Genomic DNA, 226131 nt, shown 5'->3' on the forward strand with positions numbered 1-226131 from the left:
GTGCCAGGCGTGCATGTAACCGCGGATGTTGTACTTTTGAAATCTGGTTTCACGGCAATTCTTTGATCTTGTATTATCATTGCGCTTTTGCCGCGTTTGAAAGACTAACTTCAAAATTATTCGCGACACATGTGTGCATTTACGCACACGATTTGTTGATCATCGTATGGTTGCGCGCACAACGAGGAAGACTTCATAGTTGGGCAAATTGATATGGAGCCTTACCAATGAAAACTGTTCTTTTTGCCGCAGCTTTCGCACTTGCAGGAACTAACGCTTATGCTGCGCCAGAAAAATATATGCTCGATGCGAGTCATAGCCAGATTGTGTTTAAATACAACCACATCGGGTTTTCCACGACCTACGGCATGTTTTCTGGCTTTGAGGGCGAGGTCATGTTCGATCAAGAAGATCCTTCCGCGTCCAGAGTTTCGGTTTCCATGCCAGCTAAATCCATGATCACAGGTTGGGAAAAGCGATTGGGTCATTTCATGTCTCCAGATTTCTTTGATGCTTCTGATGATGAGATGATTTCATTTACATCTACAGGTATCGAAGTCACCGGTGATAACACAGCAATTATCACCGGTGATTTGACTCTGAATGATGTTACGAAGTCTGTGGTGCTGTATGCCGTTTTGAACAAAGCCGATCAGCATCCGATGGCTGGCAAAGCTTGGGCTGGCTTTGATGCCACAGCAACTCTGCTGCGTTCAGACTTCGGTCTTGGCGCTTTCGCACCAGCGGTAAGTGATGAAGTTGAAGTTATGATTTCTATCGAAGCTGCAAAAGCTGAGTAACTTTTAAGTAGACAAAAATGAAAATGCCGCTGAACATGCCATCGGCGTGTTTTGTGTCTTCCTGGTTATGCCTTTAGGGTGTTCGCGTTGCAGTAAGCGTAACATCTACGTTCACTTTGAACGCAAGTGAGCCTTCATTTGGCAGATTGTCTCCGATCTTGAAATCCCTCCGATCTAGCTCAAGTCGACCCTTCACTTGCGCTTTTTCGCCCTCGACCTGGAGATCGAACGGCATGCTGACCGGAATTGCAGTGCCGCGAATACTGAGCGTGCCGTCAGCGGTGTAGCCATCGGCCTGAAAAATCAGGTCTGCATTAAATTCGGCAGTTGGGTGCGTACTAGCATCAAAGAAATCGGGTCCCAAGGCTTGTCCTGTGACTGACCCGAGCGTCAGAGATCCAATCGAAATCACAGCGCGCAAAGTGCCGTGAGAGCCTTGGCTTTCAAGTTCTGTGTACGTTATTTCGGCGATCCAATCTTCAAAACTGCCGCTGACCAGTGATCCGAATTGGGTAATTTCGAGGCTGAGCATACCGCTATCAACTTGCCAGTCACTTTGGACCTCTTCCAGTGCGACGCTTTGCGCTATGGCTACATGGCTGTTGTAAATGCCTATGGCCAACCCGACGCCCAAAGCCGCAATCCAAACCACGATCGCCATCACAAAGGGCGCAAGCTTGCTCGATGCATGGGGCGTGCCTGCTTCGGTCGTGCCGGGCAACATGCGACGCAGTGTGTCATCTTTGTCGACAAAGTGATGTTTCAGCGCACCTGCCACATGTAAGAAGATTGAAAGCGCGAGAACGCGTTCAAATACGATATGCAAACCTGCGGTTAGCGCAGCGAGGCTTTCGTTTTTGGGCACCATGGGTAGGTTTTGTCCGAACGGCCACCAGATTGGTGCAAAGCCTGAGGTTGATGCGTGATGGATCCATCCGCTCAGCGGTACTAACAAGAGGGAGCCGTAGAGGAGCCAGTGCACAAGCTCTGCTAGAAAGCTCTCGGCGCGACGTTTGGGGTGAAGCCCTGCAGGTTTCGGTTGGTAAAGCGCCCAGAGAACGCGGGCGAGGGCGACGAAAAATGCGGTGACGCCGACGGTTTTGTGCATCGAGAAGAAAAACGCTTTGAACGCAAGCGCTTCGCTGGTGTCATAGTCTAGTTTGTTGGCGATGATCCCCAGCGGAATAGCCGTTAAAATCAATAAGACCGTGAGCCAGTGGAAGGTTTTGGTGACCGAGCCATAGCTACGGGGTGTGTTGACGGTTGGCATTTAGTTGCTCCAATTAGCAGTATTCTGCGGGATAACGCGTCAGCTGAAGAATTTATTCGCACATTATCGCGCCTACGTGTTTGTTACAGTCATTTTATCAACACAGGGTCTGTGCGCCCCAGCAGGCAGGCTTGCGATGAATGCGGAGCAGGGTTAGAGCAAAAGAAACGCTTTTGAGGAGACGCGACATGAGCAAGGCCATTGTATTCCCCGGTCAAGGGGCGCAATCGATTGGAATGGGTAAAGCTTTGGCGGATACTTATCCTGCGGCGAAAGCGGTCTTTGACGAGGTCGATGAGGCCTTGGACGAAAAGCTGAGCGCACTTATTTGGGAAGGCGAGCAGGACACGTTAACGTTAACGCAAAACGCGCAGCCTGCGTTGATGGCGACTTCCCTCGCTGCGATGCGCGCACTTGAGGCGGAAGGCGTTGCTATTACAGATGCTTCTTTTGTAGCGGGCCATTCTTTGGGTGAGTATTCTGCATTAGCCGCAACAGGTGCCTTGTCAATCGCAGATACCGCGCGTTTGTTGCGCACACGCGGCTCTGCCATGCAAGAAGCTGTTCCTGTCGGTGTCGGCGCGATGGCGGCCTTGTTGGGGCTGGATTTTGAAACTGTGCAAGCCGTGGCCAGTGAAGCCGCACAAGGCGATGTGTGTCAGGCTGCGAACGACAATGATCCAAGCCAAGTGGTTGTATCCGGTCATCTTGGCGCGGTTGAACGTGCTTTGGTGATTGCCAAAAAAAAAGGTGCGAAACGTGCGGTTCTTTTGCCTGTGAGCGCGCCATTTCATTGCGTTTTGATGGAACCAGCGGCGCGCGTTATGGCTGACGCGTTGGGAGCTGTGGAGATTAACACGCCTGTCGTGCCAGTCGTCGCAAATGTGCGCGCTGATGCTGTGAGCGATCCGACAGCTATTCGCACCTTGCTTGTAGAACAGGTGACCGGTTCCGTGCGTTGGCGCGAAAGCGTTGGCTTTATGGCCGCGCAGGGCGTCGATACGATTTGGGAAGTGGGTGCGGGCAAAGCACTGTCCGGCATGATCCGCCGCATCGCGCGCGAAATTGTGTGTAGCCCTGTTGGAACACCTGAAGATATCGCAAAGTTGGAGCACTAAACGCGCTCTAACACTTATTCAACGGCGATTTCTGCGGTATTCCCAGGTCTTACCGGGTGCCCCGGGCGCGTAGCTTTTCTGGGAGTCTTGACCGCTGGAACAGCTTTGACTGGGGACGCATTCAGGCGCGCTGTCGCCTTCAACTAGGCGCAATTTTTGTTTGAATATATTTTGGAGCGTCTGACGTGTTCAAGGTGATCACTTGAACACCTGTTAGGTTTAGCGCTTGCCTTACAATTCCTTTTTCTTGTGTCTATTTTCCCAAAGCAGGATCAACTCCGCTAACATCTCTGCCCAAAAGGCATCTGCCTGAACAATCAAACACGCCGATATAAACATATTTGTTTTGAATAGCGCTTAGTGCATGAGCGCGCTCTGAACCGGCCGCTTCACGTCCAAGCTTTAGCAAAGCGTCCAGAGGCGTGAGCGCCATAATCATGAAACCGACGCCAAATTCATTCACGCTAGCTTGCACCAAAACGCGCATGCGCGCTTCATCAGGCGTCAAGGCTGCGCGTGCTTCAAAGCTGATCGCGCTCACATCTTCTAGCTGTTGAGCGGCTCTGCGAACCACAGGTAGAGGTGCTTGGGGTCTGCTTCCTTGAATTTCGCTTGTGTTAACAGAATAGATTGGTACCTCAGAACTTTCATCTGCCAGGCGCAAAGGCGCGACTTCTCCTGGATTGTGATCATCAGCTTCGCCCAAGTCGGGTTGCGCATACGCATGGCGACACGTTTGATGCGTGCGATTCTGCGTTTTTAACGGTTTCAACGCAAAGAAGACAAAGACACCAAGCCGATAAAATAATATTCTGGGTTTTGTTGCGGCACCAGTTTGTCTTTGAGCACAGGTATAAGTTGCATAATGACTGCAGGATCTGCGTTCTCAGTAGCCAGATTCTGCAAGGAACTCAAAAATTCTCAATTTGTAATTTTATGCTCTATCTCGCTTGGGCTAATCTGGCGTTTGTATGAAAAATGTGTCGAATTGTTAGAACCCACCTTAAGATTGGATTCTGCCGAAAAAACGGCGTGACAGTGAAATTTTTTGAGATCAGTTTTTTGCTTGGGTGTTTGCCGAAAACTGTTTGCATGAGCGAAGGGACGCTTTTGAAAACAAACTGTCCTTCATTTTTACGTTGAGAAATCGGCAATGCACGGTCACGCTGCGCGTGAGGCAGTTTAAAAAAAGCTCATCACAATGTAAAAGAGCACATTTTTATTAGGTTTTGCCGCCTTGAGCCTGTCAGGGTGCAGCCTATTTAGCAATCGCCCCCCAGTTCCCGTGGTGCGTGAAGGCTTCGTTATCAAATAGGCACCGGTGCAACAGGACGACATGACAGCCTTTTTGCCAGAGGGCGATATAATCTATTTATCAGGCTCCATTAACGAAGATACAGCTGCGGGCTTTGCTGCAGTACATGATGCCAATCCGAAAGCGAACCTTTTGGTGCCCCTTAAAGCAAATGGTCCCGCAGGCAGCGCTGCTACGATGGGCTTTGGCCGCGCTGTGTGGGAAGCGAGGTTTAGCACCCAACTATGGAAGGAAAGTGTGATTAGTGGCCGCGCGGTTGACGCCTTTCTGGGCGGCACGCAACGCACGATGGAAGAGGACGTCGTGATTGCTGTGGCGCGTGGTGCGGACATCAAGGCGCACAAAGGATTTGCCATGGAAATGACAGGCGGTGATGGATATGCGCGTTTTGCGGATTAATTTGGTGGCTGCCGTCGTCCTTGGGCGATGACAATCTCTGAGATTGGCGCTATGGGAATTTGTGAGTGCGAATGCGGGCAACGTATTGGCTGCGATTTAACGGGCTTTCCTTTGCTTGAGGGAGAGCAAAGGTAAGGGTTCTTTACATGTTCGATTTGACGGGAAAATGCGCGCTGATCACAGGCGCTTCTGGTGGTATCGGCGCGGATATAGCGCGTGGTTTGCACGCTGCAGGCGCAACTGTTGGCTTATCTGGCACACGTGTCGCGCCGCTTGAGGCGTTGGCCGCGGAGCTTGATGCGCGCGCGCATGTCTTGCCGTGCAATCTTTCTGACATGGAGGCTGTCGTGGCATTACCAAAGCAAGCGATTGAAGTGATGGGCCGCGTTGACATCTTGGTGAACAACGCAGGTATAACGCGTGACAATCTGTTTATGCGGATGTCTGACGAGGAATGGCAGTCTGTGCTAGACGTGAACCTTACAGCGACGATGAAGCTGTGCAAAGGTGTGATGCGCGGCATGATGAAGGCGCGATGGGGGCGTATTGTGAATGTCTCCTCCATAGTTGGGGCCACGGGCAATCCTGGCCAAGCAAACTATGCAGCGTCCAAAGCGGGCATAATTGCGATGGGTAAATCGCTGGCTTATGAGGTCGCATCGCGCGGGATCACCGTAAATGCCATTGCGCCGGGCTTCATTGAGACCGCGATGACCGACAAGCTAGCCGATGATCAAAAGGCCGGAATTCTGGGGCAGGTGCCTGCAGGGCGGATGGGTACACCGAATGAGATTGCCGCGGCTGTGATCTATCTTTCAAGCGTTGAGGCGTCTTATGTGACGGGTGCAACGCTGCATGTGAACGGCGGAATGGCGATGCTTTAAAGCGTGACGTGAAGTCTGGCGATTCCGTTTGCCTTATGCGTCGCGTGTGTTATAGGCGGCGCACCATTGGCCTTGGGATTGATTTTCCAAGGTGTTCCGCAAGGACCAAAAGCTGCCCAATCGGGCAATATCAAGTGCCCCTCTGGGGACAGGCACCAAAGGGCAGTATGCCCAAGATATAAGGATTTCGAGATGAGCGACGTTGCAGATCGTGTTAAAAAGATCGTAGTTGAGCACCTTGGTGTGGAAGAAGACAAAGTTGTTGAGGGTGCATCCTTTATCGACGATTTGGGCGCAGACAGCCTCGACACAGTTGAGCTGGTAATGGCGTTCGAAGAAGAGTTCGGCATCGAGATCCCTGATGACGCAGCTGAGAACATCCAGTCCTTCGGTGACGCGGTAAAGTTCATCTCTGAAGCAGCATAAGTTCGCTTAGATTAAGTTTTGAAACGCCTCTTGCTGATAAGCAGGGGGCGTTTTGCGTTTCATCCCCAGATATCGCCGACTGTGAAGCCTGTCTGGAACGGATCGGAGGGATCAAGCGTATATTGGCTGATACCAGTAATCCACGCGCGTCCTGAGAGCGTTGGAACTATCGCCTCGTATTTCCCAATTTTTGTGGTTTCAACGATTTTGCCAGTGAAAGTCGTGCCAAGTGGTCCTGCATTTACGTAGTTTTCATTTATCGCCAGTAGTCCCTTGGCATAAAGCACCGCCATTTTGGCGCATGTGCCTGTACCACATGGCGAGCGATCTAATGTGCCTGTAACTTTGCCTTGAATGTAGGGCCCCGTTGAGACCGAAATCGCACTGCGGCCTTGAGTGCTAGAATTAGTGGGATCTGCTGTGAGTGCACTGATCGTTGGTCCTTTGATATCTGGGTTTTCTGGATGGGTGACAGGAAACTGTTCGAGGCTGGCATGACGCATTGCTTCGCAAGCTTTGACAATATTAGCGCCGTTTTCAGCGATAGGATCTATATTGAATTGTTTCGCGTCTGCAAGTACGAAGAACATACCACCCCAGGCGATATCAACTTGGATCGTGCCGTAATCGGGAACATCGAGCGGAACGTCTATGTGGGCGGCAAAGCCAGGGACATTTAAAAACTCGACACGCTCAACATTGCCGTCTTTACAGGCTGCGGTGACATCGATGAGACCAGCGGGAGATTCAAGGCTCAGTTTGGTTATGGGTTCTTTCATCTCGATGATGCCTGTTTCGAGTAAAACGGTCGTCACACAGATTATGTTGGAACCAGACATCGGCGGATATTCGGTTTGCTCCATGATGATAAAGCCGGCGTCAGCAGTCGGATTGCAAGGTTCAACAAGTACATTGCAGCAAAGCGCAGGATTGCCACGAGGTTCTTGCAACATAAGCGTGCGAATGGCGTCGTGATGTGTTTGCATGTATTGCATTTTCGCAAAGACGGTATCGCCGATCAGACGTGGCATACCGCCAGTGATGACGCGACCACCTTCGCCTTCCGCATGGACGTCAACTGCGGTGATCATTCGATTTGTGCGCATCAGAAAGTGCCTCTGCTTTCGAAGAATAGTTTAGCAAAGGTTTATGCAGAAAATTAGCATTTGCAATGAAAGCTTGAGTTTGCAGGCAAAGTCATGCGGCTCTTGCCCCCAACCTCCAAGGCGAGGTAAGTGTGCGTTTAACAAACACAACATAAAGAGGGCAGTCTTATGCGCCGAGTAGTTGTTACAGGTCTTGGTTTGGTCACTCCGCTTGCGTGCGGTGTTGAAGAAACATGGAGCCGCATTTTGGACGGTAAGTCTGGTGCCGGGCTTATCACGCGCTTTGACGCAGAGCGGGTCACCACGAAATATGCCTGCGAAGTTCCTCTGGGGAATGGCGCCGAAGGCACGTTTAATGCAGATGACTGGATGGCACCAAAAGAGCGTCGTAAGGTCGATGATTTCATTCTCTATGGCATTGCAGCGGCTGAGCAAGCGGTTCAGGACGCAGGTTGGACGCCTGAGGATGAAGACAGCAAGCTTCGCACCGGTGTGATGATCGGTTCTGGCATTGGTGGTCTAAACTCAATCGCTGAAACAGCGGTTTTGATCCACGAACGCGGTCCTCGTCGCGTGTCGCCCTTCTTTATTCCCGGTGCTTTGATCAACTTGATTTCTGGCCAAGTCGGTATTCGTTATGGCTTTAAGGGTCCTAACCACGCGGTTGTGACGGCTTGTTCAACTGGTGCGCATGCGATTGGCGATGCGGCGCGGTTGATTATGACCTCTGATGCAGATGTCATGATCGCAGGTGGTGCGGAAGCGTCTATTTCCGAGATTGGCATCGCGGGTTTCAATGCGTGTAAGGCGCTTAGCACAAAGCGCGAAGTCGATCCCACCAAAGCGAGCCGTCCTTACGATTCAGACCGTGATGGTTTTGTTATGGGCGAAGGTGCCGGCGTTGTTGTGTTGGAAGAGTATGAGCATGCCAAAGCGCGCGGCGCGAAGATCTACGCGGAAGTAATTGGCTATGGTTTGTCGGGTGATGCGTATCACATAACCGCACCGTCTGAGACTGGTGAAGGTGGTGAGCGTTCAATGCGCGCAGCACTTAATAAAGCTGGTTTGGAGCCAAAAGATATCGATTATATCAACGCACACGGCACATCGACGATGGCTGATACCATCGAATTGGGAGCTGTGGAGCGGATGATGGGAGAGCATGCGAGTTCTGTCACAATGTCTTCGACAAAGTCGATGACGGGTCATTTACTGGGCGCAGCTGGCGCAATTGAAGCGATCTTCTCGATCCTTGCAATTCGCGATCAAGTTGCGCCACCGACGATAAACTTGGATAATCCAGCTGTTGAGACGGCCGTGGACCTGGCACCGAATGCACCTGTGAAGCGCGAAATCAACGTGGCGTTGAGCAATTCGTTTGGATTTGGCGGCACGAACGCGAGTGTGTTGTTCGGAAAGGTCAACTAATATGTGGCGGCACATTGCGTCTAACGCGGTGACATTTCTCATCGTGGCGCTTTTTCTTTTGGGTGGTGCTATTCTTTGGGGGCAGGGTCAGTACAAAAATGCTGGTCCTTTGGAGCAAGCTATTTGCCTGAAAGTAGATCGTGGAACGACCATGAGCAGGGTCAGTGACGATCTTGGCCTGCAAGGAGCGATTTCCAGCCCTGCAGTGTTTCGCATTGGTGCGGATTATGAAGACAAAACCACCAAGTTGAAGGCAGGTAGTTTTCTGGTGCCCGAGAATGCGTCGATGGAAGAGATCGTCAGCATTGTCACGCGAGGTGGGGCGAGCTCGTGCGGTACGGAAGTGGTGTATCGTATTGGTGTAACGCGGGCGACCGTGCAAGTGCGTCAGCTTGATCCAAGCACCAATCGTTTTATAGAGATGACCAGTTTCAATCCCGTTGAGGATGCTATCCCTGAGGAGTATTCCCGTGTGCGCGGTGAGGCTGACACGCGCTATCGGATCGCTTTGGCCGAAGGTGTGACCAGCTGGCAGGTGATTGAAAAGTTGAAATCAGTTGATCTTTTAAGTGGTGAGGTTGCTGAGGTACCAGCGGAAGGCATGCTTGCGCCGGATAGTTATGAGGTGAGCGTGGACGATACGCGCACGGAATTGGTGCAGCGGATGTTGGATGCACAACAGAAACGCATTGCTGATGTGTGGGCCGAGCGGCGCGAAGATGTACCACTGAAAACACCTGAAGAGATGCTGACGCTTGCCTCGATCATCGAGAAAGAGACGGGGATTGCGGAGGAACGTCGGCAGGTAGCCTCTGTGTTTACCAATCGTTTGAATCAAGGGATTAAGTTACAAACAGACCCGACAGTGATTTACGGTGTTACGCGCGGTAGGGGTTTGCTTGGCCGTGGTTTGCGGCGCAGTGAGTTGCGCAAGGATACGCCTTGGAATACCTATGTGATCGATGGTTTGCCACCGACTCCGATTGCCAATCCAGGATTGGCAAGTTTGCGGGCCGCGGTTGATCCTGACGAAACACCCTTCATCTTCTTTGTGGCCGACGGCACGGGTGGGCATGCGTTTGCTGAAACGCTTGCAGAGCATAACGCAAATGTTGCCAAGTGGCGCAAGATAGAAGCGGATCGTGCTGATAACTAAAGCGGCTGGGGAGCAGGAATTGCCCCCGTCCTCGATGAAGACTCCTCCGAGGTATTTTAAGACCAGAGAAGCGGGTAAGATTGAGAGACTGATTTTAAAATTCATCAATAATAATAAATGGTTGGAGTGATTTGATAATCTGGTTTTGCTTGATTTTGAGAATGGAAACTCCTATAAGTTGTGACATGCGAAGAGAAGTGGTGAGCCGGCCTTGAGGTTTTACTCGGGGCCGTTTTTCATTTTATCACGTGCGGAGGAAACTCGCATGAGGAGTAACTATGTATGACACAAAAACCTCAACGCGTGTCAGCTCAGGAGCTAACTGAGTTACAAATGTCAGCTAAAGCGCAACTGGTAGGCGCCATCGCGGCGCTCAACCAGCTATCGTTGAGGGTTGATGCAGGGACATTGGGACCTAAATCTGAAGCGATCAAAGTGTTTGGGAACATTCGGGACTGGTTGAAAATTGCTCATGAGATGGAGTTGCGTCTTGAAAAATATGAACAAGAAAGAGATGGCAGAGAACGTGGTACTGGAAGCGCCCTCGATTTGGCTGAGGCCCGCACTACAATCGGGGGCCGATTGGTTCGCCTGCGCAGATCGGGATGTCCGGGATGTTTTTCTAAATGAGTTGGAAGAGGGGGAGTTGTTGGCTCTCCCTTTTCGTTTTGAATTCTGGGCGATGGAGCATCAATTGCCACCAAGTGGTGATTGGCGTTCTTAGGTTGTCGAACTGACGGGTCACGCCCATCCCTTTTACGGGGGTGGGCCTATCGCCAGTCTCGCCTTACGAATGCACCTACCAGAGATGTCGACGCATCTTACCCATGAGACCTTGATGGCCTTATGCGTTGCGTTTCATGAAAATCACCGGTTTGCTGTATCACACTATCAACGCCTAGCCTTTTGTGATCCATCAATCATTTCTGTTTGAGGGATCACCCATTTGCATTTGTCCTGTACACAGCATTTGTTGTAAGGATAGCGCAAAGCAAGAGGAGCTTTCGCGATGGAGCAAGTCGATTCACCCCTTCGAAGTATCGATCCGGTTTGGGATCGTATCTCGCATGAAGCCGCTGACGCGGTGCAGGCTGAACCGTTGATGGGTGGGCTGCTGCACGCATGTGTTTTGCACCACAATAGCCTAGAGAAGGCCTTGTCGTATCGGTTTTCGGCCAAGCTTCACTCGAACGAGATGAGCCAGATCATCTTGCGTGACATTGCGGATGAGGCCTATGCACGAGATCCCAGTATTGTTGAAGCGGCACGCGCGGATTTAATGGCGATTTTTGAACGCGATCCGGCGTGCCATCGTTTGTTGCAGCCTTTGGTGTTCTTCAAAGGCTTCCAAGCGATCCAAGCCTTTCGTATCGCCAATTGGCTTTGGCGAACAGGTCGCAAAGATCTTTCTTATTTTGTGCAAATGCGCGTATCTGAGATTTTTGGTGTGGACATCCATCCCGCCGCGCATGTCGGTAAGGGCATTATGATTGATCACGCCCATTCAATCGTGATTGGCGAGACGGCGGTTGTGGGTGACAACGTCTCGATGCTGCATTCTGTAACGCTAGGCGGCACAGGCAAAGAAGAGGAAGATCGCCATCCCAAAATTGGCGACGGTGTGTTGATAGGTGCCGGCGCGAAAGTGTTAGGCAATATCAAGGTCGGTCATTGCAGCCGGATTGCGGCTGGATCTGTGGTACTCGCCGAAGTGCCGGCATGTAAAACGGTTGCAGGCGTGCCCGCGAAAATAGTTGGCGAGGCAGGGTGCGATCAGCCATCCGTGTCGATGCACCAGATCATCAACTCTGCGCCCAAGTAACACTTGTTGCAAAAGCCTGATGCCTGTGCGGCAGACAGATTTAGCCTGACCTAAAGAGGTCAGGCGGTGCCTCCGGTGGGAGTTTTTAGGCAAGATGGAGTTTAAGCGAGCATCGCGATTGGATTTTCCAAGTTTGCTTTGATCGCGGCCAGTAGATCAGCACCAAGAGCGCCGTCGATAACCCTGTGATCGACCGAGAGTGTGACGGACATCACAATTGCAATGTCGAGGTCGCCGTCGCTGTTCACAATTGGTTTCTTCGCACCCGCACCCACAGCGAGAATTGCGCCGTGAGGTGGATTGATGACAGCGTCAAAATTTTCGATACCCAACATACCAAGATTGGAGATCGCAAAGCTACCGCCCATGTATTCGTGCGGTGCAAGTTTGCGATCACGGGCACGGGTTGCGAGGTCTTTCATCTGCGCAGAGAGTGCGGAAAGTGATTTGGTATCAGCGTCTTGCAGGACTGGAGTGAAGAGGCCGCCTTCAATCGCGACGGCGACTGCTACGTCTGATGCCTTCATTTGGAGCACCCGATCACCGGCCCAAACCGCGTTGGCTGCGGGGACTTGTTGCAGTGCAAGCGCGCAGGCTTTGATGATGAAATCGTTGACGGAAAGTTTGATGTCGCGCACAGCGAGTTGTTTGTTGAGCTGACTGCGAAATTTCAGTAGCGCATCGAGCTGTATATCGCGGCGCAGGTAGAAATGCGGGATAGTTTGTTTGGCCTCAGTCAGGCGCGCAGCGATGGTTTTGCGCATGCCATCGAGGGGCAGCTCGGTGAACTCGCGACCTTCGTACATTTTGGCGATTTGGCTTGGATTTGTCTCTTGTACCTTGGCTGTTTGAGGCGTTGGAACAGCGGTCGGCTGCGCGGCAGGAGCGCTTTGCGCGTTTTCAATGTCGGCTTTGACGATGCGTCCTTTGGGGCCACTGCCTGTGATCGTTGCGAGATTAATGCCTTTGTCCGCGGCAATGCGGCGTGCGAGTGGGGATGCGAAAACGCGATCTCCAGTTTGCGTCGATTTCGGCGCAGGGGCCGTGGCTGCTGGCGCGCTTTGGACTTCTGAAGCCACCGGGGGGGGAGCGGCCTGGCTCGGGGCAACAGCCTCAGCACTGTCTTCGCCATCCTCGAGCAAAAGCGCAATGGGACTGTTGACGAACACACCTGCGGTGCCTGCCTCGACCAAGATCTTGCCTATGACGCCTTCATCGACGGCTTCGAATTCCATCGTAGCTTTGTCGGTTTCAATTTCTGCCAGCAGATCGCCAGAAGAGACTGTGTCACCCTCTTTCACAAGCCATTTGGCGAGAGTGCCGTCCTCCATCGTGGGGGACAGGGCGGGCATAAGAATTTCGATGGCCATTGGGTCTCTCCCTTAACTATATGTTACTTTTTGCACCGCTTCGATCACCTCATCGGTGGTGGTCAGCGCGAGCTTTTCGAGGTTGGCAGCATAGGGCATGGGCACGTCCTTACCTGTGCAATTGATGACCGGCGCATCAAGATAATCGAACGCTTCTTGCATAAGAACTGCAGAGATATGATTGCCAATTGCGCCGACGGGGAACCCTTCTTCGACGGTGACGCAGCGGTTGGTTTTCTTGACGCTTTCGATGACTGTTTGTGTATCCATAGGTCGAAGAGATCGTAGGTCGATCACCTCTGCACTTACGCCACTTTCAGAAAGCTTTGCAGCGGCTTCCATGGCGTAGCTCATCCCAATCCCAAAACTTACAATCGTCACGTCGCTGCCTTCACGTGCAATGCGAGCCTTGCCGATGGGAACGGTGAAATCATCGAGCACTGGGACGTCGAATGTGCGCCCGTAGAGAATTTCGTTCTCCAGGAAAATTACTGGGTTCGGATCACGGATCGCGGACTTCATCAGACCTTTCGCATCGGCTGCTGTATAGGGGATCACGACCTTAAGGCCAGGAATATGCGCATACCAAGCGGCGTAGTCCTGCGAGTGCTGCGCACCCACGCGCGCGGCAGCACCATTGGGACCACGGAACACCATAGGAGCACCCATTTGGCCACCTGACATGTAGAGTGTTTTGGCGGCAGAATTAATAATATGATCAATGGCTTGCATGGCGAAGTTAAATGTCATGAACTCAACGATGGGCTTTAAGCCACCGAAAGAGGCACCGACTGCAATGCCCGCAAAACCGTGCTCTGTAATTGGCGTATCAATGATACGTTTGCTGCCGAACTCATCAAGCATGCCTTGAGAAATCTTGTAAGCGCCTTGGTACTCGCCGACTTCTTCGCCCATGAGAAACACGGTTTCGTCGCTGCGCATTTCCTCGGACATGGCGTCGCGCAAAGCTTCGCGCACGGTTTGTTGCTTCATCTGAGTGCCCTCAGGCCAATCAGGCTGAGGCGCACGCCATTGCGGTTCGTTCTCCACGTCATTGTGCTGAACAGGCGCGGCGGCAACGGTGGGAGCAGGTGCCGAAACTGGAGCAGGTACCGCCACATCATTCGCGCTTTCTCCGTCTTCCAAAAGCAAAGCAATCGCAGTGTTCACAGAAACGCCTGCGCTGCCTTCGGGTACGAGGATCGAACCAATCACGCCTTCATCGACAGCTTCAAATTCCATCGTGGCTTTGTCAGTTTCGATTTCAGCGATAATATCACCAGAAGAAACGGTGTCGCCTTTCTTGATGAGCCATTTGGCGAGTGTGCCTTCTTCCATTGTGGGCGAAAGGGCGGGCATTAAGATTTCAATAGCCATGATTTACGCCTCCGCCTCTGCATATATATCGGTCCAAAGCTCTGAAACATCGGGCAATGCGCTTTCCTTGGCGAATTCCGCTGACGCATTCACCACTTTTTTGATCTCTTTGTCGATGGCTTTGAGATCATCCTCGCTCGCATGTTTGCCAGTCAGCAAAACGTCGCGCACTTGTTCGATCGGATCACGCTCGTCGCGCATTTTCTGCACTTCTTCGCGGGTGCGATATTTAGCAGGGTCCGACATGGAGTGACCGCGATAGCGATAGGTTTTGATTTCCAAGATGTAAGGGCCTTTGCCAGACCGGCAATGTTTTACTGCGCGCTCACCAGCTTCTTTGACGGCCATCACGTCCATGCCGTCAACGATTTCACCTGGGATGCCAAAGGCTTCGCCACGCGTGTGCAAATCAGGCGTGGAGGTGGAGCGATCCTGCGACGTACCCATAGCGTACTGGTTGTTTTCAATTACAAAAATGCATGGGAGATCCCAAATTGCGGCCATATTGAAGGTCTCATAGACTTGACCTTGGTTCGCAGCACCATCGCCAAAATAGGTGAAAGTTACGCGGCCATTGTCTTGATATTTGTCCGCAAAGGCGAGGCCCGCACCAAGCGGTACTTGCGCTGCAACGATGCCGTGCCCCCCATAGAAATGCTTCTCTTTCGAAAACATATGCATGGAGCCACCTTTGCCTTTCGAATATCCGTCGATGCGGCCTGTTAACTCGGCCATTACGCCATTGGGGTCCATGCCACAGGCCAGCATATGACCGTGATCGCGATAGGATGTGATGCGCTTGTCGCCTTCTTCGGCGGCGGCCTCTAAGCCTACAACAACAGCTTCTTGACCAATGTAGAGATGGCAAAACCCGCCGATCAGACCCATGCCATAAAGCTGGCCAGCTTTTTCTTCAAAGCGGCGGATGAGCAGCATGTCTTTGTAATGCTGCAACAATTCATCAGCAGACACATTGGGTTTGGTGGTCATTTTTCGCGCGGCCATAAGCGGTGCATCCTCCCAGAAACATCAAGTGGTTTAACGTTAAACAATAGTCTAGCGCAGGAAAACCATACTGACCAGAGTGCAATGATGTAGGTAACGGATCGGTTAACGTGACACGCTTTAACGAACAACTATTTCGTCAGCGCGTAGCAGGCCAAGCACATCTCGGGCCTGTTGATCGAGCAGGTCGAGATCAAGGAAGGTGTCCGAGAGGCGCTTGGTGAGATTTTCCATCTCTGCCACTTTGCCATTAAGTTGGCTGAGTTGCACATCTAAATCCCGTGCTGCCAAAGCGATTTCCGCACGGCGAAACACGCCATAGTCGCCTTGAACCGCCGCAAACGTGAAATACATCGCGAGACTGAATGCCGCTGCAAAGTAGATCAACGCGCCAAGCGCGGGTTTCGCGGTTTTTGGTGTCATTCGGATTAGCTGTCTCACTGGCCTCGGATGCGTCTCTTACGGACGATGTCTGAACTATGTGCCACAAAGATTTGCCTTCGGTCAGCCCTTTTTGCCCCCATGTCCAAACTGAGGGGGCAGGTGTGTGCTGGAAGGCACAATTGCTTGGTGCGCACTTGATTTAGAGGGCCGTCAAGACCTCTGCCGCCAGCTCGAAAGAGCGGATGCGCGCACTGTTGTCATGAATCGCCCCCGTTAGCATGATCTCATCAGGTTGATAATGCGCGATAATTTCGCTTAAGCGGGCCTGCACAGTTTCGGGCGCACCCGTCGCAGAGCACGATAAAGCATGCTGTACTTGCTGAAAAACCGCAGGGGGCACCTGGTCTTCCACGCGTTCAATGGGGCGTGGAAGTGGGCCAGGACTGCCCGTGCGCAAGTTCGCGAAGGCTAAGATTTGCGACGATCTCAGCACCTGCGCCTCCTCGTCAGTTGACGCCACACACACACCAGCGGCGAGCATCGCATGCGGTCTCTCAAGATACTTAGAGGGTTGGAAGGTGTCGCGGTAGATGTGCAGCGCTTGCCCTAACATGTCAGGCGCAAAATGGGACGCAAACGCGTAAGGCAGGCCGAGATACGCGGCTAGCTGTGCACCGAACAGGCTAGATCCAAGAATCCAGATGGGCACTTCTGTGCCTTGGCCAGGCACGGCTTGCACGCCATGATCTCCACCACTCTTTGAAAGATAGCCGGTAAGTTCTTGAACATCCTGGGGAAAACTATCCTCTGGTGCCATGTGACGGCGTAGTGCGCGTGCGGTCGCCATGTCACTTCCCGGTGCGCGACCAAGGCCAAGATCGATGCGATCAGGATAAAGCGTGGCGAGCGTGCCGAACTGTTCCGCAATCACCAAAGGGGCGTGATTTGGCAGCATGATCCCACCTGCACCGACTCGCAGTGATGTCGTGGCTGCCGCAACTTGCGCGATGAGGAGGGCGGTTGCAGCACTGGCAATGCCGGGCATGTTGTGATGTTCCGCCAGCCAGTATCGCGTATAGCCCGCGCGCTCTGCTGCTTTGGCGAGCTCAACTGTATTTTCAATAGCATGTCGCGTAGTTTGGCCTTTGGGAATGGGCGAAAGATCAAGCAGCGAGAAAGGGATCATCTTAATAGCCGCGCCAGATCCAGCCGCCGCCAAAGATGCGCGTACTGTCAGTGTCATAGAACACGCAGGCTTGCCCCGGCGACACGCCGTCCTCTGGGGTCAACAGCTCGACCGTTGCTTCTACATCAGAAATCGGGCGAATAATCGCAGGGCGCGGGGGACGGGTGGAGCGCACGCGCACCAAAACATGCCATTCCTCTTGCGAGCTGAGCAGCGCATCCCCAAGCCAATTGATTTCGCGCACTGGAATGGTGCGCGTGCTGAGCAGTTCTTTCGACCCAACTATCACATGTTTTAGATCGACATCCAGCCGCACCACGTAAAGCGGCGTTTCCAAACCACCGATCCCGAGGCCGCGACGTTGGCCAATGGTGTAGTGAATAACGCCTTCGTGTTTGCCTAGGATGTTGCCCTCTGTGTCGACAATATCGCCCGCTTCGGCGGCACCGGGACGCAGTTTTTCGATCACCACTGCGTAATTGCCGTTTGGCACAAAACAAATATCCTGACTGTCAGGCTTGTCCGCCACGCTTAACCCAAACTTTGCGGCGAGTTCACGTGTTGCATCCTTAGAGGGCAGGTGGCCCAATGGGAAACGCAGGAAGTCAAGCTGCTCCTGCTTGGTGGAGAAAAGAAAATAACTCTGATCACGCGCGCCGTCCGCTGCCGCATGAAGTTCGGCCTTTTCAGGTCCCATCTTACGCTGGATATAGTGGCCCGTCGCCATGCAATCCGCATCAAGGTCCTTGGCAGTTTCCAGAAGGTCTTTGAATTTCACCCGCTCATTGCAACGAATGCACGGCACAGGGGTCGCACCCGCCAAATAGCTATCTGCAAACTCGTCAATAACCGCATCTTTAAACACGTTCTCATAGTCCAGAACGTAATGAGGAAAGCCCATTTCCTCGGCCACGCGGCGCGCATCATGGATATCGAGGCCTGCACAGCACGCACCCTTCTTGGCCAAAGCCGCACCATGATCATAAAGCTGCAGCGTTACACCAACCACGTCATAGCCCTCGGACGCCAATTGCGCCGCAACCACAGAACTGTCCACACCGCCAGACATCGCCACGACAACGCGTGTGTCTGATGGGGCTTTGGCAAACCCGAGGCTATTTAATTTAGTCGCAGTGTCCAGCGCCATATCGGCAACTCCTTTGCAGACCTTAAAGAAATATAGGAAAATCCTAACTACTCTCACGGGAAGGCTTCACCTCGCTTTAAGAGATTGCGCGCAGAAAGGCGAGAGCAGACATAAGGCGATGAAATGTATCTCAAGAAAGTAGACGGACCGCGCGCGGTGACACTGCCAGATGGTAAGGTGATGAGCCGCGCAGACCTCCCTGCGAAAACGACTTGTCGGTGGGTCGCATCGCGAAAAGCGGCAGTTGTGTGGGGCGTAACCTATGGTTTGATCTCGAAAGATGAAGCGCTGGAACGATATTCTTTGAGCGAGGAAGAGTTCGCGCATTGGGTGCAAGCTTTTGCAAAGCATTGGGAGAATGCGCTGAAAACAACCAGCACAAAGGCTTATATACAATCATAGGTTGATTTTGTTATCGCTCCTTAACTTAAAGTAAAGTTGGATTAACTATTTTCGAGGAACTTGCATTTGAAGCAAAGTTAAAACGGAGTGTTTCCTATGCGCGTACTCTTGGTTGAGGACGATCCAACAACGTCAAAGAGCATCTATATGATGCTGACCCATGCCAACCTGAACGTCTACACGACATCGTTTGGTGAAGAAGGGATCGATTTGGCAAAACTGTATGATTACGATTTGATCCTTCTGGATCTCAATCTGCCTGACATGAATGGTCACGAGGTGCTGCGCCAACTCAGGCTTGCGCGGATTGAAACACCAATCTTGATCTTGTCGGGCTCTGACTACACGGAAAGCAAGATAAAAGGCTTCGGTTTTGGTGCTGATGACTATTTGACTAAGCCATTCCACCGTGACGAGCTGATTGCACGAATTCACGCGATTATCCGTCGTTCAAAAGGACATTCTCAATCGATCATTCAAATAGGTAAAATTGCCAGGAATCTTGACGCGAAAACAGTCGAAGTTGAGAATTCGACAATTCATTTGACGGGCAAGGAATACCAGATGCTTGAACTGTTATCCTTGCGCAAAGGCACGACATTGACCAAAGAAATGTTCCTAAACCACCTTTATGGCGGCATGCATGAGCCTGAACTCAAGATCATCGACGTGTTTATATGCAAACTGCGCAAGAAATTTGCGAAGCAACAGGTGAAGACAGCTATATCAAAACGGTCTGGGGCCGTGGTTATGTCTTGCGCGACCCGATGGATATGGAAGAACAAGCGCCACAATTGGCTGTTGCCGGTTAAGTCCGACCTTACGAAATTCTATCTTTGGCAATGCCGCGTTGCTATGGACGCGCCGCTTTTGCCCCCCTATCACTACGTCAAGCTTTAGGGAGGCATGCATGGCAAAGACGGACATCACAGAGTTGGGCGAAGACGAAGCTCGTGCTGAACTTGATGCACTTGCCAAGGCGCTGAATACTGCAAATGTTGCGTACCATGGCAAAGATGATCCCGACCTGAGTGATGCCGATTATGACGCACTAAAGCAGCGCAATGCAGCGATCGAAGACCATTTTCCAACCCTAGTTCGCGAAGATAGCGCAAGTAAGCAAGTTGGTGCCCCTGTACAGGACGGTTTCGGCAAGATCACGCATGCGCAACGCATGATGTCGCTTGGAAACGCGTTTACGGACGAAGATGTTGCTGATTTCACCCAAGGCATCCGTAAATATTTAGGCTTGAGTAATGACATGCCACTTGCGTTCACTGCGGAACCCAAAATCGATGGTCTTTCCCTGTCCTTGCGCTATGAAAACGGAACATTGATCCAAGCCGCGACACGCGGAGATGGGACAACTGGCGAAGATGTTTTAGCAAACGCTCTCACAATCGCTGACGTGCCAAAACATCTTGAAAATGCGCCCGAGCTTATCGAAGTGCGTGGCGAAGTGTATATGACCCATGCTGATTTTGACGCCCTGAATGCCCGGCAAGTCGAGCGCGGCGGCAAAACCTTCGCGAACCCGCGCAATGCAGCCGCTGGATCTCTACGCCAGTTAGATAGTGAAATCACTAAATCACGTCCGCTGCGGTTTTTCGCGTACGCTTGGGGCGTCTTGTCCGACCCTTTGGCAAACACCCAACATGGCGCGATTGCACGGCTTAAGATCCTTGGCTTTCAGACCAACCCTTTGAGCCAACGCTTTGAAAACGCCGTTGAGCTTATCAAGCATTATCAACAGATTGAGCAACAGCGCGCAGCGCTTGGCTATGATATTGATGGCGTTGTTTATAAGGTCGATGATCTCGCTTACCAATCCCGTCTTGGCTTTCGCTCTACCACGCCACGTTGGGCTATTGCGCATAAATTCCCTGCCGAACTTGCATGGACGCGACTCGAGGCCATTGATATTCAGGTCGGCAGAACTGGGGCTTTAAGTCCGGTCGCGCGTTTGTCTCCTGTAACTGTCGGTGGCGTCGTTGTCTCTAATGCCACGCTTCACAATGAAGACTATATCGAAGGGCGCGACAATTCTGGTGAGCCGATCCGTGGCGGGCGCGATATTCGCATCGGCGATTGGGTGCATATTTATCGCGCTGGGGACGTTATTCCGAAAATAAAAGATGTAGATCTCAGTAAACGTCCCAGCGAAAGTTCCCCGTTTGAATTTCCAAAAATCTGCCCTGAATGCCAAAGCGCTGCTCTGCGTGATGTAGGCGACGCCGTGCGACGTTGCTCGGGTGGGCTTATCTGCCCGGCACAAGCGGTGGAAAAGCTGAAGCATTTCGTGTCACGCGGAGCTTTCGACATTGAAGGCCTTGGCGCAAAACAGGTGGAGATGTTTTATCATGATCCAACGCTTCCCATTCGCGAACCTGCAGATATCTTCACGCTCAAATCATGTGATGTGCAACAATTAAGCAAGCTCAAAAACCGTGATGGTTGGGGGGCCAAAAGCGCGGACAAACTATTCGCCGCCATTGATGAACGCCGTAATATCAGTTTCGCAAGAGTGCTTTATGCGCTTGGATTGCGCCATGTGGGGACGCAAAGCGCGTCCTTGATCGCGCGGCATTACGGGGCTTGGGCAGTTTTTGTTGACGCAATGGATGCTGCTGCGGGTAAAACGGGAGACGCTTGGGACAGTTTGATGTCTATCGATGGTGTTGGCGAGGTGATGGCAAGTTCGCTCGTTACCGCGTTCAAACAGCAGGGCGAGCGCGCCTCGATCACACGTTTGACAGATGAATTGACCATCATCGACGCTGAAAAGCCCGACACCGATAGCCCTGTCACAGGCAAAGTGGTGGTCTTTTCCGGCACCCTTGAAAAAATGACCCGAGCGGAGGCGAAAGCCCGCGCAGAGGCGCTTGGCGCAAAAGTATCTGGTTCGGTCTCTGCCAAAACCGATATCTTGATCGCAGGTCCAGGCGCTGGGTCAAAAGCGAAAAAAGCGACAGAACTTGGCATCGAAACGCTGGATGAAGACAGCTGGCTGGCGCTGATCGAAGATCTATGAGCGCGCGCCCAGAAGTTCTTTTCCCGCTTTTCGCAGCACTCACAAGCCTTGAAGGCGTCGGCCCAAAGACAGCCCAAAACATGGGCGGACTTGGTGTTGAAAAGCCGCGTGATCTACTGTTTTTGCTTCCTTTTTCTGGAATTGACCGAACCTTAAAGGAAACTGTGCAAGGGGCCGATTTGCCCGCAACGCTCACGGTTGAAGTTGAAGTTGGTCAGCATCGCCCCCCACGCAACAAAGGCGGTGCATATCGGATTGATGTCATCGACCCACAAATTGCGTTTCAATTGGTATTTTTCCACGCGCGCGGTGATTATCTGTCCAAACTGCTACCAACAGGCCAACGTCGCGTTGTGTCGGGCAAGATCGAATTGTTCGACGGCCTTGCCCAAATGGTGCATCCAGACCACGCGGTTCGGGTCGAGGACGCAGTGCAAATTCCAAGTTTTGAACCGGTTTACCCTTTGACCGCGGGCGTGACGCAAAAGCCCTTAAGCAAATCCATGGCGAGCGCTCTAGAACGTGTTCCTCAGCTCGACGAGTGGATCGATTCAACACAGAAAGCCCTGAAAAAATGGCCAGATTGGCAGGCAGCGATCACAACGGTTCATGCGCCGAAATCGGTAGGTGATCTAGCCCAAACATCGCCTGCGCGCGAACGTTTGGCCTATGATGAATTCATGGCACATCAGCTCACACTGGGCCTAGCGCGGGCAAACCGACGCCGTGCACCGGGGGTTGAAAGTCATGGTTCAGGCGCTTTGCGTAATCAGGTGTTAAACGGATTGCCGTATAAACCCACGGGCGCGCAATTGCGCGCAATTGATGAGATCACCGCTGATTTGGCCAGCCCGCAGCGCATGAACCGTTTGCTGCAAGGGGATGTTGGCTCCGGCAAAACGCTCGTCGCGTTCATTGCTTTGCTCGCGGTAGTTGAAGCAGGCGGGCAGGGCGTGATGATGGCCCCAACCGAAATTTTGGCACGCCAGCACTTAGAAGGTCTGCAGCCTTTGGCCGAAAGCGCAAGCGTGGTCTTAGAATTGCTTACGGGGCGCGACAAGGGACGGGAACGTGAGGCCAAACTTACTGCGTTGAAAGAAAAGAAGATACAAATACTTGTTGGCACCCATGCGGTGTTTCAAAAGGACGTTGAATTTTCGGACCTACGCCTAGCGATTGTTGATGAGCAGCACCGTTTTGGTGTGCGCCAAAGGTTGGAACTGGGACGCAAGGGAGAAAATGCAGATGTCTTGGTGATGACCGCGACGCCGATCCCGCGCAGCCTTGCTTTGGCACAATATGGTGACATGGATGTGTCGGTCCTCGATGAGAAACCAGCAGGGCGACAGCCAATCAAAACCGCGCTGATCTCCGGTGAGCGCGTTAACGAAGTGGTAAACCATCTACGTGGTGCAATCAGCGAAGGCCGTCAAGCCTATTGGGTCTGTCCGCTGGTCGGTGAAAGCGAAGTGTCTGATTTGATCGCGGCCGAAGAGCGCTTCAAAACCCTGCGCGCGCTATTGGGCGAAGACGTTGTTCGACTGGTGCACGGGCAAATGCCTGCCTCAGAAAAAGACGCCGCAATGGCGGATTTTGTAGCGCGACGCGCGCAGGTTTTAGTCGCTACAACTGTGATTGAGGTGGGTGTTAATGTGCCCAACGCGACAATCATCGTAATTGAGCGAGCGGAAAGCTTTGGTCTCGCACAATTACATCAATTGCGCGGGCGGGTCGGACGTGGCTCCGCAGCTTCGACCTGTTTGTTGATGTACAAAGCGCCCTTGTCGGAGAATGGGCAAAAACGCTTGACCGTTTTGCGTGAAACTGAAGATGGCTTCCAGATTTCAGAGACTGATCTGCAAATGCGCGGCGCGGGGGATTTGATCGGCACTGCGCAATCTGGGCTCCCGCGGTTTCGTGTCGCTGATTTAGAGAGCCAAACCGCCTTGATGAATGTGGCCCAAAGCGATGCGCGTAAATTGCTGCATGATGACCCTGAACTCACGTCCCCGCGCGGGCAGGCCGCGCGTGTTCTTCTTTGGTTGATGGAGCAGGATCAAGCAATCCGTTTAATATCAGTTGGTTAGAAACGGTGTAGGCAAAATGTTCGCAAGTGTTCCATTTTGTTCTTTACATGCAATTCAGAAAATGAGAACAAAGGTGAAACATAGTCAAGATTGAGCAGGAGCCACACAATGATGGATCAAATCAAAACAGTCATCGCCCGCGCAGACCGCACCTTGGTGCAAGATGCGATAGGGGCCGTGTCTTTGATGACGATTTTCATCGCAGCCCTGCACATTCCCGGTTTTGTTTAACTTTTTTGCCTCGTGATTTCGTGCCGACCGCTGCGCATCCTGTCCCAACTTAGATGCATCTAACACGTCCTGTCCCAACGAGAGTGTTAACATTCGGAGCTTTGCCTGGCTCTTACACGGCGAGTATCGGATCCTACACGAAAACATTTACTTTGCGCCGCCATCCTTCCCCGGATGTGCGGCGTTTTTTTATGATTGGATAAGGTCAATCGCCTCACATGCGGCCTCGATCGACAACAGGATCGACGCGTGCCGGTTTTTATAAGCAGAGGCGGGCAGAAATACTTCAAACCCTTGGAAAGGACTTTCGGGCACGACTCCGTTCCCTTTTAAAAGTGCGCGCAATTGATCACGTGCGCCAAACAATTGTTCAGATGTCGTGCCAATAATTGCACCCCCAACAACGGATGAAGACGCCTGTCCAAGCGCGCAGGCTTTGACGTCTTGCCCGAATGCGCTGACCACGCCATCTTTCAAATCCAAATCAACAGTTACCATCGAGCCGCAGAGGGGCGAGCGCTTCTTGACGCTGGCTTGCGCTGTCTCCAACCGTTCCGCATGGGGAATATCGGCGGCAAGCGCTAGAATTCTGCCCGAATAGAGCTTGATAAGATCAGTTTCGCCTGACATGTGTTTGTGCGCTTTCGCCGTGTTTCGTTAATGATCACTTAGGCGAGGAGCCGCAGTTTTCAAAGGAATAGCATGATGACTTTTAATCCCGCAACACTGGTTTTCAATGAGTCCGGTCTTATTCCAGTGATCGCACAGTCCGAGGCGACTGGCGAAGTCCTAATGATGGCTTGGATGAACGCAGAGGCGGTACAACACACAATCGACACCCGCAAAGTTACTTACTGGTCGCGCTCCCGCCAATCGTTCTGGGTCAAAGGCGAAACATCAGGCAACGTGCAGCAGCTGATTGATCTGCGCATGGATTGCGACAAGGACTGTCTGTTGGCGCTTGTGAAACAGACAGGGCCAGCATGTCACACCAACCGACGAAGCTGTTTTTACACCTCAGTTTCAGAAGGTTCTGAAATTGAGGTGATGTCTCCTGAATAGTGCGTTCACAGCCCAACCAGTCGCCTAACATCCATTGGCGACATCCCATCCTCGCGAAATTTAGCGATAGCGCGCGCATCGTCTCGCTTAGCTAGCCTTTTACCAGCATCGTCGCGGATCAACCCATGATGTTGATACGTGGGCGTCTCAAATCCCAAAACCTTTTGCAACAAAATATGGATGAAAGTGGCGTCTCGAAGGTCCTCGCCTCGAATGATCTGGGTGATCTTTTGGTCGGCATCATCCACGACAATCGAAAGGTGATAGGACGCGGCCATATCCTTGCGAGCCACGACGATATCACCAATTTCGGATGTGATTTGATCTGCTGACTTAGTGTGATGCTGTTTACCATCCAGAAAACTGATTTCGTCAATTCCAAAAATCTTGAGCGATTTATAGATGTTAAGACGTAGAACAGTGTGTTCTGGCAAGCTGCCAAATTGATCTACTCGACACGTTCCCGGATAGACTAAACCGTCTGGCCCGATTAAAGGCGCGCCTTCTTGCGGAGCATTCGCGGCCTCTTTGATATCTTTTCGCGTGCACGTGCAGGAATAGAGCAAACCTAAATCCCACAAACGCTGCAAAGCACTGCGATACTGCTTAGAACGCGCGTTTTGGAACCAAATTGGACCATACCACGTCACCCCTAACCACATCAGATCTTCCACAATCTGATCGACCCAATGCGCACGCGCGCGGTTCTGATCAATGTCATCCATGCGCAGATGGAAATGGCCATTGTTCGCACGCGCTTTATCCTGTGCAAGAAGGGCTGAATACGCATGGCCCAAATGTAGTGGCCCTGTTGGGCTAGGTGCAAAACGTGTTCTAAAAATCAATTTTTCTCAAGCACATAAACGCTAGACTTCATGTTCTGACCTGGCAAATGATCACCGTATTCTTCTGACAAGAGCAGCGCATTCCCTTCGGAAATGGCGTCTTCGATCCGCGTGTAAAACACCGGATCTTCTAGCGTGTGATCATTGTAAGAGAGCACAAATTTTCCACCTGGATCGAGCGCTTCGAGCAACATGTCAAAAACCCCAACAGGCGCCGCACCAGCGCCGATCACACCAATCGCGCAAATCGCTGAGTAAGTGCCTTTTTTCACAGTGAAGGGTTGATCAGGCTCAGACAGATTCAAGTTTCTGTACAAGTTTTTTTCTGCTGCAAGATCAAGCATTTCCTGCGTCATATCCAAGCCATCAATCGTAGTAAAGCCTGCAAGAGACAACGCTAAACCAGACAAGCCCGTGCCACAACCAAAGTCCAAAATCGGTTGGGAAAAATCAGCTGTCACAGCTTTGAGTGCATTCGCACAGCGTGCAGGGGTCACGTAGCCGTTTTGACCAGTTTCTGTCTCGTAACTTTTTGCCCACTTGGCATAAAGATCGCGCGTGGCTGCTGTGCCAGTGACGCCGTAGGCTTTGTCGAGAAATGTTTCAGTCATAAAAACACGCTAGCGGGCGGGTTCGACCCTGTCTAGCTTTGCCCCTCCAACCACTCAGTCCAAGCAGCCTTCGCGCGATCTGTGTAGGCTTTGTAACGATCTGTGCGACCACGTCGTCCGCCTTTGAGGCCTTCTACGGGGCGAAACAGTCCGAAATTCACATTCATCGGCTGGAACGTTTTTGCCTCTGCTCCGCCTGTTATATGATGCACCAAAGCGCCCGTTGCCGTATCTTGCGGCAGCTCAGAGAGCGGTGTTCCCTGGATTTCTGCGGCGGCAAGTCGACCTGCAAGGAGGCCCATCGAAGCACTTTCAACGTAGCCCTCAACACCTGTGATCTGACCCGCAAAGCGGATGTGCGGCTGCGATTTCAGACGCATTTGATTGTCTAGCAAGGTCGGCGAGTTAAGGAATGTATTGCGGTGGATACCACCAAGACGTGCAAAAATCGCATTCTCAAGTCCGGGAATGGATTTAAAGACATCAGCTTGCGCGCCGTATTTCATCTTCGTTTGGAAGCCTACAATATTATAGAGCGTACCAAGCGCATTGTCGCGACGCAATTGCACCACGGCATAGGCTTTCACGTCTGGTTGATGCGGGTTGGTAAGGCCAACAGGCTTCATTGGCCCAAACCGCAACGTTTCGCGACCACGTTCAGCCATGACCTCAATCGGCAGGCAGCCATCGAAGTATTTCGCGGTTTCGCCTTCGTGAAACTCGGCCTTATCCGCTGTTAATAAAGCGTCAATGAACCCTTCGTATTGCTCTTTGTCCATTGGGCAGTTGAGGTAGGCAGTGCGCTCTTCCTCGGTTTCGCCTTTGTCGTAGCGCGATTGCATCCAAGCTTTGCTCATGTCGATGCTGTCGGCATAGATGATCGGGGCGATCGCATCAAAGAAGGCTAATGCGTCTTGGCCGGTCTCCGCGGCGATGGCTTCACCAAGATGGGACGAGGTCAAAGGACCCGTCGCAATGATCCAATGACCATTTGAAGGAAGCTCTGTAATTTCCTCATAATCAACAGTTATTAATTCATGATTATTGATTTTTTCTGTCACACCAGCAGCGAAGGCTTCACGATCCACAGCCAAAGCACCGCCCGCAGGAAGACGATGTTCACCCGCCATTTCCATAATCAAACCGCCCGCCTGTCGCATTTCCCAATGCAGCAAACCGACCGCGTTTTGTTCGTGATCGTCCGAGCGGAATGAATTGGAACAGACCATTTCAGCAAGGTCACTCGACTTATGCGCAAAGGTTTCCACCTTCGGGCGCATCTCGTAAATGACGACGTTGATGCCCAAATTGGCCGCTTGCCATGCTGCTTCGGATCCAGCGAGCCCGCCGCCGATGATATGTAGAGTTTTATCCATGCCGCGCATGTAGGTCAGCACGCGGCAATTAGCAAACTTTTAACTCGGGTCTGAAATAGGATCGAGCGGCAGGTCAGAGGGCACGCGAACTGGAACACCTAAGCGGTCATGACGGCTAATTGGATCTTCAAGCGCACGCAGGAATCTCATGAAGTAATCAATTTCGATATCACACAGCTCGACAGGTTCGATTTCAGCGGCCATCGCGATGCGCAGCACTTCTGCAAGATCATCCATCGGTTCCCAGTCTTTAGCGGATTCACCTAACTCGTGAAGCGCAGCTTGACGGCGGTCATAGATGCCTAGACCTTCAAACCGGTCGAGGTGGTGGCGCACCATCGCCTCTAGGTCTAATATGCGCCATTGTGACCGTATGGTGCACTTAGCGTCACATTGCGCAGGCTTGGGGTACGGAAACGATATTTGTCGTCCTCAACGCCGGAAATCATGCCGCGACCCGCATCCGCATAGGCGTCGTCTTTGCCGGGGCTGAATTGCGGAAGGCCGATTGCGTGGAAACCATGATCGGTTTGGAACTTGCCAGAATGGCATGAGGCGCAGTTACCCTTGCCATAGCATATTGCCATTCCGGACATCTTATCGATGCTCAACGCGTCTTCTTTGCCATTGAGATATTGATCAAACGGGCTGTCAGTGGCGCGAAATTCATAGGTAATGAATTGCGACAGGGCATTGCCTATGTCAGTGATATGCAGCGGTTGGTCTTTGCCAATGATCCAGTCGAAGGCCACCCGGTATTCGTCAATCGCTTCAACTTTGTCTTTGATTTGTTGCCATGCGCCGTTCGGGCCATGAATGATTTCGGCACCTATGGCGTCAGCGATCGGGTTTTCGCCAGGGTGCCCCGCCATTTCATCGTGGCTGAGGATCAGGAGAATGTTTTGCGCAGCAAGAGCGGTTGGCACGGGCCGCTCCAAAGTGCGGCCCTCAGGCATAGCGATGCCGTACATCGCCTCTCGGTTTAACTGAACGCGACCGTCATGGAACATCACGGAAAATTCGCGTGCACCTAAATTGAAAAGAGCAGGGGCATTGCGCGGGATGCGTGCTTTCGGAGCATTGCCATTCACGACTTCGCGAAGACAACCTAAGCCTAGCCCCCCTTCACCAATCGACAAAGACATCGCATCACCGGTTCCCAAAGCAGGATGATGGCACGTTGCACAAGCTATATCGTCATTGCCAGACAGCACCGGATCAAAAACAATTGACGCCAGAGTGTGACGATCTCCGTATTTAGCACAGGGAAGTCGGAAGGCATTAGGGGGTTTGGCAGATCGGATGCCGTTGCCATGCACGTACTACTCAACAAAAGGACGGACGTAAGAAAATAGCGCATTTGAAAAATCCCTGAAACTCGAAGCATCTCGCGCGGTAAATATCACGCGTCTGTGATCAGGGTGTGTATAACTGTTGGCCCAGGCAAATGATGAATTGGAAACACTGCGGTACAGCTTTGGAAACAGCGATGTAAAAGGACACAATAAAATTTACAAATATTAGGGTTAATGCGGTCTCGACACGCGGAAGCCCATTTGCCTACGATAAAGGACGCCAACACAATCGTCTCCACATTGTAGCAAATCGCACTATGGAAGTGACCAATGCCCATCAATTGTTTCGCGCTTAGTCTTGCGTCCAATTTGGCGGTCGTTTGTCCAAAAACGCAGCAATTCCTTCTTCTGTATCGCGGTAGAGCATGTTTTCCACCATTACGTCGCCCGTAAAGTCATATGCCTCAGCCAGTGGCATTTCGATTTGCTCGTAGAACGCTGATTTACCGATTTTCACTGCCGCCCCAAGCTTGGTCGCGATGGTTTCAGCCATATCTTGGGTTTCACTTGCCAGCGTATCAGCCGCAACTACACGGTTAATCAAACCTAAATATTCGGCACGATCCGCATCGATAAATTCGCCGGTTGTCAGCATTTCAAACGCCTGTTTTCGAGGGATATTGCGCGTTAATGCAACCATTGGGGTTGAACAAAACAAACCGATATTCACGCCATTCACGCCAAAGCGCGTGCCCTGCGCCGCAACGGCAAGATCGCAGCTTGCCACCATCTGACACCCCGCGGCAGTCGCGATGCCATGCACTTGTGCGATAACAGGTTGGGGCAGGGCGCGGATGCTTTGCATCATGGCGGCGCATCGATCAAAGAGATCTTTGAAATACGCCTTGCCGCTATCCGCATTTTGACGCCCAGACGTCATTTGCTTCAAATCGTGTCCTGCACAAAAGGCTTTGCCCGCGCCAGATAAGATGATCGCGCGCACAGAGTTGGTTTCGCGCAACTCATGAAACTGCGATTGAAGCGCTGCGATCATTTCATCAGAGAGCGCGTTCAGCCGCTCAGGTGCATTCATATGAAGATGCGCAACCGCACCTGTGCCGCGACGTTCTAGAATTGCCATCTTGCTCTCCATCCTGTTGTTGCTGAAACTGTAGAAGCTAGAAGCGCTGGAGAAAAGCCATGGACCTCAAATTGGATGCATATGGATTAAACGCATTGATGCGTGCAGAGTTTTCGCAAGTGGCGGGTGATTTCGTCGTGGAAGACGTCAAACCGATGGAAGTAAGCGTGCGTATGCCTGTCGCGGAGAAACATTTGCGTCCCGGGGGTACAATCAGTGGTCCAACCATGTTCGCACTGGCAGATGTATCAATGTACCTCGCAGTTTTGGCAATGCTCGGACCTGTAACGCTGGCAGTTACCACCAATTGTTCCATAGATTTCATGCGAAAGCCCGTAGCTGACGTTGATTTGATCGCAAAAGCGCGTCTGCATAAGCTGGGGCGATCACTTGCTGTTGGAGATGTATTGATACAATCTGACGGCAAGGCCGAGCCTGTGGCAAGAGCCTCATTAACCTACGCGATTCCGCCAAGATGAGCACTAAAACCGCTCAGTTGAGCTTCAAAGCGATAGGGCTCTTGTTGCTGACCATTCTTTGCTTTGATGTCATGTCGATCTTGGTCCGCATCCTGAGCACAAGCTACAGCGCTCAAGAACTTTCAGCTTATCGCAACGTGTTTGGCATCATTCCATCACTTGCTTTGTTAATCTGGACGGGAGAGCTGCGCTTTAAGGCAAGTTCATTCAAAATTGAGAACCCAAAACTCGCAATAGGACGCGGTGTTGTGGTGGCCGCGGCGCAACTTTTCTTCTATTCGGCGCTTGCACAGCTAGAACTCGCGACAGTTGCCACATTGGGTCAAACAAACGCATTCTTTGTGGTCATTCTGTCGGTACTCTATTTGAGCGAAAAGGTGGGGATCTGGCGGATCGCGGCCTTGATCATCGGCTTCGCTGGGGTCATTTGGATCTTGCGACCTGGATCTGATGCATTCAGCTTGGTCGCGATCCTGCCGGTGGGGGCAGCAGCCTGCTATGCGTTTGCCATGGTGAGTGTGCGAAAGTTCGGATCTAACACATCTAACGCCCTTTTGTATCTATATTCCTCTATCGGTTCAATCATAGGAGCCATTATTCTTGCTGCTTTCACAGCTGAGTTTTCAGGGGTCCACAGCTGGACGGATGCGGGTCTAATCCTACTTATGTCGACGATAGGCGGGATCGGCGTTTTACTAATGATGATCGCGTTCCGCATTGCCAGCCCGTCTGTCTTGGCTCCGTTCTGGTATTTCGGCATTTTGACTGCGGGCCTGTTTGGCTGGCTCCTGTTTGGAGAAGCGCCGCTAGATACGTTATTCCCCGGCGTCTTGTTGATTGTGGGCGCTGGTGTTTTGATCATCTGGCGCGAACGCAAGCGCGCATAAAAAGCGGCAGCCCATGACATACATTAAAGCCACCGAAGTAAGAGGTTCGTTAAACTTTGGAACAGTCCGAAGCGCGTTTTAGACGCGGCAGAGGAGCGGCCGGACGTTGTGCGCTTAACCTCGCCACAGTTGCCGGATGTTGGGCAAAGGGCTTTGATTCAACGCTTGATGGGGCAGGTGGCAGCCAACCCGAGGTCGGGCGTGATGCATTACCCTAATCGCACAACATTTCAGCCCGCGCGCGAGGCGACGTTGCATTGGCTGCAAGGCACTCCGTTAGGGGCCATTGATGAGCAAGACGTTGTTTTATCGTATGGTGGACAGAATGGGGTGAGCCTTGTGCTGCAATCCATTCTAAGCGGTCCAACACCAGTAGTTTTGGTGGAAGAACTGTTTTATGCAGGATTTCGATGGGCGGCAGCCTTGTTGCGCGCAGAGGTCATCGCAATGCCCATGGATGCACGCGGCGTGATCCCCGAAGCGATTGCCGCCATTGCCAAATCCCACGATGTTCAGGCCATTTGTACGTCGCCGGAGGTCCATAATCCAACGGGTCTGTTTACACCCGTTGAGCGGCGCGAAGAGATAGTCGAGGTCGCCAGAGACAATGATATTCAGATCATCGAAGATGATTGCTACCGCATGGGAGCTTCACGCGCGCCGAGCTATCGTATGCTCGCGCCAGAGCGAGGCTGGTATGTCTACTCAATCTCGAAAACCTTAACGCCCGCCTTGCGCATTGGCTTTGTGGTCGCGCCAAAACCAAGTGTTTCTGCGTTGCGCCGCTCGGCAGAGCATGGATTCTTCGGCCTCGCGATCCCCTTGGCAGATCTAGCAGAACGTCTTTTGGTCGATCCGCAAGCCGCTGAATATGCTTCTAAGGTGAACGAGGTTTTCGGAAAATATGTGCAGACCTGTGTGAATACCTTGGGGTGTTATGACTTAACATGGAATGAGGATGTGCCATTTGTGTGGTTAAAGCTTCCCGAAGGGTGGCGAGCGTCGGCCTTTTGCCAAGCCGCCGAAAGCGAGAAGGTTCAAATTCGCCCCGCAGAAGATTTTGCAGGGCGCGAAGCACGCGCCCCTCAAGCAGTGCGCATCGCAATAAATGCCCAAATCGCGCATGATCATTTTGAAAGAGCGATGCTGCGTTTGAGGGATTTACTAGATTCTCCGCCAGAACGGATCGGTGTTTGATGGGGTATCATTATACCTAATTTTTAAGATGCTGTTTTTGTTTGATTATATCAGATTAAGGACGCTTGACGTGAAAATTCGAGTGCTTATAACGCCTCTATTCGACGCGGTCATTGCTGCGTCACGTGATTAGAAAAGACCTATAAGGTATATGTCGATGAAAACTTACTCTGCAAAGCCAGCAGACATCGAAAAGAAATGGATCATTATCGACGCTGAAGGCGTTGTTTTGGGCCGTCTCGCTTCGATTGTTGCTATGCGCTTGCGTGGCAAGCATAAAGCCACCTTCACGCCGCACATGGATATGGGCGACAATGTCATCATCATCAACGCTGAAAAAGTGCAGATGACCGGCAAGAAGCGCACAGACAAGAAGTATTACTGGCACACGGGCCACCCGGGCGGCATCAAGTTCCGCACGGCAGGTCAATTGCTTGAGGGTGATTACCCAGAGCGCGTGATGACCAAAGCGGTTCAGCGCATGCTGCCAGGCGGTCCTTTGTCCCGCCAGCAAATGACGAACCTGCGTGTGTACGCTGGTGCAGAGCACCCGCATGAAGCACAAAACCCAGAAGTTGTGGATGTGAAGTCCATGAACTCCAAGAACACACGGGTATAATCATGGCTGATCAAGTAAATTCTCTCGAAGAGCTCGGCGCAGTTGCCGAAGGCGTTGAAACAGCGGTTGTAGAAGCTGCTACTTTGCGCGAATCCGTCCGTGATGAGCTAGGCCGTTCCTATGCGACCGGTAAGCGTAAAGACGCGGTTGCCCGCGTTTGGATCAAGCCAGGTTCCGGCAAAGTTGTCGTTAACGGTAAAGAAATGGCTGCATATTTCGCGCGTCCGGTTTTACAAATGATTCTGCGTCAGCCGTTCACAGTTGCGGGCGTTGAAGATCAGTTCGACGTCATGGCGACGGTTAAAGGTGGCGGTCTGTCCGGTCAAGCGGGCGCGGTAAAGCATGGTATCTCTAAAGCTTTGCAGCTTTATGATCCCTCCTTGCGCGGTGCTTTGAAAGCAGCTGGCTTTATCACACGCGACAGTCGCGTTGTGGAACGTAAGAAGCCTGGTAAGCGTAAAGCGCGCCGTAGCTTCCAATTCTCTAAACGCTAAGTTCGAACCTTCGAATTTACCATACAAAACAAAGGGTTGCGTATTTCGCAGCCCTTTTTTTTATTTGTAGCAGAATTGTAGTAGACGCTGTGTATGTTGACGTTATGGTTTAATGAGCGCCTCCGGCGTGCAGTTTCTGACCTGACGTTGGATAAGTTGATCTTGAGGGAGGCCGCATCGGGAAACTTCTGAGCCACTCGAACAGACGTGCCTACATCAATCATGTGCGCGACCAAGAGCGCACTATTAAAGCTTTTCCACCTGTTTCACCTGAGATTGAAAAGGCTGCTGATGGTTTCTCCCTTAAGCACCAAATTAGCCTCGCTTGTAAGGATGTGGATCGGAATAAGGATTACTGCGCAATTACTGCAATCGCGCACGCGCAGCGACCCGGGAGATTGCAGAGAAGACCTCAGGTTGCGACACGTGTTGTGGCATATGCCCTATACCTTTCAGCACCGTAAGATTGGCATGTTCTATTTGATTGACCAACAGCTCGGAATGGATGGATAGACTGACAATCGTGTCCACGTCGCCGTGAAGCAGCTCTGTTGGCACCGATATTTCACCGTATCTCGGGATTAGCGTGTTGATATCGGGCAGCAAACGAACGCGTTGTCGCGCGTTCACAACCATCGTTTTGCGTCGCAATGTGATGCCAGGGCCGAAATGACGCGCGTAGCCTTCTGGTGCACCTTGAGGTTCGAAAACTCCCTCAAGGGCGTAGGCAACATAAGATTTTGGCACCCACGCTGTCAGGATCGGCACTAAAAGATGTGCTCCCCAAAAGGACGATGTTGCACGGTAGAGCGGGTCGATGGGCGTGCTCCAAATATTGGAAGGCGCGGCGAGCAAGATCAGTCCAGAGAGAGTATCGGGGTGATGCACGGCCCATGCGAGCGCGACCGCGCCGCCAAAGGATTGGCCCAACACGATAGGGTGATCTGCGCCGAGTTCTGCAGCTGCTGCCGAAAGCAGCGCTGCTTGTTCCTCAAGGCTCTCGCCGTGTTTGTGAAGTCGCGGCGTGTAACCAAAACCAGGCCGATCCAACACGATCACTCGATAGTCTCTCTCAAGCTGAGCGACCAGCGTATGAGTATAGTCGCGAGTAGAGCCTGACGCACCGTGGATCAGCACTAGATCCGGCCCCTCGCCACGCACAACTGCGTGGACCTTGTAACCGTTTACCTCGATGATTTGGCCCTCAGGCGGGTAGGCCTTTTCCGCAGCAGCCTCACGGACGTTTGCGCGCCAAAGCGTTATCGCCGCAAATGCGATGAGGATAAAACCTGTAATGATCAGAGTCTTACCCACCAATTTCCGTCACATCATAGGGGGTTGATTGATAGATTTCATTCACCCAGTTGCCGTACAGCAGATGCGCGTGGCTGCGCCACTGGTTCTGCGGCGGTTGTGTTGGATCATTATTGGGGTAGTAATTCATCGGCACATGGATCGACACGCCCTCCACAACATCGCGGTCGTATTCTTGCTTAAGCGTGCCTGTATCATACTCGAAATGATTGAAAATATAAAGCGCACGGTGCTTTGGATCTTCTACCAAACACGGGCCTGCGTCATCGCTCGACAACAGTGTGGTGAGGTCGGTGTTCCGATCAATCTCGGCTTGATGCATCTCTGTCCATCGGCTTACGGGGATTACGCAATCATCTGAAAAGCCACGCAAATAAGGTGACGCGGATGCCAAATTCGAATGGCGATAACAGCCAAACAGCTTGTGATCCAAAATATGTTTTTGAACGCCGTGGAAATGATTGATCATCGCCATGCCGCCCCAACAAACGCCAAATGTGGAATGTACATGGGTCTGAGTCCATGCAAAAACCTCGCGTAGTTCTTCCCAATAGGTGACCTCGTCGAATTCCAAATGCTCGATCGGAGCACCAGTGATGATCAAGCCGTCGAACTTCTCATCCTTCACCTCGGAAAATGGTCGATAAAAGCTTGCCATATGTTCCGCCGCTGTATTGCGCGTTTTGTGTTCGCTCATACGGATAAGGGAGAGTTCGATTTGCAAAGGCGTCGCGCCAATGAGGCGGGCAAACTGGTTTTCCGTCTGGATCTTCTTAGGCATCAGGTTCAGCAAAGCAATCCGCAAAGGGCGGATGTCCTGACGCGCTGCTTCGTCCTCGGAGACAAGCATCACGCCTTCTCGCTGAAGCACGTCATAGGCAGGAAGGTCAGCAGGGAGTTTTATCGGCATCGCACCGGACTTTCTTTGATTTTAATGAGGTAGATAGGTCTAGGGCTGATGTGCAGCAAGGGAGTTGGCGATCACATCTACGAATGTGGCCTCGGAGGTGATGGTTTCCCACGCGCACGCATCTACGGTTATTCCAAAGTTTTGCGCCATTTTGGCGTAGCGCGGCTGGCGGTGTGCAAGGGCCTGTGCATAGGTCCAACGCACAAACCCATCTGGATCAACATCGATCTCTTTCATATTGTTATCGTTGAGGTATTCATCCCAAACACGCTTCAAGAATTCGGGCTGATAGGACATCGGTTTCGGCTTTTTATCAAAGCGTGCAACGAGGGCGTCCGTATGCGCATCACCACCTCTGATCCACACCATCAGGCAGTCCTCGGCCAGCTTGCTTAGCAATGGATCATTTGGGTCATTCGGATCAACCCATTCGCAAATAGACCCGCCAGTGTCGCAGATAAAATTGTCATAGCCATAGATTGATTGGCCGCGTTCAATAAAATGCGCTGTGTCTTTCAACGCCGAAATCTCTGCCTTGCGGAATTGATCTTGGCGGTGCTGATACTCTGCGAGCGGCAGGCCACCTTGATCGGGGTTGCCCGGTTTACCCAAATAGGCTGCAACTGGGCGCAGATCGTGATCATGCACGTTAACGCCAAAATGGATCAGATCCTGCATCAACATCTCGCGTAGGAAGGGTGTTTTCATCGCCTCGCGTTTGAGATTGTCGATGATATGTTCGTTCATTTGGCGCGTGCCGATGCGATAATCCACGGAGTAGTGAAACCAGTCGCCTTGTTCGGCGAGCATTTCGGACACATGGGTTTTACCAAGACCCGACATCGCGAAGATCAAAACGCGTTTGTGAGGAGCGTCGCGCCAAGCTTGCGCAGTGGGATAAAGCATGTGGCGGTCCTTTGCGCAACTAACGATACCGCCTTGCTACTTTGCGCGGCGAAAGGCGTCAACGGCGCGTCCATCGAGAATAAGCAAACCGACGGCCAGCAATCCAAACCCAAGATAAGCGCGCGGATGCAAGGATTCGCCCAAAAATACCGCGCCAAGTACGATCGCTATTGGCGGCACGAGCAAGGTTACCAACATCAAGTTACCGCTACCCGCTAATGCAAGGATGCGGTAATACAGTAGATAGGCCATCGCTGTCGCGATCACCACAAAGTAGCAGATGGCAAGCCATGTGATGGGTGCAAGTGCAAGCGTGATCGGCCCCTCAATGATCCAAGCAGCAGGGAGCATGATTATGGTTGCGCCTGTGAGCATTCCTGCAGCCGCAACTTCGGGGGGCAGGCAGCTTAGACGTTTACGTGCCCATATCCCTGCAAAAGCATATGAAATCGTACCAGCTATGATTGCCAATTGCGCTAGGGAGCGCAAATCGAAACTCATAAGATGCCGAAACCCGATGGCTGTGGCTACACCGCAGAACCCGATGATGACACCCAGCAGTTTTCGAAGGCTTAAGGTTTCATCTGCAAAAAACAAAGACGCGAGAACCACGCCAAAAATCGCGGTCCCTGCGTTGAAAATGGAAATGAGGCCGCTCTCGATGGTCAATTGACCCCAAGCCATCAATGAAAAAGGGATTGCATTGTTGAGCAAGCCCATCCCAAGAAACCCGATCCACACCTCGCGCGAACGTGGGATTGGGATGCCACGCAGCCACACATAAAGCCACAACAGACACATGGCCCAACCCGTGCGATGCGCCACAGAGGTCAGAAACCCGATCTCATCAAGCGCAATCCGAATGGACAGGAACGAGCCGCCCCAAATCAAACCCAAAACGCCCATAAGCATCCAAGCGAGGGGGGATATGTCTTTACTTTGTATCATGGGAACCCATTGCAGCTTAGCACACGCTGGCTCAATCCGAAATCCGCGCTTTGCGGGTCTCTGACCAGATATTATAATAGTTGCCCGCAAATATGAGCGCGGCCCCCACGAACACCCAAATATCAAGCGCTTCGCCAAAGACCAACATACCAACCACAGCAATTAACGGTAGACGGGTGAAATCTATCGGCATGACAACGGTCGCAGGTGCAATGCTCAGCGCTTTGGTCAGACAAAAATGCGCGATTAAACCAGCGAGGCCGACCAAACCTAAAAGCGGTGCGCTTTCTGTTGTTGGCAAGCGAATATCGCCATCTAATCCGGCGCAGATCAGTCCAAAAACGGCCTGTGTCACAGTGAGATACGCCAAGATTGAGGTCAGACTTTCCGTCTTCGTCAATCGCTTGGTTAACAGCCCCGTCAGCGCGAAACAAATCGCGGCAATCGCTGCCATCACAATACCTGCATTCAGCGGCGTTGCCCCGGGACGTGTGACGATCAAGATGCCGATGAAACCTAATACTGCCGCCACTATACGCGGACGCGTCATGCGTTCGCCCAAGAAGATAGGCGAGAGAATCAAGATCCAGATGGGGGAAGTAAACTCAAGCGCAAAGACCTGCGCCAATGGGATGACCGTGATTGCGTAGAACCACAAGTTTTGCCCAGCGAAGTGAAACAAATTACGGATCACATGGGTAGGGGCAGATCCCGGGCTCAAATCGTTCAGAGTCCCGAAAAACGCCGCAAACAAAAAGACTATCATGATGCCCGTTAAAGAACGATAGAGCATGATCTCGAAGGTATCATACCCCTCCGCCAGCCAACGCCCCGCAACCGCCATGAAGGAAAACGACAAGATTGAGCCGATCATCCAAAGCGCCGCGCGCAGTTCGGGGGCAAGCGTGTCCTTCATCTTGTCTCTAAACTATCTTTGGGGGTATCATTCCCACTCAATAGTACCGGGTGGTTTGGACGTAATATCATAGGTCACACGGTTGATCCCCGGCACTTCGTTAATGATCCGCGTCGCCGTTTCGCCAAGAAATTCGTGGCTAAACGGGTAGTAATCCGCCGTCATGCCATCAACTGAGTTCACGGCGCGTAAGGCGCAAGCAAAATCATAGGTACGCCCGTCACCCATCACGCCAACAGTGCGCACAGGCAAAATCGCAACGAAAGCCTGCCAGATTTCATCATAGAGGCCATGCTTGCGGATTTGATCGATATAGACCGAATCTGCTTCGCGTAGGATATCAAGCTTTGCGCGGGTGATCTCGCCAGGGCAGCGAATGGCCAGTCCTGGACCCGGGAAAGGATGACGGCCGATGAAAGAGGCTGGTAGGCCAAGCTCGCGGCCAAGCGCGCGCACTTCGTCCTTGAACAACTCACGCAAAGGTTCGACCAGCTTCAAACCCATCTTTTCGGGCAAGCCACCCACATTATGATGTGACTTAATAGTGACGGACGGACCACCAGAAAAGCTCACACTTTCAATCACATCAGGGTAGAGCGTGCCCTGCGCTAGGAACTCTGCACCGTCAATCTGGCCCGCGTATTTCTGAAACACATCAATGAACAAACGGCCAATGATCTTACGCTTAGTTTCTGGATCGTCTTGCCCATCCAACTCGCCCAGGAACAATTCCTGCTCTTCTGCGTGAATGAACTGAATGTTGTAGTTGTCGCGAAACATCGACACGACCTCATCCGCTTCGCCCTTACGCAGCAAGCCGTGATCCACGAATACGCAGGTCAATTGATCGCCAATCGCTTTATGAATAAGCACTGCCGCGACAGAACTATCAACGCCGCCCGAAAGACCGCAAATGACTTTCTTGTCGCCAACTTGTGCGCGGATCGCCTCGATCGCTTGATCGCGATATGCATCCATCGTCCAGTCGCCTGTAAATCCAGCAAGGCGTACAAAGTTCTCGTATAATTTCGCGCCGTTCGGCGTGTGATGCACTTCAGGATGAAACTGCACCGCGTAAAAATTGCGTGCGGCATCCGCGGTGATCGCGTAGGGCGCATTAGGGGAGGTGCCAAAGACCTCAAACCCTGGCGCGAGTGCGCTGACGTGATCGCCGTGGCTCATCCAGACTTGTTCGTTGCCCTCTGCGAACCAACCCTCAAGCAAAGCCAATGTGTTTTGAGGTGTCACAAACGCGCGGCCAAATTCAGCAGTCCCACCACCGCCAGAAATCTTGCCGCCGTCGACCTCGCCACCCAACTGTTGCATCATGACTTGCTGGCCGTAGCAAATGCCTAATACGGGCACGCCGTACTTAAAGAGGCTTTCGGGGGCGCGCGGCGAGCCTTCGCGTGTCACACTATCAGGACCGCCCGAAAGAATAACCGCTTTCGGCGCAAAATTCGCCAAAAACGCATCGGTCACGTTTTGAAAGGGGTGAATTTCACAGTAAACATTTAGCTCGCGCAAACGACGCGCGATAAGCTGTGTGACTTGGCTACCAAAGTCGACGATGAGAAGGCGGTCATGGGATATATCTGTCATATCTGTGCTCTAGGGCAGGGCGCGACAGAGGTCAATTCGGATGCCCTACCAAAATTTGCGATACAGGGGACAAATATCTGAATAAAATCACGTCGAATACATCGACAGGACAACAATTTGAAACCTCGCTACACTATTCTTCAAGTTAAAAATTCGCTAAAAGCATGAACCTTTACGAGGCAGCCTTTGGCCTAACACGCGGCTTTATCCATGAAGGTGGTGATTGTCACGGGCGAAACAAAACTGGCTTTCGCCGCGAAAGAACTGATCGCAAAAACAAGCAAAGACTTTGGCGTTGCTGATCCGTTCAAACCCGTGTTCGAGATTGCGTTTGAAACCAATGATGTTGAGCGAGCGTTAAAAACCGCAGTGGAGGCAGGCGCGGTTTCGCAAAAGAACCGACGCAGATGCCGTGTGGGCAAACCGTTTCATTCGTGAGCGATCCAGACGGTATTTTGTTTGAAATATGTTCACCCGTCGCAGGCTCTGCTTGGTCCAGATCGTGTATCAGCGCTTCTGATTTCGCACCAAAGGTCGCTTTTCCACCGCAAAGGCCGCAAACCCGCGGTGCGAGCGCAGAAAGTTTGCTTATCAAAGCCTCACATTGTCAGCACCCTTCAAACGTAAGGATCAAAGGTATGGCCGAAGCAGCACGCACACGTAGAACCCGTGGAGGTGGCGGCGCAGCACGCCGGGCAGAACGCACATCCGTTAGCTTTGACACCGCCAAATACATCGAGCGCAATATCCCGAACTATGAAGTTCTGAGCGAATCCGCGCTGGATGTAATCGAGGCAAATGCCGAGAAAATCCTTGAAGAAGTAGGTGTAAATTTCGTCTCCAACCCTGCAGCGCTTGAGCTTTGGCGCGCGGCAGGCGCGACCATCGAGGGCGAGCGCGTGCGCATTCCAAAAGGTTTGGCGCGCGAACTCTGCAAGACCGCGCCGTCGAGCTTTACCCAGCACGCGCGCAATCCTGAGCGCAACGTGGTTATCGGTGGCAACACGTTGGTCTGCGCCCCTGTATATGGCCCGCCCTTCGTGCGCGACGCAGAAGGTGGCCGTCGTTACGCAACGATGGATGATTTTCAGAAGTTTGTTAAACTCGGCTATATGTCCAAGTGGTTGCACCACTCTGGTGGCACAGTTTGCGAACCGACAGATGTCGCCGTGAACAAGCGCCATCTTGATATGTTGCTCGCGCACATGACGCTCAGTGATAAACCGTTCATGGGCTCCGTCACCGATCCAAGCCGCGCGCAAGATAGCGTCGAGATGTGTGAAATTCTGTTCGGCAAAGAGTTTGTTCAGGAAAACACAGTGATGACCTCGCTCATCAATATTAACTCACCGATGACGTTCGATGATATCATGATGGGCGCTTTGGAGGTGTATGCGCAGAACAACCAAGCCTGCATCATCTCGCCCTTCATCGTTGGTGGCGCGATGGCACCCGTTTCGGTTGCAGGCACGTTGACACAAGTTTTAGCGGAACTGCTCGCAGGAATCGCCTATAGCCAACTCATTCGCCCAGGCGCGCCAGTCATTGCAGGCGCCTTTGTGACCTCGATTGACATGAACTCTGGCGCTCCGACATTTGGCACACCAGAGGCCAGCCATATTCTTTACGGTGCCGGTCAACTTGCACGGCGTTTGGGTCTGCCGTTCCGTTCTGGCGGGGGGCTTTGCGGGTCGAAATTGCCCGATGCGCAGTCCGCGTATGAAACAGCCAACACCCATAACGCAGCGCTGCTTGGTGGCGTAAACTTTATGCTGCATTCTTGCGGCTGGCTTGAAGGTGGGCTGGTCTCATCCTTTGAGAAATTCGTGGTGGATGCGGATCAGTTAGGAATTTTGCATCATATAGCGCGCGGAGTTGAGATTGACGAGAATGCCCAGGCAATGGATGCCATTCGCGAAGTAGGCCCCGGCGGACATTACCTTGGCTGCGCGCACACGCAAGCCAACTTTAAAAGTGCGTTCTGGCGCACGGATGTCTTTGATTATAAACCATTTGAGACGTGGTATGACGAAGGCGCGCGCGACACTCAAACCCTTGCAAGCGCGCGGGTGGCACAGATGTTGGCCACCTACCAACAACCAGCTCTTGATCCGGAAATCTTAGCCGCGCTAACCGCTTATGTTGAGGACAGGAAAGCCTCTATGCCAGACGCTTTCGTCTAAGCTATCCGGACTGGTTCGCGAAGCGCCGGCTTTCGGCGATGAGGGCAATTAATTTTTCTATATGATGCGCGGCACTGTAAACATAATCGCGCGTTTTTCGTAGACTATTTTGGTGTTTCTCAGGATCGCTTTGCAGCTTTTATTACAATTTTAGGAGACCTAATTGGGTGATGTTTTGATCGGGTAACTCAAAGTCAAAAGTCGACCCCCTGTATCCTCCCATGCAGAGAGTTGATCTAACGGCGCTTCGTGAAAACGAGCACCATTTGGTTGCCTAGGACCTGTGGAGAGCGCATCCCAGCTATGCATTTGCGCCGCTGGCAAACGCAGGAATGTGTGCTAAACCATCGACAACACTCTTTTCGTTTCTATGCTTGAGAGGGCTTTACGATGCGCGATCTTAAAATTCCCGACCAACGTCACCCAGAAAAAGCCCATCGTCCTGACAATGCGCAGCCCAAGAAACCAAGCTGGATTCGCGTGAAAGCGCCCACCGGTGCTGGATATAAAGAAACCCGCAATATTTTGCGCAAGAACAAGCTGGTGACAGTCTGCGAAGAGGCGAGTTGCCCGAATGTAGGTGAATGCTGGAACCAAGGTCACGCGACCATGATGATCATGGGCGACATTTGTACACGCGGTTGTACGTTTTGTAACATAGCGACGGGTAAGCCTGATGCTTTGGACGCGTTTGAACCTGGCAGGGTGGCCCATGCGGTTGAAACGCTTGGTTTGAACCATGTTGTGATCACCTCTGTGGACCGGGATGATCTGGCTGATGGCGGTGCCGAACATATTGCGCAGACCATTCGCGCTGTGCGCCACCGCGCACCCGAAACAACGATTGAGGTTCTGACACCTGATTTCCTAAAGTGCCCTGTGAGCGCGGTTGAAGCGGTCGTTGAAGCCCGTCCCGATGTGTTCAATCATAACCTCGAAACCGTCCCGGGCCTTTACCCGACCGTACGCCCCGGTGCGCGCTATTTTCATTCGTTGCGTTTGTTGCAGCACGTGAAAGAGATGGATCCGACGATTTTCACAAAGTCGGGCATCATGGTTGGTCTGGGCGAAGATAAGCAGTCTGTTCAACAGGTTATGGACGACATGCGTGCCGCTGACGTGGATTTTCTGACCATTGGTCAGTATTTGCAACCCACGCCCAAGCACCATGGCGTTGCACGCTTTGTCGAGCCTGAGGAGTTCGCAGCCTACGAGAAGGCAGCCTGGGGCAAGGGGTTTTTGATGGTCTCAGCCACACCTTTGACACGCTCTTCGTACCATGCGGGCGATGATTTCGCGCGCTTGCGCGATGCCCGCGCTGCAAAACTTGGTTGAACTACCATTTTTTCTAGAAAAATTGACACCCGCACAGCGTAAAGGTCTTGCGCAGTATCTCAAGCTGTCATAAACGCACGCTATTAAATTCCTCAGGTGGGGTTGGGCTTTTGAGGGAGAAATCCTCAAAATGTCCGCCGGTTTGAACATTCGTTCATCACCCCCACCAAGGCGAAACCGGAAAAAGGAAGACTCACATGGCTCTACCAGAGTTCACCATGCGCCAACTGCTTGAAGCAGGCGTACACTTCGGCCACCAAACGCAGCGTTGGAACCCACGTATGGGTCCGTTCATCTACGGCGCGCGTAATGGCATACATATCATGGACCTTACACAGACCGTTCCAATGCTCGACGCAGCGTTGAACGCTATCCGTGACACCGTCGCTAAGGGCGGCCGCATCTTGTTTGTTGGAACAAAGCGTCAGGCAGCAGCACCGGTTGCAGCAGCAGCTGAGCAGTGCGCACAGTATTACATGAACCACCGTTGGTTGGGTGGAACGCTGACAAACTGGAAAACAGTTTCTCAGTCGATCAACCGTCTTAAGTCCATCGACGAGAAGTTCGAGACAGGCTTTGAAGGTCTGACCAAGAAAGAACGCCTCGGCATGGAGCGCGACCAAGGTAAACTTCAGGCATCCCTCGGCGGTATCCGCGAAATGGGCGGCGTTCCTGACCTCATCTTCGTCATCGACGTGAAAAAAGAAGCATTGGCAATCGCAGAAGCCAACAAGCTCGGCATCCCTGTTGTTGCTGTTGTTGACTCCAACTGCTCACCTGATGGCATCGACTACATCATCCCGGGCAACGACGACGCGGCACGCGCAATCGCACTTTATACAGATCTCGCGGCACGTGCTGCGCTTGACGGCATGTCTGCTCAGCTTGGCGCCGCTGGTGTTGATCTTGGCGCGATGGAAGAAGCACCTGTTGAAGAAGTCGTAGCCGAAGCAGCACCTGAAGCACCAGCTGCAAGCTAAGCCTTAAGTATTTATTGAGCGAGGGCAGGGACCACCCCGCCCTCGTTTTCCCCATTTTAGGAGATATGAAAATGGCAATCACAGCAGCCATGGTTAAAGAATTACGCGACGCATCCGGCGCAGGCATGATGGACGCGAAAAAAGCACTCACAGAAGTTGACGGCGACATGGAGGCAGCAATCGATTGGTTGCGCACCAAGGGCCTCGCGAAAGCGGCAAAGAAGTCCGGTCGTACGGCAGCAGAGGGTCTTGTGGCTGTTGCGGTTGACGCCGGCAAAGGCGTTGCAGTCGAAGTGAATTCCGAAACTGACTTCGTTGGTAAAAACGCAGAATTCCAAGAGATGGTTGGCGGTATCACGGCAGTTGCAATGAGCGTGTCCGACGTAAAAGCACTCGCAGGCGCGGATATGGGCGGCAAGCCTGTTTCTGAGGTTCTTACAGACAAGATCGCGACGATTGGCGAGAATATGTCCCTGCGTCGCATGTCCGCAGTCGAAGCGCCTGCTGTCGTGTCCTACGTGCACAACGCAGCGACAGCTGGCATGGGCAAAATCGGCGTTCTCGTTGGTCTGTCCGCCGATAACGAAGCGTTCGGCAAGCAGGTAGCGATGCACATCGCGGCGGCAAATCCAGCGGCTTTGTCCGAGGCAGATCTGGACCCAGCAATCGTTGAGAAAGAGAAGCAAGTTCAGATGGATATCGCACGCGAGTCCGGCAAGCCTGAGCAAGTGATCGAGAAAATGATCGTGGGTCGCATGAAAAAGTGGCTCGCAGAGAGCACGCTTTTGGGCCAAGCGTTTGTGATCAACCCAGACCTGACTGTTGCTGAAGCCGCGAAAGAATCTGGCGTCGACATCACTGCATTCGTGCGTCTTGAAGTTGGCGAAGGCATTGAGAAAAAAGAAGAGGATTTCGCGGCAGAGGTTGCAAAAACAATGAAGGGCTAAACACTTTTCATCTTTTCTTTAGTTAAGAGAGTGCCGCGCAATTTGGTTTGTGCGGCGTTTTTTTGGATTGCGTGAGAGCACTCATTGTTTTTTTGACTTTGTTTGTCGCAATGTCGAACTTTCCCAAGTTATCGAGACCGAGAAGAGAGGCGTAGTCACCACCGTGAGATATGCGAGAGTGGCCATTTAATTAAGTTTTTAAACGACTAGGGCAAGAAAATCGGGAAAGGGGGCACAGCTTTTATTTCTAATAATGGATGACCTCAGCAATCAGTGCCAAAGATAAATGTTAAAAGATAAGTCAGTCTAAACACCGTTCCTCCAAGTAAAAGGACAATACGACTCATCAAAGATCAACAAAAATTTCCTCTTAGTATTGCCAACAATATTGATGAAGGAACGCTAATATTTACGATGGGTGCATTGGTGATCAACCTGATTAAACTCACTCTTAGAACGCAATGTTGTTAATTAATTTCAATAACTTGACTCTAACGTTCGCTAAGACTAACGCATGCGAGCTCATCCCAGAGATGGCCCCAACTGCACGCACCCACATTGTTCAAAGCGCACCGCATCATCTGCGCATAGCGATACAATCCGTTACCGATAAACAGCTTCATGTATTTAGGATCATGGTTCGTCAAAAGGACAAAGTCATCAGGATCCCCTAATAAGGTTTTCGACATGATATGCGGAAATTAGTAGCTGATACGATCAAAGCCATATTCTGTCATCTTCGCGCAGTGCTTGGTCCAAAGATCTTCTGCCGATTGCGCGGCCGTAAGGCCTTCGAGAAATGCGCGCAGTTCGCTCAATTAGGTTTTAGCCAAATGCGCGCGCAAAGCGTCGAGCGCCAACAGATAACTCTGCGCGCCAAATCCCGCGATTTGACCAATCGCAACTGGTGCAATGTGGGAGTGATGTCGAAACGGTTCGCGCGCATGAATATTGCTCAGATGAACCTCGACGCACGGCAGCTCGACGGAGGCGAGGGCATCATGCAGCGCCACCGATGTGTGCGTATACGCACCAGCATTTAGGATGATACCGTCTTGCGTGGATTTAGCAGCGTGGATCGCGTCGATCATTACACCTTCATGATTGGATTGTGCGAAGGCAATCGCAGCCTCCGGCGCATGCGCGTGGCACATCTGTTCAATGTCCTTGAGCGTGGTCGCGCCATAAACCTCGGGTTGTCTTGTGCCCAACAAATTCAGGTTAGGCCCATTCAGGATCAATACGCGCATTTTACTCGGTCTCATTTGTTCAACGATGAGTGTGCCGCAGTCAGGCATCCAGTGTCTAGAGGGGAAAACCTAGTTTTTCTAAGCTTTCCCTAGATAAAAAGTTTACATAATATTGATTATACGCATTATACAGTCAGTATCCAATGTCCATCTAAGCCCGCCTACTAAACTGTTCGCGCATTGTGAATTAGAAGGCTGCGACATTAAATATGCGTCGCAACCTGCTCACTTCATTAAGCTTAAAAGAACGCCTGTAAGCCAGTTTGTGCGCGACCAAGGATCAACGCGTGCACATCATGTGTGCCCTCGTAGGTATTTACCGTCTCGAGGTTCACCATATGACGGATAACGCCGAATTCTGCCGAGATGCCATTGCCGCCGTGCATGTCCCGAGACATGCGTGCAATATCAAGAGCTTTTCCACAGTTGTTACGCTTCACAATCGAGATCATTTCTGGCGCAGCGTTAGCGGCGTCCATCAAGCGACCTACCTGCAGGCTGGCCTGTAGACCCAAGGCGATCTCTGTCTGCATATCGGCGAGCTTTTTCTGGAACAGCTGTGTTTGCGCCAAAGGCTTTCCGAATTGCTTGCGATCAAGCCCATATTGACGCGCTCCGTGCCAGCAGAATTCCGCAGCCCCCATCACGCCCCAGCTGATCCCATAACGCGCACGATTCAAACAGCCAAACGGACCTTTCAGACCCTGCACATTCGGCAACAACGCATCTTCGCCGACTTCGACATTGTCCATGACAATTTCACCAGTGATAGACGCGCGCAGGCTCAGCTTGTTGCCAATCTTTGGCGCGCTCAGACCTGACATGCCTTTTTCAAGCACGAAACCGCGGATCTTGCCACCATGCTCTTCCGATTTCGCCCAGACCACGAACACATCCGCGATTGGACTGTTGGAAATCCACATTTTAGAGCCTGTGATCTTATACCCCGTCGTAGTTTTCACAGCGCGTGTTTTCATACCACTGGGATCAGAGCCTGCGTCAGGTTCGGTCAATCCAAAGCAGCCGATCCATTCGCCACTTGCCAATTTTGGTAAGTATTTCTTGCGCTGCGCTTCAGAGCCATAGGCGTAAATCGGATACATCACCAAGGACGATTGCACTGACATCATAGAGCGGTATCCGCTATCCACACGCTCCACTTCGCGCGCAGCAAGACCGTAGCTGACGTAGCCAGCACCAAGACCGCCGTATTCTTCTGGGATCGTCGTGCCAAGCAGACCCATCTCACCCATTTCGCGGAAAATTTCAGGATCAGTCTTTTCTTCGACATAAGCCTCTAGTACCCGCGGCAATAGTTTTTCCTGCGCATAGGCGCGTGCGCTATCTGCAATCATGCGTTCGTCTTCGCTAAGTTGCTCCGACAGACGGAACGGATCATCCCACTGAAAATTGCTCAAGTCTGGTTGATCTTTCGCGCGCAAAGCTGGTGCATTCGCTGACATTTCGTTCATCTATCCACTCCGGTTTCTGGGCCGACTGGCCATATTCAAGCTCTTGTATAGACGCAATTCTTGAAAGACGCTAACAAGAGTATTGCACAACTTCATGAGTTTTTAGAATATGCCTGCAACATTCTTGCCCCGACGATATCTGCCTTCGCTATCGTCCTTGCGTGCGCTGGAGGCGCTCGATCGCCTCGGCACGGCCACCGCAGCGGCAGAGGAGTTATCGCTGACGCAAAGTGCTGTATCGCGGCAATTGCAGATTCTGGAAGAGCAGCTTGGCGCACCATTAATCACGCGCGAAAAGCGTCGTATGTATATGACAGACGCAGGTGCCCGCTATGCCAGTGAGGTTCGCACGGCCCTCGCGCAGATTACGCGAGCTGCGATGCAGCTTCATGTGCAACCGGGTGCTGGTGGTCTCAGTCTGGCTATTCTGCCTAGCTTTGGCATGCGTTGGTTAGTGCCGCGCTTAGCGCAGTTTGCGGGGCTTCATCCAGAAGTGACCGTGAATCTGTCTACGCGCATGAAAGCGGTGCAATTTCAAGCTGAGCCTTTTGATGCAGCCATTCACTATGGGAATGGTCATTGGGATGAGTGTCAAAGCATCTTGTTGCGCGAAGAAACCCTCATCCCTGTTTGTGCACCCGATTTTTTGGACCGCCTGCCGCTAGATAGCGCAGAGGCGCTCTGCACCCTGCCCTTGCTGCATATCGAGACGCGACCAGAGGCATGGCGCAGATGGCTTGCCTCCCACAATGCGCCACCGCCCAGTCTTGCGGGCGCGCAGTTCGATCAATTTTCAACCATCACTCAAGCCGCGATCCATGGGCTTGGCATTGCGCTACTACCCGATTTTATTGCGGAACAAGAACTGCGTGCGGGCCGCCTTATCACTGCTTTTGGTGGGCCCACACGTTCGATTGGGGCGTATTATTTGGTTTGGCCGAACCGCAATGCGCAAAACCCGACCTTGGCGGTGTTTCGTGACTGGATCTCAACGCAGGCCGAAGGCGAGGACTGGTTGCCGCGCTAGGCTTTAGCCGAACGCATACCCTGCCCCACGAATCGTGCGAATAGGATCAGCTCCGCCTTCGGCTGTCAGGGATTTGCGCAAGCGTCCCACATGCACATCGACGGTGCGTGTGTCCACAAATGCATCGCGGCCCCAAACATGGTCCAGCAATTGCTCTCGCGGCCAAACGCGGCCGGGTTTTTCCATGAATTGGCTAAGCAATCGGTATTCGGTTGGACCGAGTTTTAGCTCAACACCTGCACGGGTCACTTTGTGAGTTTCACCGTTCAAAATGATATCCTCAAACACCAATTGCGCACCAAGGGCGGCAGGTCTCGTGCGCCGTAATTGCGCCTTCACGCGCGCCATCAGTTCTTTCACAGAATAGGGTTTTGCAACGTAATCATCCGCCCCTGTTTCCAAGCCACGCACCTTATCCACGTCCTCAGAGCGCGCGGAGAGTATAATGATCGGGATGGCTTTCGTGGTCGTGTCTGATTTAACCTGCCGACAAACCTCGATCCCCGACATCTCAGGCAGCATCCAATCCAGAATGATCAGGTCGGGCACGTTTTCACGCGCGAGCAACAGGCCTTCATCGCCACTTTCAGCTTGGAGAACGCGGTAACCCTCCGCTTCCAAATTATAGGACAGGACTTCGTGCTGCGCGGCTTCGTCTTCAACCACTAGAATACAAGGTTGAACCGCGTTCATGCGATCAGACCTTGGAAATAGAGCTGTCGGTTGAAGACAAGTCACCCTTTTGGCGTGCTTCTTCCGGCGCGCCGCCTGTCACGAGATAGACCACTTGTTCTGCGATATTTGTCACCAAATCCCCCATGCGTTCCGTATTTTTGGCAATGAAGTGCAGGTGCATACAAGGGGTAATGTTGCGCGGGTCTTCCATCATAAAGGTAAGGAATGTGCGAAACTGCGCATTGTACATCTGATCGACGTCTTCATCCTGCGAGATGACGGCCATGGCGAGATCCGCGTTGCGCTGCACATAGGCGTCAAGCACGTTTTTCAGCATCCCTTGCACCTCACGCGCCATGCGGCGCAGTGATGTATGCGCGCCCGTCACCTCTGGTAGATCGTCCAGAACCGAGGTGCGTTTGGCCATATTTTTCGCGTAATCGCCGATACGTTCAAGGGCAGCGCTGATCTTGATCACCGACAGGATCAGACGCAGGTCAATCGCCGTGGGCGCACGCAGCGCAATGACGCGCGCAGCCTTTTCATTGATTTCCAGCTCCAGCGCATCGATTGCCTTGTCGCCGTTGCGCACCTGTTCGGCCAATTCAATATCGCGTGTTTCAAGCGATCTGGCGGCGTCAATGATGGCGGCTTCGACCATACCTCCCATTGTCATGATCTGCGCTTGGATCGCTTCGAGATCGCGATCAAACGCGGAAGAAATATGAAGGTTGCTCATCGCTTTATCCAATCCGTCCAGTGATATAGCTTTCCGTACGCGGATCGCTGGGTTTGGTGAAGATCTGGTTGGTATCGCCGTATTCGACCAAGTTTCCAAGGTGAAAGAACGCCGTTTTTTGACTGACACGTGCGGCTTGCTGCATGGAATGGGTGACAATCACCACCGCAAAGTTCTGGCGCAGCTCGTCGATCAGCTCTTCGACTTGTGCAGTGGCAATAGGATCGAGCGCCGAACAAGGCTCATCCATCAACAGCACTTCGGGCGCAGTGGCCACAGCACGCGCGATGCACAATCGCTGTTGTTGCCCACCAGAAAGCCCCGTGCCCGGTGCGTCAAGGCGGTCCTTTACCTCATCCCAGATCGCAGCTTTACGGAGCGACATTTCCACGATTTCGTCCAAATCAGATTTTGCACGCGCTAGACCGTGGATACGCGGGCCGTATGCGACGTTGTCATAGATTGATTTCGGGAATGGATTGGGCTTTTGAAAGACCATGCCAACCTTGGCGCGCAATTGCACAGGATCAACGCGACGATCATAAATGTCTTCGCCGTCAATCAAAATATCGCCCTCGACACGGCAGATATCAATCGTGTCATTCATCCGGTTCAAGCAGCGCAGAAATGTGGATTTACCGCAGCCAGACGGCCCAATGAAGGCTGTGACTGTTTTGTCCTCAATCTCGACATTCACGTCTTTGATCGCGTGATTGTCGGCGTAATAGACCTGCACGTCTTTGGCGGAAATCTTGATTGTATCCATTAATCTATCTTTCATGTCTCGGTCCCTACCAGCGGCGCTCAAAGCGGCGGCGCAGGATGACGGCGATGGTGTTCATTGTGATCAGGAAGACAAGCAGGATGATGATTCCACCCCACGCACGTTCATAAAATGCGGGGTCCGCACGTTTCGCCCATTCATAGATTTGCGCAGGCATGGCGGAGTTTGGATCAAGAAATCCGCTAGCCACAGAATCCGGCGCGTTGGAAGCGATAAAGCCAATCATCCCGATCAACAGCAGCGGCGCTGTTTCGCCCAAGGCCTGCGCGAGGCCGATGATTGTGCCGGTGAGAATACCTGGTGCGGCAAGCGGCAACACATGATGGAACACCGATTGCATTTTGGACGCGCCAACCCCCAGTGCCGCATCGCGAATGCTGGGGGGCACGGATTTCAGAGAAGCGCGCGTTGAGATGATGATCGTCGGCAAGGTCATCAACGTTAGTACCAAACCACCGACAAGCGGTGCCGATTGCGGCAAGTGCATCGAATTGATGAAAACCGCGAGGCCCAAGATACCAAAGACAATCGACGGCACAGCCGCGAGGTTAGAGATATTCACCTCTATAATGTCTGTGATCCAGTTCTTCGGCGCGAATTCTTCAAGGTAGATCGAAGCGGCAACACCAATCGGCAAGGCCAACGCGAGCACAACCAACATCATAAAGAAACTGCCCAACATCGACACGCCCATGCCAGCAGCTTCGGGGCGTTGATCAGACGCATCCGCACCCGTGATAAAACTCAGATTAAAACGTTGCTCGATCACCTCAGCCGCAAGAAGCGCATCCACCAGATCAAGCTGTGCCGCATTGATGTTCTTGTCATCCGCAATGCTCTCACGGGTGACGCGGTCCTTCAGATAGCCATCAACGCGCGCATTGGCGAGGAAGGTGAACTCCACCGTCGCACCAATCATATCCGGATTCGCAAGCACATAGTTGCGCAGCTGTGCGGCGGCACTTTTCGACAATAGCGCGGCTTGCTTTTTGCTCTTTAGGTCCGTCTCGATCCCATTCTCTGCGAGCGTGTCTTCCATTGCTTGCTTGAGTAGTGGCGCATAGCCAAAAGTCGACACTTTCTTAATCTTTTCCAGATTGCGCGTGCTATTTTTATCGAGCTTTTCCTCGAGCAACGGGACGTTCAGCGTCACAAACGTTTGTTGAAACGCACCAAGCCCGTTGCCGAAAATCGTCAGCAGTAACAAGATAAGCATCGCCAGACCGGCACCAATCGCGGCGATCCCATAAACACGAAAGCGGGTCTCAGCCGCATTGCGTTTCTTGGTGCGCGCATCGAGGGTCAAAAGAGAATTGTTCAGAGTGTTACTCATTCATATTGCTCCCGGTAGGTGCGCACAATGTAGAGCGCGATGACGTTCAAACCCAAAGTCAGCACGAACAGCGTGAGGCCAAGTGCGAAGGCAACAAGGGTTTCGGGGCTGGCAAAATCACCGTCGCCGGTCAGCTGGCTGACGATGCGGGTGGTGATCGTTGTCATCGCCTCAAGCGGATCAAGCGAAAACTTCGCAAGCGCCCCCGCCCCAAGCACGACGATCATCGTCTCACCAATTGCGCGCGACGCAGCGAGCAGGATCGCACCGATAATACCGGGCAAGGCAGCTGGGATCACGACTTGGCGGATAGTTTCTGATTTGGTCGCGCCAAGCCCGAGAGAGCCATCGCGCATCGCTTGCGGCACCGCGTTGATGATATCATCGCTGAGTGACGACACGAAAGGGATCAACATGATGCCCATAACCAGCCCCGCCGTCAGCACAGCCGTAGCGCCTGTCATCCAGTCCACGCCCAACAAACCTCCGCTGCCAAAGGTTCTGAGCAGCAATGGACCTACTGTGAGCAGCGCGAATAATCCGTAAACGATTGTTGGAATGCCCGCGAGGATTTCGAGCAGCGGTTTTGCGACCCCACGTGTTTTAGGGCCTGCGTATTCACTGAGATAGATCGCCGCGAAAAGGCCAATGGGTACGGACACCAGCAAGGCGATCAAAGAGATATAGATTGTGCCCCAAAGCAGCGGCAGGATCGACAATTCGCTGTCGCCGCGAAAGTTCGGGGCCCATTTGAGGCCAAAGAAAAAGTCTTTCCAAGAATACAGCCCGAAGAAATTCCGTGTCTCGAACAACATCGACAGAACGATTCCTATGGTGGTCAAGATCGCGAGCGAGGCAGCTGCAATGAGCAAGCCAAGAACGACCAGTTCAACCGCGTTGCGAGCGCGAAAATCGGGTGTGATGCGGCTGATTGCGAGGACCATCAAAAGCACCGCGAGTCCCAGGACAAGGAACATGCGGAACTGTGTGCTGACCTGCTCTAACGGTGGCACCACAAGCCACAGAATCAGCATGAGAAGCGATGGGATTAAGACGGTGAAGCCAACGAAACTGCCGTAATACTTTGGCAAAGAATGCAGTTTGCGCACATCCCCAGCCACAACGGAAAAGGCCCGACGATACCCTGCAAAGGTGCCGAGAAGAGCGATTAAAAACACGGCAAGTGTGAGCCAAAACACGGACATAGTGCCTCCGGTCTAGTGAAATTGGCGCGGGCAAATAGTTCGCCCGCACCAGAATGATTTACATCATGTCTGCGATTGTTGTTTCATTCGCAATCGTCTCTTGCGTTATTTCCAGTTCTGGATCCGCCACAAGACCGTATTCTGCCAATGGACCGTCTTCGCCGGCAATCTCGTCAAGCACGAAGAACTCTGCGAAGTCTTTCAAGCCTGGGATTACGCCGATATGCGCTTTCTTAATATAAAAGAACAAAGGACGCGACACAGGATATTCACCCTTTGAGATACTCTCAACCGTAGGCTCGATATCCGCCATTGTCGCGACTTGCAGCTTGTCAGTGTTGTTTTCATAAAACGCCAGACCGAAGACCCCGATGCCATCTTTGGTGCTCTCAATACGAGCAAGGGTCTCTGTGTAGTCGCCGTCGATATCCACTGACACGCCATCTGTGCGCAAAGAAATACACGCCTTCTCAGCCGCCTTCTTGTCGCCGCCATTCGCCTCTTTAAGAACGTCAAATGCGCCCGTAGCCTCGCAGCCTGCTAGGATCACTTTGTCCTCGAACACTTCGCGTGTGCCGTGCTTTGTGCCAGGAATAAACGCCTGCAATAGCTGTGCCGGCATGTCTGCATTCACGTCCGCCCAAGTCTTGTTTGGATTCGCGACCATCTTGCCGTCCACAAGGACTTCATCGCTGAGCGCGAGGAACCAATCGCTTTGCGTGTACGCAAATTTGTTGCCGCCCTTTTCGGATGCAAAGACGATCCCATCATAACCGATCCGCACTTCGATGATGTCTGTGACATCATTCTTCGCGCATACTTTAAGCTCGCTCTCTTTGATCTGACGTGACGCGTTGGCGATATCGATCGTGTTTTCACCCAGACCTTCGCAAAACCGCTTCAAACCTGCGGAAGAGCCACCGGATTCAACAACAGGTGTTGGAAAATCAAAATTTTCGCCGAAAGCTTCAGCTACGATGGAGGCATACGGTAAAACAGTTGATGAACCTGCGATTTGAACCTGATCACGGGCACTTGCGACGCTCGCCACGGTGCTGATTATAAGGGCAGAAAGACTGGTCTTTGCGATATACATCTGTATCTCCAATTTGCAAAGTTTCAGGTCCGTTTTCGACCTGTCCCGCCTTGGTTTTGCACCACCAATGTAACAGTTTCATGACCCCCAGAGAAATATTCAAATCATCTGTGAAAAGGCTTTAATTAATTGGAAGAATAACTTTAAATTCAGAGCCTTGCGAGACAATGCTACTGATACTCAATCGTCCACGATGTCGCGCAACAATGTGCTTTGCGATTGCCAACCCTAGCCCTGTTCCACCTTTGTCGTGGCTGCGATGGTCATCGATTCTATAAAATCGTTCCGTTAAACGCGGCAGATGCAGCGGGGCAATGCCCTCCCCTGTATCGCAAACAGAGACGCCAATAGAGCGGGCACGTAAGCGGCGATCCATTACGATATCCTCTGATTTGACGGTTATCATCCCCCCTGTCGCCCCATACTTTATGGCGTTTTCAATCAAGTTGGCAAAAACCTGATGCAGTTGATCCGCATCTCCAAGCACTAAGTGTTCTTTGGCAAGAAATTCGGTCGTGATAGTAATTTTTGAAGAGGTGTAGCCGTCAACAACCTTCGCGAGTAAATCGCGCAAATCAACACTATCACCCGGCCTTTGTCGTTCTTGCGCATCGATACGGCTGAGCGTTAGCAGGTCCGATACCAAACGATCCATCCGCGCGCTTTGCCCAGCCATCATGCCGAGAAACCGATCAAGCACTTTTTCGTCTTTCTTTGCAGAGCCTTGCAGCGTTTCAATAAAGCCGCTGATTGCAGTTAGAGGCGTGCGCAACTCATGACTGACGTTGGCTACAAAATCGCGATGGAGTTGGGTGTTTTTATCTTCTTCGGTACGGTCCTTTAGTGTGATCAAGACCCCTGTCAGACCCTTATCAATATAGGCACAGCGAAGATCAAAAGCCGTATCGGTGCCGTTCTCGGTATGATGGATGCGCGCGGTTTGAATCTTATGATGCTCCAAACAGGCATGGGTCGCTCGAATCGCCGCTGGCTGCCTTAATGCAGCACTGTAGATAAGACCCACAACGTTTACATTATAAACAGAAATAGCTAAATTATTCGCGGCAATAATTCGCGTATCGTCTGCCACGAAAAGCGCAGGTATTCCAAGCGCATCTATCCAAGCTTTGATCTGGACTTGGTCCATTCTGCTAAATCACCGCTCCGCTGCGAAAGATCTGTTCCGCCAAACATAAATGCATCACCTAAATCGCTCTCAGAGCATCTCGAAAGTGGCGCATGTTATCTTGGTAATGCAGCGCCGACGCTTTGAGACCTTCAATCGCAGCCCCATCGAGCTGGCGCACCACTTTGCCGGGGGCCCCCATCACGAGCGACCCATCAGGGATCACTTTACCTTCGGTGATCAACGCGCCGGCGCCGATCAGGCAATTGTCACCAATAACCGCGCCGTTCAACACGGTTGCCCCCATACCGATCAAGGAATTCTGACCAATCGTGCACCCATGCAACATGACTTTGTGCCCAACCGTGCAGCCGGCGCCAATCGTTAAAGGATAACCGCGATCAATGTGCATGATCGTGTTCTCTTGCACATTTGTGCCCGCGCCAATGTGAATAATTTCGTGATCCGCACGAATGGTTGCCCCAAACCAAACAGAGCTACCTTGCTCCATCACCACCTGCCCGATGACATTGGCATCGTCCGCAATCCATGTGTCTGCGTGTATGGATGGTGCGTCCTCACCAAGTGCGTAAAGGGTCATGATATATCCTCAAATTGGCTTTGCAGCGCACGCACATGTTCTGTGAGATCGGGCTGCTGGGAGCGGCGCAAGCGTGTGGCGGTGATGATGATTTTCAACTGTTCTTCGGTCTGATCGAGATCATCGTTGATCAACACAAAATCATAGCCGTCCCAATGTGAAATTTCGTCCCAGCTTTTCGACATGCGGCGCTCAATCACGTCGTCACTGTCTTTCGCGCGGCTGACCAGGCGGCGGTGCAATTCAGTGATTGATGGCGGCAGCAGGAAGATCGACAGTGTGTTTTGCCCAAGCGCAGAGTTACGAATTTGCTGGGCGCCTTGCCAGTCAATATCAAAGAGCACGTCTTGGCCAGCATTGATTGCCGCCTCGACAGGGCCTTTGGGAGAACCGTAGAAATTGCCGAACACATGCGCGTGTTCCAGCATCTCGCCGTCTATGACTGCTGCTTTAAACGCGGATTCATCGGTGAAATTATAATCTAGCCCATCAACTTCGCCCTCGCGCGGCGCGCGGGTTGTGGCGGAGACAGAAAAACGCACGTGGTCATCCCATCTGCGCAATCGCCCGGCGAGCGTTGATTTGCCCGCACCAGAAGGCGAAGACAGAATGATCAAAAGGCCTCGACGTTCTATACCCATCTTCACTTACTCCACATTCTGAACTTGTTCGCGCATTTGATCGATCAGCACTTTCAACGCCAGTCCAATTTCCGTGAGCTTAGCATTTTGCGCCTTTGAGCAAAGTGTATTGGATTCGCGGTTAAACTCTTGACAGAGAAAGTCCAATTTGCGTCCCGACGGAACTCCGCTGGACACAAGATCGCGTGCCGCAGCAATATGAGCGTGCAGGCGGTCAATCTCTTCGGTGACGTCTGATTTCACTGCAAGCACTGCTATCTCTTGTGCCAAACGCGCTTCATCCATCTCTGCGCGACTGCCCATAACACGCGCAATAGCCGCCTCGAAATTGCTGCGCATGTCGTCGGTGCGATCTGCCAGTAGCGCTCGCGCGTCGTTGGTGAGGGTTTCGACCTCATCCAATTGGCGGCTTAGGACGCCATGCAAGGATGCACCTTCAGCGGTGCGCATCTCATTGAAGCTGCTTAACAATGGCGCAATGTCAGACCGTAAGGAATCTAGCAGCTCTACGCTCGCATCACGGTTCTGAGGAACATCCATAACGCCACGAAAATTCATCACATCGCTGGCGCTTGCAGGCGTTAGATTCACGCCCGTAGCCCCTGCCCGTTCTTCTATTTGCCCAATCGCATCCAGCACACGGTTCAGCGCGTCGGGATTAATTTCGACAGAATTTTCCCCAGCCTCGCGCGCGATGCGCAGGTTCAACGACACAGAGCCCCGGGTGACGATCGCGCCTACTTGCTTGCGCAGATCCGCCTCAAGCACCGCCAGCCAATCTGGCATGCGAAAGCGCAGATCAAAGCCCTTGCCATTGACGGATCGCAACTCCCAGCTCCACGTGAAGCCATCAGCACTTCCTGTGCGCGCGGCGAAGCCTGTCATCGAGGTCAGCATAGGACAGTCCCTTATCATTGCATCAATCAAGTCATGGTCCCATATGCCAATTGCACCCCGAACACGCAAGTTTTGCGGTGCTTTTATCAACCCTCCAGCGCTGCGTGCGTTAACCACAACTATAGAATTCGTTAAATTTTGAGCCAGAGTTGATCTATTAACAGAATTGTAAGCTCCATTGAGGTATCTTTAACCAAGGGCGACGCTGCCTCGCGATAAGCTGTGGCGACGATCCTTTGACCCAAAAAAGGCAGACTGCGTAATGATTGATAGGCCCACGCTTCCCCTACGATCCACTCCGGACAATGTCGTGCATCTGGATCACGGAAGTTGGGCGCAAGGAAGCGAGGACTTCACTGCCTGCGCTGAGTTGCTGCAATATTGACAAGAGCTGCGCGGCGCGCGTCAGATGCCTGCGCGCAGCGAGTTTGATCCGCGCGCCATTGAAAATTCGTTGGCATCCATATTTGTGGCCGAGAAGGTCGCGGCAAGCGTTGCGCGTATTCGCGTTGCAGGGGCTATTTTGAATGATACGCTTGGTATGGACGTACGCGGCATGCCTTTAACGGCCTTGTTCGAGCCGACAGCCCGCGACAGCGTTGCAGAGGCCACGCGCGATTTGTTCGCTAGCCCTGCGATGGTAGTTCTTGAATTGAACGGCGCTGCGGATTTTCACGCAGAAGAGTGCGTGCGCGACTACTGCTTTTGCCGATGAGTGATACGGATGGGAACATCGCTCGCATCGTCGGATGCTTGGATATCAAAGGTGGCGTCGGAAAATCGCCGAGACGATTCAAGGTCTCATCGATCCGCCCCACAGATGTCATAGGCGATGCGCCGCAACCAACGCAGGTTGAGCCGCTCTATTCGACGGCGATGCAACGTGAACAGTTGACAGAGACCTATTCGTTCTCGGAAAATACGCCAATTTTCAAATCAAAACGTCAGAGTGAAAAGCCACCTGAGGTGTCGCATGGAGGTTTGCGGCTGATCGTCTCGAACGAATGAGCGATCGCGATATGGTAAACACAAACGCCCCGCAGATACGGGGCATTTTTTCGTTAATAACTCGCTTTTAAACAGCTTTCGCTTGAACCGCGCTGCGACGCGCAGAGAGCTCTTCTGCAACAAGGAAGGCCAGTTCCAACGACTGGCTCGCGTTGAGGCGCGGATCGCAGGCTGTGTGATAACGATCAGATAGATCCTCATCACTGACCGCACGAACGCCGCCTGTGCATTCTGTCACGTCTTGGCCTGTCATCTCGAAGTGAACACCGCCGGGTACTGTTCCCTCAGCCGCGTGCACACCGAAGAAATCACGCACTTCGCGCAGCACACTCTCAAACGGGCGCGTTTTATAGCCGGAGGCGGATTTGATAGTGTTGCCATGCATCGGATCACAGGTCCAAAGCACTTCGGCGCCTTCTTCGCGCACGGCTTTCACCAAACGGGGAAGATGCTCACCAACATTGCCCGCGCCAAAGCGCGCGATCAGCGTCAAGCGGCCCTGCTCGTTCTCAGGGTTGAGTTTGTTCATCAGAACTTTGAGATCATCCGCCGTGGTTGTTGGACCACACTTCAAACCAATCGGGTTTTGCACGCCACGCGCAAATTCAACATGCGCACCGTCAGGCTGACGGGTGCGATCGCCGATCCAGATCATATGACCCGAGCCTGCAAGCCATTTGCCGGATGTGCTATCAAGACGGCATAACGCCTCTTCATACTCTAGCAGCAATGATTCATGGGATGTGTAGAAATCCACAGTCTGCAAATTCGGCTCTTGCGTGCTATCAAGCCCAGCTGCGCGCATGAAATCAAGAGTGTCACCAATGCGGTTAGCCATTTCACGGTACTCGGCGGCTTGCTCACCATGAGTGAAGCCAAGCGTCCATGCATGCACTTGATGAACATCGGCATAGCCACCTGTTGAAAACGCACGCAACAGGTTCAGCGTTGCGGCGGCCTGTGTGTAAGCTTGCAGCATTTTCTTAGGGTCAGGAATGCGTGCTTCGGGGGTGAAGGCTAGCTCGTTGATAATGTCGCCACGGTAGCTTGGCAGCTCTACACCATCAATCGTCTCTGTGTTGGCGGAACGTGGCTTGGCGAATTGACCCGCCATGCGACCAACTTTGACCACGGGAACTTTCGCACCGTATGTAAGGACCATGGCCATTTGCAGCATGACTTTGAACGTGTCGCGAATACCGTCTGCGCTGAATTGCTCAAAGCTCTCTGCGCAATCACCGCCTTGCAGTAAGAACGCTTCACCGCGCGCGGCGGCGCCAAGCTGGGATTTGAGTTTGCGCACTTCGCCAGCAAAGACCAGTGGTGGATAAGCAGCGAGGGAACCTTCAACAGAGGCCATTGCCACCGCATCAGTATACTCCGGCATTTGGACCCGTGGCTTATTACGCCAGTCCGTTTTTTGCCATTCGCTCATCTGTCTTCTCCTGAGAAATAATATGTCCAACAACGATATATAGGACGCTGTTAGCGCTAAGGCTAGTGGCTTTTCGCAAAGGTGTTCTTGACGTTGTTGATATGATGAGCTCAAGGTGAATTTGGCCTCCAATCTATGAACCAGGTTCATTGGGGTATGCCTTCGACATACAAGCGCTAAGACGCGATCCAGGATCAACCGAAATGACTTCAGACAACGTCAAGATAAACGTGGAGACAGAAACCAACAAACCCCGTCGCTTTGTCTTTGTTCTATTAAACGATTTTACGTTGCTGTGCTTTTCGGCGGCACTAGAAAGCTTGCGCATTGCGAACCGTCTCGCGGGTAAAGAACTCTATTCGTGGACGCTTGTGGGCGAAGGCGGCGAGACCGTCTCTTGTTCAGCTGGGACAGAATTCAAACTCGACACAGACCTGAGCGAAATGCAGCGTGATGACACAGTGCTTTTATGCGGGGGTATGAACATTCAGTTTGCTACCACCAAGAAGCTGCTGAATTGGCTACGTCGCGAAGCGCGTCGAGGCTTGGTGTTTGGCGGGCTTTGCACAGCATCTTATAGCTTGGCAAAAGCTGGAATGCTTGACGGCAAACGCGCCACGATCCATTGGGAAAATCAGGACAGTTTTCTGGAAGAGTTTGATGAAGTCGAGTTGACGAAATCGGTTTTCGTGGTCGACGGCAACCGTTTGACCACTGCGGGTGGCACCTCTTCTATTGATTTGATGTTGAAATTGATCGCAGACGAGCATGGTGAAGAATTGGCTAATGCAGTCGCAGATCAGCTGATTTACTCCTCTATTCGGACGGATCAGGACACACAGCGCTTGTCTGTGCCGACGCGCATTGGAGTACGCCATCCAAAGCTCAGCGCCGTGATCCAGATGATGGAAAGCAACATCGAAGAGCCGATAAGCCCGTCGATCTTAGCCAAAGACGTGGGCATGTCGACGCGTCAGCTGGAACGTTTGTTCCGCCGGTATCTAAACCGCTCTCCCAAGCGTTATTATATGGAGTTGCGTCTGCAAAAAGCGCGCAACCTGCTGATGCAGACGGATATGAGCGTGATCAATGTGGCGTTGGCCTGCGGGTTTGCGTCACCTTCGCATTTCTCAAAGTGCTACCGTGCGCATTATAATACGACCCCTTACCGCGAGCGTGGATCACAAGCCGCTAGGCTGTCGATTTAAGCACAGACGCGAATTTTCAAGAAAATTCATTTTCGCCTGCGGCGAAAGTATAATGGCACAATGATTGTGCTAGCTTGGTACTAGTCTGTTGAGCGTCGCATTCCCCACAGGGAGGAACCAGATACTGCCATCAGGTGTTCCGCGGATATCACGCACGCGCGAAGTTGCGACTGATTGGATGTGCTCCACCTCGCGCAGATTAGAACCTTTCAATCGCGCGATGTAGTCGAATTTTAAGCTGCCAACAAAGTGATGCCCCCATCATTGGCGGTTTTGCTTTCCGGAATAAATTAAATAACCTGAGGACGCGATATAGGGGTCCCAGAAGTATTGCGGTTGCTCCGTGCCGTGGTTCTCCGTTCCCATGCCAATCTTGCGACCACGGTAGTGACGACCATATGCGATTTTTGGCCAGCCGTAGTTGGCTCCTTTGGTGATCTTGTTTACCTCATCGCCACCACGCGCACCGTCCTCGTTAACCCAAAGATTGCCCTTTAGATCTAGCGTCATGTCTTATGGGTTGCAGTGACCGTAGGACCAAATTTAAGGCAATTGATCCGGCTTGCCGATGAAAGGATTGTCATTTTGGACGGCACCGAGCTTGGTGATGCGAATAACAGTTCCATTGTGACTCTTCGTGTTTTGCGCCTGCTCGCGGTCGCTGTGATCCCTGATGCTAAAGAACAGCGTGCCATCACGCGCACCAACCAGCCGCGATCCAAAATGACGCCCGCCACTGAAGCTTTTGCTCATCTCAAAGCTAGTAGTGACATCGCTGAACACGGCTTCGTTCGGCTCAAAACGCGCACGCATTACAGCCGTGCCGGACTAGCGCCCTTGCGCATTGGCGTATGTCATGAAGATATTACCCGAGCGCTCAAAATCGCGCAGGATCTGCAGATCGAGTAAACTGCCCTGCCCGTCGACTTCGATCTTGGGCAGACCAGAATCATGTTGCTGTTTGTCATCTGCGATCCACAGCAAGTTCCCGTCGCGCTCTGTTATCAAGATGCCACCTGTGGTGAAGGTAAAAGTCTAAGGCGCATCCAAGCCATCTAGCACCGTATCTATCTAATAGTCGCGCGCAGAGAGTCTGCAAGACTTGGCGTTCCGAGGGCCGCAAGCAAGAAAATTCTGCGAGTAAGGGTCATTTGTGTCTCCACCTCAAATCTCTACGCCCAACATATCTCGAAGGTATGTAGACAACAGTGCCCCACAAGCAATTTACTTTGCCTCGCTTCGCGTCAGGGCTTTTCAATTGTGAACACCCCGCCTAGTCTTCAATACTAATTTGACGCCACATGCTGCACACCAAACATGGCGCGATCATGACAAGCGCGTTAAGACGCTTTGGCACGACGGGGGAACGAATGTGATCAGGGTTGAAAACCTGCATAAGCACTTTGGCGGCTTTCATGCTGTTGATGGCGCCACGCTTGAGATTGCCGAGGGATCAATCACCGGGCTTGTCGGACCGAATGGAGCTGGCAAAACCACGCTGTTTAATGTCATTGCGGGCGTTTTGCCGCCGACGTCAGGTCGCGTTTTCATGGCCGATGAAGACATCACCGATCTACCCCCGCATGAGTTGTTTCTCAAAGGCCTGTTGCGCACATTCCAAGTAGCGCATGAGTTTTCGTCCATGACATGTCGCGAGAACCTGATGATGGTGCCCGGTGCGCAAACAGGTGAAACTCTGTGGAACACTTGGTTCTCGCGTAAACGGATCGCGAATGAGGAACGCGCGTTAGCCGCGAAAGCGGATGAGGTTCTAGATTTTTTGACCATTGCGCATCTAAGCGATGAAAAGGCTGGAAACCTGTCTGGCGGTCAAAAGAAGCTGTTGGAGCTGGGTCGCACAATGATGGTCGACGCGCGGATCGTGTTTCTGGACGAAGTTGGTGCGGGCGTGAACCGCACCCTATTAAACACCATTGGCGATGCGATTTTACGACTGAACCAAGAGCGCGGCTATACGTTTTGCATGATCGAACATGATATGGATTTCATCGGTCGCCTTTGTGATCCTGTGATCGTAATGGCCGAAGGCAAAGAGCTGGCTGAGGGCACGATTGAGCAGATCAAAGTCAATGAACAGGTGATCGAGGCCTATCTGGGCACGGGCTTGAAAAACAAGGAAACCGCGTGACGCTGGCTTTGCTTGTTTGGGGCGCTGCCCCCGCGCCTATGGCGCTCCCCAAAGGTATTAATGGACCAAAGAAGGACTGGAGCCGTGACTGAGCCGTTTCTGATTGGCGAGAACATGACCGGTGGGTATGGCACTGGCGCAGATATCCTGCACAGCTGTACCTTGGCTGTTGAAAAGGGCGAGATTGCCGTAATTGTAGGCCCAAACGGGGCCGGTAAATCAACTGCAATGAAGGCCGTGTTTGGAATGTTGAATTTGCGCGAAGGAGCCGTGCTGTTGAACGGCGAAGACATCACGCAATTGACGCCGCAAGCGCGTGTGGGCAAAGGCATGGGCTTTGTACCTCAGAACTCGAACATTTTCACCTCCCTCACTGTGGAAGAAAACCTTGAGATGGGGGCATTTATCCGGCGCGATGATTTCGCTGAGACTATGGCGCAGGTCTATGATCTGTTTCCCATTCTTAAGGAGAAACGCCTGCAAGCGGCTGGTGAATTATCAGGTGGGCAGCGTCAGCAAGTGGCCGTCGGGCGCGCATTGATGACCCAACCGCAGGTTTTGATGTTGGATGAGCCAACTGCAGGCGTGTCACCGATTGTGATGGACGAGCTGTTTGATCGCATTATCGAAGTCGCGCGTACAGGAATTTCCATTCTGATGGTCGAGCAAAATGCCCGTCAAGCGCTTGAAATTGCAGACAAAGGGTATGTTCTGGTGCAAGGTTCCAATGGGTTTACCGATACGGGGCAAGCGCTTTTGGCTAACCCCGAAGTACGCAGAAGTTTCTTGGGGGGATGAGTATGCGAAGATTTCACCCTTATTTTAGCGCCATTGCGCTTGCAGTCTGTTCGCCCGCTTTTGCGAATGACGAAGACGGGTCCTACACTTTGCAAAACGCGCCTGTTCAGTCAGAGATTTCGACGCTTTGCGCGTTTGAAAACGAATGCCTTGACGCGGAAGCGTGCAATAACACAACGTTTTCTTTCGAACTCAAAGGCCGTGCAGGCGGCTTGAATGATGTGGATATGGTCGTCCAAGCCGAGCTGATCAGCGAGATCGGTGATACAATTCTACTTGGCGCGCGCTCTGGCGAGGCGATGTCGCTGTCTGGCGGTACATTTGACGCGCGGCATTTACTAACCATCGCGAACAATGGCAACGCGCGTTACACGTTGCATTATTCTGACGGACCCCTGGCAATCAGTTATCTTGGAGCGTGCTCATGATCGATTTTCTGAATGCAATTGTGGCCTTGTCAAATTTCGTGATCGTACCCGCGATTGCCTATGGCAGCCAATTGGCGCTTGGCGCTTTGGGCGTCACTCTGATCTATGGCATCTTGCGGTTCTCCAACTTTGCGCATGGCGATACTATGGCCTCGGGCGCGATGTTCACCATTTTCGTCACATGGTGGATGCAATCTGCGGGCATCAATCTTGGACCTTTGCCGACAGCCTTACTTGCCCTGCCGTTTGGCATCCTTGGATGTATGGCTTTAGTCTTGTTCACAGATCGCTTTGTCTATCGTTTTTACCGCGCCCAAAAAGCCAAACCAGTGATCTTAGTGATTGTTTCAATGGGTGTGATGTTCATCATGAACGGGCTCGTACGATTTTCAATTGGACCGGGCGAGCAGCGCTTTTCTGACGGCGAGCGTTTCATCATTAATGCGCGTGAATTCAAAGAGTTTACAGGTCTGCGCGAAGGATTGGCTATCAAAACCTCGCAGGGAATCACAGTCATCACTGCAGTGATTGTCGTGGCGCTTTTGTTCTGGTTTCTCAATCGCACGCGCACAGGAAAGTCGATGCGCGCCTACTCTGACAATGAGGATCTTGCGCTGCTTTCGGGCATCAATCCAGAGCGCGTGGTAATGTACACTTGGCTCTTGGTGGCGGCGTTGGCGACAACTGCAGGCGTGCTATACGGACTCGACAAAAGCTTCAAACCCTTCACCTATTTCCAGCTTTTGCTGCCGATCTTTGCTTCCGCCATTGTGGGTGGGCTCGGCAGTCCCATCGGAGCCATTGCTGGCGGGTTTGTGATCGCTTTCTCGGAAATCACGATCACCTATGCCTGGAAAAAGGTGCTGGTCTATATGATGCCGGAGCAGCTTGAGCCTTCAGGCCTAGTTCAACTTTTGAGCACCGATTATAAATTCGCGGTTTCCTTTGTGATCCTGCTGATCGTACTTTTGTTCAAGCCCACGGGCCTGTTTTCGGGGAAAGCGGTATGACATTTCCTATAAAAAACGTGGCTTTATTCGCGATTATGGCCGGATTGCTGTTCTACACAGGCATAACAGAAAGCTGGAACACGGCGCTTGGCCTGTTCAACATGTGTCTTATCTCGGCGATCATGGCGCTGGGAGTTAACTTGCAATGGGGCTATGCAGGTCTGTTCAATGTGGGCGTCATGGGCTTTGTCGCGCTTGGCGGATTAGCAGCTGTGCTGGTCTCACATGCGCCCGTGACAGAAGCTTGGAGTGAAGGTGGGCTTGGCGTGATTGTGGCGCTTCTTACAGGCGCAGCAACGATTTTACTGGCGACGCTAATCATGAGGCGCAAACCCCATAGCCGCACGCGCACTTTGGCGCTTTTGGCGGTACTGGTGGGTGGTTTCTTCCTATTTCGCGCGCTGTTTGACCCGTCTGTTCTTGCGATTGAGAAGGTAAACCCAGCTGCCACAGGCTTCTTAGGCGGGCTTGGCCTGCCGATCTTGATGTCCTGGCCAGTGGGCGGCCTGCTCGCAGCAGCCGCTGCTTGGTTGATTGGTAAAACTGCACTGGGCTTGCGCTCTGACTACCTCGCAATTGCGACGCTTGGGATTGCGGAGATCGTGATTGCGGTCCTAAAAAACGAAGATTGGCTGACACGTGGCGTTAAGAATATAGCAGGGCTTGAGAGACCCGTACCTTATGAGGTGGATCTGCAAAACAGCCCAGCTTTTGTTGAGCGCGCGAATAACTTCGGACTGGACGCGATCGAAGCGTCCACACTCTTCGTCAAGGCCAACTATTCGCTCTTGTTCGCGGCTGTGCTGATTATCTTGCTCGTCATGTTCCAATTGGCGCTCAACAGTCCGTGGGGCCGCATGCTACGTGCGATCCGAGACAACGAAGTCGCAGCGGAAGCGATGGGAAAGGACGTCACGGCGCGCCACTTGCAGGTTTTCATCCTAGGCAGCGCAATCTGCGGTCTCGCAGGAGCGATGATGACCACTTTGGATGGCCAGCTGATCCCTGGCACATATCAACCGCTGCGCTTTACATTCCTTGTCTGGGTGATGGTTATCGTAGGTGGATCCGGCAACAATATCGGTGCGATCTTAGGTGGCTTCCTGATTTGGTATCTGTGGATTCAGGTGGAGCCGCTAGGTCATTGGCTGATGGGGGTTGTCACGTCCGGCATGGCTGAGGGCAGCGCGCTCAAAGAGCATCTTCTGGAAAGCGCCGCGCATATGCGCTTGCTAACGATGGGCCTTGTTTTGTTACTTGTTCTGCGTTTCAGCCCACGTGGCCTGATCCCGGAAAAATAAAGTCCAACTTCATTTTGCCTTTAAACCCAAAAACGCCGGCCCAAATGAGACGGCGTTTGCAATTCTAGGTGAATCGATTTTTCTAGAAAAATTGCGTGTCGATCAGAGGGCAGTCCAGCCACCATCAACAGAAATCGTCGTCCCTGTGATCTGCGCTGCAGCATCAGAAGCAAGGAATACTGCTGTGCCACCCATTTGCTCAACCGTGGCGAACTCTTTGGATGGCTGACGCTTCAGCATCACGTTCTTAATCACATCTTCACGTGACATATCATATTCGCGCATTGTGTCCGGGATCTGCTCCTCCACCAAAGGTGTCAGAACATAACCCGGACAAATGGCGTTCGCAGTGATCGGTTCCTGCGCAGTTTCAAGCGCAACCGACTTGGTCATGCCGACCACACCATGTTTCGCAGCGATATAAGCGGATTTAAACGGTGAGGCGGTCAAGCCATGTGCCGAGGCGATATTGATTACCCTGCCCCAGCCAGCCTTTCGCATTAACGGTAATGCGGCCGCTGTCGTGTGAAAGGCTGAGGACATATTGATCGCAATGATCGCATCCCATTTTTCCACCGGAAAATCATCAATCGGCGCAACATGCTGAATGCCCGCGTTGTTGATCAGAATATCGCAGACACCTGCTTTCTCAATGAGGGCGCGACATTGATCGCCTTTTGACATATCCGCTTGAATGTAGCGCGCTTCAACCCCGTGAGTTTTTGCGATCTCTACCGCAATCGCATGATCATCGTCGCGATCCGTAAATGAATTCAGCACAACGTTCGCGCCAGCCTTGGCCATCTCTTGGGCGATTCCCAAACCGATTCCCGAGTTGGACCCAGTGATCACAGCGGTTTTTCCTCTCAGTGTCATTACAGATCTTTCCTTAACAATTTCATACCTCGCGCTTGGAGGACCCCATACCATGCTGCGCCCGCAAAATAAGGGGTGAAACCACACTTTTTACGCGCACATGCAACAAAGTGAACGGATCAAACAGGGATCGATATGGCCAAAAAAAACCCCAGCACGAAGCTGGGGTTAAGTTATTGAGGCAGGTTTCATACAGGCAAGAAACCTATCGAGCAGTGGTGCGTTTATAGGCCTTAAGTTGCAGCACTCCAAGCAAAAAGTTTGATACATACCCAAAGCCCCGTTATGGTTTTTACCCACAGGCTAAGCATTTAAAGGGTTGTTTACCAAATGAGATCAATGTTTTTCGCGCAGCAGTTGCGTTCAGTCGCTTATATCTTAACGCTTTGCACCTTGCCTGCCCAACTTGCGGCAGAGCCTGCGCATGGCATAGCTATGTATGGTGATCCAGCCCTGCCACAGGATTTTGTGTCGCTCCCTTATGCGAACCCTGATGCGCCCAAAGGCGGCAAGATCAGTTTTGGCGAAGTTGGCGGTTTCGATTCGCTTAATCCACACATCCGAAAAGGCTCTGTTCCGTGGCAGCTCAGATCATTGGCTTATGAAAGTTTAATGGGCAGATCGTACGGCGAACCTTTCTCGCTTTACGGACTTTTGGCTGAATCGATTGAAACAGGCCCGAATCGCGAATGGGTGGAATTCACCCTGCGCCAGGGAGCCAAGTTCTCTGACGGAACCCCAGTCACGACCGAAGATGTGATTTGGTCCTATGAAACCCTCGGCACGGTTGGTCATCCACGTTATCGCGGGCTTTGGTCGAAAATCGAAACGATTGAAGCCACCGGCCCACGCGCTGTGCGGATCACCTTTAATGAGGACAACCGCGAGCTCGCCCTGATCGCAGGTCTGCGCCCTATCCTGAAGAAAGCACAATGGGATGGTAAAGACTTTGCCTCGTCCACCTTGGACGACATCCCGATTTCGTCCTCACCATATGTGATCGCGGAGGTGGATGCGGGCCGCTCCGTTACTTTGCGCCGCAACCCTGACTATTGGGGCAAAAATGTGCCGTTCAGACGCGGCACGATGAACCTTGATGAAATTAAGATGGAATATTACGGCGACAGCGCGGTTCTCTTTGAGGCCTTCAAAGCCGGTGAGCTGAGCATGCGGCGCGAAAACAATGCCGAAAAATGGGAAACTCAGTATAACTTTCCTGCGGTGCAAAATGGCGATGTGATCAAATCCTCGATACCGCACAAGCGCCCCACAGGTATGACCGGATTTGTGATGAACACCCGCAAAACCCCTTTTCATGATTGGCGTGTACGCGACGCGATGATCCATGCGTTCAACTTTGAATTCATCAACGACACCCTCACGGGTGGGCGTCAACCACGCATTACATCCTATTTCTCCAACTCCGTCTTGGGGCTGCGCGCAGGGTTAGTCAAAGGCAAAGTCGCCAAGCTTCTTGAACCTTACAAAGACCAATTACGCCCCGAAGCCCTTGAGGGCTACAAGCTGCCCATCTCCGATGGTTCCGCCCGTAATCGCAAGAATATTCGCACAGCAATGAAGCTACTCACGGACGCGGGTTATAGTGTTCAGGACGGCAAGATGATTGGCGCGGATGGCAATCAACTTAGCTTTGAGGTACTGTTGCGCCAAGGCGGGCAAGAGAACCAAGCAATCATGGACATCTATATCAACGCGCTTGAGCGTTTGGGCGTCGACGCCAAAATCTCCACCACCGATGATGCGCAATACACAGAACGCACCGCTAATTACGATTTCGACATGACCTATTATCGCATTGGTCTGTCCCTTAGCCCCGGCAATGAACAGTATCTCTATTGGGGTAACGAAGGCGTGGAGAACCCTGGTCGGCGCAACTGGATGGGTATGAATGTCCCTGCCGCAGAAGCTATGATCGAGCAGATCCTCGGTGCACGTTCACAAGAGGATTTCATCTCTGCCACACGCGCATTGGACCGAATTTTGATGTCGGAGCGATACTTTATCCCGCTCTATCAATGGCCCTTTAGCAATGTCGCTCATGCGAAAGAGTTGAAGTATTCTGAGACCTTGCCAATATATGGCGACTGGCTTGGATTTTTGCCAGAAGTCTGGTGGTGGGAAGAGGGGTAATACCGCTCTGCGCTCATAGTTATTTTTACAAAGTAACGAATAAAAAGGGTTTCTTGCGCAGACTGCTCGTGACGTAACTTAGGAGTGAACGTTGTGGCATGGACGAAACTTACCGAGAACTGGTCTGAAAACTTGCAAGCACTTGCGCGCCGCTTTCCACATGTAAGCGCGCAGATGCTTGATCCTCTCAAGGATGAACCGACGAAGATTAGTCGCGTCATTGCGCAGACACTTGATTTGACCGAACCAGAAGCGCGAGAAGAGTTGGAGAATTTGATCGACCTTCAATCGCTTGCACGCGAAGCGTGCAGATTTTCGATCCCATGGCGCGGCAGCTAATGCGGCGACATCTCCGCATAAGGATGTCCATTACCCGCGCTCTTGATAGCCGCCAATCGCTGGGATACCGATGGGGGCTATGTCTGATGCGATCCATCCGCCCTGCCCGACACCTTTTAATCTAGCGCAATATGTGTTGGACGCAGGACTCGCGACGCCTGACAAATCTGCGCTGGAAGTGCTTGGAAGTGATCCGCAGACGTGGAGCTACGCGCAGCTAACTAACGCAGTACGCGGCGTTGCAACGGGTTTGCTAAACGCGGGCTTGAAACCGCAAGACATGGTGATGCTGCGTCTGGGCAATACGCCAGACTTTCCAATCGCTTACCTTGGAATCATCGCCGCGGGCATGGTCGCAGTACCGACGTCTGCCGCCTTAACCGATCACGAGATAACCAAGATGGCGGCACAGATTGCACCCGCTGCCATCCTGCAAGACCTCAAAGTTTCAGCGCCCACGTCAAAGGCACGCTCCATAACACTCGAAGACCTTCAAGCGATGTACACGCTGCCACCAGCCCCTTGGCATATGGGCGATCCTGAACATCCTGGCTATGTGGTGTTCACCTCCGGCACATCCGCAGCACCACATGCAGTTCAACATGCCCACCGCGCAATCTGGGCGCGTAAAATGATGCAATGCGATTGGTACGATTTAAACGCTGAGGATCGATTGTTGCACGCAGGCGCGTTCAATTGGACGTTTACGCTTGGCACGGGATTGATGGATCCGTGGAGTGTTGGTGCAACCGCTTTGATCCCACAGGATGGCACAACGCCAGAGGCACTGCCTGCTTTGCTCGCCCAGCAAAACGCCACGCTTTTTGCTGCTGCACCCGGTATTTTTCGCAAACTTGTGCGCACGGATATGCCTGCGATGCCGAAACTGCGACATGCGCTGAGTGCGGGTGAGAAAATGGCAGAAACGCTGCACGCGGAGTGGCAGCGCGCCACTGGAACACAAGTTTATGAGGCGTTTGGCATGTCCGAATGCTCCACCTTTATTTCCTCTAGCCCGACGCGGCCTGCCCCCACATCCACCCTCGGTCATGCCCAAACCGGACGGCGGGTTGCGGTGATCCAAGACGATGGTAAAGAGGCGGCGACGGACGACTTGGGCACCATCGCCGTACACCACTCTGATCCAGGTCTCATGCTTGGTTACCTTAATGCCCCCGATGCGACCAATGAACGCTTTCAAGGCGATTGGTTTTTGACGGGTGATCTAGGACGGTGTGACGCAAACGGTGCTATTTCCTATGAAGGACGCAGCGACGATATGTTGAACGCGAGCGGCTTTCGCGTCTCACCCATTGAGATTGAGACTGCATTTGCAAAGATCGACGGCCTCATTGAGTGCGCTGCGATTGAGACAACGGTCCAATCCGGCGCACAGGTGATTGCACTGTGCTATACGGCCCAAAACACTGTGCACAAAAGCACGTTCGAGGCTCTGGCCTCCACGCGATTGGCGCGTTACAAACAGCCCAGAATTTACCACCAATGCGACACCCTTCCTAGCAGCGCCAATGGCAAGCTGTTGCGCCGTGTGCTGCGCGCTCAGATTGAGGCTCTTTATGGTTAAGCTTGATATTATTTCCGATCCAATTTGCCCGTGGTGCTATATTGGCAAAACGTTGCTGGACCGCGCACTGGAAGCAGAGCCGGAGCATCCCTTTGAGATCGAATGGCATCCGTTTCAATTGAACCCGGACATGCCGCTCGAGGGCATGGATCGCCGTGCCTACCTTGAGGGCAAGTTTGGTGGCAAAGAGCAAGCCGTGAAGGTTTATGGCCAGATCGATCAGCACGCACGCGATGTCGGTTTGGAGCTTGATCTCGGGGCGATCAAACGCACGCCAAACACATTGAACGCGCATCGCCTGATCCATTGGGCGGGCATTGAGCAGCGTCAATCCATGGTAATGTCCGCGTTGTTTCGCGCCTATTTCAAAGAAGGTCGCGACATTGGCGAGGTGGAAGTTCTGGCCGATCTCGCAGACACATGCGGGATGGACGCAGCCCTCGTGCAACGTTTGCTGGCTACGGATGAAGACCTTGAGGGCATTCGTGAAAAGGACGCCGGCTTTCGCAAAATGGGTGTGAATTCGGTGCCCACCTTCATTATCGCAGGTCAGCACGCGGTGCCTGGCGCGCAATCAGTTGAAGTCTGGCGCAGCGTGATCACCGATATCAAGTCTCAGATCGAAGCCGAGGAATGAACGCACCCGTCGCGATGCGCATGGGAACGATGGAGTTCATTGCCTTCGCCGCGATGCTCTCTGCCACGGTCGCGTTTTCTATTGATTCCATGCTGCCCGGATTGCCCGAAATCGCGGCAGAGCTAAGCCCGAGTGATCCCAACAAAGTGCAACTGGTTCTCACCAGTTTCGTGCTGGGCATGGGGGTTGGGACGTTTTTCGTAGGTCCACTGTCGGATCGTTATGGGCGACGCGCAATGATGCTGTTTGGCGCCGTGTTTTATTGCATTGGTGCGTTCATCGCATGGCGCGCGGCGTCGCTGGAAATTCTGTTGGCCTCGCGCATGTTGCAAGGCTTAGGGGCAGCGGGCCCGCGCATCGTATCTATCGCGGTGATCCGTGATCTCTATTCGGGTCGTGAAATGGCGCGGATCATGTCGTTTGTAATGATGGTTTTCACATTGGTCCCCGCCATCGGCCCCCTGATCGGCGCAGGTCTGATCTATATCTCCGATTGGCGCGGAATTTTCGTGGCCTTCATGTGTTTTTCGGTGTTGACAATGCTTTGGATGGGCATTCGCCTGCCAGAAACACTAGCCCCTGAAAACCGCCGTGAGATCAACGTCAAAGCGCTTTTGGCTTCGGTAAAAGAACTGATGTCTTACCGCAGAGCACGTGTGTCGATCATTTGTCAGTCGATGATGCTTGCGCTTTTGTTCGGTATGTTGTCGACGGTCCATCCAACATATGACGTCACATTCGGACGCGCGGATAGTTTTCCTTATTGGTTCGGGGTAATCTCTCTTCTTGCGGGAATGGCTTCGCTATTAAACGCAAACATCGTTTTGCGCTTAGGGATGCGAAACGTCATCACCACCAGTTTCGCTGTACAGATCATCCTTTCTGGGATCATGCTCTTGCTCAGTACGTGGCCACCCAGCGATCAAACGTATTTTGTGCTGTTTATGATTTGGCAAACCTCGGTCTTTTTTCTGGCGGGCCTCACATTGGGCAATCTCAACGCGCTCGCAATGGAACCGTTGGGACATATCGCAGGCATGGCCGCGTCTTTTATCAGCGGGACTGCCACGCTATTTGGAACGCTCGTGTGTATTCCAGTGGGTTTGATGTTTGCGGGTACGCCCGTGCCTTTGGCTGCATCTAGCGTTGTTTTTTGCGCCATTGCAACGCTCATGATGCTTTGGTTGCGCAACTATGAGCGACGCACAGGGCGCGAAGTTTGAAATGTCATTTCACCGTTAACCTAACTCGGACATGCAACGCCAAACGATCAGCGTATTCCGCACAAGAAGGCAAAGCACATGAGCAAGATAAAAGTCGCAAATCCGATTATTAAAATGGACGGCGATTAAATGACCTGTACCATTTGGGATTTCATCAAAAAGAAACTGATTGAACCCTATCTCGACATTGATCTGCTGTACTACAACCTGAGCGTTCAAGACCGCGGCGTGTTGGCACCGGATCAAACTACTCGGCGAGGCAGGTATCATCACACGCAAGATCGCGCTCCTTGATGCGGAGGCGATTGGACTCGGGTTGAATGCCTTTATCCAGGTGCGTTCCTATCAACATGACTCCAATTGGTCCACCAAGTTTGCGCGCGCCACGAAAGTGATGCCTAAAATTAAAGGGGTGTAACGCATGTCTGGTGATCTGGATTATCTGATCCGCGAGCGCGTGGCTGATATTAAAGACTACGATCGTCTCTATCAAAATCTGACCGATTCTGTTCCATTGGCAGACGTGTCCGCCAGCTTTGTGATGGAAGAGATCAAGGACACCACCGCCCTGCCCGTTTGGAAGGAAACTCAATGCCGATCCATTACCTAGTTTTGCTCCTCGCAGTTTTAAGCGAAACCATTGGCACGGCCGCGCTGCAAGCCAGCCAGCAATTCACAAAGTTATTGCCCTCGGTGATCGTGGTGATTGCCTATGCGATCAGCTTTTACTTTCTGTCCGTCGCCCTGCGCGCTATCCCGCTGGGGATCGCATACGCCTTCTGGTCCGGCCTTGGAATCGTATTCATCGCGGGCATCGGCTACTTGGTCTATGGCCAAAAACTCGACCTGCCCGCAATTCTAGGCCTTGGTATGATCTTAAGCGGAATTCTCGTGATCCATTTGTTCTCAAACACATCAACGCACTGACGGCTTCTCTGACCCTAAAATCCTCAGCGTGCTCATCTATATAGACAGAACAGCGCCCCATCCGCCCTAACCCATCGCGCGCAAGCGCTTAATCAAACTCGACGTATCCCAACGCCCGCCACCAAGTTTTTGCACGTCTTTGTAAAACTGATCGATCAAAGCCGTAACAGGTAGGCTCGCGCCGACCTCATCACTGGCATCCAAACAGATTCCCAAATCCTTGCGCATCCAATCCACTGCAAAACCGTGTTCGAACTCATCATCAAGCATCGTTTCATAACGGTTCGCCATCTGCCAAGATCCAGCAGCGCCTTGCGAAATCACTTCCACAACAGCACGCCCATCAAGACCAGCTTTCTCGGCAAAGTGCAGCGCTTCGGACAGACCCTGCACCAAACCTGCAATCGCGATCTGGTTGCACATTTTGGTCATTTGCCCCGCACCGCTCTCACCAATGCGGCGACACATCTTGGAATAGGGCGCCATCACTGGCTCTGCGCGCGCATATGCGCCTTCATCACCACCACACATAATCGACAGCGCACCGTTCTCGGCCCCTGCTTGCCCCCCCGAAATCGGCGCATCAACAAAACTAATCTGCGCTGTGTCTGCAGCTTTATAGAGCTCCGCCGTCACTTTCGCGGAAACTGTCGTGTGATCCACAAAGACCGTACCACTATCCATGCCAGCAAATGCGCCCGTCTCACCCAAGCACACAGAGCGCAGATCATCATCATTGCCAACGCAGGCAAAAACGAACTCTGCACCCTGTGCCGCATCGTGCGGCGTGTTCGCGCTTTGGCCGCCATTCTTCTCTGCCCAAGCCTGTGCTTTCTCATGCGTGCGGTTATAAACCGTGACCTCGTGGCCAGCTTTCACCAAATGTGCAGCCATGGGAAATCCCATCACACCAAGACCCAAAAATGTACATTTTGCCATCGGCTTTTCCCTTCGCATCAATTACCCTAAACGGTGTGTCGGACACTGCGCGCAAAGACAAGCGCTTTGCACTTTAAATGCCGCAGACATTAAAGGAGACGCGAGAAAATGGTGATGATTTTTCGTTGGACGCTGCGCCTTACGGGCGGCGTTATCATCGCGGTACTCTTGATGACTGTTCTCGCTTATCTTCTCGCGGCACGCTCGCTTCCTGACTATAATAAAACGTTGAAAGTTGACGGGATCACCGGCTCTGTCGAGATTGTGCGCAACAATGCGAATGTGCCCCATATCTTTGGTGAAACAGACGCAGATGTCTTTTTTGGACTTGGTTATGCCCATGCTCAGGACCGGCTGTGGCAAATGACAATGCTGCGTAGAACCGTACAAGGACGCTTGTCCGAGGTGTTTGGAAAACGCACCTTAAGCATCGACACATTGTTGCGCCGCCTTGATATTTACCGCCTCGCAAGCGTGTCGGTCGCAAGTCAGGATGCGCGCACCAGAGATGCGTTGTCTGCCTATGCCGCAGGTGTGAACATACGCATTGCAGAGATCAACAATAGGTCTTTGGGCCGTGGTGCCCCTGAGATGTTCCTCTTCGGCGCACCGATTTCACCTTGGCGCCCCGCGGATTCCCTTGCGGTGACCAAGCTGATGGCGCTGCAGCTCTCAGGCCATTTGCAAGACGAGGTTCTGCGCGCGCGCACGTCTTTGGTGCTTCCCGATGAAGCACGCTTGTCAGACATCTTGCCCGACATGCCCGGCACTGGGGTTGCCGCTTTGCCCAAATACGCCGCACTTTTTAATCAATCTTTACCGCAATACGCTGAGGCTACCACGCAAAGAGATCCGCTGCATCCAGTCCCACCGCGCGGTCTCGGTGGCGCGTCCAACGCATGGGCCGCTGCGCCCTCTCGCTCCGCCTCCGGTGGAACGATCTTGGCTAATGATCCCCACCTTGGCTTTACCGCGCCTGCGATTTGGTACCTCGCGCGTCTTGAATTGGCCGCAGGTGGCGTAATTGGCGGCACAATCCCCGGTATGCCCGTGGTTCTCGCAGGGCGCAGTGCGACTATTGGTTGGGGCATCACCTCCAGTTATCTCGATGATCAGGATTTGTTCATCGAACAACTCAATCCCAACAATCCAGAAGAATACCGCACGCTCGACGGGTTCAAACCATTTGAAACCCGTAGGTCGATCATCAATATCAAAGATGCGGAGCCCGTCACGCTCACTCTGCGCTGGAGCGACAATGGCCCTGTTTTGTCGGGGTCGGACTTCTCGCTCTCTACAATTACGCCGAAAGGGCACGTTGCTGCCCTCGCCTGGACAGCGCTTAGCCCACGCGACACTTCGCTCAGTGCGACAATGGGAATTATGCAATCTGTAGATGTACAAAGTGCTTTGATCAGCACAGAATCCTACATCGCACCTTCTCTGAATCTGACACTCGTAGATAAAGACAAGATTGCGCTCAAACTCATCGGTGCGATGCCTCAACGCAACGCCAATCACCAAAGCAAAGGCCGTATGCCTAGCCCCGGCTGGATCGCAGACAACAGATGGCAGAGCTTGTTTCCTGCGCCAACCAACCCACGATTCCTTGATCCCGAGGGCGGCATTCTTGGCAATACTAACAACAAGCTAGTGCAGCGCCCGTTCCCCATGCACGTGTCCTATGAGTGGGGCGACAGCCAACGCATTCAAAGATGGCAACGCTTAATGCAGAAACGTCAGGTGCATACGCGCGATAGCTTTATCGAAGCGCAGCTCGACACGGTCAGCTTTACCGCGCGCACGTTGCTGCCCTTGATCGGAGCAGATCTGTGGTTCACCGGCGAGCCTGCACCAAATGGAACTCCAGAGCGTAAACGCCAGATCGCATTAGAGCTCTTGGCCAATTGGACGGGTGAAATGAACGAACACCTGCCCGAACCCCTAATCTACTCAGCCTGGCTGCGCGCGTTGCAAGGTCGCTTGATAAAAGATGAACTTGGCCCACTCTCGAAAGAATTTAAACACGTCGAACCCCTGTTTATAGAACGCGTATTTCGCAACATTAACGGCGCGACAGAGTGGTGCGATATCTTGCAGTCCTCCCCAAAAGAAACCTGCACCGATGTTGCGCGCATCTCGCTCGATGAGGCGATCTTGTGGTTAGAAGAAAACTACACGATTGATCTCGCCTCTTTGCGCTGGGGCGATGCGCATCAGGCGACCCATGACCATGCGGTCTTGGGCGCAGTTCCCGTTCTGCGCTATTTCGTCAACATTCGCCAATCGACTTCCGGTGGGGATAACACCCTGATGCGCGGGCGCACGAAAGGTGGTGAAGGCACGGAGGCGTTCTTGAACGTGCACGGCGCTGGGTATCGTGGCGTTTATGATTTCACCGATCCCGACAGCTCGCTCTTTGTGATTTCTACAGGTCAGTCAGGGCACCTGTTTTCACACCACTATGATGATCTCGGCAAGCTTTGGCGGCGCGGTAAATATATTCAGATGTCACTAGATGAAGGCCTTGCACGCGCGGCCGCCGTCGGCATCACAACGCTGATTCCAGAAGAACACTAAATGCTTCATATCTCAAAAACATTCTCGCTAAAGGCCCTTACCTTTTAGATCGTCTGAAACTGCGCACGATCTTTGGCTTTCCAACGCAGGTCCAATTCGAAGCCATTTTCACCCTGACGTTCCGCTTCGACCAAAGACCGCTCAAACAGCCACGCGCGTTTTCGACCCTCAGAATAGGACAAGACCAACGTTTCGGTGATAATTTCGCCTTCGAGCGCGTCCTCTACAGCGACAACAAAGTCCTGCATCCCATAGCCCGAGATTGACGATACCGCGATCACATCGTCGTGTCGTGCCGCGCGGGCCAGAACTGCGTCTTTGTCATGAGGCTCCAGCAGATCAATTTTATTCCAGACCTCGATCTGCTTGGCACCTTCACCGACCCCTAGAGAGGTGAGAATTGTGCGCACATCAGCCGCCTGCTCTTCCGTGCCCTCGTGAGAGATATCCCGCACATGTACGATGAGATCGGCAGCCACAACCTCTTCCAGAGTCGCGCGAAACGAGGCGACAAGCTCCGTTGGGAGATCAGAAATAAAACCAACCGTATCTGATAAAATGACCTGCGGCCCATCAGGCAATTCAACCGCACGCATAGTTGGATCAAGGGTGGCGAATAACATGTCTTTGGCAAAGACATCTGCGCCTGTGAGACGATTAAACAAGGTTGACTTGCCCGCGTTCGTATACCCTACAAGCGCCACGATCGGGAACGGAACTTTGGCGCGTGATTCGCGGTGCAAGGCGCGGGTTTTCACCACTTTGGAGAGCTTACGGCGCAAGCGCACAAGTTGATCATCGATCGCACGGCGATCAGATTCGATCTGCGTTTCACCAGGACCACCAACGAAGCCAAGACCGCCACGCTGACGTTCTAAGTGGGTCCAAGCGCGTACAAGTCGCGTGCGTTGATAGCTCAAAGCAGCCATTTCGACCTGCAACACACCCTCACTGGTGCGCGCACGATCCGAGAATATCTCAAGGATCAGGCCCGTGCGATCCAGCAGCTTTACGCCCCAAGCCTTCTCAAGATTGCGTTGCTGAACTGGCGTCACTGGCCCGTCAATCAGAACCAGATCCACCTCTTCAGAATCAAACAGCTGATGCAGCTCTTCGATCTTACCCTTACCAAACAGCATACCAGAGTGCGCTTTGGGCAAACGCACAATTGTGTCGCCAAAAACCTCAAGCCCAGGCAACGCTTTAGCTAAAGCCACGGCCTCTGCCAAAGCAGGTTCAGGCAGTCGACGGTCATTGTTACTTTTTATGTCAGGATGCAGCACCCATGTACGGGTAATCGCAGGATCATGCCCCATCAGTTTGCGTCTTCGCCCTCATAAAGGGAAATCGGCTGGCTTGGCATAATCGTCGAAATCGCATGCTTATAGACCAGCTGAGACTGACCATCACGACGCAAAAGAACGCAGAAATTATCAAACCAAGTGATGACGCCTTGTAGCTTCACACCATTGATCAAAAAGACCGTGACCGGAACTTTGGTTTTGCGAACATGGTTGAGAAATGCGTCTTGCAGATTTTGTCTATCGTTGGCCATTGGGGCATGCCTTTATTCTTGCGTTATTATTTTTGGGCGCAGCGTCGCGCGCTCCAGTGCGCGCGGTCCATAATACATAAAGTATGAAGACTGACAGAGCGAGTTTCCAGCCCTTTTTTCAACTCGAGGCCATAAGTTGAAAAGCCGCGTTATCGGCGCCAAAGCTCTGGCGTCATTAATGCGATGATTGCAAGGGTTTCCAAACGCCCCAAAATCGTCGCAGCGGCAAAACAAAGCTTGGCCCCGTTTGACAGATCCGTCAGTAAAATTGGATCAGCCCCCGCCACATCCAAGAGTGGTCCTGTGGTTGAAAGCGCCGCCACCGACATCACCAAAGCATCCGAAAAACTGGTGCCAAAACCCGTAAGTGTAAGTGTGACCAGTGCCAGCGACATGGCAAACAACATGAAAAAGATCCACGCAGTATACGCCCCTTGCCGCCTGATCCGGCGATTGCCCGCGCCTTTGCCACTGACCGATGAAGGATGAATGAGTTTCTGCATTTCCCGCAAGCCATTCAGGTAGAGTGTGAGGACCCGCAACAATTTGACACCACCCGCTGTTGTCGCCACGCCGCCTCCCATCAAGGCCAACCCCATCAAGATTACACCCGGTGTTGCCAAGCCAGACCAGCCTTGCGCCGCTTCCCATTCAGAACTGACAAAACCCGTTGTCGTCAAAAACGACAGGACTGTGAACATACCACCCCACAAGGCTTTCAACCCAAGAAGAAGGTTTTCCTCTTCACTCACTTCAAAGGCCCCGAACCAATGCCGCGCGAACACAATTAAGGGAACACCGATGACAAGGATCAAACCGATGCGAAATTCAGCATCTTTATGCAAACCATGCGTGTTTCCAGTGATCGTGTCTGTGGAAAACGTGAGCCGCGACAAGGCAAACAAAAGAAACACAAATATTAAGAACTCAGCTGCGACCCCGACTGTGCTTTCCTCAATTCCACCAATCGCAGAAATCCCGCTGGTCGATAAGGTCGCCATCGCATGCATCAACCCGCCAAGTGGCGTTTCCCCTGTCAGGAGCAGGCAAAACCACAGCGTCAACGTGAGGCTCGTATAAATCGGGAAGAACTGCTTTGCCGCGCGGATCAAACGTTGCCCAGGAGAGGCCGCACGCATATCAAAGCGGCGAATGCCGCCCTGTCCTGGCTCTGCACTTGTGGTCACTTCAAAGCCACCCAAATTCAGCGGCGCAAGGATCGCAGCCGCAGAAATCCACATCAACAAACCACCCGACCACCCAACAATGCCGCGCCAAAGATGCAAGCTTGGCTCGAGCCTGCTGGGATCTGGAAACATCGTCGCACCCGTGGTTGTGATCGAGGACACCATTTCGAAGTAAGAATTCAAAAAGCTAGTGGTACGCAGAGATTCGTAGAATGGAACTGCTAGGAAAATCGGCAAAACCGCAAAAACAGCGAAGAGTGCCAAAAGGTGTTCCAACGCAGAGCTATGCGTGGGCCTCCCCGACAAAGCAATCCCGATAAGTGCGCAGAGAATTAACCCCAAAGTTGCCGAGTAAAAGAAGCTGCGCGCGACGTGAAAGGACTCTTGGGTCAACCCGTGGATCGCCGGAATATACATCGCCACACAAGCGAGGATCAAGAAGATCAAGAAGACCGGTAAATCCAGAATACGCGAAATCATCAGACGCGTCTCAGAAAAAATCGATGGAGACTTGAAGCAAACGCTCCACCTCAGGCACGTCCGCCGTCATCGTAAACAACGCGATCACATCCCCTTCGTCAATGCGCAGTTTACCCAAAGGTTTATGCAGCTTGCCGTCCTTCAACACCCCGCCAACAAGAACCCCTTCAGGAAAATCAATTTCGCGGATAAGCTTACCGGCTAAGGGCGACGTGGACAGAACCTCCGCCTCTATCATCTCCGCTTCGGCGTCGCCAATGGAGTAGACCGCGCGCACACGTCCATGTCGGATATGGCGCAAAATCGAACTAACGGTGGTGGCACGCGGGTTAATATAAGCGTCGATCCCGAGCGGCCCCATCAGCGGTACAAGCGTCGGGTCATTGATCAAAGCGACAGCCATCGGACAACCCGCAGCTTTCGCGCGCACAGCCGCCAGCATGTTGGTTTTATCGTCATCAGTCACGGCCAAAACAGCATCCGCACGGCTGATGTTGGCTTCGCCGAGCAATGCGCCATCCAGCCCATCGCCATGCAGCACGATCGTGCGTTCTAGCTCATCAGCGGCAATTTCAGCAATCTCACGGTTCTTTTCGATAATCTTCGCCCGCACGCGGGTGGTGCGTTTCTCAAGCGCTTGTGCGACAGCCAAGCCAACATTGCCGCCCCCAATCAACACAACACGCTCTTGGGTGCGGTGCGATTTGCCAAAAATCTCCATGGAGCGCACGACATCCTCCACATGGCAAAAGATGTAGCATTGATCCCCCACAAAAAGCTGATCGCCCGCTTCCGGCGCAAACAACGTGCCCTCACGACGCACACCAACCACGATAGAACGCAAAGTTGAAAACAGATCCGTGAGCTGACGAAGTGGCGTGTTTACAACAGGACAGGTCTCATCAATGGTAATGCCCAAAAGCTGGGCCTTGCCATCAAGAAATGTCTCCGTGTCAAACGCAGATGGCGCGGATAGACGTTGCAAGGCAGCATCTGCCACCTCCTTTTCAGGGCTGATCACAACATCAATTGGCATGTGATCACGCCGATAAAGATCCGAATAGATCGCGTCGAGATAGGATTGCCCACGCAAGCGCGCAATCTTACGCGGGATCGCAAAGACAGAATGCGCAACCTGGCAGGTAACCATGTTTACCTCGTCAGAATAAGTGGCAGCGATGATCATATCCGCATCACGCGCACCTGCCCGATCCAAAATATCGGGATAGCTGGCAAAGCCCGAAATGCCCTGCACGTCCAATGAATCGGTCGCACGCCGCACGAGTTCGGCGTTGTTGTCGACAACCGTCACATCGTTACGCTCACCTGAAAGATGTCGTGCAATTTGCCAGCCAACTTGGCCAGCTCCGCAAATAATGACCTTCATGTTCGGCCTTCTGCTGAAGTCACGTCATAATTGAATGACAGGTTGCGCCAATCGGGTCAATGGCAGCGCAACTGTGTCGCGCTTCATCTTGATAAATAAATTCATCCTAGTAGCACATTTGGGCTGCTCAAAAAAGCGCGCCTTTAGGCGCTTAATAGGATCACTCCACCTTGCTTTCATCCTCTTCAACCCGCGCGATACGCGCGCCCGCTTTGTTGGTTGTAACGACCCCCAAAGACTTTAACTTGCGATGCAGGGCCGAGCGTTCCATGCCAACAAAATTAGCCGTGCGCGAGATATTACCACCAAAACGGTTGATCTGAGTCAACAAATATTCACGCTCAAACGCTTCGCGCGCTTCTCTCAAAGGCAAGGTTGCAAGCGAGCCAGACAAGACCACCCGCCCTTCTTCATCATTGCCCGTTTGCTCATTTGGCAATTCTTGCGCCTCAATCGGGCCAGTGCCTTCGCCAAGGATCAACACACGTTCCACCAAGTTCTTAAGCTGGCGCACATTGCCCGGCCAAACCATTGTCTGCATCAAAGCTGCCGCTTCATCTGAGAAATCACGCGCAGTCAAACCCTGAATTTTGTTGCATTCCTCGATAAAATGCGTGCCCAAAAGCGGAATATCTTCACGACGCTCTTCCAACGACGGCACAGGGATTGGCACGACGTTCAAGCGATGGAACAATTCTTGACGGAAGCGTTCCGCTTCGATCTCTGCCTCCAGATCACGGCTGGTCGACGAAATGACCCTCAAGTCTACGAGCACTTTTTCCGACCCACCCACGCGGGTGAATTTCTGATCCACCAATACGCGCAATATTTTTCCTTGCGTGCCAAACGGCATATCCGCGACTTCGTCAAAGTAGATCACGCCGCCATTGGCTTGCTCCAGGAGACCAGGTTGCACGCCCTGATCTTTTTCTTCGCGCCCGAAAAGCACCTCTTCCATTTGCTCGGGTTCAACGCCTGCGCAATTTACCGTCACAAACGGTGCATCCGCACGGTTGGAATTGGCGTGAATATAGCGGGCTGCCACCTCTTTGCCCGATCCCGCAGGACCGCGCAGCAACACGCGACCGTTAGATTTTGTCACCTTATCAAGTTGCAAAATCAACGTGCGGAACGCAGCGCTATCACCGATCATTTCCGTACTTGGCGCATCGCGACGTTTGAGTGATTGGTTCTCATGACGCAAACGCGAGGTTTCCATCGCCCGGCGGATCACCACCAAAAGCTGATCAATGTTGAAAGGTTTCTCGATGAAATCATACGCTCCTTGCTTAATCGCGGCGACCGCGATCTCGACGTTGCCATGTCCTGAAATGATCACCACAGGCACATCAGGATAATCTTTCTTGATGACCTTCAGGATATCAATTCCATCCATCGAGCTGTCTTTCAGCCATATATCAAGGATCATCAGCGCGGGCTGTTCTTTTCTGACCTGCACCATGCACTCATCCGAGGTGCCTGCTAGTCGTGTCGTAAACCCTTCGTCTTCCAGAATATCCGACACCAGTTCTCTGATATCGCGTTCGTCGTCTACAATTAGAATGTCGCCCATCATTCTCTCCACCAATTACTGCTTTGTTTCATTGAGGTCACTACGCTGCGCATCCAACAGCGGTAATCGCACCACCGCCATCGCACCGGGACGCCCTTGCCCGTTCATCAGAGGCGCATCCGTCAAAATCAGGGAGCCTCCATGTTCTTCGATAATCTTCTTCACAATCGGCAAACCGAGGCCCGTGCCTTTGTCGCGCGTTGTCACATAAGGCTCAAACAGCCGCCCACGATCTTCAGGCAGACCTATGCCGCTATCGGCAATCTGGATCAGCGCCGTTTTGTTGTCTTGCGTTAGCAAAATCGCCACTTCGCGCACCACATCGGCGTCTTCGAACTTTTCGATATAGCTCTCAATCGCTTCGCCCGCATTCTTGATCAGGTTGGTCAGCGCTTGCGAAATCATGGTAGCATCAAATTGGGCCAAAAGTTCAACATCTGGCAAGCTGATATCAAAGCTAACATCAGGCTGCCCCGCCTCTTGCAAAATCACCGCATCGCGCACGATTTGGGTCAGATTGCCAGAGCGGCGATCTGGTTCTGGCATGCGCGCAAATTTGCTGAATTCATCCACAATGCGGCGTAAATCACCCGTTTGACGGATGATAACACCCGTCATCTGCTCAAGCCGTTCTGCATTGTCGCCGACCTGCGGCATAAACTTGCGCTGGATCCGTTCGGCGGACAATTGGATCGGGGTCAACGGATTCTTAATTTCATGCGCAATGCGGCGCGCCACATCACCCCACGCGGCCATACGCTGCGCCGTCACAAGATCGGTGACATCGTCGAAGGCCACAACAAACCCCTCAAGCGTGCCATCGTCGCGCAATCGACGCGACATGCGCACCAAAAGGTTCTCCAGCTGGCCATCGCGACTGACTTTGATCTCGCCCTGCGCGGTGCCCATCTGGCCATTGCGCAACTTGTCGAGCAAAGGACCAAACTCAGGAACCGCAACGGACAAATCGATGTCCTGCTTGTCTTGATGCCAACCCAATAGCCGTTCCGCTGATCGGTTCACAAAAGAGATACGGCCAATTTCATCAAGGCCAACAACGCCAGAGCTGACGGAAGACAAAACGGAATCAAACATGCGCCGACGGCGTTCAATCTGGCGGTTGTTTTCAACAAGCGTATCGCGCTGTCCCTTCAATTGACGGGTCATCTGGTTGAAATACCGCCCAAGCATGGCGATTTCATCATCGCCTTCTTCCTCCAAAACCTGCACATCAAGATTGCCCGCGCCTACGCGCTGCGCCGCACCCGCAAGACGTCCCACGGGTCGTGAAAGGCGTTCGGCAAACCAAAGGCCAAGCCAGACAGCCGCGAGAATAAGAATGACGGCGAAGCCAATATATACCAAACCAAATTCGAACAGTCGACGGCCGCGTTCGCTTTCTTGTTGCTGATAAAACAGTGCGGTTTCTTGTGTTTCATCCAAGAGTTTCAGGATTGATCCATCGACTTCGCGGCTGACATAAAGGTATTCGTTGAGGTACCCCACAAGATTAACAACGGCGCGGAACTCATTGTTTTCCCAATCTTCCATGATCAAAATTCCGTCCGTGCGCGCAGTCTCAATCTCAATCGGGGCAAGTGGGTCGAAGTCAAACATGTAAGAGCGATCCCCACGTGCTTTTATTTCACCGATGCCATCGACCACAAAGGCTTCGCGTAAACCCCGTTGAATTTGCAACTGACCGTCGCGCAACACCTCGCCCAAGCTTGTGGTTCTCGCAAAGCGCACCTCACCACTGCGCGCGTTGAGGTAGTTCGCTAACGCTTGCGCATCTTCTTGCAAATCGCGGCGTTGTTCATTTTCATAAGCTTGTGCCGCAGCTAAAGAATTGCCCACAACACGTTGAACACGTTTGGAAAACCACGCTTCCAAACCCATATTTATGGTGATACCCGCGAAAATCGCAACAGTCACCGTCGGGATCAACGCCATTAATGCAAACACGCCTGTGAGACGCAAATGGAGTCGAGATCCAGCTGAACGCGCGCGCCTCGCTGCGATCATTTGCACGACGCGCTGTAGCACCAAGGTGGCGACGACCAATACGTATACCAGATCGAGCATGAGAACAAAGCGCAGCCCAGGACCACCCACATCCTGGTCCAAAGGACCCAGCACCAAGAAAGTCGCAAAGGCTAACATCGGCCCCAGCAAAACCACACCTAGCGTGATCGCGTTTTGCACACGCCGTTGCCTGCGCAAATGCGACAGACGCATCCACAACGATACCTTTTTGCGCCGCGCCAATTTGGCGAGTGCAGGTGGTGTTACAGGCTGGCTCACGCACTGCCCTCGATCTATGGGAGCGTTCGCTCCACCGCCAAAATTGTGGCTCTCGTTTGTGGAATCGCAAAAGCGATGCCATTAGGCCACGTTTATGTTGCGGTTTTACATCAATTTACGGCGCCGTGTCACGCGAATATCGAGGTCTGTAATCTTCTTACGCAAGGTATTGCGGTTAATACCTAGTAAATCGGCACATTTAGCCTGATTTCCACCGGTCGCCTCTAATGATATTTCTATCAGTGGCTGCTCAAATTCACGCAAAATGCGCGTGTAGACACCAGAGGGTGGCAGCGATCCACCGTGTAAATCGAAATATCGTCTCAGATGACGCTCAACGGAGGCCGACAATTTCTCGGTCGATGTGCCCCCTGTAAGGATCGGATCAAGGTCGGGCTGATTGCCCAAAACCATCTCCACTTCTGAACGCACAATTTCATCACTGCGCGCACTTAGCCCCAACCTACGCATCGCATTTTCCAACTGACGCACGTTGCCTGGCCAGCTGTAGTTGTGAATTAGCTTAGAAGCATCCGTGCTAAGTTTCCGCGTGATAACTCCGCTGCCTTCTGATTTTGAAAGGAAATGGGTGGCAAGCAGGTCGATATCGTCCACGCGTTCGCGCAGCGCGGGCACATTCAAGGTTGCGCCATCAAGTCGGTAATAAAGCTCCTGACGGAGCGCACCGTTTTCCAAACGGCTGGCCAAGTCCACCAACGAAGTTGCTATAAAACGCGGCACGTGTTCACCGGGTGCATCCATCATGCGCACCAGTCGCGCTTGCGCTTGCAGGTCGAAATCTGCAATTTCTTCGATCAAAAGAGTGCCGCCCTTAACACGCGCTAAAACACGCGTAGGCCCTTCGATATCTCGCAGATCGAGAGCTGTGACTGTGACAAACGGCAAAGTCCGGCGATCCGAAAAATCATGAATCGTGCGGGAAATTGCGGTTTTTCCAGTGCCGGATTCACCCGTGAGCAAGACCGGTATATCCGTGTTCATAACCCGCGCCATTAACGTGTAGAGCGCCTGCATTACAGGGGTTTTGCCAACCAATGGCAGCTCATCCTGCGCGGCCTCTGTCTTTTCTGAGCGCGGGGCTTTTGTTCCGCTCGCATCCAATGCGCGCGCGGTACGTTTCATCAAATCGGGCAGATCAAAGGGCTTGGGCAGGTAATCATAGGCCCCTGCCTCATTGGCTTTAATCGCAGTCATGATCGTGTTTTGCGCAGAGATAACGATCACCGGCATGCCCGGACGTTCCTCTTGTATCTTTGGCAGCATTTCCAAGCCGTTTCCGTCTGGCATCATCACATCTGAAATGACTACATCACCGCGCCCTTCTGCGATCCAGCGCATCAAAGTCGTCAACGAAGACGTCGCGTGCACCCGGCAGCCCGCACGCGTCAAAGCTTGTGTTAAAACCGTGCGAATTGTGCGATCGTCATCCGCGACCAGAACCGTTCCATCCATCAACCAATATCCTTTTTCTCAAGCGCATCAGCCGTCGCCACAGGCAGTGAAATTCGAAAAGCCGTGTGACCGGGCACTGAATTGACAGCGACCCACCCGCCATGATCGGCAATAATCTTTGACACAAGCGCGAGACCCAGCCCGGTGCCGTTCTCATACCCTGACACGAAAGGATCAAACACACTGTCTTCCAGCTCTGGGGGCAGTCCCGGACCATCATCGACGATCTCTATTTGCAGCGGCAGCGGCCGACCCGCATTGCCAGCGCGGCGCAAACTGAACGAATGTTCATAAAACGTGCGCAACCGGATTGTGCCACCGCGCTTGCCAGCCGCTTCGGAGGCATTCTTGAGCAGGTTCAAGATCACTTGCAACATTTGATCTGCGTCCGCATGTGCGTCCGGCAAGGAGGGATCATACTGCTCCACAACACTCATATGTGCGCCAACACCCAACAAGGTCGAGCGCCGCGCGCGATCCAGCACATCGTGCAAGTTCACACTCCCCAACTCGGGCGGTCTGAGATTACCAAATTGCTCAACCTGTTCGAGCAATTTCACAATCCTGCGCGATTCCTCGACGATGAGATCAGTCAGTTCCAGATCTTCCGCCTTGAGGTTCATCGACAACAATTGCGCCGCGCCTGTTATCCCCGCCAAAGGGTTTTTAATTTCATGGGCCAGCATTTCCGCCATGCCAATCGCGGATTTCGCCGCTGATTTCACGCTTTGGCTTTGACTCAAACGTCCGGCAAGCTCACGCGGGGAGATCATCAGGATCATCATCCCATCAACTCCAGCCATTGGCGCAAGCTTCAAGCTGCACAAGAGCGGCGCGCGCTCGCCCGTGCTCACGTCCACATCGTTCACAAAAAGCGGGGAGGCATTTTCGCGTGCGCGCTTCAACGCTTGCTCAATCGGGGCATCCACAGCCAGCCGATCCCAAACCGGCGTTCCGCTCAGCGCTTTTGCCGAGTTGTTGAAAAACGTTTCCGCGGCAGGATTGATATCTGCAATTTTGTCATCCTGATCAATCAAGACAGTGGCAAGCGGCAAGGATTGCCAAAGATTTGCGTTTGAATTCATGCGACGGCCTCGCTTGCATCATGGCTTACCAAAGCGCGCGGCAGGAGCGCCATGACATTTTTGGAAGTACGTGTGGTTAGAACAGTTTTGCGGATGTCCACTGGTGTGTGAGCATCATCCATATACCAGCCCAAATGCTTGCGCGCGACGCGGCTGCCCAGTGCTTCGCCGTAAAACGCAAGCATGTTTCCATAGTGACCTTGCACCATATCAATTAGCGCTGCACCTTTAGGAAGCTTGGGTGCAGGCAGGCCGTGTAGCTCCGCCGCGATCTGCGCCAAGATCCAAGGACGTCCCTGCGCGCCACGCCCAACCATAATGCCATCCGCGCCACTTTGTGACAGCGCCTTGCGTGCCGTCGCCACATCAACGATATCACCATTCGCAATCACGGGGATACGCACCGCAGCTTTGATCGCTTTGATCGCACTCCAATTGGCCTGCCCCTTATAAAATTGACAGCGCGTGCGTCCGTGGATCGTAATCATTTGAATTCCCGCAGATTCAGCCCGTACAGCCAGTTCTGCGGCGTTCAGTAGATGATCATCCCAGCCCAACCGCGTCTTCAAAGTAACGGGCACATCAACAGCCCCGACCACTGCTTCGATCAAAGTCAGAGCGTGATCGAGGTCTTTCATCAAAGCAGAGCCGGAATAGCCGCTCGTCACTTTCTTAGCGGGACATCCCATATTGATGTCGATAATTTGCGCCCCATTGCCTGCGGCAAGACGAGCAGCTTCGGCCATCCAATAGGCCTCCCGCCCTGCAATTTGCACCGATGTACGCGCCGCGCCAAAGCCCAGCTCCGCTTTTTCACGCACGCCGGGTTTGGCTTGCACCATTTCTTGGCTCGCCACCATTTCGCTGACCACTAAACCTGCGCCGAAACTGCTGACTAGATTGCGAAACGGCAGATCGGTAATGCCGGCCAAAGGCGCGAGCAATACTGGCGGTGTCAGTTGGGTGTGTCCGATGTGAAGTGTCCCTGTCATATGGGATTTATAGGAATGCATGGGAGAAGGCTCAATGCAGTTGCGTGTAAATAATAGGCGAATTCATGTTTGTGCGTAATTTTTGTGCAAATAGCACCTTCGTTGCACGCCACATGTCAGCGCGATAAGACAAGATCATGAAGATAACTCGTTCAAATATGCGCATAGGCGTTGTCATCGTTGCAGCAGGTCGCGGCGCGCGGGCTGGCGGGCCTTTACCCAAGCAATGGCAAGAGATCGCGGGCAAGCGCATCGCGAATTGGAGCTGTGATCAGTTTAGCAATCGCGGAGACATTGCCGATATTGTTCTCGTGGTTCACCCTGATGACGTTGATTTTGCGAAAGACATCCAAGGCATCACACCCATCCATGGAGGTCCCACGCGCGATGTGTCTGTGCGTAATGGTTTAGAGGCCCTAAGCCCCGAGATCACCCACGTTTTGATCCACGATGTCGCGCGCTGCACCACTCCGTCCTCTGTAATCGAAGGTGTCATCAGCGCTTTAGAGCATGCAGCGGGCGCCGCCCCCGCCATTGCCGTCAGTGACGCGCTTTGGATCGGCGCTGGTGGCAAAGTCAGTGGCACGCAGGATCGCAGCGCTTTGTTTCGCGCACAAACACCGCAAGGCTTTGCCCTGCCCGCCATTCTAGCCGCACACCGTGCCCATAAAGGCGGTGCTGCCGATGATGTCGAAGTCGCGCGAGCCGCTGGTCTTGACGTTACGATCACTGAGGGCGATGAGAGAAACTTGAAGATCACAACGCCCGTAGACTTCGCCCGCGCGGCCGCCATATTGGAGCAAAACATGGATATACGCCTTGGCAACGGCTTCGACGTGCACGCGTTTGAAGACGGAGATCACGTTATTCTATGCGGCGTCCAAATTCCGCACACCAAAGCCCTTAAAGGGCATTCGGATGCAGATGTGGGTATGCACGCGGTCACTGACGCGATCTATGGCGCTTTGGCAGATGGCGATATTGGCCAGCATTTTCCACCCTCTGATCCGCAATGGAAAGGCGCTGCAAGTGAGATTTTTCTGCGTCACGCCGTCGATTTGGCACGTGTTCGTGGCTTTCAGATCTCTAACATTGACTGCACGCTGATCTGCGAATATCCCAAGGTGGGGCCGCATGCGACCAAGATGAAGCTGACAATGGCGCAACTGATGGACCTTGATGCAAATCGCGTGTCGATCAAAGCCACAACAAGCGAACAACTTGGATTTACAGGACGCGAGGAAGGCATCGCCGCCCTTGCTACAGCAACATTGGTAAAAGCATGACAGCCACTCTCGGACGTTTGATCGGCACAGTTTTCTATGTGGGGCATTTGAAACCTGCGCCCGGTACATGGGGGTCGCTGGTAGCCCTGCCTATGGGATTTCTGGTCTATCAAATTGGTGGCTTTTGGCTGTTTTGCATCGCCATCGTCGTCGGTTTTTTCAAAGGCTGGTGGGCGACAGAACAAATGACCAAAGGCAGCGACAATCATGACCCCTCAGAAATCGTGATCGACGAAGTGATCGGCCAATGGATCGCCATTGCCCCTGTGTTTTATGGGGCTTGGTTATTGGAGATCAGCACGCTTACGCTTTGGCCTGGTTGGGTTGCGGCCTTCATGTTGTTTCGTGCTTTTGATATTCTAAAGCCATGGCTTGTGGGTTGGGCGGATCGGCGTGACGATGCGTTGGGCGTCATGCTCGACGATGTGTTTGCGGGTGTCTTCGCGGCAGTCAGTGTAATCCTGTTCGCGGCCTTCTTCCATTTTGTTTTATTGTGATGAACGCTGCTCACATCCTTGAGCTTGCCAAATCGCAAGGCCTGATGATCACCACAGCGGAAAGCTGCACGGGGGGATTGATCGCCGCCACGCTCACAGAGATTGCGGGAAGTTCCGCCGTTTTTGAGCGCGGATTTGTCACCTATACCAACGCGGCCAAATACGAGATGCTTGGCGTTCAAGATCAAACATTAACAAAGCACGGTGCTGTCAGTGAAGAAGTGGCTGCTGAAATGGCGCGTGGTGCTTTGGCGCACTCAAACGCGCAGCTTGCTGTGTCCGTGACTGGCATCGCGGGGCCCGGCGGATCAGACTTCAAACCAGAGGGGCGCGTCTGCTTTGGCTTGGCGACCCCAACAAAAGCCGCCACGCAAACAGTAGAATTCGGCGCATTGGGGCGTGCAAATGTCCGCCATGCAGCCCGCGATCATGCGCTTGAGTTGATTCTAAGCGCCCTTTCACAAAGCGCCTGATTTTTAAGCAAACCCGCAAAAACAGCGCCCAAACTTAAGGCGGTTATTGATTTGCAGCAGAAAGTGGCAGTAATCCTGTGCCTCGCCTCTTTTTAAGGCAGCCGATGGACGTCACTTACCCCTCAGACAGTTTTTATGGAAAAGGAGCCCCGCGATGATCGGTGCTGATACTGCTTGGATTATGACCGCGACGGCGTTGGTCCTTTTTATGACACTTCCGGGACTTGCTTTGTTTTACGGTGGCCTTGTTCGTGCGCGCAACGTTCTAAGCGTATTTATGCATTGCTACGCGATTGCCTGTTTGATGAGCGTTCTATGGCTTGCGGTTGGCTATTCTATCGCATTTGGCGATGGCAACGGGATCTGGGGCGGTTTGGGTAAATCCTTTCTCAATGGCGTGACGACTGACAGTCTGTCCGGCACGATCCCCGAAATCCTGTTCTTCGCATTCCAAATGACCTTCGCTATTATCACTCCTGCCTTGATCGTAGGTGCCTATGTGGAACGTGTTAGCTTTGGCTTTGTGATGCTCTTCTCTGGCGCTTGGATGCTACTTTGCTACGCGCCTGTCGTGCACTGGATCTGGGGCGGCGGTTTTCTAGCTGATGGCGGAATATTCGGCGAGACGGGCGTGCGTGATTTCGCGGGCGGCATCGTGGTACACGAAACCGCTGGCCTTGCGGCTTTGCTCATCGCCTTTTTCCTTGGGCCACGCAAAAACCAGCACACACCTCCTCACAACCCCGGTTTTGTGATGATCGGTGCGGGTATGCTTTGGGTCGGTTGGTTCGGCTTTAATGGCGGATCGCAATTGGCTGCTAATGGGGGCGCTGCGATGGCCATCACGGTGACGCATATTTCTGCGGCAACTGCTTCGCTGACTTGGGCGCTGTGGGAGCGGTATAAGTTTGGCAAGGCCTCCCTCGTGGGCATCGTGACGGGTACGATTGCAGGCCTTGCATCCATCACGCCTGCGTCCGGTTTTGTTGGCCCTGTTGAGGCCCTGATCATCGGTGCTGTTGCTGGTATCTTGTGCCAAGAAGCGGTGCTTCTGATCCGCAACCGTCTTAAGATTGATGACACGCTTGATGTCTTTGCGGTGCACGGTGTTGGCGGCATTTTCGGAACTGTGATGATCGCGATCTTTGGTGCAGGCACATGGGCTGCGCAACTTGGTGGCTTGGTAATTGTTGGTGTCTACACTTCTGTTGTCACAGTTGTTTTGATCTTTGTTGTTAAGGCAATCACGCCAATGCGTGTGGATCTTGAAACCGAGACGAGCGGTCTGGATCTCGCGGTACATGGCGAGCGCGCTTACGATATGTCCTCGTAATAACAAAACATTTACGGCCTTTACAGGCGGGCCATTTGGTCCGCTCGTTTGGTTTCAGGCCCTGTTTTCCCATGTCTCAACACGTAGGTCCATAACCCGTCGCCAGAGCGGCGGCATCAGCGCGATCACCGCCATCATTGGCAAGCTGTAGGGGAGCATTGGCATCTCCGCCTCAAGCAGATGTAGCGATGGATAGTTGCGACTGGGATGCGTGTGGTGATCAGAGTGACGCGGCGCATTGAGCGTCATCGCCCCAGAGAAGCGATGCGGCGTGTTCCAGCTCTGGCGCGCACCAACCGCTTCAAGCTTACCATTTTCCAACATTTTACGTCTCAGACCATAGTGTTGCACATAGTCGCTGAGAAAAATTTGCAGCTGCGCATATGCCCCCAGTAGAGCCCAAATCAAACGCCGATGACGCCCCCGATCGCAAATGCGCCAAGCAAACTGACAAGCGCACCAAGGAGGTACATCGTGTAGGGGTGCAAGCCCTTCCCTCTGTGGCGTTTGCTTTCGGCCGTATAGCCCGCGCGGTACGACCCGATCCACGCACGACCGAAGAAACGCCAGAACCCACGCCCTTTCGGCGCGGACACAGGATCATTCGAAGTGCCCACATGCACATGATGCACCAGCGGATGCGCAGAGGCGTGATGCCCCATCAGGATCGACATATAGACCGCCTTACCCAACCGTCACAGTATTCGGTTCGGTCGGTGGATCAGCTCATGTGCATTGGGATGCACGATCTGACCTGCAAACAATGCAGTCGCAAAGAACAGTGCGATTTTTTGTAGCATTGGCAATGTTGCGTCATGAACCAGCGCATAGACGACAGCGCCAAGAACAATGAAATGTGCGAACGCCAAAGCAACGCTAAGCACGTCAGACGTAGGAAATTCCGCACCCATATTAGCATTTTGAAAAAACAGCGGCGTGAGGCGATCAAATGCATAGGCGAACACGGTGATGTAAGTCAGCCTGGCCCAGATCCAAACGCCGCCAAAAAGCGCGCCTGTCAAAAGCGGCGCAACAAGTGCGAGTGTAGTAATCGTAAATCTCAATATGGTTTTGGCCTTTGATCCAAGGCCCTAACGCCCGTCCTACGCGCTATATAGCGCGTCCGCCCGTTTCTCAAACGCGCGCACGACACGTTGCATGGCCTCGTTAAAGACAATACCGATAATACCCTGCAGGATCGCGTTCTTGAACTCAAAATCCACGAAGAATTTCACGTGACAACCGCCGTCCGGCGCATTCTCGAACGACCAGTTGGATTTCATATACTTAAACGGCCCGTCCAAATATTCCGTATCCACCTTTTTATCGCTCGGATGCAGCACCACGCGACTGCCAAACTTTTCTCGGAACACTTTAAAACTGACGACCAAATCCGCCAGCATGACTTTGCTCTCACCCTTAGGCTTCACGGATCTAATCCGCGCAGCCGCGCACCACGGCAGAAATTCAGGATAAGACGCAACATCCGACACAAGTTCGTACATTTGCTGCGCCGTGTAAGGCATGTGGCGATCTTCAGAATGCGTTGGCATACCGATGCATTTCCCGTTATCTCAGTTGTGCTGCATGTCTTATGCATCGAGCCAAAAATCAAGAGGAAGCCATGTCACAGCGTCCATATGTCATCGATCAAATGATTTCGGCCAAGTCGATTGCGGCCCGTATTGAGGAGTTGAGCCACGATATCGAAGCCGAATTCAAAGGTACAGACAAGCTTGTGGTGGTTGGTCTTTTGCGCGGATCATTTGTGTTTATCGCTGATATAGTGCGTGAATTGGACCTGCCCGTCGAGGTCGATTTCTTGGAGGCATCTTCCTATGGCGACGGCATGGAAAGCAGCAGAGAAGTACGCATTCTCAAAGACTTGCGCGGCGCAATTGAAGGGCGAGATGTGCTGGTTGTCGAAGATATCGTCGATACGGGTCACACGTTGAACCATGTCACGCATTTGCTGCAATCGCGCAATCCTGCACGGTTGAAATCCATTGCATTGCTCGACAAACCGACGCGGCGCGAGGTGGATTTCCGCTCTGACTGGATCGGTTTTGAAATTCCAGATGAATTTGTTGTGGGTTATGGCATCGATTTCGCACAGCGCAACCGCAACCTGCCATTTATAGGCAAGGTTCGCTTCATCGAAGACGACGACGCATAGAGCGATGATCAATCCGCGTCATTTTCTGCGCATGACCCGCTGGGCGCGCAATCCACCGTCGGAAAAGCGCGTAAAGCCGGTAATTGCAATTGTTTTGATTTGCGCGCTGGTTTTTTTGATCGAGCCTACATCGGATGGCCAGACGCACTGACCACCAACTCGTTCAAACTAGGGGGTTAAACGGCCTTTGCAGCCGTTTCGCGAATGCGCGTGATCATCGCTGCCAATCCGTTAGAGCGTTGCGCAGACAAGTGATCGTTGAGGCCTAAGCGGCCCAGCTCACCTTTAGCATCCACACTGAGCACCTGTGTGACAGGTAAGTCGTTGTAAAGAATCCGCAAAACACCAATCAATCCGTTGACTATCATCGCATCACTTTCACCGTCAAACCGGAAAACCCCACCCTCTATCTTAGGATGCAACCAAACCTGACTTGCACAGCCATTAACCTTTGTTGCGTCCACTTTCAACGCAGCATCCAAAGGTTCCATGGCTTTGCCCTGCTCAATCACATGGCGATACCGCTCCTCCCAATCTTCCAGAAATTCAAAATCTTCAACGATTTCTTCAAACGCAGCGCTTGCCATGATGCTTCCCCTCTCGTGTTGCACTTGAGGTAATCAGCAAATGTGCAAACGTCCAGTCTTGTGTTGCCGCTTTTCAAGTCCGCACGGATGCGATATCTCAGACAAAAGTAAAGACGAGGCACCACATGACACTACCATCTGCACGTTCGACAGCGCGCCCACTGCTTTTGTGGAGCGCCTTGATTTTGACTGGTTGCGGTGGCGGCGGTGGTCTTTCTGACAGCTGGGTCAATCCCGGCAATTGGTTTGGTCAATCACGCAGCGAAGCGATAAGTGCCGATGGCATCGTTAACCCGTTGATCCCGAAACAGAAAGCCCTTACGCGTAAGAAAGTTGATTATCAAGGAACGCCCGTCGCTCAGATCAAGAGCTTGCGTATTGAACGCAAACCGGGTGGTGCGATTGTCCACGTCGTGGGTGTGTCTGACGGTATCGGCTATTATGACGTGCGTTTGCAGCAAGACAATGACGGCATGCCCGTCGATGGTGTACTCAGCTACACTTTGAAGGCAGTACGTTCTAAGAGTGCTATCCGTGGTGGCAGCGAAGCGGCCCGTCAGATCAACGCAGCGCGCTACATCAGCAATCAAGAGCTGAAAAGCGCACGCAAGATTATCGTGATAGGCGCACAAAATCAGCGCAGTACGCGACGTCGTTAATGTAAAACCTGTCGCTTAGACTGGCACCAAGATCACGTCATTCCCTTTGGCAGCCAGCGCAATTTTACCATTGCACAGCTTTAGCGCATCTTCGCCAAAAATCTCAAACCGCCAGCCAGTCAGTGCCGTCACATCCCGCTCACCCGCTGCGATAGCATCGAGTTCTGACGTCGGCGCGACCAATTTGGACGCAACACCAGCCGAGGCTGTTTTGGCCTTCAGCAACACGCGCAAAAGATCTGCCAAGGCAGGGTTCACTTGCAAACGCTCGTTTTTGTAATCCACTTTTGGAAGATCACTTTCAGGGCAAGCCAAACCGGTTTTCACAGCTTTCAAGATGCCTTCAGCTATATCACCACGACGCGCCTCGCGCAGCAAAAGGCGAGAACGCCCTAAGTCACCGTGATCTTTGGGTTTTGTAGAGGCCAGTTCAACCAACGCATCATCTTTATACACGCGGCTGCGCGGCACATTCTTGGTCTGCGCATAGTCTTCGCGAAACCGCGCCAATTCACGCACGATCGCAAGGAACCTTGACCCGTTGTTGCGGATCTTAACACGCTTCCACGCGTTTTCAGGCAGTGTAATGTACGTGTCCGGATTGTTGAGAATCTCCATTTCCTCATCTACCCAATGAGACCGCCCTTGATTCTTTAGTTTTTTAGCCAAGAAATCATAGACTTGGCGCAAATGCGTGACATCCGCCAATGCGTAATTCGCCTGCGCATCGCTTAGAGGACGGCGCGACCAATCTGTGAAGCGCGAGGATTTATCAATCTCTTGCTTGGCAATCTTGCGCACGAGGGTTTCGTAACCCACTTGTTCGCCAAACCCACACACCATCGACGCCACTTGCGTGTCAAACAAGGGCGTTGGAATCACTCCTGCATCAACTTGGAAAATCTCAATATCCTGACGCGCTGCGTGAAATACTTTCACCACGGATGTGTCGCGGAACAAATCATAAAGCGGCTCGAGCGAGATGCCCTCCACCAAGGGGTCTACCAAACAACAATTACTGTCATCGGTTCCTGGCATCGCCAATTGCACAAGACAGAGTTTGGAATAATAAGTCCGTTCGCGCAAAAACTCTGTATCAACCGTCACATAGGGGTGTTTTTTGGCCGCTTCGCAGAATTCGGCAAGGGCTTCGGTTGTAGTGATTGTCAGCATGCGTTTTCGATCGTCCAAGTTAAGTTGAGGCAGGCCTACGCGAAATGCATAACAAAATAAAGGCTTTCGTCAGGGCGGCTCTAGTATGGTTTACAAAGCTTCAGAAAATCGTCGTAAAGCCAATGGATAAATGCGGTGTTCTTCGATCAAGACACGCGCCGCAAGCCTATCTGGCGTGTCATTGCTCAAAATAGGCACGCGTGCTTGCTCTATGATAGGGCCATCGTCCAGTTTGGCTGTGACCTCATGCACAGTGCAGCCAGCTTCTGTATCCCCCGCTTCCAATGCGCGGGCATGAGTGTGCAAACCTTTATATTTAGGCAATAAAGACGGGTGAATGTTCAACATACGTCCGTCATAGCGATCAATGAAGTGCGAGGTCAGCACGCGCATGAATCCTGCGAGACAAATGAGATCGGCCTGTGCTGCATCAAGCTTGGCAATCAATGCATATTCGAACGCTGCACGATTTTCGCCGTATAGCCTGTGATCGACGAAATCGCTTTGCGTGCCGAGCGCTTGCGCTTTTGCTAGACCACCTGCGCTATCGGAATTGGCCAGCACCAGAACTGGTTCTGCCGGATGGTTACTATCCATGCTTTCCAGAAGCTTCACCATGTTGGATCCACCACCAGATATTAGCACCGCAACGCGTGGTTTCAAAGCAGGGATCCTGTGTAGCGTACTTCGCCCGTGTCAGTAACATAACCAAGGCGCGCGACGTTTTCACCCTCGGCCTGCAACAGCTCTGTCAGCGCGTCAGCGCGATCAGCGGCGACGCTAAGGACCATGCCCAGCCCGCAGTTAAATGTCTTGAGCATTTCGGCTTCTGCGATATCGCCTGTCTGCGCCATCCAACTGAAAACAGGTGGTAATTCCCATGCGTTGAGGTCAATCTCGACACCATAACAATCTGGCAGTACTCGCGGGATGTTTTCTGTCAAACCACCGCCGGTGATATGCGCCAAAGCATGCACACCACCCGCACGGACCGCCGCAAGCGCCTGCTTTACGTAAAGCCTTGTAGGCGTCAACAGCACCTCGCCAAGCGTACCATCTGCGAAGGGACAGTCGTCACCCCACGCGAGGCCAGATATCTCAACGAGTTTGCGCACAAGCGAATAGCCGTTGGAGTGCACGCCGGCAGAGGCAAGGCCAAGCAAGACATCTCCAACCTGCACATCAGCTGGCATTTCACTACCACGCTCCATCGCGCCAACAGAGAAACCTGCAAGATCGAAATCGCCATCAGGATACATTCCTGGCATTTCAGCAGTTTCCCCACCAATCAGCGCACAATTGGAGCGCACGCAGCCCTCTGCGATGCCTTCAATGATGCGGGCGGCTGTGTCTGTTTTCAGATGTCCTGTTGCGAAATAATCAAGGAAAAACAAAGGCTCCGCGCCTTGGCAGACAAGATCATTGACGCACATGGCGACAAGATCAATGCCAACACCGTCAACATTTCCTGTATCAATCGCAATGCGCAGTTTAGTGCCAACACCGTCGGTGGCACCCACAAGGATCGGGTCATTAAACCCTGCCCCTTTAAGATCAAAGAGTGCACCAAAGCCACCAAGCCCTGACATAACACCACTGCGATTGGTGCGCTTAGCGGCGGGTTTGATCCGCTCGACCAATGCGTTGCCAGCGTCGATATCCACGCCTGCATCTGCATATGTAATGCCGGTTTTGGGGTTTTGCTCGCTCATGGAAATCTCCGAGATGTTAGCTTTGCGCATCGCCTACATTATCATACGCGGCGTTGCAATCAGCACGCTTGACGCGCCTGCGCCGTGTGCTAAGCAAAGGTCAAGGTAGGGCCTGTAGCTCAATTGGTTAGAGCAGCGTGCTCATAACGCGTTGGTTGCAGGTTCAAGTCCTGCCGGGCCTACCAGATTCGCCCTATTCGCAGATATTTTCTTTGATGAAGAAATTGGATCCGATGCAGCCATTCCAGCCCGCGTCCTTGGCAGCCTGGGATTTTTCAGCGAACGTGCCGTCGATTAACTCAACTGATTTGATCTTCTCGAATTTAAAAAAATAGCTTGGCTTCAAATTCACGCCCTTTGGTGCAGCAGCGAAATTGCCAGCCGTGCATGTAAAGACTGCCATTGTTGCCAAAAGCGACCTGATGCATGTCGATCAAGCGCGGCGCGCAGCCTTTTGAAGCATCTTTGTCGTAGACCACTTCAATCGTGCGATTAGTTTCAGCAGCTTCGCACAATTCCGTTCCGAATTTTTCTTGGGCCATTGCTTATACAGGGATCAGCGCCAAGCCTGTTAAGGCGTTAAACATCTTCATTACCACGTCCCTTAAAACCAGTCGCGACAACAAATTTCTCAGAGCTATCCGAGCGCGAGCTTGGCGGTTTCATATGCGCAACCTTAGTGAAGTTCTGCTTTAGCAATTTTTGCAAATCGCCCTCCGCGCCGCCCGCAAGAACTTTCGCAACGAACGTGCCACCCTCCGCGAGGACATCAAACGCAAAGTAAGCAGCGGTTTCGCACAAATGCATGATTCGAAGGTGATCGGTTTGTTTGTGCCCAGAGGACGACGCGGCCATGTCGGACATGACAACATCTGCCTTACCGCCAAGCCACTCTTTCACTTTGTCGTCGGCGCCTTCATCAAGGAAATCCAAGACATGAAACTCAGCGCCAGCCATGGTTTCCACCTCTTGAATGTCAATGCCAAGCAATGTGCCCACCGATTTGCCACGGCGATCACCAAGCGCGTTAATGCGCGGTACAGCTACCTGACACCAGCCGCCTGGCGCGCAGCCAAGGTCAACCACGCGCGCGCCGGGCACTAGAAAGCGGTATTTGTCATCAAGTTCCATGATTTTGAATGCGGCGCGGCCACGATAACCTTCCGCCTGCGCGCGTTTGACGTAAGGGTCATTGAGTTGGCGCTGCAACCAAAGCGTTGAGGACATGCGTCTCCCGCGCGCGGATTTAACTTTCACGGTTAAATCACGTTGGCCGCGGCCTGAATTGTTTTTGCCCGTAGGAGTCTTTGCCATGCCACTTATCTTTCTGAACACTTGCAAAAGGCGCTGGTTCTATTTTTCGAGAACAATCCCACCCTTTAATACATGCCGTCTTCCAAAACACCATCTGCGCTCATTTGAGCGTAGAGTAAACCTTCGCGCAGCCCTCTATCAGCCACAGAGAGTTGATCCGTCGGCCAGCACCGCAAAAGCGCCTGCAAGATCGCGGCACCCGACATGATCAAAGCTTGGCGATCATGTCCAATGCGTGGATCCCTGCGACGCCCTGCAGGGCCAAGGTTCAGATACATCCGGATCACTTTGTCGATTTGATCGGACGTCATACGCAGCCCATCAACCTTATTCCGATCATAGCGCTTAAGCCCTAGATGTGAGGCCGCAACTGTAGTTACAGTGCCAGATGTTCCAACGATTTGAAAACCTTCGCGGGTTTGCTCGTCTTTGTAAGGCGCAAACTCCGAGAGATTCTCTTCAAAATACCAGCTCATCAACGCAAAGCGCGCGGCATCATCTTCCACATCATCGAAATGGTCACGCAAGGTCGCGACCCCTAATGGCACGGAAATCCAATCCACCACTTTGGCCGCCGCAAAAGGGCTATCTTGCGTGTGAAATCCGGCGTGCAGGCGCATGATCGCTTTGGGGCGTTCGGGCTTTGGCACCGCGCTTAGATCGATCCAAACCAACTCGGTCGAACCACCGCCTATATCCACAACAAGCAGTTGTTCTGTCTTGGTCGACACCAAAGGCGCACAGGAAATCACCGCTAAACGCGCCTCTTCCTCAGGCTTAATTATATCCAGAGTAAGACCCGTTTCACGGGTGATTTGGCGCATAAAGCCTGCACCATTTCTCGCGCGGCGACAGGCTTCTGTCGCCACAAGACGCATGTGTTTCACTTTGTGGTGTTTCAGTTTTTGCTGACAAATTCTCAAAGCCTGGATCGTGCGCGACATAGACGCACTGCTCAGCTTGCCGGTACTCTCCAACCCTGCCCCTAATTGGACGGACTTGGAAAAGCTATCAACCACATGAAATTGACTGCCCTTCGGTTGGGCGATCAACATGCGACAACTGTTCGTACCCAAATCCAGCGCTGCATAAAGCGCACGTGAATCGGGCGGTTTCGGCGCGGGGCTCTCGACCGTTTTCAGGAATGCGCCCGCACCTTTGGGACGCTTGGGCGTCATACTTACGCCCTCCGATGTTTCGTGTTGCCCCTAGCCTACGCCCGCTTTTTGATCCTCGCAAGAGGCTTGTGCACGCGCGCTGTTTCATAAAGTCCATGAGAATTTTGAGCCGCGCGCAACCTGAATCATACTAGCAAGTGATGCTGCGCTGCGGCTAAACTCAACTTATTGACAAGCGTCGCTGCGGTGCGACGTTTTGTCGATATCAAACCCTGACGCACCCGCGCTGTGCAGTACGAGGGATTAAGAACTTAAAGACGTAAGGAATCAGCAATGCCAGATGTAGTAGTTGTGTTTTGGCGCGACATTCCCGCTCAAGTGATTGTTGGCAAAGGCCGTCGTGGATCCAAGCGCCAACTTGAGGAGCGGTTCGAGCAAGCGATTGATCGTGCTGCGATGAAAGTGAATGCCAAAGATGCAGACGCTTATCTGGCGGAGTGGCGCAAAGCCGCGCCCTATCCCATGGAAGGTGAGCCGGACGCAATCGTAGAAGCGGAAGCACTGCGCCTTGAGGCAGAGTATGACAACGATTGCTTAAAAGCGCTGATCGCTAAGGATGGCTGGGCGTAAGCGCCAGCGACTAATTTGATGGGTTTGGGAGAGACAATCATGGCCTTGTTGAATTTTATGAAAAAGGTGGCCCGCGTAGATCTGGGCAATAGCGCCGAAGTTGAAGCGTTCCTGCAAGGCTACTCCATAGAGGTGATGCCGCGCACGGCTGAAAAGGTCGATGATTTCCGCGCCTATCTGCCCAAGGGCACACGCGTCTACATCGCCCATATCGAAGGCACGCCGATTGAAGATATGGTCGCAACCGCCGCACGCATTAAGTCTGAGGGTTACGATGTCATGCCGCACTTTCCCGCGCGCATAATCAAAGACGAAGCGACCCTCGCGGATTGGATCGCCCGCTATCAAGCTGAAGCCGATGTGCATCAAGCGCTCTTGCTTGCAGGTGGCATCGGCACGCCTCATGGCGACTTTCACAGCTCAATGCAGCTTTTGGAGACGGGCCAATTCGATAAGGCAGGTTTCAAACGCTTGCACATCGCGGGTCACCCTGAGGGCAACAAAGATATCGACCCTAGCGGCTCAGATGCAAATGTGATGGAAGCCCTGCACTGGAAGCAATCTTTCGACGAGCGCACGGATGCGCAAATGGCTTTAGCCACGCAGTTCGCTTTTGAAACAGGTCCACTCATTGATTGGGCCGATGCGATAAAAGCAGCAGGCATTGATATCCCGATTCACATAGGCATTGCGGGTCCAGCGAAATTGCAAACCTTGATCAAATTCGCGATTGCTTGCGGTGTAGGACCCTCTTTGAAGGTTTTGCAAAAACGAGCAATGGATGTGACGAAGCTGCTTTTGCCCTATGAACCAACTGAAGTTTTGGCCCAACTGGCCGCGCACAAAGCCGCGAACCCCGATTCCAACATCGAAAAAGTACACTTCTTTCCCCTTGGCGGCATCAAGACCAACGCCAATTGGGCAATTGAGCACGGCGGCGCTTCTGGCCGTCCCGCAAACGCTTTCTAAGGATCGAGCAATATGACGCTTACAGTAATTGAATCCAAAACCAAAACAGCCATCATGGGCTTTGACCAGCCCTTTTGCGTGATCGGCGAGCGGATTAACCCAACAGGTCGCAAGATCCTAAATGTAGAGTTGGAGCGCGATGATTTCTCGCGCGTGGAAGCTGACGCGATTGCGCAAGTTGCGGCGGGCGCGAACATTCTCGACATCAATTCCGGCGCGGTATTCTCGGGCAAAATGGCGGAAGACCCACGATATGCGGACAACAACTTTGTGGAACCCAAATTGATGCGTCAGCTGATCGAAGTCGTGCAAGCGGTCACAGACTGCCCTTTGTGCATCGACAGTTCGGTTCCCGGTGCATTGGAGCAGGGTTTGGCCGCAGCAGAGGGTCGCCCCTTGCTCAACTCCGTGACGGGCGAAGAAGAGCGTCTTGAGATGGTTTTGCCATTAGTGAAGAAATACAATGTGCCAGTTGTTGCAATCTCCAACGATGACACAGGCATTTCAGAAGACCCCGATGTGCGCTTCGCGGTTGCTAAAAAAATTGTCGAACGCGCAGCTGATTTCGGCATTCCTGCGCATGACATCGTAGTCGATCCACTGGTGATGCCGATTGGTGCGATGGGCACAGCTGGTTTGCAGGTGTTCACACTGGTGCGGCGCTTGCGCGAAGAGTTGGGTGTGAACACGACCTGTGGCGCATCCAACATTTCTTTCGGCTTACCCAACCGTCACGGCATTAACAATGCGTTCCTACCGATGGCGATGGGCGCTGGCATGACTTCGGCAATTATGAACCCTGTGGCCATCCCAGTTGGTCCTAAAAAGATGGCTGAGAAGCGTGCTGAGATCGAATCCTCCGGTGTGATTCTGCCTGCGTACATGGACGATGAGACGATCTGTAAGCTATTTGGATTTGGATCGACCAAACCACGTGCAGGCAAGGAGATGGAAGCCATTCGCGCGGCAAACTTCCTTACAAACAATGATGAGGGTGGTGGGGAATGGATCAAATCCAACAAGGTGGCACCAAAAGCTGGTCAAGAAGGTCGCGGGCGCGCAGGTCGCACAGGTGGACGTCGCCGCAAGGCTTAATCAGCTGTTAAGCTTGAGTGATTGGGTGTTGGTATGAAAACCAGCACCCTTTATTTTTCGCCACGCAGTTGGCTCAATATGATTTTTGAAGTGAAAGCTGCGCGAACAATATGAGTGGGCTTTGGGCTATGAAAAACGTCTTGGTGCAGAACAGGTGGATTTTGACACGCTCGTACGCACGCCCAAAGCCTCTTATTAAGCGTTGCAACACGCCTTGCGTTGTTAGCGCAAACGCGTATTGAGCATCCTATGAGCACAAATACCCTTTTAACCCTTGCCGCAGACATAGGTGGAACGAACACACGCGTGGCGTTGCTGGATGGCACGGTGCTGCGCGCGGAGACCGTGACACGCTATGAAAATGCGAAATCCAAGAATTTAGAGTATATTTTACGGCACTACGTGACAGCGCAAGGCGCGAAGCCTGATGCCGTCAGTCTTGCTCTGGCGGGTCCTGTTGAAAACGGCGCTGGTCGTTTGACAAACCTTGATTGGGCGATTGATACCGCCTCTGCGTGCAAGGCCACGGGCGGCGCGGATGCTTTTTTGCTAAACGATTTGCAAGCGCAAGGCCATGCTCTGCCCTTCCTGTCACCCGATGCGCTAACCCGCGTGCAGACAGGTGAAACTGGTGCCACTTACGCGCCGTGCCTGATGATCGGTATTGGCACAGGCCTGAACGTCGCTCCTGTGCACCGTATTGCAAGCCACACATATGTTCCTGCCGCAGAAGCGGGTCACATCAGCTTTTCAGCGCGCGACGAAGCTCTAAGCGCCTTTGAGCGTGATCTTGAAGCACGTCTTGGCCATGTGGCCGCAGAAGATATCATGTCAGGTCGCGGCTTAGAGCGGGCCTATCGTCATTTAACGGATCAAGAACTTGCGGCTTCCAAGATCATGGCGCTTTGCGGCACCGGCGATCAAGACGCCGATGTCGCCACAGGTCTTTTGATCCGCGCACTGGGCCATTTTTCTGGCGACATGGCGCTGACGCATTTGCCGACGGGTGGCATATTCTTGGTCGGTGGCGTAGCTCGTGCTTTGCTTCCTTATATGGCGCAACACGGCTTTCAGACTTGCTTTGCAGACAAGGGACGCTTTTCGGACTTTATGTCGCAATTTGCGATCCATGTGGTGCAGGATGACTATGCAGCGCTCATCGGGGCGGCCTCTTACGCACAAGAGTGTATCGGCCCGTGCTAACAGCCCTTTTGGTTTGCGTATAATTTGCCTATGCTTCTCGCTAGGTAAAGCTGGGAGCTCTCATGACAGATTCGATTGATTATGGAAATCTCATGCACACGGCGATGCGTGGACTGATCAAAACGGTTCTGCTCGATGTGAAAAACCACGGACTGCCCGGCGAACATCACTTCTTTATCACGTTTGATACCACCCATCCTGACGTGCAAATCGCCGATTGGTTGCGCGAACGCTACCCGACGGAAATGACCGTCGTGGTACAGCATTGGTTCGACAATCTCGATATTCGCGACGACGGCTTTTCGATCACATTAAATTTTGGTGATGCGCCAGAGCTGCTGAATATCCCTTTTGACGCATTTCGCACTTTTGTTGATCCCTCCGTCGAATTCGGCCTGCGTTTTGAGACGAACGAGGACGATGAAGACGAACCAGCGCTGCATTCTGTTGACCAAGAGGCTCCCGAAACCGAAAATGCTGAGATCACGCTTGTCGATGAAGAAGATGCCCCTCAGAAGGACGCAGAGATTGTGTCTTTGGATGCGTTTCGCAAATAAGCCGCTCGTTTTTACCTTTCTTTATTTGCACGTGCATAGCTTTTTGGCTTAAACGGCATGCAATTGTATACCAGACCCCACACCTCAGGAGCGTCCCATGTCCACGACCCGCACAGAAACCGACAGCTTTGGCCCTTTAGAAGTTCCAACGGATAAGTATTGGGGCGCACAAACACAGCGCTCTTTGATGAATTTCCCAATTGGTTGGGAACAGCAGCCTGTTGCGATAGTGCGCGCGCTGGGCGTGGTTAAAAAAGCCTGTGCGATGGCAAACAAGGCCTCGGGCGATCTGGACCCAAAACTAGCAGACACGATTATCGAAGCGGCTGGCGAAGTGATCGACGGTAAGTTCGACGACAACTTCCCATTGGTCGTATGGCAGACTGGGTCCGGCACGCAATCCAACATGAATTCCAACGAAGTCATTGCCAATCGCGCGATTGAAATCTTGGGTGGTGTGATCGGATCAAAAGACCCCGTACACCCGAATGACCACTGCAACATGGGCCAATCCTCCAACGATACGTTCCCGACAGCGATGCATATCGCCGCTGCCATGATGGTACGTGACACGCTGATGCCGGGCTTGCAGCAATTGCTAGCTGGCTTGGAAGCAAAAGCGGAAGAATTCAAAGGTATCATCAAAATCGGCCGCACACACACGCAAGATGCGACGCCTTTGACGCTCGGTCAGGAATTTTCTGGTTATGCTCATCAGATCCGCCAAGGTATTTCGCGTGTAGAGCTGACAATGGCTGGCATTTACGAGCTTGCCCAAGGTGGCACTGCCGTCGGCACAGGTTTGAATACCAAACAGGGCTGGAGCGAAACAGTCGCCGCCAATATGGCCGAGATCACAGGCCTGCCCTTCGTGACCGCGCCAAATAAATTCGAAGCTCTCGCCGCACATGACGCAATGGTCTTCACTTCTGGTGCTTTGGCGACGGTTGCGGGATCTTGCTACAAAATTGCGTCCGATATGCGCCTTCTTGGCTCTGGTCCGCGCTCTGGCCTTGGCGAATTGATCCTGCCTGAAAACGAACCGGGTTCAAGCATTATGCCGGGCAAAGTGAACCCGACACAGGCCGAAGCCCTGACACAAGTGGCCGCACATGTGATGGGCAATGATGCTGCGATTAAATTTGCAGGTTCTCAAGGTCACTTTGAACTGAACGTCTACAACCCGATGATGAGCTATAACCTATTGCAATCCATGCAACTTCTGGGTGACGCAACCGCAAGCTTCACTGAACGTATGCTCAACGGTACGCAAGCCAATGAGCCGCGCATCGAAAAGCTGATGAAAGAGAGCCTGATGTTGGTCACCGCCCTCGCGCCGAAGATTGGCTATGACAACGCCACGAAGGTCGCTAAGACCGCGCATAAGAACGGCACAACACTGAAAGAAGAAGCGATTGCGCTTGGTTTCGTAGACGAGGAAACTTTTGACGCGGTTGTGCGCCCCGAAAACATGATCGGTCCTAAATAGATGAACACGCCGGTCAATCTTAACCGGTTTCGCAAACAAAAAGCGCGGGCTGAAGATAAAGCCCGCGCAGACCAAAATGCTGCGCTGCACGGATTGAGCAAAGCGCAGCAGGAGCTGGAAAAAGCGAAAAATACGCTCTCTAAACGTTCGTTGAATGGGCTCGAACGCGACAAATTATAGTAAAATCAGATTATCGCCGCATTTCTTTGGCATAACCGTTTCGAATCTAGCGATGACGAGAGTTAAAGATGCGCCAAACAGAAAAAAACAAAGACATTCCAAAATCTCAGGTTATCGCTATTCGTATAGCACGGCGCTATTTGAAGCGTTACACTGAAACACTGGCGCGCGCTCTAAATGCGCACCAAAGTGCTGCGCAAACAGGCACTCAAATCGGATTTTTACCGGAGCAATGATGCAACGTCCCCAAAAACGCAGTCTCACTTTGAAAGGACATCGCACGTCGGTGTCTTTAGAAGATTCATTTTGGGATGCTTTTCGTGACATCGCACAGGATAAAAACCGCGCCATAAATGACTTAGCCGCTGAAATTGATGCAATTCGCGGCACCGATTGTGGACTGGCTTCTGCAATTCGTTTGTTCGTACTGGAACAATCTCGCCGCCGCTAGTTCATATTTAGAGCGAGTCCAGGCGTAGAAAAACCCCATTTTTAGAGCGCACTGTCAGATGCGCGACAGGCTCTGGCGCGTTCCTATTCGTCAAACTTACACGGTATTTCTGCAAGATCATCGACAGGATCAACACTACCTCGATCATCGCAAACACCGCCCCTGTACACACGCGCGGTCCCACAGAAAACGGCAAATAGGAATCGCGCGTACAGGTTTTGCCATTTTCGGTGCCCCAGCGTGCGGAATCAACGCCATCAGGATTCTCCTACATGCTTACGTGACGATGCAAGTGCCACGGGCTAAGCACAATCTGACTACCCGCTTTCACTTCACGTTTACGAAACTTTCAGGACAAGTGTTTTGGCGTACCATCATTGGCACTGGCGAGTAAAAGCGCAGCGCTTCGCGAAACACATGCGACTGATATGTAGCTTGGCCACCACATTGAAATCATTGACGAGGCCTGCTTTCGCCTCTGCCGCAACTTTGTCCTACTAATCAAGGAAATGCGCCATTATATATAACGACCACGCCAAAGCGGAAGCGCTGGTTTCATGCCCCGGTAGAAAGAAAATTGCGACCTGATCGACCATTTTTTCGGTCATGAAGGTTTCGCCAGTCACAGGATCAGCGGTTGTCATGATCTTGCTTGGTCAAATCGTCAGGCGCTGCGCCAGCGTCGATCCCTACCATGCGCTCACTGGTCAATTTGGTGATCAAGCAGCAAATTTTGGCAGCAGCTTTACGCGTATCGCTGCGAAAAGATCTAGGGAACCATCGAGGCATCGGAATGAACCCCACAATGTTTAGGATCGGCTGTGTGCGCCTATATGTGCGGAACTCGTGAAAGACCTCACTGGCGGTTTCATGCTCAATGGGGATCGAAAACAAAGTGCGAAAGAACACATCGGCCGCCGCCTTGTTTGTGTGTTCCTCTATCTCGACCGCACCGCCTTGAACCTCTGCCAAACGCGCGACTGCCGCATCGGAGGCGTCCCAAATTGCGGAGAATGTCTCACGTAGACGGCCACCTTCAAAGGAGGAATTAATAATCCGGCGCTGGCGCTTCTATGTCTCGCCATTGGTCAGAAAGCTGCCTAAAATACAAGCGCTTGCAGCTTTTCAGGTAGTGTGATCCCACTCACGCTGACCGGATTACAGAGCACGAACGCGCAGCCATCACCGGGCGCCGTGACATCAACCCAGAACGGAGTTTACTGCTGGGACAGATAAGTCAGATCTGCACGCAACCGCCATGCGTCACGCAAGAAGGGCACCATGGGCACCACTTGGCCAAGCGTCAGAAAGCTTAGAGTTGGACCATCCGCAGGCAAACGCCCTGCCCGCAAAAGTTCCGCAATCACAGAAACACCGATATGCACACCCGAGGAATGGCCGACGACCAAGACCTCATCCACATCAGAGCGTAGCGCCTCATTAATGCGGTGCACAAACTCGTCCATGCGCGTCTCAAGCTCCGGCGCGCACGCACCTTTCGTACGTGCGGAATAGGCGTAGTCATGCATGAGATAATAAGCGAAAAACTTGTTATTCTTGCGGCAAAAGAAATCAAGAATACAGTAGGCAAGTATCGATCCCATTCCCCACCCAAGTACAGTGCCAAGCATATTCGGCACAAACATCAGCACCAATTCTGCGAGACCAAAAGCAGTGATTCACGCCAACACAGCCTGCAAAACCAAGAACCCAACGGGATATAGAGCAGCAATCACTGGCCCCTTTCGCAGACGCATCAGCCGCCACAAAACCCAAGATCCGATGTAGGTCCACGCTGTGCGCAGCATGACACCATACGTCGGCAAAATCCCCATATTCATGCTGGCTTTGACCATATTGACCCAGTAGAGCACATGGATCTCGCTCTCGACCTCTGTGTCATCAATCGCTCTGCTCAAGTGCCAGCCATAGGGACCTTTGCCCTCTTTTAGATTCAACGCGATCTCATATCCTGAAATAACGACTCGGGCAGCGCTTTCTTTGCGGTAGAGTTCGCGGTAGCGGCGCGGATGAAACGGATCATAGCCCAGAATGTAGAAAACCCGCCGCTTGCATACCGTTTTGCGCTCACCTGAATTTTACTCACTCATACTGCTCAACCCTCTTGGCACAGCTTTTGTCTAGCGCACGGATTTGGCAAGTGTATGACCTAGCCAATAAGACCAAGTACGGGAAATGTTTCCAATAACCAGAAGGCGAAGAGAGAGAATGCCCCTGTGATCATTGCGAACCCGACGAGGATCAAAAGCACGCCAGAGACCTTTTCGATCAGGCCCATGTGGCGTTTGAACAGGCTCATCACGCCCATCGCACGATCAATGAAGAACGCGGCCAGCAGAAACGGGATACCAAGGCCGAGTGCGTATATGCCAAGGAGGGTGGTGCCGCGCACGACGTTCGCTTCTGACGCGGCAAGTGACAGGATTGCCCCAAGTTGTGGGCCAATGCAGGGTGTCCAGCCAAATGCGAAGGCGAGACCCAGAACATATGCGCCAAACGAACTGCCACCGCGATCTCCTGCATCAAGGCGCGCTTCACGGTTCAATAATCCTATTCGGAAAATGCCCAAAAAATGCAGCCCAAAAATGATGATGACAACGCCCGCGATTTGACCGAAGAGCAATTGGTTTTGCAAGAAAAACGCACCTAATATCGAGGCTGTGAAGCCAAGCAATAAAAAGATCGTCGACAGCCCCATCACAAAGAATATCGCAGCGATCCCTGTTTGGCGGTGCGCGGCTTTTGTGCCTTGCATTTCGGGCAAGCTGATACCGCTCATGTAGGCCAGATACGGCGGCACAATGGGCAACACGCAGGGGCTGAGGAAAGACACGATGCCTGCCAAAAGGGCAACGATCATTGCAGGCGCGAGGCCGAGTGATATGAGGTCAATTTCTGCCATTTATTCACTTAGCCTGAGAGTGCGCGGAAAGAAAAGTCACAAGGACGTGGACAGGTTGAAAAATCACGCTTAGATGATCGTAATGAAACACAAACTTGATGCGATTGGGCTTTTGTGTCCGCTGCCTGTTTTGAAAGCGCGCAAGCGTTTGCAGCCCTTAGCCACGGGTGATACGCTGGAGATACTCGCTGATGATCCAGCAGCGATCGTTGACGTGCCGCATTTTTGCGTAGAGGCCGGACATGAACTGGTCGAGCTGCGTGACGATGGCGCAGCGCAGATCTATGTGATCCGCAAAGGCCGTTAACAAACAAAAAACGCCGCGTTCAATGACGCGGCGTTTGTCTACTTTTCTTTGATCAGAGTTACTTACCCAGTGACCACCAACCACGCCGCTTTGGCTTGGCAGGCTCCACAGAGGCGAGCACTTCTGGTTCGCTCTTCGGCTCTGGTACAGGTGTGGGTTCTGGCGCAGGCTCAGGTGCCGCTTTAACCACAGGTTCCGGTGCAGGCGCTGGTGCGTCTTCTACAACAACTGGTGCCGCGTCGACCGCAACTTCTTCAGATTTAGCGACCTTCGGTTTGCGTACACGTGGTTTGCGCTTTGGCTTTTCCGGTACTGCTTCTGCTTCAACTGCCACTGCTGGTGCGTCACTTACGACATCTGCTTCACTCGTTTCAGCGACCGCATCCACCTCTTCGACCTTTGGCTTTGCACGACTGCGCGAACGTCTGACACGCTTTGGCGTCTCGCTTACTTCAGCATCTGCATTTGGCGCGTCTTCCGCTTTAGCAGGTGCTGCGTCACCGTTCGGATTACCCTCTGCAGGAGTTTCTGAGATTTCAGCCGCAACCGCGCCCTCTTCGCCCTGTTCATCCTGCTGCGCGTCAGCACCGCCAGAATTGTTTTTCTTACCACCCCGACGACGACGGCGACGACGCTTCTTGGGCTTGTCTTCACCATCATGCTCTTGGGTTTCAACTGCAGCAGGCGCTTCGTCTTCCTCTGCTTCGCTCACATCTTCATCGACTTGATCCATGATGGATGTATCAACAGAGACGACATGCGCGGACGGCTCTGGTACAGAGCGCGTCGCAGTCTTAAACTTCTCAAGCGCAAAATCGGGGCTAACCATAAGCGGGTCACCCTCGATGCGTACGGACAAACCATACCGCAGTTCGATCTGCGCGATATGCTCGCGTTTTTGGTTCATCAAGTAGTTACAGATCGCAACCGGACAGCGCACAAGCACTTCGCGCGAACGACGGCGCACGCCCTCTTCCTCGATCTGGCGCAGGATGTTCAACGCCATGTTGCCATCAGAGCGGATCAAGCCTGTACCATGGCACGATGGGCAAGGCGCGGTCGTCGCTTCGATCATACCGGGGCGCAAACGCTGGCGCGACATTTCCATAAGGCCAAAGCCGGAAATGCGACCGACCTGAATACGCGCGCGATCAGACTTCAACTTGTCCTTCATGCGCTTTTCAACGGCTGCGTTGTTCTTACGCTCGTCCATGTCGATGAAGTCGATAACGATCAAGCCCGCAAGATCACGCAGACGCAATTGCCGCGCCACTTCTTCGGCCGCTTCAAGGTTGGTCTTGGTCGCTGTGTCCTCGATGGAGCCTTCTTTGGTCGCACGCCCAGAGTTCACGTCAACCGCAACCAGAGCTTCGGTGGTGTCGATCACGATATAACCGCCAGATTTCAACTGTACGGTAGGATTAAACATGCCCGACAGATAGCTTTCCACCTGATAACGCGCGAGCAACGGCATTGGCTCTGTATATAGCTTCACGTTTTTCGCGTGCGAAGGCATAATCATCTTCATGAAGTCTTTCGCCGTGCGATATCCGCGCTCGCCCTCAACAAACACTTCATCGATGTCGCGATTGTAAAGATCGCGGATCGAACGTTTGATCAGATCGCCTTCCTCATAAATCTTCGCGGGGGCGATGGATTTGAGAGTCAGTTCGCGAATTTGCTCCCAGAGGCGTTGTAGGTATTCATAGTCGCGTTTGATCTCGGTCTTGGTGCGTTTGGCACCAGCGGTGCGTACGATCAACCCAGCGCCCTGAGGTACTTCAATTTCGTTCGCGATCTCTCTGATTTTCTTACGATCTACGGCATTGGTGATCTTACGAGAGATGCCGCCACCACGTGCTGTGTTTGGCATAAGAACGCAGTAACGACCTGCCAAAGACAGGTAGGTCGTTAGCGCCGCGCCTTTGTTGCCGCGCTCTTCTTTAACAACTTGCACCAAAAGAATTTGGCGAACTTTTACGACTTCTTGAATCTTGTAACGACGTGGACGCGCCTTGCGCGTGGGACGAATGTCCTCAACGTCATCATCATCCGCAACAGATTCAATGTTTTCATCACGCTGAGCCGCCTTCTTGGCTTTACGCGCGTGATCGTCCTCGACCTCATCATCATCTGTTTCAGCAGCGGCCACTTCTTCCGCTGGCAATTCCGCGTCAGCGTCTATCTCTTGTGTAATTTCCTCGACTGCTTCATCCGCAACAGATGTTTCGACGGGCGTCTCTGCAACCGTATCTATTGGGGATGATCCCTTTGGCACGGCCTCTACCGCTTCCGCAGCCTCGTCGCCCAGATCAATTGTTTCCATGCCAGCGATATCACCAGACGTAGTGTCTTCCAACGTTTCTACCGCTTTGCTGACAACCGCATCATCACTTGATGCCTCAGCGGCTTTCGCGGAGGAGCGGCGACGACGGCGCGGCTTGGGGTTGTCCTGCTCTTCGTCACGCTGACGCTGGCTTTCAGTATAGGCGCGCTCTTCCTCCATCAGGGCCTCACGGTCCGCAACGGGGATCTGATAGTAATCAGGATGGATCTCAGAAAACGCAAGGAAACCGTGACGATTCCCACCATAATCTACGAAAGCCGCCTGAAGCGACGGCTCAACCCGTGTTACTTTTGCAAGATAGATGTTGCCAGCAAGCTGGCGTTTGTTTTCGGATTCAAAGTCAAATTCCTCAACCTTGTTTCCGTCGACCACAACAACGCGGGTTTCTTCCGCGTGGGTGGCATCGATAAGCATTTTCTTAGCCATGATATCCGATTGCGCCCAACACAGCTGACATTGGCCCTATCAAATGCATGATCTGGCGGTCCATTTGTACACTGTGTGGGACGTCTATTTGTGGCGATAGTGCGCGCACGGCGGCAGAGCCCTTGCGGGGCTCCTGCTCTCGAACTCGTAACCTGCGCACGCTTCATCGCGTTTCTTCTCCGACACGTCACATCGTTGCCAATGGCGTGCCTGCTAAAATGCCGCTCTTCAAATCAAAGAAACGGCGCGTCGTAAGGTCGTTTGATATCTATTTGAACCAGATCATCAAAAGACCGTATCGGTCTGCGTCCAGTCGACTTTGCTTCATGCAAAGTGGGACGCAGCGGAACTCCCCGGGCCATGTTTGCGAGGCAACCACGGACCGTAAACTCTACATAGGGTCTAAGCAGGTCACTCTGCAATGGGTAAAAGCGTGCAAATTGCGCTATCCACTAAGGAAGCTATGATCGTGAGATACCTCACAAACGTCCCAATTCCGGAAAACCACAGCCCACAACCCCTGCCAAGCCTAATTCTATAAACTTGCAATCGACATGAAAGGATACCCAATGGCCTTCTTAGCCACCTCCCCGAACCGCCAACAAAAACCATCCAAACCGCACCTCCAGCCAAACCTAGAGAAAAACCGGAAAAACCTGTTCTATTTACGGATTTTGCAAGTATCTGACCTACCGTCCATGTGATGAACAAGAGACATGACAGATCCCATATCCAGCATTCCCAATCTCGGGCCAGCAAGTGACATCAGCTTTGCAAAAGCAGGTTTAACAAGCGCAAAACAGATCCGCGACTTAGGCGCTGAATCCTGCTATGCCAGACACATTCGCGCAGAAACCAAACCTCGTTTGATCAGTTTTTACGCGCTCGCAATGGGCCTGCAAGGGCGTCCATGAAATGATTGCCAAGGCGCTGAAAAAGCCGCGTTGCGCGTGACCTTCGACCTACTTAAAGACGCAGTCAAAGTACAAAAGAAAAAGGCTGTTCCGATCTTGAAATAGCCCTAGATGCGATTGGCGTCATTAAAAAAGCACGCTAACGCCCATCGTCCGATTTCCACAAACATCCCGAGGGTGTGGGGGTCTGGCCCCCACGTTGTCCCCGACAATTATTAGCCTACCAATTCAAGGCCAGAGAAGAAGAACGCTATTTCTTCTGCCGCTGTCTCAGGCGCGTCGGAACCGTGTACAGAGTTTTCACCAACTGACTCCGCGAACTCAGCGCGGATTGTTCCCGCTGCAGCGTCCACAGGGTTTGTTGCACCCATAACTTCGCGGTTCTTCGCGATTGCGCCTTCGCCTTCCAGAACTTGCACAACGACAGGCTCGGAGATCATGAAATCGCAAAGTTCTCCAAAAAACGGACGCTCAGAGTGTACGCCGTAAAACGATTGCGCTTGTGCAAGCGTCATTTGGATGCGCTTGGATGCGACAACGCGCAGACCTGCGTCTTCGAATTTAGCAACGATTTTGCCTGTGAGGTTCCGGCGTGTTGCATCAGGCTTGATGATCGAAAATGTGCGTTCCAGAGCCATGAGAGACTTCCTTTATTTAAACGGTGCATCGCCCCATGCGATAAGCACCTCGTAATTTCTGTCGCGCGCTTAGCATGGGGGTCTCAAGTTGAAAAGCCGCGATATGAAACATGCGCAATATCACCGCTAGCGCTGCGCCATTGCCTCTGTTAGAGGCTCGCCATGCTTAAGATATCTGACATCACATATTCCGTCGCGGGCCGCACTTTGGTCGAAAACGCATCCGTCACTATTCCAACAGGCCATAAGGTTGGCCTCGTGGGGCGCAATGGCTCAGGCAAAACGACTTTGTTCAAGATCATTCGCAAAGAAATGGTGCTTGATACGGGCAACGTCAGCATGCCGCAGGGTTGGAAAATTGGTGGTGTCAGCCAAGAAGTGCCAGGCAACGAAGTGTCCCTTATCGACACCGTCCTGCGCGCAGATACAGAGCGCGAAGAGCTTTTAACAGAAGTGGAAACCGCCACTGATCCAAGCCGCATTTCTGAAATCCAAACCCGCCTGACGGATATCGATGCATGGTCCGCAGAAGCACGCGCCGCGACAATCCTAAGGGGTCTCGGCTTTACACATGATGAGCAGCTGCAACCCTGTTCTGCTTTTTCTGGTGGCTGGAGGATGCGCGTGGCGTTAGCGGCGGTTCTATTCTCCCAACCTGACCTGCTGCTGCTAGACGAGCCAACCAACTACCTCGACCTTGAAGGTGCGCTTTGGCTTGAGGCGTACCTTGTTAAGTACCCACATACTGTCTTGATCGTCAGCCACGACCGTGAGCTGTTAAATCGGTCTGTTGGTGGCATTCTGCATCTCGAAGACAAGGGCCTGATCTACTACACAGGCACCTACGACATGTTCGCCAAACAGCGCGCACAAAGGCGTGCGTTGCTGGCATCTTCTGCGAAGAAGCAAAAGGCAAAACGCGAACATTTACAAGCATTTGTGGACCGATTTAAAGCCAAAGCTTCAAAAGCAAAGCAAGCGCAATCGCGTGTCAAAGCGCTGGAGAAAATGGAAACCATTCGTGCGCCCGAAGATGTCGCGCGCACTGTATTTACCTTCCCCAAACCCGAAGAGCTGTCGCCGCCGATTATCGCGACTGAAAAGGCCTCTGTCGGCTACGGCAAAACAATCATTCTGCGCGACCTCAATCTGCGGATTGATCAAGACGACCGCATCGCGCTGCTTGGTCGAAATGGTGAGGGCAAATCGACCCTTTCCAAAATGCTCTCAGATCGCCTCAAGATCGCAAGTGGCTCTATGGTGACCTCTAATAAGCTGCGCATCGGCTTCTTTGCACAGCATCAAGTAGATGAACTATACGTCGACGAAACCCCGCTAGAGCACCTCTTGCGCGAGCGTCCTACGGAAGGCCAAGCAAAATTACGCGCGCGGCTTGCAGGCTTTGGCCTTGGCGCAGATCAGGCCGACACGGCTGTTGGTCGCCTGTCGGGTGGTCAAAAGGCGCGTTTGTCGCTGCTGCTCGCCACGCTCCCTGCTCCTCATTTGCTGATTTTGGACGAGCCGACCAACCACCTTGATATCGAGTCCCGCGAAGCGCTTGTTGACGCTTTGACCGCATATAACGGCGCTGTCATTCTAGTCAGCCATGATATGCATCTGCTGTCGATGGTCGCCGATCGGTTGTGGCTCGTGAAGGACGGGCACGTATCGGTCTATGAAGAAGACCTGCAAGCCTACCGCAAGATGCTTTTGAGCAATGACAAGCCCGCTAAACAGGCCAAAGGCGCGAAGCAATACGAAAAACCAAAGGCGAAGCGTCCCTCCCAAGATCAGATGAAAGCGCTGCGCACCGATGTACGTAAATGCGAAGAACGCATGACCAAGATCGACGATATGCGTGATAAACTAGCGAAAAAACTTGCTGATCCAGTCCTTTACGAAGATGCACGCAAGGGTGAGTTGGAGACATGGAACAAGAAATACGCGGAAGTCATGGAAGCTCATGGCCGCGCAGAAGCCATGTGGATGGCCGCGCTTGAGAAACTGGATGCTGAGGAAAATTAATGATCGATACCGCGTTTTTCATAACCTCTTTTGTGACGCTATTTGTCATTATCGATCCTATAGGCCTGACGCCTTTATTTGTCGCTCTGACCCAAGGAATGAGCGTCAAACAAAGGCGCGCCATTGCGATCCGCGCAACACTGATCTCAGCGGGAATATTAGCGCTTTTCGCCATTTTTGGCGAGGCTTTGTTGGGCTCTATCGGGATTTCTATGGCGGCGTTCAAGATTGCAGGCGGCATTTTGTTGCTGCTTACAGCGCTTGATATGTTGTTCCAACGGCGTGCGAAACGGCGTGAAGATACAGCAGAGGAAGACGAAGACCTTGATGATCCGTCGGTCTTCCCGCTGGCCATTCCCTTAATTGCAGGCCCCGGATCAATAGCAACGGTGATCCTACTAGCAGGCGCACACCCCGGTTTAAGCGGCCTTGGCCTGTCACTGGCTGTCATGGTTTTGGTCTTGCTCCTCACCTTAATTTTCTTTGAAGCCGCGACACCGCTGGAGCGGCAGCTTGGCAAAACAGGAATCAACGTCGTTTCGCGCTTGTTGGGCATGCTTTTGGCGGCTTTGGCTGTGCAATTCATGCTAAATGGCTTGCAAGATTTTGGCCTGCTCGGGATAGAGCCTACATAGAATAAAAGGAGATCCGTGATGCAGCAATTTTCTGGCGATGACTTCGGCAATTTAATCTATCTGGTGATTTTGGGGGGTGTGATTGCCTTTTGGTTATTCACCAGCGGGCGCAATTCGATGAACAAAGTGCTACAACAGATGGCTGTTTGGGTGCTGATTTTCTTTGGTATGATCGCCGCATATGGCATGTGGAGCGATATTCGCCAGATCGTGGTACCACAGCAAGCTGCATTTGAGAATGGCGCGAGGATCGAGCTGCCCCGCGCGCGCGACGGACACTACTATGCAACAGCCTTGGTAAACGGTATGCCAATCCGGTTTGTGGTCGATACGGGCGCAACTGGCGTGGTTTTGCGCAAAGCCGATGCGACTGCAGCAGGTATTAATATCGAAGAACTCGCGTTTTTAAATGAAGCTATGACGGCAAATGGCCCTGTGCGGATTGCCTCTGTACGGGCTGACAGTTTTGGGCTGGAGGGTGCCGAAATACCGCGTTTTCGAGTGGATGTGAATGAAGGGCAAATGTCCCAATCCTTGTTGGGAATGAGCTATTTGCAAACCTTTGAGCGGATAGAAATTTCCGGTGGGACTTTGCTTTTGGTCCGTTAAACGCAGGTGGATAGGTTTGATGCCACTGGCGGAGATATTTTAAGAGAAAAAAAGAGACGCGCGATTAGTCTATCTTGGCTTTTATTGTCCAAGTGCCGCTGTCTTCTGACCAATATTGCGAGGCACAGCCTGCATCGGTGAGGGTTTTCCATTGGATGCGCGCCGCTTGCACCTCTTGCTCATTATTGCCGTCAAAAAGAATGCAGGTGCGTGCGTAGGTTTTTACCTGATACGGTGACACTTCAGCGCCATCAACGCACATGACGCAAGCCGCTTCGTTGATGTCTGTGTGCGTGTCAGCCAGTAAGATCGGTTGGGCGGCGTCTTGCGCGCCGTCTGCGCGCCCGTGGGCCAAAAAATCTGTGTCCGCGCCCTGCCAAAGCTGCGTATCAAGCGCATCCAACCTTTGCGGGTTGCGCCCTACCACCAAACAGCGCCACCCCTCCGAGCGCGCTTTGCTAAGAAGCAAAGGCAACGTCGCTTCAAGGGGTTTGCGCGTCAGGTGGTAGAAATAGACCGCACCCATATCAAGCCTCGAACATGTCCTGCACGAGCCGGTTCAGCGCCATCACACCCCAACCCGTCGCACCCACGGGCGCGAGTATGGTTTCGGATTTGACTGACGCCACGCCCGCGATATCGAGATGAATCCAAGGTGTGGCGTCTTTCACAAACCGTTGCAAGAATTGTGCTGCTGTCACAGATCCAGCGGCACGGCCACCGATGTTTTTCATATCCGCGATGCGCGATTTGAGCATGTCGTCATAGGCCTGTCCCAATGGCATGCGCCATGCGCCTTCGCCCTCTGCTTCAGCAGCTTTCAGGAACGCATTGCAGAGCGCATCGTCATTAGAAAACACACCTGCATTTTCGTGGCCAAGACCGACAATGATCGCGCCGGTCAGAGTCGCAAGGTCGATCATACCGACTGGCTCAAACCGCTCTTGCGCATACCACATGACATCACAAAGCACGAGGCGACCTTCAGCGTCGGTGTTGATGACCTCGACTGTGTCGCCCTTCATCGAGGTGATCACATCGCCCGGACGCACCGCATTGCCTGATGGCATGTTTTCGACCAGCCCCACTAGACCAACAACGTTCGCTTTTGCTCCGCGCATCGCCAAGGTGCGCATCACGCCCGAAACAACACCCGCGCCACCCATATCCATGGTCATATCTTCCATTCCAGCACCGGGTTTGAGCGAGATACCGCCTGTGTCAAACACCACCCCTTTGCCGACAAGAGCCAGCGGTTTGTCCTCAGGCGCGCCACCTTTCCACTGCATCACCACGACCTTGGACGGGCTATCAGAGCCTTGACCGACACACAAAAGCGTGCCCATGCCAAGAGTTTTCAGCTCTGCCTCTTCAAGAACTTCCACTTCGAGTCCGAGACTTTCCATTTCCTTCAGACGATCCGCAAACTCGGTCGTGGTCAAAACATTGGCAGGTTCGTTAATCAAATCGCGGGTCATATGCGTACCCTCGACAATTGCGCGGAGTGTCGCGGCCTCCGTTTCCAGTTCTTCAGCCTTGGCGCACATGACGCTCAAGTTTCGCGCTTTATCATCCACGGAGGTCTTGTGCGGATTAAAATCATAGGCACGCATCACAGCACCCAGTGCAATTTGCACTGTTTTTGCGTTGCTTCCTGCGACAAGCAAGGCCCCACCTTGACCAATAAGCTTGCCAAACGAGGCTCCTGCTTTGCGCGCATCCAATGCATTCGGGCGGCAATCAAGGCACAGGATATCAACCGCTATCGCTGCTAGGCCCGCAGGAAAATTCAACGTGACCACTTTGCCCGCTTTGGCGTCTTTCAATTTACCCGCTTCGATCACCCGCGCAACCGCCCCTTTGGTCAATCTATTCACACGACGCGCACCTGCATCCAGCTTGCCATCACTTGCCACCACCAGCGCGATACGGCCTTCAAATCCAGCAAGAGCATCAAGATCGACGGCAGTGAAAGAGGTCGTCATAAGGTTGGACATCGCAGGGCTTCCCTTTTACAAATTTCCTACAGGGATAGCGGGGATAATGCGGCTTTGCCAGATAGCAGTTTTCCAGAACGGCCAAATAAGGTACAATAAGAAAAAACGGTAGTAAATGGGGGCAGATTTGGCAAGATTCGACAGATATGTACTGTCGCAACTTTTTGTGCTGTTCGGCTTTTTCTCGTTGGTGCTGGTTTCGGTCTACTGGATCAACCGGGCAGTAATCCTGTTTGATCGCCTGATTGCTGATGGTCATCCCGCCTCTTTGTTTCTGGAATTCACCGCTCTTAGCTTGCCAAATGTAATTCGCATGGTGTTGCCGATGTCCGCTTTCGCAGCCTCGGTCTACGTAACCAACCGTCTTGCCTCTGAAGGCGAGTTGGTGGTGATGCAAGCTACGGGCTATTCGCCATGGCGTTTGGCGCGCCCCGTTGTAATATTCGGATTGATCGTTGGGACGTTCATGATGGTGCTGACCCAGTACCTTGTGCCGACGTCTTTAGAGCAAATTCGCTTTCGCGAGAACGAGATTAGCGGCTCGCTGTCTTCGCGATTGTTGCGCGAAGGCGAGTTCATGAACCCCACTAAAGGCGTTACATTTTACATTCGCGAAATTACCCCAGAGGGCGTTCTAAAAGATGTATTTCTAAGTGATCGCAGAAATGAGGGGCGCACAACGACTTATTCGTCCGTCGAAGGGTTTTTGGTGAACAAACCCACAGGTCCGAAACTGGTGATGGTGAACGGTGCCACGCATACGTTGAATGAAGACACACGAAAACTGACTAAGACCAATTTCACAGATTTTTCCTGTAACATTTCAAGCCTGATCGATGGTCCGGGGTCATTTTATAAGAGGCTTGATCAACACCCAACGATTGAACTGTTGTTTGCGACCAAGCTTGTCAGCAAACGCACGTCCCAAACCGAAGGGCGCATTCTTGAAGAAGCGCACAGCCGCTTTAATCAACCATTACTCTGTATGGTTGCAGCCCTCATCGGGTTTTCTACATTGTTGGTTGGAGGCTTCTCTCGGTTTGGAGTAGGTCGGCAAATTATTGGAGCTATTTTGCTTTTGGTAATGGTAAAACTGGTCGAGAGCATTGTGACGGACCCAATCCGCGCAGATGCCCAGCTTTGGCCCTTGGTCTATGCACAAAGCGTGTTTGGGTTCGGCGCTGTTTTCATCATGCTCTATTTTGCAGCGCGACCACGTCGACTAAATAGAAGCCAAAACTTGGTGGAGGAGCCTGAATGATCCTTCATTTCTATTTTGCACGCAGGTTTTTTAGGGTATTCCTGACAACGCTTCTGATTTTTCTTGCGTTCCTTACATTGATTAACCTCATCGAACAGATGCGACGATTTGATAGCAACGATGTGAGTTTCTCCGACATCGTTTTTCTCACCTTGCTCAATGCGCCCGGCGCAATTTATCAGATCTTACCGCTAGTAATGATCCTATCTGCGGTGTCGCTGTTCCTTACCTTGGCACGCACGTCTGAATTGGTGGTGACGCGCTCTGCCGGTCGTTCGGCGCTTGTCACATTGGCCTCCCCTATTTGTGTTGCCGCTGTGATCGGGATAACAACCGTCACGTTGTTTAACCCGATTGTAGCCTCAACCACGCGGCAATACATCACGCTTGAGCAGGAATATAAAAGCCAGAAGAAAAATGCGGTTTCCATTAGTCGCGACGGTCTGTGGCTCCGTCAGGGTGATGAATATGGGCAAACCGTCATTCATGCTTTGTCCACCTCTGACGATATGCGAACGCTATTTGATGCACGATTCTTGCAATATAATACCGACGGCCAACTCAAGGCCCGGATCATTGCCGACGAAGCCCGTCTAACGAACACCGGCTGGCAATTGATCCGCGCAAAACAATGGTCATTGGACAAACCCGGAAACCCCGAAGAAACCGCCGAAGAAATTGGTGCGCTTACACTGCCAACGACCCTCACAATTGACAATATCAGAGAAAGTTTTTCCGAACCTACAGCGATCTCGATCTGGGAAATGAATGCCTACATCGAAGGCCTCGAAGAAGCAGGGTTTTCCGCGCGTCGTCACAAAGTTTGGCAACAGATGGAGTTCGCAAAACCGCTTTTTTTGATGGCTATGGTCTTGGTTGGCGCAAGCTTTACCATGCGCCACACGCGATTTGGTAAAACCGGTGTTGCGGTACTGGCGGCCATTATGATGGGCTTTGGCCTGTATTACGTACGCAATTTCGCACAGATTTTGGGTGAAAACGGGCAACTTCCGACGATGATTGCTGCATGGACACCGCCTATTGCTTCGATTTTGCTTGCACTCGGTTTGCTGCTGCATATGGAAGACGGATGAATTGCCCCGTCCAAATACTGCGCTTTTTGGCAACATCGCTGCTATGTGTTGCGATGCTCAGCCTGCCTGCGCGCGCACAAGATTTGGATGCAGCTCTCTTGGTGGCGGATAGAGTTCTGATTACCGAAGATGAACGTCTTGTGGCAACAAGCAATGTCGAAGCGTTCTATGATGGCATTCGCCTTTTCACAGATGAGATTATTTATGATCAAAAGCGCGATGAATTGATCATTAACAGCCCTGTGCGCTTATCTCAGAAGAACGGCGACGTGATGATTGCGGACAGTGCAGATCTCGATAGCAAACTTGAAAACGGAATTTTGCGCGGCGCGCGCTACGTTCTGGATCAGGAGTTGCAAATTCTCTCCGCTCAAACAGATCGTGTGGAGGGGCGGTATACCGTTCTACGAAAAGTCATCGCCACCTCTTGTCAAATTTGCGGCACAGGTATTCCAATCTGGCAAATTCGTGCGGATCGGACGGTCCATGACCGCGAAGAAAAGCAGATCTATTTCCGCCGTGCACAGTTTCGCTTGCTTGGCGTGCCAGTACTTTATCTTCCGACGATGCGGATACCAGATCCTTCGCTTAAGCGCACAACAGGCTTTATCATTCCAAAGTTCGTATCCAATACAGTCTTGGGCTTTGGCGTTAAGGTCCCATATTTCATCACGCTTGGCGATCACGCAGACGTCACGATTACCCCCTATGTTTCTCCGGTTACAAGCACGGTTGAGCTGCGCTTTCGCAAAATGTTTAGGCACGGGTATTTAGAGTTAAACGGCGCGGTGTCTCAGGACACGGTCCTCCCCGATGTGCAACGGCACTATTTGACAGGTTTCGCGCGCTTTGACCTGGGGCAAGGGGTTAAGTTGGATTTCGATTTGGAAACTGCTTCAGACGGTGGCTATCGCTCGCTTTATGGCTATTCGGGGAAAGATCGCCTTGGGTCCGGGATCACGCTATCGCGCGTGAAACGAAATGTGTTTTTTCAAGCTGAATTGCTGAACTACGAAACTCTGCGTGACAATGAAAGCAACAAAACCCAACCAACGCTCATTGGGAATGTAACCTACGAGCGCCGCTATCAACCCTCCCGCCTAGATGGCGAAACACGCGCATTACTTGTGCTTCATGGTCACAAACGGGTCTCTCATACGGACGTTATCGGGCGTGATATGGCTAAGATCAATTTCGATCTGTCTTGGCGAGATGAATGGACAGTCGGTGACGGTATACGCTTGGGTCTTTTGACATCCCTCGGGGTCGAAAGTCAAACGGTTGTGCAAGATTCCACCGCGCGAGGTCGAACAGTGCAAACCACACCAGCCATCGGGGCGACGCTTAGATATCCTTTGCACAGTACCAGCTCTGACGGGTCTCGCTATTTGATCGAACCCCTTGCGCAGATCGGTTGGGTCGATGGCAGCCCCTCTATCCTGCCCAATGATGAAAACATCAGTACTGATTTTGACGAGGGCAATCTTTTGTCCCTGCCTCACTTTCCCACCAAAGAGTGGCGCGAAACGGGTGTCATTGGCGCGCTCGGTGCACGTTGGGAACGGTTTAACCCTGAGACCTGGTCAGCTGGTGTAACAGTCGGACAAATTTTCCGCGATACGATGGATCCGGCCTTTTTAGCGAACTCGGGGTTGAAAAACCAAACCTACAACAGGATTCTTGCGATGCACTTTACCGCAGCTTGGGGTGGTTTTTTGCAAGCGAGGGGACTGTTCGACAGAAGTTTTGAAACCGTCAAAGCTGAGGCGCGTGTCGGATACGCGCACAAAAAGCTAAGCGTCTCAGGCACATATGTGCAGCTTGACGCAGATGCAGATGAAAACCTCGCCGCCTCCGTTGCGGAATGGTCGCTCAGCGGGACATACAAGATCAATAAACACTGGACCGCAAATGGGAATGTCCAATATGATTTGATCACAGATCGCGCGGCAAAGACCGGCGGCGGTCTTAACTATAAAAACGAATGCGTCACAGTTGGCTTTGGCGCGACACGAAGCTTCGCAAGATCAACAACGCTAGTGCCGGCAACAACCTATGAGCTATCAGTCTCGCTTTTAGGGTTCAGCACAGGAGGCAGCGGAAAATCAGCACGCCGCACATGCAGGAAATGAACGAAATGGATCACATGAAATTCTCTTTTAAGTCTTTCACGCGCAAATGCACATATGCCCTCGCATGTGGCGCGTTGTTCACTTTTGGAAGCGCGCAGCATTCCAGAGCGCAAGGGCTTTTCGCGACAACTATTAAGGTTAATGATCGCTCGATCACGAATTTTGAAATCGACGAGCGCGTCAAATTTCTAGGCTTCCTGCGCGCCCCCGGCGATCACAAAAAACTTGCACGCGAGCAACTTATTGAGGGCCGCTTGAAACTTGGAGCGGCGCAATCCGTTGGTATTTCGCCAACCCGTGAAGAGGTTGACGCAGGCATGGTGGAATTTGCTGGGCGCGTGAACCTTGAAACCGCAGAGTTCATCAAAGCGATTAATGCAGATGGCGTCTCTGAGGACGCATTTCGCGCCTTCGTTCTGTCCGGTCTCGCCTGGCGCCAGTTGGTTCAAGCAAAGTTTGGCAGTCGCATCACAGTCAGCGAAGACGATGTAGATCGCTCGCTCGCAGCGTCTGGATCTGGCGGTGGCATTCGCGTATTGCTTTCTGAAATCATCATGCCTGCCAATCCAAGTCAGGCTGTCGCGGTGCAAGAACGGGCCGAACGCATCTCGCAAATTACCAGCTTAGCCGCATTTGCGTCAGAAGCGCGTCGCTACTCTGCTTCGCCTTCAAAAGCGCGCAATGGCCGTCTTGATTGGTTGCCGATCACGCAATTACCAGCGCCGCTACGTCCGCTGCTCTTGGGGCTTGCACCTGGCGAAGTTACGGACCCGATCCCCCTGCAAAACGCGATTGCCTTGTTTCAATTGCGCGACATTGAAGAATCCGACGTACCTGAACCGAAATACGCAGCAATTGAATACATGGCCTACTACATTGCAGGGGGACGCACGGACGCGACGCTCGCGGCCGCTCGCAAAGTGCAAAGTCGCGTAGATCGCTGTGATGATCTTTACGGCGTTGCAAAAAGCCAAGACCCCAGTGTTCTGGATCGTAGCTCCAGAAAGCCAAACGAAATCCCAACAGATATCGCTCTGGAACTTGCCAAAATGGACCCCGGTGAGACCTCTACAGCGCTGACACGCGCAGCCGGGCAAACTTTGGTGGTTTTGATGTTGTGCGGACGCACCCCCGAACTTGAGCAAGAGGTAGATCGCGCCGAGATTTCCATGGGTCTGAAAAACCAGCGGCTCGCTTCGTTTTCCAAAGGTTATCTCGAAGAACTGCGCGCTGATGCCCGCATCGTTGAGAAGTAATCATGCCCTTGCCAATCGCGCTCAGCTGCGGTGAACCAGCGGGCATCGGTCCCGAAATTGCTGTGAAAGCGTGGAACGCATTGCGCGCTGAATTGCCGTTCTTCTGGATCGGCGACCCAAGGCACCTACCAAATGGAACGCCGTTTCAAGAGATAGAGATGCCCGCACAAACCCAAGCGGTCTGCGCGCAGGCCCTGCCTATCTTGAGGCAACCCTTCGCACAGAAAAACACCTTGGGACAGGCAAACAGCGCCAACGCCCAAGGCGTGATCGATGCGATTGAAACTGGCGTGCGCCTCGTTCAAACTGGGCATGCGGTCGCGCTCTGCACCGCTCCTATCCACAAACAAGCCCTGCAAGATGGTGCAAACTTTGCTTATCCCGGCCACACAGAATTTCTGGCCGCATTGGATGGTAAAAGCGATGTGGTTATGATGCTGGCCTCGGAGCAATTACGCGTTGTTCCCGCAACGATCCACATTCCTTTGAAAGATGTGCCACACGCTTTGACACCCGCTGGACTAGAAAGCGTCATCACGATAACTAATGATGCTTTACGCGCACAATTTGGAATCAAAGATCCGGTCATTGCCGTCTCTGGATTGAACCCGCACGCAGGTGAAGGCGGCAAAATGGGCTTTGAGGACGCAGACATCATTGCCCCCGTAATGCAACGTCTTCGCGGGCAAGGATATAAGCTCTCCGGTCCATTACCCGCCGATACAATGTTCCACGCAGCCGCGCGCTCGCAATATGATGCGGCGATCTGCATGTATCACGACCAAGCGCTGATCCCGATCAAAACCCTGGATTTCGACAAGGGTGTCAATGTCACACTTGGTCTAAGTTTCATCAGAACCTCGCCAGATCACGGAACCGCCTTTGACATTGCAGGCAAAGACATCGCCAACCCGACCAGCCTGATCGAAGCGCTGCGCATGGCCGCAAGGATGAGCACCACATGAGCACGATTGATCGACTTCCCCCGCTGCGTGACGTGATTGAACGCCATGAGCTGAGCGCGCGCAAATCGCTTGGGCAGAACTTCCTACTAGATTTGAACCTAACAGCAAAAATTGCCCGCCAAGCGGGCGATCTGAGCCAATGTGATGTTTTAGAGATCGGCCCAGGGCCGGGTGGTCTGACGCGCGGGTTACTCTCAGAAGGCGCACGCAAAGTGCTCGCCATTGAAAAGGATGCGCGCTGTTTGCCAGCCTTGGATGAAATTGCGCAGGCCTATCCAAATCGATTGCAAGTAATTGAGGGCGATGCGCTTGGGATTGATCCGCTGGTCCATCTCACGCCGCCCATCAGGGTCACATCAAACCTGCCATATAACGTTGGCACAGAACTATTGATCCGCTGGCTTACCCCCAAACAATGGCCGCCTTACTGGCAAAGCTTGACGTTGATGTTTCAACGCGAAGTGGCGCAGCGTATTGTGGCGGAACCAGGCAGCAAAGCCTATGGACGCCTTGCCCTGTTGGCGCAGTGGCGGTGTGACGCACGCGTTGTGATTAACCTGCCACCAGAAGCGTTCAGTCCGCCCCCAAAAGTATCCAGCGCTGTTGTGCATTTGACCGCCTTATCAGAACCGCGCTTTCCAGCTAATTTCAAAACCCTCGAAAGATTGGTCGCTACAGCATTCAATCAACGCCGAAAAATGCTACGCTCTTCGCTCAAGTCCATCTCGCCGGATATTGAAGATCGCTTGCGCGCAGCCGGTCTCAAACCAACAGAGCGCGCTGAACAAATTCCCCTCGAAGGCTTCTGCGCCCTCGCCCGCGAAGTCGCAAAACCTTAAGATCTCCTTTGGTCTTTAAATACCTTGGGGGTTTGGGGGCAAAGTCCCCATGTAATCGTGGGGTTTGGGAGCAGAACAGCCAAGCAGCTCGATCGCGAAGCGATTGGAAATCCGAAAATTTACTCGGCTGCGTCAGGCGATGCGACGACAGGCATATTAATAGTCGCGTCACCGTCAACGGGCTTGCGCGGTCCGCGCGGTTTGCGCGGCGTGCGCTGGCGGCGTGGCTTACTCTCTGGCGTTTCCACCAGACCACTATTCGCAGCTGGTGCGCTCTCAATCACATCAGGTTGCGCGCCTTCTCCAGACACCGCCTCTGCGACCACCGGCTGCTCTTTCGCTTGAGCCGCTTCGCGCTCTGCACGTTCTGCGTCACGTTCGGCGCGTTCACGATCCCGCTCAGCTTGACGCTCACGGTTCTCGCGCTCTTGCTGATCACGGCGCTCGTCGATCTCTCTTTGCGCTGCACTTAGCATGCGCAAATAATGCTCTGCGTGCTGGGAAAAGTTCTCCGTTGCGACGCGATCACCAGAAAGCTGAGAATCCCGCGCGAGCTGCTGATATTTATCAATAATTTGCTGCGGCGTGCCGCGTACTTTGCCTTCGGGTCCTGAACTGTCGAACACACGATTAGGGATATTGCCGCCATTTTGCTGCGGACGATTGCGGTTATTCTTCCGCGAACGTGGTTTTGATGATCTCATCTAGCTTAAATCCAGCTTCTCAATGTCACTGTGATCTAGGAGAAGCGCAAGGTTGAGGCGCAAACATCAAGATCACTATTTGTGGCTTGGTGCCAAGGGGAACAAGCAAACGTGTTCTCCCATGTAGCAACCTTCATAAAGCACTTCGCGCGCGTTGCTGCAACCGATTCCGTACCACTTGAACAAAACCGCGGTAAATATACACTCAGAGTGGCTGTTAAACAGCCCAAACGCCGCTAACCACCCGGTCTCTCCCTGCCATATCGGGCAAACACGTAATTTGTGTAAATCCTGCCGCATCAAACAAGTCTTGCACAGCACGCCTTTGGTTGTGTCCAATCTCCACCATCAGATGCCCACCCATTTCCAGATAATCACCTGCTTGTGCCACGATCACGCGATAACAACTCAACCCGTCGGCTTCATCAGTAAGCGCCACGCGTGGATCAAAGCCGCGGACCTCGAAATCCAACGCATCCCATTCCTCAAGCGCGATATAGGGCGGATTAGATATGATCAGATCAAAGCGACCTTCGACTGCTCCAAACCAATCCGAACGCAGCAAGCGCACACCATCTGCAACGCCAAAATTTTTCATGTTGAGCCTTGCCACGTCCAGAGCTTTATCTGAAATATCCGTGCACATAACATCCCCACGCGGCCATTCCGCGGCCAGCGTAAGGCCAATCGCACCACTACCTGTGCCAAGATCAAGAATTTTATCCTGCGGTCCTAATTTCAAACACGCAGCGATCAACGTTTCTGTGTCTCCACGCGGATCAAGCACATTTAGATCTACATCAAACTCACGCCCCCAAAAGAGGCGCTTTTGAATGATCTTGGAAATCGGCATGTTCGACATGCGCTCGTCGATCAAAAGGTTGAAGTGTTCGCGCTGTTTTTCCGTCACTTCGTCGTGCATATGCAAAGTCATGCGTGATGCATCCACCTGCAAAACATGGGCCGCCAAAATACGCAGATCACGCATCACATCTTCTGTTTTCACCCGAGAGAGCCGATGACGCACAACCAAAACCAGCTCTTGCCAGATCACCCGTTCATTTCCGCCAATTTCGTCGCCTGATCATCCGCGGTGAGCGCGTCGATAATCTCGTCCAGATCGCCCTCCATCACCTGATCCAGCTTATAAAGCGTCAGGTTAATGCGATGATCACTCATCCGCCCTTGCGGGAAATTATAGGTGCGAATGCGTTCAGAACGATCCCCAGAGCCAACTTGTGATTTACGGTCCGCAGAGCGTTCATCATCAATCCTTTGCCGCTCCGCATCATACAGCCGCGTGCGCAGCACCTGCATCGCGATCTCCCGGTTGCGGTGCTGTGATTTTTCCGCGCTGACCACGATAATACCTGTTGGAATATGTGTGATACGGACGGCTGAATCTGTAGTGTTAACGTGCTGCCCGCCTGCCCCGGATGCGCGCATCGTATCAATGCGAATATCACTCGCAGCAATCAACAGATCAACTTCTTGAGCTTCGGGCAAAACGGCAACTGTCGCGGCAGAGGTATGAATTCGCCCACCGCTTTCGGTCGTTGGCACACGCTGTACACGGTGAACACCGCTTTCATACTTGAGCCGCGCAAAGACGTTTTCACCTTTGATGTGGCCAGTAACCTCTTTAATGCCACCAAGCTCTGTTAGTTGTTCCTCAATAATCTCGAATTTCCAACCCCTTGCTTCCGAATACCGCTGATACATGCGCAGTAAGTCCGCCGCGAAAAGCGCAGCTTCATCGCCCCCGGTACCCGGTCGGATTTCAATCATCGCAGGGCGCGCATCGGCCTCATCCTTGGGCAACAGCGCGAGCTGCAAGTCCGCCTCTGCTTCAGGCAATGCCGCTTTCAACGTGGGCAATTCCTCTTCGGCCAATTCCTTGATGTAAGGATCATCCAGCATCGCCTCTGCATCTGCGATATCGGACAAAAGCTGACGATAGGCCGCAACCTGCTCGACCACAGGCTTCATATCTGAATACTCGCGCGCAAGATCAGCAATTTCGCCCGGATCGGCCCCGCCCGCCATTCTCGCCTCAAGAAACTCGAAACGTTGGATAATTTGCATGAGGCGGTCCATAGGAACCATATTGAAAACTCCTGAAAACGCGCGAAACTTGGCGCATAAGCCTGCTTATGATATACTTAGGGTCATGAGAAAAGTCCTGACGTTCCTGTTGTGAGCGGCACCCATTTTTGCCAGCGCGGATGTCACCAGCCCCAGCGCTAAAACGGTGGACGGCTATTGCACAGACAAAAGCGGCTCTCGAATGGAACTCGGGTAAATGACCTGCTTGCAAGTTGACGGACGCATGTTCATGGCGCAATGCCAGGTGAGCCTCAATGTCCCAATGTGGCGCGAAGTTGCGCCCGGGTGCCTGTCCTCAGAGTTGCAACAACCACCCCTCAACACGCCGCTTGTTGACGCCCAGATCTGATTGACCAAAGCGCGAGCGGCTGTAAATACGCAGTTTTTCATTAAATTTTTGTACCGTTATGTAGTCGGGAAATCCCATGATCCGCGACCGACTTATATAAGTTATGTGTCCACTATCGACACTGCCCGAGAGCACTTTGGCCCCGATCTTGCGGATCACAGCGTCTATGGCGATCAGATCCACATCGACAATGCGCACAGCGCCGCCCGTGAAATCTTTATCCACATCTGCGTTCACATCCGTGTGCCAGCGTTTCGGATCGCTTGGCGCAAGCTGAATATAGCCAACCCCGAAGATCACGAGCGCTATGATGACCCAAATCCACATGCCTTCCCCCTTCATCTTGCCCTTAAACTCATTGCGCGCATTAGCCTAGCGACACGCCACATTTAGCGGCACATATCCCTCTTCATTTGGCCTTACGCACCCCAACCTGTGTTAGTTCACAGTCCCGTCAAGCGGCTGGTTAATCATGTACCTTTGCCCAAGTGGTTCCAACCCCACAGCGACATCAATTCAACTGCAACATGCGCTCCCGCAATAGCTGTCGCTCCCGTGGTGTCAAAGGGCGGCGAAACTTCGACAATATCGCCACCTACCATGTTGATCCCTGCGAGGTCACGTAATATCGCGGCGGCTTGCCATGACGCCAAGCCCCCCCAAACAGGCGTCCCAGTGCCCGGTGCAAAGGCCGGATCAAGGCAATCAATATCAAAGGTCAAATATGTTTCATGCGTTCCGACAATCTCTTTCACACGCTTGGCGACCGCAGCTGCACCATGTTCATGCACCCAGCGCGCATCAATGATATTCATCCCCAACGTATTAGGATTATCCGTGCGAATTCCGATAGATACCGAGCGTTTTGGATCGATTAACCCCAACTTAATCGCCTTGTAAAACATGGTGCCATGATCAATGCGCTCCATGTTGTCGTCTTCCCACGTATCCGTGTGGGCATCGAATTGGATCAGGCTGAGAGGGCCATATTTCTCGGCGTAGGCCGTGAGAATTGGAAAGCTGATATAATGATCGCCACCAAGACAAATGCTGGCAACTTCGGCCTCAAGAATTCCTTTTATATGGGCGGTCAAGGCATCAGGAAAGGCACTGACCATCGCGTAATCAAAAGAGAGATCGCCATAGTCTACCACATTAAGCTCAGACAGCGGATCGTAGTTCCAACCATAGGGCGCATCGGGGGATTGCAAGCTCGAGGCTTCGCGGATCGCGCGCGGGCCAAGGCGGGTGCCTGTGCGATTGGTCGTAGCCTGGTCAAAGGGAACGCCCGTTATAGCGAGATCAACGCCGCCAAGATCTTTAGTGTAGCGACGTCGTAAAAAAGAGGTCGCACCGCCGAATGTGTTCTCGTTACTTAATCCACGCAAAATATCGCGCGTAAATGCATGATCTACCTGCGTTTTTGCATCTTCCAAACCCAATTCTCAAACCTCCGAAAGAGGTTGTGAGCGTTCAACAAGACGCGCAAAGAACGATGCACCAACCGGAGCAACCTCATCATTGAAATTGTATTCAGGGTGATGAAGTCCCGCGCTTTCCCCCTGACCTAGGAATAGATAAGCACCGGGCCGTTCCTGCAACATGTAGGCGAAGTCCTCTGCACCCATTTCACGGCCTGCATCTGCAATGACATTGTTTTCTCCCGCAATTTCGCGCGCAACTTCAGTGGCGTGCGCCGCTTCTGTCTTGTGGTTGATGGTTGCTGGATATCCTCGCTCAAACTGTAGCTCTGCCGTCACACCGTAAGAGGCCGCTTGTCCCGCCACAATCTCATGCAGGCGACGTTCCACCATGTCCTGCACTTTGGGATCGAATGTTCGCACAGTGCCGTTCATATAGGCCGTGTCTGGGATCACATTGTCGACCGTGCCCGTGTGGATTTGCGTGACACTCACCACCAGATCATCAAGCGCATAATGATTGCGGCTGACAATTGTCTGGATCGCTTGCGCTATTCCGCAGGCTGCGATCACCGGATCGCAAGTTTCATGAGGCATTGCGCCATGACCACCTACCCCTTTGATATCAATGTGAAACGTATCAACCGCAGCCATGATCGCATTAGGTGTAGTGTAAAACCCGCCCGCGACAAAACCGGGCGCATTGTGAATGCCATAAACCGAACCGATGTCGAACTTGTCCATAATCCCTTCCTGCACCATGACTTCTGCGCCGCCACCATTCTCCTCAGCGGGCTGAAAAATCAACGCGACGCGCCCTTTAAAATTACGCGTTTCTGCGAGGTATCGCGCAGCGCCAAGCAGCATCACCGTGTGCCCGTCATGCCCACAAGCATGCATTTTGCCCTTATGGGTTGAGGCGTAGTCCAAGTCCGTCGCCTCAATAATAGGAAGGCCATCAAAATCGGCGCGCAGGCCAATCGTCGGCCCACCGCCCTGACCGTTTATAATCGCCACGATCCCTGTCTGTGCAATACCTTCATGGATTTCATCGACGCCGATCTCACGCAGGCGTTCTGCAATAAACGCTGCCGTTTTCGGGCAATCAAATGCCAATTCTGGGATCGTGTGCAAATGACGTCGCCATTTTGTCATGTCAGCAGAAAATTCGGCGATGCGGTTTACGACCGGCATAGGTGGACTCCCTCAAGGCTATCGTTAGAGATGCTTCTGACAGAAAAGGACGGCGCAGCGCAATGACAGATACGAATTTGATCAATAATCCCAAAGGTGGCATGCCTCGTCTGCTTGAGATCATGCGCGCTTTGCGAGATCCCGAAACAGGCTGCCCTTGGGATGTCGCGCAGGATTTTGCAAGCATTGCACCCTACACGATTGAGGAATCATATGAGGTAGCGGACGCAATCGAGCGCGCAGAGTGGGATGAGTTACGCGGCGAATTGGGTGATTTGCTGTTCCAGTCAGTGTTTCACGCGCAAATGGCGTCTGAACGTGGCTTGTTTGATTTCGATGATGTGGCCAACACGATGTCTGACAAAATGGTCGCGCGCCATCCACACGTGTTCGGCGATCAAAGCAACGCGAAATCCGCAGAGCAGCAAACGAAGGACTGGGAAACCATCAAAGCCGCGGAACGTTTAGGCAGAGCCCAAAAAGGTACGCTAGATGGAGTGGCAGTTGGATTACCTGCATTGTTGCGAGCGAAAAAGCTCCAAAAACGCGCCGCGCGGGTCGGGTTTGATTGGCCTTCTACAGATGAGGTGCTTGATAAGATCGTCGAAGAGGCGGGCGAGCTACTTGAGGCGCGCGAAGAGTTAAGCCAGGCAGAAGTCGAGGAAGAGTTCGGCGATCTTCTGTTTGTGATGGTGAACTTGGGTCGTCATCTTGGGATCGAGTCCGAGACTGCCTTGCGCGCAGCCAACGCCAAATTCACGCGACGGTTTGAGAGTATCGAGCGCGCTTTAGCAGCCATCGGGAAAACGCCAGAACAGTCAAATCTAGCTGAGATGGATGCACTATGGGATGCGGCGAAAGCAGAAGAAAAGCGTAAATCTTAGCGGCAAGAACATGCCACCTTAGCCTCGCCTGCTCTGGACAAGAGACGTACGGCAAATCAGTGTGCGCGCAAACATCGGGAGCAGATAATGCCGCCAAAAGATATCATCATCGACACCGATCCGGGTCAGGACGACGCAGCCGCAATCCTGCTTGCGCTTGGCAGCCCTGACGAGATCAACTTGCTAGGTATAACAGCTGTCGCTGGCAATGTACCCCTTGCCCTTACGCAAAAAAATGCTCGCATTGTTTGCGAGTTAGCGGGCAAAACGAATGTACCAGTCTTTGCAGGCTGCGACGCGCCACTTGTACGCAAATTGGTCACCGCAGAGCATGTTCATGGCAAGACTGGCCTTGATGGGCCTGCTTTACCGGATCCTGATATGTCTTTACAAGATCAGCACGGCGTTGATTTCATTATCGAAACCCTACGCGCGCGCCCTGTGGAAACTGTCACGCTGTGCCCGCTTGGGCCGCTGACCAATATCGCGACAGCGTTACAGCGTGCCCCCGACATTGCCGAACGCATTCAGGAAATTGTGCTCATGGGTGGTGCTTATTTTGAGGTTGGTAACATCACCCCTGCCGCTGAATTCAACATTTACGTCGATCCAGAAGCTGCTGATATTGTGTTTAAATCCGGAGTAAAGATTACTGTTTTGCCACTGGATGTCACCCACAAGGTTCTCGTCACACCCGAGCGCATAAACGCCCTTCGCGCGCAGGCAACGCCTGTATGTGATGCGATGGCCGACATGGTCGATTTTTTTGAGCGGTTTGACACAGGCAAATACGGTTCTGACGGCGCGCCTTTGCATGATCCATGCGTCACCGCCTATCTAATCAAGCCAGAGCTGTTTTCGGGCCGTTTCATAAATGTCGAAATCGAAACTCTGTCCGAATTGACTCTTGGCATGACTGTCGCGGATTGGTGGGGTGTCACAGATCGCGCACCGAACGCAAAGTTTATGGGTGACGTGGACGTGCAAGGCTTCTTTAATCTTCTGACAGAACGTTTGGCACGATTATGAGCCCCGCGCTTTACCGCGCAAAGCCCGACGATCTTGAGCGGCTCATGCCCCTCGGCGCAGCGTTCCACGCGGAAGAAATTCTACAATCAACAGAGGACACACGCCGCGCCACTCTTGCACCTCTGCTCGATGGCTCACCGCATGGAGCCGTGTACCTGATCGGCCCTCAACGTGCGCCAATTGGTTATATTGTCGTGACCTTTGGCTGGTCCGTTGCGCCTGGCGGCTTGGATGGGTTCATTGACGAGATCTTCATCAGCTCTGGTGCGCGCGGGCCTGGCGTTGGCTCCGAAGAGATCACCTCTCTCGTGGCCATGCTGAAATCCGTTGGAATGAAAGCGCTGTATCTTGAAGTCGATCCCAAAAATGCTCGCGCATTGCGGCTTTATGGGCGTTGCCATTTCAAGCCACGCAGCGGATATCAGATAATGTCGCGCGTGCTGTGAAGGACTGAACAGATGAAAACGACCTTTCCTTTCGACAATAGTTTCGCACAGCTTGGCACAGGATTTTTCAGCTATCAAATGCCTGAACCCTCTCCCACGCCTGAGCTGATTGCCTATAACGAATCGCTCGGCTCAGAGTTGGGTATTGATGCAGGCGATGACCGCGCCGCGATCTTTGGCGGGGCTTTGATCCCTGATGGCGCTGAACCGCTCGCGCAGCTCTATGCAGGCCATCAATTTGGCAATTACAACCCGCAACTTGGCGATGGTCGCGCTGTGCTTTTGGGCGAAGTGGTTGATATCAATGGCAATCGCCGCGACATCCAACTTAAGGGCTCAGGCCGTACGCCTTATTCACGTAGTGGTGATGGCAAAGCATGGCTCGGCCCTGTCTTGCGCGAATATGTGGTGTCGGAGGCGATGCATGCCCTGGCAATACCGACGACCCGCGCGTTGGCCGCGGTCCGCACGGGCGAAGATATCTACCGCGAGGCGATTTTGCCAGGCGCGATCGTTACGCGCGTTGCTGCGTCCCACATCCGGGTCGGCACGTTTCAGGTCTTCGCCGCGCGCCAGCAAATCGATAAGCTCCAAGAGCTGTGCGATTACACACTCGCGCGTCATTATCAGCATGCGAATGGCCCTGAAGGCTTGCTGCAAGCGGCGATGGACGCGCAGGCCAAATTAATCCCTGCATGGATGGGTGTCGGCTTTATTCATGGCGTGATGAACACCGATAATTGTCAGATCGCAGGTGAAACGATTGACTACGGCCCATGTGCTTTCATGGATGCATTTGCGTCAGATCGCGTGTTCAGCTCAATCGATCGCATGGCACGCTACAGCTACGCCAACCAGCCAGATATAGCGATTTGGAATATGGCGCAGCTGGCGACGTCTTTGGTGCCTCTTATGCCTGATGCAGAGGCGGCGGTTGAGCGGTTCACTACTATGTTACACAAAATGAAAGATCACTTGCGTGCAGAGTGGCTGGCGGTCTTTGCTGAAAAACTGGGCATTTCGCAGCCCTATATTGAGGACGGCACGTTGATCGCTGATCTGCTTGATCTAATGGAGAGATGTGGCTCTGATTTCACAAACACATTTGCGGCGCTCAACCATGGGTCTGCGATTGATGAGGTGACTGACCGCGTGGCCTATAATGCTTGGCATCATAGGTGGTCAAACCGGATCAAAGATGAAAACGACCCCAAAGCACTCATGGCTCGGCGCAACCCTGTGATCATCCCGCGCAATCATCGGATCGAACAGATGATTACCGCCGCAGTAGAGGGAGATTTCGCGCCGTTTCATCGCTTGAACGCAGCACTTCAAACCCCGTTTGAAGACTGCGAAGGTTTTGACGATCTGAAACGACCGCCAAGCACTGAAGAGATCGTCCCAGCGACCTTCTGCGGTACTTAACTGGTGCGCTTTGCCCTGCGTGAAATCAACACGAGACCGATACACACAAGGATCAATGCTACAACCGTTTGCGCGTGGATCTCTTCGCCCAAGATCCACCAACCAAAGAACACGCTTAACACGGGTGACAGAAACGAGAACGACGCAATGTCGGAGGCTGGGTAGATCTTCATCAGCGCGAACCATAGCAAAAACCCGAAGAGCACCATCACGATTGACTGAAACAACAGGCCGATCCCGTGCATCATTTCGAATTCGCGGATCAGCGGCCCGAAGAGCGGGCTGAGCAAAAGCAAAACCACGCCCGAAATCGCCAACTGACACACGAGTTGCAGCTCTGCGGGCGCTTCGCTCACAGGCGTGAGGCGCACACAAAGTGCGATCCCTGCCCAGCCAAATGCTGCGATCAGGGCAAGCACATCGCCGAGCAAGCTCGCCTCGCCGCCGCCACGGTTCAAGAACGCCCATGCCACGCCGCAAATTGCTACCAGAAAACCGATCAAACGGATGCCTGTAAGTCGCTCACCGGGTAAAAAGAAATGCGCGATGATGCCAAGCCAGATCGGCATGGTGTAGAAAATCACGCTAGCACGGCTGACCGTTGTGATGTCGAGCGCGATGAAGAGGCAGAGAAATTCGAAAGTGAACAAGAGCCCAATCAAAATTCCGCCCCAAAGTTGGCCACGGGTCATGCGAATGGGAATGCCACGCCATTTGATCCAAAACCAAAGCGCCACCAACCCAATCAAAGAGCGTGCTGCTGCCGAAAATATCGGCTGCAGCCCATCGATGGTGATCTTGATAACAATCTGGTTGAACGCAAACAGGCTCGCAAACACAAGCATCGCTATGACCCCAATGAGGTCTAATCTGTCTTTTCTATCCATCCTTTTGGCAAACCCGATGCAGCCCTGCGGGTCAAGTACGCAATTCACTTGGTGCTTTCCAATTGCCCAGCCTGCCCCTAGTTTGCAGCAACTCTTGGCTTTTTAAAGTGTACTACCTTATGAATTTCTTACAAATTACATCGCTTTTGATTGTTCTCGCGGGCGCGTTTGGTGCGTTGAACTATCTCTTTTTGAAACTGCCAAGCGCAATTGGCATTTTGGTGGTCTCGCTTCTGGCCTCTTTAGTTATCCTCTGCGTTGATCTCGTCGCCCCCGCCCTTGGGATTGCCGATGTGGTTCGTGACACCGTGACCGGCATCAATTTCTCTGAGGCACTGCTGGAAGGTATGCTTGGCCTTTTACTATTCGCGGGTGCTTTGCATGTGAAGCTGAGTGATCTCAAAAAAGAATGGCGACTCGTGTGTCTTATGGCGACGATTGGCATCGCGCTCTCCACAGCAGTGGTTGGATTTGGTTTTTCTTGGCTTACGGGCATGCCCTTGATCGTTGCACTTGTCTTTGGTGCGTTAATTTCGCCGACGGATCCAGTCGCAGTCTTAGGGGTTTTACGCGGAGCAGACTTGCCGAAATCGCTGGAAACCAAGATTGCAGGTGAATCGCTTTTTAATGATGGCGTCAGCTATGTCGTTTTCCTCGTGCTTGTTGGCATAGCCTTTCCCCATGGCGATGATCATCATAGCAGCGGCGCCGCTGATGCCGTTAAACTGTTCTTCCAAGAAGCGGTTGGCGGAGCGGTTCTTGGGATTGTACTTGGCTGGCTCACATTCCGTTTGATGCGCCGCATTGATGATTATTCTCTCGAAGTGCTTCTGACCCTTGGCCTAGCGTTTGGTGGCTATGAATTGGCGGTCTTTCTGCATGTTTCTGCCCCAATCATGGCGGTCTGCGCCGGTCTGTTGATTGGCGATATCGGCACCAAGGAAGGCATGACGCAGCAAACCCGCGAGTATGTGGATGCGTTTTGGAAATTGATTGACGAGATCCTGAATGCAGTCCTGTTCTTGTTGATCGGCTTTGAAGCTTTCGCGATTGCTTTCGATACAAGCTTCCTTGTGACGGGCATCATTACGATAGTCCTGGCATTGGTCGCACGCCTTGCCGCAGTGGCGATCCCTGTGCTGCTGCGGAAACCTTTCCGCCAATTCAGTCCAGGCGTCATTCCGATAATGACTTGGGGTGGCCTCAAAGGTGGTATCTCCGTCGCTTTGGCCCTGTCTCTGCCTGAGGGGGAATGGAAGCCACTAATTCTCACCGCGACCTATGTTGTGGTGATCTTCTCGATTATTGTACAAGGTCTTACAGTTGCACGCCTCGCAAACCGCTTTGGTCGCGCACCAGATTTGGTCTAAAGACACATCTTTCAGGGTACCTCGCCCGCATTCAGGAGAATACATATGAGCCTCATGGGAACACTGGCAAAAGTTGCAATCGGATATGCAACTGCGCGCGGCGTGGACAAAATGGCCAGCGGTGGTGGCCTTGGCGCACTTTTGGGTGGTCAGCAGGCAGAGGCTGGTGCCGAGGCGGCAAACCTAATGGCAGATATGATGGGCAAAATGATGGGCGGCGGCGCTGAGGGCGGCTCTAACCCTATGGCCGATATGATAAGCAAGCTCACAGGTGGCGGCGCTGAAGGCGGCTCCAATCCTATGGCGGATATGATGGCGCAAATGACCAGCGGCGGAGCTGCCGGCGGTGGCATGGATTTGCAAGGCATGCTTGGCGGTCTTATGGGCGGCGCCGCAGATGCAGGCGCTGACAAAGGCGGTTTGCTTTCCTCCCTCACCGGAGGCGGCGGCGCTGCTGGCGCAGGTGCAGGCGTTGGCATGGCAGGCATTTTCGCAGCTCTTGGCGGCGCAGCAGCTGTTGGTGGGAAAGGTATGGGCGACATGCTTGATGGCTTTAGCAAAGTGGCACCTGCGGCCCCAGAAGCCGAAAAAAACGCAGGCTTGATGCTGCGCGCAATGATCCAAGCCGCTAAATGCAATGGCGATATTGATGAGGGCGAACGCCAAAAGATCCTAGAGACCTTAGGCGATGATGCAGAAGCTGAGGACATGGCGTTCATTCAAGCGCAGCTTGCAGCACCTGTTGATGTCGAAGGCCTCGCGGCTGATACGCCTGATGCGCAGAAGTTCCAGCTCTACGCGATGTCGATGATGTCGATCCGCGTTGATACCCCTGCAGAGAAAGCCTACATGTCAGCGTTGGCTGACGCCCTTGGCATTGATGCGCAGACTGCGCAAATCCTGAACATGCAGATGGGTGTTACGGGGTAATCAAACCTACCCATTGTAAAAACAGACCGTCGCACATCGATGATGTGCGGCGGTCTTTTTTTGGAAACGTCAGTGAAAAGAAGGCTTGTGTTTATACTCAAGAATAGCTCCGAGCCAGTATCAGTGCTGTTCAGTTAACGCGGCTGTGAATTGACCGGATCAAGTGTTCAGTTATGTGACGGCAAACACAACAAAGGAGACCCACGCGCAACTCACCCGTCGTCAAACTCTGCTCTCTGGAGCCGCCCTTCCACTTGCCGCTGCTGCCGCGCCGACTGCTACGTTGGTTGCTGGTCACTCAGCGACAACGATGCCAACGCACCGCGATTTCACGCTCGGTGATTTTCGCGTGACGACCCTGCTTGTCGGGTCTCGCAGTGTTGAAAGTCCGCAGAATATCTTCGGAATGAACGTCAGTGCTGACGAATTCAATGAGGTCAGCGCTGCGAATTTCATTTCCACCGAAGCCGCGCAATTCTTCTTTACGCCAACAGTGGTTAACACAGGCTCAGAGGTTATCTTGTTCGACACAGGTTTGAACGCTGCAGGCACGAGCAAAGCGTTGAACGCCGCTGGTTACGAGACGAGCGATGTCACACATGTGGTTCCGACGCACATGCACGGCGATCACATTGGCGGTCTCACGGATGAAAGCGGTAATGAGACTTTTGCGGGCGCTGCATATGTGACAGGACAGGAAGAATTCGACAGCTGGGCGAAGGCCGAAAACGAAGGATTTAACGCCAAGTTGCGCCCATTGGCAGAGAAGATGGCATTCTTTCAAGGCGGTGCGGATGTGCGCTCTGGCATTACGGCAGTTGAAGCCTTTGGCCACACGCCCGGTCGCATGGGCTAAATGCTGGAAAGCGGCGGCAAGCAGTTGTTGCTGATGGCGGATACAGCGAACCACTATGCCTGGTCTGTGGCCTATCCCGATTGGGAAGTGCGCTTTGACATGGACAAAGCGGCAGCTGCGGCAACGCGTAAGAAACTGATGGATGTGGCATCTGCGGATCGATTCCCGCTGATTGGCTACCACATGCCGTTCCCGGGGATGGGCTTTATCGAGACGCGTGGCGAAGGCGGCTATCGCTACGTGCCGCACAGCTATCAGCTGATCTAAATCCATCGCAAACGAGTTGTATTGAACCGGTCAGCGCGTCTGGTCGGTTTTCTTTTTTGTTCATACTAAAATTAACGAAAGACGTAAGTGTTACGCCTCCGTTATTCTCTAAGATGCGCTTGGCTTTGCACCACCGCCGCCACTACGACGTCGACGACCACCACCGGGCTTTCCGCCACCGCCACCTGGACGACCGCCACCACCACCAGGTCGACCACCGCCTCCGCCGCCGCCACGACGACCACCGCCACCGCCTTTACCGCGACCACCCATGCCAGAGCGGCTTTTCGCCGACACACCATCGAAATCAACCCAAGGCGTGCCAGAGGCAACGGGGATCGAGGTTTTCATGGTCTTTTCGATGTCTTTCAGCAGATCCATTTCGTCTGGTGCACAGAACGCAATCGCAGCACCATCTTTGCCCGCACGCGCGGTACGACCAATGCGGTGCACATATGCGTCAGGCACATTAGGCAGCTCATAGTTATAGACGTGACGCACATCAGGAATATCAAGTCCGCGCGCCGCAACGTCCGTTGCGACCAGCACTTTCATCTCACCGGCTTTAAAGGCCGCCAATGCGCGTTCACGCTGGCCTTGGCTCTTATTACCATGGATCGATGTCGCTGCGAAACCACGCGCAACCAACTGCTTCATCAGTTTTTCGCAACCGTGCTTTGTGCGACCAAACACCAATGCGCGCTCGTCTTTGTGTTCGCCAAGCAGCTCGATCAGCAAAGACTGCTTTTCCGTTTTCGCAATAAAATGAACTACTTGCGTGACTTTATCCGCAGCTTTTCCCGGGGGCGACACTTGGATACGACGCGGGCTCTTCAGATATGTGTTGGCGATCTCGTTCATCAGCTTCGGCATAGTCGCTGAGAACAACATCGTTTGGCGCTGCTCCGGCAAGACTGCCGCGATTTGACGTAGCGCGTGGATAAAGCCCATGTCGAGCATTTGATCCGCTTCGTCGAGCACGAGGAAATGCGACTCTTTCAAGGTCAGCGCACGGCGATCCATCAAATCAATCAAACGACCCGGTGTTGCCACCAGAATGTCGATTCCCCTTTCCAAACGCTTGGATTGCACATTGATCGACTGACCACCCACAACCAGCGCGACTTTTATCGGCGTGCCTTTGGTGTAGTCTTTGAGGTTCTCAACGATCTGACCCGCAAGCTCTCGTGTAGGCGCAAGAATAAGCGCGCGCACGGTTTTCGGCGAAGGACGCCCCGGGTTTTCGCTGAGCAATGTAATCAAAGGCAAACCAAAAGCGGCAGTCTTTCCAGTGCCGGTTTGCGCCAGACCCAGAACATCGTGACCGTTTAAGGCCTCTGGGATTGCGCGGGCTTGGATTGGTGTCGGTGTGGTGAGGCCAAGCTCTTTCAAACGAGCGACAAGACGCTCGGACAGGCCCATAGTTTCAAATTCACTCAACGGATACATGTCCTTTAGGGGTATATGTTGCAGCGCAGCCCGTGTTTGGGCGCGTTTTGCAGTATTTTATGCGCTCATGGCCCCTTTGGGCCTGCAAGTCAACCGCAGCGCCCGCGCCTGCCCCCTTTTCCGCGGCTTCCGCATGCGCTAAGGACCCCCTAATAGATGAAGCCGGAGCCCCGTCATGGCCGATACAACCATCATTGAACGCTGCGAGGAAAAAGGTCTGCGCATGACCGGCCAACGCCGCACCATCGCGCGCGTACTTGAGGCCAGCGCGGATCATCCTGACGTGGAAGAACTATATGCACGCGCCTCTGCAGAGGATGACGGCATTTCTATCGCGACGGTGTACCGCACAGTGAAATTGTTCGAAGAAGCGGACATTCTGGACAAGTTAGAGTTCGGCGACGGACGTGCGCGCTATGAAGATGCAGAACGTGATCACCACGATCACTTGATCGACATGAATTCAGGCGAAGTCATTGAATTCGTGGACCCAGAGATTGAAGAGCTGCAAGAACGAATAGCCGCCCGTCTCGGTTACACGCTGAAAGGCCACAAGCTCGAACTTTATGGCGTACCCGTAAAACCGAAAGCTCAATAACGAGTGGAAAACACCCGCGCAGTTCTTTTGATGGTGCTCTCCATGGCGACATTTGCCATGGGCGATGCCTTCGTCAAACTCTCCTCGGTTGCGATGTCCGTGTCGTTGGTGCTGATCTTTATGGCTCTGCCCGGCTTGATCATTTTAGCAACCCTTGCGCACAGATCCGCGCAATCGCCTTTCGCGCCTGAATTCTTCGCAAAGCCTGTTGTTTGGCGCAATATCGTGGAAGCCATCACAGCGATCTGCATGGTCAGCGCGCTCGCGCTCGCGCCTTTGTCCTTGGTGATTTCGATCATTCAAGCGGTGCCTTTGTTTGTGACCCTCGGGGCTGCTTTGGTGCTGAAAGAAAAAGTGGGACCGCGTCGTTGGTTCGCGGTTACCGCAGGCTTTTTCGGAGTCTTGCTAATGCTGCGCCCAGACACGAGCGGAATTTCGTTCGGCGCTTTGCTCGCACTCGTCGCAGCCATCGGACTGTCCACCCGCGATTTGCTGACGCGCGCAATGCCTAAGACAGTCGGCACCTTGCAAATGGCCACATGGGGCACGGCAGCACTCATCCCAGCAGGCCTCTTCTTACTACCGATCACCGGCCCGCACACCCTCCCAGCGTTCGGCGGGATTGGCTTGGTGCTTTGCGCATCATTGGTGAATGCAATCGGCTACTATTCGATCACGGCCGCAATGCGCATGGGCGATGTCTCCTTCGTCACCCCTTTTCGTTACACTCGACTAGTCTTTGCTTTGATCATAGCAGCCCTGTTTTTCCAAGAGACGCCAGATGCTTTGACGCTACTGGGCGCTTTCATCGTTATAGGCTCTGGCCTGTTCGTCATGTGGCGCGAGCGAAAAATTTCTGTTAGCGGTAACAATTAGGGCGCAAACAGGGTTCCACAGCCGCCAAGCACAGTGTAGAGAAGCGTCAAATCCATATTTTAAAGGACCCATCCGTTATGAGCGCTATCATCGACATCCACGCCCGCGAAATTCTTGACAGCCGGGGCAATCCCACGGTTGAGGTAGATGTGATACTGGAAGACGGCACAATGGGCCGCGCGGCAGTTCCTTCCGGTGCCTCCACGGGCGCGCATGAAGCGGTTGAAAAGCGCGATGGCGACAAAGCGCGTTACATGGGTAAGGGCGTGTTGGAAGCTGTGGCCGCTGTGAACGGTGAGATCGCTGAAGAGCTGTTGGGCATGGACGCAACAGAGCAGGAATTGATCGACGCGATGATGATCGAACTGGACGGCACCCCCAACAAGGCCCGCCTTGGCGCGAATGCGATCCTTGGCGTATCCCTCGCAGTTGCCAAAGCGGCAGCAGATTTCAGCACGATGCCGCTGTTTCGCTATGTTGGCGGCACCTCCGCGCGCACGCTTCCCGTACCGATGATGAACATCATCAATGGCGGCGAACATGCTAATAACCCTATCGATATTCAAGAATTCATGATCATGCCCGTGAGCGCGAATAATATTCGCGAGGCAGTGCGCATGGGCTCTGAAATCTTCCACACATTGAAGAAAGAGCTGACCGCAGCTGGCCTCTCTACAGGGATTGGTGACGAAGGTGGGTTTGCACCCAACATTGGCACGACCCGAGAAGCACTAGATTTCATCATGAATTCTATTGCAAAGGCTGGATATAAAGCGGGCGAAGATATCTACTTGGCGCTTGATTGTGCAGCGACAGAATACTTTAAGGACGGCAAGTATGTCTATGCAGGTGAAGGAAAGTCCCTGACATCCGCTGAAAACGCAGCCTACCTCGAAGCGCTTGTGAACGACTATCCGATTATTTCGATCGAAGATGGCATGGACGAGGACGATTGGGACGGTTGGAAAGCCCTGACAGACTTGATCGGGGATCGTATCCAGCTTGTAGGCGATGATCTGTTCGTCACAAACCCTGATCGTTTGGCTTTAGGAATCGAGCGCGGTAGCGCCAATTCTATGCTGGTAAAAGTAAATCAAATCGGTACCTTATCAGAAACTCTTAAAGCGGTTGATATGGCACATCGCGCGCGCTTCACCAACGTGATGAGCCACCGCTCCGGCGAAACCGAAGACGCGACCATCGCAGACCTCGCAGTTGCGACGAACTGTGGTCAGATCAAAACCGGCTCACTCGCGCGTTCAGACAGATTGGCGAAGTACAACCAGTTGATCCGCATCGAAGAAATGCTGGGCGAAACAGCGCGCTATGCAGGGCGCTCCATCCTCAAGTGATGGACGCCGATGCGATCATAAAGCATCTCGATCTCCAACCGCATCCAGAGGGCGGCTGGTATCGCCAAACGCACATCGACGACGCAAGACCGCGCGCGCACGGGACTTGCATCTACTTTCTGCTCAAGGCCGGCGAAAGTAGTCATTGGCACAAAGTCGACGCAACCGAAATTTGGCACTATTATGCAGGTGCCCCCTTGATCTTGAGCCTGTCAGAAACTGACGCAGGACCTGCATCTGAACACCTGCTCACGCCTGATCTGACCAAAGGCGTGCCACAGCTGATCGTGCCTATCCATCATTGGCAAAAGGCGAAAACAACTGGGGCGTTTACATTGGTTGGCTGCACCGTGTCCCCGGGTTTTTCCTTTGACGGCTTTACCCTCGCTGCGCCGGGCTTCGAGATACCGAACGCATGATATTCCATTTTTAACCACGCTTATTCCAAAGCAACAACAGGCGGGCTTGCCAAAAGTTTGGCAGCTCGCCATGGCGGATCGCGTGCGGTTCAACGAGATTGACATGCTCGGACATGTGAACAATGCCGCCTATCTCACATGATTCGAAAAGCTCAGAACGATCTACATTCAGGAATGTGGCCTTACGACATATGATCAAAAGAACGATCCACGGATCGTTATCCGGTCAGGTGAAATTCACTGGAAAAAGGAAATGCTGCGCAATGAGGCCTATATTGTCACCGCGCGTGCAACAGCCTATCGCACCACCAGCTTTACAATCGCGTCAGAAATCTGGGCTGGTGATCTGCGCACGACTTTCACCTGCGTGTGTGTCACGCTTGAGCCGGACGGCTCTGCACGCCGTCCCCTAGCCCAAACTTTCATAGACCACATCCGCACAATCGACGGTGCCCAAACCGCTTCCTCTTTCTAAAAGATATCCCCGCCGGAGGCCTCGACCTTTTTCAAACAGAGCGGGTCTGGAGATATTTCACCAAAGCTCGGGTCGATCCATCTTTGTCATCCGCAGCTTCGCTCCCCTCGACAATCGGTTGCAGCGCCGTGGCGAGTTCTTTGCCCAACTCAACACCCCATTGATCATAAGAGTTGATCCCCAAAATCACGCCCTCTACGAAAACACGGTGCTCATAAAGCGCGATAATTTGGCCGAGAACCTCAGGAGTGAGCTTTGGATAAAGCAACGTCGTTGACGGACGATTTCCAGGGAAGACACGGTGACGCGCTTGGCGTTCCAGCTCATCACCGACCAAGCCTTTAGCAGCCATCAAGTCCCGTGCCACGTTAATCGAACGGCCTGTCATCAGCGCTTCGGATTGCGCGAGACAGTTCGCACTAAGCAGTTGGTGTTGATGCACCAAATCTGTCTCATGCCCTTCTGCGGCCAGCAAAAATTCGCAAGGCACCACACGCGATCCTTGATGGATCAGTTGATAGAAGGCGTGCTGCCCGTTTGTGCCCGGCTCGCCCCAGACAACAGGACCTGTGTGCACGGCAACATCAGAGCCATCCATTTGCACGGACTTACCATTACTTTCCATCTCAAGCTGCTGCAAATAGGCAGGCAAACGCGTCAGGCGTTGCTCGTATGGTAGGACCGCACGGGTGGTGTGTCCGCAAATCTGGTTGTGCCAGATCCCAACCAGCGCGAGCATGACAGGCAGGTTGTCCATAAAGTCAGCATATTGGAAATGGCGATCCATTGCCTCTGCACCACCCAAGAAGGCACCGAATGCATCGTTCCCAACAGCAATCATAATGCCGAGCCCGATCGGACCCCAAAGCGAATATCGCCCACCAACCCAATCCTCGAAACCGAACACACGGCTAGCAGGAATGCCCATCGCTGCGGTTTTTTCTTCAGACGTGCTGAGCGCTGCAAACTGTGCGCTGGGATCTTTGACTGTCTCAGACATCCACGCCATCGCTGTGCGCGCATTGGTCATCGTTTCAATCGTCGTGAAAGTTTTGGAGGCGACAACAACCAGCGTTGTCGTAGCATCCAGCCCACGCAAAGTGTCGGCAATATGCGCGCCATCCACGTTGGAGACATAGTGCACGTTCGGCCCGTCGTGATACGGCGCAAGCGCAAGTGTCGCCATCGCAGGTCCCAGATCAGAGCCGCCGATACCAATGTTCACGACATCGGTGATCGCGCCACCCTGCCCTTTGAAGACGCCCTTGCGGATGTCTTCCGAAAATTGCGCCATGCGATCCAACGTCTTATGGACCTCTGGCATCACATCCACCCCGTCCACAACGACTGGATCGCCGCTGAGGTTGCGCAAAGCCGTATGAAGAACCGCGCGGCCTTCGGTTTCGTTGATTTTCTCACCCGCAAACATCGCATCGCGCTTGGCGGTCACGCCTGCTGCGTTCGCTAAGTCAATTAGCGCTGTACGAGCTTCTTCAGAGATGCTGGTTTTTGAGTAATCAAAAAGCATATCCAGCGCGTTGACGGAAAAGTCGCCTGCGCGGTTTGCATTGCTTTCGAAGAGATCAACAATCTTGGTACCGCAGTCCAGCGCCTTCACATTTTTCCACATCGCTATAATCCTTTAAGGTGCCCAGTGCACATCTGCGCCCGTCAGCACCGATTTGATTGGGGCATCATGCGCACTAAGATGTTGTGCTTTTTCAAACGCTTCACGCTTTTCTTCGCCGATGATCACAACGTGTTTTCGCAAAGCGCCATCCAAAACACGCGCGCTTAGCGTAACACGTGGTTCGGGCGCGTTCGGTGCGCGCATTGGCACCAAGATTGGCGCGCGCGGATCAAGGGCTTCGTCGAGCTTATCAGCGCCCGGAAACAGCGATGCAGTGTGCATATCTGCCCCCATGCCCAGCAAAAGGACGGCAATCGGCAATTCCGGTGCAATAATCGCTTCTAATTCTGGCAATTTTTCCTCCGGCGTGTCCGCGCTCGCATAAAGCGGTAGATGACGCGCAGCGGCTGCACGATTGACCAACAATCGTTCGCGAATGAGTTTAGTGTTTGAGCGGTCACTGTCGGTTGGAACCCAACGTTCATCCGTCAACATCACATCAACGCAGTCCCACGGCAAATCTGCGGCGCACAAATCATCAAACAAAGGGCCCGGTGTTGTGCCTCCAGGGACAGCCAAACAAGCGCGGTCCTCATGACGAAGCGCTGCGTTCAGATCCCCTGCAATTTTGTTGGCAAGATCAATCATCAAAATATCTGAGTCGGGGTATTCGATAAAATTCATCGTTTGATTTCTCTCCAAATGCGGCCATCACGTGCGATCATAGCCATAGCATCGGTCGGACCTTCGCTGCCGCTATCGTAAGTTTTAGGCACTTCGCCGCGCGCTTGCCAGCCCTCTATGATAGGATCAGTCCAGGCCCATGCCGCTTCGACCTCATCGCCGCGCATAAACAGCGTCTGATTGCCACGGATCACATCCATGATCAGTCGCTCATAAGCATCAGGTGCATCAATTGCGTTGTCGCCAAGCGCGTCGGCAAAAGACATATCAAGCGGGACATCAACAAGACGCATGCCCCCTGGCCCTGGTTCTTTAATCGTAACATCAAGCGTCATGCCTTCATTCGGCTGTAAGCGAATCCGAAGCTCGTTGTTGTGACGGCCCGCGTCGGCACCAAAAATCGAATGGGGCGCATCTTTAAAGACAACGGTGATTTCAGAGGTACGCGCCTTTAAACGCTTGCCAGTACGCAGATAAAACGGTGTACCCGCCCATCGCCAATTACTGATCGCCATTTTCATCGCAATGAAACTTTCGGTTTTGCTACTGGAATCCTCTACATGCGTTCTGAAATCATCGTCGTCCTCGGAGGGGCCGTATTGTCCGCGTACAATATGGTGCGGAAGCACAGGTTCTAGCGCACGAATGACTTTCAGCTTCTCGTCTCGCACAGCATCAGGATCAAATTTTGCAGGTGGTTCCATCGCTATGAGGCAAAGCAGTTGCATCAAGTGGTTTTGCACCATATCGCGTATTGCGCCGGAGCGGTCGTAGTATTCACCGCGCCCGGCAACACCCACAGTTTCGGCGACAGTTATTTGGATATGATCGATGTATTGGCTGTTCCAAAGCGGTTCGAACAACATATTACCGAACCGCACAGCCATCAGGTTTTGCACAGTTTCTTTGCCAAGATAGTGATCGATCCGGTAAATCTGCTTTTCATCAAAATGCTTGGCCAAGGACGCATTAAGGGATTTCGCTGTTGCAAGATCGCGGCCAAATGGCTTTTCTACGACGATACGGCTGTCGTTATCTGCCATCGCAAAGCGCTTTAAGCGTTCTGCAAGATCACCAAATAGGCTTGGCGCGACTGAGAAATAAAACGCATTCACCAAGTCTTTGCGAATTTTTCCGGCTAGCTCTGTCCAACCAGTGTCACCACGCGCGTCCACAGCGACGTAATCGAGCCGTATAAGAAACTCAGCAAGGACACTCTCGTCAATCGCGTCGCTCGATACGAATTCGTGAATAGCGGCAGCCACGATCTCGCGGAATTCTTCGGCTGAATGCACACCACGCGCTGCGCCAATGATTTTACTCTCAGACGACATTTGACCAGAACAAAACCGACGAAAAAGTCCCGGCAAAATCTTCCGACGGGCGAGATCGCCCGTTCCGCCGAAGATGACAAGATCAAAAGGATCTACAGGAATGACGCGAGAAACCATGCGAGGCGCTCCTAATATTGATACAACGCAACAACCCAAGCTGTTAGCGCTAACGTTAAGCTTTATGCCTCATTAACGCGCAGCAAAATGAATGTCTAACACTGCTTTGTGTCATCACAATGGTGTCAGTGTTTCTTTGAGCGCTTATATGTCTTAAGCGCGCGGAGTAAACGCAAGCAAAACGCTCTACTGAGGACAATCCATGAAAGATATCGAAAATCCGCTTCTTTCGGCTAAAAAATTCAATGACCCCTTCATTACGGCCAAGGGTGAGCAACGTGCAAGCGTTGCATTGAGCGATCCGCAAACGCTTTGGTTTAACACAGGCACCCTGTGCAATATTGAATGCGAAAATTGCTATATTTTGAGTTCCCCAAAAAATGACGCGTTGGTCTATATTACCGCCGGCGAAGTGCGCATCTATCTGGATCAGTTGGAGACCCGCAAGTGGGGCGTGCGCGAGATTGCCTTCACGGGTGGTGAGCCGTTTATGAACCCCGAGATGATTGAGATCACCCGCGCCTCTCTCGAGCGCGGCTATGATGTGTTGATCCTGACCAATGCGATGCGCCCGATGATGCGTAAATCTATGCGCGCAGGGCTGTTAGAGTTGAATGCAGCCTACCCCGGTAAATTAACGATGCGTATTTCTGTGGATCACTGGGATAGCGTCAACCATAACAAAGAACGCGGCGCTGGAACGTTTGAAAAAACAATTGAAGGCATGGCTTGGCTACAAAGGAACGGCTTTGCCATGGCTGTTGCGGGTCGCACGGTCTGGGGCGAAAGCGACGCCGCATCGCGCCAAGGCTACGCCGCGCTGTTTGCAGAGCATGGCTTTGAAATAGACGCCCGCAACCCCGCTCAGACAGTTTTATTCCCTGAGATGGATGAGACCGCCGATGTTCCCGAGATTACAAGCGCTTGTTGGGTCATTCTAAACAAATCGCCTGACGCAATGATGTGCGCGTCCTCGCGTATGGTCGTTAAACGCAAAGGTGCGGATAAGCCTACGGTTCTAGCTTGCACCTTGTTGCCGTATGCGCCCGAATTTGAACTTGGCAGCAGCTTGGAAGACGCCGAAGGGTCTGTACAGTTAAACCATCCCCATTGCGCGAAATTCTGTGTCTTGGGTGGGGCGAGCTGTTCGGCGTAAGTGCTTTTTGGACCTGCTGGTATCAGAGGCCAGTCCCTCACAAACCCTAGGGTATTTACAGAGATATGATGCGTGCGGAGTTAGTCTTTGCCTAAAGGTTTGCTAAGGATGCCACCGCCGACATGTCCGCTAACACCAGTGGTGCTTGGGCCACTGGTTGGAAGGCCCCGCGCGACTCTGACTGCTAGATAAGCAAACGCTTGTGCTTCAAGCATATCACCATCCAAGCCAACGTCTTCTACGGGATCTACTGGGCAATCTAGCGCTTCGCGCAGCATATGCATCATCACCGGGTTGTGGCGACCACCGCCGCATACAAACACACGTGTCGGAAGGCTTGGGCAATGCTCCATCGCCTGCATCACGGCTGCGGCGCTCATCGCGGTCATAGTTGCTGCCGCATCTGCGTCGGAGAGTTTGCGCACCAGTTCCAGCATGATAGAGAAATCGTTCCGATCCAGTGATTTCGGTGGAATGCGAGCAAAATAAGTCTCGGTCAGGAAGAGTTCCAGCGCGCCTGTCTCCACCTGCCCTTTCTGGGCCAATTTGCCGTCTTTGTCGTAACTCAACCCGCGCCGCGCTTGCATCAAATCATTGATCGGCGCGTTCGCAGGCCCTGTATCAAAGGCGAGCAACGAGTTCGCGTCCTCAGCTTTGGATTTGCTCGGATCGATCCATGTGATATTACCCACGCCGCCCAAGTTTAGAAACGCAATCGGTGCATCCGCTTTGATCCATTTGGCACATGCGAAGTGAAAGAACGGCGCAAGCGGCGCGCCTTCGCCGCCCAATTGCACATCATTCGTGCGAAAGTCCCAGACCACAGGCGCGCCAACCTGTTGCGCCAAAGCGGCACCATCGCCAAGTTGATGCGTTCCCCGCCCGCGCGGTTCATGCGCGAGGGTTTGGCCATGAAATCCAATCAAGTCTGGATCGAACCCGCTCAGTACCCCTATGTGTGCGTCTTGCACGACGGCCAAAGCTTGTTCCAATCCGTTGCCAGGCCAACGGCCCAACACACCACGCAGCACTGCGCGTTCTTCGTTTGAATAACTGCGATATGCGCTTGACCCGAAGGCATCGATGATCTCGCCGTCGGTCACCACTTCCGCCGCATCCACCCCGTCCAGCGACGTGCCCGACATCAATCCAATCGCTTTCACCAATCCCGTGCCCTTCATAGGCTTTTCCTTTACGCATCTGCCCTGTATGAGCTTTGACCAGAGCTATACGTGGACGCAAGTTATGACCTACCATCCTAAATCCGATTTCATTGCAGTGATGATGGAGCGTGGCTTTTTGGCCGATTGCACCGATTATCAAGGTCTCGACGAGGCGGCGCTAAAAGGCGGCATGCCCGCCTACATTGGCTTTGATGCGACGGCTGAGTCTTTGCATGTAGGCTCGCTGATCCAGATTATGATGTTGCGCTGGTTGCAAAAGACAGGCGGCAAGCCAATCACTTTGATGGGTGGCGGCACGACCAAAGTAGGTGATCCGTCTTTTCGCGCCGATGAACGCCCTCTGCTCACGCCTGAGAAAATCGATGATAACATTGCTGGCATTAAGAAAGTCTTCAGCGCGTATTTGACATATGGTGATGGCCCGTCTGATGCCTTGATGATCAACAATGCGGAATGGCTTGATGGGCTGAACTACCTCGATTTCCTGCGCGACATTGGCAAGCATTTCTCGGTTAATCGGATGCTCGCTTTTGAAAGCGTAAAGTCGCGCCTTGATCGCGAGCAGAGCCTGAGCTTTCTTGAGTTCAACTACATGATCTTGCAGGCCTATGACTTTCTTGAGTTGAACCGCCGCTATGGCTGCGTGCTGCAGATGGGGGGCTCGGATCAGTGGGGCAATATCGTCAATGGTATTGACCTGACGCGCCGCGTTTTGGACAATCAGATCTTCGGATTGACCTCGCCATTACTGACCACATCGGACGGCAAAAAGATGGGTAAGAGCGCAGATGGCGCTGTTTGGCTAAACCCTGACATACGTAGCCCCTACGAGTTTTGGCAATTCTGGCGTAACACGACCGATGCCGACGTAGGCCGTTTTCTCAAACTCTACACGGAAATGCCTGTAGAAGAATGCGAACGCCTTGGCGCGTTAGCAGGCTCCGAGATTAATGAGGCGAAGGTCATCCTCGCCAATGAGATCACCAAGCTTTGCCACGGCGCGGAGGCCGCCGGCACCGCCGAAGCGACATCGCGCGAAGTGTTCGAAAAGGGCGGCGTTGGCGATGATTTACCCACGCTCGAGCTAACACGTGAAGAGTTGGGCGATGGCCTTTCCATCGTACAAGCCATCGTGCGCGCGGGGCTTGCGAAGTCCGGCAAAAACGCGAAACGTCTGATCTCCGAGAATGGTGCAAAGATCGATGATGCGCCCCTGAACGATGCAGGCCTCATGCTCGACGCGGCCGCTTTGACGTCACCTATCAAGCTAAGCGCAGGCAAGAAACGCCACGCGCTTATCGTGCTGAAAGGGTAAACAATGCTGCGCCTCACAACCGCCCTTTTGCTCATCACTAGCCCGCTCACTGCGCAAGAATTTTACGGCAGCGCACAATTGTCTTTCGAGCAAAGTCAAACGGCAGGTGCCCCCGTCGCAATCCAAGGCGCAACAGGAACTTTGCTGACGGGGCGCACCAATCTGAGCTTTGGCCGCCTTACGCAAAGTGGTCTCTATATCCAAGCGGATCTTGGACTTGCGGCGACGAACAACGCCAATGCGGCCCCCAATACGGCAAACACCTCAAACAGCCTGATACTGCGCACGGGCCGCTCTGCTGATCGCTTTAGCTACGGTGTCTCTGTGGGCGCGCTGCAATCGGACCACGACAATGACGGAAGCGATGATGCGATGCGTCTGCTCGCGCAGTATTGAAGGCTCGTACTCACTATGTAATAGTTGGTCATTCAATGGACATCTGGGATACATTACAGGCACCAGTAGAACAGACAGCGTCGCAACAGCCACCGACGGTATTGCGACTGGCGTTGGCATCACCTTTGCAGCTACTGATCGCCTGAGCTTTGGCACCTCCATCGGCTACCTCAACGCGAAAATGGACGCCCCGAGCACTGTGGTTGAGCTGTGGACGCTGGAAGCGCGCGTCGATTATGACATCCAAGCGGTGCCCGGCTTGTCGCTCTTCGCCGCTACGCAATATGGTGAGAGCCACCGGAAAGAGATCGTCGGCACCGATGATATCACTGACACCACCTCAATCATGGCGGGAATCACCTATCGCTTCGGTGGAAAACGCCTCAGAACCGCCAACCTCACCTATCTGGAGCCATTCCTCGCCAACACAGGCGGCATTATCGAATAGGCTTCATCTTTGCAAATAAACTTCGGGGGAGTCTCAGCTTGCGGAGACGGGGGCTGGCCCCCTACTCACCCAACATCCAAGTGCCATCTGGCCAAAAAGCGTGAAACGCGAAGGCAAACATCACATCATGCGGTAAGTCGCGCCCCTGCGCATCCTTGACGCGTACACCGCCCACATCACGGCTTTTCGCAATATTGCGGCCATCTAAAGCCGAGGCTTGACCTGCTTTCCAGGTCAAGCTCACACCGTTTTCCGTCACAGCGCCAAGCTTGGACAAACGCGTCAAAGGCCAGGCGCGATCTCCGACACGCACAACGCGTTCCAGCGCAGGAATGCCATGGGGCGGATTTTCACCACTATACAAGAACGGCTTGGTTGAACTGTCATAACTCACATAGGGGTTGCGGCCATATTGGCGTGCAAAATCAGGTTCGTCCATCACTAACCCTTCTGGATTGCGCGCAACGTACTCGTCCCAGCTTTCCATCCAAGTGGGAAATTGAACCAGTTCACTTTCCAGCAAATCACCAACGATTGCCTCGCCAATCGCTTGCTGCCACCAGGTTTCAGTTTCGCGATCATACATTACCATATCCGAATTGCGCAGCTTGCCAGACACACCAAACGTCAGCGTGCCTTGCTTTACGCGCCGATCAAAGGTGATACCGGAATTACACAACGGACAGAAAGTTACAGCAACAGGCACGCCACCGACCACATCATTGGCGATCTCATGCCATGTCAGATATCGTACAGGATAGGCACGCACATCACCGTTGATCTCAACGGTGATCACAGGTTCTGTCCCGCCAATGCGCGTCTCCGTGCTGGCTTTGCGAAACTTGGGATTGTTCAGCGCAGGGATGCCATCTTTGGGCGGACCGCCAGACATGATCTCAACCCAGTTTTCAACTGTGGTTTTCTCAAAATCAGTTTTCGGCCATTCATGTTGCCAAAATTCAGGGCTGGCCGACGCCGTCCCCATCACCAGCGATAGACCCAAGGCCAAAGCGATCCGTTTCAACATAAAAGCACCCTCCAGAGAATTCCTCCAAAGGGTGCTTCAAAAAGCTTAGTTCGTATAGCTCCACACACGCAATTGTGCATCCGGCTTTACTCGGTGACGGTCACAGTCTTCATCATATCAGGCGTGCCCACAACGGCGCCATTGCCGCCTGTGCCCAGCTTGATTTGATCTACCACATCCATGCCAGCTGTCACGCGACCAACAACCGTGTACTGACCGTTCAGAAAATCGCCATCATCGAACATAATGAAAAACTGGCTGTTCGCTGAATTCGGGTTCTGGCTTCGCGCCATGCCGACGATACCGCGTTTGAACGGCTCGGACGAAAACTCTGCCTGAATGTCAGGCATATCAGAGCCGCCCATGCCAGCACGGGACGTATTGCCGCTGGATTGACCAAACTGAACATCGCCCGTTTGCGCCATGAAGCCATCAATCACACGATGGAAAACAACGCCATTATACGCGCCGCTTTCTGCAATCGCAGTGATCTGCGCGACATGTTCCGGGGCCAAATCCTCAAGTAAGTCGATGGCGATTGTACCATTGGCACCTTCACCAGCGACTTCAACCTGAAGGCCCGTCGCAAGCGCGGGGCTTGCGAACAGGCACAGGGCAAACGCGAGCTTACGCATCTGCGGCAACTTTCATGGACACCATGCGATCCGGCTCCACAGGTGGCTCGCCGCGTGTGATTGCATCAACCAAATCCATGCCTGACGTCACGCGGCCATAAACCGTATACTGACCATTGAGAAAGTTGTTGTCAGAAAAGTTAATGAAGAACTGGCTGTTTGCAGAATCAGGGCTCTGGCTGCGCGCCGCACCGATTGTACCACGATCATGTGGCAGCTTGGAGAACTCAGCTGGCAAATCAGGCATGTCAGAGCCGCCCGTGCCAGCCATACGGATGTTGAAATCCTTTTCCATGTTGCCATTCGCGACGTCACCAGTTTGCGCCATAAAACCGTCAATCACACGGTGGAATGCCACGTTGTCGTATGCGCCTGAGCGCGCAAGCTCTTTCATACGTTCACAGTGCTTCGGTGCTACATCGGGAAGCAATTCAATTGTGACTGTGCCGTCTTTGAGTTCCAGCAGGATTGTGTTTTCGAGATCTTTTGTATCGGCCATTCGGGCGCTCCTTTGATATCTGTTGGCGCAGTATCTAAGGCCCATTGCCGCAATGGACAAGGCAAGCATTGACGATAAGCGCTTTGAGCGGCAAAGACAGGCTAAACCTGACAGGAGAAATATTATGAGCTGGACAACTTTGGATCAAATGGACCTTGCAGGAAAGCGTGTGCTGACGCGCGTGGATATCAACGTTCCGATGGAAAACGGCGTGGTCACAGATGCCACACGGATCGAACGGATTGTTCCGACTGTGCGCGATATCCTAGCTGCTGGCGGCCTGCCGATCCTGCTTGCACATTTCGGGCGCCCCAAAGGTCAGCGCATACCAGAGATGAGCTTGCAGCCCTTGGTACCGACCTTGGAAACCGCATTCGAGTGTGATGTCATGTTCTCTGCCAATTGTACTGGCGCGGGCGCAAGTGCGGCCGCCGGCGCATTGCAAGCAGGTCAGGTTCTTTTGCTGGAAAACACACGCTATCACGCTGCAGAGCCTGCGAACGATCCCACCTTCGCGGCTGAAATCGCCAAACTTGGCGATATCTATTGCAACGACGCCTTCTCTGCTGCGCACCGCGCACACGCAAGCACCGAAGGTCTCGCACATCTACTGCCGTCCTGCGCGGGTCGCTTGATGCAAACGGAATTGAGTGCCTTAGCGGGTGCATTAAGCGCGCCGAAGCGCCCTGTCGTTGCGGTGGTTGGCGGTGCGAAAGTGTCGAGCAAATTGGAGCTGCTCGGCAATCTCGTGGAAAAGGTCGATCATCTCGTGATTGGCGGCGGCATGGCGAACACCTTCTTAGCCGCACAAGGGATTGATGTAGGTAAGTCGCTGGCAGAGCATGATATGACCAACACTGCGCTTGAGATTCTCGGCAAAGCCAAAAGCGCAGGAAGCGAAATTGTGCTGCCCTCTGACATCGTTGTCGCGCGAGAATTCAAAGCAGGCGCAGATAACCAGACCCTACCCGCAAACGCCTGCCCCTCAGATGCGATGATCCTTGATGCTGGCCCCAAAACCGTCGCGCGGATTTCGACGATCCTGGATGGTGCCAAAACGCTCATCTGGAACGGCCCGCTTGGCGCGTTTGAGATAGATCCTTTCGATATGGCCACCAACGCTGCTGCTGCTTACGCAGCGGATCTCTCCGAGCAAGGCAAGCTGATCTCCGTCGCAGGCGGCGGCGACACCGTCGCGGCCCTGAACCAAGCGGGTGCGGCAGAGAAATTTACCTATATCTCTACTGCAGGCGGTGCATTCTTAGAATGGATGGAGGGTAAAACATTGCCTGGGGTCGCCGCCCTCAGCAGCTAAGCACGGGGACGGTCAGGTATCCTTGCCCTTGCCGAAATACGAATTTCGAGTACCCTGAGGGTGATTTTATCAGCCTCGGGATTATACGATGTCCGTTACACGCACTATTTTACACACTACTGCGCTTACTTGTGCCCTTGCACTGCCGCTTCATGCTCAAGAGCAAGCCGCTGAAAACCCTGTCACTCTTTGGGATAACTTCTCGCTCGACAATATTTTGGCGATGGTCGTGCAAAGCTTTATTCCAACCCTGCGCGTATTGGCAGATGTGCGCTATGAACAGATCGATGTCGAAGTTGTACGCAACCGTGTCGCGCTTGTTGGCGTCGATGTGCGCCCGTTTTTGCCCTATGTCGAGGGGGACGCTTGCGCAATTACAGCTGACGGGCTGATACTGAGCGGGCAGCCTCTTGATCGCCAGCAAGGCTATATCATCAATATTGCACTTGAAGGCGCGGTACTTGATTTTGATTGCCTGCCAAGCGACGCGCGCCCTGTAGTTGGCATGATGGGCGTCGATGATATCCGCCTTGATCGCATGACTATTAACGTGAACTACGATTTCGCCTCCGGCGGGGCGATGATCAATTTCGGCGCAGATCTAGACAAGCTTGCAGCACTCAGCGGCTCCGTCGATCTTGACTACATCAGTTACCGCATGGATCTCGACACCGAAGAGGTCAGCCCAGCCGTCTATGTGAACCACGCACAGCTTTCTTTGGAAAATCGCGGGCTTTATGAAGCGGGATCGCGCATGGCCCCTCCCGGCATGCTTGATCCGGCCGCTTTGGAGCAACTGATCCCCGGAGCGTTGAGCGAGATGTTTGGTGAGATGAATGGTTTTGATGCGCGCGAGCTTAGTACAGAGCAAGAAGCGTTCATTAATCAAGCCATCGTTACCGCCAAAGCCTTTGTCGCAAACCCCGGTCAGATAACCGTTGAAACCGCCGCGCCAAATACGCCTGTGCGTTTGGGAGAAGGCGATCTGGAGGACCCCAAAGCGATGTTCTCTAAACTCGCGCCGACAATCGGCACAGTTCCCATGGCGATCTCTCGCGGCATTCCCGCGGCTGAACTAAAGCAAGCAATCGACGGGCTTTTGCCGACAGCGCGCAATCTTGACGTTGGTCGTGCTCTGCTGAGCGGAGTGGGCGCACCGCGCAACACCACTTTGGGTCTGCGTCTGCTTGATCCGCTCGCAAAAGAGGGCAACGCTGAAGCAACATCCCTGATGGCAGAAGCAATGCAGCACAGCAACGCCGCGACAGCCTATCGATTGGCCCTGCATGCAAGCGCAAATGGCCAAACCGGCAGTCTGAGTTTGCTCAATGATCTTGAGGATGCGCTAAGTCTGAACGAACTGCTTGAGGTGCAAGATATCATGCTTGGTGGCGGCGGACCTGTTTCTGCTGATTTCGCCTCTATCGGTGACATTAGGCGCGCGGCGCGCGGCCATCTTTTGGGAACCACGCGCATTCGATCCTACCGCGCGGCCTACTACTGGGCCTCTGTGGGGGCCGCAACGGGCGATGTTGCCTCTGCCACGATCCGCAACGAGATTGATACGATCATGCGATTGCGCGGTGCCACAAATGCTTGGGCAGAGGTACAAACCAGCCTCGAAAACGGTGTACTGCGCGATTGGGTAGGGCGTGATTTGCCTGCTGAGCTGCAAAAATAGGCTATCCGCAAAAAAGCTGCCCCCATGTTAGCGCAACCCTGATTGCCTAAGAGCGGGGGCTCACCTACACCGCGTTTAACGCAAGCAAAACAAGGTGTTCAGATGACCAATCCACAAATGGCTGAGAAAATTCGCACAGGTAACGGCTTTATCGCGGCCTTGGATCAGTCGGGTGGATCGACACCGAAATCTTTGCGTATTTATGGCGTTGAGGACAGCGACTACAACACCGACGCGGAAATGTTTGATTTGATCCACAGCATGCGCGCGCGCATCGTGTCGTCCCCTGCGTTTACGGGGGAGCGTGTGATCGGCGCGATCTTGTTCGAGATGACGATGGAGCGCGAGATCGGTGGCAAACCTTCGGCCAAGGCGCTCTGGGAGGACAATGGCATTGTGCCGTTCTTGAAGATCGACAAAGGTCTCGAAGATGTCGCCAACGGAGCGCAGATCTTGAAACCGATGCCCGTGCTCGACGAATTACTTAAACGTGCCGTTGCCAATGGCGTGTTCGGTACGAAAGCGCGCTCTGTCATCAGCGCTGCAAACGTTGATGGCATCCGCGCCGTTGTCCAGCAGCAATTTAAAGTGGGCAATCAGGTTTTGGCCGCAGGGCTTGTCCCGATCATCGAACCGGAAGTCACCATCGATATCGCAGACAAGGCCGATGTAGAGCAGATTCTGCTCAACGAAATCACGAGTGCCCTTGATACGGTGCCGGAGGGCCAGCAGATCATGCTCAAGCTCACATTGCCTGAAGTCGCCAACACATATGCGGCCCTCAATGATCATCCCAAAGTGATGAAAGTCGTGGCGCTTTCGGGCGGCTATGATCGCGCTGAAGCAACTAAGCGCCTATCCCAGAACACAGGTATGATCGCTAGCTTCAGCCGCGCGTTAACCGAAGGGCTTTCGCACAAACAAAGCGATGCTGACTTCAACACCACACTGGATGGCACCATAGCACAAATCCACGAGGCCTCGATCGCAGGATAAATTAGTCCGCCTCGAGCTTTGCAATGCGGACTTTTAGGGCGGCGTTCTCCGTCTGTAACTGCCCCATTTGACCACCGACGACTTGGCGGATCACATCCTCTGAATCAAGCTTCGAGACGTATTTCGGACAGTTCCAGTCCAGCGCGATCACGTCGATACACAAAAGGCGCTCTGGCGAGGTCTGATCTTGTGGCAATGCAGCGATCAAACCATCTTGTGCGTCGGAAAGTCTGAGCAATGTCGCGCGACCTTGGATTTTTAAGCGAGCTTGGTTCAGATAATCAATTAAGAACAACGATACATGTGCGTCTTTTTGCAAATTGCCCATGATGATAAACTGACGATTTCCATGGTAATCCGCACAGACCAGTTAACGTGTTGTATGGACGCGCAAAAATCCGAAGGGACCACCGCAATGTTGCACATAAAGCCAGTAATCTGGGTTTGTTGAGGCGATGTAAAGTTCTCGCACGCTTGGATGAAGGCGATGTCATCGGGGCTTAAGCTGTCTTGCGTGCGGCGCGGGTACATCTTTTGGAATTGCTTGAAAGACCCATCTGCTTTTTGTAGCTCTTGAACTGCTTGGTGAAAAATCAGCTCGCCATAGTTTTCCATGGCGTATCCTTTTTAGTTCAGCGTTTGGTGATCAGACAGCCCGTCAAGCACAGCCTGCGCCGCACGAAGACCGGGCGCATCGCCGCCCTGCCCGAGCCGCTGCATCGTGACACGCATCGTCTCGTTTTGGTTCGCACCATCATTCATCACTTGCAGCAGGCCTTCGGCAATGCGTTCAGGCACGCACTCCGCACCTATAAATTCGGGAACAGCGCGGGTGTCTGAGACGAGATTGACCAGCGTTACAGTATCTACTTTTAACATGCGTCCAATGATCTGGCGCGACAGCCAGTTCATATCATAGGCGATAACCATAGGTGTACCAGCCGCTGCAAGTTCAAGCGAGACAGTGCCAGACGCCGCGAGCGCAACATCAGCTGCTTTGAACGCTGCACGCTTTTGCGCCTTGTCTTCAGAGCGGATCACAAGCGGATCACAGGGCCAGTCTTTGACGGCTTCACACACGAGATGCTCAACAGGTGCGGCGGTGGGGATAACGACACGCAGATCTGGTGTCGTTTGCAAGACTGGTTCAAGAACTTGCCCAAAGATCGGCGCGAGGCGCCCTACCTCGCCGCGTCTTGATCCGGGTAAAACCAGCGCAAGCGGTGCATCGCCAATACCATGCTCAACGCGAAACTCTTGCGCTTCAGTTTCACTGGCTTGCATATCCGTTACCACAGGATGCCCCACGAAATCGCAGCGCATCCCTGCGGCTTTCATATAGGGCGGCTCAAACGGGAACAACGCGAGCACTTGATCGATATGGCGCGCCATCTTCACGGCACGCCCTGCACGCCACGCCCAAACTGTTGGGGCCACGTAGTGCACACAACGAATTTGGCTTTTTTCCTTCACGAGCTTGGCAACACGTAGTGAAAACTCCGGCAGATCAATTGTGATCAACACATCCGGCTTATCCGCAATGATCGCATCAGCTGTTTCAGAAATGCGACGTTTGAGATGGCTATATTGCGACAGAATTTCCAAAATCCCCATGATGGAAATTTCCTCCATCGGGAAACGGCTTTGCAAGCCTACCTCGCCCATCCGTGCGCCACCTATCCCGTCAAATTTAACCTCAGGCACCAGCGTTTGAAGCCCCTCCATCAAGGCCGCGCCAAGCTTGTCGCCAGAGGGTTCACCCGCGATAATAAAGGCCCGCATCACTCAGATGTCCTGTGCGAAAATTGTAATATTGGCGGCTTTCGCAAAACGCATGGTTTCATCACGTTCAAGCAAAAGAACCGCGCCAGAAGCGATAACCAGCGTAGATAATTTTGCCGCTTTCATAGCGGTGAGCGTATCGGGTCCAATCGTTGGCATATCAACGCGCAAGTCCTGACCACGTTTGGGTGCTTTGACGAAAACACCACCCATTTTGCGCAAGTGTAACGGAGTTGCTGCGACAAAATTCAAAAGCGCATCAGTACCTTGCAGAGTCTCAATCCCGAGGCAGAGACCAGTCTCAACAACAACGCCCTGCCCTACGTCCACAGGGCTTAGGGTTTCAAGGATCGCAATTCCTTTGGCTACATCGTTGCCGGTGATCTCGCTCAAAGCAGCGCCGCAAAGAAGACCGGCATCAACAGTCAAAGTTGAATCGACCTCGTGAGCCCCACGCACGCAAAACCCTTGTTCTTCAAAGATTGCAATTACCAGACGCAAAAGCGCATCATCCCCGCGCTGCATTGCCGGAATCAATCGCGGTGCGAGGCCTGTCATCACTGCGTCAAACGCGCTTGGATCAAGGGGGGGGCGCGACATGGCACCTGCCATCACGATTTCGCTCACGTTTTGTGCTTTTAGAGATGCGAACAAAGCACCCATTTTTTCAAACGCATGTTCTTGTGTGGTGCCTGTAAGATCATGTCCAACGCCGGAAAAGCTGACCAAAATCGCATCAGGTTGAGCATACGCCAAACGCTGGGGAAGCGCGCCACTGCCCGACAAGATCGCAAGACGGCCCATGCCTTAGCCACCCGGCGTCAGGAAGGAGCGATCCGAATCACCCGTGACAAAATCCACAATATGGTGCACGTAATCGCTATTGGAATCTTCGCCCATACGCTTAACACGGTCTTGGAACGTTCCTTCGCCTTGCGCCATCATCTGGAACCCAGCACGCAGGGCCATAATGTCACCGCGCTCTACACCGCGACGTTTGAGACCAACAAGATTCAAGCCGTCAAGCTGACCACGCGGAGCCTGTACAAGGCCGTAAGGAATCACATCATTTGTCACCATTGTCACGGCACCAACGATCGCACCTTTGCCGATACGCACGAACTGATGAATGCCGGCTAGACCGCCGATGATAACGTCATCCTCGATGATACAATGGCCCGCAACGGCCGCACTATTCACCACAATCACGTTGTTGGCGATGATCACATCATGCGCCACATGGCATCCCGCCATCAACAAGCAATCATCCCCAATCTTCGTCAGACCGCCGCCACCGCTCGTGCCTGTGTTCACGGTCACATGCTCGCGAATACGATTGCGCGATCCGATCTCAAGGCGGGTAATTTCGCCATCAAACTTCTTATCCTGCGGAATTTCACCAATTACGGCAAAGGAAAATATCGTGTTGTCCTCGCCTAAAGTGGTTTGGCCTTTCACGACCGCGTGGCTCATCAAAACACAGCGCGCACCCATGTGCACATCAGCGCCGATGTAGGCGAATGGACCAATGATACAGCCCTCGCCAATCTGCGCACCGTCCTCGACAACAGCACTCGCGTGGACGTCTGCGCTAGGGTGAACACTCATGCAGGCAAATCCATCATCGCAGTGAATTCAGCTTCTGCAGCCATCTCGCCCTCGACCGTGGCAATACCGGAAAACTTCCAGACCTTGCCACCCGGTTTTCCGCGCACGGTTGTGAGGTTCATCTTCAACACGTCACCGGGGCCAACTTTGCGACGGAATTTGCATTTGTCGATGGCCATGAAATAGACCTTCATTTCTTTGTCCGCCATATCGAGCGCAGTGCCTACCATCACAGCCGCCGTTTGCGCCATGGCTTCAACGATCGTGACGCCAGGCATGATCGGCAGCCCTGGAAAGTGGCCTTGGAAATGTGGTTCGTTCATTGTGACGTTTTTGATCCCGACCGCTGTTTGTGTACCATCTATATCCTCGACTTTGTCGACCAATAGAAATGGATAACGATGTGGCAAGATACGTTGAATCAGTTGAATGTCTGCGCTCAAAAATTCGGTCATGAATGTCTCTCTTGGATCAGTTGGTCCACGTCTACATTTGTCCTAGCAAGTGCGCCAAAGAGGGGCAAGCCGCCGTGATCATTGATCTTGCGTTGCATTCTCTTGGCGCGCAGGAGTAGGCGCCAGCAATTCGTCAAGCGGCATGCCCTTCCCGAGTGCCGAATCTATCCGGCCTATCGCTTCTTGCGTAATGTCTGACGCATCAGCGCTGACGAAAACGGCCCGACGATCCAAGATCACACTGGCGCCTTTTTCGCGCATCAAGACTTCAATGGCCGGTGCAATCGTGAACAAAAAGCTTCGCTCCACTTGATCGGTCAACTGCGAAAGGCCGCGTGCTTTGGTGTCTTGCTCAGACCGTGCTTTCGTAACTTTGATATCAAATTCATCAGCGAGCACTCGAAACTCTTCGGGATCAAGCGTTTTGCGCAGCTTTGTAAGCTCGCTTTCCTCATCCGCCAGTTCTTGCTCGATCTGCCTGTTTTCCGCCGAGAGGCGCCGTCCCCGCGCCGCGATTGCTGCAGATAAGTTTTGCCCAAATTGCGTTTCCGTGAACAGGCGCTCCCGCTCTATCGTGAGAACAGGAATGTCAGGTAGTGAAAACGAGCTGGCTTGCGCAAGTGATTTCGATGGCAGCGCTATCAGGCTGAGGGCCGCGAGACACAGCGAAAGGATCGGCGCACCAAAGACGGAACGCCAATATTTGTGTTTAAAACTTTGTCGAAATGGAGAGGTCAAAGGTTTGCTCCCGATCGCCAGCTACATTGGACAGGGCTTTAGTAAAGTTAAAGCGCAACGGTCCAACCGGCGTTTTCCAGAAAATCGAAGCACCAACCACGCTGCGGGCAGCAAAGTCTTCGTTGATGACATTCGCATTGCTTTGATCCAGTGACCACAGCGAGCCGATATCATAAAACACACCGCCCGAGATACCATACTCTTCTGGCAGGCCAAGCGGGAATTCCGACTCAAAACGCGCCACCACAAACATATTACCACCGAGCGCGTCATTGGCATTTTCGTTGACTTCGCGTGGGCCGATGCCGCTGGGTTCAAACCCGCGCATCAAGGCAGGGCCCATAAAGAAGCGATCCGTCGCGCGGCTAGAACCAGTCACATAGTTCAGCGCCCCTCCCTCCAGCGTCGCCCGAAGCGTGACTTCCTCGCTGAGCACTTTGGTCTGCGCGATCGCTTTTGCAGTGGTGCGAACGTATTGATTGTTGGAACCGATGCCACCGAAATCCTGACCAAACTCTAGCAAAATACCCGCATTCGGGTTCAACCCCGTGCGGCGCGTATCAAAGCTGTAGGTGTATCCAACAGAATTCGAGAACTCGTCGCCACGTGCGATTTCGGACGAAATCAACGCACCAGCCGTTGCACCAACATCTGCCATTTCGGACATATCAAGGGTGTAGCGCAACTGCAGGCGGCTATTATCTGACACAGGGAATTCAAACGAGGGACGAAACCGACCCAAGTTGGTGTCATAGACAGCGTTTTGATTGTCTGTTTCCACATAGGACGCTACGAAGCTGAAGTTCAAATTACGACCCAAAAACGCCGGCTCATCAAAACTAAGCGAGTATTCGCGATTATCGACACCAGTCGTCAAGCCAAACCCCAAACGCTGGCCACGGCCAAGGAAATTGCTTTCGTTGTATTTGATAATCGCGCCTGGGCCGGTCGTGGTAGAAAACGTACCACCAAAGGTCAGCGAACCTGTCGTCGTTTCTTCAACATTAACGTCAACAATCACTTGGTCAGGGCTGGATCCTTCACGCGCTTGCACATCAGCACCACTAAAGTAGCCAAGCGCACGAACACGCTCCGCGCTTTCACGGATTTCACGTGGGTTAAATGGATCACCTTCGACAACTTTGAATTGCTGACGCACAACGCGATCAAGCGTAGTTGCATTGCCCTCAATATCAATGCGTTCCACGAACACGCGCGGACCACGCACAAGCGCGTATTCAACGTCAAGCGTCAGATCACGATCATTGCGTGTGATGCGAGGCTCAACGCGCACGAAATCGAGGCCCAGTTTAATCGCCAATCTCTCAAGGCGTGCGATCGAATTTTCCACTAAGGATGGTGAGTACACCACGCCAGGGCGTATTTTGAGCGCAGCTTGGAATTCCGCTTCATCGGCATCCGCGATCTCGGAGGTCGTTGTGATCGCCCCAAATTTGAATTGTTGGCCCTCTTGAATGTTGAACGTCACGAAATAGCCGTCGCGTTCACGTGCGAGTTCGGCATTCACAGATGTCGTGCGGAAATCAACATAGCCACGGCTCGCATAGAAGTCGCTTAGGATCTGTTTGTCGAACTCAATCCGGTCTTCGGCGAATGTATCGCGTTTCACGAAAGCCCGCAGAAGGCCCGCTTGCTTGGTTTCCAGCACACGGCGTAGACGGCTGTCTGAGTAAACTTGGTTGCCCACGAACCCGAGGCGTTCAATCTCGGTCAGACCGCCTTCAAAAATTTCGAACACCAAATCAACGCGATTGTCAGAACGGCGAATGATGCGAGGACTGACCGTCGCGGTCAAACGCCCTTGCTGGGAATAGGCTTTGGCAATTTCAGAAGCATCACGCTCTGCCGTGGACGGATTGAATACACGGCGCGATTGGCTTTGCACGATTGTGGAAAGGTTCTCGTCCTTGAGACGGCGGTTTCCTTCGAAATTAATCTGGTTTATCGTTGGGTATTCTGTGACCTTGATCACCAAGCGATCGCCGCGGGGCTCAAGATCGACACTTTCGAACAAACCGCTACCTCGAAGGCGCTGAAATGCACCGTTCAGATCGGACCCAGAGACCGCAGTACCGCGACCGATTCCTGCATATTCAAGGATCGTAGACGGCTCAATGCGTTGATTGCCCTCGATCGCCACACTGCTAAAGCGGTATTGCTGCGCTTCAGCCATACTTGGCAAGGCAACACAAGCCACTGAAAACACTAAGGCAATCGATGCAACGCTTGACTTAAGTAGAGTTATTCTTAACGTTTGTTCTGCGCGACGTTTTCCGCCGCTCATTATTTTATTGGTCATTACACCGATCCAACAGACACCCCAGATAAGATCTGAGTAGCCTCATTGGGGGGTGATGTCAAAAGCGGATAGGCTGTTTTTCGCGGTGGCGGCCCTAGACTTCCCTGCAAGATGAAGGGGTTGGCAAAGCTCACCGACGCGACATAGCCTGAAAGTGCCAAACACAGGCCAAGTATCACAAAGTAGACGATACGGTCCCAATGTAGCGTGATCAGGAAGCCTAAGCTAAGTTTACCGATTGAATCATTTGCATGTCTTTCACTCATCTCTATGCGCGACTTACACGAGGGATTTCATCCATCAACATGATATTACCAAGAGAACGAGGCCAAAAGTGGGCAGAGCATATATCTGTTTGAAAGCTTTACGGGCAGAATAAATCGTTCCCGAGCGCAAAAACCATCAACGACAAGATCATGAATAGACCGACAGACATGAACACTCCCAAAACCCGCTCACTTGGCTTTTTGCCTGCAACGGCTTCATAGGCGAAAAACACCAAGTGACCGCCGTCCAGAACCGGAATCGGGAAGAGGTTCAATAGACCCACTGCCGTCGACAAAACCGCGATAAACCAGATAAAATTGGTCGCACCTTGACTTGCCATCGCACCAGAGGTTTGTGCGATTCCAATCGGACCTGACAAGTTGCACGAACTGATCGCGCCCGTCACCATATGATACATGCCCGAAAGCGAGCCTTCGATGATACGCTTCGTCTGCATCACACCGTTGCTCAGTGCAGATGTCACGCTGGTTGCTTGGGTCGCAATTTCAAAGAAAAAACCGCCCGCGACGCCGATACGCCATTGTGTGGCGAAAGTGTTGTCCGGCTGTGGCTCATCCACGCGCTTTGGCGACAGGATCACCTGACGGGTCTCGCCGCTATTCCAAAGGTCCAACAGCAAAGGTGCGCCATTGCCGCTTTCGACAGCATCCTTAAGCTGCGAGAAGGCAAATACAGGGGCACCATCAATCGCCGTGATGAAATCGCCAACCTTAAGACCTGCTTTAAGCGCTGCAGACTGCGGCATTACATTTGTAACTAAAGCTGGATACGGATAAGGACCCATGACATCCAGCTCAGAGCCATCGCGCCCAACGGTGTAGCTCACCTGCGCTGCTTTGCTGATTTGCTGCTCTAGCGCGTTAAACCCTGCCCCATTTTCAAAACTTGGCACAGGAATACCGTCAATCGCCAGCAATTGATCTCCAACTTGAAGTTCTTGCACACCTGGTATTTCGCGCAATGCGCCAACTGCCAAGGGATCCGCCTCTTCGCCCTGAGCGAAGATAACGGCCGCAAACACAATGATTGAGAGCGCGAAATTGAAGATGGGTCCAGCCGCAACCGTGGCGGTACGCGCCCACAACGGTGCACCGGGCATTGTACGCCGACGCTCTTCAGCGCTCATCTCTCGCACAGTTTCGCCGTCGGGTGCGCTGACCGCGTTAGCATCGCCTAGAAACTTGACGTAACCGCCAAATGGCAGAGCGGCGAACTGCCAAACCGTTCCACGCTTATCAACGCGGCTGAACAAGACGGGACCAAAGCCCAACGAAAAGACCTCCGCATGAATCCCCGACCAACGTCCGACAATGTAGTGGCCATATTCATGGATCGCGACAATCACCGAAAGTGCGAGCACAAAGGCCAAGAGCGTCCAGATCACACTGCCAAATTGCGGCAAAAGCCCCGGAATATCCATGATGCGTGCGTCCTTGTGCTGCTCTTGCACCTCCTTAGTGGCGGCGCGTTGTTACGGGTTTGCGATGATTTCATCGGCCGTGTTACGTGCCAGATGGTCCATCTCAAGCACGCTATCAAGGGTCATTTTGGCATTTGTGAGGCCGGATTGCGCAGAAAGACGGTGCAGCACCTCCTCCACGACCTCGGCCATCTGCAAAAAGCCTATTTTTTCGCTGATGAAATGATCCAAAACGCGTTCTTTCGCAGCATTAAACACGGCACCCGCATGTCCACCCGTCGCCATCACCTCGCGCGCGAGACGCAAAGCAGGCCAGCGCTTCTCGTCGGGCGCGCGGAAAGTCAGCTGCGACAAGGCCGCAAGATCTAGGCGTTCAACCGGCAAATGACGCCGCTCAGGCCAATGCAGCGCGAAGCCAATCGCGTGGCGCATATCGGGCGGACCCACATGCGCCATCAACGCGCCATCGTTGAAACCAACAAACGCATGCACCATGGATTGCGGATGTACCAAAACTTCAATGATTTCGGGAGAAACTTCGAAAAATTCCCGTGTTTCTATGATTTCCAAAGCCTTATTGAACATCGACGCGCTATCGATGGTGATCCGCTGCCCCATGTCCCAATTTGGATGGGTTTGCGCCTGCGCAACGGTGGCACCGGCGAGCTTATCCATTGGCCAATCACGAAATGCACCACCAGACGCGGTGATAATGATCCGCTCTACCGCAGACATATCTTCGCCAATCAACCCCTGAAACACCGCGGAATGTTCGCTGTCCACGGGGAGGATGCGTGCGTTGTGCTCTTTCGCAGTCGTCTTCACCAGAGCGCCTGCACAAACCATGGATTCTTTGTTCGCGAGCGCGAGTGCGGCCCCCTGTTTGAGCACTTCAAGCCCCGGCGCCAAACCCGCCGCGCCAACAATCGCAGACATAACCCAATCTGCGGGACGGGCGGCGGCTTCAATGACTGCACTGGCGCCTGCCGCTGCCTCAACACCGCTACCAACCAAAGCTCTGCGCAACTCTTCAAGGCGCGCGGGGTCTGCTGTGACCGCCACCTTTGCGCGTAATTCAATCGCGTCTTTCGCAAGTTGCGCGATGTTTTGTGCGCCAGTGAGTGCGACAACCTCGTAGTCACCTGGCGCGTGTTTGATCAAATCAATCGTGTTTTGACCGATGGAACCCGTCGCCCCCAAAATGGAAATCTTGCGCATCGTCCTACTCTACCCAGCCGCGTTCGGCGGGAAATTAAAAGCCAGCTCTACGAGGAGGAGCAAAAGCGCAGCCCCAAGCATGCCGTCAAAGCGGTCCAACAGTCCGCCATGGCCTGGGATCAGGTTGGAGCTGTCTTTCACACCCACATGCCGCTTGATAGCGCTTTCAATGATATCACCAAGCTGCGACGCGAACGCAGCACCAAAAGAGACGAGCACGACCAGTGTACCACCACCGTAAAGCTTCGCAAAGATCAGTCCGACAATCGCCGCCCCGATCCAGCCTGCAATTGTGCCAGACCATGTTTTTTTGGGGCTGACAGCAGGCCAAAATTTTGGCCCCCCAAGCATGCGACCCGCAAAATAGCCCGCCACATCCGTCACAATCACCACGATCAGAAGCCAAGCCATCCAAGTGATGCCGAAATCATCGCGCAATGCGATAAGGCTAAAGCCTGCGATCAAGATCAAGGCCGTGTAGCTCATGCAAATTGGGAGTCTGGTGAATGAACGCGACCCTGAGGAGAGCATCGAAAAGCCAACAAGGCTAGGGGCGAGCAGCATCGGTAAAATGACCCTCGGATACGGCGCGTAGCTTGCGACGAACAGAGCGGCACCACTAATCAACGCCAGCCACAACGATTTTTGGCTGTCCGCGCCTTGCAGCATGCGAACGAGTTCCCAGACCATCAAACCGCATGCAGTTGACACAAGTAGATGGATCCATAATCCACCTGCCCAAACCGCAATGATGCCAATAACCAGCATCGCAATCGCGCTGAGCACGCGCGGCGCAAGATCGCCCCATTGTGTGCCGGCCGCGCTCATACTTTTACGCCGCCAAATCTGCGGTCTCGATTGGCATATTTTGAGGTAAGCGCGCCGAATTCTTCTGCTGTAAAATCTGGCCAAAGCGTGTCGACAAATTCATATTCCGCGTAAGCCGATTGCCATAAAAGAAAGTTGGAGATGCGCGCTTCACCGCTCGTGCGAATAACCAGGTCAGGATCAGGTAAAACGTAAGTATCTAAGTACTTTGGCAGAGTTTCTTCATCAACATCATCAGGGTCCAAATTGCCACTTTTCACGTCCTGTGCCAAACGCTTGGTGGCGCGCGCAACTTCGTCGCGACCGCCATAATTTAGAGCGATCGTGAGGTGTAGTTTGTTGTTCTTTTCGGTCGTGCTTTCCAAGCTGTCCATCAACTCGACAAGCTTGTCATTGAGCCGCACGCGATCCCCGATAAAGCGCACCCGTACCCCCGCTTCCGCCAGCGTGCGCGCTTCTTTGGTGATATAGCGCTGAAACAACTTCATAAGGCCGGACACTTCGACCTGAGTGCGCTTCCAGTTTTCCGTCGAGAAAGCAAAGATGGTGAGGTACTTCACCCCATTGGGCGGACAGGATTCTACAATTTGACGCACACGACGCGCGCCTGCGTGATGCCCAAATAAGCGCGGACGATTGCGCATTTGTGCCCAACGTCCGTTGCCATCCATGATGATCGCGACGTGACGCGGCCCAGACATCGGGTTGGCCTCTGCCGGGATGAAAATCTCGTTTTGCTGAGGGTTCAGCGCCGGTTTCATCACTTAAACCTGCATGATTTCTTCTTGCTTCACCTCAAGCGCTGTGTCCACTGCTTTTATCGCAACATCTGTCAGCTCTTGCACTTCGGCTTCCCAAAATTTTTGGTCGTCTTCGGACAAGCCGTCGTTCTTGGCCTTTTTGATCTGATCCATACCGTCGCGGCGCACATTTCGCACAGAAACGCGGGCACTCTCAGTATACTGCGCGGCAACTTTCGTCAGATCACGGCGACGTTCCTCGTTCAGTTCAGGGATTGGCAGCATAATGATCGTACCGTTAAGCTGCGGGTTGATACCTAAGCCGCTTTCACGAATGGCTTTTTCCACCTTTTGCACGAGACCCTTGTCCCACACATTGATCGTCACCATTCGCGGTTCTGGCACGTTGACAGTTCCGACCTGATTGATCGGCGTCATGCTGCCATAGGCATCAACCATCACCGGCTCTAACATCGAGCCGGACGCACGACCTGTGCGCAAACTGGCAAATTCAGTCTTTAAATTCGCCATTGCGCCATCCATACGGCGCTGCAAATCGTCGGTATCCAGCATAAAGTCGTCTGACATAGTGCTCTCTAAGCCTCGTAAATAACGTTCTATTCTTATTAAGTCAGCAAATACGCGTTGTATAGCGCCCTTTACTGAAGCCTCGTCAGCCTTGAACACGCGTATAGGTACCTTCGCCCGCGAGAATGCCTTTAAACCCGCCCGGCTCATCAAGCGAGAACACGATGATCGGCAGGTTATTATCGCGCGCAAGGGCAATCGCGGAAGCATCCATCACTCCAAGATGCTTTTGCAAGACTTCATCAAAGCTGACCGTGTCATAGCGCTTCGCATCTGGGTGTTTCACAGGGTCCTTGTCATAGACGCCGTCCACTTTGGTGCCCTTAAAGATCGCTTCGCAAGCCATTTCGTTCGCACGCAGGGTCGCGGCGGTATCTGTCGTGAAATAAGGGTTGCCTGTCCCAGCCGCGAAGATGCACACACGTTTCTTTTCAAGGTGACGCACAGCGCGGCGGCGAATGTATGGTTCTGCCACTTCGTTCATCGTGATCGCGGAAATCACGCGCGTGTGGATGTTCTGCCCTTCCAGCGCGGACTGCATCGCGAGCGCGTTCATTACCGTCGCAAGCATGCCCATGTAATCCGCTGTCGTGCGTTCCATCCCTTGGGCAGAGCCTTGCAGGCCTCTGAAAATATTGCCGCCGCCGATCACCATACAGATCTCGACGCCCATATCGTGTACGGTCTTTACCTCACGCGCGATACGCTCCACCGTGGGCGGATGCAATCCGAACCCTTGGCCCCCCATCAACGCCTCCCCGGAAATCTTAAGCATGACGCGGTTAAACGTCGTTCCGTCGGCGGTGGTGAGTTCAGTCATATTGTGCTCCGAAATATGATTGGTATGAGTGTGGTGCAAAGTGCCCAAAAGTCGGGCAATGTTCAATCGCTCAAACGGCATAACGTGATATTTAGCAGTTGTTTGAAAATCAATAGAGTAATCCTGTGGCAAACATAGACATTTCCAATCTTAACCCGATGAAACCTGTATTAATCGCAGGACCGACGGCGTCGGGAAAATCAGCGATGGCGCTGGAAATTGCTGAAGCGCAGGGTGGTGTCATCGTCAATGCAGATGCCAGTCAGGTGTTCGAAGGCTGGCGGGTCTTGACCGCGCGCCCAGACGCAGCGGATGAGAAACGCGCGCCGCATCACCTCTTTGGACATGTTCCTTTTACGCAGGCTTATTCTGCGGGCAAATGGCTTCGCGATCTAACGCCCTTTCTGGATCAACCCAATGCCCGCCCGATTATCGTTGGCGGTACAGGCCTCTACTTTCTCGCGCTAACCGAAGGTCTCGCCGAAATTCCTGAAACACGCGATGAAATTCGCGAAGAGGCGGATGAAATTCGCATGGCAGGCAATCTAAAAGCGATGATTGCGGATCTTGATCGCGACACGTGCGCCAAAATAGATTTGCACAACCCCATGCGCGTTCAACGTGCTTGGGAAGTGCAGCGCGGTACAGGGCGCAGCTTGGCGCAATGGCATGCAGAAACGCCTGCACCGCTACTTTCATTGGATCAAACTCATGCGCTCGCCTTAGATGCAGACACTGATTGGCTGAATAAACGCATCGCACAACGCTTTGATATGATGATTGAGCAAGGTGCTTTAGACGAAGCGCGCATGAACCTTGATCGCTACGATCCAAACCTATTGTCGTGCAAAGCCATTGGCGCGCCGGAGCTTGTGTCGCACCTGCGAGGTGAGCGTACTTTGGGCGAAGCAAAGGAGGCTGCAACGATAGCCACACGGCAATTCGCCAAACGGCAAAGAACATGGTTTCGCGCCCACACAAAGCAATGGACCCGCGTGTCTTTGCCCTCAGGTCGAAACTAGGGCTATCCTGAAAGACACATTCGAGGTGATATTCTGAACAAATTATTTAGATATATGTCCACTTACTAACATTTATGCATTTAGTGACGGTATGAATGAACACACAGCCCCTCACCCTAATCAAAGCACGGTTTTGACAATCTCGCAGCGCGTCAAAGGCGCGCCTTGGCGGCTTGGGCTGGCCCACGCACGCGCGCAGCACATGCTAAACAGCACATGCTAATTTGGGTCACGCGCGGGGCCACGAGCTGTACTGTAAATGCTCAAAGTTCTGCGATGAACAGTCACAATGCTTTGTTTATCACTGCAGGCACGTTGTTTTCATTCAACTACGAGTCTTCATTTTTGGGGCAGACCGTCGTCCTGCCTCCAAGTGACCGTCTGGACTGGCCAGATGAGCATATGTTGCTAAGGGTGCGTGAACCTAAAGCGCAGCTTACGCTGACACATTATGTGGAAACCATTCAAAGCGAAGCCCACGACGCCGAGCCGCTCGCGCGCACGCCGCGCAAACCCATGCTCAATTGATGATGGTTTGGGCGCATCGCTACCTAATGTACCAACATGCCGCTTCCGACAAAGCCGCGCAGCGTTTGATGCGGGCGTTTTGCTCTTTGATTGTGCAATCTAAGGCACAAGACACCGAAAGGGGTACAATGGCAGATTTTGCAGCTTAACTGGGTGTGACACCGGCCCACATCGCACGAGTTTGTAAAGCAGCCTGTGGCATCAGCGCTGCCGATCTTTTGAAACAAAACAGCCTGCAACGCGCACGGTGCCTGTTGAGGGACGAGGGACTGAAAGCCGTCGACATTGCCAAGCGCCTTGGCTTCTCAACCCCCGCCTATTTCACCCGCCTCGTTAAAAGCCACACGGGAGAAACACCTTCGACCTTGCGTAAAAAAGGCCAAGTTGCAGCGTCAACAAAACTCGGTGTAAATCTTCCATTTGGTCGAATTATCAAGATGGTGCGTCTTAATTCGAAGGTTTCCGTAGGGGAAAGTGTCTTTCTCAGTTGCATTCACAGACGATGTCGTTTTCTTTTATGCTCAATGTCGCATTTAAACTTCACTTTACCGAAAGCATGAATTGACGTCAGGCACTTTCTAGTGCCGAATGGAACGACTTGGGATAGCGACGAACGGCGAGGGAAACACCCGCTGCACAACGCGCCTTCAAAATAAGAATAGAAAACGTGTCACAGGGAGAACAAGATGACGCTCACCACAAAAATCCACCCGGCAGCGAAGATGTACGCTGAAGAATTCAAAGCAGGTCTTCTAGATCGTCGCGAATTCCTCACACGCGTATCCGCTTTGGGCGTTGCAACAGCAACTGCCTACACCATGGGTGGCCTTACGCAGCCTGCAGCAGCCGCAGGACACGCCAAGCAAGGCGGCACAGTTCGCATGCAGATGGAAGTGCGCGCGATGAAAGATCCGCGTACATTTGACTGGACGCAGATTGCATTCGTTGCAAACGGCTGGCTTGAGTATCTGATTGAGTATAACTCAGATGGTACATTTAACGGCTGGCTCGCAGAGAGCTGGGAAGTCAACGAAGACGCGACTGTTTACACATTCAACATCCGCAAGGGTGTTAAATGGAACAATGGCGACGACTTCACCGCCCAGCACGTCGCATACAACTTTGCACGTTGGGCCGAGGCAGACGCCGAAGGCAACTCCATGGCGGCACGCGTTGACGCAATAGTTGACCCCGACACGAAAATGGCCGCTGAAGGCGCAATCGAAGTTTTGGACAGCCACACAGTTCGCTTGAACCTGCGTCAGCCAGACATCACATTGATCCCAGGCATTGCTGACTACCCTGCGTGCCTTGTTCACCCAGATGACAATGTTGAAGACTTGCTTGAAAAGCAGATCGGCACGGGTCCATACAAGAATGACAGCCACGAGGTCGGTGTGAAGTCTGTTCTTGTGCGCAATGAAGGTCACGACTGGTGGGGTTATGCTGCCGGCAAAGGCGCATTTCTTGATCGTATCGAGTTCATTGACTACGGCACAGATCCAGCAGCATGGGTTGCTGCGGCTGAATCCGAAGAAGTCGACGCACTTTATGAAAACGTTGCAGACTTTGTTGACGTATTTGATGCACTTGGCTGGGAGAAATCTGAGCTCGCAACAGGTGCAACACTTGTCATTCGTCCAAACCAAGCTGCGACAGATGCAGATGGTAAGGTGATTTTTGAAGACAAGCGCGTGCGTCAAGCGATCGCAATGTGTGTCGACAACGCGGTTCTCCTCGAGCTTGGCGTGTCTGGCCGCGGTATCCCTGCGGACAACTGCCACGTTGGCCCTATTCACCCAGAGCACGATGCATCTGTAACCCGTCTTCAACATGACCCTGCAAAAGCAATGGAACTTCTGACAGAAGCAGGCATGGCGGACTATGAGTTTGAGCTTCACTCCATTGACGATGATTGGCGCAAGAACACAACAGATGCCGTTGCTGCGCAAATGCGTGATGCAGGCATGAACGTGAAGCGTACAATCCTTCCAGGCTCTACATTCTGGAACGATTGGACGAAATACGCGTTCTCATCCACGAACTGGAACCACCGCCCATTGGGTACCCAGGTTCTTGGCCTTGCGTATAAGTCTGGCGTTGCTTGGAACGAGTTTGCGTGGTCCAACGAAGAGTTTGATGGGCTTTTGGCTCAGGCGAACTCTATCGCTGACGCAGATGCACGCCGTGAAGTGATGGCAAAGCTCCAATCGATTGTGATCGAAGAAGGAGTAACGATCCAGCCATACTGGCGTTCTGTCTTCCGTCACATCCGTCCTGGCTTTGTCGGCATGGACATGCACGTTGCATATGCTTCCCAGCTTTATAAGTGGGGCGTTGCTGCATAAGCGAGCTTAACAAAAAGAAACCGCGCGCACCTATGGGCGCGGTTTTTTTTGCGAAAGAGCAGGCCACAAAGGTTTGCCAACCCCGTGGATCGCATCTCGATCCGCTTAGCCTTATCAACAGGGGCACGAATGGGACTGTTTATTCTTCGCCGCTTGGGGGTCATGATCCTCACGGCAATCTGTCTGACGTTCATCGTCTTTTTCTTAACCAATTTACAACCTAACCTAGAAAAGCTCGCCAAAACTCAAGGCGAGATGCGCATGAGCGACGAACAAGTCGAACGCTGGCTCGCAAATCGCGGTTATGATCAACCTTTGCCGATCAAATACGGCGAATGGCTTGGAGTTTGGCCATCTAAGATTATTGAGACAGATGACGGCCGCACCTATGGGCGATGCCTCGAAACTGATGTATCCATTGAAGATGCACCGCGGTTTTGCGGCGTAATCCAAGGGGATTGGGGCTTTTCCACAGTCTTCAGAGATAAAGTATCCAGTATCATCGCCACGCGTTTGTCGCTGACTGGCAAATTGATGTTTTGGGTGATGGTTCTGATGATCCCATCAGCGTTACTGATTGGTGTTTTGGCGGGCATGCGTGAAGGTTCACGCACAGACCGCTCCCTTTCAACACTTTCAATCGCAACCACGGCAACGCCTGAATACGTCTCTGGTGTTATTTTCATTGCCATTTTCGCGGCCTCTGCGTCGCCACTTAATCAATGGCTCGCGTCAATGGACTGGATTGAAGGGCGTACCTTGTTCAAAGGCACTGCTACTTCTGCCATGGAAAGCGCAAACTTTAATAACTTCTTCCTGCCCGTCTTGACCATTTCGCTTTATGGCATGGGCTATATCGCCCGCATGACACGCGCATCCATGGCGGAAGTCATGACAGCGCAATACATTCGCACCGCTCGTCTGAAAGGTGTGAGCTTTCCAAATATAGTGGTGAAACACGCATTGCGGAACGCGCTGATCGCGCCTTTCACAGTTATCATGCTGCAAATCCCATGGCTTTTGAATGGCGTGGTAATTGTGGAGACCTTGTTCAACTACAAAGGCTTCGGCTGGGTTCTTGTGCAAGCCGCGGGCAACAATGATATCGAACTCTTGCTCGGCGTGTCCGTCGTGTCGGTGATCGTCGTTTTGATCACGCAGCTGATATCGGACATCGGCTATGTTTATCTCAACCCACGCATTAGCGTCAGCTAAGGAATATTGGATATGGAACCGCTTTCTTGGGGCGCAATTTTCGCCGGCATGTTCACCCAATTGACCCCTGTTTGGGTCGCGCTGATTGCTACATTCACATTGTCTATCATCTACAAGCGTCGTCTTGGGCTTTATGGCAAACTCTTTGACTCTACGATCGGGATGATCGGGTTTGCTTTGGTTATGTTCTGGGTTTTCGTTGCCATCTTTGGTGCGATGGACATGATCTTGACACATGATCCCCTGTCCCAAGTTTCCGGGATGAAGAACAAAGTCCCCGGCACAGCACTCCGAGGCGCTGAAGATGGCGACTACGCGTATTATCTTCTAGGTGGTGATAACCTCGCGCGCGATATCTTTAGCCGCGTGATGGGCGGTGCGACCATCGTGATCTTGATCGCTCCATTGGCAACCCTATTCGCCTATATGGTTGGCATCACTCTGGGCCTGCCTGCGGGTTACTACGGCGGTCATTTCGACACAGCGCTATCGTTCGTCGCGAACCTTGTTTTGGCTTTCCCTGTAATCTTGTTGTTCTATCTTTTGGTGACCCCTGAAATCGTCAACACAGGCCTGCCTCAATATATGGCAATTGTCCTGTTCTTCTTCCCACTGGTCTTTTTCGCAGTGTTGATCAACACGCGTCTAAAGGAGCAACCCCAAAAGAATATGGTCTGGCTTTGCGCAGCGTTAATCCCGATGGCGATCTTGTATGTGGTTACAATCAATGCGCCCGGGACAAAGATTGATCTGCTGGGACCATTGGACTTCTTCAATCCTGCGTCGGGTATCTTGGTGGTCTTCGTGTCAGTCGTTTTCGTGAACTCACCCACAGTTTTCAGAATTGTGCGCGGTTTGACATTGGACATCAAACAACGCGACTACGTCGCTGCAGCGCAAACACGTGGTGAAGGCGCTTGGTACATCATGCTCTGGGAAATCTTGCCCAACGCACGAGGTCCACTGATTGTCGATTTCTGCCTGCGCATCGGCTATACTACCATTTTGCTTGGAACCCTTGGTTTCTTTGGCCTTGGCCTGCCGCCAGAAAGCCCTGACTGGGGCAGCACGATAAACGAAGGCCGTAAGCTTTTGTCGATCTATTTGCACCCTGCTTTGCCACCTGCCTTAGCATTGTTGTCATTGGTCTTGGGGCTAAACTTGCTGGCGGATGGTCTGCGCGAAGAAAGCTTGCGCGATTGATTGAGAGGGTGGACGGAGGGCCAGCCCCCTCGACCCCCAAGATATTTAGAAAGAGAGGAAACATGGGTTTTCTATCTTTGCTCCAAAGGGAGACTTGAGAATGGCTAAAATGGATTATGATGGACCGATCCTAGAGATTGATAAGTTCTCGATTTCCTTTTTTACACGGTTGCGCGAAATTCCAGCTGTGATGGATTTTTCTGTGACAGTGCAACCCGGTGAAGCGGTTGGGCTGGTCGGTGAATCAGGTTGCGGCAAGTCCACTGTCGCACTTGGTGTAATGCAGGATTTGGGCAAGAACGGCCGCGTCGTTGGCGGCTCCATCAAGTTCAAGGGCCGCGATCTGGCGGAAATGAGCGCAGAAGAATTGCGCGACGTGCGCGGCAATGAGATTGCGATGATCTATCAAGAGCCGATGGCGTCATTGAACCCTGCGATGAAGATCGGCAAGCAGCTTGCTGAGGTGCCGATGATCCACGAGGGCATCGATGAGGCAGAAGCTATAGAGCGCGCGTTGCAGGTGGTGACGGACGTCAAACTCGCCGACCCTGCGCGTATCTTGGACAGCTATCCGCATCAGCTCTCGGGCGGTCAACAGCAACGTATCGTGATTGCGATGGCCTTGATGTCCAAGCCAGCCTTGTTGATCCTGGACGAACCGACGACAGCCTTGGACGTGACTGTTGAAGCCGCAATCGTGGAACTCGTGCGCGATTTGGGCAAGAAGTACGGCACATCGATGCTGTTCATCTCACACAATCTTGGTTTGGTTCTAGAAACCTGTGACCGCATCTGTGTGATGTATTCCGGCGAAGCGGTTGAGCGCGGTTCCATCGAGGATGTATTCGACGAAATGCAGCATCCTTACACGCAGGCGCTATTCCGCTCGATCCCGCTGCCGGGAGCCGACAAAAACGCGCGCCCTTTGGTGGCGATCCCTGGCAACTTCCCTCTTCCACATGAGCGCCCGACCGGCTGTAACTTTGGCCCGCGTTGCGACTACTTTGAAGCAGGTCGTTGCGATCGAAGTGATATTTCTATGGTGAACGTGTCTGGCAACGACCGCCACGCAACACGGTGCTTGAAGCATGAAGAAATCAACTGGAACGCCTCCATCACCGTCGGTGAGCAAAAGGAAAAGGGCGAGATTGGCGATGTTGTTCTGAAGATGGACAACCTCAAGAAATACTATGAGGTGTCTGCCAACGCGCTTTTCAGCAGCGGCAGTAAGAAAGTCGTTAAAGCCAACGAAACTCTAAGTTTTGAAGCACGCGAAAGCGAAACTTTGGCGATTGTGGGCGAATCCGGTTGCGGCAAATCCACCTTTGCCAAGGTTTTGATGGGGCTGGAGACAGCAACAGACGGTGAAATCTTGCTCGACAATCAGAGCATCGGGAACACGCCCATCGCGGAGCGTGACACGAAAACCGTCGCCGATGTTCAGATGGTGTTCCAGAACCCTTTTGATACCTTAAACCCTTCGATGACGGTTGGTCGTCAGATCATTCGCGCGCTTGAGATATTCAAAATCGGCAAGAACGAAGCGGAACGTAAGACCCGCATGTTAGAATTGCTAGATCTGGTGAAGCTACCGCGCGAATTTGCAGATCGCATGCCGCGTCAGCTTTCTGGTGGGCAGAAACAGCGTGTCGGAATTGCGCGCGCGTTCTCTGGTGGTGCGCGCATTGTTGTGGCGGATGAACCTGTCTCGGCGCTTGACGTGTCGGTCCAAGCGGCCGTCACGGACTTGTTGATGGAAATCCAGCGCAACGAGAAAACTACGTTGCTGTTCATCTCGCATGATCTCTCGATTGTGCGTTATCTGAGCGATCGTGTGATGGTGATGTATCTTGGCCATGTGGTCGAACTCGGTACGACGGATCAGGTCTTCTCGCCGCCTTATCACCCTTATACAGAGGCGCTTTTGTCAGCGGTTCCCATTGCTGATACGAGCATTGAGAAGAAACACATCGTGCTTGACGGCGACATCCCGTCTGCGATGAATCCGCCCTCTGGCTGCCCATTTCAAACGCGCTGTCGTTGGAAATCCGAAGTTCCAGGCAACCTGTGTGACACAGAGGTACCACACGTGCGGACCCTTGATGGCAACCATCAAGTAAAGTGCCATCTCAGTGATGAAAAACTCTCAGAAATGGAACCGGTCATCAAAATCGCAGCAGAATAGGTTTCATCTTTCAAAATAAACTTCGGGGGACCCTGCGCACGCAGAGTGGGGCTGGCCCCCTTACCCCGGAAATTTGCGCGGTATTTTACCAGTGATGCGCAAAAACTCGCGGTTGAAATTCGACTTGGTATTGAACCCTGCGCTCAGCATCACTTCTGTCACACTGTCCCCTTGCTCCAATGCTGCGCAAGCAGCTTTGATCCGGGCGCATTGATGTAGCATGACACGTATTCACCACTCACACGGTTAATCACAATCGAAAGCGTTTTGACAGGCAATCCTAAGCGCCTAGCCAAGCGGGTCAACGTTAGATCAGGATCAAGATAGAGCCGCCCCTGCTCCATCAACGCATCCAAGCGGTCGATGATCTGCGTGTCTTCTTCACTGGCCACTTGCACCATATCGCTTGTATCGCCCACCCTCCGGCACATCGATGACGCTGCGCGATAGGCTCAGTGCACCCATTAACAACAGCATGTTCGAAGACGCAAAGCCAATGATCAATGGCTACCACTCGGGCTTGCCTGTAACAATCGTTGCAATAATGGCAATATCGGTGAATGCAGACGCAATCAGCGCAAAGCTAATCCACCGCCAAATGCGATCAGAGGCGTCGCCACTTTCAATCCGCAAGCGCGGCAACATGTCAGCCCCACGTGAGACGTTGTAAAAAACGCTGCGCCATAGGCGCAAAACAAAAGTGGAATCATCACGTCAAGCGCATAGGGTTGAACAACAATCGCAAAAAGCGCCAAGACGGGAGGCATCACATGCGGCCACACTCTATGCCCACGCTCAAGCCCGAAATGCAGTAGTGCGATCGACGCGAGCGGTGGAATAGAGGCGGCCAAAACAGGCAAGGCCCATCGCAACGCATCCATTTCAAAGTGCATCACCAATGCAATCAACGCGGATTGAACAGTGCAGGCCGCTACAAGGATCGCCAACGGAGTGATCAGCCGATGCGTTTTGATGAGTGACACGCATAAGAATGCGAGCACAAGCGCGCCGAACAACGGAATAGTTAGGGTTGGCAGCATCACATTACTCTAAAATGGACTAAAACCGGTTTTGCGACGTCCCAAAACCCGTTTCAGGACGCATATATTAAAAGATGCGCGCATCTAAGACTCATCGCAACCACGAAACGAATGGACGAACAGATGCCCTACACACAGATATTCACCTACACCGCAGCAGCTTTGGCCAGCGGCGTAGCACTTTTCTTTGGCGCGGCTTGGATGCTCTCGACAGCGACCCGCGAGAACCCCAAAACACAGGTTGGTTTCACCGCCATGCCACTCACTGTTTCGCATCGCGACAAGACGCTCGATATGCACATTTAGTATTCCACGGAAATCACTGGCGAGGCTGATCTGAACGCACAAAACGCGCTAATTTATGGGTTTCACGGCCATGAAGGTGCCACCCCGCGTGACAGTACTTTTCCGTTGATCGTTCTTAGCCATGGCTCTGGCGAACGCATGATGCAAATGGCGTGGCTCGCCACTGAATTGGCCGAGCAAGGCTACATCGTTGCCGGCATAAACCATCACGGCACCACTTCCGCGGACAGTGATCGCACCGCACGATTCAAATCTGGGAGCGCTCTGCCGATCTGAGCGCGATCGTTGATACCTTTGAAGCCGGATCACCCAATGGCTTTCAAGCCGACCTAAGCGATGTGACAAGTGCCAGTTTTTTACTGGGTGGTCATTCGGCCTTGGCCCTTGCAGGCGCTCGCCTGTCTAAGAATGCGTATATCAAATATTGCGATGCGCATATTGGCATGCTCGATTGTGGCTGGATGACGCGGGGCGGCGTTGATTTCAATGACATTGATTCAATGCGCTGTAAGGCCTCGTTCAAAGATTCGCGCATAATTGCGAGCATAGCGATTGATCCAGCCTTGCCACAAGTGATGACCCAAGAAAGCCTGAGCACCATCGCGCATCCGACCCTATTGCTTAATCTTGGGGATTATCCGTATATGCCCGCAGGTACTGACGCAACTGGTTTGGCTGAGACCATTCCAAATGCGCGGTATGCGGCATTTTCATGTTCATGGCACATGAGCGGGATTGGCGAATGAAGTATGCTCGGACATTTGATTATCAGCCCATCGGGTTATTTCACAGGAGAAGTGAACATTTGCGGTGAAGCTGCGCGGTATAGCAAGATCATCCAAGATGAAATGTTTTGCGAGATCTTGACGTTCATGAAAGCAAACCGGGCGCGTGTTCTAGGTACAGCAACCTCTTAGCTGCCCCAGATCACCTTCACGTAGTTGCGTGTCTCGTTGTAGGGAGGCACGCCACCATGCTTTTTGACGGCGCCCGGACCGGCGTTATAAGCCGCAAGGGCAAGACGCCAAGATCCAAATTCACGGTATTGCTCTTTAAGATAGCGTGCGCCGCCGTCAAGGTTTTGCTTGGGGTCACTTGCATCAACGCGCAAATACTTTGCAGTTCTCGGCATCAACTGTGCCAAACCTTGAGCGCCAGCATGCGACACCGCATTGGGGTTCCAATTGCTTTCCTGCTGCACGAGGCGCAAAAACAGATCTTCGGGAATGCCATGTTTGCGCGCCGCAGCGCGCGCCATTAGGGAATACTTGCCTTTATAGCGCCCACGATATTTCAGCGATTTGCCCGGCGTGCCCCACTTCGTTGGCGTGACAACCGACGGCGGCTTCAAACGTACAGAGGCCTTGTATTGCTCAGACGCTCGATTATCCAAAATTTTGGATTGCGACTTGAACAGTTTTTGGCGTGATTTTGTAGATAGACGATCCGCCGCGACAGGCGTTGCCAGTGCAAGAATTAAAAGTGCCGCAATACTCGTGCGAGCTCGCGTATTAAAAACGCTCATTTAAAAGTACCTGTTTGCCTATCGTTGAGCGCAATATAGCGGTTTTTCGCCCTAGGACTAGTACCAGCGTCGTTATTCCATTTTTAACCATGATCCGGTGGTGTAGGTTCGACAAAACTTCGCTGACTGAGTCGGTGAATTACTCGTTTTACAATCCCAAAGGGGGCAAACATGGCCGGTTCAGTTAACAAAGTCATACTCATTGGCAATCTCGGGGCCGACCCAGAAGTGCGCACGTTTCAAAATGGTGGCAAAGTCTGCAATCTGCGCATCGCCACGTCTGAGAATTGGAAAGACAAGAACACAGGCGAACGCAGAGAGAAGACCGAATGGCACACGATTGCCATTTTTCAAGAAGGTCTCGTGCGTATCGCGGAGCAATATTTGCGCAAAGGCTCCAAGATTTACATCGAAGGCAAATTGCAGACACGCAAGTGGCAGGACCAATCTGGTCAGGATCGGTATTCCACAGAAGTGGTTTTGAATGGCTATGATGGCGTCATGACGATGCTCGATGGTCGCAACGACGACCAAGGTGGCGGCTATAGCGGCGGCAACCAAGTTGGCGGGTATGATAGTGGCCAGGGCGGTGGCGGTGGTTATGGCGGTGGTCAAGGCGGCGGTGGTGCACCTTCGCGTGACCTAGATGACGAAATTCCTTTCTAAAGTAGAGATGCTGGACCGGGGGCCTGCCCCGGATCCTAGAATATTTACAGGAATAGGAATCGTTAGCAACGTGCGAGCGCGTCTTGCAGCAGAGTAAGGACCGCATCTTTCGGGACGTCCGCTGTGACGAATGCCGATCCGATCCCGCTCGCGAGAATAAAGCGCGGCTGGCCGTCGAATACTTTCTTGTCTTGCCCCATGAGATCAAGTAGAGCGTCCGCATCGGGCAAATCACCTTTAATATCAGACAGATCGACCTTCATGCCCATCTTACTGAGGTGGGCGCGCACACGGCTTGGATCTTCTTGACTACACAGGCCAAGTCGCGACGACAGTTCGAACGCCAGTGCGCAGCCTATCGCAACCCCTTCGCCGTGCAAAAGTCGATCCGAATATCCTGTTGCAGCCTCTAATGCGTGGCAAAACGTATGCCCAAGATTGAGCAATGCGCGGTCGCCCTGTTCGGTTTCGTCGCGCAGAACAATGTCGGCTTTCATCTGTACAGAGCGACGCACCGCTTCAACCCGCGCGCTTTGATCGCCTGCAAGTAACTTTGGGCCGAACTTTTCCAACCATTCAAAGAAATTCACGTCCCCGAGCATGCCGTATTTAGAAACTTCGCCGTAGCCAGAGAGGAAATCGCGCGGGGTCAGCGTATTGAGCGTGTCAGTATCCGCCAAAACCAATGCGGGTTGATGAAAGGCCCCAATGAGGTTTTTGCCCTGCGGTGCGTTGATCCCAGTTTTACCACCAACCGAACTATCAACCTGCGCCAGCAGTGATGTGGGCACCTGAACGAAGCGAATGCCGCGGCGCAGCACTGCTGCCGCAAATCCAACCAAATCTCCAATGACGCCGCCACCAAGCGCTATCACTACATCGCGGCGTTCAATTTTCTGTTCAAGCAGCCATTCTACACAGCGGGTGAACTCAGGCCATGCTTTTGTGCTTTCCCCAGCAGGCAAAACAAGTGACACCATCTCGATACCTTGCGCTCCGAGCCCTAAGCGCAACGTCTCCAAATGCAAAGGTGCGACGTTCTGCTCAGTCACCACAGCGACACGTGGGCGATGCAAAAACGGCGCGATCTCTGCGCCTGCGCGGCGGAGCAGACCGGGTCCGATGCGCACTTCATATTCACGCTCCGGCAAAGGAACGCTGACGATTTCAAGCATTCTAGGTCTCCAATACATCCGCATGCAGGGCTAAGGCTTGCGCGACCTGTCCTGCGATGTCCTCGATCGAATAGTCGTTGCTGGCATCGACTGAAACATCTGCCAGTTCGTAGATCGGCGCACGCGCTTCGAACAGGGCGCTGAGAGTCGAATATGGATCGGCTGTTTGCAGCAAAGGACGCGTGTCTTTGTTGCGCACACGAGACCACAACAAGGGCAATTCGGCGTTCAAACAGACGGACACGCCGCGCTCTGAAATAAGGGTGCGATTACGTTCCGCCAAGAATGCGCCGCCCCCTGTGGAGAGCACACAAGGCGCACCATCCAGAAGCCGTGCAATCACTTCACTTTCGCGCGCACGAAAAAACGCTTCCCCGTCACGCTCAAAAATTTCAGCAATGCTTATGTTAGCGGCTGTCACAATTTCCAAATCCGAATCAAGAAAAGGAACGTCGAGCTTTGTAGCCAATGCTTTGCCCACAGCCGTTTTGCCCGCACCCATCATGCCGACAAGGACCACCGTTTTGTGCAATTTCCAGACCATTTGCGCTAAATCCACCTGCGCGCATCGGCTAATGCCCGCCAAATTTCAATTTGTCACCTTCAATGACGTGAACTTACCAAAAAGGCCATATATAAACGTGACAAAAGACGGCAAGCAGGCAAGGATCAGGCTTATGTGGCGTATCATCAAATGGTTGATCTATCTCGCGATTTTGGCAGCGCTTGCCTTGATCGCATATGCGTATCTTGGGCCTTTTTTTGGGGCTGATTTCTCTGCACCTTTACAAGAAATTCGCGTTCCGGTGGATTTGAATGGCGGGAATTAAGAACCGCTTCAGGCTTGGTCTTGCGCTTACCTGTGCAATACAAATGCCTGCATTTGCGAATGATCCCCTCTCTGCGATTGAGTGGTTGGAAAAGCAACCCAAGCAAATTGTGGTGCCGCTTGAGGCCCCACAAATCACAATTGATGAACCCGCCGTCGCAGGGTCGGTCACCACACCCAAGGTTACAGTCACGCCACTTGGCGCGCCTGTTCGCGCGGCAGCAGGACTGTTGCCAAGTAACGTAACGGGCCTGCCGAGAGATCTGTGGCAAGGCAGCGACGCTGAGGCCGTTAGCACGCTAATCAAAGATTTGAACGCTGAAAAATTACCTGCACTACAGGAGTTATTGTTCACGTTGATCTTGGCCGAAGCGAATCCGCCAAGGGATGCGCAAAATTCTGAATTTCTGCGCGCGCGACTTCGGAAACTTTTATCTCTGGGAGCGCTAGATCCAGCAGCCGCCCTATTGACGCGTGCGGACCCCGCACATCCCGATCTGTTTGACCTTTATTTTGATGTGTCTTTGCTCTCAGGCGATCCCGATGCGCCGTGCAAAGCTTTGAAAGCACAACCCAGCCTTAGCCGAGATTTTGCCTCACGCATTTTTTGCGATGTACAATTGAAGGACTGGGACAATGCAGCTTTAACACTCTCAACTGCAGATGCGATTGGCGCGCTGGAACCGACAGATGTGGCCTTGTTGGAACGTTTCCTTGATCCGGAGTTGTTTGAACAAATCCCTCCGGCACCGCAGTCATTGAGTGTGTTGCGATTCCGCTTGTTCGAAGCCGCGGGTGAAAGCCTCCCAACAACCTCCCTACCACGCGCGTTTGCGGCGACAGATCTTTCCGGCGACGCTGGCTGGAAGCCGCAGCTTGACGCAGCAGAACGTTTGGCGCGGGTTGGCGCTATTTCTGAGAACCGTTTGTTGGGCATTTACACGAGTCGCAGACCCTCAGCATCCGGTGGAATTTGGGATCGAATAGACGCAGTACAACGTCTTGATATCGCGCTGAAATCCGATGATCCGGTTGCGATATTAAAACAGCTCCGTCGCGCTTGGGAAAAAATGCAAGAGGTGCAGCTCGAAGTTCCTTTTGCGGCGCTCTTTGCGCGAGATCTTTTGCGTCTGCCAAACAAAGGTGCCGACGCTGATTTAATCACAAAAATTGCGCTTCTCTCACCAATTTATGAGCAAGCGGCAGAGCGCAGAACTGAAAATGTGACTTTGATAATGGCTCAATCTATCGCAATCGGCGAACCTAAGGCGCAAAGCACGCTTCCCCTAAGTCAGACCCTCACCGACAGCTTTTCAGGCGCGGGTGCTCCACAAACGTTGACAGATATAGCGGGAAAAGCGCGTTTGGGAGAAGCCATTTTACGCGCCGTTGCGTTGGCCATATCAGGGGCCGAGGGCGATCCAGCTACGCTGCAAAACGGGCTTGCCTTCTTACGCAGCGTTGGGCTTGAAGACACGGTGCGACGCGCGGCACTTCAATTGATCCTGCTTGAGCAAGGCTTCTAGATGTGACCTTAGCAGTTGATCATAGCAGTTGGATTTCAACGTTTCTAGACGCACAAGCCGCTGAATTGGGTGCGGCCACCAACACTCAACTGGCCTACGCACGAGATTTGAAAGATTTTGCAGAATATCTTTCAGGGCGCAATCTTTCTTTTGAAAATGCAACGCGCGATCATATCGAGGCCTATTTGATTTTCTGCGACGCGCAAGGTCTTGCGAAATCCACACGAGCGCGACGGCTCTCTGCGATCAAACAACTGTATCGTTTCTGCTTTGAGGAAGGATGGCGCGGCGATAATCCTGCCATTAAGATTGCCGGGCCGGGGAAAGACAAGCGGCTACCCAAAACGCTGAGTATGGGGGAAGTAGACGGTTTGCTCGCCGCTGCGCGCGTGGTTGGACGCAGCCCGACCGATCGAATGCGCAACACCTGTTTGATGGAACTCTTATATGCCACTGGTATGCGCGTGAGCGAATTAGTATCGCTCCCCATTTCGACAGTGCGCGGCAATCCCAGCATGCTTTTGATCCGTGGTAAGGGCGACAAAGAGCGCATGGTTCCGCTGTCACCGCCTGCCCGCGATGCATTAACTGAGTGGCTTGAAACCTTGGACAACTTGCAAGAGACGGAACGGTTGAAAGGCAAAACAGTCTCGCGGTTTTTGTTTCCGTCTCGCAGTAAGGAAGGGCATCTAACCCGCCACAGGTTTTATATTCTTATTAAGGAGTTATCTGTGTACGCAGGTGTTTCACCTGCCAAGGTGACACCGCACACTTTACGCCATGCTTTCGCAACGCATCTATTGGAAAACGGGGCTGATATACGATCTATTCAAACCCTTTTGGGCCACGCAGATGTGGCCACGACCGAGATTTACACCCACGTTTTAGAAGCACGATTGCAAGAACTGGTATTAAAGCATCATCCGCTTGCCAATGACGACGACTAACGACGCAAAGATTGTGGCGAAACGTCCTCAGACGGCCAAATGCCTGTCTTCAAAGCGACATCATAACCCTGCGTCAAGCCTGCGGATTTCATATCTTGCTCTGCACTCTCAACGTCATACGTCAAAGTTTCAAAGGTAAGCGCACGATCCGCTGCAATGCGCAGAAATTCTGTGAGTGGGGTGCCGTCATGCGGTGGCATCCCAATCGCTCCTGCATTCACCCATTGCACGCCTGCGATCTCTCTCTCAAACGCGATACCCGAATGTCCGCAAATGACCGTATCAAAATCGCCGCACAGCATGTTGAGCGCATCAAGTTCTTCTAGAAAGTTTGCCTCGTCTGAGACGCTCCACAAAAAGCGGGCCACGTCGGTAGCGCCCCCATGGATCACGACGTATTTTCGAGCTTGATGGCTAAACATTATGATATCCGGCAATTCTGACATCCAAACCCGATCACTGGGGCTAATTTGCGCATTCGCAAACGCATACCAAGCGGCAGAGAGGCTATCACAGACCGTGCCATTCTCAAATCCGCACCCGCAATCGCGCGCGTTCGCCCCAAGCTGCTTTTCGCAATTTCCAACAACAATTTAAACATTTTCACGCCGTATGCGAGCAACAACTGCCTCTGGTGCACCGCAATAGGCAACCAAGTCGCCTGTGCAAATCGATGCGCCACGCGCGGTGGCGAGCACAGCTTCAAGCGCCTGAATATTTGAATAAGGTCCACCAAAAACCGTGATTTCACCGTTAAAGTCGCCCAATTCTTTGATGCGCATGCCCGGCTCCCTTGAAGTGTCGACCACCCGCCCCCATAACATGAAGACCCCAGAGAAAGACAAGACCCATGGACCCCAGCACACCACTTCTTGATAACACCTTTTGGATCACGACAGGGTCGATCTTGCTGTTGCTCGTGCTGTCAGGATTCTTTTCGGGATCCGAGACCGCATTGACCGCAGCCTCGCGAGGAAAATTGCGCACGCAGGCGGATAAAGGATCGCGCGGCGCAAAGCGTGCTTTGGACATTACAGAAGACAATGAACGCCTAATCGGCTCCGTTTTGTTGGGCAATAACTTGGTGAATATTCTCGCCACGTCGCTTGCGACGGCTTTGTTCACCCGCGCGTTCGGTGAAAGCGGCGTCGCCCTTGCCACCTTGGTGATGACTTTGCTGGTCCTCATTTTTGCAGAAGTTTTGCCGAAAACCTATGCGATCACCAACGCGGAACGCGCAGCCGCCTTGGTCTCGCCCGTGATCCAATTGGTGATCACCGTTTTTTCACCAGTCGTCAGCGCCGTTCGCTTTTTCGTGCGCGGGGTGTTGCGAGTGTTCGGTATCATGACCGACCCCGATGGTCATATTCTGGCTGTAAAGGAAGAAATCGAAGGTGCTCTAAACTTGGGTCACTCCGAAGGGATAGTTGAAAAGGAAGATCGTGATCGCATTCTTGGTGCGCTGGATCTTGGCGATCGTGTCGTCGAGGAAATCATGTTGCATCGTTCAGGGATTGAAATGATTGATGCTGCCTGTGACCCGTCCGCGATCTTGCGTCAATGTTTGGAAAGCCGTCACACACGCCTGCCCGTCTATGATGGTGAACCTGAAAACATTGTTGGCACGGTTCACGCAAAGGATCTTTTGCGTGCGATGCACCGCTTGATTGATCCCGAAACCAGTTCGGTCTCTGGGCTTACAAAATTCGACATTCGCGAAGTTGCGATGCCGCCCTATTTCGTGCCTGAAACCACCACGCTAGATGATCAAATGCGCAATTTCCTGCGCCGCCGCACGCATTTCGCGTTGGTTGTGGACGAGTATGGCACACTCCAAGGATTGATCACGCTGGAGGATATTCTGGAAGAAATCGTTGGTGAAATTACCGACGAATTCGATCTCGAAGAAGATGCAAGCATGATCCCCGATGAGGACGGCCATTATGTAATAGACGGCGCAATGACGATTCGCGATCTAAACCGCGCAGTCGATTGGGCCCTGCCCGATGAGGAAGCCAACACCGTTGCGGGATTAGTAATCCACGAAGCGCAGATGATCCCAACCACGGGACAGGTCTTCAGTTTCCACGGGTTCCGTTTTGAAGTTGCAGGTCGTAGCGGTAATCGGATCACGCAATTAAAGATCCGGCCGCTTTAACCCTACTTCTCCACAACGCGTTTTGCGGCTGCTTCCAACATCCCTTTGAGGTAATGGCCTGTATAGCTACCTTCGACTTCGGCAACAGTCTCAGGCGTACCAACTGCGACAATCTCGCCACCGCCATCACCACCTTCTGGCCCAATATCGATGATCCAATCTGCGGTTTTTATGACGTCAAGATTGTGCTCGATCACGATGACCGAATTCCCCGCGTCGACTAATTCATGCAGCACTTCCAACAACTTGCGAACATCTTCGAAATGCAAACCCGTTGTTGGTTCGTCCAGAATATAAAGCGTACGCCCTGTTGAGCGTTTGCTGAGTTCTTTCGAGAGCTTCACGCGCTGCGCTTCCCCCCCCGAGAGGGTTGTCGCCTGTTGCCCAACCTTAATATAGCCCAAGCCGACGCGCATCAACGCATCCATTTTATCGCGAATGTTTGGCACCGCTTTGAAGAAATCTTGCGCGTCTTCGACCGTCATATTCAAAACATCCGCGATGCTCTTGCCCTTAAAACGGATCTCGAGGGTCTCGCGATTGTACCGCGCACCTTTGCAAGTTTCGCATTCTACATAGACATCAGGGAGGAAGTGCATTTCGATCTTGATCACACCATCTCCCTGGCACGCCTCACAACGCCCACCTTTAACATTAAAACTGAAACGACCAGGCTTGTAGCCGCGTGCTTTGGCTTCTGGCAAGCCAGCAAACCAATCACGGATCGGCGTGAACGCGCCAGTGTACGTCGCTGGGTTTGATCGCGGTGTGCGCCCAATCGCGCGTTGATCAATATCGATCACCTTATCAAGATATTCGAGGCCTTTGATCGTCTCACAAGGAGCTGGTGTCTGGCGCGCACCATTCAAGCGCATCGACGCTGTTTTGAACAACGTTTCGATTGTCAGTGTAGATTTACCACCACCAGATACGCCAGTCACACAGACAAATTTACCAAGCGGGAATTCCACGCTTATACTCCGCAAATTATTGCCCGTTGCTTTGACGACTTTGATCTTCTTCTTATTGCCCGCGCGACGGTCTGCCGGAACAGCAATCTCCCGCTTGCCACTGAGGTATTGGCCAGTCATCGATGCCTTGTCGGCAATAATTTCCGCAGGCGTGCCCTTTGACACTACTTGGCCACCGTGCACACCGGCACCGGGCCCTATATCAAAAACATAATCCGCCTCACGAATAGCCTCTTCATCGTGCTCAACAACGATCACCGTATTGCCTTGATTTCGTAAGTTTTTAAGCGTGCGGAGCAAGCGATCATTATCACGCTGGTGCAGGCCAATGGACGGCTCGTCCAAAACGTACAAAACACCCTGTAAACCCGATCCAATCTGGCTCGCCAATCTAATTCTCTGACTTTCTCCCCCGCTCAACGTTCCGCTGGCACGAGATAATGTCAAATACTCTAGGCCCACATTGTTAAGGAAACCCAAACGTTCCTGAATTTCTTTCAAAATCGCCTTTGCAATCTCGTTGCGTTGCGCAGTCAAAGAGGCGGGCACGGTTGTGCACCACTCATAGGCCTCACGGATCGACATTTGTACCACGTGACCCACGTGCAAATCGGCGATTTTAACAGCCAAAGCTTCTTGGCGCAGACGGAAACCTTCGCATGTGCCGCAAGGTCTATTATTTTGATAACGCTCAAATTCTTCGCGAATCCAGTTGCTATCCGTTTCGCGATAGCGTCGCTCCATATTCGGAATGACACCCTCAAAGACCCGCGTGACCTGATAGACGCGCCCGCCCTCATCATAGCGGAAGGGAATTTCCTCTTCGCTGGACCCATGTAGGAAAACCTGCTGCACATAGGCGGGCAGATCTTTCCACTTGGTATTTTGATTAAACTCGTAATGTTTCGCGATAGCTTCAATGGTTTGCAAGAAATACGGAGACTTTCCTTTGCGCCAAGGGGCAAGTGCGCCGTCAGAAATTTTCAAAGTTGCGTCAGGAACCACCAATCGTTCATCAAAAAATAACTCTTTTCCAAGACCATCGCATTCAGGGCAGGCTCCAAATGGCGCGTTGAAACTAAACAGGCGAGGTTCGATTTCAGGAATGGTGAAACCACTTACAGGACAAGCGAATTTTTCGGAAAAAGTATGGCGTTCCGGCTCGCCTTCGCTTGGGGCGGTCTCAAAAATTGCGATGCCATCTGCGAGATCAAGCGCTGTGCGCAAACTGTCAGCAAGACGGGTTTCCAAACCTTCACGCACGACAATCCGATCCACAACCACATCAATGTCATGTCGAAATTTCTTGTCCAATGTGGGAGGTTCATCCAACTCATAAAACGCGCCATCTACTTTGACACGTTGAAAGCCTTGCTTGCGCAATTCCATGAATTCTTTGCGATATTCACCTTTTCGATCTCGAATAATCGGCGCAAGAAGATAACCGCGAATACCTTCTTCCAGCCCCATGATCCTATCGACCATGTCTTGCACTTGTTGCGCCTCAATCGGCAGACCGGTCGTCGGGGAATAGGGAGTGCCAACTCGCGCAAACAGCAGGCGCATGTAGTCATAGATTTCTGTCACAGTGCCCACAGTCGAGCGTGGGTTTTTCGACGTCGTCTTCTGTTCGATTGAAATTGCTGGGCTAAGGCCACTGATGTGATCCACGTCAGGTTTCTGCATCATATCAAGGAACTGGCGTGCATAAGCGCTGAGGGACTCAACGTAGCGGCGTTGGCCTTCAGCATAAATCGTATCAAAAGCGAGCGATGATTTACCCGAGCCTGACAGTCCAGTGATAACCACCAGCCGATCGCGCGGAATATCCACATCAATTGACTTGAGATTGTGCTCACGCGCGCCACGCACTTCGATGTTTTTCAGCTCGGCCATTTTGCGCCCCTTTGGTTCACCGCTAACACATAGGCATAGCTTTGGATTCGGCCAGCCCTGATGATGCACAACAAATAGAACAAATGGGGAATATACGAAAGATTAATCTGTTTCGTTCATAGATTTCCTGCGACGGCCCGCAAAAAAAAGATGGATTGAGATACCACAAGCAGAAAACAGCATCACGAAGGCAACTGTTCCAGAAAGTCCGAATTGCGCGATGATCGCGGCCAAAATGGGGGGGCCAGTTGTAGTTCCTAGGTTGCCCAATTGAGCGATTGCGCCCGTCGCATAGGCGCGATCAGTCTCGTCGGTGTTCAATGACGCCAAGGCCGCAAAAGATGCCCCTGGCACAATCCCCGTAGTCCCTAGTAGTATGAGGCAAGCAACAATAAATGCCGCGTCCTGTCCAAGTGTAAAGATCAGTGGCAGCGCTGAAACAGCGATCAAAACATATCCAATTATGACCGCACGAACAGGATCAATGAAACGGAGCATAACAACGCCCAAGGTCAGAGAAGTGGCGATAGACGCAAACGGCAACGACGCCGATAGTCCAGTGCGTCGGATCGCATCGACGAAATCCGGCAGGTATGTCAAAAGCGCGATGTAGAGACCTGTATAGAACACAAATCCTAACGCAGCTGCGCTAAGCCATGGTGACGTATAGATTGTCAAATGCAGGCGAAGAATTTTTGCAAGGTCGAGCCGCTTATTCGTTCTTTGCGCGCTGTCTGGGACAACCGGCGGCGGCAAAACCCTCCATAACGCAAACCCGAGAACACACATGTACCCCGCATGTGCAAGAAACAACGTGCTAATCCCACCAAGCGTAAGCAAAACAGGTGCGATCAGCGCGACAAGCATGTAGGACAGCCCGAAAAAGCTGCTCCATAGTGTCATAACAGCCGCACGCGCCGCGATTGAACTATGCCGCGCCATCAAAATCGGACCCGCGACTACAATCAGAAGATGGCTCGCCCCCTCCAGTATCCGCAAAATGATTAAAGCAAAATATGGAAGGTGGACGGCTTGAAGCGCCGAAAGCACTGCTGCTCCAAACATTCCCCACACAAAGGCACGGCGAATGCCAATTTGAGGGATAAGGATCCCTCCGACAACACCGAAAACCAGCCCAACCAACCCAACACAAGAAATCAAAAAGCCGAGGCCAATCTCGCCCACGCTATAAATCGTGCGAAATTCATCCAGCGAAATAGCAATTTTTCCAAACTGCGCCGCCGCACCCAAACCTGCCGCCCAAACGAGGGAGATAATCAACCAATTTGTTGTGGGATCAGATTTTTCGTGCAATCGCTCAGGCCGTAATCGGGAAATCGGGATCATTGCTTAGATCCTCATTTTTGATATCAAGTTCGGGTGGTCTTTCGGCTTCAAGATTTCTAAGCGCCGCCGCGCGATTTCCCCATTGGCTGATCCCGATTTCACTTTCATCAAAAACGCATTCTAAAAGCAAGGTCTTCAAACCGCGCGCTGGCCAACGCGAATTATCCTGAGGGGCTGCGTGGAACCGAATAAAAAACGGGGATGAAATATAGAAATAAAACCCTCTTTTTATCATTTTACGTACATTTTTTTGTAGCAATATAAGGTCGATCCAAATGCTCCAAACTTGATCGGCAATGATCAAATCAAACTTGCAGCTGCGACCATCTTCGCCCTCAAATAGACCTTTGCAGATATCATATTGGGGATAGCTAAACTGCTCGTAAGAGCCAAAGTTGAAGTATTTGCCCCACTGACCAGAAATTTCAGCGACTGACATCCCTTGTAAAGGCATCTCTATCCGATTGAGCGACGGCATCACGAGATCCTAAAAATGAATGGCTCGGTCATAGGCGTCCAATACGCTTTCGTGCATCATTTCTGACAAAGTAGGATGCGGGAAAACCGTGTGCATCAGATCTTCTTCCGTAGTTTCCAATTGGCGGCCAATCACATAGCCTTGAATCATTTCGGTGACTTCTGCCCCAACCATATGCGCGCCAAGCAATTCACCTGTTTTTTCATCAAAAACTGTTTTCACAAATCCTCCCGCCTCGCCCAAGGCGATGGCTTTGCCGTTGCCCATAAATGGAAAACGACCGACTTTGATCGCGTGCCCTGCGTCGCGCGCTTGCGCTTCGGTCATGCCGACGCTGGCGACTTGCGGGTGGCAATAGGTACAGCCGGCGATAGAGCCGGGTTTGATCGGGTACACTGCTTTGCCTGCAATCATTTCGGCAACCATCACACCTTCATGCGAGGCTTTATGCGCAAGCCACGGTGCGCCCGCGATGTCACCAATCGCGTAGACACCTGAAATATCCGTGCGGCAATATTTATCTGTGACAACGTGGGTGCGATCCACCAAAATACCTGCCTCTTCAAGGCAAAGCCCTTCGACATTACCAACGATACCCACCGCGGAAATCACTGTATCGAACTCTTCCTTGGTGACTTTTCCATCTTGCTCAATATGCGCCGTCACTTTGCCTTTCGCGCGATCTAACTGTTTTACCATCGCTTTCTCGCAGATCTTCATACCTTGTGCGACAAAACTTTTCTTGGCGAATGCGCTGACTTCTTCGTCCTCAGCGGGCAACACACGATCCATGACTTCGACAACCGTCGTATCCGCGCCGAGGGTGTTGTAGAAACTTGCGAACTCGATCCCAATCGCGCCAGAGCCAATAACCAGAAGTTTTTTCGGCATACGCTTTGGTGTGAGCGCGTCTTTGTAAGTCCAAACAAGGTCGCCGTCGCCTTCCAGCCCGGGCAATTCACGTGCGCGCGCGCCTGTAGCAAGGACGATATGGGCAGATGTCAAAATTTCATAACCTTTGTCGGTCTTAACCGAGACTTCGCCAGTGCCCGACAATCGCGCCTGCCCCATCAAAACGGTGATCTTGTTCTTTTTCATCAAATGCGAAATGCCAGAAGAAAGTTGACCCGCCACCTTACGAGAGCGTTTCACAACAGCGTCCAGATCGTAGTCCACGCCCGTTGCGCTTAGTCCGAATTCCTTCGCGCGGTGCATCAAATGAAACACTTCCGCAGAGCGCAGCATCGCTTTCGTCGGGATACAGCCCCAATTTAAGCAAATTCCACCCATATGTTCACGCTCGACCACGGCAACGTTTAGGCCAAGCTGCGCACCGCGAATCGCAGCGACATAGCCTCCTGGTCCCGCACCAATGACGATCATATCGTAGGCTGTACTGCTCATCGCATGCTCCAATATTTGTTGTTTGGAAACAGGCTACTCAGCGGATCGTAAAAAGAAAAGGGCAGCCAAACGGCCGCCCAAAAAGAATGAGTCACATTTTCAAAGTTAGGCGCTGACGTTTTGCAGCTCACGTACTGTTGTTCCGTAACCGCCACTTTGCACATAGTCTTTTTCGACTTGGGTGTAGCGGCGTGCCAATGCGTCGTTGCGATAGGGAAAGCGCCCAAATTTGCGGATCACGTCGCGATGGGCTTTTGCGTGAAGCAAATTGCTATCACCAGACTTTGGCATCCGCTCTTTCAACATGCGTATACAGCGCTCCTGATCACACAGGCTTTCAGAATGCATCAATGGCATGTAGAAAAACTGTCGCGCGGGTTCGTCAATGCGCATGTCCCATTGCCGATCAATCGCTACCTTCGCCGCGGCTAATGCTGCTTTGTCAGATGCGAAGGCTTTACCGGAACCGCGAAACATGTTGCGCGAGAACTGATCTGTTAGAATGATATAGGCCAATGCGCCGCTAGGAAAGGTCAACCACAGGCCAAACTTGCCCTCCATCGCCGCCTGCCACGTCTCGCCAAATCTATCGCGGATTTCTTGATCAAGCGCGTCATCAGCCTTGTACCAATCAGTAGGCGTCTTTTTATCGAGCCAAAAGCTCAGGACATCATCTGCGGCCACAATCATCGCATTTCTCCTAATTGGGCGTATTTGTCTTCGTATTGCTACAACCAACTTAGTCACTGAGACTAGTAACAAAAAGCGTCAAAAACGACATATTTAGGGGAGATATTCATCCATTTGTTCCTCAATTGCGTTTTCAATCGCGATTTCCTGCGCGACCTCAACAAAGACTGGCGAAGCCGAGGGCATAATAGCCTGAAAACCAGCAGTATCATCGACAGAGGGCGCAGACCGTTGCGTCATGCGGAAGGCCGCATAGGCCGCAATGGCCAACATCAGCGCTGCGATAAACCCAAAAAAGGCTCCTGGGCCGAATGTTGTCATCAGCCAACCCGTCACAATAGGGCCGGAAATTGCACCAAGGCCATTGATAAACACCATACCACCAGAGGCGGCCGCCATATCCTCATGCTCAAGAAAGTCATTGGTATAGGCAAGAAACAAGGAATAAAGCGGGTTCGATGTACCGCCAATCATAAAGGCCGCGGCCAACAAGACATAAAAATCTTTTGCCCACAAAACAACGAAGAGCGATGCTATGCCACCCAGAGCTGCTGTCGCTAGGATAAGGAAACGTCGATCTATCCGGTCCGAAATGAAGCCTAAGGGGTACTGCATAATCATTGCGCCTATATAGAAGGCCGACACAAACATCGAAATTTGCGCCACACTCAAGCCAGCTTTACCACCATAAACCGCGGCCATGCCGAATTGGGCAGAGAATACACCGCCCAAAAAGAACATGCCGATCACCCCTAGAGGGGAAGCATCAAAGAGCTGCTTCAGTGACATAGGTTTGGTCGTATCAAATGCTGGGGTTGGTGTAATCGACAGCAAAATAGGCGCAAACGCGATGGAAACAAGGACCGAAGGCACAATGAACAAGATATAACCAGAGGGATCGCCCAGTACCAAAATGCCTTGCGCTGCGACGATGCCGATCATTTGAACTATCATATAAACAGAGAGGGTTTGGCCACGGTTTTCGTTGGTAGCAGAGTTGTTCAACCAGCTTTCCGCCGTCACATAGACGCCCGAGAAGCAAAAGCCGATGATTATACGACCGATCATCCAGGCTTCGGCGTTCGCCAAGGCTGGATAGAGGATCAAGACCGCCGAAATCAACGAGCCAAGGGCTGCGAAGACGCGCACGTGCCCGACACGCCTGATCATTTCAGGGGCCAAGCGTGATCCCCCTAGAAAGCCGATGAAATAGGCCGACATCACCAGCGACATCTCAAAAGTAGAAAACCCTTCGATTTCGCCGCGCACGCCCAAAAGCGTGCCCTGCAAACCGTTGCCGAGCATCAACAACATCATGCCCAACAACAGGGCCCAAGAGTTTGTCAGTACAGAAAACATAGCGAACCTCGCGGTGCCGAGTGGCGATATTCTTCGCGTGTATGCCTCGGTTCTCTCAACATCTAGTTTATGCACGACACACAAAGTGACGCGAGCGGCGTTATTTCTCGGGCACCAACAACGAGCTATCGCCATAAGAGAAAAAGCGGTACTTATTGGCGATGGCATGGGCGTAGATCTGATCAACACGCTCTTTGCCCATGAGCGCTGACACGAGCATCATCAATGTGCTTTTGGGCAAGTGGAAATTAGTCATCAACGCATCAGCCACATTGAAATTAAAACCGGGGTAGATGAAGATGTCCGTCTCCCCTTCCCATGGAGCGATCTCGCCCGTTTGCGCCGCAGCGCTTTCGATCAAACGCAGAGCGGTTGTACCAACTGGGATGACCCGCCGGCCTTCACGCATAGCAGCAGCAATATGATTGGCGGCAGTTTCGTCGACCTGCCCCCATTCTGCGTGCATTTTGTGGGTTGTCACATCCTCGACCTTCACAGGCAAAAACGTGCCCGCGCCCACGTGCAAAGTCACCTCGGCAAACTCCACGCCCCGCTCTGTAAGCTCGGCCAACAGAGCCGCATCGAAATGCAGCGACGCAGTCGGCGCAGCCACAGCCCCCGAGTGCTGCGCAAACACACTTTGATAGTCGTCCTTATCCTGGGTATCCGCAGGTCTGCGTGCGGCTATATAGGGGGGCAACGGCATCGCGCCGGCCTCAGCAAGTGCTGTATCAAAGTCATCACCAAGCAGGTTAAAGTGCAGCGTGCCCTGGGCGTCGTCTTTGCCTGTTAACATTGCGCTTAACGTCTCAGAAAACACGATGACTTCCCCCTCTTTCACTTTGCGCAAAGGCTTGATCAAAGCCTGCCATGTGCCTTGCGCGGCGGCGGGTTCAAGCAAAGTGACTTCAATCTTAGCCTCGCCAGAACCATGTACGCTTTCGCGTTTGCGCACTCCAAAAAGCCGCGCGGGGATTACTTTGGTGTTGTTAAGAACAAGCAAATCACCTGGTTGGAAGATTTTAACAAGATCAGAAACATGCGCATCTTTGATCGCACTGTCTTGAGCCAACAAAAGCCGCGCGGAACTGCGGGGTTTCGCAGGGCGCGTCGCAATCAGGTCTTCTGGCAAATCAAAGTCGAAATCGCTGAGTTTCATGTAGTTACTGGCTCAACTTAGGTGGCGGGCGACGGAAAATTTCGCGAAACATGCCGGGGGTGAAAATACTGAGCGGATTCACATCTATCTGCGGCGACGCCGCCGGACCATCCGCATTGAAATTAAAGCCAATAAGCCCCTCACCGCGACGCGTAAAGATCGAACCAATGCCGTTGATAGCGAAAAATGGCGACACGACGCCCTGCATATCGAGCTGTTTGCTCGCAATATCATAATAGCCATCGACAGAAAGCCCCAAAGACGGACCAATCGCGCTACCCTCAGACACGACAATCGTCTTGGGGGTAATGCGAAAACGACTGTTCACATCGGTGAAAACCAGCCCACGCCCATCAAGTTGCTCGAGCAAGCCGATCCCACTTGCCGCACTCAAGAGCGCCAGTGCAGGCGGCGCATCTCGCAAACGCAAATTGGTGATTTCCAAACTGCCATCAAACTCACCCGCCCCCGCTCGCGGCGTCAAGCTTAGGGTCATCGCACCCTCGTTCGCGTTCTTCAAAAGACCCGCATCATTGATCGTAGCACCAGCATTTCTGCTCTTGATTTGTACCGCGGTACGCCCGTTTCGCGGAATTGTTTGCCCGGACAGCGCACCTTTGCCGTTTAAGCGGCCCGTAAAATTGCCTGTCAGGCCATTATCGGATTGAAACGCGCCTTTGAAATTGCGTAAAACGATGCTTTCAGTCACTTGCAGGCGATCAAGCATCACATCGAGCGGCGTCGCACCCGTGTTCCTTTGCGCGTTCTGTGCGGGAATTTTGCGCAGATCTAACGCCCCCCCGCCAAGTGTGACCGCCGGGGGCGCATTGCGACCACGTCCCGTCAGCGTTACGGGCGCGTCGAGCCAATCCCCAGCTTGCACGCGATCAAATCTAGCGCGTTCTAATGTGCCAGCCGCGCTAATCGTCACTGATCCATTCGCCTTCAACCCAGACGTATCAAAGACCAAACGCTCAACAACGGGTGGACCTGTGTTCTTGCCACCAAGCTTGCCAACAACCGACAATGATCCACGCCTGTTGGGCTCCTTGTGATATCCAAGCGGGGCAATCTTGACGTCCACGCCTTGCAAATTCGAGGTCAGCGCAAAACTCGGGGCTTGTTTCGCGCGTAAGTTAATCGTGATCTCGCCCTGCCCCTTTCCAGTCACGGAGCCGGGCGGTATACCGATGTTGAACGTATTCACAAACCGCTCGGACAGTTCGACCTGTCCTTTAAGCTGACTGCCCGCACCAGGCGTACCAAGCGGCATACGCCACACTCCATCGATAGGCACAGCATCTATGCGGCCTTCCCCTTGCAAAACAATTTCATTGGGTTTTGCGACCAAAGCAATACGATCGGCGGCGATTGTGCGCCCTTCAAACAAGGTATCGCTGCGCACACCTGTAACATCGCCTGAGATATCAAACAGGATCTCTGAGGTTTCGATCTTTTTCTTTAACGGAAACCCGACCGCACCGGACACAGTTGCACGCCCACCTGCAAGCGTGACCGATTGGCCTGCTTTACTGAGGAACAAAAACGGTTTTTGATCAAGCAAGGAAAGCGCCGCGGTGATGCTACTTTCGGTTTCCAGACGCAGTTTAGCGGGCGCGCCTTTTATCCGCATATCGGGAATTTCAAAGACGGTTCCGGCGACATCTATGGGGCCACCTTGTGGAGGTGTAACTTGCCCAGCCTCAGCAGCGGCAATCAGGCGCTCACCTTCAATGCGCACATAGCCGCGCGCATTTTCGATCAAAGGCATCGTTTTCATAAACCTCAACGAGGCATCAGCATAGGCAAAGTTCACATGCAAATCCGGCGGTTCATCTGGCACCGCGCGAAATGCCATACGCACATTCTTAACGTCTCCTTTGACGATATTTTGCAAAATCCAATTTCGTGTTTTGGTTTTGACGGTCTGCGGCCACACCTCTAATACACGTTTGATATCAAGTTCTTCGGAGCGCGCATCAAGCGCTACTTGCCAGCCATCCAAACCGATGTCCACACGCCCGTTTGCGATCACTACCTGCCCCGCTTCGCGCAAAACCAGCTGACCAATATCCAGACGGAAAGGATCAAAGACCAAGCGTAAATCGAGATCCGCCTGCTCCAGCGTGACGGGTGTCTCGTAAAGCTGGTTGGGATTAGCACTGACGCTCCTCACCGTGAACTGCCCAAGCAAGGCTTCTGGCCAACCGCCCGAAGCATTTTGAAGCCGCGCGTGCCCTTCCGCGCTTGCTTCAAACCATGCAGATTTGATGTTCAATTCTGAAAATTTCAAAATGTTATCAATAGGTTCATAGCTGAAGTAAGCCTGCGCACCCTCAAACGGGACAGGTTTTGCCTCATCTTCGGGCTGCACCACGCCCTTGCCAATCTGAAGGGTCACATTCAAGGGTCCAAAGTCACCATTATCGAAAACTTCAGAACGCAATGACCCCGAAATTGGTGCGCGCAAGGCCTCCATCCACGAAAGGGCCTGACTTTGACTTGCAATATCTTGCGAGGGTGCATCCGCCAGTGAAATACCAACGCGCGCGGCTGGTGAGCCGATTTCGCTCTCATAGCTCAGCTCCATCGTTGTTGCGTAATCCTGTCCGCCTAGGAGTGCAAAATCGGCCCCGATTGTCAGCGCATCGCCATCCGTGTTGACCCGCATGCGGCCACCGTCCACCGTCCAAGCCCGCCCCGCTCGCGCGTCTTCATAAAGCACGGTGAGACTGGTTGCATTGACTTCGCGAAGGTAACGCAGCTCATCTTGAACAAGCAGGCTATCAAGGCTTTCGATGAGCGCGATCAAACTTGCGCCTTCGCCGCTGGCTTGCAATGCAGAGCCGATGGTCAAATCGAACCCGCCATCCGAGCCACGGCGCAGCTTCATTAAAGCGCCTGACAATGAGATTTTCTTTGGTAAGAATTGGCCTCTGATTGCGGCAGGAAACGCGGCGCGCACGCTGAGCTCTCCAAGTGAGGCAAACGGCAGGCCAGTTTCATCCTTGACTGAGACGTTCTGGAAAAACACACGCGGGCTTAGATCGAAGGGTTCAATGCGCAGCGACATCGTGCCAATGGCGATGTCCACATTCGGCAAAGCTTCTGCGATCTTTGCGTCGATCTGCGCTTGCAACCAATCAGGCGCTTTTATGTCGCGACCCACCAACAAGATAAAGCCAATCGCAAAAGCAACCGCAAAGCCACCCAAGCCCGCCAGAACTGCTTGCGTAAAATGACGCTTGCGCAAAACAGGTTTAGGCTTTGAAGGCTCCGTTGCGTCAACGTCAGTATGCGGCGTCTCGCTCATATTTGGTCTATTGCCTTTAAATCACAAAGTAAGCGTTCACTTGATTGCCCTCTTCTAATATGAAACTTAAGTCTAGTAAAAGTAAGAGGATGCCAAATGATTGATATCGGTGACAAAGCGCCTGACTTTACCCTACCTGCCAGCGGCGATCGCACGATTACCCTTTCGGATGCGTCGAGTCCTGTTGTTTTGTTCTTTTATCCCCGCGACGACACCCCCGGCTGTACAAAAGAGGCGATCGCCTTCACCGGAATGGAAGATGATTTCGTAGCATTGGGCGTCACGATATGGGGCATTTCAGCCGATAGCGTCGCAAGCCACGAGAAATTTGCAACAAAACACGCGCTCAAGATGCCGCTTTTGTCAGACGAAGATAACGCCACCTGTGAGGCCTATGGGGTGTGGAAAGAAAAGAATATGTACGGCAAAAAATTTATCGGTATTGAGCGCGCAACATTTTTGATTGCAGCCGATGGCACACTTGCGCAGGTCTGGCGCAAGGTGAAAGTGCCTGGTCACGCAGAAACCGTGCTAGAGGCCGCGAAGGCGCTACATTCTTGAAACCTCTCGCGGTAATGGCGCTTGATGTGCTGCAAACGGCCGACGGGCGCGCGAAAACTGCTCTCTCTCATAAGTATGCAGCAGAGTGGCGTGTCGCACGTGCAGATGGCTATTTCCCCGAGATTGGCAGCGTTTCACCCCCCATGCACCCTGCCCGACCCGAGGCACCTGAATTGTTGTCGCCGCGTGAGGTACCACACCGCAAGCCAGGTTCTGAAACCGGCCGCATCGCCCTTCTTCACGCCGTCGCTCATATCGAACTGAATGCGGTGGACCTACACTGGGACATCATCGCGCGCTTTAGCCATATACCTTTGCCCGCAGGGTTTTATGACGACTGGGTCAGCGCGGCGGATGACGAATCCAAACATTTCAATCTGATGTGCGATTGTCTTGAGGAGTTGGGCAGCTTCTATGGGGCATTGACTGCGCATGCGGGTATGTGGCGCGCGGCTGAGGACACGGCAGAAGACTTCATGGGACGCCTCGCGGTGGTTCCGATGGTTTTGGAAGCGCGCGGGCTAGATGTCACACCTGGTATGATCAAAGTATTTCAAAACGCCAAAGCCGAGAGCGCCGTTGCCGCGTTAGAAACAATCTATGCCGAAGAAGTAAGCCACGTCGCCTATGGCTCTAAATGGTTCAACTTTATGTGCGGGCGCGAGAACAAGGATCCAAAAGAGGTCTTTCACAAGCTCGTGCGCACCTATTTCCACGGCACATTGAAACCACCTTTCAACGAAGAAAAACGCGCCGATGCGGGCATTCCACCTGATTTTTACTGGCCTCTGACAGAAGATTTGCCTGACCCGCAAGGCGAGTGACGAAAGTCTCACACGCCAATTTTCAGCGATTTTTAGCCACAATTTTTATTTAATTTCCATGCTTTACCTAAACGTAGGTGCCAAATGACTTGCGTGAACGCGGCCTGCTAGCTATTTAAGCACTCAAGGGGCCACAGGACTTTCACTCGAGTGCTGAAACGAGCGCAATCTGTCGGGCTGGGACGAAAAGGGACGCTGGTTTGAAAAAACGGCTTTCGATGAAAATTAATTCGTTTTTGGAACGCCATTTTCCTGAACGCAGGGTCTTTCTGCGCTCCGATTCGGACACGCGCTTTATTCGCTTGCGTCCGTCCACTCAAATCATTGCATATGTTGGCGCTGCGTCAATCGTAACTTGGTCGATTGTTGCAACGTCCATTTTGTTGATGGACAGCATTGGCTCCGGAAATTTCCGCGACCAAGCCAAACGTGACCAGAGTGCCTATGAGCGCCGTTTGAACGAGCTCTCTAGCGAGCGCGACGCGCGCGCCGCCGAAGCTCTTGCAGCGCAAGAACGGTTTAACGCGGCTTTGAGCCAAATTTCTGTTATGCAGTCCGAATTGTTGTCGTCCGAAACGCGCCGCCGCGAATTGGAAACTGGGATCGATGTGATCCAAACCACTCTGCGTAAAACTATGAAAGACCGAGAAGCCGCGCGTGACCAAGTGGCCCAGCTTTCAGATGGCGGCGCAGGTGTTGCTGCGAACAGTGCTAGCGATGACGCGGCTTTGAATTTCTTGACCGCTGCTCTGGAATCCACCGCGCAAGAGCGCGACAAAGTGGTTGAGGATGCGCAAGATGCCCTCTTGCAAGCAGAAGAAATGAAGTCTGAGATCCAAATGATGGCAGACAAAAACGATCAAATCTTCCGCCAACTTGAAGAAGCAATGACTGTTTCAGTCAAACCACTCGATAAGATGTTTCGTGCCGCTGGTATGAACACGGACCGCATTTTGAATGAAGTACGCAAAGGTTATTCCGGCCAAGGTGGCCCCTTGATGCCGCTAAGTTTTTCGACCCGTGGTTCTGCTGAAACACCTGAGACGAATCGCGCGAATAATATCCTGAGGGACATGGATCGTCTCAACCTTTACCGCATCGCTGCTCAGAAAGCGCCATTTGCGAAGCCTATTAAAAGCGCGTCCCGCTTAACATCTGGTTTCGGATATCGTTGGGGTCGCATGCACAAAGGTACGGACTTTGCAGCACCACATGGCACACCGATTTACTCCACTGCGGATGGCGTTGTGATCCACGCAGATTGGCTGTCTGGCTACGGCAAACTCGTGAAAATTCAACACCAGTTCGGTATCGAGACGCGCTACGCTCACCTTTCTAAATTCCGCGTGAAGGTCGGACAAAGGGTCTCGCGTGGTCAGCGCATTGGTGATATGGGAAACACTGGACGATCCACTGGGACCCATCTACACTACGAAGTTCGCGTCGGCGGGAAAGCCGTCAATCCGATGATTTATATTAAGGCTGCAAACGATGTTTTCTAAAAGCAAAATCAACGAACCCGGCCCCAAGGCGGGCGGCACCACTCCAGTAGCAGCGGAGACTTCTTCTGGGGCGCCTGCATTGCCTGCGCGCTCGAGCGAGTTCAAGGCCTCTGCCCCAAAGGCAAAGCCACCGGCCTCAACCTTGTCTGCAGACCTGCACGTCACGGGTAACTTGAAAACCACTGGCGACGTTCAAGTCGAAGGCACAGTTGAGGGCGACATTCGCGCGCACTTGCTGACCATCGGTGAAAGCGCGACAATCAAAGGCGAAGTAATCGCAGACGATGTGGTCGTGAATGGCCGTATCGTTGGGCGTGTACGTGGTTTGAAAGTACGCTTGACGTCGACCGCACGTGTTGAGGGTGACATTATCCACAAGACGATAGCAATCGAGAGCGGTGCGCACTTTGAAGGTTCCGTGCAGCGTCAGGATGATCCGCTGAATTCTAAGGGCGCTGGTAAAGTCCCAACCGGCGCTCCGTCGAAGTCCGAGTGATCATCGACAGCGCAACGAATTTGATTGAGGGTCGCGCTTTGCGGCCCTTTTTCATGTGCGCTTGCATGTTCTGGGATGCGTCATGAGCCGCAACTACGATGTATTCCTGCCTAACGCAGCCACACGCCCAGCCTTTGAAAGTCCGTTAGAACGCCTTGGCTGGTCAGGTTTTTTTGCGCGACAAACCCCAGCGGATGCGATGGAGCAAACACCGCCTGTGCGCGTCACATCCGTGCATCGAAGTGGTTTGCAAGTGATCGGCGCTGACATCTCCGCCGTGCTGCCACCGCGCAAGAATGCTACAGTCGGTGATTGGTTTCTCTATAACGCGGAAACGCTCGCGGAGAGTGTTCTGCTCGAACGCAAAAGCCTGATCAAGCGACGTTCGCCTGGAAAAGACCGTTTCGAACAGCTGATCGCCGCCAATATCGACACCGCCTTCATCGTGACATCCTGCAACGCGGACTTCAACATTGCGCGGCTTGAACGCTATGTGGCCCTTGCCTTTGACGCAGATGTGACGCCCGTTATATTGTTAACCAAAATCGACCTCTGTGACGATGTCGATCCCTATGTTGAGCAAGCGCAAAGTATCTCTGACCTTGTCGCCGTGATGCCGTTGAATGCGAAATCGGATGATACGGTTTCACAGCTCGCAACGTGGTGTATTAAAGGTCAAACCGTCGCTTTCCTTGGTTCTTCTGGTGTTGGAAAATCCACCCTAACCAATGCTTTAGCAGGCAGCGATGCCATTGAAACCGGCGAAATCCGTGAGATTGACAGCAAAGGCCGTCACACGACAACGCGGCGTGAATTGCATTTTGTCGCAAGCGGTTGCGCTGTCCTAGACACGCCTGGTATGCGCGAATTGCAGCTGACGGATGCGGCGGCGGGCGTTGGCGATCTGTTCGCAGATCTCGAGACGCTTCAAACCCTATGCAAATTTCGCGATTGCGCCCATGACAGCGAACCCAGCTGCGCGGTTAAGGCAGCATTAAATAACGGTGACATTGATCAAGCACGGGTGACGCGCTGGCGCAGATTGGTTGCGGAAGATGCGTTCAACACCGCCTCTCTGAGCGAACGGAAGCACAAAGAAAAGAACCTTAGCAAAATCATCAAATCTCTGGATATGAAAAACAGAAACGAACGGCCGAAGTAAGACACGTTTCATTACGCTTCCAAATCAGCACCCCAATAAAGAAAATCAAGCCATGTCTGATTCAATTCACTTTGCACACGTGCCAGTTTGCGACCAACCTTATCAAGCTCACGCGGCGACGGCGCACGCGGTTTGCGCAGCAGTTTCATCCCTGCCTCGCGCGGCGTTCTATTGCTCTTGCGAAGGTTGCAGGATTGGCATGCCGCCACAATATTTTCAAAAGTGGCTGGCCCCTTGCGAGAACGCGGCAGCACGTGATCAAATGTCAGATCCTTGGCTGGTTTCTTCGCACCGCAATATTGGCAGCGAAACCCATCTCGCAAGAACAGATTGAAGCGCGTGAACGCCGCATTCTGGCGTTTGTGATACTGTCGTAGGCACACAACGGCGGGCACTTCAAAGGCTTGCGTCGCGGAGCGTATCTCGAGATCTTCATATGTTTTCAGTTGGATAACACGGTCTTGCAACACGGCGGTCATCGCTTCTTGCCACGACCACGTCGACAAAGGCATCCAGCTCAGCGGTTGCATATCCGCGTTCAACACCAGTGTGCGATGGGTGTTGAGCTTCTTCATATGTGAAGGGGTGGACAACACCTCAACGCTCATCATGAAAGCACCCCATTACATAGGGTCTTCGTGCAGTTTCTACGGTCGGTTCTGATGATTTTCTTGAACCCGCATCCCCCATCGATTGCAGCAAAAACGCAGGGTTAGTCCCGTGCTGCTTCACGGACACTATATATGGGGTTCACACTCTGGCAAGCGTCTTCATGCAGGGCTTGCCAAAGCGTTGTTTTACAAAGGTTAAAGGTTCAATTTATCGCGCATAAACGCCAAAGCCACGGACAGGCCATCGGGTGCAATGCCATGTGCCGTGCCTTTCATGATATGCGCGAACACATCCTCAAATCCTGCTTTTTGGAGCGCATCCGCCGCCTCAGGCAGTGATTGAACTGGCACAACATCATCCGCGTCGCCGTGAACTAAGAGGATCGGAGGGCGCACAACCACGTCATCGACCAAATCCTCAGGCGCAAGCAAACGACCTGAGAACCCGACAACACCTGCTACTTCGTCTTCGCGGCGTGGGGCCACATGTAACGCCATCATCGTGCCTTGGGAAAAGCCGAACAGCACGACCTGCTCGGGCAACACATCTTCGTCCACCATCAAAGCATCAAGAAAGGCGTTCAAGTCTGCGACAGCTGCGGTCATGCCGCGCTCAGCCTCCTCCTCAGATGAGCCATCGATCCACGGGATAGGAAACCATTGGAACCCCATGGGCGCGCCTGCGCAATCTTCGGGAGCATCGGGGGCCACGAACAACGTGTCAGGCAAATGTTCGCCCAAAGGATCTGCCAGCCCCAAAAGATCCGCTCCATTTGCACCATATCCGTGTAAGAACACCACAACAGAGCGCGTTTCGCCGGAAACAGCCTCTTTACGCTGAGAATTTAAAACTCGTGTCATCGCATTCCTTCCCGTGATTTCACAACGCGGTAGTAGGCCCAAAGCACGCGCGCTGCAACCGAGCGCCACGGCGACCAGTCACCTGCAATCTCGCGCATTTGTTTTTCTTTGGGCCGCTCTGGCAGATCCAGCAGAACTTTTGCAGCCTCTTGCAACGCAAGATCGCCATGCGCGAACACATCAGCGCGTCCCAAACTGAACATCGCGTAGATTTCAGCAGTCCATTGCCCTATCCCAGTTACCTGCGTGAGCGTTTTGATAACTTCATCCGAAGGCATGTCGCGCAGAGCTGAGTAGTCGATCCGCGCTTCCGCCAGAGCGCGTGAGTAGCGCATTTTCTGACCACTTAAGCCGCCAGCGCGCAGGTCTTCGTCGCTTGCCTGCGCAATCCTATCTTCCGAGGTCAGATTGAGCCCTTCCATACGCGCCCAAATCGCATTGGCGGAGGCCACCGACACTTGCTGGCCGATAATCGCATTCAACAACTGCGCAAAACCTTCATCCTTCAAACGCAGAGGCAACGGGCCAACTTCCTCAATCGCGCTTTTGAAGCGAGAGTCATATTCAGCCAACCATTGCGCGCCCTCTAGGACACAAGTGCCGCCTTTGATAATGCATTCATCCATGTCTCAAACCCCACTCAATTGCGTGCTTAACGGTCGTGACAGTTCTCGCATCCGGCATATCAGGTCGTTCGATCATGCCAACGTGCAATCCGAGTTCACGGGCGGCTTCAAGTTTCGAAAAACTCGCCGTTCCACCAGCATTTTTCACAATGAGCCAATCCACTACGAGCTTGCGAAACAACGCGATTTCATCCGCGACTGAGAACGGTGGTCGCCCGATCAAGAACTCACCCTTTGGAAATGGGAATGGGCCATCGGGTGGGTCAATTTGACGACAAATCAAACGGCAATTCGATAGATTTTCAAATTTATTCAGTGTCTTGCGACCCGTTGCTAAGAAAACGGTTGAGGAAGGTTTTATATGCGCCGCAGCCTCTGTTTCATCGACGAGCGATGTCCAGAGATCCTGTTCTGTAGCTACCCAAGCAGGCCGCGCAAAGAGACAATACGGGATATTCAACGCAACGCAGACCCTATGAGAGCGCTGAGAAATATCGTGCGCAAACGGGTGCGTCGCATCAAGGACAGCGGTGATCTCATGCTCTTTCAAGTATGTCTCAAACCCAGATGCGCCACCAAACCCACCAATACGCGTCGGCACCGCTTGATTGCGGGGATTGCGTGTCGCGCCCGCGAGCGAGGCGATCAAGCTCACACCATTTTGATGTAGTGTAGCAGCAATCTCACGCCCTTCGCCGGTACCTGAGAGGATTAGAATCGTCATGCGCGCGCCAAGACCTCACCTTTGCGATCAATTACCACGACATCTGCGGACACAGTATCGGGAAGCATGTCAGAAATCGTTGAAAGCGCATTCTGCGCGACCCAATTTGCCATAGGTTTTCCAATGGTTTCATAGGCCTGCAGCGCTGTGTTCATATCTGCAATTTCTGACCGACCGAGCACTTGCCCCAGCGCCACAAGATCCACTTGAGAGCGGCCCGAATGCAAATCCCGCGCGCCCTGGGCAAGTTTGGTCATCTTACCAATCCCGCCGCCAATCGTGATACGCGGCACAGGGTGTTTGGCAAGATACTTGAGCAAACCACCCACAAAATCTCCCATATCCAACATCGCGTGATCTGGCAGTTCATAAAGGCCCTGCACCACGCGCTCGCTGGTCGCCCCAGTGCAGCCCGCCACATGCGGCAGATTTTCAGCGCAGGCCACATCAATGCCACGGTGGATAGACGCAATCCAAGCCGCGCAACTGAAGGGCCGAACGATGCCTGTGGTACCAAGGATCGAGAGACCGCCAATGATGCCAAGACGCGGGTTCCATGTTTTCAGCGCCAGCGCTGCGCCGTTTGGCACGCTCAATGTGATCTCGATATCAGGCGCTTCGCCAAGGCGCGCGGCGGTATCATTTACCACTGCACGCATCATCTCGCGCGGTACAGGATTAATTGCAGGCTCGCCCACCGTGATTGGCAAACCGGGGCGTGTGACATGACCAATGCCAACGCCACCTTTGAACACGATTCCGCCATCTGATATTTTCAAGGAGGCCTCGATCAAGGCTTGGTGTGTCACATCAGGATCATCGCCCGCATCCTTTATGATCGACGCCTTGGCCCAACCATCGCCCACTTCGCTGTGTTCAATCTGAAACACAGGCGTTTCCCCACGCGGCAAGGTGATCTGCACCTTGTTTGGTACACGACCTTCCCACAAACCGCAAAGCGCGGCCTGAACCGCGCCGGTCGCGCAGGCTCCCGTGGTCCAGCCACGGCGCAATTCTATGTCTGGTTTCCGCGTCATTGCCCGCACCTTAGCGACGCAATCACATGCCGCCAATTCCTCATTCGATGTCGCATGCCACCTTTCGTTTAATTTTTGCAAAGGCCATAAGAGGGCATGAGCGATTCACATTCTCCATTGCCCGCATTGCCCGGCACTGTTTGGCCCACATTCCAGCCTGGCTGGGTGTGGCTTGCAGGCGCGGGACCCGGCGATCCCGGCCTTTTGACCTTGCATGCGCTCAATGCGCTGCGACAAGCGGATGTGATCGTCTATGACGCGCTCGTTCAAAACGCGATTTTGGAGTGGGCCCCGCAGGCCGAGCATATTTATGCAGGCAAACGCGGTGGTAAACCGTCGGCAAAGCAACGCGATATTTCATTGCATCTTGTGGAACTCGCACGCGCGGGCAAACGGGTGTTGCGCTTGAAGGGCGGCGATCCGTTCGTGTTCGGTCGTGGCGGTGAAGAAGGCCAAACCCTTGTGCAACACAGCGTGCCCATCCGCATTATCCCCGGCATCAGCGCGGGGATTGGCGGGCTGGCCTATGCGGGCATTCCAGTGACACACCGCGACGTGAACCAGTCTGTGACCTTTGTGACCGGACATGACCAGACGGGCGGCGCGCCCTCATCGTTGAATTGGAAAGCCATTGCAGACGGCGCGCAGGTGTTGGTGATTTATATGGGTATGAAGCATGTGGATCGCATCGCCAACGCGCTCTTGGACGCGGGACGTGATCCGATGGAGCCTGCGGCTGTTGTGACCTCCGCTACCACCGAAGATCAGAATGTGCTGGAGACCACGCTTGGCACGATGGCGGCTGATATTGCTGCGGCGAACCTGAAACCACCGTCGATCTTATGCATCGGCCGCTCCGTTCTCATGCGTCAAGCTCTGGATTGGCAAAGCATCGCGCAAGGGTTCGAGCCACGCAATGATGACCCCTTGGGACGAGGCCGACCCGCAGAAGCATCATGAAACGCGGCACTGGTTTCATCATTGCAGCGCCCTCATCCGGCTCGGGCAAGACCACAACCACTCTTGGAATCCTGCGCGCATTCAAACGACTTGGTGTCGACATTCGTGGCGCGAAATCAGGACCTGATTATATAGATCCACGTTTTCACGAAGCCGCCTCTGGCATGCCGTGTTTCAATTTGGACGCTTGGGCCATGTCGCCCGAACGCATAACGTCCCTTGCCGCGGGAGAAACCCCGTTGGTGATCGAGGGCGCTATGGGTCTGTTTGATGGTGCGCCCCCAGATGGGCGCGGCTCCGTCGCGGATCTTGCGCGACAATTGCGGTTGCCAGTTGTTTTGGTCGTTGATGCGTCGCGCATAGCGCAGTCCATTGCGCCCACGGTGATCGGATTTGCACATTTTGATCCAGACGTGCGCGTCGCCGGCGTGATCCTGAACAAAGTCGGCAGCGGCCGCCATGAAACGATATTGCGACGCGCTTTGATGCCAGGTGGTTTACCTGTTTTTGGTGCGATCCCGCGCAGTGAAGGAGTTGTGCAGCCCTCACGACACCTCGGGTTGGTGCAAGCGCAGGAACGCGAAGATTTAAACGCGTTCATCGAAAGCGCGGCTGATCTGGTTGCAAACAACATCGATTTGGATCTTCTGTCTGGGTTATGTCAACCGCTGCACACCACAGAAACTGCCAGAAAAATCGTACCACCCGCACAGCGTATTGCGATTGCACGCGACAATGCATTTGCCTTCACGTACCCACATGTTTTGCAGGACTGGCAGAGCCAAGGGGCTGAGATCAGCGTCTTCTCACCACTCAATGATGATCCAGTGCCAGAGTGCGACTTCATCTTTCTCCCTGGTGGATATCCAGAACTTCACGCTGGACATTTGGCCCAAACTAGAAGTTTCATGCCGTCCTTGCGTGAAGCAGCGGCGCATACGCAAATCTACGGTGAGTGTGGTGGCTACATGTTGCTTGGCGATGGCTTGGTGGACGCAGGCGGTACCAAGCACCAAATGGCGGGGCTATTACGGCTAGTGACGTCTTTCGAGCAGCGAAAACTTCACCTTGGGTATCGCCAATTGCAAGCAAACACAGGACCGTTCACAGGCAAGTGGAACGCACATGAATTCCACTATGCAAGTACAATTAGCGCCGTGGGCAATCCGCTCTTTCAAGCAAAAGACGCAGAAGACACCACCCTGCCCGCGATGGGTTTAACCTTAGGTAATGTTGCTGGATCTTTCGCACATATAATCGATGCTGCATGAGCGAGCTTGCGGGACGCGCGCCGCGGGTCTAAGGGAGAAACATGACACGAACCGTTTCCTCCCCCCGCCGCACAGTTTTCGTTCTGATTTTGGCGCAAGCCGTGCTTGGCTCTCAGATGCCGATGCTCTTCACTATCGCTGGGCTGGCGGGGCAATCGCTTGCCTCTAATATATGTTTTGCAACAATGCCGATCTCGATGATTGTGATCGGATCAATGTGCGCAGCCACGCCGATTTCGAGCGTAATGCAGCGCTATGGACGCCGCGCAGGCTTTTGGATTGGCACCGCAGGTGGCGCCCTTGGCGGCTTGATCGGTGCGATTGCGCTTTATTATTCTAGCTTCCCGCTCTTTTTGTTCGGCAGTTTCTGCACCGGTCTCTACATGAGTGCGCAAGGTTTTTATCGCTTCGCCGCCGCCGATACCGCAGATGAAGCGTTTCGGCCCAAAGCAATTTCATATGTAATGGCGGGTGGTCTCGCAGCTGCCATTATCGGTCCCCAAATGGTCAAAGCCACCAATGGCATGGTCCCATCCGGCGATGCAACTGTGTCCGCCTTCATGGGGGCTTATATCTTTGTGTTTTTGCTTAACGCAGTCGGCTCACTGATCTTTTTGTTTATCAACATCCCTGCCCCTGCGACCCCTGCGGCGGATGCGCCTGAAGCACGCTCACGATTGGAATTGCTGAAAACGCCGCGCATCGCTGTCGCAATGATCTGCGGAATGGTGTCCTATGCGCTGATGAACCTTGTGATGACGTCCACGCCCCTTGCCGTTGTGGGTTGTGGCTATACAACAAACTACGCCGCTGACGTTGTCACGGGACACGTGCTGGCCATGTTCATTCCGTCGTTCTTTACGGGACATCTGATTGCGCACTTTGGCGTTGAGAAGATCGTCGGTGCAGGACTTGTGATCCTTGCAGCCGCAGGTGTTGTCGCACTGAATGATGTGGAGTTGAAGAATTTCTTCATCGCACTCGTTTTACTCGGCATTGGCTGGAACTTCGGCTTTATCGGGGCGACGGCGATGCTGACTTCAGCGCATGGCCCGCAAGATCGTGGCCGCGTACAGGGTATGAACGATTTGTTCGTATTTGGTGGCGTGACCATGGCATCGCTGGCATCTGGCGGCTTGATGAACTGCTCTGGTGGTGATCCAGTACAAGGCTGGACGGCTGTGAACCTTGCGATGATCCCTTTTCTAGCGCTCGCTGGCACGGCATTGACCTGGTTAATGATGCGCCCGAAAGATCCGCTACCAGCGACCTAAAAGCGCCGCTTTGGACAGCTGGATTGAGGACTTGAACGCGCCAACTTCAAGCCGGTCTTCGCCAACAGCGCGCGGATCAGAGGCGGCTTGTTTCAACACTGCCTCTGTTTGCCAAAGCGCAATGCAGCCGTGTTTTGCGAGACTGCCACGAAGTTTGCGCGCTTGCTTGAGCCTGCTTAGCCCCCCCTTGGCCAAGTCAACAATCGCCTCTGACCGCCCATCAAGCAAAGGTACGCGCTTAGCGTCTTCGAGCGCGGGTATTGCTTGGAAAAAACTCGCGAGGCCAGAAGCATAGCCCGCATCCTTCGCGACCTTCGCGTTAACCTTCGCTAGTGCGTCGCACGCGGCGAACAAAACACCCCCTGCGGTGTCCTCAAGATAAGCGGTGAACGCTGTCGCGTCCTCAAACGGGTCCTTATAGATGTCCCAACAGCGCGCAGCGATTAGGCGATCCAGCGCTTCGGCCCCCGCCTTACTCAGAACTCGCGCAAGCGGCGTTGCGACCTCGTGGCGACGCACTTCGCGTCCTTCGATGATCTCTTCCATCACATCCCGCCACCATTGCAGCCGCATTTCTGCAATCATCGGCTCTGCCGTTACCCAAGGCGCGCGTGTGATTTCAACGTTTGCAGCATAGATTGGGAACAAGATTGCACGCGCCTGCGCCGGAGCCGCCATGGCCGCGCGAAATCGTGCACCATCTCCGCGTTCAACAATCGCAGCACAAGCGTGCCAATCAGGGTCGTTGCTCACTTCAATAGTCCTCGGATCAACGTTTCGGTTGAAGCTGCGTCTACTATGCTCAGGTGGCTCTCGCCATCCGAAATATGAAAGCTGCCTTTGTCGGAGGCCGCGCTCATCACCTCCACATACTTATTCGCATAAAACGCTTCATCCTGCGCACCAGCGATCAGCGTGAAATTGGGCAAAGCGGCGATATCCTTCAGGTAGTCCATCCGCGGCACGTAGCCTGTGTTCAAACGATAGGTGTAGGAAAGCGTGGCAAGATGGCCGTATTTTCCCTCGCGCGCGGCTCTTAGGCATGTTGAATTGGATGATTTCTAGATAGTTCAAAGCGGTGATCGTGAAGGTGTTAAGCATCGACAGCCCGATGATACGGCGCGTCATCGCATGTGCCCAACCACCAGAATTCTCACGCGTTGTCGGGGCGTTGTATTTGAGAAATGGCGCGAACAAGATCGCTTCATCCATCAATGCGCCGTGCTCACCGCCTGCAAAGCGCACAACAAGACCACCGCCAGAGGAATGCCCAGCAACAATGACCTTTTGATCCTCGCGCGCTTCGGCCTTGATAAGAGCCACAAGATCATCCTCCATTTGGTTGATGAAATCCACGTCACCCCGACGTTCAGGGCTCGCCCCATGACCATGTAGATCAGGGACAACAACATAAGCATCATCTTCTAATGCATTGGCAAGACAGTTAAATTGTAAGCCACCCAGCCGGATCTATGGATCAAGATCAGCAATGGTTTGCCAGCGCCCTGCACCCCATAACTGCGGATTGGCATGTCCCAACCTTTGCCCATTGTGACGCCTTTTAGTGGGGGCACATCGCTGATGCCAAGGGCTACCGTGCTCTCGAAGTTAAGGCCTGCAGCTTCGTCAACGTCGCTTAAGGTTTTCGGACGATCATACAGGACCAGGCCAAAAGCAACCAGTGCGGTTATCACAAGGCTAACTGCTGTAAATTTCAATACTGTGATGAGCATATCAGTCGTCTTTCACGTAAAATATCATGAACAGAGCACTCAAGCGCATCTGCAATTTGCAGCGCCAGCAGTGTCGAGGGGGTGAACACACGGTTTTCAATCGTGTTGATCGATTTGCGCGAGACACCGACGGCTTCCGCCAGTAAGGCTTGGGTAAACCCCTTCTCGGTGCGATGCGCTTTGAGGGTGTTGTGCAACTCTGCCATGGCTCAAGACCGCAACGTAATGAAGCAATAGAGCAGCAGCGGCGCACCACCCGACAGGGTGCCCATCGCAGCAAAAGCCGTCTGCGAATTGAGCATCCCTGTCGCCAAGGGCACAGTGAAAAAAGGATACATAGCGATTACGATCCAATAGGATCAACTCACCGCGCGCTGCCATTCCAGGTCAAACAGCTCGTCAAAGCTGACGCTTGCCACTTCTTCATCATAACGCACCGCAGACAAGTAGATGAGTGCACCCGCACCAACACCCGCGACGGTGGGAATCCAAGGCCAGATCAGATCGGGTCGGACAAGGATCAAGGCGAGCACGCCGTAGCCGCAAATGATTAGACCCGCGCTCAAAAAGACCACAAAGCGCAGACGGGAAAGTTGTTCAATAGTCATGGCTTAGCCCTCCGCCAGTTTGAGGTCGACAATGATCAGCGCCGCACTGGCTAGGCGCAGTGGGCTTGCCGCTTCACCAACGATCGCGCTATATAGCGGTTTTATAAACCCGTCAGAGGCTATGAGCGCTGAGGCCCAAACCACTTCGAGTCCGCCAGAAATTGTAAGTAGTAACCAAGCCATCACAGCCTCCATGTAACCTATTGGTAACATGAGAAGCTAAGGTGACATGTAACTTCAAGGTTACTTATCCGTTTTCGTTGGTATCGCGGATAAGTTTCCATTGGATCGCATCGAGCAGAGCCTCAAAACTCGCATCCACAATATTGGGCGAGGCCCCCACCGTGCTCCAACGATTCCCTTTAGAATCAGCGCTGTCGATGATCACGCGGGTAACCGCTTCGGTCCCGCCTTGGGTGATCCGCACCTTGAAATCCACAAGCCGCATATCGTCGATCATCGCCTGATACTGCCCGAGATCTTTCGCCAAAGCTTTGGACAAGGCATTCACAGGACCCCGATCAGAGCCTGTTTCATCCATCGACTCACTCACGGAGAGCTTCTTTTCGCCATCCACTTTCAGCACAACCACCGCTTCGGAGAGCGAAATCATTTGGTCATATTTGTTCTTGCGTCGCTCCACGGTGACTTTGTAGCGCTTCACTTCGAAGAACTCAGGACATTGACCAAGGGCGCGACGCGCGAGCAGCTCGAAGCTCGCCTGCGCCGTATCATAGGAATAACCGCTGGATTCGCGCGCCTTGATCTCATCGAGCAGAAATCCAAGCGCGGGATCGCCTTTGGCAACGCTTAGCCCCGCGTCCGAGAGACGTTTGCGCAGGTTCGATTGGCCCGCTTGGTTTGACATTGGAATGATGCGAACGTTGCCAACGATTGCTGGCTCGATATGCTCATAGGTGCTTGGGTTTTTCAGGATCGCGCTGGCGTGCAGGCCCGCTTTGTGCGCGAAAGCGGATGCACCAACAAAAGGCGCTTGGCGCAAAGGAACGCGGTTCAGGATATCATCCAAGGTACGCGAAATCTGCGTGAGGGTTTGCAGGCTCTCATTCGAAACACCCGTTTCCAAAGCGCTCGCATATGGCTCTTTCAACAGTAGGATCGGAATAAGCGTGGTCAGATTGGCATTTCCACAGCGCTCGCCCAGCCCATTAAGCGTGCCTTGCACCTGCCGCACGCCTGCATCAATCGCAGCAAGAGAACAAGCCACTGCATTGGCCGTGTCGTCGTGAGTGTGAATGCCGAGTCGGTCGCCACTGATACCTGACGCAATTACCGCTTTGGTGATGTCAGCCACTTCTTGTGGCAAGGTGCCGCCATTCGTATCGCATAAAACGATCCAGCGCGCACCCGCTTCATGAGCCGCATGCAAGCATTCAAGCGCATAGGTGGGATCGGATTTGTATCCATCAAAGAAATGCTCTGCATCGAACAGCGCTTCGCGACCTTGCCCGACAATATGGGAGAAAGAGGCGGCGATATTGGCAGTGTTCTCGGCCTTGGTGATGCCAAGCGCGTCTGAGACGTGGAAGGCGGAAGCCTTGCCCACCAGACAAACCGCGCCCGTGTTTGCTTGCATGACTTGCGCAAGCACCTCATCGTTCTCAGCGGACCTACCAGCCCTTTTCGTCATCCCAAAGGCGGTCATCTGCGCACGGGTTTTCGGAGCCTTTTCGAAGAATTCACTGTCGGTCGGGTTCGCGCCCGGCCATCCGCCCTCGATGTAATCAAGCCCTAACCTATCAAGCATTTCTGCGATCTGCATTTTTTCCGTCGTGGAGAATTGCACGCCTTGGGTTTGCTGGCCGTCACGCAGGGTTGTGTCGTAGAGATAAAGGCGTTCGCGGCTCATTTATGCGCCCTTTCGTGAAATGGCGTGTAGTTTTTTAACGTCAAAGCCCTGCGTGGGTTTTAGTTCCACTGTGTCTTTGCCCATCTGCACATCCAGCCCCGCACTACGCGCAGCGCTCCTCAAGCGATCCACATCCGTGTAGTCACCGCTGAGCTTTGCCGCATTGCGCGCGGCACGCAGCCAACTTTCGACCTCCATAATCTTGGAATGGTCTTGCCCGCCACCCCAGCTTGTCGCGACCCAATCGGCAAGCGCATCCGTCAGCAACCCAAGCAGATCTGCGGAGGCCTTAAGTCCCGCAAAATCACGAGCGCGCGACAAAGCGTGCAGGCGTTGTATGGCTTGGTGCGTGTTCAAATCATCAGCAAGTGCCACGACGACCTCTGGGTCCGGAACATCCGCCGCCTCAACGCCGTCAATCTGCGAATGCCAATGACGCAACGTGCGCTCTGCCTCGGCGCGTTTCTGTTCAGTCCAATCCATTGGCTTGCGGTAATGCGTTCCAAGCATAACGAGCCTGATCACTTCACCCGGAACATCCTGATCCAGCAAATCGCGTACGGTGAAGAAGTTGCCCAATGACTTGGACATCTTCTTGCCCTCAACCTGCAACATTTCGTTGTGCATCCAAATGTTTGCGAACCCATGACCGACGCATTTGCTTTGTGCGATTTCATTCTCATGATGCGGGAAGGTCAGATCGTTGCCACCGCCGTGGATGTCGAAACTTTCGCCCAATAGCTCGTTCGCCATGGCAGAGCATTCGATGTGCCAGCCTGGACGTCCCTTGCCCCATGGGCTGTCCCAACCGGGTGTGTTCTCGTCCGAGGGCTTCCAAAGCACGAAGTCCATCGGATTGCGCTTATAGGGCGCGACTTCAACGCGCGATCCTGCAATCATGTCGTCAATGCTGCGACCTGAAAACTTGCCGTAGTCCACATAGCTCTCAACCGCGAAGAGCACATGACCTTCAGCCTCATATGCAAAGCCTTTTTCGATTAGATCCGCCGACATTGCGACCATCTGCTCGATATACTCAGTTGCGCGCGGCATGTGATTAGGATGCATCGCACCAACCGCGTCCATATCATCTAAGTATAGCTTGATCGTGCCATCAGTAATCTCGCGAATGCTTTGTCCCGTTTCAGCCGCACGCGCGTTGATCTTGTCATCCACATCCGTAAAGTTCCGCACGTAGGTGACATGATCTTCGCCATACACATGGCGCAGTAGACGAAAGAGCGTGTCAAAGATGATCACAGGGCGCGCATTACCAAGGTGCGCGCGATCATAAACCGTTGGACCACAAACATACATCGACACGTCACCGGATTTAATCGGTTCCAAAACCTCTTTCTGACGGGTTTGGGTGTTGTGCAAAGTGATCAGTGTCATGTCGGACGTCCTTAAGTGCGCGCGCAAATGCTTTGGCGGACTTAGCAACTCAGATCAGTGAAAGAAATGTGAAACCGGCCCGCCTAACGAAGTTAGTGGGAAATACAGCAGATAACTATGGTGGTCTGTACGTGGTTCATGAGACTTTCTTAGCGGGAGAAATCAGTTCCGTCCAGCGTATTGACGAATCCTGCGCGCCTTGGCCAATTTGCGCATCGCATCCCAGGAGGTCGCCATGCCCAATTTATCCCCCACATTGACCGAAATCACCGGCGGTGGTTCTGACGGTTGGGAAGTCTTCATGCGCGCACGCAAAATGATCGCGGCGGG

Annotated in this window: 235 protein-coding genes, 1 tRNA gene and 6 pseudogenes (1 of these 242 cut by a window edge); 116 read left to right on the forward strand and 126 right to left on the reverse strand. The window is 52.9% G+C overall.

Features of this window, described 5'->3' with window-relative positions:
- Positions 1 to 227: 227 nt before the first annotated feature.
- Positions 228 to 800, forward strand: a complete 573-nt coding sequence (locus QZ280_RS11505) for a YceI family protein (RefSeq protein WP_293444357.1) — start codon at positions 228 to 230, stop codon at positions 798 to 800.
- A 73-nt stretch (positions 801 to 873) separates the two neighbouring features.
- Here the strand turns inward: QZ280_RS11505 and QZ280_RS11510 are convergent, their stop codons facing one another.
- Entirely contained in the window at positions 874 to 2070 is a 1197-nt protein-coding gene (locus tag QZ280_RS11510; protein WP_293444360.1) for a cytochrome b/b6 domain-containing protein, read from the reverse strand.
- Positions 2071 to 2258: 188 nt separating this feature from the next.
- Here QZ280_RS11510 and fabD point away from each other — a divergent pair, with 188 nt between their 5' ends.
- Positions 2259 to 3188 (forward strand): ACP S-malonyltransferase, encoded by a 930-nt coding sequence (fabD, locus tag QZ280_RS11515; protein ID WP_293444363.1) that lies wholly within the window; start codon positions 2259 to 2261, stop codon positions 3186 to 3188.
- Between the two features lie 253 nt (positions 3189 to 3441).
- Here the strand turns inward: fabD and QZ280_RS11520 are convergent, their stop codons facing one another.
- Positions 3442 to 3729 (reverse strand): hypothetical protein, encoded by a 288-nt coding sequence (locus tag QZ280_RS11520; protein ID WP_293444366.1) that lies wholly within the window; start codon positions 3727 to 3729, stop codon positions 3442 to 3444.
- Between the two features lie 795 nt (positions 3730 to 4524).
- Here QZ280_RS11520 and QZ280_RS11525 point away from each other — a divergent pair.
- From QZ280_RS11525 to QZ280_RS11535, 3 genes are all read left to right on the forward strand, one after another.
- Positions 4525 to 4902 (forward strand): hypothetical protein, encoded by a 378-nt coding sequence (locus QZ280_RS11525; protein ID WP_293444369.1) that lies wholly within the window; start codon positions 4525 to 4527, stop codon positions 4900 to 4902.
- Positions 4903 to 5048: 146 nt separating this feature from the next.
- Positions 5049 to 5786 (forward strand): 3-oxoacyl-[acyl-carrier-protein] reductase, encoded by a 738-nt coding sequence (gene fabG / locus QZ280_RS11530; RefSeq protein WP_293444372.1) that lies wholly within the window; start codon positions 5049 to 5051, stop codon positions 5784 to 5786.
- A gap of 192 nt (positions 5787 to 5978) precedes the next feature.
- Positions 5979 to 6212, forward strand: coding sequence for an acyl carrier protein (locus QZ280_RS11535; RefSeq protein ID WP_009828142.1), 234 nt, complete (start codon positions 5979 to 5981; stop codon positions 6210 to 6212).
- A 59-nt stretch (positions 6213 to 6271) separates the two neighbouring features.
- On the opposite strand, the gene QZ280_RS11540 is transcribed toward QZ280_RS11535, so the two are convergent.
- Positions 6272 to 7318: a proline racemase family protein gene (locus tag QZ280_RS11540; RefSeq protein ID WP_293444380.1), complete on the reverse strand. Its 1047-nt coding sequence runs from the start codon at positions 7316 to 7318 to the stop codon at positions 6272 to 6274.
- Positions 7319 to 7486: 168 nt separating this feature from the next.
- Here QZ280_RS11540 and fabF point away from each other — a divergent pair, with 168 nt between their 5' ends.
- The 4 genes from fabF to cysE all read left to right on the forward strand — a co-directional run bounded on the left by fabF (position 7487) and on the right by cysE (position 11724).
- Positions 7487 to 8746, forward strand: coding sequence for a beta-ketoacyl-ACP synthase II (gene fabF, locus QZ280_RS11545; protein ID WP_293444383.1), 1260 nt, complete (start codon positions 7487 to 7489; stop codon positions 8744 to 8746).
- Between the two features lies 1 nt (position 8747).
- Positions 8748 to 9902 (forward strand): endolytic transglycosylase MltG, encoded by a 1155-nt coding sequence (gene mltG, locus QZ280_RS11550; protein ID WP_293444386.1) that lies wholly within the window; start codon positions 8748 to 8750, stop codon positions 9900 to 9902.
- Positions 9903 to 10184: 282 nt separating this feature from the next.
- Positions 10185 to 10532 carry a hypothetical protein gene (locus tag QZ280_RS11555; RefSeq protein ID WP_293444389.1) on the forward strand — a complete coding sequence of 116 codons (348 nt, stop codon included), beginning with the start codon at positions 10185 to 10187 and terminating at the stop codon, positions 10530 to 10532.
- Between the two features lie 379 nt (positions 10533 to 10911).
- Positions 10912 to 11724 (forward strand): serine O-acetyltransferase, encoded by an 813-nt coding sequence (gene cysE / locus QZ280_RS11560; protein ID WP_293444392.1) that lies wholly within the window; start codon positions 10912 to 10914, stop codon positions 11722 to 11724.
- 101 nt (positions 11725 to 11825) lie between these two features.
- On the opposite strand, the gene QZ280_RS11565 is transcribed toward cysE, so the two are convergent.
- The 6 genes from QZ280_RS11565 to mnmA all read right to left on the reverse strand — a co-directional run bounded on the left by QZ280_RS11565 (position 11826) and on the right by mnmA (position 18193).
- Positions 11826 to 13094, reverse strand: coding sequence for a pyruvate dehydrogenase complex dihydrolipoamide acetyltransferase (locus QZ280_RS11565; protein ID WP_293444395.1), 1269 nt, complete (start codon positions 13092 to 13094; stop codon positions 11826 to 11828).
- A gap of 12 nt (positions 13095 to 13106) precedes the next feature.
- Positions 13107 to 14471 (reverse strand): pyruvate dehydrogenase complex E1 component subunit beta, encoded by a 1365-nt coding sequence (locus tag QZ280_RS11570; protein ID WP_293444398.1) that lies wholly within the window; start codon positions 14469 to 14471, stop codon positions 13107 to 13109.
- Positions 14472 to 14474: 3 nt separating this feature from the next.
- Positions 14475 to 15476, reverse strand: a complete 1002-nt coding sequence (gene pdhA / locus QZ280_RS11575) for a pyruvate dehydrogenase (acetyl-transferring) E1 component subunit alpha (RefSeq protein ID WP_293444401.1) — start codon at positions 15474 to 15476, stop codon at positions 14475 to 14477.
- Positions 15477 to 15596: 120 nt separating this feature from the next.
- A complete protein-coding gene (locus QZ280_RS11580) occupies positions 15597 to 15899 on the reverse strand; it encodes a septum formation initiator family protein (protein WP_293444404.1) in 303 nt (100 codons plus the stop codon).
- Positions 15900 to 16059: 160 nt separating this feature from the next.
- Positions 16060 to 17046, reverse strand: a complete 987-nt coding sequence (locus QZ280_RS11585; RefSeq protein ID WP_293445164.1) for an LLM class flavin-dependent oxidoreductase — start codon at positions 17044 to 17046, stop codon at positions 16060 to 16062.
- Position 17047: 1 nt separating this feature from the next.
- Positions 17048 to 18193 carry a tRNA 2-thiouridine(34) synthase MnmA gene (gene mnmA / locus QZ280_RS11590; protein WP_293444407.1) on the reverse strand — a complete coding sequence of 382 codons (1146 nt, stop codon included), beginning with the start codon at positions 18191 to 18193 and terminating at the stop codon, positions 17048 to 17050.
- A gap of 123 nt (positions 18194 to 18316) precedes the next feature.
- Between mnmA and QZ280_RS11595 the strand changes: the two genes are divergently transcribed.
- The 5 genes and pseudogenes from QZ280_RS11595 to QZ280_RS11615 all read left to right on the forward strand — a co-directional run bounded on the left by QZ280_RS11595 (position 18317) and on the right by QZ280_RS11615 (position 23944).
- Positions 18317 to 18595: a DUF1153 domain-containing protein gene (locus tag QZ280_RS11595; protein ID WP_293444409.1), complete on the forward strand. Its 279-nt coding sequence runs from the start codon at positions 18317 to 18319 to the stop codon at positions 18593 to 18595.
- 96 nt (positions 18596 to 18691) lie between these two features.
- Positions 18692 to 19407 (forward strand): annotated as a pseudogene (ctrA, locus tag QZ280_RS11600) (response regulator transcription factor CtrA).
- Between the two features lie 98 nt (positions 19408 to 19505).
- Positions 19506 to 21626, forward strand: coding sequence for an NAD-dependent DNA ligase LigA (ligA, locus tag QZ280_RS11605; protein WP_293444412.1), 2121 nt, complete (start codon positions 19506 to 19508; stop codon positions 21624 to 21626).
- Positions 21623 to 23713, forward strand: coding sequence for an ATP-dependent DNA helicase RecG (recG, locus tag QZ280_RS11610; protein ID WP_293444415.1), 2091 nt, complete (start codon positions 21623 to 21625; stop codon positions 23711 to 23713). The genes ligA and recG overlap by 4 nt, the downstream gene beginning before the upstream one ends.
- A 108-nt stretch (positions 23714 to 23821) precedes the next feature.
- On the forward strand, positions 23822 to 23944 hold the full coding sequence (locus QZ280_RS11615; protein WP_293444417.1) for a hypothetical protein: 123 nt from the start codon (positions 23822 to 23824) through the stop codon (positions 23942 to 23944).
- A 189-nt stretch (positions 23945 to 24133) separates the two neighbouring features.
- On the opposite strand, the gene QZ280_RS11620 is transcribed toward QZ280_RS11615, so the two are convergent.
- Positions 24134 to 24574: an iron-sulfur cluster assembly scaffold protein gene (locus tag QZ280_RS11620; protein ID WP_293444419.1), complete on the reverse strand. Its 441-nt coding sequence runs from the start codon at positions 24572 to 24574 to the stop codon at positions 24134 to 24136.
- A 75-nt stretch (positions 24575 to 24649) separates the two neighbouring features.
- On the opposite strand from QZ280_RS11620, the gene hisI reads away from it, so the two are divergent.
- Positions 24650 to 25006 carry a phosphoribosyl-AMP cyclohydrolase gene (gene hisI / locus QZ280_RS11625; protein ID WP_293444421.1) on the forward strand — a complete coding sequence of 119 codons (357 nt, stop codon included), beginning with the start codon at positions 24650 to 24652 and terminating at the stop codon, positions 25004 to 25006.
- A 5-nt stretch (positions 25007 to 25011) separates the two neighbouring features.
- Here the strand turns inward: hisI and gluQRS are convergent, their stop codons facing one another.
- From gluQRS to QZ280_RS11655, 6 genes are all read right to left on the reverse strand, one after another.
- Positions 25012 to 25851, reverse strand: a complete 840-nt coding sequence (gene gluQRS / locus QZ280_RS11630; RefSeq protein WP_293444423.1) for a tRNA glutamyl-Q(34) synthetase GluQRS — start codon at positions 25849 to 25851, stop codon at positions 25012 to 25014.
- Entirely contained in the window at positions 25848 to 26462 is a 615-nt protein-coding gene (locus QZ280_RS11635) for a class I SAM-dependent methyltransferase (protein WP_293444425.1), read from the reverse strand. Before QZ280_RS11635 ends, gluQRS begins: the two co-directional genes overlap by 4 nt.
- Before the next feature lie 32 nt (positions 26463 to 26494).
- Positions 26495 to 27838 carry a methylenetetrahydrofolate--tRNA-(uracil(54)-C(5))-methyltransferase (FADH(2)-oxidizing) TrmFO gene (gene trmFO / locus QZ280_RS11640; protein ID WP_293444427.1) on the reverse strand — a complete coding sequence of 448 codons (1344 nt, stop codon included), beginning with the start codon at positions 27836 to 27838 and terminating at the stop codon, positions 26495 to 26497.
- A gap of 39 nt (positions 27839 to 27877) precedes the next feature.
- Positions 27878 to 28177, reverse strand: a complete 300-nt coding sequence (locus QZ280_RS11645) for a hypothetical protein (RefSeq protein WP_293444429.1) — start codon at positions 28175 to 28177, stop codon at positions 27878 to 27880.
- Positions 28178 to 28188: 11 nt separating this feature from the next.
- Positions 28189 to 29157, reverse strand: a complete 969-nt coding sequence (locus tag QZ280_RS11650; RefSeq protein WP_365734617.1) for a cytochrome c peroxidase — start codon at positions 29155 to 29157, stop codon at positions 28189 to 28191.
- 328 nt (positions 29158 to 29485) lie between these two features.
- On the reverse strand, positions 29486 to 30286 hold the full coding sequence (locus QZ280_RS11655; RefSeq protein ID WP_293444431.1) for an enoyl-CoA hydratase: 801 nt from the start codon (positions 30284 to 30286) through the stop codon (positions 29486 to 29488).
- 47 nt (positions 30287 to 30333) lie between these two features.
- On the opposite strand from QZ280_RS11655, the gene QZ280_RS11660 reads away from it, so the two are divergent.
- From QZ280_RS11660 to QZ280_RS11685, 6 genes and pseudogenes are all read left to right on the forward strand, one after another.
- Entirely contained in the window at positions 30334 to 30753 is a 420-nt protein-coding gene (locus QZ280_RS11660; protein WP_293444433.1) for a PaaI family thioesterase, read from the forward strand.
- Positions 30750 to 31640, forward strand: a complete 891-nt coding sequence (locus QZ280_RS11665) for a DMT family transporter (protein ID WP_293444435.1) — start codon at positions 30750 to 30752, stop codon at positions 31638 to 31640. The genes QZ280_RS11660 and QZ280_RS11665 overlap by 4 nt, the downstream gene beginning before the upstream one ends.
- Positions 31641 to 31748: 108 nt before the next feature.
- Positions 31749 to 32837, forward strand: coding sequence for a PLP-dependent aminotransferase family protein (locus QZ280_RS11670; RefSeq protein WP_293444437.1), 1089 nt, complete (start codon positions 31749 to 31751; stop codon positions 32835 to 32837).
- Between the two features lie 157 nt (positions 32838 to 32994).
- Positions 32995 to 33456 carry a 50S ribosomal protein L13 gene (gene rplM, locus QZ280_RS11675; RefSeq protein ID WP_040779219.1) on the forward strand — a complete coding sequence of 154 codons (462 nt, stop codon included), beginning with the start codon at positions 32995 to 32997 and terminating at the stop codon, positions 33454 to 33456.
- A gap of 2 nt (positions 33457 to 33458) precedes the next feature.
- On the forward strand, positions 33459 to 33950 hold the full coding sequence (rpsI, locus tag QZ280_RS11680) for a 30S ribosomal protein S9 (protein WP_293444442.1): 492 nt from the start codon (positions 33459 to 33461) through the stop codon (positions 33948 to 33950).
- A gap of 111 nt (positions 33951 to 34061) precedes the next feature.
- A pseudogene (locus QZ280_RS11685) lies at positions 34062 to 34180 on the forward strand (IS3 family transposase); the annotation flags it as partial.
- A gap of 133 nt (positions 34181 to 34313) precedes the next feature.
- Here the strand turns inward: QZ280_RS11685 and QZ280_RS11690 are convergent.
- Genes QZ280_RS11690 through guaA form a run of 6 tightly spaced genes read right to left on the reverse strand, consistent with a single transcriptional unit; the run spans position 34314 to position 40546 of the window.
- Complete coding sequence (locus tag QZ280_RS11690) at positions 34314 to 35264, reverse strand: alpha/beta hydrolase (protein ID WP_293444444.1); 951 nt, start codon at positions 35262 to 35264, stop codon at positions 34314 to 34316.
- Entirely contained in the window at positions 35257 to 36174 is a 918-nt protein-coding gene (gene metA / locus QZ280_RS11695; RefSeq protein ID WP_293444446.1) for a homoserine O-succinyltransferase, read from the reverse strand. The genes QZ280_RS11690 and metA overlap by 8 nt, the downstream gene beginning before the upstream one ends.
- A gap of 39 nt (positions 36175 to 36213) precedes the next feature.
- Positions 36214 to 37080 carry an ATPase gene (locus QZ280_RS11700; RefSeq protein ID WP_293444448.1) on the reverse strand — a complete coding sequence of 289 codons (867 nt, stop codon included), beginning with the start codon at positions 37078 to 37080 and terminating at the stop codon, positions 36214 to 36216.
- Between the two features lie 36 nt (positions 37081 to 37116).
- Positions 37117 to 38028, reverse strand: a complete 912-nt coding sequence (locus tag QZ280_RS11705; protein ID WP_293444450.1) for a DMT family transporter — start codon at positions 38026 to 38028, stop codon at positions 37117 to 37119.
- A 31-nt stretch (positions 38029 to 38059) separates the two neighbouring features.
- Entirely contained in the window at positions 38060 to 38944 is an 885-nt protein-coding gene (locus tag QZ280_RS11710) for a DMT family transporter (RefSeq protein WP_293444452.1), read from the reverse strand.
- Between the two features lie 27 nt (positions 38945 to 38971).
- Positions 38972 to 40546, reverse strand: coding sequence for a glutamine-hydrolyzing GMP synthase (guaA, locus tag QZ280_RS11715; protein ID WP_293444454.1), 1575 nt, complete (start codon positions 40544 to 40546; stop codon positions 38972 to 38974).
- A gap of 210 nt (positions 40547 to 40756) precedes the next feature.
- On the opposite strand from guaA, the gene QZ280_RS11720 reads away from it, so the two are divergent.
- Together QZ280_RS11720 and QZ280_RS11725 are read left to right on the forward strand one after the other, a co-directional pair.
- Complete coding sequence (locus QZ280_RS11720; protein ID WP_293444456.1) at positions 40757 to 40984, forward strand: hypothetical protein; 228 nt, start codon at positions 40757 to 40759, stop codon at positions 40982 to 40984.
- 200 nt (positions 40985 to 41184) lie between these two features.
- Positions 41185 to 42729, forward strand: a complete 1545-nt coding sequence (locus tag QZ280_RS11725) for a trimethylamine methyltransferase family protein (protein ID WP_293444458.1) — start codon at positions 41185 to 41187, stop codon at positions 42727 to 42729.
- 1 nt (position 42730) lies between these two features.
- Here QZ280_RS11725 and QZ280_RS16395 read toward each other — a convergent pair whose 3' ends face one another.
- Positions 42731 to 42865, reverse strand: coding sequence for a DUF6477 family protein (locus QZ280_RS16395; protein WP_365734739.1), 135 nt, complete (start codon positions 42863 to 42865; stop codon positions 42731 to 42733).
- A 254-nt stretch (positions 42866 to 43119) separates the two neighbouring features.
- On the opposite strand from QZ280_RS16395, the gene lipA reads away from it, so the two are divergent.
- From lipA to tsf, 3 genes are all read left to right on the forward strand, one after another.
- Positions 43120 to 44064 (forward strand): lipoyl synthase, encoded by a 945-nt coding sequence (gene lipA, locus QZ280_RS11730; protein WP_293444460.1) that lies wholly within the window; start codon positions 43120 to 43122, stop codon positions 44062 to 44064.
- A 197-nt stretch (positions 44065 to 44261) separates the two neighbouring features.
- Positions 44262 to 45044, forward strand: a complete 783-nt coding sequence (rpsB, locus tag QZ280_RS11735; RefSeq protein ID WP_293444462.1) for a 30S ribosomal protein S2 — start codon at positions 44262 to 44264, stop codon at positions 45042 to 45044.
- A gap of 71 nt (positions 45045 to 45115) precedes the next feature.
- Positions 45116 to 45991 carry a translation elongation factor Ts gene (gene tsf / locus QZ280_RS11740; protein ID WP_293444464.1) on the forward strand — a complete coding sequence of 292 codons (876 nt, stop codon included), beginning with the start codon at positions 45116 to 45118 and terminating at the stop codon, positions 45989 to 45991.
- 818 nt (positions 45992 to 46809) lie between these two features.
- Here the strand turns inward: tsf and aroQ are convergent.
- The gene (aroQ, locus tag QZ280_RS11745; protein ID WP_293444466.1) at positions 46810 to 47241 is read right to left on the reverse strand and encodes a type II 3-dehydroquinate dehydratase; all 432 of its coding nucleotides are present in this window, start codon (positions 47239 to 47241) and stop codon (positions 46810 to 46812) included.
- Positions 47242 to 47480: 239 nt separating this feature from the next.
- Positions 47481 to 48704: an acyl-CoA dehydrogenase gene (locus QZ280_RS11750; RefSeq protein ID WP_293445168.1), complete on the reverse strand. Its 1224-nt coding sequence runs from the start codon at positions 48702 to 48704 to the stop codon at positions 47481 to 47483.
- A gap of 118 nt (positions 48705 to 48822) precedes the next feature.
- Here QZ280_RS11750 and QZ280_RS11755 point away from each other — a divergent pair, with 118 nt between their 5' ends.
- Complete coding sequence (locus QZ280_RS11755) at positions 48823 to 49740, forward strand: LysR substrate-binding domain-containing protein (RefSeq protein ID WP_293444468.1); 918 nt, start codon at positions 48823 to 48825, stop codon at positions 49738 to 49740.
- A 3-nt stretch (positions 49741 to 49743) separates the two neighbouring features.
- Here the strand turns inward: QZ280_RS11755 and phoB are convergent, their stop codons facing one another.
- From phoB to QZ280_RS11805, 10 genes are all read right to left on the reverse strand, one after another.
- On the reverse strand, positions 49744 to 50433 hold the full coding sequence (gene phoB, locus QZ280_RS11760; protein ID WP_293444470.1) for a phosphate regulon transcriptional regulator PhoB: 690 nt from the start codon (positions 50431 to 50433) through the stop codon (positions 49744 to 49746).
- A gap of 4 nt (positions 50434 to 50437) precedes the next feature.
- The gene (phoU, locus tag QZ280_RS11765) at positions 50438 to 51154 is read right to left on the reverse strand and encodes a phosphate signaling complex protein PhoU (protein ID WP_293444472.1); all 717 of its coding nucleotides are present in this window, start codon (positions 51152 to 51154) and stop codon (positions 50438 to 50440) included.
- A 4-nt stretch (positions 51155 to 51158) separates the two neighbouring features.
- Positions 51159 to 51920, reverse strand: a complete 762-nt coding sequence (pstB, locus tag QZ280_RS11770; protein ID WP_293445170.1) for a phosphate ABC transporter ATP-binding protein PstB — start codon at positions 51918 to 51920, stop codon at positions 51159 to 51161.
- Positions 51921 to 51945: 25 nt separating this feature from the next.
- Complete coding sequence (gene pstA, locus QZ280_RS11775; protein ID WP_293444474.1) at positions 51946 to 53271, reverse strand: phosphate ABC transporter permease PstA; 1326 nt, start codon at positions 53269 to 53271, stop codon at positions 51946 to 51948.
- Complete coding sequence (gene pstC / locus QZ280_RS11780) at positions 53268 to 54476, reverse strand: phosphate ABC transporter permease subunit PstC (RefSeq protein WP_293444476.1); 1209 nt, start codon at positions 54474 to 54476, stop codon at positions 53268 to 53270. Before pstC ends, pstA begins: the two co-directional genes overlap by 4 nt.
- Positions 54477 to 54534: 58 nt before the next feature.
- Positions 54535 to 55572, reverse strand: a complete 1038-nt coding sequence (locus tag QZ280_RS11785) for a substrate-binding domain-containing protein (RefSeq protein ID WP_293444478.1) — start codon at positions 55570 to 55572, stop codon at positions 54535 to 54537.
- Between the two features lie 121 nt (positions 55573 to 55693).
- Positions 55694 to 56662, reverse strand: coding sequence for an ATP-binding protein (locus QZ280_RS11790; protein ID WP_293444480.1), 969 nt, complete (start codon positions 56660 to 56662; stop codon positions 55694 to 55696).
- A 115-nt stretch (positions 56663 to 56777) separates the two neighbouring features.
- Complete coding sequence (locus tag QZ280_RS11795; RefSeq protein WP_293444482.1) at positions 56778 to 57299, reverse strand: gamma carbonic anhydrase family protein; 522 nt, start codon at positions 57297 to 57299, stop codon at positions 56778 to 56780.
- The gene (gene gmk / locus QZ280_RS11800) at positions 57296 to 57940 is read right to left on the reverse strand and encodes a guanylate kinase (RefSeq protein ID WP_293444484.1); all 645 of its coding nucleotides are present in this window, start codon (positions 57938 to 57940) and stop codon (positions 57296 to 57298) included. The genes QZ280_RS11795 and gmk overlap by 4 nt, the downstream gene beginning before the upstream one ends.
- A gap of 6 nt (positions 57941 to 57946) precedes the next feature.
- Complete coding sequence (locus QZ280_RS11805) at positions 57947 to 58837, reverse strand: YicC/YloC family endoribonuclease (RefSeq protein WP_293444486.1); 891 nt, start codon at positions 58835 to 58837, stop codon at positions 57947 to 57949.
- Between the two features lie 391 nt (positions 58838 to 59228).
- Between QZ280_RS11805 and QZ280_RS11810 the strand changes: the two genes are divergently transcribed.
- The gene (locus QZ280_RS11810) at positions 59229 to 59552 is read left to right on the forward strand and encodes a PAS domain-containing protein (protein WP_293445172.1); all 324 of its coding nucleotides are present in this window, start codon (positions 59229 to 59231) and stop codon (positions 59550 to 59552) included.
- On the forward strand, positions 59549 to 59845 hold the full coding sequence (locus tag QZ280_RS11815) for a hypothetical protein (protein WP_293444488.1): 297 nt from the start codon (positions 59549 to 59551) through the stop codon (positions 59843 to 59845). Before QZ280_RS11810 ends, QZ280_RS11815 begins: the two co-directional genes overlap by 4 nt.
- A gap of 67 nt (positions 59846 to 59912) precedes the next feature.
- Here the strand turns inward: QZ280_RS11815 and QZ280_RS11820 are convergent, their stop codons facing one another.
- On the reverse strand, positions 59913 to 61280 hold the full coding sequence (locus QZ280_RS11820) for a class II 3-deoxy-7-phosphoheptulonate synthase (RefSeq protein ID WP_293444490.1): 1368 nt from the start codon (positions 61278 to 61280) through the stop codon (positions 59913 to 59915).
- 203 nt (positions 61281 to 61483) lie between these two features.
- On the opposite strand from QZ280_RS11820, the gene QZ280_RS11825 reads away from it, so the two are divergent.
- On the forward strand, positions 61484 to 62488 hold the full coding sequence (locus QZ280_RS11825; RefSeq protein ID WP_293444492.1) for a GlxA family transcriptional regulator: 1005 nt from the start codon (positions 61484 to 61486) through the stop codon (positions 62486 to 62488).
- Positions 62489 to 62557: 69 nt separating this feature from the next.
- Here QZ280_RS11825 and QZ280_RS11830 read toward each other — a convergent pair.
- Positions 62558 to 63496, reverse strand: a pseudogene (locus QZ280_RS11830) (PQQ-dependent sugar dehydrogenase).
- 364 nt (positions 63497 to 63860) lie between these two features.
- Here QZ280_RS11830 and QZ280_RS11835 point away from each other — a divergent pair.
- The 5 genes from QZ280_RS11835 to QZ280_RS11855 all read left to right on the forward strand — a co-directional run bounded on the left by QZ280_RS11835 (position 63861) and on the right by QZ280_RS11855 (position 68174).
- Positions 63861 to 64637 carry an ABC transporter ATP-binding protein gene (locus QZ280_RS11835; RefSeq protein ID WP_293444494.1) on the forward strand — a complete coding sequence of 259 codons (777 nt, stop codon included), beginning with the start codon at positions 63861 to 63863 and terminating at the stop codon, positions 64635 to 64637.
- Positions 64638 to 64721: 84 nt separating this feature from the next.
- Positions 64722 to 65435 (forward strand): ABC transporter ATP-binding protein, encoded by a 714-nt coding sequence (locus tag QZ280_RS11840; RefSeq protein ID WP_293444496.1) that lies wholly within the window; start codon positions 64722 to 64724, stop codon positions 65433 to 65435.
- Positions 65436 to 65437: 2 nt separating this feature from the next.
- Complete coding sequence (locus QZ280_RS11845) at positions 65438 to 65863, forward strand: hypothetical protein (protein WP_293444498.1); 426 nt, start codon at positions 65438 to 65440, stop codon at positions 65861 to 65863.
- Positions 65863 to 66873 carry a branched-chain amino acid ABC transporter permease gene (locus QZ280_RS11850; protein ID WP_293445174.1) on the forward strand — a complete coding sequence of 337 codons (1011 nt, stop codon included), beginning with the start codon at positions 65863 to 65865 and terminating at the stop codon, positions 66871 to 66873. Before QZ280_RS11845 ends, QZ280_RS11850 begins: the two co-directional genes overlap by 1 nt.
- Positions 66870 to 68174 carry a branched-chain amino acid ABC transporter permease gene (locus QZ280_RS11855; protein WP_293444500.1) on the forward strand — a complete coding sequence of 435 codons (1305 nt, stop codon included), beginning with the start codon at positions 66870 to 66872 and terminating at the stop codon, positions 68172 to 68174. Before QZ280_RS11850 ends, QZ280_RS11855 begins: the two co-directional genes overlap by 4 nt.
- Positions 68175 to 68276: 102 nt before the next feature.
- On the opposite strand, the gene QZ280_RS11860 is transcribed toward QZ280_RS11855, so the two are convergent.
- On the reverse strand, positions 68277 to 69050 hold the full coding sequence (locus tag QZ280_RS11860) for a 3-hydroxybutyrate dehydrogenase (RefSeq protein WP_293444502.1): 774 nt from the start codon (positions 69048 to 69050) through the stop codon (positions 68277 to 68279).
- 330 nt (positions 69051 to 69380) lie between these two features.
- Between QZ280_RS11860 and QZ280_RS11865 the strand changes: the two genes are divergently transcribed.
- The 8 genes and pseudogenes from QZ280_RS11865 (at position 69381) to QZ280_RS11900 (ending at position 75912) form a co-directional block, all read left to right on the forward strand.
- A complete protein-coding gene (locus tag QZ280_RS11865; protein WP_293444504.1) occupies positions 69381 to 71201 on the forward strand; it encodes an extracellular solute-binding protein in 1821 nt (606 codons plus the stop codon).
- A 93-nt stretch (positions 71202 to 71294) separates the two neighbouring features.
- A complete protein-coding gene (locus QZ280_RS11870; protein WP_293444506.1) occupies positions 71295 to 71540 on the forward strand; it encodes a hypothetical protein in 246 nt (81 codons plus the stop codon).
- A 79-nt stretch (positions 71541 to 71619) separates the two neighbouring features.
- Positions 71620 to 73125, forward strand: a complete 1506-nt coding sequence (locus tag QZ280_RS11875) for a class I adenylate-forming enzyme family protein (protein ID WP_293444508.1) — start codon at positions 71620 to 71622, stop codon at positions 73123 to 73125.
- Positions 73118 to 73762, forward strand: coding sequence for a DsbA family oxidoreductase (locus tag QZ280_RS11880; RefSeq protein ID WP_293444510.1), 645 nt, complete (start codon positions 73118 to 73120; stop codon positions 73760 to 73762). The genes QZ280_RS11875 and QZ280_RS11880 overlap by 8 nt, the downstream gene beginning before the upstream one ends.
- A complete protein-coding gene (locus QZ280_RS11885; RefSeq protein WP_293444512.1) occupies positions 73759 to 74985 on the forward strand; it encodes a multidrug effflux MFS transporter in 1227 nt (408 codons plus the stop codon). Before QZ280_RS11880 ends, QZ280_RS11885 begins: the two co-directional genes overlap by 4 nt.
- A 78-nt stretch (positions 74986 to 75063) precedes the next feature.
- A pseudogene (locus QZ280_RS11890) lies at positions 75064 to 75210 on the forward strand (NADP-dependent isocitrate dehydrogenase); the annotation flags it as partial.
- 196 nt (positions 75211 to 75406) lie between these two features.
- On the forward strand, positions 75407 to 75595 hold the full coding sequence (locus tag QZ280_RS11895) for an Lrp/AsnC family transcriptional regulator (RefSeq protein ID WP_293444514.1): 189 nt from the start codon (positions 75407 to 75409) through the stop codon (positions 75593 to 75595).
- Complete coding sequence (locus QZ280_RS11900) at positions 75577 to 75912, forward strand: SMR family transporter (RefSeq protein ID WP_293444516.1); 336 nt, start codon at positions 75577 to 75579, stop codon at positions 75910 to 75912. Before QZ280_RS11895 ends, QZ280_RS11900 begins: the two co-directional genes overlap by 19 nt.
- Before the next feature lie 66 nt (positions 75913 to 75978).
- On the opposite strand, the gene QZ280_RS11905 is transcribed toward QZ280_RS11900, so the two are convergent.
- On the reverse strand, positions 75979 to 76851 hold the full coding sequence (locus tag QZ280_RS11905; RefSeq protein WP_293444518.1) for an NAD(P)-dependent oxidoreductase: 873 nt from the start codon (positions 76849 to 76851) through the stop codon (positions 75979 to 75981).
- Positions 76852 to 76959: 108 nt separating this feature from the next.
- Here QZ280_RS11905 and QZ280_RS11910 point away from each other — a divergent pair, with 108 nt between their 5' ends.
- Positions 76960 to 79431, forward strand: a complete 2472-nt coding sequence (locus QZ280_RS11910) for a penicillin acylase family protein (RefSeq protein WP_293444520.1) — start codon at positions 76960 to 76962, stop codon at positions 79429 to 79431.
- Between the two features lie 44 nt (positions 79432 to 79475).
- Here the strand turns inward: QZ280_RS11910 and hflX are convergent, their stop codons facing one another.
- The 9 genes from hflX to dusB all read right to left on the reverse strand — a co-directional run bounded on the left by hflX (position 79476) and on the right by dusB (position 91467).
- The gene (hflX, locus tag QZ280_RS11915; protein WP_293444522.1) at positions 79476 to 80747 is read right to left on the reverse strand and encodes a GTPase HflX; all 1272 of its coding nucleotides are present in this window, start codon (positions 80745 to 80747) and stop codon (positions 79476 to 79478) included.
- A complete protein-coding gene (gene hfq / locus QZ280_RS11920; protein ID WP_009828195.1) occupies positions 80747 to 80986 on the reverse strand; it encodes an RNA chaperone Hfq in 240 nt (79 codons plus the stop codon). The genes hflX and hfq overlap by 1 nt, the downstream gene beginning before the upstream one ends.
- Positions 80987 to 81135: 149 nt before the next feature.
- Positions 81136 to 82653, reverse strand: a complete 1518-nt coding sequence (locus tag QZ280_RS11925) for a potassium transporter TrkG (protein WP_293444525.1) — start codon at positions 82651 to 82653, stop codon at positions 81136 to 81138.
- Between the two features lie 10 nt (positions 82654 to 82663).
- Positions 82664 to 84040 (reverse strand): Trk system potassium transporter TrkA, encoded by a 1377-nt coding sequence (gene trkA, locus QZ280_RS11930; protein ID WP_293444527.1) that lies wholly within the window; start codon positions 84038 to 84040, stop codon positions 82664 to 82666.
- A gap of 160 nt (positions 84041 to 84200) precedes the next feature.
- On the reverse strand, positions 84201 to 85613 hold the full coding sequence (locus QZ280_RS11935; protein ID WP_293444529.1) for a sigma-54 dependent transcriptional regulator: 1413 nt from the start codon (positions 85611 to 85613) through the stop codon (positions 84201 to 84203).
- 15 nt (positions 85614 to 85628) lie between these two features.
- Positions 85629 to 87851 carry a PAS domain-containing sensor histidine kinase gene (locus QZ280_RS11940; protein WP_293445176.1) on the reverse strand — a complete coding sequence of 741 codons (2223 nt, stop codon included), beginning with the start codon at positions 87849 to 87851 and terminating at the stop codon, positions 85629 to 85631.
- 171 nt (positions 87852 to 88022) lie between these two features.
- The gene (locus QZ280_RS11945; protein ID WP_293444531.1) at positions 88023 to 89390 is read right to left on the reverse strand and encodes a response regulator; all 1368 of its coding nucleotides are present in this window, start codon (positions 89388 to 89390) and stop codon (positions 88023 to 88025) included.
- A complete protein-coding gene (locus QZ280_RS11950) occupies positions 89390 to 90475 on the reverse strand; it encodes an ATP-binding protein (protein ID WP_293444533.1) in 1086 nt (361 codons plus the stop codon). Before QZ280_RS11950 ends, QZ280_RS11945 begins: the two co-directional genes overlap by 1 nt.
- The gene (gene dusB / locus QZ280_RS11955) at positions 90472 to 91467 is read right to left on the reverse strand and encodes a tRNA dihydrouridine synthase DusB (protein WP_293445178.1); all 996 of its coding nucleotides are present in this window, start codon (positions 91465 to 91467) and stop codon (positions 90472 to 90474) included. Before dusB ends, QZ280_RS11950 begins: the two co-directional genes overlap by 4 nt.
- Positions 91468 to 91625: 158 nt before the next feature.
- Here dusB and QZ280_RS11960 point away from each other — a divergent pair, with 158 nt between their 5' ends.
- The 4 genes from QZ280_RS11960 (at position 91626) to QZ280_RS11975 (ending at position 95056) form a co-directional block, all read left to right on the forward strand.
- Positions 91626 to 92753: a bifunctional 2-C-methyl-D-erythritol 4-phosphate cytidylyltransferase/2-C-methyl-D-erythritol 2,4-cyclodiphosphate synthase gene (locus QZ280_RS11960; protein WP_293445180.1), complete on the forward strand. Its 1128-nt coding sequence runs from the start codon at positions 91626 to 91628 to the stop codon at positions 92751 to 92753.
- Positions 92750 to 93250 carry a phosphatidylglycerophosphatase A gene (locus QZ280_RS11965; protein WP_293444535.1) on the forward strand — a complete coding sequence of 167 codons (501 nt, stop codon included), beginning with the start codon at positions 92750 to 92752 and terminating at the stop codon, positions 93248 to 93250. The genes QZ280_RS11960 and QZ280_RS11965 overlap by 4 nt, the downstream gene beginning before the upstream one ends.
- On the forward strand, positions 93250 to 93723 hold the full coding sequence (locus QZ280_RS11970) for a CinA family protein (protein ID WP_293444537.1): 474 nt from the start codon (positions 93250 to 93252) through the stop codon (positions 93721 to 93723). The genes QZ280_RS11965 and QZ280_RS11970 overlap by 1 nt, the downstream gene beginning before the upstream one ends.
- Positions 93724 to 93877: 154 nt before the next feature.
- A complete protein-coding gene (locus QZ280_RS11975; protein ID WP_293444539.1) occupies positions 93878 to 95056 on the forward strand; it encodes an ammonium transporter in 1179 nt (392 codons plus the stop codon).
- Positions 95057 to 95110: 54 nt separating this feature from the next.
- Here QZ280_RS11975 and QZ280_RS11980 read toward each other — a convergent pair whose 3' ends face one another.
- Genes QZ280_RS11980 through QZ280_RS11995 form a run of 4 tightly spaced genes read right to left on the reverse strand, consistent with a single transcriptional unit; the run spans position 95111 to position 96609 of the window.
- Entirely contained in the window at positions 95111 to 95407 is a 297-nt protein-coding gene (locus tag QZ280_RS11980; RefSeq protein ID WP_293445182.1) for a fatty acid desaturase, read from the reverse strand.
- 53 nt (positions 95408 to 95460) lie between these two features.
- Positions 95461 to 95730, reverse strand: coding sequence for a fatty acid desaturase (locus QZ280_RS11985; RefSeq protein WP_293444541.1), 270 nt, complete (start codon positions 95728 to 95730; stop codon positions 95461 to 95463).
- Between the two features lie 21 nt (positions 95731 to 95751).
- Positions 95752 to 96120 (reverse strand): hypothetical protein, encoded by a 369-nt coding sequence (locus tag QZ280_RS11990; RefSeq protein WP_293444543.1) that lies wholly within the window; start codon positions 96118 to 96120, stop codon positions 95752 to 95754.
- A gap of 39 nt (positions 96121 to 96159) precedes the next feature.
- A complete protein-coding gene (locus QZ280_RS11995; RefSeq protein WP_293444545.1) occupies positions 96160 to 96609 on the reverse strand; it encodes a type II toxin-antitoxin system RatA family toxin in 450 nt (149 codons plus the stop codon).
- 71 nt (positions 96610 to 96680) lie between these two features.
- Between QZ280_RS11995 and hpt the strand changes: the two genes are divergently transcribed.
- Positions 96681 to 97232 carry a hypoxanthine phosphoribosyltransferase gene (gene hpt, locus QZ280_RS12000; RefSeq protein WP_293444547.1) on the forward strand — a complete coding sequence of 184 codons (552 nt, stop codon included), beginning with the start codon at positions 96681 to 96683 and terminating at the stop codon, positions 97230 to 97232.
- 176 nt (positions 97233 to 97408) lie between these two features.
- On the opposite strand, the gene QZ280_RS12005 is transcribed toward hpt, so the two are convergent.
- Complete coding sequence (locus QZ280_RS12005) at positions 97409 to 97819, reverse strand: SufE family protein (RefSeq protein ID WP_293444549.1); 411 nt, start codon at positions 97817 to 97819, stop codon at positions 97409 to 97411.
- 125 nt (positions 97820 to 97944) lie between these two features.
- Between QZ280_RS12005 and QZ280_RS12010 the strand changes: the two genes are divergently transcribed.
- On the forward strand, positions 97945 to 98478 hold the full coding sequence (locus QZ280_RS12010) for a hypothetical protein (RefSeq protein ID WP_293444551.1): 534 nt from the start codon (positions 97945 to 97947) through the stop codon (positions 98476 to 98478).
- Positions 98479 to 98493: 15 nt separating this feature from the next.
- Here the strand turns inward: QZ280_RS12010 and rnd are convergent, their stop codons facing one another.
- The 3 genes from rnd to purM all read right to left on the reverse strand — a co-directional run bounded on the left by rnd (position 98494) and on the right by purM (position 101363).
- Complete coding sequence (rnd, locus tag QZ280_RS12015; protein ID WP_293444553.1) at positions 98494 to 99651, reverse strand: ribonuclease D; 1158 nt, start codon at positions 99649 to 99651, stop codon at positions 98494 to 98496.
- A 90-nt stretch (positions 99652 to 99741) separates the two neighbouring features.
- Positions 99742 to 100314, reverse strand: a complete 573-nt coding sequence (purN, locus tag QZ280_RS12020; protein ID WP_293444555.1) for a phosphoribosylglycinamide formyltransferase — start codon at positions 100312 to 100314, stop codon at positions 99742 to 99744.
- Positions 100311 to 101363 carry a phosphoribosylformylglycinamidine cyclo-ligase gene (purM, locus tag QZ280_RS12025; RefSeq protein ID WP_293444557.1) on the reverse strand — a complete coding sequence of 351 codons (1053 nt, stop codon included), beginning with the start codon at positions 101361 to 101363 and terminating at the stop codon, positions 100311 to 100313. Before purM ends, purN begins: the two co-directional genes overlap by 4 nt.
- A gap of 108 nt (positions 101364 to 101471) precedes the next feature.
- Between purM and QZ280_RS12030 the strand changes: the two genes are divergently transcribed.
- Positions 101472 to 101548: transfer RNA gene (locus tag QZ280_RS12030), tRNA-Ile, on the forward strand.
- Positions 101549 to 101686: 138 nt separating this feature from the next.
- Here the strand turns inward: QZ280_RS12030 and QZ280_RS12035 are convergent.
- From QZ280_RS12035 to QZ280_RS12045, 3 genes are all read right to left on the reverse strand, one after another.
- Positions 101687 to 101905, reverse strand: coding sequence for a hypothetical protein (locus QZ280_RS12035; RefSeq protein WP_293444559.1), 219 nt, complete (start codon positions 101903 to 101905; stop codon positions 101687 to 101689).
- Between the two features lie 37 nt (positions 101906 to 101942).
- Entirely contained in the window at positions 101943 to 102677 is a 735-nt protein-coding gene (locus tag QZ280_RS12040) for an RlmE family RNA methyltransferase (protein WP_293444561.1), read from the reverse strand.
- Between the two features lie 65 nt (positions 102678 to 102742).
- Positions 102743 to 103855 (reverse strand): Ppx/GppA phosphatase family protein, encoded by a 1113-nt coding sequence (locus QZ280_RS12045; protein ID WP_293444563.1) that lies wholly within the window; start codon positions 103853 to 103855, stop codon positions 102743 to 102745.
- A gap of 273 nt (positions 103856 to 104128) precedes the next feature.
- Between QZ280_RS12045 and QZ280_RS12050 the strand changes: the two genes are divergently transcribed.
- The 8 genes from QZ280_RS12050 (at position 104129) to QZ280_RS12085 (ending at position 110369) form a co-directional block, all read left to right on the forward strand.
- Positions 104129 to 104425, forward strand: a complete 297-nt coding sequence (locus tag QZ280_RS12050) for a virulence factor (protein ID WP_293444565.1) — start codon at positions 104129 to 104131, stop codon at positions 104423 to 104425.
- A 39-nt stretch (positions 104426 to 104464) separates the two neighbouring features.
- Complete coding sequence (locus QZ280_RS12055) at positions 104465 to 105394, forward strand: methylenetetrahydrofolate reductase (RefSeq protein ID WP_293444567.1); 930 nt, start codon at positions 104465 to 104467, stop codon at positions 105392 to 105394.
- Between the two features lie 12 nt (positions 105395 to 105406).
- The gene (locus QZ280_RS12060; RefSeq protein ID WP_293444569.1) at positions 105407 to 106489 is read left to right on the forward strand and encodes a methyltetrahydrofolate cobalamin methyltransferase; all 1083 of its coding nucleotides are present in this window, start codon (positions 105407 to 105409) and stop codon (positions 106487 to 106489) included.
- A gap of 249 nt (positions 106490 to 106738) precedes the next feature.
- Positions 106739 to 107692 carry an ROK family protein gene (locus QZ280_RS12065; protein ID WP_293444571.1) on the forward strand — a complete coding sequence of 318 codons (954 nt, stop codon included), beginning with the start codon at positions 106739 to 106741 and terminating at the stop codon, positions 107690 to 107692.
- A gap of 62 nt (positions 107693 to 107754) precedes the next feature.
- Positions 107755 to 108249 carry a ClpXP protease specificity-enhancing factor SspB gene (locus tag QZ280_RS12070; protein WP_293444573.1) on the forward strand — a complete coding sequence of 165 codons (495 nt, stop codon included), beginning with the start codon at positions 107755 to 107757 and terminating at the stop codon, positions 108247 to 108249.
- Positions 108250 to 108346: 97 nt separating this feature from the next.
- Positions 108347 to 109738, forward strand: a complete 1392-nt coding sequence (fumC, locus tag QZ280_RS12075) for a class II fumarate hydratase (RefSeq protein WP_293444574.1) — start codon at positions 108347 to 108349, stop codon at positions 109736 to 109738.
- The gene (locus QZ280_RS12080) at positions 109739 to 109918 is read left to right on the forward strand and encodes a DUF4169 family protein (protein WP_293444575.1); all 180 of its coding nucleotides are present in this window, start codon (positions 109739 to 109741) and stop codon (positions 109916 to 109918) included.
- A 232-nt stretch (positions 109919 to 110150) separates the two neighbouring features.
- Positions 110151 to 110369: a ribbon-helix-helix domain-containing protein gene (locus tag QZ280_RS12085; protein ID WP_293444576.1), complete on the forward strand. Its 219-nt coding sequence runs from the start codon at positions 110151 to 110153 to the stop codon at positions 110367 to 110369.
- Positions 110370 to 110376: 7 nt separating this feature from the next.
- On the opposite strand, the pseudogene QZ280_RS12090 reads toward QZ280_RS12085, so the two are convergent.
- The 4 genes and pseudogenes from QZ280_RS12090 to QZ280_RS12100 all read right to left on the reverse strand — a co-directional run.
- Positions 110377 to 111476 (reverse strand): annotated as a pseudogene (locus QZ280_RS12090) (cytochrome P450); the annotation flags it as partial.
- A 110-nt stretch (positions 111477 to 111586) separates the two neighbouring features.
- On the reverse strand, positions 111587 to 111973 hold the full coding sequence (locus QZ280_RS16400; protein WP_365734640.1) for a hypothetical protein: 387 nt from the start codon (positions 111971 to 111973) through the stop codon (positions 111587 to 111589).
- A gap of 75 nt (positions 111974 to 112048) precedes the next feature.
- Positions 112049 to 112327, reverse strand: a complete 279-nt coding sequence (locus QZ280_RS16405) for a hypothetical protein (protein WP_365734641.1) — start codon at positions 112325 to 112327, stop codon at positions 112049 to 112051.
- Between the two features lie 212 nt (positions 112328 to 112539).
- Positions 112540 to 113292: a cytochrome c biogenesis protein CcdA gene (locus tag QZ280_RS12100; RefSeq protein WP_293444577.1), complete on the reverse strand. Its 753-nt coding sequence runs from the start codon at positions 113290 to 113292 to the stop codon at positions 112540 to 112542.
- 73 nt (positions 113293 to 113365) lie between these two features.
- Here QZ280_RS12100 and QZ280_RS12105 point away from each other — a divergent pair, with 73 nt between their 5' ends.
- Positions 113366 to 113599 (forward strand): sulfurtransferase TusA family protein, encoded by a 234-nt coding sequence (locus QZ280_RS12105; RefSeq protein ID WP_293444578.1) that lies wholly within the window; start codon positions 113366 to 113368, stop codon positions 113597 to 113599.
- A 58-nt stretch (positions 113600 to 113657) separates the two neighbouring features.
- Here the strand turns inward: QZ280_RS12105 and QZ280_RS12110 are convergent, their stop codons facing one another.
- Positions 113658 to 116372, reverse strand: a complete 2715-nt coding sequence (locus tag QZ280_RS12110; RefSeq protein ID WP_293444579.1) for a ribonuclease E/G — start codon at positions 116370 to 116372, stop codon at positions 113658 to 113660.
- A 716-nt stretch (positions 116373 to 117088) separates the two neighbouring features.
- On the opposite strand from QZ280_RS12110, the gene QZ280_RS16410 reads away from it, so the two are divergent.
- The gene (locus tag QZ280_RS16410) at positions 117089 to 117286 is read left to right on the forward strand and encodes a TfoX/Sxy family DNA transformation protein (RefSeq protein WP_365734644.1); all 198 of its coding nucleotides are present in this window, start codon (positions 117089 to 117091) and stop codon (positions 117284 to 117286) included.
- Positions 117287 to 117501: 215 nt separating this feature from the next.
- On the opposite strand, the gene ndk is transcribed toward QZ280_RS16410, so the two are convergent.
- Positions 117502 to 117924 (reverse strand): nucleoside-diphosphate kinase, encoded by a 423-nt coding sequence (gene ndk, locus QZ280_RS12120; protein ID WP_293444580.1) that lies wholly within the window; start codon positions 117922 to 117924, stop codon positions 117502 to 117504.
- 162 nt (positions 117925 to 118086) lie between these two features.
- Between ndk and abc-f the strand changes: the two genes are divergently transcribed.
- Genes abc-f through QZ280_RS12135 form a run of 3 tightly spaced genes read left to right on the forward strand, consistent with a single transcriptional unit; the run spans position 118087 to position 121193 of the window.
- Positions 118087 to 119949 (forward strand): ribosomal protection-like ABC-F family protein, encoded by a 1863-nt coding sequence (gene abc-f / locus QZ280_RS12125; RefSeq protein ID WP_293444581.1) that lies wholly within the window; start codon positions 118087 to 118089, stop codon positions 119947 to 119949.
- Positions 119949 to 120584 carry a MarC family protein gene (locus tag QZ280_RS12130; RefSeq protein ID WP_293444582.1) on the forward strand — a complete coding sequence of 212 codons (636 nt, stop codon included), beginning with the start codon at positions 119949 to 119951 and terminating at the stop codon, positions 120582 to 120584. The genes abc-f and QZ280_RS12130 overlap by 1 nt, the downstream gene beginning before the upstream one ends.
- 18 nt (positions 120585 to 120602) lie before the next feature.
- Positions 120603 to 121193, forward strand: a complete 591-nt coding sequence (locus QZ280_RS12135) for a TIGR02281 family clan AA aspartic protease (RefSeq protein ID WP_293444583.1) — start codon at positions 120603 to 120605, stop codon at positions 121191 to 121193.
- Between the two features lie 64 nt (positions 121194 to 121257).
- Here the strand turns inward: QZ280_RS12135 and QZ280_RS12140 are convergent, their stop codons facing one another.
- Positions 121258 to 121719 carry a DNA polymerase III subunit chi gene (locus QZ280_RS12140; protein WP_293444584.1) on the reverse strand — a complete coding sequence of 154 codons (462 nt, stop codon included), beginning with the start codon at positions 121717 to 121719 and terminating at the stop codon, positions 121258 to 121260.
- A gap of 1 nt (position 121720) precedes the next feature.
- Complete coding sequence (locus QZ280_RS12145) at positions 121721 to 123190, reverse strand: leucyl aminopeptidase (protein WP_293444585.1); 1470 nt, start codon at positions 123188 to 123190, stop codon at positions 121721 to 121723.
- A 127-nt stretch (positions 123191 to 123317) separates the two neighbouring features.
- Here QZ280_RS12145 and lptF point away from each other — a divergent pair, with 127 nt between their 5' ends.
- From lptF to rsmA, 6 genes are read left to right on the forward strand one after another with little or no spacing between them, the layout of a single operon-like run.
- Positions 123318 to 124451, forward strand: coding sequence for an LPS export ABC transporter permease LptF (gene lptF / locus QZ280_RS12150; protein ID WP_365734647.1), 1134 nt, complete (start codon positions 123318 to 123320; stop codon positions 124449 to 124451).
- Positions 124448 to 125545: an LPS export ABC transporter permease LptG gene (lptG, locus tag QZ280_RS12155; protein ID WP_293444587.1), complete on the forward strand. Its 1098-nt coding sequence runs from the start codon at positions 124448 to 124450 to the stop codon at positions 125543 to 125545. The genes lptF and lptG overlap by 4 nt, the downstream gene beginning before the upstream one ends.
- Complete coding sequence (gene lptD / locus QZ280_RS12160; RefSeq protein ID WP_293444588.1) at positions 125542 to 127677, forward strand: LPS assembly protein LptD; 2136 nt, start codon at positions 125542 to 125544, stop codon at positions 127675 to 127677. The genes lptG and lptD overlap by 4 nt, the downstream gene beginning before the upstream one ends.
- A 14-nt stretch (positions 127678 to 127691) precedes the next feature.
- The gene (locus QZ280_RS12165; RefSeq protein WP_293444589.1) at positions 127692 to 128933 is read left to right on the forward strand and encodes a peptidylprolyl isomerase; all 1242 of its coding nucleotides are present in this window, start codon (positions 127692 to 127694) and stop codon (positions 128931 to 128933) included.
- A 2-nt stretch (positions 128934 to 128935) separates the two neighbouring features.
- The gene (gene pdxA / locus QZ280_RS12170; protein WP_293444590.1) at positions 128936 to 129898 is read left to right on the forward strand and encodes a 4-hydroxythreonine-4-phosphate dehydrogenase PdxA; all 963 of its coding nucleotides are present in this window, start codon (positions 128936 to 128938) and stop codon (positions 129896 to 129898) included.
- On the forward strand, positions 129895 to 130737 hold the full coding sequence (rsmA, locus tag QZ280_RS12175) for a 16S rRNA (adenine(1518)-N(6)/adenine(1519)-N(6))-dimethyltransferase RsmA (protein WP_293444591.1): 843 nt from the start codon (positions 129895 to 129897) through the stop codon (positions 130735 to 130737). The genes pdxA and rsmA overlap by 4 nt, the downstream gene beginning before the upstream one ends.
- Positions 130738 to 130856: 119 nt before the next feature.
- On the opposite strand, the gene QZ280_RS12180 is transcribed toward rsmA, so the two are convergent.
- The 3 genes from QZ280_RS12180 to prfA form a co-directional block, all read right to left on the reverse strand.
- A complete protein-coding gene (locus tag QZ280_RS12180; RefSeq protein ID WP_293444592.1) occupies positions 130857 to 131441 on the reverse strand; it encodes a DUF4167 domain-containing protein in 585 nt (194 codons plus the stop codon).
- Between the two features lie 217 nt (positions 131442 to 131658).
- Complete coding sequence (prmC, locus tag QZ280_RS12185; RefSeq protein WP_293444593.1) at positions 131659 to 132495, reverse strand: peptide chain release factor N(5)-glutamine methyltransferase; 837 nt, start codon at positions 132493 to 132495, stop codon at positions 131659 to 131661.
- On the reverse strand, positions 132492 to 133547 hold the full coding sequence (gene prfA, locus QZ280_RS12190; RefSeq protein WP_293444594.1) for a peptide chain release factor 1: 1056 nt from the start codon (positions 133545 to 133547) through the stop codon (positions 132492 to 132494). Before prfA ends, prmC begins: the two co-directional genes overlap by 4 nt.
- Before the next feature lie 103 nt (positions 133548 to 133650).
- On the opposite strand from prfA, the pseudogene QZ280_RS16415 reads away from it, so the two are divergent.
- A pseudogene (locus tag QZ280_RS16415) lies at positions 133651 to 133896 on the forward strand (hypothetical protein).
- On the opposite strand, the gene QZ280_RS12195 reads toward QZ280_RS16415, so the two are convergent.
- The 3 genes from QZ280_RS12195 to QZ280_RS12205 all read right to left on the reverse strand — a co-directional run bounded on the left by QZ280_RS12195 (position 133843) and on the right by QZ280_RS12205 (position 136511).
- Positions 133843 to 134223 carry a DUF1499 domain-containing protein gene (locus QZ280_RS12195; protein ID WP_293444595.1) on the reverse strand — a complete coding sequence of 127 codons (381 nt, stop codon included), beginning with the start codon at positions 134221 to 134223 and terminating at the stop codon, positions 133843 to 133845. The pseudogene QZ280_RS16415 and the gene QZ280_RS12195 overlap by 54 nt on opposite strands.
- Positions 134224 to 134366: 143 nt before the next feature.
- Positions 134367 to 135338, reverse strand: a complete 972-nt coding sequence (gene speB, locus QZ280_RS12200) for an agmatinase (protein ID WP_293444596.1) — start codon at positions 135336 to 135338, stop codon at positions 134367 to 134369.
- A 3-nt stretch (positions 135339 to 135341) separates the two neighbouring features.
- Positions 135342 to 136511, reverse strand: coding sequence for a M20 aminoacylase family protein (locus tag QZ280_RS12205; protein WP_293444597.1), 1170 nt, complete (start codon positions 136509 to 136511; stop codon positions 135342 to 135344).
- Positions 136512 to 136573: 62 nt separating this feature from the next.
- On the opposite strand from QZ280_RS12205, the gene mazG reads away from it, so the two are divergent.
- From mazG to QZ280_RS12225, 4 genes are all read left to right on the forward strand, one after another.
- Entirely contained in the window at positions 136574 to 137395 is an 822-nt protein-coding gene (gene mazG / locus QZ280_RS12210; protein WP_293444598.1) for a nucleoside triphosphate pyrophosphohydrolase, read from the forward strand.
- Between the two features lie 87 nt (positions 137396 to 137482).
- Complete coding sequence (locus QZ280_RS12215; protein WP_293444599.1) at positions 137483 to 138424, forward strand: nucleoside hydrolase; 942 nt, start codon at positions 137483 to 137485, stop codon at positions 138422 to 138424.
- Positions 138421 to 138870, forward strand: coding sequence for a GNAT family N-acetyltransferase (locus QZ280_RS12220; RefSeq protein ID WP_293444600.1), 450 nt, complete (start codon positions 138421 to 138423; stop codon positions 138868 to 138870). The genes QZ280_RS12215 and QZ280_RS12220 overlap by 4 nt, the downstream gene beginning before the upstream one ends.
- A gap of 12 nt (positions 138871 to 138882) precedes the next feature.
- Positions 138883 to 140295, forward strand: a complete 1413-nt coding sequence (locus tag QZ280_RS12225) for a protein adenylyltransferase SelO (protein ID WP_293444601.1) — start codon at positions 138883 to 138885, stop codon at positions 140293 to 140295.
- Here the strand turns inward: QZ280_RS12225 and QZ280_RS12230 are convergent.
- Entirely contained in the window at positions 140292 to 141182 is an 891-nt protein-coding gene (locus QZ280_RS12230; protein WP_293444602.1) for a DMT family transporter, read from the reverse strand. The two genes, QZ280_RS12225 and QZ280_RS12230, sit on opposite strands and share 4 nt — an antisense overlap.
- A 119-nt stretch (positions 141183 to 141301) precedes the next feature.
- Here QZ280_RS12230 and QZ280_RS12235 point away from each other — a divergent pair, with 119 nt between their 5' ends.
- From QZ280_RS12235 to QZ280_RS16425, 4 genes are all read left to right on the forward strand, one after another.
- Entirely contained in the window at positions 141302 to 142552 is a 1251-nt protein-coding gene (locus QZ280_RS12235; RefSeq protein WP_293444603.1) for a sodium:proton antiporter, read from the forward strand.
- 45 nt (positions 142553 to 142597) lie between these two features.
- Positions 142598 to 143482 (forward strand): tellurite resistance TerB family protein, encoded by an 885-nt coding sequence (locus QZ280_RS12240; RefSeq protein ID WP_293444604.1) that lies wholly within the window; start codon positions 142598 to 142600, stop codon positions 143480 to 143482.
- A 175-nt stretch (positions 143483 to 143657) separates the two neighbouring features.
- On the forward strand, positions 143658 to 144338 hold the full coding sequence (locus QZ280_RS16420) for an MBL fold metallo-hydrolase (RefSeq protein WP_365734652.1): 681 nt from the start codon (positions 143658 to 143660) through the stop codon (positions 144336 to 144338).
- On the forward strand, positions 144339 to 144605 hold the full coding sequence (locus QZ280_RS16425) for a hypothetical protein (protein ID WP_365734654.1): 267 nt from the start codon (positions 144339 to 144341) through the stop codon (positions 144603 to 144605).
- A gap of 108 nt (positions 144606 to 144713) precedes the next feature.
- On the opposite strand, the gene QZ280_RS12250 is transcribed toward QZ280_RS16425, so the two are convergent.
- On the reverse strand, positions 144714 to 146054 hold the full coding sequence (locus tag QZ280_RS12250) for a DEAD/DEAH box helicase (protein ID WP_293444605.1): 1341 nt from the start codon (positions 146052 to 146054) through the stop codon (positions 144714 to 144716).
- Between the two features lie 175 nt (positions 146055 to 146229).
- On the opposite strand from QZ280_RS12250, the gene QZ280_RS12255 reads away from it, so the two are divergent.
- The 6 genes from QZ280_RS12255 (at position 146230) to QZ280_RS12280 (ending at position 149774) form a co-directional block, all read left to right on the forward strand.
- The gene (locus tag QZ280_RS12255) at positions 146230 to 146652 is read left to right on the forward strand and encodes a Fur family transcriptional regulator (protein WP_293444606.1); all 423 of its coding nucleotides are present in this window, start codon (positions 146230 to 146232) and stop codon (positions 146650 to 146652) included.
- Positions 146653 to 146655: 3 nt separating this feature from the next.
- Positions 146656 to 147528, forward strand: coding sequence for a DMT family transporter (locus tag QZ280_RS12260; protein ID WP_293444608.1), 873 nt, complete (start codon positions 146656 to 146658; stop codon positions 147526 to 147528).
- Positions 147529 to 147605: 77 nt separating this feature from the next.
- Positions 147606 to 148880 (forward strand): phosphopyruvate hydratase, encoded by a 1275-nt coding sequence (eno, locus tag QZ280_RS12265; RefSeq protein WP_293444610.1) that lies wholly within the window; start codon positions 147606 to 147608, stop codon positions 148878 to 148880.
- Positions 148880 to 149299 (forward strand): cupin domain-containing protein, encoded by a 420-nt coding sequence (locus tag QZ280_RS12270; protein ID WP_293445184.1) that lies wholly within the window; start codon positions 148880 to 148882, stop codon positions 149297 to 149299. The genes eno and QZ280_RS12270 overlap by 1 nt, the downstream gene beginning before the upstream one ends.
- A 46-nt stretch (positions 149300 to 149345) precedes the next feature.
- The gene (locus tag QZ280_RS12275; protein ID WP_293444612.1) at positions 149346 to 149441 is read left to right on the forward strand and encodes an acyl-ACP thioesterase domain-containing protein; all 96 of its coding nucleotides are present in this window, start codon (positions 149346 to 149348) and stop codon (positions 149439 to 149441) included.
- 111 nt (positions 149442 to 149552) lie between these two features.
- On the forward strand, positions 149553 to 149774 hold the full coding sequence (locus QZ280_RS12280) for a hypothetical protein (protein WP_293444614.1): 222 nt from the start codon (positions 149553 to 149555) through the stop codon (positions 149772 to 149774).
- Positions 149775 to 149805: 31 nt separating this feature from the next.
- Here the strand turns inward: QZ280_RS12280 and pgi are convergent, their stop codons facing one another.
- From pgi to zwf, 3 genes are read right to left on the reverse strand one after another with little or no spacing between them, the layout of a single operon-like run.
- Positions 149806 to 151404: a glucose-6-phosphate isomerase gene (gene pgi, locus QZ280_RS12285; protein ID WP_293444616.1), complete on the reverse strand. Its 1599-nt coding sequence runs from the start codon at positions 151402 to 151404 to the stop codon at positions 149806 to 149808.
- A gap of 12 nt (positions 151405 to 151416) precedes the next feature.
- On the reverse strand, positions 151417 to 152088 hold the full coding sequence (pgl, locus tag QZ280_RS12290; protein WP_293444618.1) for a 6-phosphogluconolactonase: 672 nt from the start codon (positions 152086 to 152088) through the stop codon (positions 151417 to 151419).
- Positions 152085 to 153539 carry a glucose-6-phosphate dehydrogenase gene (gene zwf, locus QZ280_RS12295; protein ID WP_293444620.1) on the reverse strand — a complete coding sequence of 485 codons (1455 nt, stop codon included), beginning with the start codon at positions 153537 to 153539 and terminating at the stop codon, positions 152085 to 152087. The genes pgl and zwf overlap by 4 nt, the downstream gene beginning before the upstream one ends.
- 202 nt (positions 153540 to 153741) lie before the next feature.
- Between zwf and QZ280_RS12300 the strand changes: the two genes are divergently transcribed.
- Positions 153742 to 154695 carry a radical SAM protein gene (locus QZ280_RS12300; protein WP_293444622.1) on the forward strand — a complete coding sequence of 318 codons (954 nt, stop codon included), beginning with the start codon at positions 153742 to 153744 and terminating at the stop codon, positions 154693 to 154695.
- Positions 154696 to 154775: 80 nt separating this feature from the next.
- Here QZ280_RS12300 and QZ280_RS12305 read toward each other — a convergent pair whose 3' ends face one another.
- The gene (locus QZ280_RS12305; protein ID WP_293444624.1) at positions 154776 to 155876 is read right to left on the reverse strand and encodes an anhydro-N-acetylmuramic acid kinase; all 1101 of its coding nucleotides are present in this window, start codon (positions 155874 to 155876) and stop codon (positions 154776 to 154778) included.
- Between the two features lie 64 nt (positions 155877 to 155940).
- Here QZ280_RS12305 and tyrS point away from each other — a divergent pair, with 64 nt between their 5' ends.
- Genes tyrS through QZ280_RS12320 form a run of 3 tightly spaced genes read left to right on the forward strand, consistent with a single transcriptional unit; the run spans position 155941 to position 158038 of the window.
- Complete coding sequence (gene tyrS / locus QZ280_RS12310; protein WP_293444626.1) at positions 155941 to 157194, forward strand: tyrosine--tRNA ligase; 1254 nt, start codon at positions 155941 to 155943, stop codon at positions 157192 to 157194.
- Positions 157195 to 157197: 3 nt separating this feature from the next.
- Positions 157198 to 157590, forward strand: coding sequence for a hypothetical protein (locus QZ280_RS12315; protein WP_293444628.1), 393 nt, complete (start codon positions 157198 to 157200; stop codon positions 157588 to 157590).
- A complete protein-coding gene (locus tag QZ280_RS12320) occupies positions 157547 to 158038 on the forward strand; it encodes a hypothetical protein (RefSeq protein WP_293444630.1) in 492 nt (163 codons plus the stop codon). The genes QZ280_RS12315 and QZ280_RS12320 overlap by 44 nt, the downstream gene beginning before the upstream one ends.
- A 61-nt stretch (positions 158039 to 158099) precedes the next feature.
- On the opposite strand, the gene QZ280_RS12325 is transcribed toward QZ280_RS12320, so the two are convergent.
- The 3 genes from QZ280_RS12325 to QZ280_RS12335 all read right to left on the reverse strand — a co-directional run bounded on the left by QZ280_RS12325 (position 158100) and on the right by QZ280_RS12335 (position 160199).
- Positions 158100 to 159065, reverse strand: a complete 966-nt coding sequence (locus tag QZ280_RS12325; RefSeq protein WP_293444632.1) for a DUF3179 domain-containing protein — start codon at positions 159063 to 159065, stop codon at positions 158100 to 158102.
- 86 nt (positions 159066 to 159151) lie between these two features.
- Positions 159152 to 159700 (reverse strand): peptidylprolyl isomerase, encoded by a 549-nt coding sequence (locus QZ280_RS12330; protein WP_293444633.1) that lies wholly within the window; start codon positions 159698 to 159700, stop codon positions 159152 to 159154.
- Positions 159693 to 160199: a peptidylprolyl isomerase gene (locus QZ280_RS12335; protein WP_293444635.1), complete on the reverse strand. Its 507-nt coding sequence runs from the start codon at positions 160197 to 160199 to the stop codon at positions 159693 to 159695. Before QZ280_RS12335 ends, QZ280_RS12330 begins: the two co-directional genes overlap by 8 nt.
- A gap of 124 nt (positions 160200 to 160323) precedes the next feature.
- On the opposite strand from QZ280_RS12335, the gene QZ280_RS12340 reads away from it, so the two are divergent.
- The 3 genes from QZ280_RS12340 to QZ280_RS12350 all read left to right on the forward strand — a co-directional run bounded on the left by QZ280_RS12340 (position 160324) and on the right by QZ280_RS12350 (position 164191).
- Positions 160324 to 161514: a phosphoglycerate kinase gene (locus QZ280_RS12340; protein WP_293444637.1), complete on the forward strand. Its 1191-nt coding sequence runs from the start codon at positions 160324 to 160326 to the stop codon at positions 161512 to 161514.
- Positions 161515 to 161602: 88 nt separating this feature from the next.
- Positions 161603 to 163195 (forward strand): hypothetical protein, encoded by a 1593-nt coding sequence (locus QZ280_RS12345; protein WP_293444639.1) that lies wholly within the window; start codon positions 161603 to 161605, stop codon positions 163193 to 163195.
- Between the two features lie 102 nt (positions 163196 to 163297).
- On the forward strand, positions 163298 to 164191 hold the full coding sequence (locus QZ280_RS12350) for a fructose bisphosphate aldolase (protein WP_293444641.1): 894 nt from the start codon (positions 163298 to 163300) through the stop codon (positions 164189 to 164191).
- A 1-nt stretch (position 164192) separates the two neighbouring features.
- Here QZ280_RS12350 and QZ280_RS12355 read toward each other — a convergent pair whose 3' ends face one another.
- The 14 genes from QZ280_RS12355 to pyrH form a co-directional block, all read right to left on the reverse strand.
- Positions 164193 to 164519, reverse strand: a complete 327-nt coding sequence (locus QZ280_RS12355; RefSeq protein WP_293444643.1) for a hypothetical protein — start codon at positions 164517 to 164519, stop codon at positions 164193 to 164195.
- A gap of 299 nt (positions 164520 to 164818) precedes the next feature.
- Positions 164819 to 165973, reverse strand: a complete 1155-nt coding sequence (lpxB, locus tag QZ280_RS12360) for a lipid-A-disaccharide synthase (protein WP_293445186.1) — start codon at positions 165971 to 165973, stop codon at positions 164819 to 164821.
- A 3-nt stretch (positions 165974 to 165976) separates the two neighbouring features.
- Positions 165977 to 166777 (reverse strand): UDP-2,3-diacylglucosamine diphosphatase LpxI, encoded by an 801-nt coding sequence (lpxI, locus tag QZ280_RS12365; RefSeq protein ID WP_293444645.1) that lies wholly within the window; start codon positions 166775 to 166777, stop codon positions 165977 to 165979.
- A gap of 3 nt (positions 166778 to 166780) precedes the next feature.
- Positions 166781 to 167581 carry an acyl-ACP--UDP-N-acetylglucosamine O-acyltransferase gene (lpxA, locus tag QZ280_RS12370; protein WP_293444647.1) on the reverse strand — a complete coding sequence of 267 codons (801 nt, stop codon included), beginning with the start codon at positions 167579 to 167581 and terminating at the stop codon, positions 166781 to 166783.
- Positions 167578 to 168036, reverse strand: a complete 459-nt coding sequence (fabZ, locus tag QZ280_RS12375; protein ID WP_293444649.1) for a 3-hydroxyacyl-ACP dehydratase FabZ — start codon at positions 168034 to 168036, stop codon at positions 167578 to 167580. Before fabZ ends, lpxA begins: the two co-directional genes overlap by 4 nt.
- A 78-nt stretch (positions 168037 to 168114) precedes the next feature.
- The gene (locus QZ280_RS12380; protein WP_293444651.1) at positions 168115 to 168774 is read right to left on the reverse strand and encodes an OmpH family outer membrane protein; all 660 of its coding nucleotides are present in this window, start codon (positions 168772 to 168774) and stop codon (positions 168115 to 168117) included.
- Entirely contained in the window at positions 168746 to 171094 is a 2349-nt protein-coding gene (bamA, locus tag QZ280_RS12385; RefSeq protein ID WP_293444653.1) for an outer membrane protein assembly factor BamA, read from the reverse strand. Before bamA ends, QZ280_RS12380 begins: the two co-directional genes overlap by 29 nt.
- Positions 171094 to 171360 carry a hypothetical protein gene (locus QZ280_RS12390; RefSeq protein ID WP_293444655.1) on the reverse strand — a complete coding sequence of 89 codons (267 nt, stop codon included), beginning with the start codon at positions 171358 to 171360 and terminating at the stop codon, positions 171094 to 171096. Before QZ280_RS12390 ends, bamA begins: the two co-directional genes overlap by 1 nt.
- Positions 171361 to 171458: 98 nt before the next feature.
- Entirely contained in the window at positions 171459 to 172802 is a 1344-nt protein-coding gene (gene rseP / locus QZ280_RS12395; RefSeq protein ID WP_293444657.1) for an RIP metalloprotease RseP, read from the reverse strand.
- Positions 172803 to 172853: 51 nt separating this feature from the next.
- A complete protein-coding gene (gene dxr / locus QZ280_RS12400; protein ID WP_293444659.1) occupies positions 172854 to 174020 on the reverse strand; it encodes a 1-deoxy-D-xylulose-5-phosphate reductoisomerase in 1167 nt (388 codons plus the stop codon).
- A gap of 9 nt (positions 174021 to 174029) precedes the next feature.
- On the reverse strand, positions 174030 to 174848 hold the full coding sequence (locus tag QZ280_RS12405) for a phosphatidate cytidylyltransferase (RefSeq protein WP_293444661.1): 819 nt from the start codon (positions 174846 to 174848) through the stop codon (positions 174030 to 174032).
- Positions 174845 to 175549 carry an isoprenyl transferase gene (locus tag QZ280_RS12410; RefSeq protein ID WP_293445188.1) on the reverse strand — a complete coding sequence of 235 codons (705 nt, stop codon included), beginning with the start codon at positions 175547 to 175549 and terminating at the stop codon, positions 174845 to 174847. Before QZ280_RS12410 ends, QZ280_RS12405 begins: the two co-directional genes overlap by 4 nt.
- A gap of 63 nt (positions 175550 to 175612) precedes the next feature.
- On the reverse strand, positions 175613 to 176176 hold the full coding sequence (gene frr, locus QZ280_RS12415; protein ID WP_293444663.1) for a ribosome recycling factor: 564 nt from the start codon (positions 176174 to 176176) through the stop codon (positions 175613 to 175615).
- Positions 176177 to 176261: 85 nt separating this feature from the next.
- Positions 176262 to 176996 carry a UMP kinase gene (gene pyrH / locus QZ280_RS12420; RefSeq protein ID WP_293444665.1) on the reverse strand — a complete coding sequence of 245 codons (735 nt, stop codon included), beginning with the start codon at positions 176994 to 176996 and terminating at the stop codon, positions 176262 to 176264.
- A gap of 158 nt (positions 176997 to 177154) precedes the next feature.
- Between pyrH and miaA the strand changes: the two genes are divergently transcribed.
- From miaA to QZ280_RS12450, 7 genes are all read left to right on the forward strand, one after another.
- A complete protein-coding gene (miaA, locus tag QZ280_RS12425) occupies positions 177155 to 178018 on the forward strand; it encodes a tRNA (adenosine(37)-N6)-dimethylallyltransferase MiaA (RefSeq protein ID WP_293445190.1) in 864 nt (287 codons plus the stop codon).
- A 165-nt stretch (positions 178019 to 178183) separates the two neighbouring features.
- Complete coding sequence (locus QZ280_RS12430; protein WP_293444667.1) at positions 178184 to 178546, forward strand: hypothetical protein; 363 nt, start codon at positions 178184 to 178186, stop codon at positions 178544 to 178546.
- A gap of 155 nt (positions 178547 to 178701) precedes the next feature.
- Positions 178702 to 179106, forward strand: coding sequence for a helix-turn-helix domain-containing protein (locus QZ280_RS16430; protein WP_365734663.1), 405 nt, complete (start codon positions 178702 to 178704; stop codon positions 179104 to 179106).
- Positions 179107 to 179232: 126 nt separating this feature from the next.
- The gene (locus tag QZ280_RS12435; RefSeq protein WP_293444669.1) at positions 179233 to 180894 is read left to right on the forward strand and encodes an ABC transporter substrate-binding protein; all 1662 of its coding nucleotides are present in this window, start codon (positions 179233 to 179235) and stop codon (positions 180892 to 180894) included.
- A gap of 129 nt (positions 180895 to 181023) precedes the next feature.
- Positions 181024 to 182109, forward strand: coding sequence for an ABC transporter permease (locus tag QZ280_RS12440; RefSeq protein ID WP_293444671.1), 1086 nt, complete (start codon positions 181024 to 181026; stop codon positions 182107 to 182109).
- Between the two features lie 12 nt (positions 182110 to 182121).
- The gene (locus QZ280_RS12445) at positions 182122 to 183312 is read left to right on the forward strand and encodes an ABC transporter permease (RefSeq protein WP_293444673.1); all 1191 of its coding nucleotides are present in this window, start codon (positions 182122 to 182124) and stop codon (positions 183310 to 183312) included.
- Positions 183313 to 183412: 100 nt separating this feature from the next.
- On the forward strand, positions 183413 to 185497 hold the full coding sequence (locus QZ280_RS12450; RefSeq protein WP_293444675.1) for an ABC transporter ATP-binding protein: 2085 nt from the start codon (positions 183413 to 183415) through the stop codon (positions 185495 to 185497).
- 60 nt (positions 185498 to 185557) lie between these two features.
- Here QZ280_RS12450 and QZ280_RS16435 read toward each other — a convergent pair whose 3' ends face one another.
- The 3 genes from QZ280_RS16435 to QZ280_RS12460 all read right to left on the reverse strand — a co-directional run bounded on the left by QZ280_RS16435 (position 185558) and on the right by QZ280_RS12460 (position 186537).
- Positions 185558 to 185719 carry a helix-turn-helix domain-containing protein gene (locus tag QZ280_RS16435; RefSeq protein ID WP_365734666.1) on the reverse strand — a complete coding sequence of 54 codons (162 nt, stop codon included), beginning with the start codon at positions 185717 to 185719 and terminating at the stop codon, positions 185558 to 185560.
- The gene (locus tag QZ280_RS12455; protein WP_293444677.1) at positions 185656 to 185916 is read right to left on the reverse strand and encodes a hypothetical protein; all 261 of its coding nucleotides are present in this window, start codon (positions 185914 to 185916) and stop codon (positions 185656 to 185658) included. Before QZ280_RS12455 ends, QZ280_RS16435 begins: the two co-directional genes overlap by 64 nt.
- A gap of 153 nt (positions 185917 to 186069) precedes the next feature.
- Positions 186070 to 186537 (reverse strand): hypothetical protein, encoded by a 468-nt coding sequence (locus QZ280_RS12460; protein ID WP_293444679.1) that lies wholly within the window; start codon positions 186535 to 186537, stop codon positions 186070 to 186072.
- 123 nt (positions 186538 to 186660) lie between these two features.
- Between QZ280_RS12460 and QZ280_RS12465 the strand changes: the two genes are divergently transcribed.
- The 3 genes from QZ280_RS12465 (at position 186661) to QZ280_RS12475 (ending at position 187589) form a co-directional block, all read left to right on the forward strand.
- Entirely contained in the window at positions 186661 to 186843 is a 183-nt protein-coding gene (locus tag QZ280_RS12465) for a hypothetical protein (RefSeq protein WP_293444681.1), read from the forward strand.
- 51 nt (positions 186844 to 186894) lie between these two features.
- Entirely contained in the window at positions 186895 to 187119 is a 225-nt protein-coding gene (locus QZ280_RS12470; RefSeq protein WP_293445192.1) for a hypothetical protein, read from the forward strand.
- Positions 187120 to 187181: 62 nt separating this feature from the next.
- On the forward strand, positions 187182 to 187589 hold the full coding sequence (locus tag QZ280_RS12475) for a hypothetical protein (RefSeq protein WP_293444683.1): 408 nt from the start codon (positions 187182 to 187184) through the stop codon (positions 187587 to 187589).
- Between the two features lie 167 nt (positions 187590 to 187756).
- Here the strand turns inward: QZ280_RS12475 and QZ280_RS12480 are convergent, their stop codons facing one another.
- Positions 187757 to 188368 carry a lytic transglycosylase domain-containing protein gene (locus QZ280_RS12480; protein ID WP_293444685.1) on the reverse strand — a complete coding sequence of 204 codons (612 nt, stop codon included), beginning with the start codon at positions 188366 to 188368 and terminating at the stop codon, positions 187757 to 187759.
- A gap of 171 nt (positions 188369 to 188539) precedes the next feature.
- On the opposite strand from QZ280_RS12480, the gene ssb reads away from it, so the two are divergent.
- Positions 188540 to 189034: a single-stranded DNA-binding protein gene (gene ssb / locus QZ280_RS12485; RefSeq protein WP_293444687.1), complete on the forward strand. Its 495-nt coding sequence runs from the start codon at positions 188540 to 188542 to the stop codon at positions 189032 to 189034.
- Positions 189035 to 189096: 62 nt separating this feature from the next.
- Here ssb and aroB read toward each other — a convergent pair whose 3' ends face one another.
- Complete coding sequence (gene aroB / locus QZ280_RS12490; RefSeq protein ID WP_293444689.1) at positions 189097 to 190209, reverse strand: 3-dehydroquinate synthase; 1113 nt, start codon at positions 190207 to 190209, stop codon at positions 189097 to 189099.
- Between the two features lies 1 nt (position 190210).
- Entirely contained in the window at positions 190211 to 190753 is a 543-nt protein-coding gene (locus tag QZ280_RS12495; protein WP_293445194.1) for a shikimate kinase, read from the reverse strand.
- A 133-nt stretch (positions 190754 to 190886) separates the two neighbouring features.
- On the opposite strand from QZ280_RS12495, the gene QZ280_RS12500 reads away from it, so the two are divergent.
- Genes QZ280_RS12500 through QZ280_RS12510 form a run of 3 tightly spaced genes read left to right on the forward strand, consistent with a single transcriptional unit; the run spans position 190887 to position 193511 of the window.
- Positions 190887 to 191039 carry a hypothetical protein gene (locus tag QZ280_RS12500; RefSeq protein ID WP_293444691.1) on the forward strand — a complete coding sequence of 51 codons (153 nt, stop codon included), beginning with the start codon at positions 190887 to 190889 and terminating at the stop codon, positions 191037 to 191039.
- Positions 191026 to 192564, forward strand: coding sequence for a hypothetical protein (locus tag QZ280_RS12505; protein ID WP_293444693.1), 1539 nt, complete (start codon positions 191026 to 191028; stop codon positions 192562 to 192564). Before QZ280_RS12500 ends, QZ280_RS12505 begins: the two co-directional genes overlap by 14 nt.
- 2 nt (positions 192565 to 192566) lie before the next feature.
- Positions 192567 to 193511, forward strand: a complete 945-nt coding sequence (locus tag QZ280_RS12510) for a site-specific tyrosine recombinase XerD (RefSeq protein ID WP_293444695.1) — start codon at positions 192567 to 192569, stop codon at positions 193509 to 193511.
- Here QZ280_RS12510 and QZ280_RS12515 read toward each other — a convergent pair.
- Together QZ280_RS12515 and QZ280_RS12520 are read right to left on the reverse strand one after the other, a co-directional pair.
- Positions 193508 to 193879 (reverse strand): hypothetical protein, encoded by a 372-nt coding sequence (locus QZ280_RS12515; RefSeq protein ID WP_293444697.1) that lies wholly within the window; start codon positions 193877 to 193879, stop codon positions 193508 to 193510. The two genes, QZ280_RS12510 and QZ280_RS12515, sit on opposite strands and share 4 nt — an antisense overlap.
- 225 nt (positions 193880 to 194104) lie before the next feature.
- Positions 194105 to 194293, reverse strand: coding sequence for a metallophosphoesterase family protein (locus QZ280_RS12520; protein WP_293444698.1), 189 nt, complete (start codon positions 194291 to 194293; stop codon positions 194105 to 194107).
- Positions 194294 to 194361: 68 nt separating this feature from the next.
- Between QZ280_RS12520 and QZ280_RS12525 the strand changes: the two genes are divergently transcribed.
- Entirely contained in the window at positions 194362 to 195669 is a 1308-nt protein-coding gene (locus QZ280_RS12525) for an HlyC/CorC family transporter (protein ID WP_293444700.1), read from the forward strand.
- A gap of 2 nt (positions 195670 to 195671) precedes the next feature.
- Here the strand turns inward: QZ280_RS12525 and uvrA are convergent, their stop codons facing one another.
- The 8 genes from uvrA to QZ280_RS12565 all read right to left on the reverse strand — a co-directional run bounded on the left by uvrA (position 195672) and on the right by QZ280_RS12565 (position 208286).
- Positions 195672 to 198536 (reverse strand): excinuclease ABC subunit UvrA, encoded by a 2865-nt coding sequence (gene uvrA / locus QZ280_RS12530; RefSeq protein ID WP_293444702.1) that lies wholly within the window; start codon positions 198534 to 198536, stop codon positions 195672 to 195674.
- A 102-nt stretch (positions 198537 to 198638) separates the two neighbouring features.
- Positions 198639 to 199883 carry an MFS transporter gene (locus tag QZ280_RS12535; protein WP_293444704.1) on the reverse strand — a complete coding sequence of 415 codons (1245 nt, stop codon included), beginning with the start codon at positions 199881 to 199883 and terminating at the stop codon, positions 198639 to 198641.
- Entirely contained in the window at positions 199855 to 200361 is a 507-nt protein-coding gene (locus tag QZ280_RS12540; RefSeq protein ID WP_293444706.1) for a dihydrolipoamide dehydrogenase, read from the reverse strand. Before QZ280_RS12540 ends, QZ280_RS12535 begins: the two co-directional genes overlap by 29 nt.
- Before the next feature lie 9 nt (positions 200362 to 200370).
- Positions 200371 to 201765, reverse strand: a complete 1395-nt coding sequence (gene lpdA / locus QZ280_RS12545; protein WP_293444708.1) for a dihydrolipoyl dehydrogenase — start codon at positions 201763 to 201765, stop codon at positions 200371 to 200373.
- A gap of 105 nt (positions 201766 to 201870) precedes the next feature.
- Positions 201871 to 202452 carry a DUF924 family protein gene (locus QZ280_RS12550; RefSeq protein WP_293445196.1) on the reverse strand — a complete coding sequence of 194 codons (582 nt, stop codon included), beginning with the start codon at positions 202450 to 202452 and terminating at the stop codon, positions 201871 to 201873.
- 96 nt (positions 202453 to 202548) lie between these two features.
- Entirely contained in the window at positions 202549 to 203814 is a 1266-nt protein-coding gene (locus QZ280_RS12555; RefSeq protein WP_293444710.1) for an MFS transporter, read from the reverse strand.
- Positions 203815 to 203914: 100 nt separating this feature from the next.
- Complete coding sequence (gene queA, locus QZ280_RS12560) at positions 203915 to 204973, reverse strand: tRNA preQ1(34) S-adenosylmethionine ribosyltransferase-isomerase QueA (protein ID WP_293444712.1); 1059 nt, start codon at positions 204971 to 204973, stop codon at positions 203915 to 203917.
- A 4-nt stretch (positions 204974 to 204977) separates the two neighbouring features.
- On the reverse strand, positions 204978 to 208286 hold the full coding sequence (locus QZ280_RS12565) for an AsmA-like C-terminal region-containing protein (protein WP_293444714.1): 3309 nt from the start codon (positions 208284 to 208286) through the stop codon (positions 204978 to 204980).
- Positions 208287 to 208382: 96 nt separating this feature from the next.
- Between QZ280_RS12565 and QZ280_RS12570 the strand changes: the two genes are divergently transcribed.
- The 5 genes from QZ280_RS12570 to rsgA all read left to right on the forward strand — a co-directional run bounded on the left by QZ280_RS12570 (position 208383) and on the right by rsgA (position 212831).
- Positions 208383 to 208847, forward strand: coding sequence for a peroxiredoxin (locus QZ280_RS12570; protein WP_293444716.1), 465 nt, complete (start codon positions 208383 to 208385; stop codon positions 208845 to 208847).
- Positions 208844 to 209671 carry a ferritin-like domain-containing protein gene (locus tag QZ280_RS12575; protein WP_293444718.1) on the forward strand — a complete coding sequence of 276 codons (828 nt, stop codon included), beginning with the start codon at positions 208844 to 208846 and terminating at the stop codon, positions 209669 to 209671. The genes QZ280_RS12570 and QZ280_RS12575 overlap by 4 nt, the downstream gene beginning before the upstream one ends.
- A gap of 200 nt (positions 209672 to 209871) precedes the next feature.
- Positions 209872 to 211173: a M23 family metallopeptidase gene (locus QZ280_RS12580; RefSeq protein ID WP_293444720.1), complete on the forward strand. Its 1302-nt coding sequence runs from the start codon at positions 209872 to 209874 to the stop codon at positions 211171 to 211173.
- Positions 211163 to 211669, forward strand: a complete 507-nt coding sequence (locus tag QZ280_RS12585) for a polymer-forming cytoskeletal protein (RefSeq protein ID WP_293444722.1) — start codon at positions 211163 to 211165, stop codon at positions 211667 to 211669. The genes QZ280_RS12580 and QZ280_RS12585 overlap by 11 nt, the downstream gene beginning before the upstream one ends.
- A gap of 82 nt (positions 211670 to 211751) precedes the next feature.
- A complete protein-coding gene (gene rsgA, locus QZ280_RS12590; protein ID WP_293444723.1) occupies positions 211752 to 212831 on the forward strand; it encodes a ribosome small subunit-dependent GTPase A in 1080 nt (359 codons plus the stop codon).
- Positions 212832 to 212842: 11 nt separating this feature from the next.
- Here rsgA and QZ280_RS12595 read toward each other — a convergent pair whose 3' ends face one another.
- The 5 genes from QZ280_RS12595 to QZ280_RS12615 form a co-directional block, all read right to left on the reverse strand.
- Positions 212843 to 213442, reverse strand: a complete 600-nt coding sequence (locus tag QZ280_RS12595; RefSeq protein ID WP_293444725.1) for an HNH endonuclease — start codon at positions 213440 to 213442, stop codon at positions 212843 to 212845.
- Positions 213443 to 213637: 195 nt separating this feature from the next.
- Positions 213638 to 214303 carry an alpha/beta fold hydrolase gene (locus QZ280_RS12600; RefSeq protein ID WP_293444727.1) on the reverse strand — a complete coding sequence of 222 codons (666 nt, stop codon included), beginning with the start codon at positions 214301 to 214303 and terminating at the stop codon, positions 213638 to 213640.
- Entirely contained in the window at positions 214300 to 214929 is a 630-nt protein-coding gene (locus tag QZ280_RS12605) for a DNA-3-methyladenine glycosylase 2 family protein (RefSeq protein ID WP_293444729.1), read from the reverse strand. Before QZ280_RS12605 ends, QZ280_RS12600 begins: the two co-directional genes overlap by 4 nt.
- The gene (locus QZ280_RS12610) at positions 214922 to 215653 is read right to left on the reverse strand and encodes a cobalt-precorrin-6A reductase (RefSeq protein WP_293444731.1); all 732 of its coding nucleotides are present in this window, start codon (positions 215651 to 215653) and stop codon (positions 214922 to 214924) included. The genes QZ280_RS12605 and QZ280_RS12610 overlap by 8 nt, the downstream gene beginning before the upstream one ends.
- Complete coding sequence (locus QZ280_RS12615; RefSeq protein ID WP_293444733.1) at positions 215650 to 216690, reverse strand: cobalt-precorrin-5B (C(1))-methyltransferase; 1041 nt, start codon at positions 216688 to 216690, stop codon at positions 215650 to 215652. Before QZ280_RS12615 ends, QZ280_RS12610 begins: the two co-directional genes overlap by 4 nt.
- A 96-nt stretch (positions 216691 to 216786) precedes the next feature.
- On the opposite strand from QZ280_RS12615, the gene cobA reads away from it, so the two are divergent.
- Genes cobA through QZ280_RS12630 form a run of 3 tightly spaced genes read left to right on the forward strand, consistent with a single transcriptional unit; the run spans position 216787 to position 220195 of the window.
- Positions 216787 to 217650, forward strand: a complete 864-nt coding sequence (gene cobA / locus QZ280_RS12620) for a uroporphyrinogen-III C-methyltransferase (protein WP_293444735.1) — start codon at positions 216787 to 216789, stop codon at positions 217648 to 217650.
- Positions 217647 to 218921, forward strand: coding sequence for a cobyrinate a,c-diamide synthase (locus QZ280_RS12625; protein WP_293444737.1), 1275 nt, complete (start codon positions 217647 to 217649; stop codon positions 218919 to 218921). Before cobA ends, QZ280_RS12625 begins: the two co-directional genes overlap by 4 nt.
- A 41-nt stretch (positions 218922 to 218962) precedes the next feature.
- Complete coding sequence (locus QZ280_RS12630; protein ID WP_293444739.1) at positions 218963 to 220195, forward strand: MFS transporter; 1233 nt, start codon at positions 218963 to 218965, stop codon at positions 220193 to 220195.
- On the opposite strand, the gene QZ280_RS12635 is transcribed toward QZ280_RS12630, so the two are convergent.
- From QZ280_RS12635 to cysS, 9 genes are all read right to left on the reverse strand, one after another.
- Positions 220181 to 220948 (reverse strand): squalene/phytoene synthase family protein, encoded by a 768-nt coding sequence (locus QZ280_RS12635; protein WP_293444741.1) that lies wholly within the window; start codon positions 220946 to 220948, stop codon positions 220181 to 220183. The genes QZ280_RS12630 and QZ280_RS12635 overlap by 15 nt on opposite strands.
- Complete coding sequence (locus QZ280_RS12640; protein ID WP_293444743.1) at positions 220945 to 221124, reverse strand: hypothetical protein; 180 nt, start codon at positions 221122 to 221124, stop codon at positions 220945 to 220947. The genes QZ280_RS12635 and QZ280_RS12640 overlap by 4 nt, the downstream gene beginning before the upstream one ends.
- Positions 221087 to 221665, reverse strand: coding sequence for an alpha/beta fold hydrolase (locus QZ280_RS12645; protein WP_365734746.1), 579 nt, complete (start codon positions 221663 to 221665; stop codon positions 221087 to 221089). Before QZ280_RS12645 ends, QZ280_RS12640 begins: the two co-directional genes overlap by 38 nt.
- A complete protein-coding gene (locus QZ280_RS12650) occupies positions 221620 to 221928 on the reverse strand; it encodes a hypothetical protein (RefSeq protein ID WP_293444745.1) in 309 nt (102 codons plus the stop codon). Before QZ280_RS12650 ends, QZ280_RS12645 begins: the two co-directional genes overlap by 46 nt.
- The gene (locus tag QZ280_RS12655; RefSeq protein WP_293444747.1) at positions 221910 to 222134 is read right to left on the reverse strand and encodes a helix-turn-helix domain-containing protein; all 225 of its coding nucleotides are present in this window, start codon (positions 222132 to 222134) and stop codon (positions 221910 to 221912) included. The genes QZ280_RS12650 and QZ280_RS12655 overlap by 19 nt, the downstream gene beginning before the upstream one ends.
- 153 nt (positions 222135 to 222287) lie before the next feature.
- The gene (locus QZ280_RS12660; RefSeq protein ID WP_293444749.1) at positions 222288 to 222536 is read right to left on the reverse strand and encodes a hypothetical protein; all 249 of its coding nucleotides are present in this window, start codon (positions 222534 to 222536) and stop codon (positions 222288 to 222290) included.
- Between the two features lie 3 nt (positions 222537 to 222539).
- Entirely contained in the window at positions 222540 to 222719 is a 180-nt protein-coding gene (locus QZ280_RS12665) for a hypothetical protein (protein ID WP_293444751.1), read from the reverse strand.
- A gap of 64 nt (positions 222720 to 222783) precedes the next feature.
- Positions 222784 to 224406: a citramalate synthase gene (gene cimA / locus QZ280_RS12670; protein WP_293444753.1), complete on the reverse strand. Its 1623-nt coding sequence runs from the start codon at positions 224404 to 224406 to the stop codon at positions 222784 to 222786.
- A complete protein-coding gene (gene cysS / locus QZ280_RS12675) occupies positions 224407 to 225801 on the reverse strand; it encodes a cysteine--tRNA ligase (RefSeq protein ID WP_293444755.1) in 1395 nt (464 codons plus the stop codon).
- Positions 225802 to 226036: 235 nt separating this feature from the next.
- Here cysS and QZ280_RS12680 point away from each other — a divergent pair, with 235 nt between their 5' ends.
- On the forward strand, positions 226037 to 226131 hold the beginning of the coding sequence (locus QZ280_RS12680) for a pyridoxal phosphate-dependent aminotransferase (RefSeq protein ID WP_293444757.1). 1081 nt of this gene lie beyond the right edge of the window; only the first 95 of its 1176 coding nucleotides appear in the window; the start codon lies at positions 226037 to 226039; the stop codon falls past the right edge of the window.

Source organism: Planktotalea sp., from assembly GCF_018607995.1.
Classification (GTDB): Bacteria; Pseudomonadota; Alphaproteobacteria; order Rhodobacterales; family Rhodobacteraceae; genus Planktotalea.

Coding starts and splice junctions, on each gene's coding strand:
- QZ280_RS12345 (WP_293444639.1), top strand. CDS start 161,603: ATGTCCGTTACACGCACTATTTTACACACTACTGCGCTTACTTGTGCC.
- pgi (WP_293444616.1), bottom strand. CDS start 151,404: ATGTGGAAAAATGTGAAGGCGCTGGACTGCGGTACCAAGATTGTTGAT.
- QZ280_RS11820 (WP_293444490.1), bottom strand. CDS start 61,280: ATGAGCGAATGGCAAAAAACGGACTGGCGTAATAAGCCACGGGTCCAA.
- lptG (WP_293444587.1), top strand. CDS start 124,448: ATGATCCTTCATTTCTATTTTGCACGCAGGTTTTTTAGGGTATTCCTG.
- aroB (WP_293444689.1), bottom strand. CDS start 190,209: ATGCTTGAAATCGTCAGCGTTCCTTTGCCGGAGCGTGAATATGAAGTG.
- QZ280_RS11595 (WP_293444409.1), top strand. CDS start 18,317: ATGTATCTCAAGAAAGTAGACGGACCGCGCGCGGTGACACTGCCAGAT.
- QZ280_RS11925 (WP_293444525.1), bottom strand. CDS start 82,653: ATGATTTCGCGTATTCTGGATTTACCGGTCTTCTTGATCTTCTTGATC.
- QZ280_RS11645 (WP_293444429.1), bottom strand. CDS start 28,177: ATGGTGCGCCACCACCTCGACCGGTTTGAAGGTCTAGGCATCTATGAC.
- QZ280_RS12330 (WP_293444633.1), bottom strand. CDS start 159,700: ATGCGTAAGCTCGCGTTTGCCCTGTGCCTGTTCGCAAGCCCCGCGCTT.
- QZ280_RS11975 (WP_293444539.1), top strand. CDS start 93,878: ATGATCGGTGCTGATACTGCTTGGATTATGACCGCGACGGCGTTGGTC.
- QZ280_RS12660 (WP_293444749.1), bottom strand. CDS start 222,536: ATGACTATTGAACAACTTTCCCGTCTGCGCTTTGTGGTCTTTTTGAGC.
- QZ280_RS12255 (WP_293444606.1), top strand. CDS start 146,230: ATGGCCGATACAACCATCATTGAACGCTGCGAGGAAAAAGGTCTGCGC.
- QZ280_RS12110 (WP_293444579.1), bottom strand. CDS start 116,372: ATGGCTAAGAAAATGCTTATCGATGCCACCCACGCGGAAGAAACCCGC.
- QZ280_RS11895 (WP_293444514.1), top strand. CDS start 75,407: ATGTCTGGTGATCTGGATTATCTGATCCGCGAGCGCGTGGCTGATATT.
- QZ280_RS11805 (WP_293444486.1), bottom strand. CDS start 58,837: ATGCTGACCTCGATGACAGGCTTCGCCGCGCGCACAGGAAGTGCTGAT.
- cimA (WP_293444753.1), bottom strand. CDS start 224,406: ATGAGCCGCGAACGCCTTTATCTCTACGACACAACCCTGCGTGACGGC.
- rseP (WP_293444657.1), bottom strand. CDS start 172,802: ATGGATATTCCGGGGCTTTTGCCGCAATTTGGCAGTGTGATCTGGACG.
- prfA (WP_293444594.1), bottom strand. CDS start 133,547: ATGGTTCCTATGGACCGCCTCATGCAAATTATCCAACGTTTCGAGTTT.
- dxr (WP_293444659.1), bottom strand. CDS start 174,020: ATGCGCAAGATTTCCATTTTGGGGGCGACGGGTTCCATCGGTCAAAAC.
- QZ280_RS12585 (WP_293444722.1), top strand. CDS start 211,163: ATGTTTTCTAAAAGCAAAATCAACGAACCCGGCCCCAAGGCGGGCGGC.
- hflX (WP_293444522.1), bottom strand. CDS start 80,747: ATGGGGCATGATCCTGCGATTACCCGTACATGGGTGCTGCATCCTGAC.
- fumC (WP_293444574.1), top strand. CDS start 108,347: ATGTCCACGACCCGCACAGAAACCGACAGCTTTGGCCCTTTAGAAGTT.
- frr (WP_293444663.1), bottom strand. CDS start 176,176: ATGTCAGACGACTTTATGCTGGATACCGACGATTTGCAGCGCCGTATG.
- QZ280_RS12655 (WP_293444747.1), bottom strand. CDS start 222,134: ATGGCAGAGTTGCACAACACCCTCAAAGCGCATCGCACCGAGAAGGGG.
- abc-f (WP_293444581.1), top strand. CDS start 118,087: ATGCTTAAGATATCTGACATCACATATTCCGTCGCGGGCCGCACTTTG.
- QZ280_RS12215 (WP_293444599.1), top strand. CDS start 137,483: ATGCCGCCAAAAGATATCATCATCGACACCGATCCGGGTCAGGACGAC.
- lptD (WP_293444588.1), top strand. CDS start 125,542: ATGAATTGCCCCGTCCAAATACTGCGCTTTTTGGCAACATCGCTGCTA.
- eno (WP_293444610.1), top strand. CDS start 147,606: ATGAGCGCTATCATCGACATCCACGCCCGCGAAATTCTTGACAGCCGG.
- QZ280_RS11995 (WP_293444545.1), bottom strand. CDS start 96,609: ATGCCAACGCATTCTGAAGATCGCCACATGCCTTACACGGCGCAGCAA.
- QZ280_RS11970 (WP_293444537.1), top strand. CDS start 93,250: ATGAACGCTGCTCACATCCTTGAGCTTGCCAAATCGCAAGGCCTGATG.
- QZ280_RS12605 (WP_293444729.1), bottom strand. CDS start 214,929: ATGGATGAATGCATTATCAAAGGCGGCACTTGTGTCCTAGAGGGCGCG.
- cysS (WP_293444755.1), bottom strand. CDS start 225,801: ATGACACTGATCACTTTGCACAACACCCAAACCCGTCAGAAAGAGGTT.
- QZ280_RS12600 (WP_293444727.1), bottom strand. CDS start 214,303: ATGACACGAGTTTTAAATTCTCAGCGTAAAGAGGCTGTTTCCGGCGAA.
- hisI (WP_293444421.1), top strand. CDS start 24,650: ATGACTTTTAATCCCGCAACACTGGTTTTCAATGAGTCCGGTCTTATT.
- QZ280_RS16400 (WP_365734640.1), bottom strand. CDS start 111,973: ATGGGATCGATACTTGCCTACTGTATTCTTGATTTCTTTTGCCGCAAG.
- QZ280_RS12665 (WP_293444751.1), bottom strand. CDS start 222,719: ATGGCTTGGTTACTACTTACAATTTCTGGCGGACTCGAAGTGGTTTGG.
- fabG (WP_293444372.1), top strand. CDS start 5,049: ATGTTCGATTTGACGGGAAAATGCGCGCTGATCACAGGCGCTTCTGGT.
- phoU (WP_293444472.1), bottom strand. CDS start 51,154: ATGAGCAACCTTCATATTTCTTCCGCGTTTGATCGCGATCTCGAAGCG.
- QZ280_RS11665 (WP_293444435.1), top strand. CDS start 30,750: ATGAGCACTAAAACCGCTCAGTTGAGCTTCAAAGCGATAGGGCTCTTG.
- QZ280_RS16425 (WP_365734654.1), top strand. CDS start 144,339: ATGCTGGAAAGCGGCGGCAAGCAGTTGTTGCTGATGGCGGATACAGCG.
- QZ280_RS12610 (WP_293444731.1), bottom strand. CDS start 215,653: ATGACGATTCTAATCCTCTCAGGTACCGGCGAAGGGCGTGAGATTGCT.
- QZ280_RS12080 (WP_293444575.1), top strand. CDS start 109,739: ATGAACACGCCGGTCAATCTTAACCGGTTTCGCAAACAAAAAGCGCGG.
- pstA (WP_293444474.1), bottom strand. CDS start 53,271: ATGAGTAACACTCTGAACAATTCTCTTTTGACCCTCGATGCGCGCACC.
- QZ280_RS12230 (WP_293444602.1), bottom strand. CDS start 141,182: ATGGATAGAAAAGACAGATTAGACCTCATTGGGGTCATAGCGATGCTT.
- QZ280_RS11700 (WP_293444448.1), bottom strand. CDS start 37,080: ATGCTTTATCCCACTGCGCAAGCTTGGCGCGACGCTCCTCACAAACGC.
- pgl (WP_293444618.1), bottom strand. CDS start 152,088: ATGAATTTTATCGAATACCCCGACTCAGATATTTTGATGATTGATCTT.
- QZ280_RS12340 (WP_293444637.1), top strand. CDS start 160,324: ATGAGCTGGACAACTTTGGATCAAATGGACCTTGCAGGAAAGCGTGTG.
- QZ280_RS12495 (WP_293445194.1), bottom strand. CDS start 190,753: ATGGTCTGGAAATTGCACAAAACGGTGGTCCTTGTCGGCATGATGGGT.
- ligA (WP_293444412.1), top strand. CDS start 19,506: ATGGCAAAGACGGACATCACAGAGTTGGGCGAAGACGAAGCTCGTGCT.
- miaA (WP_293445190.1), top strand. CDS start 177,155: ATGAAACCTGTATTAATCGCAGGACCGACGGCGTCGGGAAAATCAGCG.
- QZ280_RS12165 (WP_293444589.1), top strand. CDS start 127,692: ATGAAATTCTCTTTTAAGTCTTTCACGCGCAAATGCACATATGCCCTC.
- QZ280_RS11795 (WP_293444482.1), bottom strand. CDS start 57,299: ATGACCCTTTACGCACTTGGTGAGGACGCACCATCCATACACGCAGAC.
- QZ280_RS12320 (WP_293444630.1), top strand. CDS start 157,547: ATGACGGAAGCGATGATGCGATGCGTCTGCTCGCGCAGTATTGAAGGC.
- QZ280_RS12135 (WP_293444583.1), top strand. CDS start 120,603: ATGCAGCAATTTTCTGGCGATGACTTCGGCAATTTAATCTATCTGGTG.
- QZ280_RS12305 (WP_293444624.1), bottom strand. CDS start 155,876: ATGAAGGGCACGGGATTGGTGAAAGCGATTGGATTGATGTCGGGCACG.
- QZ280_RS11985 (WP_293444541.1), bottom strand. CDS start 95,730: ATGTCGATCCTGATGGGGCATCACGCCTCTGCGCATCCGCTGGTGCAT.
- QZ280_RS12525 (WP_293444700.1), top strand. CDS start 194,362: ATGGACCCCAGCACACCACTTCTTGATAACACCTTTTGGATCACGACA.
- QZ280_RS11865 (WP_293444504.1), top strand. CDS start 69,381: ATGAGATCAATGTTTTTCGCGCAGCAGTTGCGTTCAGTCGCTTATATC.
- QZ280_RS12480 (WP_293444685.1), bottom strand. CDS start 188,368: ATGAGCGTTTTTAATACGCGAGCTCGCACGAGTATTGCGGCACTTTTA.
- QZ280_RS12505 (WP_293444693.1), top strand. CDS start 191,026: ATGGCGGGAATTAAGAACCGCTTCAGGCTTGGTCTTGCGCTTACCTGT.
- QZ280_RS11615 (WP_293444417.1), top strand. CDS start 23,822: ATGATGGATCAAATCAAAACAGTCATCGCCCGCGCAGACCGCACCTTG.
- QZ280_RS12410 (WP_293445188.1), bottom strand. CDS start 175,549: ATGTCTGGGCCGCGTCACGTCGCGATCATCATGGATGGCAACGGACGT.
- QZ280_RS12565 (WP_293444714.1), bottom strand. CDS start 208,286: ATGAGCGAGACGCCGCATACTGACGTTGACGCAACGGAGCCTTCAAAG.
- QZ280_RS11570 (WP_293444398.1), bottom strand. CDS start 14,471: ATGGCTATTGAAATCTTAATGCCCGCCCTTTCGCCCACAATGGAAGAA.
- cobA (WP_293444735.1), top strand. CDS start 216,787: ATGAGCGATTCACATTCTCCATTGCCCGCATTGCCCGGCACTGTTTGG.
- bamA (WP_293444653.1), bottom strand. CDS start 171,094: ATGACCAATAAAATAATGAGCGGCGGAAAACGTCGCGCAGAACAAACG.
- QZ280_RS11755 (WP_293444468.1), top strand. CDS start 48,823: ATGCCTGCAACATTCTTGCCCCGACGATATCTGCCTTCGCTATCGTCC.
- QZ280_RS12595 (WP_293444725.1), bottom strand. CDS start 213,442: ATGATGAGCGTTGAGGTGTTGTCCACCCCTTCACATATGAAGAAGCTC.
- QZ280_RS12535 (WP_293444704.1), bottom strand. CDS start 199,883: ATGATCCCGATTTCCCGATTACGGCCTGAGCGATTGCACGAAAAATCT.
- purM (WP_293444557.1), bottom strand. CDS start 101,363: ATGAGCGAGCAAAACCCCAAAACCGGCATTACATATGCAGATGCAGGC.
- QZ280_RS11860 (WP_293444502.1), bottom strand. CDS start 69,050: ATGACACTGAGAGGAAAAACCGCTGTGATCACTGGGTCCAACTCGGGA.
- mnmA (WP_293444407.1), bottom strand. CDS start 18,193: ATGGCGCTGGACACTGCGACTAAATTAAATAGCCTCGGGTTTGCCAAA.
- QZ280_RS12460 (WP_293444679.1), bottom strand. CDS start 186,537: ATGCTGCCAACCCTAACTATTCCGTTGTTCGGCGCGCTTGTGCTCGCA.
- QZ280_RS12065 (WP_293444571.1), top strand. CDS start 106,739: ATGAGCACAAATACCCTTTTAACCCTTGCCGCAGACATAGGTGGAACG.
- rnd (WP_293444553.1), bottom strand. CDS start 99,651: ATGCTGACAATCACTACAACCGAAGCCCTTGCCGAATTCTGCGAAGCG.
- QZ280_RS12240 (WP_293444604.1), top strand. CDS start 142,598: ATGAGCCTCATGGGAACACTGGCAAAAGTTGCAATCGGATATGCAACT.
- QZ280_RS11660 (WP_293444433.1), top strand. CDS start 30,334: ATGGACCTCAAATTGGATGCATATGGATTAAACGCATTGATGCGTGCA.
- guaA (WP_293444454.1), bottom strand. CDS start 40,546: ATGACAGATATATCCCATGACCGCCTTCTCATCGTCGACTTTGGTAGC.
- QZ280_RS12520 (WP_293444698.1), bottom strand. CDS start 194,293: ATGCGCATCAAAGAATTGGGCGACTTTAACGGTGAAATCACGGTTTTT.
- QZ280_RS11910 (WP_293444520.1), top strand. CDS start 76,960: ATGGTGATGATTTTTCGTTGGACGCTGCGCCTTACGGGCGGCGTTATC.
- QZ280_RS11720 (WP_293444456.1), top strand. CDS start 40,757: ATGAAGGTGGTGATTGTCACGGGCGAAACAAAACTGGCTTTCGCCGCG.
- QZ280_RS11945 (WP_293444531.1), bottom strand. CDS start 89,390: ATGGATGGAACGGTTCTGGTCGCGGATGACGATCGCACAATTCGCACG.
- hpt (WP_293444547.1), top strand. CDS start 96,681: ATGTCACAGCGTCCATATGTCATCGATCAAATGATTTCGGCCAAGTCG.
- QZ280_RS12045 (WP_293444563.1), bottom strand. CDS start 103,855: ATGACGCCCAAGCGTCCCAAAGGTGCGGGCGCATTCCTGAAAACGGTC.
- QZ280_RS11815 (WP_293444488.1), top strand. CDS start 59,549: ATGAGTGATACGGATGGGAACATCGCTCGCATCGTCGGATGCTTGGAT.
- phoB (WP_293444470.1), bottom strand. CDS start 50,433: ATGAACGCGGTTCAACCTTGTATTCTAGTGGTTGAAGACGAAGCCGCG.
- QZ280_RS12355 (WP_293444643.1), bottom strand. CDS start 164,519: ATGGGCAATTTGCAAAAAGACGCACATGTATCGTTGTTCTTAATTGAT.
- QZ280_RS12100 (WP_293444577.1), bottom strand. CDS start 113,292: ATGGCAGAAATTGACCTCATATCACTCGGCCTCGCGCCTGCAATGATC.
- QZ280_RS11875 (WP_293444508.1), top strand. CDS start 71,620: ATGTCTGATGCGATCCATCCGCCCTGCCCGACACCTTTTAATCTAGCG.
- QZ280_RS11885 (WP_293444512.1), top strand. CDS start 73,759: ATGAACGCACCCGTCGCGATGCGCATGGGAACGATGGAGTTCATTGCC.
- QZ280_RS11580 (WP_293444404.1), bottom strand. CDS start 15,899: ATGACACCAAAAACCGCGAAACCCGCGCTTGGCGCGTTGATCTACTTT.
- mazG (WP_293444598.1), top strand. CDS start 136,574: ATGACAGATACGAATTTGATCAATAATCCCAAAGGTGGCATGCCTCGT.
- lpxA (WP_293444647.1), bottom strand. CDS start 167,581: ATGAGTGTTCACCCTAGCGCAGACGTCCACGCGAGTGCTGTTGTCGAG.
- fabZ (WP_293444649.1), bottom strand. CDS start 168,036: ATGACCGAATTTTTGAGCGCAGACATTCAACTGATTCAACGTATCTTG.
- rsgA (WP_293444723.1), top strand. CDS start 211,752: ATGAGCCGCAACTACGATGTATTCCTGCCTAACGCAGCCACACGCCCA.
- QZ280_RS12350 (WP_293444641.1), top strand. CDS start 163,298: ATGACCAATCCACAAATGGCTGAGAAAATTCGCACAGGTAACGGCTTT.
- QZ280_RS12445 (WP_293444673.1), top strand. CDS start 182,122: ATGGAACCGCTTTCTTGGGGCGCAATTTTCGCCGGCATGTTCACCCAA.
- tyrS (WP_293444626.1), top strand. CDS start 155,941: ATGACCTACCATCCTAAATCCGATTTCATTGCAGTGATGATGGAGCGT.
- hfq (WP_009828195.1), bottom strand. CDS start 80,986: ATGGCCAACGATAGACAAAATCTGCAAGACGCATTTCTCAACCATGTT.
- QZ280_RS11880 (WP_293444510.1), top strand. CDS start 73,118: ATGGTTAAGCTTGATATTATTTCCGATCCAATTTGCCCGTGGTGCTAT.
- ssb (WP_293444687.1), top strand. CDS start 188,540: ATGGCCGGTTCAGTTAACAAAGTCATACTCATTGGCAATCTCGGGGCC.
- QZ280_RS12180 (WP_293444592.1), bottom strand. CDS start 131,441: ATGAGATCATCAAAACCACGTTCGCGGAAGAATAACCGCAATCGTCCG.
- lpxI (WP_293444645.1), bottom strand. CDS start 166,777: ATGGGCCGTCTTGCGATCTTGTCGGGCAGTGGCGCGCTTCCCCAGCGT.
- lpdA (WP_293444708.1), bottom strand. CDS start 201,765: ATGAGCAGTACAGCCTACGATATGATCGTCATTGGTGCGGGACCAGGA.
- QZ280_RS12625 (WP_293444737.1), top strand. CDS start 217,647: ATGAAACGCGGCACTGGTTTCATCATTGCAGCGCCCTCATCCGGCTCG.
- QZ280_RS11825 (WP_293444492.1), top strand. CDS start 61,484: ATGACTTCAGACAACGTCAAGATAAACGTGGAGACAGAAACCAACAAA.
- QZ280_RS12280 (WP_293444614.1), top strand. CDS start 149,553: ATGCTGCGCAATGAGGCCTATATTGTCACCGCGCGTGCAACAGCCTAT.
- QZ280_RS12650 (WP_293444745.1), bottom strand. CDS start 221,928: ATGCTCATCACAGTATTGAAATTTACAGCAGTTAGCCTTGTGATAACC.
- QZ280_RS12225 (WP_293444601.1), top strand. CDS start 138,883: ATGAAAACGACCTTTCCTTTCGACAATAGTTTCGCACAGCTTGGCACA.
- QZ280_RS11750 (WP_293445168.1), bottom strand. CDS start 48,704: ATGTCAGCGAATGCACCAGCTTTGCGCGCGAAAGATCAACCAGACTTG.
- tsf (WP_293444464.1), top strand. CDS start 45,116: ATGGCAATCACAGCAGCCATGGTTAAAGAATTACGCGACGCATCCGGC.
- QZ280_RS12055 (WP_293444567.1), top strand. CDS start 104,465: ATGGCCTTGTTGAATTTTATGAAAAAGGTGGCCCGCGTAGATCTGGGC.
- QZ280_RS11725 (WP_293444458.1), top strand. CDS start 41,185: ATGGCCGAAGCAGCACGCACACGTAGAACCCGTGGAGGTGGCGGCGCA.
- gmk (WP_293444484.1), bottom strand. CDS start 57,940: ATGGGTATAGAACGTCGAGGCCTTTTGATCATTCTGTCTTCGCCTTCT.
- QZ280_RS11935 (WP_293444529.1), bottom strand. CDS start 85,613: ATGGGCGACATTCTAATTGTAGACGACGAACGCGATATCAGAGAACTG.
- cysE (WP_293444392.1), top strand. CDS start 10,912: ATGGAGCAAGTCGATTCACCCCTTCGAAGTATCGATCCGGTTTGGGAT.
- QZ280_RS11960 (WP_293445180.1), top strand. CDS start 91,626: ATGCGCATAGGCGTTGTCATCGTTGCAGCAGGTCGCGGCGCGCGGGCT.
- pdxA (WP_293444590.1), top strand. CDS start 128,936: ATGCCCTTGCCAATCGCGCTCAGCTGCGGTGAACCAGCGGGCATCGGT.
- QZ280_RS11710 (WP_293444452.1), bottom strand. CDS start 38,944: ATGAAGGACACGCTTGCCCCCGAACTGCGCGCGGCGCTTTGGATGATC.
- QZ280_RS11845 (WP_293444498.1), top strand. CDS start 65,438: ATGCGAAGATTTCACCCTTATTTTAGCGCCATTGCGCTTGCAGTCTGT.
- QZ280_RS12315 (WP_293444628.1), top strand. CDS start 157,198: ATGCTGCGCCTCACAACCGCCCTTTTGCTCATCACTAGCCCGCTCACT.
- QZ280_RS12085 (WP_293444576.1), top strand. CDS start 110,151: ATGATGCAACGTCCCCAAAAACGCAGTCTCACTTTGAAAGGACATCGC.
- queA (WP_293444712.1), bottom strand. CDS start 204,973: ATGAAACTCAGCGATTTCGACTTTGATTTGCCAGAAGACCTGATTGCG.
- rsmA (WP_293444591.1), top strand. CDS start 129,895: ATGAGCACGATTGATCGACTTCCCCCGCTGCGTGACGTGATTGAACGC.
- mltG (WP_293444386.1), top strand. CDS start 8,748: ATGTGGCGGCACATTGCGTCTAACGCGGTGACATTTCTCATCGTGGCG.
- QZ280_RS12145 (WP_293444585.1), bottom strand. CDS start 123,190: ATGTCCAACCTTATGACGACCTCTTTCACTGCCGTCGATCTTGATGCT.
- fabD (WP_293444363.1), top strand. CDS start 2,259: ATGAGCAAGGCCATTGTATTCCCCGGTCAAGGGGCGCAATCGATTGGA.
- metA (WP_293444446.1), bottom strand. CDS start 36,174: ATGCCGATAAAACTCCCTGCTGACCTTCCTGCCTATGACGTGCTTCAG.
- QZ280_RS12040 (WP_293444561.1), bottom strand. CDS start 102,677: ATGGCAAAGACTCCTACGGGCAAAAACAATTCAGGCCGCGGCCAACGT.
- QZ280_RS16410 (WP_365734644.1), top strand. CDS start 117,089: ATGACAGATCCCATATCCAGCATTCCCAATCTCGGGCCAGCAAGTGAC.
- pdhA (WP_293444401.1), bottom strand. CDS start 15,476: ATGGCCGCGCGAAAAATGACCACCAAACCCAATGTGTCTGCTGATGAA.
- QZ280_RS11965 (WP_293444535.1), top strand. CDS start 92,750: ATGACAGCCACTCTCGGACGTTTGATCGGCACAGTTTTCTATGTGGGG.
- QZ280_RS11555 (WP_293444389.1), top strand. CDS start 10,185: ATGACACAAAAACCTCAACGCGTGTCAGCTCAGGAGCTAACTGAGTTA.
- aroQ (WP_293444466.1), bottom strand. CDS start 47,241: ATGCGCGTATTGATCCTGAATGGGCCTAACCTGAATTTGTTGGGCACA.
- QZ280_RS11585 (WP_293445164.1), bottom strand. CDS start 17,046: ATGATCCCTTTCTCGCTGCTTGATCTTTCGCCCATTCCCAAAGGCCAA.
- QZ280_RS12050 (WP_293444565.1), top strand. CDS start 104,129: ATGCCAGATGTAGTAGTTGTGTTTTGGCGCGACATTCCCGCTCAAGTG.
- QZ280_RS12235 (WP_293444603.1), top strand. CDS start 141,302: ATGAATTTCTTACAAATTACATCGCTTTTGATTGTTCTCGCGGGCGCG.
- QZ280_RS12205 (WP_293444597.1), bottom strand. CDS start 136,511: ATGCCGGTCGTAAACCGCATCGCCGAATTTTCTGCTGACATGACAAAA.
- QZ280_RS11900 (WP_293444516.1), top strand. CDS start 75,577: ATGCCGATCCATTACCTAGTTTTGCTCCTCGCAGTTTTAAGCGAAACC.
- QZ280_RS12010 (WP_293444551.1), top strand. CDS start 97,945: ATGACACTACCATCTGCACGTTCGACAGCGCGCCCACTGCTTTTGTGG.
- QZ280_RS12035 (WP_293444559.1), bottom strand. CDS start 101,905: ATGGCCCAAGAAAAATTCGGAACGGAATTGTGCGAAGCTGCTGAAACT.
- QZ280_RS12440 (WP_293444671.1), top strand. CDS start 181,024: ATGGGACTGTTTATTCTTCGCCGCTTGGGGGTCATGATCCTCACGGCA.
- QZ280_RS12615 (WP_293444733.1), bottom strand. CDS start 216,690: ATGACGCGGAAACCAGACATAGAATTGCGCCGTGGCTGGACCACGGGA.
- QZ280_RS11940 (WP_293445176.1), bottom strand. CDS start 87,851: ATGCGTCTGTCGCATTTGCGCAGGCAACGGCGTGTGCAAAACGCGATC.
- zwf (WP_293444620.1), bottom strand. CDS start 153,539: ATGGTTTCTCGCGTCATTCCTGTAGATCCTTTTGATCTTGTCATCTTC.
- lpxB (WP_293445186.1), bottom strand. CDS start 165,973: ATGCGGGCCTTTATTATCGCGGGTGAACCCTCTGGCGACAAGCTTGGC.
- QZ280_RS12140 (WP_293444584.1), bottom strand. CDS start 121,719: ATGGGTGCGGTCTATTTCTACCACCTGACGCGCAAACCCCTTGAAGCG.
- trmFO (WP_293444427.1), bottom strand. CDS start 27,838: ATGGATAAAACTCTACATATCATCGGCGGCGGGCTCGCTGGATCCGAA.
- QZ280_RS11540 (WP_293444380.1), bottom strand. CDS start 7,318: ATGCGCACAAATCGAATGATCACCGCAGTTGACGTCCATGCGGAAGGC.
- QZ280_RS11565 (WP_293444395.1), bottom strand. CDS start 13,094: ATGGCCATCGAAATTCTTATGCCCGCCCTGTCCCCCACGATGGAGGAC.
- uvrA (WP_293444702.1), bottom strand. CDS start 198,536: ATGGCCGAGCTGAAAAACATCGAAGTGCGTGGCGCGCGTGAGCACAAT.
- QZ280_RS11505 (WP_293444357.1), top strand. CDS start 228: ATGAAAACTGTTCTTTTTGCCGCAGCTTTCGCACTTGCAGGAACTAAC.
- trkA (WP_293444527.1), bottom strand. CDS start 84,040: ATGAAGGTCATTATTTGCGGAGCTGGCCAAGTTGGCTGGCAAATTGCA.
- QZ280_RS12105 (WP_293444578.1), top strand. CDS start 113,366: ATGATCGTAATGAAACACAAACTTGATGCGATTGGGCTTTTGTGTCCG.
- QZ280_RS16435 (WP_365734666.1), bottom strand. CDS start 185,719: ATGCTACATCAATGCGCCCGGATCAAAGCTGCTTGCGCAGCATTGGAG.
- pyrH (WP_293444665.1), bottom strand. CDS start 176,996: ATGACTGAACTCACCACCGCCGACGGAACGACGTTTAACCGCGTCATG.
- QZ280_RS12130 (WP_293444582.1), top strand. CDS start 119,949: ATGATCGATACCGCGTTTTTCATAACCTCTTTTGTGACGCTATTTGTC.
- QZ280_RS11525 (WP_293444369.1), top strand. CDS start 4,525: ATGACAGCCTTTTTGCCAGAGGGCGATATAATCTATTTATCAGGCTCC.
- fabF (WP_293444383.1), top strand. CDS start 7,487: ATGCGCCGAGTAGTTGTTACAGGTCTTGGTTTGGTCACTCCGCTTGCG.
- QZ280_RS12270 (WP_293445184.1), top strand. CDS start 148,880: ATGGACGCCGATGCGATCATAAAGCATCTCGATCTCCAACCGCATCCA.
- QZ280_RS12005 (WP_293444549.1), bottom strand. CDS start 97,819: ATGGCAAGCGCTGCGTTTGAAGAAATCGTTGAAGATTTTGAATTTCTG.
- QZ280_RS12500 (WP_293444691.1), top strand. CDS start 190,887: ATGTGGCGTATCATCAAATGGTTGATCTATCTCGCGATTTTGGCAGCG.
- rpsB (WP_293444462.1), top strand. CDS start 44,262: ATGGCTCTACCAGAGTTCACCATGCGCCAACTGCTTGAAGCAGGCGTA.
- QZ280_RS11510 (WP_293444360.1), bottom strand. CDS start 2,070: ATGCCAACCGTCAACACACCCCGTAGCTATGGCTCGGTCACCAAAACC.
- QZ280_RS12250 (WP_293444605.1), bottom strand. CDS start 146,054: ATGTATCCGTTGAGTGAATTTGAAACTATGGGCCTGTCCGAGCGTCTT.
- rpsI (WP_293444442.1), top strand. CDS start 33,459: ATGGCTGATCAAGTAAATTCTCTCGAAGAGCTCGGCGCAGTTGCCGAA.
- QZ280_RS12195 (WP_293444595.1), bottom strand. CDS start 134,223: ATGTGGATTTGGGTCATCATAGCGCTCGTGATCTTCGGGGTTGGCTAT.
- pstB (WP_293445170.1), bottom strand. CDS start 51,920: ATGGATACAATCAAGATTTCCGCCAAAGACGTGCAGGTCTATTACGCC.
- QZ280_RS11655 (WP_293444431.1), bottom strand. CDS start 30,286: ATGGAGAGCAAGATGGCAATTCTAGAACGTCGCGGCACAGGTGCGGTT.
- ndk (WP_293444580.1), bottom strand. CDS start 117,924: ATGGCTCTGGAACGCACATTTTCGATCATCAAGCCTGATGCAACACGC.
- QZ280_RS12390 (WP_293444655.1), bottom strand. CDS start 171,360: ATGAGTGAAAGACATGCAAATGATTCAATCGGTAAACTTAGCTTAGGC.
- QZ280_RS11535 (WP_009828142.1), top strand. CDS start 5,979: ATGAGCGACGTTGCAGATCGTGTTAAAAAGATCGTAGTTGAGCACCTT.
- pstC (WP_293444476.1), bottom strand. CDS start 54,476: ATGTCCGTGTTTTGGCTCACACTTGCCGTGTTTTTAATCGCTCTTCTC.
- QZ280_RS12300 (WP_293444622.1), top strand. CDS start 153,742: ATGAAAGATATCGAAAATCCGCTTCTTTCGGCTAAAAAATTCAATGAC.
- QZ280_RS12325 (WP_293444632.1), bottom strand. CDS start 159,065: ATGTTGAAACGGATCGCTTTGGCCTTGGGTCTATCGCTGGTGATGGGG.
- QZ280_RS12570 (WP_293444716.1), top strand. CDS start 208,383: ATGATTGATATCGGTGACAAAGCGCCTGACTTTACCCTACCTGCCAGC.
- QZ280_RS12070 (WP_293444573.1), top strand. CDS start 107,755: ATGACAGATTCGATTGATTATGGAAATCTCATGCACACGGCGATGCGT.
- QZ280_RS12450 (WP_293444675.1), top strand. CDS start 183,413: ATGGCTAAAATGGATTATGATGGACCGATCCTAGAGATTGATAAGTTC.
- QZ280_RS12555 (WP_293444710.1), bottom strand. CDS start 203,814: ATGTTTTCTGTACTGACAAACTCTTGGGCCCTGTTGTTGGGCATGATG.
- QZ280_RS12060 (WP_293444569.1), top strand. CDS start 105,407: ATGACGCTTACAGTAATTGAATCCAAAACCAAAACAGCCATCATGGGC.
- QZ280_RS12405 (WP_293444661.1), bottom strand. CDS start 174,848: ATGAGCGCGGCCGGCACACAATGGGGCGATCTTGCGCCGCGCGTGCTC.
- rplM (WP_040779219.1), top strand. CDS start 32,995: ATGAAAACTTACTCTGCAAAGCCAGCAGACATCGAAAAGAAATGGATC.
- QZ280_RS12335 (WP_293444635.1), bottom strand. CDS start 160,199: ATGGCCGATACAAAAGATCTCGAAAACACAATCCTGCTGGAACTCAAA.
- QZ280_RS12630 (WP_293444739.1), top strand. CDS start 218,963: ATGACACGAACCGTTTCCTCCCCCCGCCGCACAGTTTTCGTTCTGATT.
- dusB (WP_293445178.1), bottom strand. CDS start 91,467: ATGACAGGGACACTTCACATCGGACACACCCAACTGACACCGCCAGTA.
- recG (WP_293444415.1), top strand. CDS start 21,623: ATGAGCGCGCGCCCAGAAGTTCTTTTCCCGCTTTTCGCAGCACTCACA.
- QZ280_RS11855 (WP_293444500.1), top strand. CDS start 66,870: ATGACATTTCCTATAAAAAACGTGGCTTTATTCGCGATTATGGCCGGA.
- QZ280_RS11950 (WP_293444533.1), bottom strand. CDS start 90,475: ATGAATTCAAACGCAAATCTTTGGCAATCCTTGCCGCTTGCCACTGTC.
- QZ280_RS11785 (WP_293444478.1), bottom strand. CDS start 55,572: ATGTATATCGCAAAGACCAGTCTTTCTGCCCTTATAATCAGCACCGTG.
- QZ280_RS12465 (WP_293444681.1), top strand. CDS start 186,661: ATGCCCTACACACAGATATTCACCTACACCGCAGCAGCTTTGGCCAGC.
- lipA (WP_293444460.1), top strand. CDS start 43,120: ATGCGCGATCTTAAAATTCCCGACCAACGTCACCCAGAAAAAGCCCAT.
- QZ280_RS12220 (WP_293444600.1), top strand. CDS start 138,421: ATGAGCCCCGCGCTTTACCGCGCAAAGCCCGACGATCTTGAGCGGCTC.
- QZ280_RS11905 (WP_293444518.1), bottom strand. CDS start 76,851: ATGGCAAAATGTACATTTTTGGGTCTTGGTGTGATGGGATTTCCCATG.
- QZ280_RS12435 (WP_293444669.1), top strand. CDS start 179,233: ATGACGCTCACCACAAAAATCCACCCGGCAGCGAAGATGTACGCTGAA.
- QZ280_RS11620 (WP_293444419.1), bottom strand. CDS start 24,574: ATGTCAGGCGAAACTGATCTTATCAAGCTCTATTCGGGCAGAATTCTA.
- QZ280_RS11705 (WP_293444450.1), bottom strand. CDS start 38,028: ATGATACAAAGTAAAGACATATCCCCCCTCGCTTGGATGCTTATGGGC.
- QZ280_RS12540 (WP_293444706.1), bottom strand. CDS start 200,361: ATGCCGTCGCTCAATCGGATAGAGATGCCTTTACAAGGGATGTCAGTC.
- QZ280_RS11635 (WP_293444425.1), bottom strand. CDS start 26,462: ATGACTGAAACATTTCTCGACAAAGCCTACGGCGTCACTGGCACAGCA.